Source organism: Xanthomonas sp. LF02-5, from assembly GCF_034105325.1.
In the GTDB taxonomy this organism is placed as follows: Bacteria; Pseudomonadota; Gammaproteobacteria; order Xanthomonadales; family Xanthomonadaceae; genus Xanthomonas_A; species Xanthomonas_A sontii.
The window spans coordinates 624,234-854,919 of the sequence record NZ_JAXGGF010000001.1 but is presented as its reverse complement, the minus strand read 5'-3'; the positions used below and the strand labels follow the sequence as shown (position 1 = coordinate 854,919).

Sequence of the window (230,686 nt, the reverse complement as noted above, 5' to 3'; positions counted from 1 at the left end):
CAAGGCCGACCAGCGCCGCGCCTTCAACGGCCTGTGCATGGCCTTGCTGCAGACCACGCGCGATGCCGGCACGCTGACACTGGAAGCGACCGCGCCCGGATTGGCGCCTGCGCGGCTGGCGCTGAAGAGTGTGCGCACCAGGCCGCGGCCGTCCGTCGCCTGAGGCGGGCGCGCTTTCAAGGCGCCGTGCGGCGCCATCGTCATGCGCTCCCGACTCGGTGCTCCTACGCGGCGCTGGCGCGCCAGGTACGTCCGCCCAAGCCGTGGTCGGCACACGCGCGACGCAGAATGAAGTGAAGCCGCTGACGGGTCATTCCGAAGCCGACCTACGACGCCTCGCCAGCATCGCCGCACCCACGAAGCTGCATCGCCCCAGCGATGCGCGCTCCCCCACCGCGCATCGCGGCGAGGGAGCGCCAGGCCTCACCGCAAGCGCGAGAAGGCACCGATCCCGGCGATCGCCAGCCGCTCGGCGGGCAGCGCCGTTTCGGCGAACGACAGCCGCAGGTAACGGATCTGCCGCACCTCGGGGAAATTCAGCCGCTGGGTCGAGAGCGCGTAGGCGATATTGGACAACTCGCCGCCCCCGGCCGGCTGCCAATGCTGGCCATCCTCGCTGCTTTCGGCGCGATAGCCCTTCGGCGGTGCCGCACCGTTCATCACCGTGCGCGAGGGGGTGAGGCTGAAGCCGGCGACCTGGCGCAGCGCACCGAGGTCGATGGTCACCTGCGCGGGATGGCCCGGCGTGGGAGCGGGCACGACCCAGATCGTGCTTGCATCGTCGTCGAGCAACTTCTCCGCTCCCGGCGCGCTGGCCGCGACGATGCGCCAACCCGCGGTGGACAGCACGTCCGGCGCGTTCGTCGTGGGCCGCGCGACCGCGACGGGCGCCACCGCGCGGAACAGCGCGAATTCGCTGATCGCCGGGCAGACCGGCGCCTCGAGCACACGCAGGCGCACACGGCGCGCGGCGATCGGACGATCGAGCCGCAGGATCCGCTGCGCGCCGATGCATTGCGCTTCGGCCAAGCGCTGCCACTGCCCGTCCACCTCGGCGTCGATCGCGAAGCGGGTGACGCGCACGCCCAGCGGCAGGTATTCGCGCAGCCGGATCAGGTCGAAGCTATGCGCCGCCGACAGTTCCAGCGTCAGCGTCGGCGTGGTGACGTCGTCCGGCGTGGACCAGTAGCTGTCCGGCTGGCGGTCGAGCACACGCTCCGGCTCGAACCCCGGACCGCGCGCCGCGCTGGCGCTGGCCTTGGCGCCCTTGGCCAGATCGATGGCGAAGCTGGCGCGGATCGCGTCGCCGAAGCTCTTCAACACCGCAACGTCGTGGTCGGCGATGCGGCCGCGCCGGTCCGGCGGAAGATTGAGGTTCATGTTGGTGCCGCGCGCGACCGAGGTATCGAAGTAGCGCACCAGATTCTCCGGGCTGCGCACCTTGCCGTCTTCGTCGGCATGGTAGAACCAGCCCGGGCGGATCGAGGTGTTGGTTTCCGCAGGCCACCACAGGGCCCCGCCACGCACGCCGGCGTTGCCGTTTTCCTGCGTGTAAGGCGCATTGGGCATGGTCGGCCAGCACGGATCGCCGGCCACGCCCTCCTCGTTGCCGACCCAACGGATATCTGCGCCCAGCGGATCGAAGGTGCAGGCCATCGGCTGGTGTTGGTGGACCAGCTCGATCATCCGCGGCCAGTTGTAGTAGGCGGGCGCATCGATCTTGCGGGTTTCGCGCGCTCCGCCGTAGTAACCGTCGCCACCATTGGCGCCGTCGAACCAGAACTCGAACAGGTCGCCATAACCCGTGCACAGCTCGACGATCTGCTTGCGGAAATAGTCGAGATAGCCGGGACGGCCATACTCGGCGTGGTTGCGATCCCAGGGAGAGAGATAGATGCCGAAGGCCAGGCCGGCACGCCGGCACGCCGCAGCCATTTCGCCGACGATGTCGCCCTTGCCGTTCTTGTAGGGCGAATTGCGGATGCAATGCTCGGTCAGGCGCGTCGGCCACAGGCAGAAGCCATCGTGGTGCTTGGCGGTGAAGATGATCCCTTTGAGGTTGCCGGCCTTGGCCGCGGCGACGATTTGATCGGCGGAGAAATCGCTGGGATCGAATCTGCGCGGATCTTCGTCGCCGTAACCCCATTCCTTGTCGGTGAAGGTGTTCATCGCAAAATGCACGAAGGCGTATTGCTCCCACCGGTGCCACCGCAGTTGCCGCGAGCTTGGTACGGCGCCCCACGGTGCCGGCCCTTTCGGACGCGGTGCGGCCACGATCTGGGCGGCGGATGCGCTGAAGCCCGCGGCGACGGCCACGACACCCGTGGCAAGAAAGGTACGACGATCGATCATGGACGCCTCCGGCTCTACACAAGCCCGGATCTTAGCTTTTCCAACGGCGAAACAGTCCTGCCCGAAACGACACACGGGCATTCAACGGACACAACGTCACCGTGTGGCCGATCCTCCGCCGCATGCTCGGAAATTGCACTGCGCGCTGTCGCCAATCCGCTTTTTTACGGACAATGGCAGCTGGCGCCGAGACGACTCGCACGCAGTTGCTGCGGACTCGGCATTGCACATGCTGCGTGCGCACCGGACATTCGCTGTCTCGCGATTGACCTTCCTGCCGTTGTCCGTGGAAACGGTGCGCCCCGGACGTTGCACCTTGGATCGGCAGGTGGCGCATCGAACCATGCACCGCGTTGGCGCCGCGCCACGCTGTCATTTGCTGCCGGCACCCGTCCATACTTGTCCACGGAAAGCCACCCCGAAATTCATTAAGTCACTGAATCAGATGCAGAATCGAGAAAAGACCCAAGTCCCCGGAAGCGCAGCGGAGCACACCCCGCTGATGAAGCAGTTCTTCGCCGCAAAGTCCGAATACCCGGACCTGCTGCTGTTCTTCCGCATGGGCGATTTCTACGAACTGTTCTACGACGACGCGCGCAAGGCCGCGCGGCTGCTGGACATCACCCTGACCCAGCGCGGCAGTTCCGGCGGTGCGCCGATCCCGATGGCCGGGGTGCCGGTGCATGCCTACGAGGGCTATCTGGCGCGGCTGGTGGCGCTGGGCGAATCGGTGGCGATCTGCGAGCAGATCGGCGATCCGGCGCTTGCCAAAGGCCTGGTCGAGCGCAAGGTGGTGCGCATCATCACCCCCGGCACGGTCACCGACGAGGCCTTGCTGGACGAGCGCCGCGACACCTTGCTGATGGCGATCGCACGCAACAAGCACGGCTACGGCCTGGCCTGGGCCGACCTGGCCGGCGGCCGCTTCCTGGTCAACGAGGTCGACAGCGAGGACGCGCTGGAGGCGGAACTGGCGCGGCTGGAGCCGGCCGAACTGCTGGTGCCCGACGAGGACCAGTGGCCGGAGTTCCTGCGCGAGCGCCGCGGCGTGCGCCGCCGGCCGCCGTGGCTGTTCGACGCCGACAGCGGCCGCCGCCAGTTGCTGGCGTTCTTCCAGTTGCACGATCTGAGCGGCTTCGGCATCGACGACAAGCCGCGCGCCACCGCGGCCGCCGGCGCCCTGCTCGGCTACGTCGAGGAAACCCAGAAACAGCGCCTGCCGCACCTGACCGCGATCGCGATGGAGACCGCCGGCGAGGCGATCGCGATGAACGCGGCCACCCGCCGCCACCTGGAGCTGGACACGCGCGTGGACGGCGACACCCGCAACACTCTGCTCGGCGTGCTCGACAGCACGGTCACGCCGATGGGCGGGCGCCTGCTGCGGCGCTGGCTGCACCGTCCGCTGCGCCTGCGCGAGGTGCTGGTGCAGCGCCACCACGCGGTCGGCACGCTGATCGACCGCGGCGCCGACGCCGACCTGCGCGAGGCGTTCCGCGCGCTCGGCGACGTCGAACGCATCCTCACCCGCGTCGCCCTGCGCTCAGCACGCCCACGCGACTTCTCCACCCTGCGCGACGGCCTGGGCCTGCTGCCGAAGGTGCGCGCGGTCCTGGCACCGCTGGATTCGCCGCGGCTGGCCGCGCTGGCGGCGGAGCTGGGCCAGCACGACGAGATCGCGCACCTGCTGGCGTCGGCGATCGCCGAGCAGCCGCCGCTCAAGCTCAGCGACGGCGGCGTCATCGCTGCCGACTACGATGCCGAGCTGGACGAACTGCGCCGGCTCAGCACCAATGCCGACCAGTTCCTGATCGACCTGGAAGCGCGCGAACGCGCCAACAGCGGCATCGCCACGCTGAAGGTCGGCTACAACCGCGTGCACGGTTACTACATCGAGATCAGCAAGGGCCAGGCCGACAAGGCGCCGGTGCACTACAGCCGGCGCCAGACCCTGACCAACGCCGAACGCTACATCACCGAGGAACTGAAGAACTTCGAGGACAAGGTGCTGTCGGCGCGCGAGCGCGCGTTGTCGCGCGAGAAGCTGCTCTACGAAGGCCTGCTGGACACGCTGGGCGAGCGCCTGGAGCCGCTCAAGCGCGCCGCCGCCGCGCTCAGCGAACTGGACGTGCTGGCCGGCTTCGCCGAACGCGCGCAGGCGCTGGACTGGACCCAGCCGGAACTGGAGACCGGTGCGTGCCTGCGCATCGAACGCGGCCGCCACCCGGTGGTGGAAGCGGTGCGCGAGCAGCCGTTCGAACCGAACGACCTGGACCTGCACCCCGACCGCCGCATGCTGGTGATCACCGGCCCGAACATGGGCGGTAAATCGACCTACATGCGCCAGAACGCGCTGATCGTGCTGCTCGCGCACATCGGCAGCTACGTGCCGGCGCGGCGTGCGGTGATCGGCCCGATCGACCGCATCCTCACCCGCATCGGCGCCGGCGACGACCTGGCCCGCGGCCAGTCCACCTTCATGGTCGAAATGGCCGAGACCAGCTACATCCTGCACCACGCCACCGCGCAGTCGCTGGTGCTGATGGACGAGATCGGCCGCGGCACCTCCACCTACGACGGCCTGGCGCTGGCCGACGCGGTGGCGCGCCATCTCGCCCACCACAACCGCTGCTACACGCTGTTCGCCACGCACTATTTCGAGCTGACCGCGCTGGCCGACGAATCGGTCGAAGGCGGCGCCAGCGGCATCGCCAACGTGCACCTGGACGCGGTCGAACACGGCGACCGCCTGGTGTTCATGCATGCGGTCAAGGACGGCCCGGCCAACCGCAGCTTCGGCCTGCAGGTGGCGGCGCTGGCCGGCCTGCCCAAGGCCACCGTGGCGCAGGCGCGGCGACGCCTGGCGGAACTGGAACAACGCGGCGGCGAGAGCCACGCCTCGCAGATGGCGCCGCAGGCCTTGGACGCCCCGCAGCAGTTCGGCCTGTTCGCGGCCACGCCGTCGGCTGCGCAGGAGGCGCTGGCCGCACTGGATCCGGACGAACTCACGCCCAAGCAGGCGCTGGAAGCGCTGTACCGGCTCAAGTCGCTGCTGTAGGCGGCCTGCGATTTAGCCCCTCTCCCATCGGGAGAGGGGTTGGGGTGAGGGTTCGGCGCGAAGCGTCTCACAGCGCCAGGACACACGAGGCTGCGCCCGCACCCTCATCCGCCCCTTCGGGGCACCTTCTCCCAAGGGGAGAAGGAAAGCGCTAGAGCCCCTCTCCCGTCGGGAGAGGGGTTGGGGTGAGGGTCCGCCCGCACGGCACACCCAACCGCCAGTCATCCCACATCCCGCTAGGCGCTCGCCGGCACGGCGCTCGGGCGCGGCATGAACGGGTTGGGATGCGCCGCCAGCAACGCATCGTCGATGGCCGCGGCACGCTGCGCCGCCGGGCGCGCCATGTGCCGCTGCACGAAGGCGACAAACGCCGGCCGTGCCTGCAGCACACCGATGCGCGTGTAGAAGCCGAGGAACGCCGCGGCGTAGAGGTCGGCCGCGCTGAAGCGATCGCCGGCCAGGTGCTCGCGACCGGCGACGCCCTGCTCCAGCATGTCCAGCAGATCCTCGCCATGGCCGTAGCCCGCGCTGTGCGCCGGGGCCAGCGTGCCGTGCTGCCTGGCGGTCAGGAACGCCTCGGCCGGACCGGCCAGCAGGAACAGCCAGCGGTAGTAATCGCCACGCGCTGGCGATCCAAGCGGCGGCGCCAGTTGCCGCTCCGGCACCAGGTCGGCCAGGTAGGCGCAGATCGCCGCGTTCTCGGTGACGGTGGTGGTGCCGTGGACCAGCGCCGGCACCTTGCCCATCGGGTTGATCGCCAGATACGCCGGCGTCTTCATGCCGGTGCCGTAGTCGAGGATCTGCGCGCGGTACGGCAGGCCGGTTTCTTCGAGCATCCAGCGCGCGATGCGGCCGCGCGACATGGGGTGGGTGTAGAGCACAAGATCGTGGGACATGGTCGGACTCCGTGGTGGACGCCACGCAGTCTGCGCGTGCCCTGCTGACACCTGCTGTCAGGAGCCGACGCCGTGTCCGGTGGCGGCGCGCCAGCGCCGGATCAGCAGATGCCGCCGCGTCGGGTAGCGTTCGCTGTCGTCGCGCAGCGCCAACACCCGGTCGGCGCGGAAATGGCGGAAATCGCCGCGCAGTTCGCACCACGCCGCGATCATGCCGAAACCGCCCAGGAAGGCCATCGCGAACGGCCAGATGCGCCGTTGCGAGGCGACGCCGCCGGCATCGGCATAGTCCATGTGCAGCACGTGTTCCAGACGGATGCCACGACGCAGCACCGGCAGCCACGGTGCCGCCGGCTGCGCGGGCGTCGCCGCGGGCACCAGCAATCCGCTGGTCTCCAGCGCCAGCCGCAACGGCGCCGGCAGCGACGCCCCGATCCGGGTGATGGCGCGCTGCGCGGCCTGCGCCAGTTCCGGATCGGCCTGGCTCGCCACCCAGCGCGCGCCCAGGGTCAGCGCTTCCAGTTCGTCCTCGCTGAAGTTCAACTCCGGCAGCAAGAAGCCCGGGCGCAGCACGTAGCCCACGCCCGGGTCGCCGAGGATGTCGGCGCCCTGCCCGCGCAGGCTGGCGATGTCGCGGTACAGCGTGCGCAGGCTCACTCCCAGATCGGCAGCGAGCTGCGCCCCGGCCACGGGCCGGCGGCGCCCGCGCAGGGCGTCGAGCAGGCGCAGCAGACGGGTGGCGCGTTGGGTCATCGCGACAGGATAGTGGGCAGGCGCCGCCAACGGGAGACGCTGGTGCGTCAGGCAGCCCGCCTGGCGCTGCAGTCCGATCGGTGCCGCGCTGCGCAGCGACGCTGTCGCCTGGAGGAAACACGGACTTCTATACTCGACGGCGAACGCGCCGCCCCGCTCCGTCGCAAACGGGGCCGCGCACACCAGCACAGGCCGCACGCGTCCGCGACGGCTACATCCAACGAGGGAACGCATGCAGCCACGCTCGCGAACGTCGTCACGCCCCCCGGTCCGCTGCACCATCGCAGATGCCATGCGGGCGCCACATCCGCGCAGCGGCCGTCGCGGCATCCGGGACTGAGGCGACAATGATGGAATTTGCCCTTTTCGCCATCGGCGTGGTCGTCGGTGCGGTGCTGTTGCATCTGGCGCGCCCTCTTGGGCGCAGCGCCTCCGCTCAGCGGCCTGCACCGGCGACCGACGCCGGCGACAACCACCACGCCGCGCCCGAGGCAACGCAGGAGACCCCGGCGCAGCATCTGCAGCGGCTGCGCCAGCAGGTGGAAGCACAGGACGAGCAGATCCACAGCCCTGCCGATCTGGCACAGATTCCGCAGTTCCAGCACGGCGTGGCGCTGCTGGCGGGCGCGGAGTTCTCCCATCAGGAACTGGTCGAGGCGCTGGGCAGCCCAGGCTATGTGCTGCCGTGCATGGCAGCGCAGGCCTTGGCGCAACGCCGCTCCCCGGATGCGGACGCGATCCTGGACGTGCTCCCGCACCTGGGCTCGTATCCGCTGAGCTTCCTGTTCGACTACCTGCAGCGCCTGCCGGATGCCGACCATCTGCACGCGCTGCTGCGCCACGCACGCGACTGGTGGTGGAACGTCGTCCCGTTCCGGCAACGCCTGCGCGCCTATCTGCAGTGGGCCGCAAGCAAGGCCCCGGCGGACCGCCCGGTGGATTTCGACGAACTCGACGATGCAGCGCTGACCGCACTCGGCGACACCCTGGCGCAGTTCAAGGAACCCGTGCTGGAGCCGTTCCTGCAGCGCCTGCACGACGCACGCAAGCAGCGTCGCGAGCAGCGCGTGCTCGGCGGCTTCGGCCGTGTCGTCGCCGCGGTGCCGGCGCGCCTGCGCCTGCACCACCCGGGGCTGGACGCGGCCTTGCAGCGCGCCTACGAGCACGTGGTGACCACGCCTCCGCAGCCGGTGCTGCTGGTCGGCGAGCACGGCGTGGGCAAGAGCGTGCTGATCGACCTGCTCAGCGAACGCCTGCTCGGCGAAGGCTGGCGTGTGTTCGAGGCCTCCGCCGCGGAGATCCTGGCGGGGCAGAGCTACATCGGCGAACTGGAGGGACGCATCCGCGAGATGCTGGCGGTCCTGCACCGCGAGCGCGCCCTGTGGCGCGCGCCAGACTTCTACGACCTGCTGCACAAGGGCGCGCATTCGCGCGATCCGCGCGGCATCCTCGATCTGGTGCTGCCGGCGCTGGAGCGCGGTGAGCTGCGCCTGATCGGCGAGATCACGCCGCGGCAACTGGCGCAGCTGCAGGTGGCGCGGCCGACCACGCGTTCGCGCTTCGAAGTGGTGACGCTGGCACCGGCCGCGTCCACCGCGCTGGCGCAGATCGGCGCACAGTGGGCGCAGGCCCATGCGCAGGCGCTGCAGACCGAGGTGATCGACGCGCGCGCCCTGGCCGAAGCCGAACGCCTGGCCGCACAGTACTTCCCCGATCAGCACGAACCCGGCCGCCTGCTGCAACTGCTCGACGAGACCCTGCAGGCCGCGAAGGACGGCGACGACGCACGCCTGCCGCTGGACGACGATGCCCTGCTGCAGGCGGTGGCCAGGCGCAGCGGGCTGCCGCTGGAGGTGATCGATGATCGCCAACGGCTGGAACTGGAGACGCTGCGCCGTTTCTTCCGCAAGCGCGTGCTGGGCCAGGACGAGGCGGTGGAGACCCTGCTCGATCGCATCGCCATGCTCAAGGCCGGGCTGATCGACAGCCGCCGCCCGATCGGCGTGTTCCTGTTCGCCGGCCCGACCGGCACCGGCAAGACCGAATTGGCCAAGGCACTGGGCGAACTGCTGTTCGGCACTCCCGAGCGCTTGCTGCGCCTGGACATGAGCGAGTTCCAGGGCGAGGACGCGCTGTACCGGCTCACCGGCGACGACAGCGCCGGGCAGCGCACGCTGATCGCACGCATCCGCGAACAACCGTTCTCGGTGGTGCTGCTGGACGAGTTCGAGAAGGCCCACCCCAAGGTCTGGGACCTGTTCCTGCAGGTGTTCGACGACGCCCGCCTGAGCGACCGCAACGGCAACACCGCCGACTTCCGCCACAGCATCATCATTCTCACCAGCAACGTCGGCGCCACGCTGGCCCGCGGCGCCGGCCCCGGCTTCGCCACCGTCGCCGGTGGCTACTCGCGCAACGCGGTGGAAAAGGCGGTGTACGAGACCTTCCGCCGCGAGTTCGTCAACCGGCTCGACAAAGTGGTGCTGTTCAACCCGCTGGATCGGGCGCTGATGCGCGAGATCCTGCACAAGGAACTGGATCGCACGCTGACCCGGCGCGGCCTGCGCAATCGCGCCTGGGCGGTGGAATGGGAGCCGTCGGCGATCGAGTTCCTGCTCGACCGCGGCTTCACTCCGGACCTGGGCGCGCGGCCGCTGCGCCGCGCGATCGAACAGCATCTGCTGGCGCCCCTGGCACGCAGCATCGTCGAGCAACGCGCCCCCGAAGGCGACCAGTTCCTGTTCGTGCGCGGCACCGGCGACCGCCTCGACGTGCGCTTCATCGCAGCGGACGCGCCGCCGACGCCGGAACCCCTGCCCGCGGCGGTCGACCCCGCCACGCCCACGGATCTGCGCGACCTGGTGTACGCGCCCAATGCAGACAGCGCGGTCCTGCCGCGCCTGGATGCGGCCTTGCATCGCCTGCAGGAATCGCACGCCGCGCCGGCCTGGCGGCAGGCGCGCGAGGCCGATTTCGCCGCCATGGGCGAGCGCGATTTCTGGTCGCAATCCGGCCGCTTCCAGGTGCTGGACCGGATCGAGCGCCGCGACCGCATCGAAAGCGCGCTGGCCACCGCCGTGCGCCTGCGCGCGCGGCTGGACGGCGGCGCCCAGCGCGACGGCGAGTTCGTGGCGCGCCTGACCCAGTTGCTGTGGCTGCTGCACCTGGCCAGCACCGCGCTGCAGGAGCAACGCCCGCAGGATGCGCTGCTGGACCTGCGCATCGGCGCCAGCGAGCTGCACCGGCATCCGGCCGAAGCACGGCAGTGGTGGCAACGTCTGCTGCAGATGTATCTGGCCTGGGCCGAGCAGCGCAACATGCGGGTGGACGTGCTGGCACAGGATCCGCAGCAAGGCCGCGCCTGGCTGGCCATCGCCGGTTTCGGGGCACTGGCGTTGCTGGACGCGGAAGCCGGCCTGCATGTGCAGGAACAAGAGGCCGACGAACCGACCCTGCGCCGGCTCGCGGTGCAGGTGCGGGTCGCTCCCGACCTGCCCGGGCAGGCACGGCGCGCGCCCATCGGCGAGGATGAACTGCGGGTGTGCCGACGCTACCGGATCGCGCCTTCGCCGCTGGTGCGCGACAGCGTCCGCGGCTGGCGCAGCGGACGCCTGGAACGCGTGCTGGGCGGCGATTTCGATGTGATGCCGGTCGACTGAGTCCTGTCACGGACGCACGCGGCATGCGGCCACTGCAGGGAGCGCTGGGCAGGCGAGCGATGCGCGGCCACACCGCACACCGCCATCGATGCGATAGCTGCACGCTATCGATTGATTAGAAGAATTCGAATTCTCTAAATCGCGGCTTCCGCCTATCGTGTCTCCAGTTTCACCGTGTCGCCGCCGTATGATCGCGGCGCCGAGCCACCCCATCTCGTCCACCAAGAGCCAAGGCAGCCTCCCATGACCAGCGAATCGAAATGCCCGTTCCACCAGGCTGCCAGCGGCAGCGGCACCAGCAATCGCGACTGGTGGCCCAAGCAGTTGCGCGTGGACCTGCTCAACCAGCATTCGGCCCGTTCCAACCCGCTGGACCCGCAGTTCGATTACGCCAAGGCGTTCAAGCAGCTCGATCTCGAAGCGCTCAAGCGCGACCTGCACGCACTGATGACCGATTCGCAGGACTGGTGGCCGGCCGACTTCGGCCACTACGGCCCGCTGTTCGTGCGCATGGCCTGGCATAGCGCCGGCACCTACCGCACCGGCGACGGCCGTGGCGGCGGTGGCCGCGGCCAGCAGCGTTTCGCTCCGCTCAACAGCTGGCCGGACAACGTCAGCCTGGACAAGGCGCGGCGCCTGCTGTGGCCGATCAAGCAGAAGTACGGCCAGGCCATCTCCTGGGCCGACCTGCTGATCCTCACCGGCAACGTCGCGCTGGAATCGATGGGCTTCAAGACCTTCGGCTTCGCCGGCGGCCGCGCCGACACCTGGGAGCCGGACCAGGACGTGTACTGGGGTCGCGAGACCAAGTGGCTGGGCGGCGACGAGCGCTACGCGCACGGCTCGCCGGGCGTGGACGAGGCGCACGGCGTGCTGGTGAAGGACGACGACAGCGAAGTGCGCCACACCCGCGACCTGGAGAACCCGCTGGCCGCGGTGCAGATGGGCCTGATCTACGTCAATCCGGAAGGCCCGGACGGCAATCCCGACCCGCTGCTGGCGGCCAAGGACATCCGCGACACCTTCGGCCGCATGGCCATGAACGACGAAGAGACCGTGGCGCTGATCGCCGGCGGCCACACCTTCGGCAAGACCCACGGCGCCGGCCCGGCCGACCACGTCGGCGCCGAGCCGGAAGCGTCCGACCTGGAAAGCCAGGGCCTGGGCTGGTCCAACAGCTTCGGCAGCGGCAAGGGCGGCGACACCATCACCAGCGGCCTGGAAGTCACCTGGACCACCAGGCCGGCGCAGTGGACCAACGAGTTCTTCGAGCACCTGTTCAAGTTCGACTGGGAACTGAGCAAGAGCCCGGCCGGCGCCCACCAGTGGGTGGCCAAGAACGCCGAGGCGGTGATTCCGGACGCGCACGACCCGTCGAAGAAGCACCTGCCGACCATGCTCACCACCGACCTGGCGCTGCGCTTCGACCCGGCCTACGAGAAGATCTCGCGCCGCTTCCTGGAGAACCCGCAACAGTTCGCCGACGCCTTCGCCCGCGCCTGGTTCAAGCTGACCCACCGCGACATGGGCCCGCGTGCGCGCTACCTCGGCCCGGACGTGCCGGCCGAAGAACTGCTGTGGCAGGACCCGATCCCGGCCGTGAACCACCCGCTGGTCGACGCGCAGGACATCGCCGCATTGAAGAAGACCCTGCTCGACTCCGGGCTGAGCGTGGCGCAACTGGTGTCCACCGCCTGGGCCGCGGCCTCCACCTTCCGTGGCTCGGACATGCGCGGCGGCGCCAACGGTGCGCGCATTCGCCTGGCCCCGCAGAAGGATTGGGAAGTCAACCAGCCGACGCAGCTGGCACAGGTGCTGGCCACGCTGGAGGACATCCAGGCGCAGTTCAACGGCGCGCAGAGCGGCGGCAAGCGGATCTCGCTGGCCGACCTGATCGTGCTCGGCGGCGCCGCCGCGGTGGAACAGGCGGCCAAGCTGGCCGGACAGATCGTCGAGGTGCCGTTCGTGCCGGGCCGCATGGACGCCTCGCAGGAACAGACCGACGTGGAATCGTTCGCGGTGCTGGAACCCATCGCCGATGGTTTCCGCAACTACGCCAGGCGCCGTTACGCACTGTCGGCCGAAGCACTGCTGATCGACAAGGCGCAGTTGCTGACCCTGACCGCCCCGGAGATGACCGTGCTGGTCGGCGGTCTGCGCGTGCTCGGCGCCAACAGCGGCCAGTCCGCGCACGGCGTGTTCACCGATCGCCCGGGCGTGCTCAGCAACGACTTCTTCGCCAACCTGCTGGACATGGGCACCGAGTGGAAGGCGACCTCGGAGATGAAGGACGTCTACGAAGGCCGCGACCGCAAGAACGGCGCCGTGAAGTGGACCGGTACCCGTGCCGACCTGGTGTTCGGCTCCAACTCGGTGCTGCGCGCGGTGGCCGAGGTCTACGCCAGCGCCGACGCGCAGGCGAAGTTCGTACGCGACTTCGTCGCCGCCTGGACCAAGGTGATGCAGCTGGATCGCTTCGACCTGGCCGCCTGACGACGGCAGACGGGGCGCCGCAGCGGCGCCTCGCCTGTCCTGGTTGCATGACGACAACGCCCCGCTCGCCGGGGCGTTGTCGCGAGTGCAGCGGCTCCACACGCTCTGTCGCAGAGGGCAACGCACGAATGGGGATGACGAGGAATGACCGCCCTGCGTCGCGGCTGAAGCCGCTCCCACGGTGTGTCAACCGCCATGAGCACGCCGACGCTCGCCAGGACGCAAGCCGGTTGTGGGAGGGCCTTCAGTCCCGACTGCATGCAGCCGAGGAAGCCTGATGTTGCTTGCTGCGACTGGACATCGAGCGAAACACGCGACCAGCGCACCACCCACCTTCGGCAACGTCACGGCACAATTCGGTCGTCGCTGCAACTCGGTCAACCGCACCGATCGTCGGCGAGGCGCAGCGGACTCGGCTACAACGCGTCCAGATCCCCCAGCGCGCGGATCAGCCGCCGCGCGCGCTTGTCCGGCTTGCCCTCCGGCGCCTGGTAGCCGTTGCGCTCGGCGCTGCGCTGCGCGCGCAACTGCGCACGCCGCTCGCGCGAGGCCTCGCTCTCCTGGTACAGGGTCTGCGCCACGCTGGCCGGGCCACGGGTATCGCTCAATCCCAGCACCTGGATCTCGAACACCTCGTCGCCGCGCTGCACGCGCACCTGCTCGCCCACGCGCACCGCGCGCGAGGATTTCGGCCGCTGCCCGGCCACGTCCACCTTGCCGGTCTCCACTGCCTGCTTGGCCAGGCTGCGGGTCTTGAAGAAGCGCGCGGCCCACAGCCAGACATCCAGGCGCACCGCGGCAGCTTGTACGACAGATTCATTCATTGCGTTGCTCGACATCCACTCGCGTTGGGGTGGGGATTGCAGGCAGTCAAAAGGCGGCGCCGGAGCGGAGACCATCGCGCCGCCCGAGAGCATGCGCGGCGCACACGTCTCTCCGCACAGATGGCGATGCGATCGCACCAATGCAAGTACCGCCCTTTGGGACCCACCCTCCGGGATGAATGGGTTGAGAGCGAGCGACCTCGAGGCAGGCGCACCCGGGGGCGGCTCGCCCAGGTTTCATGTCCCATGCCGGTGCTGGCGTCGGCCCCTACCCGGCACCAAGCAATGACCCGAGCCGTGCCGAACGCAGTTCCACCCTCGCCGCAGCGCACCACCGCGACTCGGACAGGACCGGCCGCCGAGCGCGACGGCCCACGCCACCCGCCGTGAGGCGGCGCAGGCCCGTCCCCTGCCTGCCTTCGGCACGAACGCTGCAGACCCAGATCCGCCCATCGCCCCGCCGACATCCGTCGGTGCTAGTGTGGCCGGCTCACGCTCGCTCCCGACCCGCGATGACCAAGCCCGCTGCGCTCACCGAAGGCCCGATCGGCCGCCAGTTGCTGCTGTTCTCGCTGCCGATCCTGGCCGGCAACATCGCGCAGTCGCTCAACGGCTCGGTCAATGCCGTGTGGATCGGCCGCTATCTCGGCGAAGCGGCGCTCACCGCCGCGGCCAACGCCAACAGCATCATGTTCTTCCTGATCGGCTCGGTGTTCGGCATCGGCATGGCCGCCACCATCCTGATCGGCCAGGCGATGGGCCGCAGTGACGTGGCCCAGGCGCGGCGGGTGATGGGCACCAGCGCCACCTTCTTCATCGGCATCTCGGTATTGATCGCCGCCGGCGGCTGGTGGCTGGCGCGGCACCTGCTGGCGGCGATGGGCACGCCGGCGGCGTCGCTGCCGCTGGCCGAGGCCTATCTGCGGGTGATCTTCCTGGCGATGCCGCTGCTGTACACCTTCGCGTTCCTGTCGGCGGCGCTGCGCGGCACCGGCGATTCGCGCACGCCGTTCCGCTTCCTGCTGCTGTCGGTGGCGTTGGACATCGGCTTCAACCCGCTGCTGCTGTTCGGGCTGGGACCGTTCCCCAAGCTGGGCATCGCCGGTGCGGCCTGGGCCACGCTGATCGCGCAGGCGGTGTCGCTGACCGGGTTGCTGCTGTACCTGCGCCACAAGCGCCACGTGCTGTGGCTGGGCCGCCGCGACGCGCGGCTGTTCCGGCTCGACCTGCCGATCCTGCGCGCGCTCATCGTCAAGGGCGTGCCGATGGGCCTGCAGATGGTGCTGATCTCGCTGGCGATGATCGTGATGATCTCGCTGGTCAACGGCTATGGCACCGCCACCTCCGCGGCCTACGGCGCGGCGCTGCAGCTGTGGGCCTACCTGCAGATGCCGGCGATGGCGATCGGCGCGGCCTGCTCGTCGATGGCCGCGCAGAACGTCGGCGCGCAGCGCTGGGACCGGGTCGCGGCGACCGCGCGCAAGGGCGTGCTGTTCAACTTCCTGCTGACCGGCGCGCTGATCGCGCCGCTGATCCTGTTCGACCGCTGGACCCTGGCGCTGTTCCTGCCGCCGCACAGCGCGGCGCTGGAGATCGCGCGCCACCTCAACCACATCGCGGTGTGGTCGTTCCTGTTCTTCGGCGTCACCTTCGTCATCTCCGGCGTGGTCCGCGCCACCGGTGCGGTGGTCCCGCCGCTGCTGATCCTGGCGCTGTCGCTCTGGGGCGTCCGCGTGCCGTTCGCGCAGTTGCTGCAGCCGCAGCTGGGCGTGGATGCGGTGTGGTGGAGCTTCCCGACCAGCGCCACCTGCGCGATGCTGCTGTCGCTGGCGTATTACCGCTGGGGCAACTGGCGCACCGCGCGGATGCTGGCGCCGTCGCGGCCGGAGACCGTGGCGCATCCGGCGGAAGTGCCGGTGCAGCCGCCGGCACCGGTCGCCGACGTGGCGGTGGCGCAGGATCCGGCGCGCTAAGCGCTGCGCTCGCTTCACTATCCGCAGGCGCCATTGTCTGTGCGGGAGTCGACTGTCATGCAGCCGCAGCGAACGAAGCCCAAGCCGTCCGACACCGTCACTCGTCGGGACAGAAGTCCCTCCCACAAGGGCGCCAGCCCTGCCCTTGTAGGGAAGCGACTGACGCTATCCCTACAACGGCCAGACCCCACAACGCGGGCCTGATGGCGCCGCCTCCACGAGGTGCAACACACGCTGCCACAAACGCAAACGGCCGCCCGAAGGCGGCCGTTGCGGCAGCGACCGAGGGTCGCCGGAAGATTACTCGGCCTTGGCGGCGGCAGCAGCGGCCTGGCGCGCGACCTTGGCCTGCGCAGCGGCGGCCAGATCTTCCTTGATGCGGGCGGCCTTGCCTTCCAGGCCACGCAGGTAGTACAGCTTGCCGGCGCGGACCTTGCCGCGGCGCTTCACTTCGACCGAGTCGATGGTGGCGCTGTGGGTCTGGAACACGCGCTCGACGCCGTAGCCGTGCGAGATCTTGCGCACGGTGAACGAGGAGTTCAGGCCGGCGTTCTTGGTGCCGATCACCACGCCTTCGTAGGCCTGCACGCGCTCGCGGTTGCCTTCCTTCACCTTGACGTTGACGACGACGGTGTCGCCCTGGTTGAACTCCGGCAGCTTGCGCTGGATCTGGGCGGCTTCGAAGTCGGCCAGGATGGTCTTGTTGAGCTTGCTCATGGTGGGCACCGCTTGTGTCTGGTGAGGTGGTCCGGCAGTCGCCGCACGGCGATTGCGCGATATCGGATGGGCCAAGCACGGAACGCACTGGCCGGAAAGCCGGGCATTTTAACCCAGCCCGGCGGCAATGGCTAGGGCTTGGATGGATTTTCCTGTTCGGCGGCCTGCGCCGCCTCCCGCTCCTGGCGGAATTCCTGCAGCAGGCGCCGGTCGGCCGCGCTCAGCGCCGTCTCGTCCAGCAGTTCCGGACGCCGCAGCCAGGTCCGCCCCAGCGCCTGCATGCGCCGCCAGCGCGCGATCGCGGCGTGGTTGCCGGAACGCAGCACCGCCGGCACCTCACCCAGCGCGTGTTCGCGCGGATGGGTGTAGTGCGGGCAGTCGAGCAGGCCGTCCGGGCCCTCGAAACTGTCCTGGGCCGCGGATTCGGCGTCGTTCAGCGCCCCCTCCTGCAGCCGGGTGACCGCGTCCACCAGCACCGCCGCGGCCAGTTCGCCGCCGGACAGCACGTAGTCGCCGATCGAGATTTCCTCGTCCACCGCGGCGGCGACAAAACGCTCGTCCACGCCCTCGTAGCGCCCGCACAGCAGCAGCAGCCGCGGCAGCGCGGCCAGTTCGCGGGCCTTGGCCTGGGTCAGCGGCCGGCCTTGCGGGCTCAGGTAGATCAGCGGCGCCGGCTGCGGATCGGCCGCGCGCACCGCCTGCAGGCAGGCCTGCAGCGGCTCGATCATCATCACCATGCCCGGGCCGCCACCGAACGGCCGGTCGTCGACCTTGCGGTAGCCGCCGCTGGCGTAGTCGCGCGGGTTCCAGCCGTGCAGATCCAGCAACGCCCGCTCCTGCGCACGCCCGACCACGCCGAACCCGGCGCACTGGGCGACGAACTCGGGGAACAGGCTGATGACGTCGATGCGCATGAGGCTGGGAATGGGGAGCCGGGAATGGGGAATGGGAAAGGCAAACGCCAAATCGGCCGCATGGCCGCTTCGCTCAGAACTCGGGGTCCCAGTCGACCACGACCAGGTTGGCTTCGAAATCCACCGACTTGATGTAGTCCGGCTGCACGAACGGCACCAGCCGTTCGCGGTCGCCGCGCACCACCAGCACATCGTTGGCGCCGGTGGAGAACAGGTGCGACACCTGCCCCAGCGCCACGCCGTCGACGGTACGCACGTCCAGGCCTTCCAGGTCCACCCAGTAGTACTCGTCCGGGCGCGGCGGCGGCAGGCTGCTGCGCGCCACGTAGATCTCGGTGCCGCGCAGGGCCTCGACCGCGTCGCGGTCGGTGACCTCGGGCAGCGTGGCGATCAGGTACTTGCCGGACTCGCGGCCGCGCACGCCGCTGAGGCTGCTCTCGCTGCCGTCGGGCTTGCGCACGATCCAGGGCTGATAACGGAAAATGGCGAGGCGCGGCTCGGTCCAGGACTCGAGCTTGGCCTCGCCACGGATGCCGAACGCGCCGAGGACCCGACCGAGCAGGATGCGGCGCTGGCTGTCTTTCATTGGGGCAAACGCGAGGGCCGCGCGCTGGGCGCGGCCCGCGGAATCAGGCCGCGGCGGCCTGGTTCTTGGTGGCTTCCTTGTACAGGTTGCGCACCTTGTCGGTCAGCTGCGCGCCATTGGACACCCAATGGTCGACGCGGGCCAGGTCCAGCACCACGCGCGGCTCGGCGCCCTGGGCGACCGGGTTGTAGTAACCGACGCGTTCGATGTTGCGGCCGTCGCGCGCGCTGCGCACGTCGGTGACGATGATGTGGTAGAAGGGGCGCTTCTTGGCGCCGCCACGGGTAAGGCGGATCTTGACCATGGTGAGTTTCCGGTGTTGCCCAGTCGCCAGGATGGCGCGGTGAACCGACGATTATAGCGGCCGGCCCCGGCTCTGCCAAGTCTGGGCCGTGGCCTGCGGCCGCGGGATTGGGGATTCGAGATTGGGGATTCGCCAGGAGCGGCAGCCATGCCGCGATGGCCGTCCACGGAGTGCTCAGATCGCCTGCCAGGGCTGGGTGTGCAACGCCGCCTCCAGCATGGCCAATAGATCCGCGACCGGGCGCAGCGCGCGCCCGTCCACCGCCGCCACCGCCTGCTGGCCGCGGGCGTTGCAGGTGAAGGCGGCCACGTCCGGCCCGAGTTCGTGGAGCGACAGCGGCCGCACCTCCTGCGCCACGCCCAGCGCGGCGAGCCCGGCCTGCAGCAACCGTTCCTGGGTGCCGCGCAGCGCTGGTGCCTGCGGCCAGTGCAGACAGGCGCCGTCCCACAGTCCCAGGTTCCAGGCCGGCCCTTCGGCCACCTGCCCCTGCGCGTCGACGAACAGCGCGTCGTCGCTGCCGGCCTGCAGCGCAAGGCGGCGCTGGTGGAAGGCGCCGAAGGTGCCGACGTGCTTGATGTGGGGCGTCTCCCGGGCAAATACGCCACTGCGCAGCCGCAGCGGCGCCGCCTCGGCCTGTGCCGGTGGCGCCAGTGACACCAGCAGCTCCACAGCGCAATCGGCATCGGCCCGGCGCAACGTGAATGCCGGCGAGAACACGGTGACGCGGAGCGAGGCGTCGCCAGTGCCGAAGGCGGCCAGCGCCGCGCGTAGCTCGGCGCGCACGCGCTCATGCGGCAAGACACTCCCGAACAGCGCCGCGTTGGCCTGCTGCAAGCGCTGCAGATGCAGGTCGAACCCGCGCACGGCACCGTCGCGGACCTGCATGGTGCTGAAATGCCCGTAGTTCACCAGCGCGGCGGCGGCCAGCAGCTCGGCGCCGGCAGGCTGCCCGTGGTGGAAGACCTGCGATGTCACAGCAGGGCCTGCGCCTGCGACCACCAGCGTTCAACCAACGTCGCGGCGGGCTCGGCCGGCGCCATCCAGGCCGACTGCCCGGCCCAGGCCTGCATCGCCGCCAGGCGGCCGGCGCGCTGTGCGGCCTGGCGCATCGACGCAGTCAGACCACGCTGCACCGGGTACGGCCGCGGCGGCGGCGCCTCCGCGGCAGCGGCGGCGCGCACGTAGTCGGTGGCCAGCGCGCGGCCCAGGCGGCCGGAAAAGGCACGGGTCAACGTGGTCTGCTCGGGTTCGGCCTGGGCCAGCGCATCCGCCCAGGCCGGTGCCAGCGCCGCCTCCGGGGTGCGCAGCAGGGCGGTGCCGATCTGCACCGCGCTCGCGCCCAGGGTCAAAGCGGCGGCGATGCCACGGCCGTCGCCGATGCCACCGGCGGCGATCACCGGGATCTGCAACTGGTCGGCCAGCCGCGGCAGCAGCGCGAACAGCCCGGTCAACTGCCGCTCGGCGCTGCCGGCCTCGAAGGCACCGCGATGGCCGCCGGCCTCCGCCCCCTGCGCGACCACCGCATCGGCACCGGCGGCCTGCGCGGCCAGCGCCTCGTCCAAGGTGGTGGCGCAGGCGAACCAGTCGATCCCGGCCTGCTGCAGGCGCTGCACCTGGTCCGGCCGGAACAGGCCCATGATCGACGAGGCCACTGCCGGCCGCGCCGCGAGCAGGGCCTCGAACTGGGCATCGAAATCGGCGGGCGCCGCATCGCCGGCGGCGGCGTCGACCGGCGGACCCCAGGCCGCGAGAAAGGCGCGCACCTCGGCCTCGGCGGCAGCATCGCGCGCGGGCAACGGATCCGGCACCCACAGATTGACCTGCGCCGGCCCGCCGCCGGCGGCGCGGAACGCGTCCATCCACGCCACGATGTCCTGCGGCGCCGACAGCACCGCGCCCATCGCCCCCATGCCGCCGGCCGCGGCGACCGCGGCCGACAGCGGCACCGGGCAGGCACCGGCCATCGGGCTGAGCAGGATCGGCAGGCGCAGGCCGAAGCGCTCGCAGAACGTGGTGGCGCGAGCCTGAAGCGAAGACTGCATTGCCCTCTCACCGTGCGCGGAAGGCGTCAGTATGCGGGACACAGCCTGCCTTTGCCGCCGGAGGGCACCAGCACAAAGGCGACCTCCCTATCGCGATGGGCGGCGCGTCCAGCGCAAATACCGTGGGCGACTGTATACGCCATGGCATGTCTTGCTGGGATTGCGAACGTCTTTCCCCAACCCGGATGACGTCACCAGCGAAATGGAAGCGGCGGGTCCGTGCATCACGGACCCGCCAAGCGCAGTCAGGCGCCGAAGTGGATGCTGCCTCGTAAAGGTGCGGAATTCGCGTCGCAGAACTGCTCGAAGTCCGCATAGAACCGGACCACGTTGCCCTGCGCATCCTGCTCGATCTTGCGCACGTTCAAGGTGCCACGGGTCGCGTTGCACCCTCGCCCGTTGCCGTAGAAATCGAACCCGGCGTTGAGGCTGTCGGCGAACCGGCTGATGGAATAGCGCCCCGGTACCAAGGTCTTGCCGGCGGGTGCCGCAATGGTCGCAGTCCAATCGTCGCGCAGCCCCGAGGCGGCATACCGAAGCCGTGACGGCGTCCCGTCCAACGCAAACACGCTCGTATCGTTGTAATACGTCTTGTCCACACCACCGCCGACATAGTCGCCATCACCGCTGTTCAATTTCAGATACAGCGGCGCTGCGTTGTAGCTGACCACGCCCGCGAGCGCCGGCGCCTTGTTGGTCTCGCATTGCTGGACGAAGGATGCTTCCAGCTGATCCACGTTCCCGGCGGCATCGAACGCGACCTGCCGGATCGATACCTTTCCCCAGATCCTGTTGCAGCCCCGCCCGGTGCTTGAGACGTCGAGCCCGGGCGAGCGGCCTGTCTTGAACGCCGAGCGCTCTGCATTGGCATAAACGCCGGGAGCCAGCCCAGTCCCGACGGGCGGCCTGATCGTGATCGACCAGTACTCGCCCGCCGTACTGGTGATGGACAGCTCGACCCGATCCTTGGTGCCGCGCACGCCGAATGTCGCGTTCGCGTCGGTCAGAACGGCCTTCTTGCCCTGGCCGATGTAGTCGCCTGCGTTGCTGGAATACGAAAAGATCGAGGCTGCGTCACACGCGAACGCCAATCCGGCACCCGCCAGCACCGCCGCCAACCTGCACACTTGTCCATTGAGTCCTTGCATACATCCTCCGATGATTAGGGTTGCCCGGTCCGGAGCAAGCCATGTCCGTCCGCGGACGCGTCATCCTAGACATCGCCAGTGTCATGCGCTGCGACTGGCATCGCATCCGCTGACGCAGCGAAACGACAGGTCGCCGCACTGCGTACCAAGCCCTCCCTGCCGCCGCCTGCCATCTTCGGCATCAATGCTCTGCGACGGCGACGCTCACGGCAGCGGCACCGGCAAACATTGCCGGTCCCGATCGCCGACCCACACCTGCTGCAGGGAAAAAGCGCGCAACCGTGACGGGCACTGGACGAAGGCACCCCACAGCCGCAAATCGACGAACGTCTCGACAGCACGATCGCGCCACGCCGCCGGACCGGACAGCCGCAGCTCCAGGCAATACAGCCCATCGACCGGACACACCACCTCCACGCACGCCGGCATCGCCGCGGACGGACGCAAGGCCATCAGCTGCGGCCCGTGCAACAGCGCGAACAGCCCCAGTTCGCCGTCGGTCGGACGGCTGCCGCCGGGCACCGGCAGTGGCTGACCGAACAGGCCGGATGTCCACACCGCCTCCAGCACCAGGACGTCGCCCTGGCTCAGCTGCAGAAAGTGACGATGCACGACCACGTTATCCGTGGGATCCGCCACCGCGGTGTCCGGCGCTCCATGCACGTCCCAGACCCGCTCGGCGCCGGCGAACAGCAACGCGGCCGCGGCCGGCACGCGCGCCACGCAACGCGGCGGCAACTGCGCCAGCGGCCATGCGTCACGCGCTGATGCCTCGGCAACGGCGAGGCTGCCATCGGGGCGCTGCGCATACGCCAGCGGCATGCCGCGCAGCGGCTGCACCGGCAGCGCCAGCCGCTCCGGTTCCGGCACGCGCCGCCACAGCGCCACCGTGCCGGGCACCTGCAGCTCGGCCTGGCCGATACCGATCGAGTACACGCCGGTGCGCACGATCGGCACGACGCACTCGGCATCGGCCGCCACGTCCAGCCACTGCACCTGGGTCGCGCCCGGTGCCAGCAGGTCGCAGCGCCACTGCGCGGGGCCGTCGGCGGCGGGATGGAAGGCGAGCACCAGCGCATCGCCGGCGGACAGCACCAGCTCGGAGGCGGTGCAGATGCCCTGGCGCGGGAAGCGCTCCTCCGGGAACGGGACGATGTCCTCGAGATGGCGGCGCCATTGGCGCGGACCGGACGGCCGCGCACGCATCGCCGCAGGTGGGATGACGGGCTGCGCTGGCGGCGGCAGCCGCGCCGGAGCGGGCGTGACGCCGGCCTCGCCAATGGCGGGGCCCAGGGAAGCCGCCGCGGTACTGCCGGCCGTGCGTCGCGCCATCGCGCGATCGATCGCTGCGGCGGCCAGCACCACCAGCACCCAGTACACCAGGGTCGCCGGCAGCACCGCCCAGCCGGAGGCCGAGTGCAGCGCCAGGGCCAGCGCCAGGGCCAGGCGCAGCACGCGCGTGCCGACGGACACGCTCACCGCACGCGCCGTGGCCGCGGGCTCAGCGGAACGGCAGGCCGCCGCGGCCGCCCATGCCGCCGAGCATGCCCTTCATGCCGCGCATCAGGCCCTTCATGCCGCCGCCGGCCATCTTGCTCATCATCTTTTCCATCTGCTGATACTGCTTCATCAGCTTGTTGACGTCGGCCGGCTGGGTGCCGGAGCCGCGGGCGATGCGCGCGCGGCGCGAGCCGTTGAGCAGGCCCGGGTTGCGCCGCTCCTTCTTGGTCATCGAGCCGATGATGGCGATCATCCGCGGCACGTCCTTGTTGCCGGCGACCTGCTGCTTCAGATGGTCGGGGATCTGGCCCATGCCCGGCAGCTTGTCCATCAGCCCGGACAGGCCGCCCATGTTCTGCATCTGCTCAAGCTGGTCGCGCATGTCGTTGAGGTCGAACTTCTTGCCCTTGGCGACCTTCTCGGCCAGCTTCTGCGCCTTGTCCTTGTCGACCTGGTGCTCGACCTGCTCGACCAGCGACAGCACGTCGCCCATGTCGAGGATGCGGCTGGCCAGGCGGTCGGGATGGAACACGTCCAGGCCGTCCGGCTTCTCGCCGACGCCGATGAACTTGATCGGCTTGCCGGTGATGTAGCGCACGCTCAGCGCCGCGCCGCCGCGGGCGTCGCCATCGGTCTTGGTCAGCACCACGCCGGTCAGCGGCAGCGCCTCGCTGAACGCCTTGGCGGTGTTGGCCGCGTCCTGGCCGGTCATCGCGTCGACCACGAACAGGGTCTCGACCGGGGTGATCGCCGCGTGCAGCGCCTTGATCTCCTCCATCATCGCCGCGTCGATGGCCAGGCGGCCGGCGGTATCCACCAGCAGCACGTCGACGAAGGACTTGCGCGCGTCGGCGATGGCGGCGCGGACGATGTCCACGGGCTTCTGCGAGGCCTCGGACGGGAAGAACAGCACCCCGACCTGCTCGGCCAGGGTCTTGAGCTGCTCGATCGCGGCCGGGCGGTACACATCGACCGACACCACCATCACCTTCTTCTTGCGCTTTTCCTTCAGGTGCTTGGCCAGCTTGCCGACCGTGGTGGTCTTGCCCGCGCCCTGCAGGCCGGCCATCAGCACGATCGCCGGCGCCGGCACGTTGAGGTTGAGGTCGCTGGCGGCCGAGCCCATCACCGCGGTCAGCTCGTCGCGCACGACCTTTATCAGCGCCTGGCCCGGGGTCAGGCTCTTGAGCACTTCCTGGCCGACCGCGCGCACCTTGATGCGCTCGATCAGCGCCTGCACCACCGGCAGGGCGACGTCGGCCTCGAGCAGCGCGATGCGCACTTCGCGGGTGGCTTCGCGGATGTTCTCCTCGGTCAGGCGACCGCGGCCGCGCAGGCGCTGCATGGTGCCGGAGAGGCGTTGGGTGAGGGATTCGAACATGCGGGCGGGTCGCGGACGGGAAACGGCCGTCGATTATAGCCGGGCGCGCCGGCGATCCCCGGCGGCGCCGTCACGGCGGCTGGTCCGATATGCGAAACTGGCGCGATGCTCATCACCGTCCTCGCCACCCTGCTGTACCTGGCCGCCACCGGCCTGCTGATCGCCGCGGTGGTGCGCGACCGGGTGGACCGCAGCCGGGCCTGGCTGTGGCCGGCACTGCCGGCGGTGGCGCTGCACGCGGGCTATCACGTGCAGGTGGCCCTGCACACCGCCGGCGGCCCGGACATGCATTTCTTCGCCGCGCTGTCGCTGGTCAGCCTGGGCATGGCGCTGATGACCGCCCTGGTCGGCGCCAGCGGGCGCATGGCCGCGCTGGGCGTGGTGGTGTTCCCGCTGTCGGCGGCGCTGCTGCTGGCCTACCACGGCTACGGCCACGAGCCCGCGCCGGTGCTGGACTGGCGGCTGCAACTGCACGCCTGGCTGGCGCTGCTGGCCTACGCCACGCTGGGCATCGCCGCCCTGCTGGCGGTGATGCTGTGGCTGCAGGAGCGCGCGCTGCGACGCCGCGACTTCCATCCCTGGCTGCGCGCGTTGCCGCCGCTGACCGCGCTGGAAACGCTGCTGTTCCGCACCATCGTGGTCGGCTTCATCCTGCTGACCCTGACCCTGCTGACCGGGGTGCTGTTCGTGCAGGATTTCCTGGCGCAGCGGCTGGTGCACAAGACCGTGCTCAGCGTGCTGTCGTGGATCGTGTTCGGCGCGCTGCTGTTCGGCCGCTGGCGCTACGGCTGGCGCGGGGTCAAGGCGGTGCACTGGACCCTGGCGGCAATGGTGCTCCTGCTGCTGTCGTTCTTCGGCAGCAAGTTCGTGATCGAACTGGTGCTGGGGCACGCGCAGTAGCGGCCGCGTCTTTCCGTAGAAGCGGCTTCAGCCGCGACGGGTGACACCGGGAAAGGCCCGGTCGCGGCTTCAGACACGCCTGCGACGTCCCACGCCTCAAGCGCCGCCCCGCTCCGCCAGCGCCGCCTCCACCGTCGCCCAGTCCGCGCCTTGGCCGACCTCGGCGACGTAATAGGCAATCTGGTGCCGGTAGACCTGGCCGGGACGCAGGATGCAGTCGGGAAAGCCGGGCTGGTTCGGCGCGTCCGGATAGCCCTGCGGCTCCAGGCAGATGCCGCGGCCCAGCGCCGGATGCTGCCGGTCCAGGCCCTGGCCTTCATAGAGTTGCACGGCCGGCATCGGGCTGACGATGCGCATGGCCACGCCGCTGTGCGGCGAATACAGCATGGCGGTGCAGTCGTGGCCGTCGGCCAGCACCAGGCAGTGGTCGTAGCCGGCGCTGAGCGACAGTTGCGGATCGGCGGCGATGTCCTTGTCGGCAATGGCGCGCGCCTGGCGGAAATCGAACGGCGTGCCGGCCACCGTGGCGACCTCGCCGCGCGGCAGCAGCGCCGCATCGCGCACCGGCAGGTAACGGTCGGCCGGCACCCGCAGCCACTGTGCCGCGGCGGGCACCGCGGCATCGCCGGCCAGGTTGAAATAGGGATGATGGGTGAGATTGAGCGGGGTCGGCGCATCGGTCTGCGCGACGAACTCGACGCTCAGGCAACGGTCTTCGACGCGGTAGGTCGCCTCCACCGACAGGTTGCCCGGATAGCCCTCCTCGCCGGCCGGCGAGTCGTAGCGCAACTGCAGCATGCGCTCGGTCTGCGCCGACACCGTCCACACCCGGCGGCCGAAGCCCAGCGCGCCGCCGTGCAGATGGTTGGCGCCCTCGTTGGCGGTGACCGCGTAGTGCCGGCCATCGACGGTGAAGGCCGACCCGGCGATGCGGTTGCCGAAGCGCCCGACCAGCACGCCCAGGTAGGCAGGGTCCTGCAGGTAGTCCTGCAGCGTCGGCAGCCCCAGCACCAGCTCGGTCTCGCCATGCGCGCCGTGCAGGCGCAGGCTGCGCAGCAGGCCGCCATAGGTCAGCAGTTCGGCGCGCAGGCCGTCGCCGCTGTCCAAGACCATGCGCTGGATGGCGGTACCGTCGGGAAGATGACCGAAGAGCGAGGACATGCAGGAGCCTTGGAAGTCGGTGCGCATGCGCGGGGTCCGCAGCATAACCAGCGAGGGCGCGACACGGCCATCGCCGCGCGAGCGCCGACAGCGCGCTGTGCGATACCGCGCACGTTCTGGCAACACACCGCGTGCGGCGCCGTGCCGCGCATTGCAATTCCGATATGGCGGCCTCGCATTTGGGCATTGGTTCGCCCTCCACGTGTCTTCTATGCTCGGGAGCGGGGCACACCGGGGACAGGCGCGGAAGCGATCGTGCCGGGGGGGTGCGCGCCCCGAATGCGGCAGCGCCTGGGCTTCATGGCCAAGGCCGCGCGCCGGCCGTCACTCCCACGCGACGCTGGCGACGGCGCCGCCCTACCCGACAAGGAGCTCCCTATGCGTTCGCCCCGTTTCCTGCAGCAGCGTGCGGCACACTGGCGACGGTTGCCGCTGATCGCCGCGACGCTCGGCCTGGCACTGGCGGCCCAGGCCGCCGATGTCGAGGTGCGCGGCACCCTGCATGCCGACCGCCCTGGCGCCGCGGTGTCGCGCCACCTGTTCGGGCAGTTCGCCGAACACCTGGGCAACGGCATCTACGGCGGCGTCTGGGTCGGCCCGGACTCGAAGATCCCCAACACCCGCGGCTACCGCAACGACGTGGTCGCCGCGCTGAAGGCGCTGGATGTCCCCGACATCCGCTGGCCCGGCGGCTGCTTCGCCGACGAATACCACTGGCGCGACGGCATCGGTCCGCGCAGCCAGCGCCCGACCAGCGTCAATACCCACTGGGGCGGCGTGGAGGAACCCAACAGCTTCGGTACCCACGAGTTCATGGACCTCACCGAACTGCTCGGCACGCAGGCGTACGTGGCCGGCAACGTCGGCGACGCGGCGCCGGACGAGATGGCGCAGTGGGTGGAGTACATGACCGCGCCCACGCGCTCGACCCTGGCCGAACAGCGCCGCCGCAACGGCCGCCAGGCGCCGTGGAAGGTGCCGTTCTTCGGCGTCGGCAACGAGTTGTGGGGCTGCGGCGGCAACATGCGCGCCGAGTACGCCGCCGACGTGTTCCGCCGCTACCAGACTTTCGTCAAGGCGCCGGCCGACCAGAAGATCCTCAAGATCGCGCCCGGCCCGAACGAAGACGACTACCACTGGACCGAGGTGATGATGCGCGAGGCCGGCAAGTTCATGGACGGCCTGAGCCTGCACTACTACACCGTGCCCGGCGGCTGGCCGCCGCGCGCCTCCTCCACCAGCTTCGACGAGGCGGCGTGGATCGAAACGCTGTCGCGCACGCTGCGGATGGACGAGCTGATCAGCAAGCACGGCGCGATCATGGACAAGTACGACCCGGACAGGAAGGTCGCGCTGGTGGTCGACGAATGGGGCACCTGGTACAAGGGCCTGCCCGACGTGAACCCGGGTTTCCTGCACCAGCAGAACACCTTGCGCGATGCGCTGGTGGCGTCGCTCAACCTGGACATCTTCGTCCAGCATGCCGACCGCGTGCGCATGGCCAACATCGCGCAGATGGTCAACGTGTTGCAGGCGATGGTCCTCACCGACGGCGACAGGATGCTGCTGACGCCGACCTACCACGTCTTCATGCTGTACAAGCCGTACCAGGACGCGACCGCGCTGCCGCTGCAGATCAGCACGCCCGACTACCGGCATGCCGGCTATACGGTGCCGGCGGTGCACGGCTCGGCGGTGCGGGCCAAGGACGGGCACGTGTACGTGGCGCTGACCAATCTGGACCCGAACCGCAGCGCCGACGTTACGGTGCAGGTCGACGGCGTGCAGGCGCGCGGCGTCGACGGGCAGATCCTGACCGCACCGACCATCGACGCGCTCAACACCTTCGCGCAGCCGCAGGCGGTACGCCCGGCCGCCTTCGCCGGCGCGCGCGTGCAAGGCGACACGTTGCAGGTGGCGCTGCCGGCCAAGGCGATCGTGATGCTGAAGCTGCAGTAGCCCCAGGCCCTTGCCGCGCTCCTAGCCCCTCTCCCCCCCGGGAGAGGGGTTGGGGTGAGGGTCGGCCCGCGCAGCGCAGCCACTCCTCGCCAATTCCACAAAGGGATCTGAATTCCTATGCGACGTGCCGCGCTGCGCGACTAATCCTGCGCGTCGGCCAGCAGCGCGAACAGCGATTGTCCATCCGGCGCGATCAGGTCGCTGACCGCCCAGCAGCCGTTGCCACGACGCTGCAGTTCGATCTTGACCGAGCCGGCGCCGCCGAGCGTGCGCCGATAATCCATCCGCACCTCCACCACCGTGGCCTGCGCACCACCGGAGACCAGAGTGAATCTCGGCGCGCCCTGCAGTTGCCCGTCCTGGGCATCGGTCCATGGGGCGAAGTCCAGCCGGCACCTGCCATCGCGCCTGGCGCAGCGCCGGTCGGCCTGGAGCGCCTGGGCGAAGGGCGGCGTCAGCAGCCTCTCCAGGTTCTGCGGCTGCCAATCGACATCGCGCGCCCGGAACAGACCCTCGGCCACCTGCAACGGCGTCTGGCATCCCGGCGGCTGCGCCGCGGCGAGTACCGGCGACAGGGCGAACAAGGTCAGCAGGGCAAGACGGCGATGCATGGGCGGCTCCGGCGATCGGGGCCGGCTATGAAGCCTGGATCGCGGCGTCGACGCAAGCGCGGACAAAAAAAAAGAGGAGCCGGCGAACCGGCTCCTCGTCCTCCTGCCGCATCGCCAGCAGGCGATCCGGCTCACGCGGCCTTGACCGGCGCATAGCCATCGAAGGTCATGCTCGCCGATGCGCGTCCCTGGGTCAGCGAACGCAACGCCGTGGCATAGGCCTGCAGTTGCGCCAGCGGCGCCTGCGCGACCACCTCGGCACGGGAGCCACGCTCTTCGATCGCCACGACGCGTCCCTCGCGCCGCTGCAGATCGCCGAGCACGTCGCCGACGCTGTGCGCAGGCGCATCGATCGCCACCGCCATCACCGGCTCCAGCAGCAGCGTGCCGGCCTGCGCCAGCGCCGCCTTCACCGCGTCCGAAGCCGCGCGCTGGAACGCCAGGTCCGACGAATCCACCGCATGCGCCTGGCCGTCGACCAGCACCACCTCCACGCCGACCACCGGATGACCGAGCGGGCCTTGCGCCAGCGCCGCACGCGCCCCCTTCTCGGTGGCGGCGACGAAGGCCTTCGGCACCACCCCGCCGCGGCTGCGGTCGACGAAGGTGACCGCACCGTCCGCGCGCGGCAGCACATCCAGCACCACCTGCGCGAACTGGCCCTGGCCGCCGTTCTGCTTGGACAGCCGTGCCGCCACGCCCAGCGCGGCCGCGCGCGGCGTTTCCTGGTAGGCCACGCGCGGCGCACCGGTGCGCACGTCCACGTGCCACTCGCTGCGCAAGCGCTCGACCATCACCTCCAGGTGCAGCTCGCCCATGCCCCAGATCACCGCTTCGCCGGTCTCCGGATCGCTGTCGACGCGGAAGGACGGATCCTCCTGCGCCAACCGCGCCAGGCCCTGCCCCAGCCGCACCAAGTCGGTCGCGTTGGCCGCGCCGAGCCGCCACGCCAGCACCGGCGGTTGCGTGCGGATGCGTTCCAGCACCCACCGCGCCTGCACGCCGCTGAGCGTCTCGCCGCTGACCGCGTCCTTCCAGCCGAGCACGGCGACGATCTCGCCGGCCTGCGCCTGCGCCACGTCGTGGGTGCGCTGCGCCTGCACCACCGCCAGCCGCCCGACCCGGCGCGGACGCCGCGCATGCGACGTCCACACCGTGTCGCCGACGCGCAAGGTGCCCGAATACACGCGCACGAAGGCCAGCGGCCCCTGCGCGGTATGCGCGAACTTGAACACCAGCGCCGCCAGCGGACCGGACGGATCCGGCGCCAGCAAGGTCTCGTGCCCGTCTTCGGCACCGGCATCGGTGTCCGCATCGGCGCGGGCGACGACCGACGGGCGGTCCAGCGGCGACGGCAGCCAGTCGACGATCGCGTCCAGCAACGGCTCGATACCCTTGCGCTTGAACGCCGAGCCGGCCAGCACCGGCACGCCGGCGCCGGCCAGGGTGGCCCGGCGCAAGGCGGCGCGCAGCAGCTCGGCGTCGATCGCGCGTTCCTCGAGATAGGCCTGCGCCAGCGCCTCGTCGTGCTCGGCCACCGCGGCGATCAACTGCTCGCGTGCGTCCGCGAACGCGGCCGCCTCCTCGGTGTTCCAGGCGCGCGTGTGCAGTTGCCCCGCGTCGTCCCAGCTCAGCAGGCGGCCGTCGACCAGGTCGCTCCAGCCGTCGAAGCCGGAGTCGCCCGGCACCGGCACGCCGACCGGCCAGACCGTCGCGTCGAGCTTGCCGCGCAACTGCGCCAGCACGCCGTCGAACGAGGCACCGGCACGGTCCATCTTGTTGACGAACGCGAGCATCGGCACGCCGTGGCGGCGTGCTTGCCGCCACACGGTTTCGGATTGCGGCTGCACGCCATCGACTGCGGAGAACACCGCGACCGCGCCGTCGAGCACGCGCAGCGAGCGTTCCACCTCGATCGCGAAATCGATATGTCCGGGGGTGTCGATCAGGGTCAGGCGATGCACCGGCTGCCCGGCCGGCGCCCACTGCACCTGCACCGCGGCCGCACCGATGCTGATGCCGCGCGCACGTTCGATGTCCGAGAAATCGGTGGTGGCGGCACCGTCGTGGACTTCGCCCAGACGATGGATCGCACCGGCGGCCCACAACAGGCGTTCGGTGAGGGTGGTCTTGCCGGCGTCGATGTGGGCGATGATGCCGAGATTGCGCCAGCGGGAAAGGGTGTTCGTGTTCATGAGAAAGACTCCGCATTGCCAACACGGGGGACGCCGCATGCCCCGGTTGGCGAGGCGGGCATGCGGCTAGGTTTCGGGTTCGGCGGCGTAGTGCATGGCACGTTCTCCTTGGCGTGTCGGAACGGTGGAACAGCGAAAAACAGGCAATAAAAAAGCACCCATCGGGTGCTTGTCTGCGGCGGATCGGCGATGGCCGGCGTTAGCGCACGGCGTCGACCACTCCTTCAGGCAGGCGCACCCGGCCTGCGCTGACGCGCAGGGCGTTGGGCAATATCAGCAGCGGTGCGTGGGCCATGGCGGCGTGGACGTTCGGGTGGAAATGTGGCCGCAAGTCTGAACCTGTGCGAGGGCCCGGTCAATGCGGGCGGCGCGGTGCCGCTGGAACGGTGAACGACGCCGCGTGCAACGCACCACCTACCGGGGCGTCACGCAGGTCCTTTGCGCACAGCACAGCGTCACACACTCCAGATCTCGCCGAACACCCGTTCGAAATTCGCTCCCAGCACCTTTTCGGCGACCCGGGCACTGTAGCCCTGGCGCAGCAGCGCGTCGGCGACGCCTTCGAGCTTGCGCGGGGTGTTGGCGTCGGGCAGATAGGGCAGACGGTTCTCGCCCGGGGCGCCTATGCCGTCGCGACGGCGCTGCACCAGGTCTTCCTCGAAGGCGCGCCGGTCCTGCTCGGTGATCGGGAAGAACAGCGAGTCGGTGCCGATGCCGACATGGTCCTCGCCGCACACGTCCAGTGCGTGCAGCAGGTGGCGCATGTAGTCGGCCAGCTGCGGCTGGCGGCTGTCCTCGGTCAGGAACGGCAGCATGTACACGCCCATCACCCCGCCCTTGTCGGCCAGCGCGCGCAGTTCGGCGTCCTGCTTGTTGCGCGGATGCACGAACACCGCGGCGCAGCCGGCATGGGTGATGACCGGCGGGCGCTGCGACAGGGCGATGCCGTCGCGGGTGGTCTGCAGGTTGCAATGGCTGAGATCCAGTGCCACCCCGAGTCGGTTCATGCGCGCGATGGCGTCGCGGCCGAGCGCGGTGACGCCGCCCGTGTCGCCGTCCAGGCAGCCCACGCCGAACGGCGTGGTGCGGTTGTAGGTCAGTTGCATGACCCGCACCCCGAGCTGGCGGAACAGGTCGATGCGCGCGGGCTTGTCCTCCAGCATCGCTGCCGATTCGAAGGAGAAGATCAGCGCGACGCGCCCCTCGCGCTTGGCGCGGCGCAGGTCGGCCGGCTGCAGCACCTTGAGGAAATGCTGCGGATAGCGCTCGACCAGCGCCTGCGCGGCGGCGATGTCCTGCACGGCGGTCTCGAAGTCGCCGGCCGCACCGCCCAGCGTGGTCTTCAGCGCCGACACGCCGGAGTCGCGCAATTGCTGCAACAGCTGCGGTGCATCCGGGCCATCGAATACCTGCCCGATCGAGGCCAGGGCGTTGGCGTCGAGCACCAACGCACGCCGGTACAGCGCGTCGGCATCGTCCGCACGGGCAGCGGCGGCGCCCGCGATGGCGGCCCCGGGCAGCACGCCGGCCACTGCGCCCGCGGCAGCGGCGCCCAGGCATTGCCGCCGCGTCCATCCCTTGCTCATCGCTTCGCTCCCCGGTGCGTCCTGCGGTGTCGGCCCGCATGCGTGTACGGCCTGCGCCATGCGCGCGCCAGGCACCATACCGCAACGCGCCCCGCCCCACCATGTGCGGCGCGGCCGCATGGATTTCATCGCCACGGCCTCCTATCATCCGCCGACACTTCCAGGACGGCCGCCCATGACCACCCCGCAGATGTCGGTGTATTTCTTCCTGCAGGCGGCGGTGATCCTGCTGGTGTGCCGGCTGGTCGGCCTGCTGGCCAGGCGCCTGGGCCAGCCGCAGGTGGTCGGCGAGATGATCGCCGGCGTGGCGCTGGGGCCGTCGCTGTTCGGCGCGCTGTTGCCGGACCTGCAGCAGGCGCTGTTCCCCAAGCCGACCCTGGACATGCTGTACGTGGCCGCGCAGTTCGGCGTGGGCCTGTACATGTTCCTGGTCGGCACCGATTTCCGTGGCGACCACTTCCGCACGCGCTACCGCAGCGCGATGGGCGTGTCGCTGGCCGGCATCGCCGTGCCGTTCGTGCTCGCGTTCGTGCTGGCGCCGTGGCTATTGCACGTGCCGGGGCTGTTCTCGGCCAAGGCCAAGCTGCTGGAGGCGTCGCTGTTCCTGGGCGCGGCCATCGCCATCACCGCGTTCCCGATGCTGGCGCGGATCATCCACGAGCGCGGTCTCACCGGCAGCCCGCTGGGCACGCTGGCGCTGACCGCCGGCGCGGTCGACGACGCCGCGGCCTGGTGCATCCTCGCGCTGGTGCTGGCCAGCTTCGGCGGCAGCTGGGGCAGCGCCTATCTGGCGATCGGCGGCGGCGTGGGCTACGCGCTGTTCATGCTGTTGGTCGGCCGCCACTGGCTGCGCCGCCTGGCCGACCACGTGCGCCCCGAGCAGCCGCTGAGCGCCGGGGTGCTGGCGGTGGTGCTGATGCTGTTCTGCCTCAGCGCCTGGGCGATGGACGCGATCGGCATCCACGCGGTGTTCGGCGGTTTCCTGCTCGGCGCCTGCCTACCCAAGGGCGCTCTGACCGAAAAACTGCGCGAGCAATTGCAGCCGTTCGTGGTGGTGTTCCTGCTGCCGATGTTCTTCACCTTCTCCGGGCTCAAGACCGAGCTGAGCGTGCTGCTGGACCCGCAGATCCTGCTGGCCGCCGGCGCGGTGCTGCTGGCCTCGTTCCTGGGCAAGGGCATCGCCTGCTGGGCGGCGGCACGGATCAGCGGCGAGACCAACCGCAATGCGATGGCGATCGGCGCACTGATGAACGCGCGCGGCCTGATGGAGCTGATCATCATCAACATCGGCCTGCAGGCCGGGGTGATCGAACAGGGCCTGTTCTCGATCCTGGTGCTGATGGCCATCACCTCCACGCTGATGGCCACCCCGCTGTTCAACTGGGTGATGCGCCGCGCGGGCGGCGACGCGCTGCCGGCGGTGGCGGGCGGGAGACCCTGAGGCGCGCACGCGTTCGGCGGCGCGTCGCCGACACCGCACACGGATGCAGGAAGCAACGCGGCGTCAGAGCGGCGTCAGCCGCCACAGCCCATAGGGATTGGCGAACAGGTCGCCAGGCCGGAACTGGGTACTCGGCTCGGCCTGGAGCCGATAGCGCGGCGCGTCCGCCGCGACCGAGAAAGTGTGGCCGGCGCGCACGTCGGGCGCTTCGTTGAACAGGTAGCAGGTGAAGGTGTGCAGCAGGGCGACCGGGTCGGATGCCGCCTGCGCCGCGACGATCGCGTCCTTCATGCCGAACTGGTGCATGCCGCAGGAATGCACCTGCTCGCCGGTGATGTTCAGCACATAGGCGCGATGGGCGCTGCCTAGCGACAGGTCCGCGCACAGTTGCCGCCAGTCGGCGGGGCTGTGGGCGACGCCGCTGCTTTCCACCTTCACCCCCAGGCCGCCGGCGTCCAGCAACGCCGCGGCCGCGCGCATCATCGCCTCCGCGCGCACCCGCGAGCCGCCGGCACCGATCAGGTAGACGACCGAGGCGTGCGTCCCGATACGGGCCATGTCCGCGGAGCCGCGCCAGTGCGGCCCGGCGGCGGCGAACGCGTCGGCCATGCGCGCGTCGTGCGGTTCGTACTGCAGTTCGCAGGCCTGGCCGCTGTCCATGTGCATCAGCACCAGCCCGGCGAACAGGTAGCCACCGCTGTCCTGGACGATGCGCGCGAGCAGTTCGGACCGATCCAGCCATGGGCCGGGAATGCACAGCACGATCTTGGGAGGTTCGATCACGGGTGGCGGCTCCTTGCCGTCAGGTGGGAGCGAGCGGTTGACGGGCATGGCAACCGCCGCGACGGCACCGTCCCCCGCCGGAAACGCCGCACTCAGGTCAGCGCCGTCATCACGCCCTTGCGATAGGCCGGGCGCTGCTGCAGACGTTGGTACCAGGCGTGCAGGTGCGGCAGTGCCGGGCGTTCGATCGGCATCTCGAACCAGGCATAGGCGAAGCTGCCCAGCGGGATGTCGCCCATGGCGAAGTGCTCGCCCGACAGCCAGGGCTGTTGCGACAGTGCGGCGTCGGCGGTGTGCAACAGCTCGGCCGATTGCGCCAGCGCGGCGGCGATCCTGGCTGCATCGCGCTGTTCCGGCGCGGTGCGCAGCACACCCCAGAACAGGTCGCGGAAGGCGCCGGCGAAGCGCGAGGTGGTCCAGTCCATCCACTTGTCGCCCTGCGCGCGCAGCACCGGGTCCTGCGGGTACAGCGTGCCCGGGGCGTAGCGCGCGGCCAGGTAGCGGACGATGGCATTGGATTCCCACAGCGCCAGGCCATCGTCCTCGATCGCCGGCACCAGGCCATTGGGATTGAGCGCGCGATAGGCCGGCTGATCGTTGCCGCCGAACGCGCCGCCGACCTCGATGGAGGTGTAGGCCAGGCCAATCTCCTCCGCGCACCACAGCACCTTGCGCACGTTGCTCGAATTGTGGCGGCCCCAGATGGTCAGCATGTCGGCGCTCCGCTTGCGGTTGCCGAATTCTACGCCGCCGTGCCGCTCACTCGCTCGCCGCACCCTGCGGCAGGCGCCGGGTCAGCAACCGCTGCAACAGGCAGAACAGCAGCAACAGGCCGCCGATCACGATGCGCGTCCACCACGAGCTGAGCGTGCCGTCGAACACGATCAGGGTCTGGATCGCGCCCAGGATCAGCACGCCGAACAGAGTACCGATCACATAGCCGCTGCCGCCGGCCAGCAGCGTGCCGCCGATCACCACCGCGGCGATGGCGTCCAGCTCCAGGCCCTGCGCATGCAGGCTGTAGCCGGACAGCATGTAGAACGTGCACACCACCCCGGCCAGCGCCGAGCAGAAGCCGCTGAAGGCGTAGACGCGCACCTGGGTCGCCTCCACCGGCAGGCCCATCAGCCGCGCCGAGGCCTCGCTGCCGCCGAGCGCGTACACACAGCGGCCGAAACGGGTGCATTGGGTCAGCCACATGCCCAGCGCCACCGTCGCCAGCGCGATCAACGCACCGACCGACAGCGATGCGTCGCCGCCCAGCGGCAGCCGCGCCTGCGCGATCGCGGTGTACAGCGGGTCGGTGATCGGGATCGAATCGACGCTGATCAGGTAACTGGCGCCGCGCGCCAGGAACATGCCGGCCAGGGTCACCACGAACGGCTGCAGGCGGTAGCGCTGGATCAGCAGGCCCATGAACGCACCGAAGACGCTGCCGAGCAGCAGCACCAGCGGGATCGCCGCCAGCGGCGACCAGCCATGGCGCTCGACCAGCGATGCCGACAGCACGGTGGTGAACGCCAGCACCGCGCCCACCGACAGGTCGATGCCGCCGCTGAGGATCACCAGGCTCATGCCCACCGCGGCGATGCACAGGAAGGCGTTGTCGATCAGCAGATTGGCCAGCACCTGCGGCGCCAGGAAGCCGTCGTAGAGCACCCCGCCGGCCGCGAGCATGGCCACGAACAGCGCCACGGTGATCGCCAGCGGCAGGCGCGCGCCCTGCAGCACGCCCGCCGCCTTGCGCAGGCCGGACCCAACCAGGCGCGGAGCCGCCGCGCTCATGGCCGCACCTGCGGCGGCGGCCGCCGGATCCAGCCGCGCAGGTTGGCGCGGAAGCGCGGCGATTGCAGCAGCATCACCGCGAACACCAGCAGCGCCTTGATCAGCATGGTGACCTGCGCCGGCACGCCGAAGGCGTAGATGGTCGCGGTCAGGGTCTGGATGATCAGCGCGCCGATCACGCTGCCGGCCAGGCTGAAGCGGCCGCCATCGAGCAGCGTGCCGCCGAGGGTGACCGCGAGGATCGCGTCCAGTTCCATCAATTGCCCGGCGTTGTTGGCGTCGGCGCTCTTGACGTTGGAACTGATCAGCAACCCGGCCAGGCCGGCGCTGAACGCGCAGAACACGTACAGCAGCACCGCGATCTGCCGCGCGCGCACGCCCGCCACCCGCGCCGCGCGCGGGTTGTGGCCGATGGCGCGCACGAACAGCCCCAGCGCAGTGCGCCCCAGCAGCAGTTGCAAGGCCGCGAACACCGCCGCGACCACGAACAAGGCGAACGGCAGGCCGAGCAGGAAGCCGTTGCCGAGATAGAAATAAGGTGGGTAGTAGATGGTGAGGATCTGCCCGTCGCCGATCAGCTGCGCGATGCCGCGCCCGGCCACCATCAGGATCAGCGTGGCGATGATCGGCTGCATGCCGACCTTGACCACCAGCAGCCCGTTCCACAGCCCGCACAGCGCCGCCACCAGCAGCGGCGCCAGCAGCACCGCCCACAGCGGGAAGCGGCTGTGCTCGCCGCCGCCGATCATCCATGCCGCCACCGTCGCGGCGATCGCTACCACCGCGCCGACCGAGATGTCCAGGCCGCGCACCGCGATCACCAGGGTCATGCCCATCGCCACCAGCGCCAGCGGCGCGGCACGGTTGCCGATGTCGACCAGGTTGCCGTAGAGGTGACCGTCGCGCCATTGCAGGCTCAGGAAGCCGGGGTCGAATAGGCCGTTGCCGAGCAGCAGCACCGCCAGCGTCGCCAGCGGCCAGAACAACGGATGCGCGCGCAGCCGCGCCGACCAGCGCGATGCGGTGGTGTCGGGCGTGGCGGTGGCGCTCATGCCGCGCTCCCGGCGATCAGCTCGAAGATCGCGCGCTCGCCGCAGCCGCCGGGCAGTTCGCCGACCAGGCGGCGTTCGCGCAGCACCGCGATGCGGTCGGCGATGCGCGCGATCTCGGCGACCTCGGCGGAGATGAACAGCACCGCCATGCCCTCGCGGGCCAGGGCCAGGATCCGGGTCATGATCTCCTGCTTGGCGGCGATGTCGATGCCGCGGGTGGGTTCGTCCAGGATCAGCAGCCGCGGCCGCGTCGCCAGCCAGCGCGCCAGCACCACCTTCTGCTGGTTGCCGCCGGACAGCAGCCCCACCGGCGTCTCCAGGCTCGCGGTCTTGATGCCCAGCACGTCCACGTAGCCCTGCGCGATGCGCAGTTGCTCGGCCGGCGCCAGGAACCGGCGCAGGCCCATGCGCGCCTGCAGCGCCAGCACGATGTTCTCGCGCACCGACAGTTCGGCGACGATGCCCTCGGTCTTGCGTTCTTCCGGACACAGCGCCAGGCCGTGGGCGATCGCGTCGGGTGGGCCGCGCAGCGCCACGTCGCGGCCGTCGATCGCCACGCGGCCGCGATCGGCACGGTCCAGCCCGAACAGCAACCGCGCCAGTTCGGTGCGGCCGGCGCCGAGCAGGCCGGCCAGGCCCAGCACCTGGCCTTGGCGCAGTTGCAGGTCGACCGGCTGCAACTGGCCGCGCCGGCCCAGACCCTGCGCCTGCAGCAGCGGCGCAGCGTCCTCGGGCGCGGCCGCGCGCACCGCGGCGGCCGCGGCGCTGGCTGGGTCGAGCGCGCGCCCGACCATCGCCGCGACCAGTTGCGGCGCCGGCAATTCCGCCGGTGTGTACTCACCGACCAGGCGGCCGTTGCGCAGCACGCTGATGCGGTCGGCCACCGCGTACACCTGGTCCAGGAAGTGGGTGACGAACAGGATCGCCATGCCGCCATCGCGCAGCGCGCGCATCACCCGGAACAGTTCGGCCACCTCGCCTTCGTCGAGGCTGGAGGTGGGTTCGTCGAGGATCAGCACCCGCGCCGACACGCCGACCGCGCGGGCGATGGCCACCATCTGCTGCACCGCCACCGGATAGCTGCCCAGCGCGCGCCGCACGTCGATGGCGATGCCCAAACGCTGCAGGCCGGCCTCGGCCTCGCGCTCGACCCGGCGCCAGTCGATGCGCCGCAGCCAGCCGCGTAGCGGGTAGCGGCCGGCGAACAGGTTCTCGGCCACCGACAGGTTCGGGCACAGGTTCACTTCCTGGTACACGGTGCTGATGCCGAGCCGTTGCGCCTGCTGCGGCGACGCCGGCGCCACCACCGCGCCGTCCAGCGCGATACGCCCGGCGTCGGCGGCGGTCACGCCGGTGAGCAGCTTGATCAGGGTCGACTTGCCGGCGCCGTTCTGGCCCATCAACGCGTGGATCTCGCCGCCGCGCAGGCGCAGCGCCACGTCCTCCAGCGCGGCCACGCCGGCGTAGGCCTTGCTCAGTCCCTGCGCCTCCAGCGCCAGCGGATGCATGCGCGCGGCCTCAGTACTTGCGCTTGGGCAGTTCGGCCGCGGCCTGGTCCTGGGTGTACACCGACTCCTCCACCACGATGCGCTTGGGCAGCGGCTTGCCGGCCTTGAGGTCGCGGATGGCCTGCACCAGTTGCGGGCCCAGCAGCGGATTGCATTCGACGGTGACGTTGAGCTTGCCGGCCTGCATCGCCTCGAACGCGCCCTTCACCCCGTCCACCGAGATCACCAGGATGTCCTTGCCCGGCTTCAGCCCGGCTTCCTCGATCGCCTGGATCGCGCCGATCGCCATGTCGTCGTTATGCGCGTAGAGCACGTCGATGTTGCGTCCCTCCGACTTCAGGAACGCCTCCATCACTTCCTTGCCCTTGGCGCGGGTGAAATCGCCGCTTTGCGAGCGCACGATCTGGAAGCGCGGATGCGCCGCCAGGATCTCCTTGAAGCCCTTCATGCGATCGATCGCCGGCGCCGAGCCGACGGTGCCCTGCAGTTCGACGATGCGCACCGGCTTGTCGCCGTCCTTCAGCGGCGAGCGCTCGACCAGCCAGCGCGCCGCCTTGCGCCCTTCCTCGACGAAATCCGAACCGATCAGGGTCACGTACAGGCTGTCGTCGGACACCTTCACCGCGCGGTCGGTCAGCACCACCGGGATCTTCGCGGCCTTGGCCTCGCGCAGCACCGTCTCCCAGCCCGACTCCACCACCGGCGAAAACGCGATCACGTCCACGCGCTGGGCGATGAACGAGCGCAGCGCCTTGATCTGGTTCTCCTGCTTCTGCTGCGCGTCGGAGAACTTCAGCGTCATGCCGGCATCGGCCACGGCCTGCTTGATCGAAGCGGTGTTGGCGGTGCGCCATTCGCTCTCGGCGCCGACCTGGCTGAAACCGACGGTGAGTTGCCCGGGCGCCTTGCCAGCGTCCTTGCCGCCGCCGGAACAGGCGGCCAGCGCCATCCCCAGCAGTGCCGCGATTCCCAGCGCCCGCATTCCCGACGTGTGCTTGTGCATAGCCCCTCCTCGTTGATGGCACGCTGGCGGCGGACGGGCCCGGAGGCCGCGACGCGCCGCCCACCCTCCCAGGCCGGCGTGCACTGATTCGATCAGTTCATGGTGCGGATGTGTAAGCCGTCTTGACCGTGGTGTAGAACTCCACCGCATAGCGGCCCTGCTCGCGCGGGCCGTAGCTGGAGGCCTTGCGTCCGCCGAACGGCACGTGCGGGTCGACGCCGGCAGTGGGCAGGTTGACCATCACCATGCCCGCCTGCGCGTGCCGCTTGAAATGCGTGGCGTGCTTCAGCGAGCGCGTGGCGATGCCGGCGCACAGGCCGAACTCGGTGTCGTTGGCCAGGGCCAGCGCGTGTTCGTAGTCGTCGGCCACCAGCACCGCGGCGACCGGGCCGAACACCTCCTCGCGGGCGATGCGGTGCTGCGGCTGCGCGGCCACCAGCGCCGGGCGCAGGTAGTAGCCGCGGTGCGCGCACTCCAGCGCCTCGCCGCCGTAGAGCAGTTCGGCGCCTTCCTCGCGGGCGATGCGCAGGTAGTCGCGGTCCTGTTCGAACTGGCTGGCGCTGGCGACCGGCCCGATGTCCACGCCCGGCTCCATCGCATGGCCGATCTTCAGTGCGGCCAGGCGCGTGCGCACCCGCGCGACGAAGTCGTCGTGCACCGCGCGTTCGACGATCAGCCGGCTCGACGCGGTGCAGCGCTGGCCGGTGGAGAAGTAGGCGCCGTTGACCGCGATCTCCGCCGCCAGGTCCAGGTCGGCATCGGCCAGCACCACCAGCGGATTCTTGCCGCCCATCTCCAACTGGATCTTCAGCCCGCGCTCGGCGGCCTGCTTGAGCAGCCGGTTGCCGGTGGGCACCGAGCCGGTGAAGCTCAGCGCATCGATGCCGCGCTCGCCGACCAGCGCCTGGCCGACCGTGCTGCCGCTGCCGAGCACCAGGTTGAACGCGCCGTCGGGCAGGCCGGCGCGGCTGAGGATCTCGGCCAGCGCCCAGGCGCAGCCGGGCACGATCTCCGCCGGCTTGAACACCACGGTGTTGCCGTAGGCCAGCGCCGGCGCGATCTTCCACGCCGGGATCGCCAGCGGAAAATTCCACGGCGCGATGATGCCGACCGTGCCGACCGGCTCGCGGGTGATCTCGACGTTGACCCCGGGCCGGGTGGAGGCCAGCGTCTCGCCGGGAATGCGCAGCGCCTCGCCGGCGAAGAACTTGAAGATCTGCCCGGCGCGCGCCGCCTCGCCGATGCTCTCCGGCAGGGTCTTGCCCTCTTCCGAGGCCAGCAGCGCGCCCAGTTCCTGCTTGCGCGCCAGGATCTCGCTGCCGACCGCGTCCAGCGCGTCGGCGCGCTGCTGCGGGGTGCTCGCGGCCCACGCCGACTGCGCCGCGTTGGCCGCGGCGATCGCCTCGCGTACCGTGGCCGCGTCGAGGCTGCCGGCCTCGCCGACCGGTGCCGACAGGTCGGATGGATTCTCGTCGGGGGCGAGGTCGTCGCCGGCCACCCAGCGGCCGTCGATGTAGCTCTGGAAACGTCGGGTCATGCCTACCTCCGTGCGGTTCTACAGCGCGCGCACGCCGCCCAGGGCGAATCCGCTGTCGACGCGCTGCAAGGGATTGACCAGCGCCGCGCCGAACTCGGCCAGTTCGATCTCGAAGCGGTCGCCGGGCTGCGCCTGCACGCCATCGGCAAAACTCAGCGTGGCGGTACCGAAGAAATGCAGGTGCACGTCGCCGGGCACGCGGTGCGCGGCGTACTTGAAATGGTGGTATTCGAGATTGGCCAGCGAATGGCACATGTTGGCCTCGCCGGTGACGAAGGGCTTCTCCCAGATCACCGCATCGCCGCGGCGGATGCGGCTGTGGCCGCGCAGGTCGCGCGGCAGCGCGCCGCAGCGCAGTTCCGGGCCGACCGCGCAGGCGCGCAGCTTGGAATGGGCCAGGTACAGGTAGTTCTGGCGCTCGGTGACGTGGTCGGAGAACTCGTTGCCCAGCGCGAAGCCGAGCCGGTACGGCACACCGTCGGCGCCGATGACGTAGAGCCCGACCAGTTCCGGCTCCTCGCCGCCATCCAGGGCGAAGTCCGGCGACGGCAGCGGCGCGCCCGGCGCGACCAGAGTGCTGCCGTCGCCCTTGTAGAACCATTCCGGCTGCGCGCCGGGCTGGCCGTCGCGGGGGATGCCGCCGTCCACGCCGAGCTGGAATATCTTCATCGAATCGGTGAGCGTGCCCTGTGCCGCCTGCTGCTGCAGGTTCTGGTGCATGGCATCGCGGGTGGCGGCGCTGCCCAGGTGGGTCAGGCCGGTGCCGGTGACGCGGCAATGCGCCGGGTCCGGATGGGTCAGCGGCGGCAGCACCCGGCCGGCGGCCAGCAGCGCGGCGTAGTCGAGCACGCGCTCGCCGCGCAGCTGCTGCGCCTGCGCCTCCAGGCTGTTGCCGGCGGCCAGCGCCGCGTTGGCCAGCGCATAGGTGGACGCCACCTCGCGCAGCAGCCGCACCTGGCGGCCGTCGTCTTCCACCACACCGACGCCGGGCGCACCGGCGTCATCGAGCAACTGGATCAATCGCATGCATCGGTCGCCTGTCGGAATGCGGACGCGCAGCGGGCGGCGCGGGACACGCGCGGCGCGATGCGCCCGACCTATTCTGGCCGGACGACCTATATGCAACAAATATCGGTTTTGGCTTAACGTATACGAACATTCATATCACTCTGAGCGCCATGCCCGCCGCCCCGCCCTGGTTTGTCCGCGCCCGCCTGAAGACCCGGCAATTGATGCTGCTGCTGGCGATCGAGGAGGAAGGCAACATCCACCGCGCCGCCGAGACCTTGAACATGTCGCAGCCGGCCGCCTCCAAGCTGCTCAAGGACCTGGAGGACATGCTGGCGGTGCCGCTGTTCGAGCGCCTGCCGCGCGGCATGCGCGCCACCTGGTACGGCGAGGCGATGATCCGCCACGCGCGCATCGCCCTGGCCAGCCTCGGCGAGGCCGGCGCCGAGATCGAGGCGCTGAAGGCCGGCTATGCCGGCAGCGTCGGCGTCGGCGCGATCGCCGGCCCGGCGATGAGCCTGCTGCCGTCGGCGCTGGCCCAGGTCGGCGCGCAGCATCCGCTGCTGCGGGTGAGCCTGCGCGTGGACGGCAGCGACGTGCTGCTGGAGCAACTGGCGCAGAACAAACTGGACATCGTGGTGGCGCGGCTGTTCGCGCGGCACGACAAGCGCCACCTGCACTACCAGGCACTGGCCGAGGAAAAGGTCTGCGCCATCGCCCGCCCCGGCCATCCGCTGCTGGCGGCGCCGGCGCCGACGCTGGCGGTGCTGGCCGAGGCACCTTGGATCGTGCCGCCGGACGGCAGCGTGTTGCGCCACCGCTTCGAACTGATGTTCCAGAACGCCGGGCTGGAGGCGCCCAAGCGGGTGATCGAGACCTCGGCGCTGGTGGTGCTGCCGCAGTTGCTGCGGCATGGCGACGCGCTGGCGGTGGTACCGGAGGACGTGGCCCGGCATTTCGCCGACCACGGCAGCGTGGCGATCGTGCCGGTGGCGCTGTCCTGCCGCATGGACGCCTTCGGCCTGATCACCCGCCGCGACTGGCTGCTGTCGCCCGGCGCGCGGATCGTGCTGCAGGCGCTGCAGGAGGCGGCGGCGACGGTCTACGGCGTCGCCGTGACGGCGACCCCGCCGTCGCTGCCTGCGGACGGCTGATCGCGTCGGGACTGAAGTCCCTCCCACAACGCGCCGCCCAGCAGCAGCGCCCGGCTGTTTGTGGGAGGGGCTTCAGCCCCGACGAGCGAAGCCGGATACCGCCTCCGCTGTTGCCCTGCCCGAACCGGTGCCCCCGCGACGCCCAGCCGCGCGACCGCGCTCAGGTCCAGCCGCCGTCCACCACGAACTCCTGCGCGGTGATCGCGCGCGCCTCGTCCGAGGCCAGGAACAGCGCCATGCGCGCGATGTCCTCGGGCATCACCTTGTCCGGCAGGCACTGGTTGCGCGCCAGTTCGCGCTCGCCGGCCTCGTCCAGCCACAGGGTGACCTGGCGTTCGGTCATCACCCAGCCCGGGGTCAGCACGTTGATGCGGATCCGCGCCGCGCCCAGGTCGCGGGCCAGGCCGCGGGTCAGGCCGTTCACCGAGGACTTGGCGGTGGCGTACACCGGGTAGCCGCCGGTCTTGCTCTGCCAGCCGGTGGAGCCGAGGTTGACGATGGAACCGCCGCCCAGCCGCTGCATGCCCGGCACCACTGCCTGGATGGCGAAGAACGCCGCGCGCTGGTTGATCGACACGCAGCGATCCCAGTACTCCGGGGTCACCGCGTCGAGCGCGTGGCGGTCGTCGCTGCCGACGTTGTTGAGCAGCACGTGGAAGTCGCCCAGCTCGGCCGCCGCCTCGCCGATCGCCGCCTGCAGCGCGGCCACGTCGGTGACGTCGCAGCGACGCCACCACGGCGCGGTCAGGCCGGCCGCGGCCAGCCGCTCGGCCAGCGCGGCGCTGGCCTCGGCCGCGACGTCGACGAAGGCCACCTGCGCGCCCTGCGCGGCGAAGGCCTCGACCAGCGCGGCACCGATGCCGGAACCGCCGCCGGTGATGAAGACGCGGCGCCCGTGCAGGCTGCCATAGGTTGCGTTGCCGAGGGAGGAAGGCGCTGCGCTTGCCGAGTTGTCCATGCCGTTTCGCTCTAGGTGGATAGGATTTCGATATATGAAAACAAATATCCATTCGGAGATATTTGCTATTTTTCACGTATCAATATGCCCGCTAGCATCCCCGGCGTAAAGCATCCGGGGGCGGCTTGCGCACAAGGCGGATCCCGGCGTCCTGGACTCGAGGAATCCGCCGACATGGGCTCACCCAGCAAACCGCCGCGCCGCAGCCAGGCGTGGTTCGGGCGCGAAGGCAAGCAGGGCTTCTACTACCGCAGCTGGCTCAAGAGCGCCGGCCATCCGCACGACATGTTCGATGGCCGTCCGGTGATCGGCATCTGCAACACCTGGTCGGAACTGACCCCGTGCAACGGCCACCTGCGCGAACTGGCCGAACACGTCAAACGCGGCGTCTACGAGGCCGGCGGGTTCCCGCTGGAGTTCCCGGTGATGTCGCTGGGCGAGACGCAGATGCGCCCCACCGCGATGCTGTTCCGCAACCTCGCCAGCATGGACGTGGAGGAATCGATCCGCGCCAATCCGCTGGACGGCGTGGTGCTGCTGATGGGCTGCGACAAGACCACCCCGTCCTTGCTGATGGGCGCGGCCAGCGTGGACCTGCCGACCATCGGCGTGTCCGGCGGGCCGTCGCTGTCGGGCAACTGGCGCGGGCAGCCGCTGGGCTCGGGCACCGGCGTGATCGAGATGTCGGAGATGGTCCGCGCCGGCACCCTGAGCCAGGACGACTTCGTCGAGGCCGAGGCCTGCATGCAGCGCTCCAAGGGCAGCTGCATGACCATGGGCACCGCCTCGACCATGGCCAGCATGGTCGAGGCGCTGGGCATGTCGCTGCCGGAGAACGCGGCGATCCCGGCAGTGGACGCGCGCCGCGCGCGGCTGGCGCGGCTCAGCGGGCGGCGCATCGTGCAGATGGTGGAAGAGGATCTGCGCATGTCGCAGATCCTCACCGCCGACGCCTTCGCCAATGCGATCAAGGTCAATGCGGCGATCGGCGGCTCCACCAACGCGGTGCTGCACCTGCTCGCCCTGGCCGGCCGCGTGGGCGTGCCGCTGCAGTTGGACGACTGGGACCGGCTCGGCTCGCGGCTGCCGTGCCTGGTGAACCTCAAACCGTCCGGCCAGTACCTGATGGAAGACTTCTACTATGCCGGCGGGCTGCCGGCGGTGATGCGCGAACTCGGCAGCGAACTGGCGCTGGACGCGCGCACCGTCAACGGTCGCAGCCTGGGCGAGAACGTAGCGCAGGCGCCGTGCTGGAACCGCGAGGTGATCCACCCGCTGGACGCGCCGGTGCGCGCGGAGGCCGGCATCGCCGTGTTGCGCGGCAACCTGGCGCCGGACGGTGCGGTAATCAAGCCGTCGGCCGCCTCGCCGCACCTGTTGCGGCACCGCGGGCGCGCGGTGGTGTTCGAGAGCATCGAGGACTTCAAGGCGCGCATCGACGACGAGGCGCTGGACATCGACGCCGACTGCATCATGGTGCTCAAGCACTGCGGCCCGCGCGGCTACCCGGGCATGGCCGAGGTCGGCAACATGCCGTTGCCGCCGAAGCTGCTGCGCGCCGGCATCACCGACATGGTGCGCATCTCCGATGCGCGCATGAGCGGCACCGCCTACGGCACCGTGGTGCTGCACGCCTCGCCGGAGGCCGCCGCCGGCGGCACCCTGGCACTGGTGCGCGACGGCGACATCATCGAACTCGACGTCCCCGGCCGCGCGTTGCACCTGGAAGTCAGCGACGAGGAACTGCTGCGCCGGCGCAGCGAATGGACCCCGCCGCCGGCGCCGACGCGCGGCTGGAGCAAGCTCTACGTGGAGCACGTGCAACAGGCGCACCTGGGCGCCGACCTGGATTTCCTGGTGGGCGGCAGCGGCGACGCGGTGGCGAGCGATTCGCATTAGCGGTCGCGGCGGGATGCATCCACCTTGCCTTCGCAGGAGCGGCGGCGAGCCCGCCGTGCGCACTGTGGGAGGGACTTCAGTCCCGACGCATTGCGCCATCGGAACGCACACCACGTCGCGCGTCGCGGCTGCATGACAGGCGACTCCCGCAGGAAGTGGCGAACACCGCCTTGCTCCGCACGCATCGCCCCCACGTCACCGAACCGTCATCTGCAGCTTCTAGCCTGCCCCGCACCCCAGGGACAAGGCAGGCTCGGTGGCGGCTCACCCCAAACGCGCATGGGCGCGCATGTTCGCGGAACACGGCCCGGTGCTGCGCGGCTTCTTCGTGCGCCGTGGCGCACGCGAAGACGCCGAGGACATGGTGCAGGAAACCTATCTGCGGCTGCTGCGCGCGCATCGGCAGCAGGGCGAGGCCATCGCCAATCCCGAAGCCTATCTGTACACCGTCGCGCAGAACCTGGCGCGCGAACAGGCCGCGCGTCGCCGCCAGGCGCCGCTGCGCATCGACGAGATGGAGCAGTTCTCGCAATTGCTGGCGGCGGGAGACGACGTGGAAGACAGCGCACACCGGCGGCAGCGCCAGCAGCACCTGCAGGCCCTGCTCGCCGAGCTGCCCGCGCGCACCCGCGCGGTGCTGGTGATGCAGTACCGCGACGGGCTGAGCTACAAGCAGATCGCCGAACGCATGGGCGTGTCGCCGCACATGGTCAAGAAACATGTGGTGCGCGGGCTGTCAGCCTGCCGCCGCGCGCTGGCCGACAGCGGAGACCGCTGGTGAACGACAGTACGTTCTCTTCGCGCAGTGCCATCGCCGATGCCGCGCACTGGCATGCGGTGCAACGCATGCAGCCGCTGGACGCGAAACAGGAACAGCAGTTGCTGGACTGGCTGACCGCCTCGCCGCAGCATCTGCGCGAGTATCTGGCCATGCAGCGCGTGGCCGGCGAACTCGGCGAGGCGCTGCGCGGCATGGACCTGGACGTGGACGCCTTGCTCGCCAGCGACGACACCGCCGATGGCGCGGCGAGCGGCAACGTCATCGCCCTGCCCGTGCCGCGGCGCGCGACAGCGGCAGCGCCAACGCGTGCGGCGCGCGCCCACGCCGCGCCGCGCTGGCGTCTGGCCGCGGCCGCCGCGGTGTGCGCGGTGTGCGCGGTGGCGGTGCTGGTCGGCTGGGCCTGGCCGCGCAGCCAGACCTACCGCACCGCGCTCGGCGAACAACGCAGCGTGCAACTGGCCGACGGCAGCACGGTGCGGCTCAATGCGCAGACCCGCTTACGCGCCACGCTGACGCCCTGGAGCCGAAAACTGCAGTTGCTGCAGGGCCAGGCCAGTTTCGTGGTCGCCGCCGACCGGCGCCCGCTGCAGGTGCAGGCCGGGGGCCTGCGCGTGGAAGATATCGGCACCACCTTCGACATCGCCCTGCACCCCGACCAGGCGCGCATCGAGGTCTCGGCCGGGCGCGTGCACGTGTGGCGCCAGGATCGGCCGCAACAGCCCATGCTGGCCGATCTCGGCGCCGGCCAGAGCGCGCGCATCGACACCGCCGATGGCCGGGTCGAACTGGGCAACGAGGACGTCGCGGCGATGCACGCGTGGTGGCAACACCGCATCGTGTTCCGCGACGAACCGCTGGCCAATGTCGCCGAGGATTTCAACCGGCTCAACCGCACCCGTCTGCTGATCGACGACGCCGACGCCGGGGCGATGCGACTGACCGGCAACCTGCGTGGCGACGACGTCGCCGCGTTGCGCGCCTTCCTGGATGCGCAACCGACATTGCAGGTGCGCACCAGCGCCGACGGCATCCACGTGCGCAGCCGCACGCCGACACAGGCGCGCCTGCAGTAGCGCGGCAACTGCGTCGCGCGCACTGCGCGACGCACGCATCCTTCAAACCAGACGGCCGGCACGCCATCAGCGCGTCACATGCATCGTGCACGCACGCATCCGTGCGCGCACGCGAAGCCAGCACCCCCACGCACGTGTCACAGAAAATTCATCGAAAAACGGTGCCCGATCTTCGTCGTCGCGCCTCGTAGTCCGGGGACAGCGCAAGCAAACGCCCATGGGCGATGCCGCGCGCACCACACCACCCCCGCTCTCACAGGACCCGACGATGCGCCGCACCCTGTTCCTTTCCATCGCCCTCGCCCTGCACGCCGGCACCGCCGGTGCGCAGACCGCGCCCATCGCGGTCGAGGCGATTCCCGCGCAGCCGCTGGCGCGCGCGCTCAATGCGCTGTCGCGGCAGACCGGCCTGCAGTTCGTCTATGCCGCCGGCAGCACCGGCAACCCGCAGACCCATGGCAGCCGCGCTGGCGCGGCGCCAGAACAGGCGCTGCAGCAACTGCTCGACGGCACCGGCCTGCGCTACCGTTTCCTCACCCCGACCACGGTAACGATCGAGGCAGCGAGCGCGCCGGCGGAAACAGCGGCCACTGCACCGGCGGCGATGGCGGCCACAGCGACGCCGGTACCGACAGCGACCGCGGATGCGCCGGTCAAGCAACTGGACAGCATCCAGGTGCTCGGCAGCTACGCCGGCAGCCTCAGCGCCGCGCTGCGCGAGAAGCGCTACGCCGACAGCGTGGTCGACGTGATCGCCGCCGAGGACATCGGCAAGCTGCCGGCGCAGAACGTGGCCGAAGCGCTGCAGCGCGTGCCCGGCGTGTCGATCGTGCGCGACCGCGGCGAAGGCGTGTACGTGCGCGTGCGCGGCCTGGGGCCCAACTTCCAGGTGACCACGCTCAACGGCCAGACCATGGCGGTCAACGAGAACGTGCGCACCTCCGGCCAGACCGGCCGCCAGTTCCGCTACGACACCCTGCCGGCGGAACTGGTCGCCGGCCTGGAAGTGATCAAGAGCCCCACCGCCGACCTGGACGAAGGCGCGATCGGCGGCATCGTCAACGTGCGCACGTTCCGCCCGCTGGAACTGGGTAAAACGCTTACCAACGTGTCGCTGGAGTCGAGCCAGGCGCAGCGCACCCACGCCAACGACCCGCGCGTGTCCGGCCTGTTCAACTGGGTCAACGCCGACGGCACCTTCGGCCTGCTGCTGTCCGGCGCCTACGCGCAGCGCAGCCTGCGCCAGGACCGGGTCAACGAAGTGAGCTGGGACTACTACCGCAACGGCGTGCCGGGCGTGCCTGGCGCCAACTACGTCCCCACCGGCCTGCGCCCGACGTTGGAACTGGAGCAGCGCGAACGCACCGGCATCGCCGCCTCGCTGCAGTGGAAACCGAGCGCGGCCTGGGAAACCAACCTGGACCTGCTCTACGCCAAGCAGACCGTGCACTACGACGAATACAGCCTGGGCGTGGGCTTCGACAGCCTGGCCAAGCTCAGCAACCTGCGCGTGGCGCATGGCGGCGTCGCCGGCTTCGACTACCGCAACGGCCAGGTGCAGATCTCGCGCGAGACCTCCGGCATCACCGACGACAACCGCAGCGCGCGCCTGTCCAGCACCTGGAGCGGCGATGCGTGGACGCTGGGCGCGGTGGCGTTCCACTCGCAGGCGCACAGCTACGACTCCGATCCGATCCGGCGCACGCGCCTGCGCAGCGGCACCACCCTGTCGATGCGCGTGGACATGCCGCAGGCCGATGGCGACGACGTGCCCGACTGGCGCTTCACCAACGGCTTCGACCCGACCAACCCGGCCAGCGTGGCCGGGCGCCGCCTGGAGTGGCGCGAGATCGATGCGCGCGACAAGGAGGACGCGCTGCAGCTCGACGCCAAACGCGCGCTCGGCGACGGCTTCTTTCGCGAGCTCAAGTTCGGCGCCAAGTACCGGCAGCGCTCGCGCACCTACGATCGCGCCGACCTGCTGCTGACCAGCATCGCCGGGGTGCGCTTCCCGGCCGGCAACTTCACCGCGCTGCCGGTGGACGACATGCTGACCGACGCCAACGGCAACCTGCCGCGGCAGTGGCTGGCGCCGATCGAATCGCGCTTCTTCGGCACCTGGCCGACCGCCGCGGACCTGGTCAACACGCCGAACAGCGCCGACCTGCAGAACTCCTACGAGGTGAAGGAGAAGATCGGCTCGGCCTATGCGATGGCCGACTTCGGCGGCGACCTGGCCGGCCGCGCGCTGCGCGGCAACCTCGGCGTGCGCCTGGTGCGCACCGAGCAGACCACCGACGGCCACGCCGACGTCAACGGCAGCGCGCAGCCGGTGCACTTCGAACGCAGCTACAGCAATGCGCTGCCCTCGTTCAACGCCGCCTGGGACGTGCGCGAGGACATGGTGCTGCGCAGTTCCGCGGCCAAGGTCATCACCCGTCCCGACCTCACCGACCTGTCGTCCAAGCTCACCTTCAATTCCAGCGGCGAGATCCTCACCGCCAGCGGCGGCAATCCGTCGCTGCGTCCGTTCGAGGCCTGGCAGTACGACCTGACCTTCGAGTGGTACATCGACGGCACCTCGGCGCTGACCGGCGGCGTGTTCTACAAGGACATCTCGCGCTTCATCCAGACCCAGATGTCGAACCTGCAGTACCAGGGCCAGACCTACCTGCTCTCGTCCAAGACCAACGGCAGCCAGGCCAGCGTCAAGGGCGTGGAAGTGGCCTACCAGCAGGTCTTCGCCGGCCTGCCGGCGCCGCTGGACGGACTGGGCATGCAGCTCAACTACACCTGGACCGACAGCGAGGCCACCTATCGCGACGGCAGCCGCACCTTCACCGACAGCCTTGAAGGCGTGGCCAAGAACACCTACAACGCGGTGCTGTTCTACGAGAAGGGACCGCTGATGGCGCGGGTGAGCTATGGCTGGAGCGACGACATCGTCAACGCGGTCGGCACCGCCAACGTCGCCACGCTCAACAGCGACAAGTTCGGCAGCCTCGACGCGAACGTGGCCTGGAAGGTCAACGACACCCTGTCGGTGTTCGTCAACGCGATCAATCTCACCGGCGCCGTGCAGCGCCAGTACGTCGGCGACCGCCTGTTTGGCGGCTACACCGACTACGGCCGCACCTGGTCGGTGGGCTTGCGCGCACGTTTCTGATCCGCCGCGCTGCCGCCCACGCGCGGCAGCCCGCCCGCCCCGCGGCCTGCATCGCCGCGGGCGCCGGCCATCGCACCGTGCGCCGCCCGCCGCCGCGCGCGGCGTACCGCCTCTGCCTGGAGCTTGCCGATGCCATCGCTGCCGCGCCTCGCCACCCTCGTCCTGTTCGCCTTCGCGCCACTGGCCTGCACCGCCGCACGTGCGCAAGCGGCCGCGACGGACACGCTGGAAAAAGTCGTCATCCTCAAGCGCCACGGCGTGCGTGCGGCGATGTCCAGCGCGGAGCAACTGGAGCGCTATTCGGCACGCCCCTGGCCGCGCTTCGCGGTGCCCGCCGGGTATCTCACCGCGAACGGCGCGGCGCTGGAACGCTTGTTCGGCACCTACTACCGCGCCCGCTATGCGCCGCTGGGGCTGTTCGCCGGCGACGGCTGCGCGGCCGCGTACTACTGGGCCAACCGCACCCAACGCACCCTCGCCTCGGCGCAGGCGCTGGCCAGCACGCTGACCCCGGGCTGCGCCAATCCGGTGCACAGCGTCGCCGACGATGCCTCCGATCCGCTGTTCGACGGCGCGCCCGCCCTGCGCACTCCCGCCGTGGTGGCGCAGATGCGTGCGGCCATCGCCGGCCGCATCGGCGGCGACGCGCAGGCCTGGAACGCGGCCCAGGCCGATGCCATCGACAGCCTGCAACAACTGCTGCTGCAGTGCGCGCAACGGCCCTGCCCGGCCGACGCCGGCAGCGGCAAGCTGCGCCTGGATGCGGTACCGGCGCGGCTGGGCGATGCCGACGACGCGATCCCCGGCATCGAAGGCCCGGCCTCGACTGCTTCCGGCCTCAGCGAAAGCCTGCTGATGGCCTGGGCCGACGGCCAGGACTTCGCCGCGCTGGGCTGGCGCGGCGTCGACGAGGCCAGCCTGCTGCGCGCCTTCGCCCCGCACCAGGCCGAGTTCGCGCTGCGCCTGCGCGCGCCGGCGGTGGCGCGCATGGCCGCCTCGCCGCTGGCCGCGCGGCTGCTGGCGACGCTGCTGGACGGCAGCGGCCAGGCCACGCGGGCCGAACCGATCGGCGGCGCGGCGCGGCTGTTGGTGCTGTCCGGCCACGACGGCACCTTGACCCTGCTGGCCGGCATGCTCGACCTGCACTGGCAACTGCCCGGCTACCAGCCCGACCAGACCGTGCCCGGCGGCGCGCTGGTGTTCGAGCGCTGGCGCCGCGCCGACGGCGAACGGGTGATCCGCCTGCGCTACACCGCGCAGAGCCTGGCGCAACTGCGCGAACGCCGCGCGCTGACGCTGCAGGCGCCGCCACTGGAGTCGCCCGTGTTCATCCCGCAGTGCAGCCGCGCCGACGCCGCCTACGACTGCCCGCTACCCGCCTTCGCCGCCGCGGTCGAGGCCGCGCTCGATCCGCAGTTCCTGACCCCATGACGCCACGTGCGCCGGCCCCGGCCGGTCGCGCGGCGGCATCGGTGCCTTCCGGCACCGCCCCTGGCGCTCGCGCCACCCGCTGTTCCTCCCAACCCGCAAGAGGCGATTCATGATCCAGCATCTACGCACCCTCGTGAGCTACGGCATCGGATTGAGCCTGGCCTGCGCCGGCGTGGTCCACGCGCAATCGGACGTCGGCGTGCTCGACGTGCTCACCTACAACGTCGCCGGCCTGCCGCAGGGCATTTCCAGCAGCAACCCGGCCGCCAACACCGCCCAGATCGCACCGAAGCTGGCGCCCTACGGCCTGATCAACGTGCAGGAAGACTTCAACTATCACGCCACCTTGTACGCGGGCGACCAGCACCCCTACCGCACGCCCACCAGCGGCGGCGCGGCGATCGGCGACGGCCTCAACACGCTGAGCAACTACCGTTTCGACGACTTCACCCGCATCAAGTGGGACAAGTGCAACGGCACCGACTGCCTCACCCCCAAGGGCTTCAGCTACATGCGCGTGCGCCTGGACGACGGCGTGCTGCTGGACGTGTACAACGCGCACCCCAACGCCGGCACCGAAAGCGCCGACCTGGCCGCGCGGCGCGCCAACATCAGCCAGCTCTCGCAGTTCATCCAGACCTGGTCGGCCGGCAACGCGGTGTTGGTGATGATGGACTCCAACACCCGCTACACCCGCGCCGACGACAACATCCGCACGCTGATCGCCGGCAACGGCCTGACCGATGCCTGGGTGGAACTGGTCAAGGGCAGCGCCCCGGCCGCCGGCGCCGCGCCGCTGCTGTGCGGCACCCCGCCGACCAACGACTGCGAAGTGGTGGACAAGATCCTGTACCGCGACGCGCCGCAGCTGACCCTGGTCGCCAACCGCTACAAGCTCGACGACGGCAACTTCTACGACAGCGACGGCAAGCCGCTGTCCGACCACTACCCGCTGGCCGCGCAGTTCGGCTGGGCAGTCGGGACCACCGTGCGCACCAGCGACCAGTTCGGCGGCCCGCACGGCACCCCGTTCAACGACATCGCCAAGGGCGCCGAGCAGCGCACCATCGCCAGCGTGACCCTGCGCGGCGCCTCGCGCCTGGACGGCATCGCGCTGGGCCTGGACAACGGCAGCACCCTGGCCCACGGCGGCAGCGGCGGCGACGCGGTCACGCTGCGCCTGGGCAGCAACGAGCGACTGACCTCGGCCACGCTGAGCGTGGGCCAGTACAACGGCCACACCCGGCTGTTCTCGCTGAGCCTGCGCACCAACCAGGGCCGCAGCCTCAGCGCCGGCACGCCGACCGCCGAGACCTACACGCTCACCGCGCCCAGCGGCTGGCACATCGCCGGCTTCACCGGCCGCGACGGCGACGAGATCGACAAGCTCGGCGTGGTCTACCGCAAGGATTGACGGACCCGCGGGCGCCATCGCGCCTGCGGCACCGCAACGGCAACGGCGCGCGTGGCGACGCGCGCCGTTCGCCTTACCGAAGAAGAGGCGCCGGCTGCGACCTGCGGCCGGTCGCGCGCATCGACATGCAGCGAGCGGATGCACGTGGCTGACGGTGCGGATCGGAAATCTCCACACCAGGCCGCGCGATGCGGCCACGCGTCTATGTGGGCCGCACTCGCGCGCGCACCACCGCATCGCGATTCGAAGCGACGCAGTACACGGGGACGACGCGCCGCTGCCCGCCGACGCCGCAGCCTATTCGCTCGCCGCTTCCAGCGCCTGCGCCAGGCGCTCCACCGCGATCACCTCCATGCCCTTGACCGTACCGGTCTTGGGCGCATTGGCCTTGGGCACGATGGCGCGCTTGAAGCCGTGCGTGGCGGCCTCGCGCAGCCGGTCCTCGCCATTGGGCACCGGGCGGATCTCGCCGGACAGGCCGACCTCGCCGAAGGCGATGGTCTTTTCCGCCAACGGCCGATCGCGCAGCGACGACAGCACCGCCAGCAGCACCGGCAGGTCGGCCGCGGTCTCCTGCACGCGGATGCCGCCGACCACGTTGACGAACACGTCCTGGTCGCCGACCACGATGCCGCCATGGCGGTGCAGCACCGCCAGCAGCATCGCCAGCCGGTTCTGTTCCAGGCCCACCGCCACGCGCCGCGGATTGGACAGCGGCGAGGCATCGACCAGGGCCTGCACTTCCAACATCAGCGGCCGAGTGCCCTCGCGGGTGACCATCACGCAACTGCCGGGCTGGTGCGCACTGCCGCCGGACAGGAAGATCGCCGACGGATTGGAGACTTCCTTCAGCCCCTTCTCGCCCATCGCGAACACGCCCAGTTCGTTGACCGCGCCGAAGCGGTTCTTGAACGCGCGCAGCAGGCGGAAGCGGCTGCCGCTCTCGCCCTCGAAGTACAGCACCGCATCGACCATGTGCTCAAGCACGCGCGGGCCGGCGATGCCGCCCTCCTTGGTGACGTGGCCGACCAGGAACACCGCCGTGCCGGTCTCCTTGGCGTAGCGCACCAGGCGCGCCGCGCTCTCGCGCACCTGGCTCACCGAACCCGGCGCGGCGGTCAGCGCCTCGGTCCACAGGGTCTGCACCGAGTCGGCGACGATCAGCTTGGGCCGCGCCGCGCTGGCGTGCTGCAGGATGTGCTCGATGCCGGTCTCGGCCAGCGCATTGAGGCCGTCCAGCGGCAGGTCCAGGCGCACCGCGCGCCCGGCGACCTGGCCCAGCGATTCCTCGCCGGTCACGTACAGCACCGGCAGCGTGCCGGCCATCTTCGCCAGCGCCTGCAGCAGCAGGGTCGACTTGCCGATGCCGGGGTCGCCGCCGATCAGCACCACCGCGCCCTCGACCAGGCCGCCGCCGAGCACCCGGTCGAACTCGCCGATGCCGGTGGACACGCGCGCCTGGTCGCGATGCTCCACGTCCTTGAGCGCGGTGATCTTCGGCGTCTCGGCCTTGCCGGCCCAGCCGCTGCGCCGCGCCGCGGCCGGCGCCTTGGCCGTGGCCGCGCTCTCCAGCACGATCTCGCTCAGCGAGTTCCAGGCACCGCATTCGGTGCACTGGCCCTGCCACTTGTTGTACTCGGCGCCGCACTCGCCGCAGACATAGGCCGTTTTCGCTTTCGCCATCTGCTTCTGGTCCGCTCAGACAATGCATCAGCATAGTGGCTGGCGGTCTCAAGGTCCGCGACGCGGCGCCAGGCGCCGCATCGCATTCGCTTCCCCAGCTGGTAACGCGGCGCCGGGAAGACGTCGCGCACTCGGCAGCGACGACGATGTACGGCGGGCGCTGCTGCGTTTCCCCGCGACTGATGACCCAAGTCGCCCGCGCACGGCCGCCAGGCGGCAGCAGGAGGCAGCCTGTGGCGCCGACGTCGGGTCAGACCGATTCTGACCGGGGCGGTGTCCTCTTCGCTTATCGCGGCAGGGAGGCCGTCAGCGCGCCCTCAAGGCAGCAAGCAGGTGTTCCGCCTGCTCCCGTCGCCTAATGCGCACGAAGCGAATATGCGCGTACTGCGGGTTGTGCAGATCGGCCTGGTAGCGCGCGCGGTTGCTGCGCCAGGTCTTGAGCATCCAGATGATGATGGACTCCCGGCTAAAGAAGGCGCGGCGAAAACTCTCGCGATTTCCCGTACCGGGCCACAGCTCATGTTTGTGCCAGGCCCGTTTGAACGCTCTGGCGACAGCCTGGAACAGCGTGCGCCAAAACCCATAGTCCACCCACACCACCAGGTCCACGTCGCGCCATTTCACGGGGCGCGTCCGGTTGTAGTTGCCATCCAGCACCCAGTCCGCAGAGGCGGCTAACGCACGCTCCAGTTCTTTCAGGAACACGTCGTCCGGGGTCCCCTGCCAGTCCGCACGCCAGTAGAGTCTGTCCATTTCGACATAGGGAATCGCAAGTTCCTTGGCGATCAGCCTGGCGAGCGTGCTTTTCCCGCTTGCGCTGGTGCCGACGACATTGATTTTCACCGCCTGACCTCGTCCTCGCAAAGAAGATCGGCCACCTCGACCGCTCCCGCACGGTGCTGCGCTCGCTGCAGGAACGGCTTCACATGGACTGCGCCATCGGTGGCGACCAAACAGTGAGCATCGCGCGCGCAACCGCCGCAAGCGACACGCGCCAGCACGACGACGCCGTCGCCGCACCGCGCACCGAGGCGCCGGCACAACGAAGCGCCGGGCGGCGATCGCGCTCGCCGCCCTCAACGCGCCTTGTACAACTCGCTCAGGCGATCCGGCGTGCCGGCGATGCGCTCCAGGTGCGGATACTGCAGGCCACCGTAGTAGGCGATGCGCACGGTGTCGTAGCGGTCGCCGCGCTTGACCAGCAGTTCGATCGGCGTGCTGCCGCCCTTGGCCGCGGTGACCGCATCCTTGAGCGCCTCGGCGCTGTACTCGCGGCCGCCGACTGCGACCACGCGGTTGCCGGCGATGATGCCGGCATTGAACGTCGGGCTGTCCCACAGCACGGATTGCACCCGGCCCTGCTCGTCCAGGCTCAGGCCCAGCGAGTAGCTCAGGTCCAGGTTCTTGTTGCGCGCCTCGGAGGTCTTGCTGGCCGCGTTCGGCTGATCGGTATAGACCAGCTTCCAGCCGCTGGCCTCGATCCCGCCGACCAGCGACCCGTGCGCATCGAGACGGCTGCGCAGCAGGCTCGCCCAGTCGTACTTGGCGATCCCATCGAGCGTGGCGACGATGTCGTCAAAGGTGTAGGTGTTCACGTCCCAGGCGCCGTCGTGCATGCCGAAGAACGCCTTGGCGAAATCGTCCAGCGAGCGCTTGCCGCCGCTGAGCTCGCGCAGCTTGGCGTTGACCTCCAGCCAGACCATCTGCCCGCCGGAATAGTAGTCCTCGCTCAACTGGTAGCTGCGGTAGGCGCGCGGCCGGCGCATCGACATGGTCGGGTCGTTGGTGGTGTCCTGCAGCGCGCGCCAGGCCAGGCCGGGACGGCCGCGCTGGTAGACCGCGGCGACGTTGGCCAGCATGTCGCGGGCCTGGTCCTGGGTCCACAGCCCTGCGCGCGCGGCGATCACCTCGCCCCAGAACTGGGTCTGGCCCTCGTACAGCCACAGCAGGCTGTCGCCCATCGGCACGTTGAAGTTGGGCGTGGCCAGGTCGGCGCCGCGCCGGTACTTGCCGTTCCAGGAGTGGTTGAACTCGTGCGCGAGCAGGTCGCGCATCTCCCAGCTCTTGTCCCACTCGGTGAAGTAGTCGAGCGGGCCGCTGTTCTCGCTGGAGCGATGATGCTCCAGGCCGATGCCGCCGAGCTTGTCGGTCAGCGCCAGCAGGAACTCGTAGTGGTCGAAGTGACGCGCGCCGTACAGCTTGTCCATCTGCTGCACCAGGGCCACGTGCGCCTTGATCTGGTCGGGCTTGGCCTCCAGCGACTTGGGCTTGTCGGCGAACACGTTCAGCGCCACCGGCGCCTTGCCCTTGTCGTCCAGCACGATGCGCTTGTAGTACTTGCCGGCGAACATCGGCGAATCGACCAGGTCGTCGAAATCGATCGGCTTGAACGTCACCGTATCGCCGCTGCGCGTGGCGGTCTCCAGCGCGGTGGCGTAGCTCCAGCCGGCCGGCAGGGTCACGCTGGCCTGCGCCTGGATGTTGCGCGCGTACACCCCGGCCGGATACAGCGCGGTGGTGTTCCACTGCAGGTTGAGCATCTCCGGGGTCATCATCACCCGGCCCTGGCCGTCGCCCTGCGAGGACAGGAACTGGTACTCGGCGACGATCTCGCTGACGCCGGCGGGCACGTCGATCTTGAACGCATAGACGTCGAACTGGTCGCGCGTCCACGGCAACACCTTGCCGTTGGCCTTGATCACCAGCCCGGCGAGCTTGTCGATCGGACCGGTCGGCGAATGGTTGCCGGGGATCCACTGCGGATACAGCAGGGTCATCGGCCCCGGCGTGGCCGGGATGGTGCTGCGCACGCGGAAGATACGGTGCGCCAGATCGGTGGCATCGACATCGATCTTCAACGTACCGGCGAAGGGCACGTCGCGCGGCGGTGCGGTCTGCGCCGTGGCCTGGAACGCGACAGTGGCGGCCAGCAGCAACGGCGCCATCCAGGCGGTGGACTTGTTCATGGGGTCTCCAGAGGGCGAACGACAGCGGACAGGCAAACTCCCATGCTATGCCTGCGCCGCCGCCGCGTGCCATGCCATAGGTCATGCCCGCGGCGATCGCCGCGCACGGCGCCTGCCGCATTGGCCGGAGCCCTCAGCGCCCGGCCAGTTGGCTGCGCCGCTCGACGATGCGCGACACCAGGCCGTAGTCCATCGCCTCCTGCGCCGACATCCAGCAGTCGCGCTCGATGTCGGCCTCCACGCGCTCCAGCGGCTGGCCGGTCTCGCGGGCAATGACCTTGGCGATGCGGGCGCGCGCCTTGAGGATCTCGCTGGCCTGGATGGCGATGTCGCTGGCCGGGCCGCCGGCGCCGCCGCTGGGCTGATGGATCAGGAACCGGGTCTGCGGCAGGCACACCCGGCGCTCGCGCGGCACGCCCAGGAACACGTGCGTGGCCGCGCTGCCGACCCAACCCGAGCCGATCATGTCGACCGGTGCAGAAATGAAGCGCAGCGCATCGTGGATGGCGTCGCCGGATTCCAGATGCCCGCCCGGCGAGGACACGATCATCGCGATCGGCGCATCGGACTCGGCATCCAGCGCCAGCAGATGGCGTACCGTCTGGTAGGCGCTGGCGTCGGTGATGGTGCCAAACAGCAGCAGGGTCCGCGCGCGGAACGCCTTTTCCTCGAGGAAGGCGGCGGACGGCGACTGCGCGGAGGGCGCGGCGGGGGACGTTTCGTCGGAACGCAGCATCGGCCTATCTCCATGTATGGTGGGTGTCACTCCCAACGAACGACGGGGCCACGACGTGACATCTCCGACCGACACGCCCACGCCGGCCGACGGCGAGGCGCTGCGCCGCCAGTTGCTGGCCCTGGCGCATCGCTGGCTTGGCCAGGGCCAGGACGCCGAGGACCTGGTGCAGGAAGCCTATCTGCGCGCCGCACAGGGACCGCTGCCGGCCAGCGGCCGCGACGCCTGGCTGACCACCGTGCTGCGCCATCTGTGCATCGACCGCCTGCGCCGCCGCAGCCGCTACCGGGTCCTGCTGGAGCGCATCGCACAGGAACACGCACTGTCCGTCACCGACGATCCGGACGGGCCGGAACGCCACGCCCTCCACAGCGCGGCAGTGGCGCACGCGCTGGCGGCGCTGGTGCGCACGCTGCCGGCCGGCGACGTGGCGATGCTGCTGCTCGCCGAGGCCTTCGACTTCAGCCATGCCGACCTGGCGGCATTGTCAGCGCGCAGCGAAAGCGCCTCGCGCCAGTACCTGCGGCGCCTGCTGCAGCGCGCGCGTACAGCGATCGAGGACGCCACTGCACCGACGCGCGCGCACCCGCACGACGACGACGCCTGCCTGCTGGCGCTGTGCCGCCACGCCCTGCGGCACGGCGATCCGGCCGGACTGGTCGCCACGTTGCGTGCGGCGCGGCCGCAGACCCTGCTGGCCAGCGCCTGGTCGGCCTCCGCGCACGCCGCGCCCAGCGCCGCGCCGGTCTATGCCCAGCCGCTGCAGCAACACGGGCAGCTGGGGCTGCTGATCCGCAACGGCGACGGCGTATTGACCTGGCTACCGTTGTGCGAACTCGCCGAGCCGCCCTGCCTGGCGTGATCCCGGCGCATTCCTGCGGACATCGCCAGCGCGATTGCACGCCCCAAACGCAACGGGCCGCCAGTCGCCTGGCGGCCCGTTGCGTTGCGCGGCAGGAGTGCCCGCTCAGTGCATCATGTTGACGTTGAGGTTGTGCATGACCCACAGCGAACCGACCACCACGATGCCGATGATCAGCAGCGAGAACAGGCCCACGTGCACGTTGGAGCGCTGTTCGGCCGACCGGTCCATGTGCAGGAAGTAGATCAGGTGCACCAGCATCTGCACCGCGGCCAGCACCGCGATGACGATGACGGTGACGCCGCGCGGGAACGCCCCGCTCATCACCATGCCGAACGGGATCACGGTCAGGATCACCGCCAGCACGAAGCCGACCAGGTAGGACTTCAGGCCGCCGCCATGGCCGTGCTCGGCGTGCGTGTCGGAGGAATGATGGTTGGCCATTACAGCGCTCCCAGCAGGTAGACGATGGTGAACACGCCGATCCAGATCACGTCCAGGAAGTGCCAGAACAGGCTCAGGCACGCCAGGCGGGTCATGTTGCGCGGGGTCAGGCCGTTCTTCGCGATCTGGATCACCAGCACGGTCATCCACAGCAGGCCCGAGGCCACGTGCAGACCATGGGTGCCGACCAGGGTGAAGAAGGCCGACAGGAACGCGCTGCGGCCGGGGCCGGCGCCTTCTTCGATCAGGTGGTGGAACTCGTAGAGCTCCATGCCCAGGAAGCCCAGGCCCAGCGCCGCGGTGACTGCCAGCCAGCCGTACAGGCCGCCCATGCTGCGCTTGTTCGCCGAGATCATCGCCAGGCCGAAGCCCAGGCTGCTGAACAGCAGCAGGAAGGTTTCCACCAGCACGAACTTCAGATCGAACAGTTCCTTGGCGGTCGGGCCGTCCACCGTCGCGCCGGCCAGCACCGCGTAGGTGGCGAACAGGCCGGCGAAGATGAGGCAGTCGCTCATCAGGTAGACCCAGAACCCGAAGACGGTGTTGCCGCCCGCGTCGTGGTGTTCGTGGTCGTGGTCGTGGCCGCCCGCGTGGGCGGCGTGGGGATCGAGCGTCGTGGAAGCCATGGTTCAGACCGCCTTTGCGGCGTTGGCCGCGTGTTGCTGTTCCAGCAGGGCGAAGCGCGCGTTCTCGATGCGCTCCACTTCCTCCGCCGGGACCCAGTAATCGATGTCGTCATCGAAGGTGCGCGCGATGAAGCTGCCGATCATGCCGACCAGGCCGATCACCGCCATCCACCAGATGTGCCAGGTCAGACCGAAGCCCATGACGATGCTGAAGGCGCCGATCCAGAAGCCCGCCGCCGTGTTGCGCGGCATGTGGATCGGTTCGTACTTGGCCGGACGCGGCCAGCCCTTGCCCTTGAGCTTGTCTTCCCAGAACTGGTCGCGGTCGTCGATGTGCGGCAGCACCGCGAAGTTGTAGAACGGCGGCGGCGAGGAGGTCGCCCACTCCAGGGTGCGGCCATCCCATGGGTCGCCGGTCAGGTCCATGTTCTCCTTGCGCTTCCAGATGCTGTAGCCGATCTGCACCAGGTTCAGGAAGATGCCGGTGCCGATGATCGCCGCACCCACCGCGGCCACCATCAGCCACGGCGCCCACTCGGGGTGGTTGTAGCTGTTCATGCGCCGGGTCATGCCCATGAAGCCGAGCACGTACAGCGGCATGAAGGCGATGAAGAAGCCGATGATCCAGCACCAGAACGAGGCCTTGCCCAGCTTCTCGTTGAGCTTGAAGCCGAACGCCTTCGGGAACCAGTAGGTCAGGCCCGCCAGGTAGCCGAACACCACGCCGCCGATGATCACGTTATGGAAGTGCGCGATCAGGAACAGGCTGTTGTGCAGTACGAAGTCCACCGCCGGGATCGCCAGCATCACGCCGGTCATGCCGCCGATGACGAAGGTGATGATGAAGCCGATGGTCCACAGCACCGGTGCGGTCATGTGCACGCGGCCGCGGAACATGGTGAACAGCCAGTTGAAGATCTTCACGCCGGTGGGGATCGAGATGATCATCGTCGTGATGCCGAAGAAGGCATTGACGTTGGCGCCCGAGCCCATGGTGAAGAAGTGGTGCAGCCACACGATGAACGACAGCACGCCGATGCACGAGGTCGCGTACACCATCGAGGTGTAGCCGAACAGGCGCTTGCGGCTGAAGGTGGCGATCAGCTCGGAGAAGATGCCGAACGCCGGCAGGATCAGGATGTAGACCTCCGGGTGGCCCCAGATCCAGATCAGGTTGACGTACATCATGGCGTTGCCGCCACCGTCGTTGGTGAAGAAGTGCGTGCCCAGGTAGCGGTCCGCACCCAGCAGCGCCAGCGCCACGGTCAGGATCGGGAACGCGGCGATGATCAGGATGTTGGTGATCAGCGCGGTCCAGGTGAAGATCGGCATGCGCATCAGGGTCATGCCCGGCGCGCGCATGCGCATGATCGTCACGAAGAAGTTGATGCCGGTGAGCAATGTGCCCAGGCCCGAGATCTGCAACGCCCAGATGTAGTAGTCAACACCGACGCCTGGACTGTATTCCAGCCCGGACAGCGGCGGGTAGGCCAGCCAGCCGGTCTGCGCGAACTCGCCCACGCCCAGGGAGATGTTGACCAGCGCCGCGCCGGCCACGAACAGCCAGAAGCTCAGCGAGTTCAGGAACGGGAACGCCACGTCGCGCGCGCCGATCTGCAGCGGCACGATCAGGTTCAGCAGGCCGGTCATGAACGGCATGGCCATGAAGAAGATCATGATCACGCCGTGCGCGGTGAAGATCTGATCGTAGTGGTGCGGCGGGAAGATGCCTTCGTTGCCGCCGTGCGCGATCGCCTGCTGGGTGCGCATCATCGCCGCGTCGGCGAAGCCGCGCAGCAGCATGATCAGCGCCACCACGATGTACATGACGCCGATGCGCTTGTGGTCGACCGAGGTGAACCACTCCTTCCAGAGGTAGCCCCACAGCTTGTACTTGGTGACCGCGGCCACCACCAGCAGGCCGAGCAGGCCGGCGCCGCCGAGGGCCGCCATGATGATCGGCTCGTGGTACGGAACCGCCTCGAGCGTGAGTTTGCCTAGCATCACTTGTCTCCAGAAGTGCACATGGCGACCGGCTCAGCAGCCGATGCCGGATGAGCGTCGTGGCCTTCCATCTTGTGGCCCTTGCCCATCATGTATTTGTCGATCAACGACTTGAACAGGCCGTCCTGCACCGAGGCGTAGTACGTCACCGGGTAGGCGGCCTTGTCGTTGCGGTTGGCCGCCAGCACCTGGAACTCGGCCTGGTCCAGGGTCTTCTGCGAGGCCTTGACCTTGGCCACCCATGCGTCGAAACCGGCGCGGTCGGTGGCATGCGCGGCGAAGCCCATCTTCGAGAAGCCGTGGCCGCTGTAGTTGGCCGACAGGCCGAACATCTCGCCCGGCTCGTTGGCGATCAGGTGCAGCTTGGTCTCCATGCCGGCCATCGCGTAGATCTGCGTGCCCAGGTGCGGGATGAAGAACGAGTTCATCACCGTGTCGGAGGTGATCTTGAAGTTCAGCGGCGTGTCGACCGGGAACGCGATCTCGTTGACCGTGGCGATGCCCTGCTCCGGGTAGATGAACATCCACTTCCAGTCCAGCGCCACCGCCTCGATGGTGATCGGCTTGACCTTGGAGTCCAGCGGCTTGTACGGATCCAGCGCATGCGAGGAGCGCCAGGTCAGCACCGCCAGGACCAGGATGATCATGCACGGGATCGACCACACCACCACCTCGATCGCAGTGGAGTGCGACCAGTTCGGCTCGTAGCGGGCCTTGGTGTTGGACGCGCGGTAGCGCCAGGCGAAGGCCAGGGTCATCACGATGACCGGGATCACCACCAGCAGCATCAGCACCACCGAGGTGATCAGCAGCGTCTTCTCGTCGTGGCCGATCTGACCCTTGGGGTTGAGGATGGCCGAGTTGCAGCCGGCCAACAGCAGTGCGGCCAGCAGCAACAGACCGGAGCGCAGCGAGCGCCGGAGTTGTTTCAACGGAATCATCGAACGATCCAATTGCGTAGGGGATGCGAACCGCGCGGGAGCGGGAGGCGGAGCGCCGTAGAGAGGGCTGTCCCGCGTCCGCCGCGGCATCCGGGCCGGCATGCGCGATCAACGACGCATTTTATGCTGCCGTGCGGCAACTCCGGAAGTCATTGACAAGCCCGGGCGGGCGCCAGGCCGCGTTTTTATGTGCGACACATTGCCGCACCCGCCTGCGACACGGCGTCGCAGGCCGCTGCGCGCACGGACCTGCGTCGCAGAAAAACGGGAGCGCAGACACCAGGAAGGCAGCCTCGCGGCTGCCTTCTGGGTACGTCTGGTGCCGGAAACAGGAGTCGAACCTGCGACCTACGCATTACGAATGCGCCGCTCTACCGACTGAGCTATTCCGGCGGAACTGGCAATTCTAGGCGTCGGCCCGGGCCGGGGTCAATCGCTGCCCGGGCCTTCGCGCGCGCGCCGCAATCGATGGGTTACCCTGCCGCCCCCGTCGTACCCATCCCCCTGCTCATCGTGAAGTTGTTCGCCTGGTTCTGGCTCGCGTTCCTGCTGTTTTTCGCCATCCCCTTCCCCTGCATCCTCTACTTCGCCAGCGACTGGCCACGCGTGCTGGCCCAGCCCAGCACGCCCGCATGGGCGCTGACCCTGCTGGCGCTGTCGCTGGGCCTGTGGCTGCACCTGCTCTACGCCTACATGGACACGCTGCTGCTCATGCCCGGGCGCGCCCTGCACCGCGTGCGCCAGCTGCTCGCCCACGGCGTGCGCCGCGAGGCGCTGATCGAACGCATCGCCCCCACCGGCGTCGAGGTCAAGGGCTGGCCGCAGCTGTCGCTGACCCTGGCCTTCGACAACCTGTCCGGCACGCCCATCCGCGACACCCTGCTGATCGTGGACCGCAAGCCGGCGCAACGCCGCTTCGAGAGCGGGCGCACCGTGCCGCTGCGGCTGAGCACCACCCCGGGCGCCGCGCCGAACCTGGTGCTGGAGGACGCCGAGCCGGCGCTGGACCGCGCCAGCCTGTGGCGACGCGCGGCCGGCGCCGTGCTGCTGGTGGTCCTGGTCGGCGCGGCCTACGTGCTGGCCTGGCGCCTGCAGAACCGCGGGCTGGGCTGGACCTTCCTGTCCTTCAACCACCCGTTGCTGATGAGTGCGCTGGTGCTCAACGGCTATGTACTGGCGCTGCGCGTGATCCTGCGCGTGATCCGCCACAATGCCACCGACGAGACCCTGAAGTACCGCGGCCTGCGCGCGCGTGCGCGGGTGCTGGACGTGCGCCAAACCGGCACCACCCTCAACGAGCAGCCGCAGGTGGAGTTCCGCGTGGCGTTCGCGGACGCGTCGGGCAACCCGCACGAGGCGACGATGCGGCGGTTCGTGTCGCTGCTCGACGTCGGGCAGTTGCCGCGCGACACCGTGTCGGTGCTGTACGACCCGCAACACCCCACCCGCGCCGACCTGGAGCTGCCATGAAGACGCCACCCACCCCCGTGGTCTTCGCCGGCGTGGTGCTGCTGCTCGGCGGCCTCGCCTTCGCCGGCGGCGCCTGGGACACCATCCGCGCCACCCTGCAGGCGGGACCACGTCTCTCGGCGGCCGACCTGCAGTCCCCCTCCAAGCCGCAATCGCTGGCGGCGCCGACCCCGACTGCCCATGCTGCCGACACCGAACCGGCGCCGACGCCGGCATCACGCGGCAACCTGCTGTTCGACCCGCAGCGGCTGCGCGCGGCCCGGCAGGCGCTGGCGGACCTGCCCGACCTGCAGGGCCACGACCTGCGCGTGTTCCATGCCGTGCATTTCTACGACAACCGGATCGGACTCGAACTGCTGGACCCCGCACAGCCGGACCACGTGGACGAATACAGCTTCCACGACGACGCCTGGCACAAGGATGCGCCAGTGAATCCGCGCATGTTCGGGCCGTTCCTCAAGCCAGCCACCGACACCGCCGCGCTGCAGGACATCGATTTCGAGGGCGCCTACCGGGTGGCCACGGCCCTGCAGGAACAGGGCCAGGCGCTACAGGCCGAGCCGAAGAAGGTGGATCACGTGTACGTGCTGGTGGGCCGGCGCGGCCGCCTGCGCTGGATGCCCGATGGCGTGGAAGGCGATCGCGTCAGCGTGGACATCGAGTTCGATGCACAGGGACGGCCGCGCGGCACGCAGCGCCAGTAAGCCGTGGCGCTTGCCACGCGACAGCACCCCATCACGTCATCGCGCAGGAGCGGTTCCTGCCCCCTTTTCGGGGATCAGCCGCGACAGGCTTTACCGGGATCGCCCGTCGCAGCTGACAGCCGCTCCTACGCGCGCCGCGACAGATACGCCCATCCAGCGTACGAACACGCGACCGAACGCGACCGTCAGTCGACCAGACGCAGCCGCAATTCCTTCGGCAGGGCGAACACCATCGACTCCGGCTCGCCCGCCAGTTCCGACACGCCATCGGCGCCGAGTTCGCGCAGCCGCGCGATCACGCCGTCCACCAGCACCTGCGGCGCCGAGGCGCCGGCGGTCAGACCGATGCGGCGCTTGCCGGCGATCCAGGCGGGATCGATCTCGTCGGCGCCGTCGATCAGGTAGGACTCCACCCCGTCGCGCCGCGCCAGCTCGCTGAGCCGGTTGGAATTGGAGCTGTTCGGCGAACCGACCACCAGCACCAGGTCGCACTCCTTGGCCAGGTCGCGCACCGCGTCCTGGCGGTTCTGGGTGGCGTAGCAGATATCGTCGTTCTTCGGGCCCTGCATCGCCGGGTAGCGCGCACGCAACGCCTCGATGATGCCGCGGGTGTCGTCCACCGACAGCGTGGTCTGGGTGGTGTAGGCCAGGTTCTCCGGCTGCTGCACGTCCAGCGTGGCGACCTGCTCGATGTCCTCGACCAGGTAGATGCGCCCGGTGCCGCACTCGCGGTCCCACTGCCCCATTGTGCCTTCCACCTCCGGGTGGCCGGCGTGGCCGATCAGCACCACGTCGCGGCCGGCGCGGCAGTGCCGGGCCACCTCGAAATGCACCTTGGTCACCAGCGGGCAGGTCGCGTCGAACACCTTCAGCCCGCGCCGCTCGGCCTCCTGGCGCACCGCCTGGGCCACGCCGTGGGCGCTGAAGATCACCGTGTTGCCGTCGGGCACCTCGTCCAGTTCCTCGACGAAGATCGCGCCGCGCTGCTTGAGGTCGTCGACCACGAAGCGGTTGTGCACCACCTCGTGGCGCACGTAGATCGGCGCGCCCAGGGTTTCGATGGCGCGCTTGACGATCTCGATGGCGCGATCGACGCCGGCGCAGAAGCCGCGGGGGTTGGCGAGCAGGACATCCATTAGCTAGATCCGCCGGCCGCAGGGGGCCAGGCGCTTCGACAGGGAGAGTGGCACCGATTATCCCGCTTTTCGCTTCGCCTTGCCGTCGAACACGCCGAACAGGGCGATGCCGATGGCGCCGGCGACGATCGCCGAGTCGGCGATGTTGAACGAGGGCCAGTAGTGCTCACCCACGTACCACTGGATGAAATCGACCACGTGGCCGTGCATCAGCCGGTCGATCACGTTGCCGATCGCCCCGCCGATCACCAGCGCGTACGGCAGCGCGCTGCGCCACTCGCCGCGCGGGGTGCGCGCCAGCCACCAGGCCAGCAGGGCGCTGATGCCCACCGCCAGCGCGGTGAAGAACCAGAGCTGCCAGCCGCCGGCCTGGCTCAGGAAACTGAATGCCGCGCCGGTGTTGTAGGTCCGGTACCAGTTCCAGAAGCCGGGGATCACCGGCACCGCGGTGAACTCGGGCAGGCTGGACAGCACCCAGGCCTTGCTCCACTGGTCCAGGCCGATCACCGCGGCCGACAGCAGCAGCCAGATCAGGGCGGAGGGGTTGGGTCGTGCGGTCATGCGGGAAGTCCGCCTTGGGCGAAGAAGGAAAGGAAGGATGGCCGGCGCCGCAGCCACGGCGCCGCCGTCGGCCCCGGCGACGCGCAAGCCGCGTGGCTGGGGCCGGCACTCAGAACCAGCGGCGCTCCTCGCCCGGTCCTTCGATGTTGCTGACGCAGCGGCCGCACAGTTCCGGGTGCGCCGGATCGGCGCCGACGTCGGCGCGGTAGTGCCAGCAGCGCACGCACTTGGGCTTCTCGGTGGCCTGGGCGCTGACGAAGATCTCGTCGGTGCTGGCCTCGCGCACCACCACGTCGCCGCTGATGAACAGGAAGCGCAGCTCTTCCTGCAGCGGCTGCAACTTCGCCGCGGTGGCGGCGTCGGCGGCGACGGTGATCTCCGCCTCCAGCGCCGCGCCGATCACGCCGTTGCCGCGCATCGGCTCCAGCACCTTGGCCACCTGCTCGCGCAGCGCCAGCAATTGCTCGAAGTCGGCCGCGCTCAGCGCCGCGTCGTCCGGCAACGGCGCCAGGCCTTCGTACCAGGTCGCGAACAGCACGTTGCCCAGGTGCGCGCCCGGCAGGTAGCCCCACAGTTCGTCGGCGGTGAAGCTCAGGATCGGCGCGATCCAGCGCACGAAGGCCTCGGCCACATGGAACATCGCGGTCTGCGCCGAGCGCCGGCCAAGCGAATCCTCGGCCATCGTGTACAGCCGGTCCTTGGTCACGTCCAGGTACAGCGAACCCAGGTCCACGCTGCAGAAGTTCAGCAGCGCCTGCACGATGGCGGCGAAGTCGTAGCGCGCGTAGGCGGCCTTGATCTGCTCCTGCACCTCGTAGGCACGGTGCACGATCCAGCGATCCAATGCCACCAGCTCCGGCAGCGGCCGCAGGTGCACGGCCGGGTTGAAGCCGTGCAGGTTGCCGAGCAGGAAGCGCGCGGTGTTGCGCAGGCGCCGGTAGGCGTCGGCGTTGCGCTTGAGGATCTCCTGCGACAGCGACATCTCGTTGCTGTAGTCGGCCGAGGCGATCCACAGGCGCAGGATGTCCGCGCCCAGCGTCTTCATGATGTCCTGCGGCTCGATGCCGTTGCCCAGCGACTTGGACATCTTGCGGCCGTGCTCGTCCACGGTGAAGCCGTGGGTCAGGCACTGCCGGTACGGCGCCGCGTGGTCCAGCGCCACGCCGGTCAGCAGCGAGGACTGGAACCAGCCGCGGTGCTGGTCGGAGCCTTCCAGGTACAGGTCGGCCGGCTTGGGCAGGCCACGCTCGGTCAGCACCGCCTCGTGGGTGACGCCGGAATCGAACCAGACGTCGAGGATGTCGGTGATCTTCTCGTAGTCGGCCGCCTCGTCGCCGAGCAGCTCGGCGGCGTCCAGCGCGTACCACACGTCCACCCCGCCCTCCTCGACGCGGTCGGCGACCTGGCGCATCAGTTCGGTGCTGCGCGGGTGCGGCTCGCCGGTCTCGCGGTGCACGAACAGCGCGATCGGCACGCCCCAGGTGCGCTGGCGCGAGATCGTCCAGTCCGGGCGCCCGGCGACCATGCCGGCGATGCGCGCCTGGCCCCAGGCCGGGTACCAGTGCACGCCCTCGATGGCCTGCAGCGCCTCGGCGCGCAGGTTGGCCTGCTCCATCGAGATGAACCACTGCGGCGTGGCGCGGAACGCGATCGGGGTCTTGTGGCGCCAGCAATGCGGATAGCTGTGGACCATGCTGGCACGCGCCAGCAGCAGCCCACGCGCGGCCAGCAGGTCGGCGATGACGTCGTTGGCCTTCCAGATGTGCAGCCCGGCCAGTTCCGTGCCATCGACCGCGGGGGTCGACGGCAGGTACACGCCGCGCGCATCGACCGGGTTGATCTGCGCCGCGCCGTAGCGCTCCAGCAGCCCGTACGGCTTGACCGCCACGTAATCCTCCTGGCCGTGGCCGGGGGCGGTGTGCACCGCGCCGGTACCGTCGGTGTCGGACACGTGGGTGCCGAGGATCACCGGCACGTCGCGCTCGTCGTAGAAGGGGTGCGCCAGCACCTGGTGTTCCAGCGCCGCGCCGGCGACGCGGCCGTGCACCACCACCTCATCCACCCCGTAGCGCTGCAGCGCGCGCTCGGCCAGCGCGTCGGCCAGCACCAGCCAGCGGCGGCGGCCGTCGCGGGCCGGGCCTTCGACCAGCGCATAGACCAGCTCCGGCCCCAGCGACACCGCCAGCGAGGCCGGCAGCGTCCACGGCGTGGTGGTCCAGATCGGCACGGCCACTTCGGCGCCGTCCGGCAGGGTCGCGCCGAACGCGGCGGCCAGCGCCGCGCCGTCGCGGGCCGTGTAGGCCACGTCCACCGTCGGCGACTGCTTGTCGGCGTACTCGATCTCCGCCTCGGCCAGCGCCGAGCCGCAGTCGAAGCACCAGTGCACCGGCTTCACGCCGCGGGTCAGGTGGCCGTTCTCGACGATCCGCGCCAGCGCGCGGATCTCGTTGGCCTCGAAATGGAAGTCCAGCGTGCGGTACGGGTTGTCCCAGTCGCCGATCACGCCCAGGCGCTTGAAGTCGCGGCGCTGGATGTCGATCTGCGCGTTGGCGTATTCGCGGCACTTCTGCCGGAACTCCACCGCATCCAGCTTCACTCCGACCTTGCCGAACTTCTTCTCGATCGCGATCTCGATCGGCAGGCCGTGGCAGTCCCAGCCCGGGATGTACGGCGCGTCGTAGCCGGACAGGTACTTGGACTTGACGATGATGTCCTTGAGGATCTTGTTGACCGCATGCCCGAGGTGGATCGCGCCATTGGCGTACGGCGGGCCGTCGTGCAGCACGAACAGCGGCCGGCCCTGGGCGTTGTCGCGCAGCCGCGTGTACAGGCCCTCGCTCTCCCAGCGCGCCAGGATGTCCGGCTCGCGCTTGGGCAGGTCGCCGCGCATCGGGAACTCGGTCGCCGGCAGATGGAGGGTGGCTTTGTAGTCCTGGGTCACGGGCAGTTACCGGTCGGTGGTCTTCAGGGGGAGGTCCGCGCGCGGGGCGGCGGACACGGGCGGCAGGCCCGCGCCGGCAGGCGCAGCGAGCAATTGCCGCGCCAGCGCGGCGTCGCGGTGCATCTGCGCGGTCAACGCCGGCAGATCGGCAAAGGTTTCCTCGTCGCGCAGCTTGGCGACGAACTCCACCTCGATGTGGCGACCGTACAGGTCGCCCTGGAAATCGAACAGGTGCGCTTCCAGCAGCGGCTCCACGCCCTGCACGGTCGGGCGGGTGCCGAAACTGGACACCGACGGCCACGGCTGCGCCGCCACCCCGTGCACCCAGGTGGCGTAGATGCCGGACAGCGCCGGGGTGCGGGCGAACCGCAGGTTGGCGGTGGGATAGCCGAGCGTGCGCCCGAGCTGCTTGCCGCGCACCACGCGGCCGCCGATCGCATACGGGCGACCGAGCAGTTCGGCGGCATGGGCGAACTCGCCGGCCACCAGCAGCTCGCGGATGCGGGTGCTGGAAATGCGCTCCTCGCGCAGGTGCACCGGCGCGATCTCGTCGGCGGCGAAGCCATGCTGGGCGCCCAGCGCACGCAGCAGCGCGATGTCGCCGCCGCGCTTGTGGCCGAAGCGGAACGCCGGGCCGATCCAGACCTCGCGCGCACGCAGGCGCTCGACCAGCACGCGCTGCACGAAGTCCTCCGCGCTCATCGAGGCCATGCGCCGGTCGAAGCGCAGCAGGCCGACGCTGTCGACGCCGAGTTGGAGCAGGCCCTGCACCTTGGACCGGGCCAGGGTCAGCCGCGGCGGCGGCGCGGCCGGGGCGAAGAACTCGCGCGGCAGCGGCTCGAAGCTCAGCGCCACCGCAGGCACGCCCGCTTCGCGCGCGCGCGTGATCGCCTGCCGCACCAGCGCGCGGTGGCCCAGGTGCAGGCCATCGAAGGCGCCGATGCAGACCACGCTTCCCTGCGGGAACAGGGTCCCGCCCTCGACGTCTCTAAACAGCCTGCTCATTCCTCGGTCCGAAGCGCCGGCGCAGGAAGCGCCGGTCGATGATGCGTAACCGTCGAGTATAGCGGGTGGGGGCTTGGCTCGGGGCTCGGGGCTCGGGGCTCGGGGCTCGGGGCTCGGGGCTCGGGACCCGGGACCCGGGACCCGGGACCCGGGACCCGGGACGGCAGCATCGGCGTGCGGAGCCAGACCGCCGCCAGGCGATCCGGCAAAAACAAAGTGATCACTTTCTGTGGGAGGGACTTCAGTCCCGACGGGCTTTCCCGGGAAGGCCCGTCGGGGCTGCAGCCCCTCCCACAGTTCAATCGCAAGCGCTTAGCACTCGCGGAAACTCCCGGGTCCCGGACCCCGGACCCCGGACCCCGGACCCCGGCTTCAATGCTCGCGCAGATCCCGCGGCCGGAACCCCAGCGCCAGCAACGCCAGCAGATACACCGCGCCGCCGCCGCCGACCAGCAGCAGCAGGCTGCCGATCCGGTGCCACTTGTCCATGGTGGTGAACGCCGGCAGCCAGTGCAGGCCCAGCGCCAGCACGGCGGCCATCGCCGCACAGGCCACGCCCAGCCGCAGCAGGTAGCCGCTCCAGCCCGGCTTGGGCTGGTAGACCTGGTCGCGGCGCAGCCAGCGCCACAGCAGCGACAGGTTGAGGTAGCTGGCCACCGCACTGGCCAGGCCCAGCGCCAGGTGCAGGCCCGGCACCGCCTCCAGCGCCGCGCGCACGCCCTGCGCACGAAGCTCCGCCGGCACCCACAACTGGTACAGGATCGCCAGGAACAACAGGTTCAGCGCCATGTTGGCGACCAGCGCGGCGACGCCGGCACGCACCGGCGTGCGCGTGTCCTGGCGCGAATAGAACGCCGGCAGCAGTACCTTGAGCAGGGCGAACGCCGGCAGGCCGAAGCTCAGCCCGAACACCGACATCGCCGCCATCCGCGTGTCGAAGGCGGTGAACTTGCCGTACTGGAACAAGGTCGCCACCAGCGGCTGGCTCAGCAGCATCAACCCCAGCATCGCCGGCACCGCGATCAGCAAGGTGGTGCGCAGCCCCCAGTCCAGCGCGCTGGAAAAGCCCGCGCGATCGGTCTTGACGTGGTGCCGCGACAGCGCCGGCAGGATCACCGTGCCCAGGGCCACCCCGAATACGCCCAGCGGCAGCTCCAGGAAGCGGTCGGCCTGCGATAGCCAGCTCTGCGAGCCGGCATACAGGAACGAGGCGATCACCGTGTCCAGCAGCAGGTTGATCTGCGCGATCGAGGAGCCGAACAGGGTCGGCACCATCAGGGTCAGCACCCGGCGCACGTCCGGATGCCGCCAGCCCCAGCGCGGCAGGGTCAGCAGGTCGATGCCGCGCAAGGCCGGCAACTGGAACAGCAACTGCAGCACGCCGGCCACCAGCACCGCCCAGCCCATCGCCAGGATCGGCACCTGCAGCCGCGGCGCCAGCCACAGCGCGCCGGCGATCATGCACAGGTTGAGGATCACCGGGGTCAGCGCCGGCAGGCCGAAGCGGTGGAAGCTATTGAGCGCACCGCCGGCCAGCGCGGTCAGCGACACGAACAGCAGGAACGGGAAGGTCAACCGCAGCAGATCGACGATCAACCCGAACTTGGCCGGGTCGTCGGTAGCGCCAGGATTGAACAGCATCGCCACCTGCGGGGTGAAGATCAGCCCCAGCGCGGTGACCAGCAGCAGCACCCCGCCCAGGGTGCCGGACACCCGCGACATCAGCGCGCGCAGGTCGGCGTGCGGGCGGGTTTCCTTCACCTCGGTGAATACCGGCACGAACGCGGTGGCGAACGAGCCCTCGGCGAACAGCCGGCGCAGGAAGTTGGGAATGCGGAACGCCACCCAGAACGCGTCGGTGGTGGCGTTGGCGCCGAAGGAAATGGTGATGGCCTGGTCGCGCACCAGTCCCAGCACGCGCGAGACCATGGTCATGCTGCTGAAGGAGAGCAGCCCGCGGAGCATGCGCGGCTGGCTCATGCGGCAGCCCTCTTGACAATTGACTTGACGCGAATATTCGGACGCTTCATACTCTCCCGCTTGTTTTTATCCACCACACAGCTTTCCAGGAAACCACCACCGTGGCCAATATCAAGTCCGCCAAGAAGCGCGCCAAGCAGACCGTCGTGCGCAACGCGCGCAACACGGCTCAGCGTTCGATGCTGCGCACCGCCGTCAAGAAGGTCATCAAGGCCCTGGACGCCAACGACGCAGCCGGCGCCGAAGCCGCTTTCGCCATCGCCCAGCCGATCCTCGACCGTTTCAGCTCGCGTGGCCTGATCCACAAGAACAAGGCTGCCCGTCACAAGAGCCGCCTGAGCGCCCGTATCAAGGCGATCAAGACCGCCGCCTGATCGGCTGCCGTCGACGCCGGAAGCGCCCACGCTTCCGGCAGCACCACGAAAAAGCCCGGCCTCGGCCGGGTTTTTCGTGTGCGCGTCACCCTGCCCCGCGCGCCGCGGGACGGCGCGACGCTCAGGAGGCATTGGCGGCCGCCTCCAGCGCCTCCTCGCGCTGGCGGTCGAAGAACGCCATCACGTCCTTCATGATCGGCCAGGTGCCTTCGCGGCCCAGTGCCGACACCAGGTACCAGGGCTGGGTCCAGCCCAGCTCGGCGACGACCTGCTCGGCCAGCGCACGCGCCTCGTCCTCGAACATCAGGTCGGCCTTGTTCAGCACCAGCCAGCGCGGCTTGGCCAGCAGCTCCGGGTCGTGCTTCTGCAGCTCGCGCTCGATCGCCCGCACCTGCTCGGTCGGCGACACGCCATCCACGCCACCCTCCATCGGCGCCAGATCCACCAGGTGCAGCAGCAGGCGGGTGCGCTGCAGGTGGCGCAGGAACTGCGCGCCAAGGCCGGCGCCGTCGGCGGCACCCTCGATCAGCCCGGGAATGTCGGCGATCACGAAGCTGCGGTAGGCCTCGACGCTGACCACGCCCAGGTTCGGATACAGCGTGGTGAACGGGTAGTCGGCGACCTTCGGCGTGGCCGCGGACACGGCGCGGATGAAGGTGCTCTTGCCGGCATTGGGGAAGCCCAGCAGGCCGACGTCGGCCAGCAGCTTCAGCTCCAGCTTGAGCGTGCGCTCCTCGCCCTCCTCGCCCGGCGTCGCCTTGCGCGGCGCGCGCGTCACCGAACTCTTGAAGTGCATGTTGCCCAGGCCGCCCTTGCCGCCCTGCGCGACCAGCAGGCGGTCGCCGTGCGCGATCAGGTCGCCAATGACCTCGTCGGTCTCGACGTTGATCACCACGGTGCCGACCGGCACGGTAATGGTCAGGTCCTCGCCGGCCTTGCCGTACATCTGCCGGCCCATGCCGTTCTCGCCGCGCTGCGCACGGAACGCGCGCTGGTGGCGGAAGTCGACCAGGGTATTGAGATTCTCGTCGGCGACCAGCCACACGCTGCCGCCGTTGCCGCCGTCGCCGCCGTCGGGCCCACCCAGCGGGATGAACTTCTCGCGGCGAAAGCCGATGCAGCCATTGCCGCCATTGCCGGCCGTGACCTGGATTTCCGCTTCGTCTACGAGTTTCATGGATAACAACCGGGAATGGGGAATGGTGAATCGGGAATGGGAAAAGCGAGCCATCGCCGTGGCGACGATTCTATGTCGCAGCCACAGATCGGCAAAATCCATCACTGCATTGCCTGACGCAACCAGGACAGGGCGAGTTCACGGGAGGCGCCTTTGCCCATTCCCGATCCCCCACTCCCCATTCCCAGCCGCAAAACAAAAACCCCGCCGAAGCGGGGCTTTCGTCAGCAAGCCTGCGCCACGGCGCAGGCCCTGGACACCGGCGACTTACGCCTCGGTGACCACGCTCACGGTGCGGCGCTTCTTGGCGCCCTTCACCGAGAACTCGACCTTGCCGTCAACCAGCGCGAACAGGGTGTGGTCGCGGCCCAGGCCGACGCCGGCGCCCGGGTGGAACTGGGTGCCGCGCTGACGCACGATGATGTTGCCGGCTTCGATGGCCTGGCCGCCGAACATCTTCACGCCCAGGTACTTCGGGTTGGAGTCGCGGCCGTTGCGCGAGGAACCTACGCCTTTTTTGTGTGCCATGACTGCTGCTCCTTACTTCTTGTCGCCACCGGCGATGCCGGTGATCTCGATTTCGGTGTAGTGCTGCCGATGACCCTGACGCTTCATGTGGTGCTTGCGGCGGCGGAACTTGATGATGCGCACCTTGTCGGCGCGGCCATGGGCCACGACCTTGGCGGTGACGGCGGCGCCCTTCAGCGCGTCGCCGATCTTGATGCCGTCGCTGTCGCCCAGCATCAGGATGTTGTCGAACGTGATCTCGTTGCCGGCTTCGACTTCGAGCTTTTCCACGCGGAGCGTTTCGCCCTGCGCGACGCGGTATTGCTTACCGCCGGTGACCAGTACTGCGTACATGACCAGACTTCCTCTGTAGTTATTGTGGTCGTTCCTGCCGTGCCGTTTCGGGCAGACAGGAGCGGGATTGTAAGCCGCCGCGCGCGGCAGGGTCAAGCCCACCCAGGCCCGGACTGTCAAGCCCCGCGGGCCGGCGCGGCTGCCTGAACCAGCCAGCCGCCGGCGCCCGGCGGCGCTGGGATCTGCGGCAATTGCCCCCACCTGACAAGCTGGGTACGCTGATCGATTGCCGTCCCCTTTCCGCCCCCACACTGGCCAGCGGCACCGCCACGGCCGGCACATTCCGGAATCTCTTCATGGCGATGGATTACATCCGCATCCGCGGCGCGCGGACGCACAACCTCAAGAACCTCGACCTCGACCTGCCGCGCGACAAGCTGATCGTGATCACCGGCCTGTCCGGGTCCGGCAAGTCCTCGCTGGCGTTCGACACCATCTACGCCGAGGGCCAGCGCCGCTACGTGGAGTCGCTGTCGGCATACGCGCGACAGTTCCTCAGCGTGATGGAGAAGCCCGACATCGATCACATCGAAGGCCTGTCGCCGGCGATCGCGATCGAGCAGAAGTCGACCTCGCACAACCCGCGCTCGACCGTCGGCACCATCACCGAGATCTACGACTACCTGCGCCTGCTGTATGCGCGCGTCGGCCAGCCGCGCTGCCCCGACCACGGCTATCCGCTGGAGGCGCAGACGGTCAGCCAGATGGTCGACCAGGTGCTGACCCTGGACCCGGAGCAGCGCTACATGCTGCTGGCGCCGGTGATCCGCGAGCGCAAGGGCGAGCATGCGCAGGTGTTCGAACAACTGCGCGCGCAGGGCTTCGTGCGCGTGCGCGTGGACGGCGAGCTGTACGAGATCGACGCGGTGCCGGCGCTGGCGCTGCGCCAGAAGCACACCATCGAGGCGGTGATCGACCGCTTCCGCCCGCGCGAGGACATCAAGCAGCGCCTGGCCGAAAGCTTCGAGACCGCGTTGAAGCTGGCCGACGGCATGGTGTCGGTGCAGTCGCTGGACGACACCGCGACCGCGCCGCACCTGTTCTCCTCCAAGTACAGCTGCCCGGTCTGCGACTACTCGCTGCCGGAGCTGGAACCGCGCCTGTTCTCGTTCAACGCGCCGATGGGCGCCTGTCCGAGCTGCGACGGTCTGGGCGTGGCCGAGTTCTTCGATCCCGAGCGGGTGGTGGTGCATCCGGAGCTGTCCCTGTCGGCCGGCGCGGTGCGCGGCTGGGACCGGCGCAACGCGTACTACTTCCAGCTGATCGCCTCGCTGGCCAAGCACTACAAGTTCGATGTCGACGCGCCCTGGCAATCGCTGCCGGCGAGCGTGCGCCAGGCGGTGCTGTACGGCAGCGGCGACGAGACCATCACCTTCACCTACTTCACCGATGCCGGCGGCCGCACCCAGCGCAAGCATCGCTTCGAAGGCATCATCCCCAACCTGGAGCGCCGCTACCGCGAGACCGAATCACCGGCGGTGCGCGAGGAACTGGCCAAGTACATCAGCGAACGGCCGTGCCCGGACTGCAAGGGCGCGCGCCTGAACAAGGCCGCGCGCAACGTGTTCGTCGCCGACCGCCCGCTGCCGGACCTGGTGGTGCTGCCGATCGACGATGCGCTGAGCTTCTTCCGCCAGCTCGACCTGCCCGGCTGGCGCGGCGAGATCGCCAGCAAGATCGTCAAGGAGATCGCCGAACGCCTGGGCTTCCTGGTCGACGTCGGCCTGGATTACCTCACCCTCGAGCGCAAGGCCGACACCCTGTCCGGCGGCGAGGCGCAGCGCATCCGCCTGGCCAGCCAGATCGGCGCCGGCCTGGTCGGCGTGATGTACGTGCTCGACGAACCCTCGATCGGCCTGCACCAGCGCGACAACGAACGCCTGCTCGGCACCCTTACCCGCCTGCGCGACCTCGGCAACACGGTGATCGTGGTCGAGCACGACGAGGACGCGATCCGCCTGGCCGACTACGTGCTGGACATCGGCCCCGGCGCCGGCGTGCACGGCGGCGAGGTGGTCGGCCACGGCAGCGTGCAGGACCTGCTGAAAGCGCCGCGCTCGCTGACCGGGCAATACCTGTCCGGCAAGCGCCGCATCGAGATCCCGGCCAAGCGCCACAAGGCCAATCCGAAGATGACCCTGCACCTGCGCGGGGCCACCGGCAACAACCTCAAGAACGTCGACCTGGACATCCCGGCCGGCCTGCTGACCTGCATCACCGGCGTGTCCGGCTCGGGCAAGTCGACGCTGATCAACGACACCCTGTTCACCCTGGCGGCGAACGAGATCAACGGCGCCTCGCACAGCGTGGCGCCGTACCGCGAGATCGAGCACCTGGACCTGTTCGACAAGGTCGTGGACATCGACCAGTCGCCGATCGGGCGCACCCCGCGTTCCAATCCGGCCACCTACACCGGCCTGTTCACGCCGCTGCGCGAACTGTTCGCGCAGGTGCCGGAAGCGCGCTCGCGCGGCTACTCGCCGGGCCGCTTCAGCTTCAACGTGCGCGGCGGCCGCTGCGAGGCCTGCCAGGGCGACGGCCTGATCAAGGTGGAGATGCACTTCCTGCCGGACGTGTACGTGCCCTGCGACGTCTGCCACGGCAAGCGCTACAACCGCGAGACGCTGGAGATCCTGTACAAGGGCTTCAACATCAACGACGTGCTGGAAATGACCGTCGAGGATGCGCTGAAGCTGTTCGAGCCGGTGCCGTCGATCGCGCGCAAGCTGGAGACCCTGGTCGACGTGGGCCTGAGCTACATCAAGCTGGGGCAGAGCGCGACCACTTTGTCCGGCGGCGAGGCGCAGCGGGTGAAGCTGTCCAAGGAACTGTCGCGGCGTGATACCGGCCGCACCCTGTACATCCTCGACGAGCCGACCACCGGCCTGCACTTCCACGATATCGAGGCGCTGCTGGGCGTGCTGCACAAGCTGCGCGACGAGGGCAACACCGTGGTGGTGATCGAACACAACCTGGACGTGATCAAGACCGCGGACTGGATCGTCGACCTCGGCCCGGAAGGCGGCCACCGCGGCGGCACCATCCTGGTCACCGGCACGCCGGAAGACGTGGCGGCCTGCCCGCAGTCGTACACCGGCCAGTTCCTGGCGCGGATGCTGCCCTCCACCAGCGCGCGCCCGGAGCAGCCGGCGGCAATGGCCAACAAGCCCGATGCGCGCCCGCCGCGCAAGGTCAAGCCGGAAAAGCCGGCGAAGAAGCAGGCGGTGGCCGCCAAGAGCGGCAAGGCCAGCAAGAGCACCACCAGCACCGGCACCAAGAAGAAGAAGGACGTTTGATGAGCAGCGAACACAAGATCCTGGCGCGCATCCCGATCAGCGTGCGCTGGCGCGACATGGACAGCATGGGCCACGTCAACAACGCCAAGTACATCTCCTACCTGGAAGAGGCGCGCGTGCGCTGGATGCTGGGCGTGGAAGGCGTCTCGATGAGCGATCGCATCGCCCCGGTGGTGGCGGCGACCAACGTCAACTATCGCGCACCGATCGTGTGGCCCAACGACATCCTGGTCGAACTGTTCGTCGAGCGCCTGGGCACCAGCAGCGTGACCATCGGCCACCGCATCGTCGACCAGCAGGACGAAAGCCGGCTGTACTCCGACGGCCACGTGGTGGTGGTGTGGATGGACACCCAGACCGGCAAGAGCGCGCCGCTGCCGGACGCCGTACGCAAGGCGACGAGCTGAGGCCTGCGCTTGCGCCGGACCCGAGCCGGCGCACCGCCCCTTTGCAGTGACCTGCTCACGCAGGAGCGGCGTGCGCTCCTTGTGGGAGGGACTTCAGTCCCGACGACGGGTGGTCTCAGCCGACGCTGGGCTTCGCCCGTCGCGGCTGATCCCACCAAAGGGGACGAGAACCGCTCCTACGACAAGGGGAGGCGCCTTTTCCCGAGGAGGCTCCCCTACATCGCCTGCTTGCGCACGGTCAGCGTCGCATCGACCTTGCCGCCGCCTTCCAGTTGCAACTGCAGCGGCACGGCCTGGCCTTCGGTCAGCGCGCCCTTGCCCTGCATCAGCATCAGGTGCATGCCGCCGGGCTTGAGTTCCACGCGGGCGCCAGGCGCCAGCGGCACGCGCTCGACCGCGCGCATCCGGCTGACGCCGGCCACGACCGTGGTCTCGTGCAACGACACATCGCCGAAGCTGGGGCTGCTGGCGCCGGTGACCGTGACCGGCTTGCCGCAGCCGTTGTGGAGCACGCCGTAGCCGGCGGTCATCGGCATCGCCGGATTCGGCGGCAAGCGCGCCCAGCCCTGCTCCAGAGTGACGCACGCCGGTTCCGCGGCCGACGCAGTGGCGGCAACCGCCGCACACAGCACGAACAATACGCCAGCGAATGGTTTGGTTATCATCGCCGAGGTTCCTTCTTCGAAAGCAGACCGCAGCATGACGACGCTCATCGACGTGATCAACCATGGCCCCCTCCGCGAACTGCGCCTGGCGCGGCCGCCGGTCAATGCGCTGGACACCGACCTGTGCCGGCACCTGATCCAGGCGATCGAGCAGGCCAACGCCGATGGCGCGCACGGCATCGTGCTGTCGGGCAACGAACGCCTGTTCTCCGCCGGCATGGACGTGCCGCACCTGCTCGGCCACGGCGACGATCGCGCCAAGCTGCTGGGCAGCTGGCAGCAGTTCTTCGGTGCGGCGCGCGCCTTGGCCGCCAGCCCGATCCCGGTGGTCGCGGCGCTGACCGGCCACGCCCCGGCCGGCGGTTGCGTGCTGGCGCTGTGCTGCGACTACCGGGTGATGGCGCGCAGCCCCGATGCGGCGCATCCGCTGCACATCGGCCTCAACGAGACCCAGGTCGGCCTGGTCGCCCCGGAAGGCATCCAGCGCCTGCTGCGGCGGGTGGTCGGCGCGCACCGCGCCGAGCGCCTGCTGGTCGGCGGCGACCTGGTCAGTGCCGAACGCGCGCTGGAGATCGGCCTGGTCGACGAACTGGTCGACGCCGACCTGGTGGTGGCGCGCGCGCTGGCCTGGCTGCTGGACCTGCTCAAGCGCCCGCGGCAGCCGATGCTGCAGACCCGTGCCATCGCCCGCGCCGACCTGCGCGCGGCGCTGGCCGACGAGCACATCGGGCTGGAGCGGCTGATCGACGACTGGCAGGCGCCGGACACCCAGGCCGCACTGCGCGCGCTGGTGGCGCGGCTGGGCAAGGGCTGAGCGGAGCGGGACGCGGGCGGGCGCGGACGGCCCGCTATAATCGGCACACGTCCGTCGCCAGGCCCCGCCTCTTGTCCGCCAAGCCCGCCCCCGTCGTCTCCGAACTGATCGAGCTGCTGTCGCTGGAGCGGCTGGAGGACAACCTGTTCCGCGGCCAGAGCCGCGACATCGGCACCAAGTACGTGTTCGGCGGCCAGGTGCTGGGCCAGGCGCTGTCGGCGGCGCAGGCCACGGTGGAGAACGCGCGCCGCGTGCATTCGCTGCACGCCTACTTCCTGCGCGCCGGCGACATCGAGCACCCCATCGTCTACGACGTGGACCGCACCCGGGACGGCGGCAGCTTCTCGGTGCGCCGGGTCACCGCGATCCAGCACGGCAAGGTGATCTTCTTCTGCGCGGCCTCGTTCCAGGAACAGGAGGACGGCGCCACCCACCAGCTGAAGATGCCGGAAGTGCCGCAACCGGAAGACATCGAGCCGACTCCGGCGGCGCGCCCGGACGTGCTGGCGACGCTGCCGACCAAGGTGCAGCGCTGGCTCTCGCGCGGCGGCCCGTTCGAGTTCCGCCACGTGTATCCGCGCGACGAACTGAATCCGCCCAAGCGTCCGCCGTTCCAGCAGATGTGGCTGCGCCTGAGCGAGCCGGTCGGCGATGCGCCGGAACTGCACCAGGCGCTGCTCGCCTACGCCTCGGACTTCCACCTGCTCGGCACCGCCACCTTCCCGCACGGCATCAGTTACTACACGCCGAACGTGCAGATGGCCTCGCTCGACCACGCGCTGTGGTTCCACCGCCCGTTCCGCGCCGACGACTGGCTGCTGTACTCGCTGGACAGCCCCAGCGCGCAGGGCGCGCGCGGTCTGGCGCGCGGGCAGTTCTTCACCCGCGACGGCACCCTGGTGGCCAGCACCGCACAGGAAGGCCTGATCCGGGTGGTCCCCGACGCCGACGCCGCGGCGCAGGTGCCGGCAAAACGCTGAGGACACGAACATGCGTCAGATCTTCAGCAGCCAACGTGTGGAAACCGCCGAAGGCGTCGCCGCCCTGCTGCGCGATGCCGGCATCGACGTGCGCCTGAGCAACGGCCGCTCCTACCGGACCCGGCGCAGCGGCCAGTTCAGCTATCTCGACCCGGTCGCGGCGCAGGCCCAGCCCACGGTGTGGGTGGTGCACGCCGACGACCAGCCGCGCGCACGCGAACTGCTGCGCGACGCCGGCCTGCTCGACAGCACCCGCCGCGATCCGGAACAGGGCCGTGCGCCCTACTTGAACGAGTTCCGCTCGCAGGTGGAAGCGGACGGCGGCAAGCGCTGGGCCTGGCGCATCCGCATCGCCCTGCTGCTGGCGATCGGTGCGGTGGCGCTGATCACCGTGCTGCGCCATCGCGACAACCGCGCGCCGACCACCGCACCAGCACAGGCACCCGCGACGCAACCGGCCACGCCCCCGGCGCAGGACACCGGCAGCGACGAAGTGCGCGTGCGCGTGCAGCCGGCACCCCGCGGTAACTGAGCCGCGCCGAACGCACGTCCACGCATGCGGTGGATGTCGCCTCTGGCGATGACGCCCTGCCGATGGCCGTCCTTGCGCGACGGCGGAGGCGCCAACGCTGCGACGGCAATCCGATCGGCACGGCGATCGCATCCTGCGCGCGGTGTCCGCCGTAGCGGAGACCGCCACCGCAACCGGCCGCGACGCTGTCGACGCGCCCCGCGCGACCAGGCGCGTCCCGCTGCACCTGCGCCGCACTGCACGCGACGGCAGGTTTCGGCAGATGGAAAAACAAGAACGCCCCTGCGCGCGGGGCGCAGGGGCGCTGTCGATCGGCGCCTTGGTGCAGTGACGCCGCGGCCACCGCCGCGGCGGATGGCTCAGTTGCTGTCCGGCGCCGGCATCGGTGCTGGCGCATCGCTGCCGCGTTGCCCGCCCGGGCGATGCGCCCAGCGCTTGGCCTGCGCCGCATCGAACTCGGCGCGGCTGAGCATGCCGTCCTTGTTGGTGTCGGCCGCGGTGAACCAGGCATCGCGATGCTGCTTGGCGCGCAGTTCGAAGTCGGCACGGTCGATGTAGCCGTCCTTGTTCACGTCCATCTTGTCGAAGCGCGCGGCGAGCTTGGGATCGGCCTGCGCTTCGGCGCGGCTGATGCGGCCGTCCTTGTTGGTGTCCAGCTTGGCCATCATCGCGCCGGGCACGCCGTGGTCGCCCGGGCCGCCGTGACGGCCGTGGCGCGGCCACTCGTCGCGGCTGAGCTTGCCGTCGTGGTTCTTGTCCATGGCGTCGAAATGCTGGGCCAGGCGCGGATCGGCGGCGGCCTCGCTGCGGTCGATGACACCGTCGCCGTTCTTGTCGAGCGCGGCGATGCCGCCGGCATCGGCGGGCGCGGCGGGATCGGCCGGCGGCGGGGGAACGGCGTAGGCGGTACCGGACAGCACGGCCAGCACGGCCAGGGCGAGCAGCGGGTTGCGAGACTTCATGGGTCACTCCCTGAGGATGATGGGAACCTGCCAGGACGGCAGGCGTCCGGCGCCGTGGCGCCTTCCCTGCAGACAACGTCCCGTCGCCGCCACGGTTGACCGGCTGCCGGGCGTATTCATGGTGCGGACAGTCGCGGCCCCTGCGATGGCGAAGCGCTATGCTCGACGCATGGCCATCCATTCCGACGCCAGCGACGACCTGCGGCTGTTCCAGACCGGCCAGCACGCGTGTGGCTACTGGCCCGAGCGGCAGGCCCGCGACCTGGTGCTGGACCCGCACGATCCACGCCTGGGCGCGCTATATCCGCTGGCGCTGAGCTGGGGCTTCCGCCGCTCCGGCGATCTGGTCTATCGCCCGCACTGCGACCATTGCCGCGCCTGCGTTGCGGTGCGCATCCCGATCGATGCGTTCGTGCCCGATCGCAGCCAGCGCCGCTGCCTGGCGCGCAATGCCGATATCGAGGTCCGCATCGTCGCCGCCGAGCGCAGCGAGGAACAGCTGGCGCTGTACCAGCGCTACCTGCGCCACCGCCATCCCGGCGGCGGCATGGACGATCACGGCGCGCACGAGTTCGACCAGTTCCTGATCGGCCGCTGGTCGCATGGGCGCTTCCTGGAGCTGCGGCAACGCATGCCGGACGGACGGCGTGGGCCGCTGCTGGCGGTAGCGGTCACCGATATCGCCGCGCAGGCGCTGTCGGCGGTCTACACCTTCTACGACCCGGACGCCGGCGCGCGCGGCCTGGGCACCCTGGCGATCCTGCAGCAGATCGCCTGGGCGCGACGCGAGGGCCTGCGCCACCTGTATCTGGGCTACTGGATCCGCGGCCACCAGAAGATGGACTACAAGCGCCGCTTCCGGCCGCTGCAGGCCTACGACGGCCGCCACTGGCGCGACTTCGACGACTATCTGCGCCAGCTCGGCGGCTAGCCGACGGCAACCGCTACCGGGCTGCCCAGCCGATGCCGCCGCACGTCGCGGCGCCATCGTGCCGACATGCCGCGCATGCGAAAATCGGCGCATGACATCACGCCTCCTCCTGCTCGCCCTGACCCTGCTGTGCGGCGCCTGCGCGCACACCGCTCCCACGTCCTCCCCGATGACCGACGCCGCCGCGCCCGCCGCCAGGACGCTGCGCCTGGCCACCTACAACACCTCGCTCAATGCCGACGAACCCGGCGCACTGATCGCCGCCCTGCAGGGCGACAGCGCGCAGGCACGCAAGATCGCCGCGGTGCTGCAGCAGGTGCGCCCGGACATCGTGCTGCTCAACGAGTTCGACTACGACGAGGCGCACCGCGCCGCCGACCTGTTCGAGCAGCGCTACCTCGCGGTGCCGCAACCGCACGGCGGCGCTGCGCTGCGCTATCCCTACCGCTACCTGGCCCCGGTCAACACGGGCGTGCCCAGCGGCCTGGACCTGGACAACGACGGCCATGTCGGCGGAGAAGGCCGCGCGCGCGGCAACGACGCCTGGGGCTACGGCCTGCATCCCGGCCAATACGGCATGCTGCTGCTGTCGAAGTACCCGATCGACGCCGCGGCGGTGCGCAGCTTCCGCCTGCTGAAATGGAGCGCGATGCCCGACGCGCTGCGCCCGGTCGATCCGGCCACCGGCCGCTTCTTCCACAGCGACGCGGTGTGGGCGCAGCTGCGGCTGTCGTCCAAGTCGCACTGGGACGTGCCGGTGCGCACCCCGCTGGGCGTGCTGCATGCGCTGGTGGCGCACCCGACCCCGCCGGTGTTCGACGGCGCGGAGAAGCGCAACGCCGCACGCAACCACGACGAACTGCGGCTGTGGCGCGAGTACCTGGACGATGCCGGCAGCGGCAAGGCGCACTGGCTGTGCGACGACGCCGGCCGCTGCGGCGGGCTGGCCGCCGATGCGCAGTTCGTGATGCTCGGCGACCTCAACAACGACGTGATCGACGGCGACGGCCGCCACGACGCGATCCGCGCGCTGGTGACGCATCCGCGCGTCCTGCAATACCCCACCCCGCACAGCGCTGGCGGCGAGGAGACCACGCGCGCCTACGCGGCCACCGGCATCGACCATCGCGGCCCACCGCAGCAGGTCACCGGCGATTTCGGCCCCAAGGCCGGCACCATGCGCCTGGACTACGTGTTGCCGTCGCGCAACTTCCGCTACCTGGACAGCGGCGTGTTCTGGCCGACCTCCAATGACGCCTCCGCCGCCATCGCCGACGGCAGCGACCACCACCTGGTCTGGGTCGACGTCGCCGCGGGGCCGTAAGCGCAGGAGGACCGGGGCGGCGCGCAGCATGGCGCCGCCTAGCAACACCCCACAGGCGGCCTGGCGGCCGCCTTTTGCTTGCCTGGCCGGCGCGCCAGACGCCTGGCGAGCGGCCTGCACCCGCGCGGCCGCGTTGACCGCCGGCCGCGAGGCGGCGCCGGTGTGAGCAGGGCCTGCCCCCTTCGCGGCAGCGGTGCCGCCCATCGGATCGCCCCTCCTGCGCAGCGCCTGCGCCGGGCACCGCCATCGGCCTTGATCCAGATCAAGGGCAAACCCGCGCCGACGCGGTCCAATGCCTCCCGCACCCGGTCGGGATGCGCAAGCGGATGGCGAGCATGCGAACGCAACAGTTGCAACAGGCGCTGGAAGGCCTCAATGGCGCCACTGCCGATATCGAGGCCTCGGCGCTGATCTCCCTGGACGGGCTGATGATCGCCTCGGCGATGCCGCAGGGCATGGACGAGGACCGCGTCGGCGCGATGTCCGCGGCGCTGCTCGCGCTGGGCGAGCGCAGCGCGCGCGAACTGGCGCGCGGCGCGCTGGAGCGGGTGCTGATCCAGGGCGAACTCGGCTACGTGATCATGAGTGCGGCCGGCCGCGAGGCAGTGCTCACCGTGCTGGCCAAACCCAGCGCCAAGCTCGGCCTGGTGTTCCTGGACATCAAGCGCGCCGCGCAGGCGCTGCAACAGATCCTGTAGGGGCGCCGCCATGCCGCTGCCGCCGATGCAAGCGCCGCACGAGCCGCACCGCAGCGCCGAGCTGCGCTATCACGACGGCAGCCGCCGCACGGTGTACTGGAGCGAACGCGAGGTGGCCTATCCGGACGGGCGCCTGATCGTCTCGCGCACCGACCTGGACGGCGTCATCACCCACGCCAACGACGCCTTCGTCGAACTCAGCGGCTGGCCGCGCGAACTGCTGATCGGCGCGCCGCACTGCATCCTGCGCCACCCGGAGATGCCGCGGCGCGCATTCCGCGAACTCTGGGACACCGTGCTGGCCGGCGAGAAGTGGCACGGCTACGTCAAGAACCTGCGCCGCGACGGCGCCTGCTACTGGGTCTACGCCACCGCGTTGCCGAACGTCCGCGACGGCCGCGTGGTCGGCTTCACCTCGGTGCGGCGCAAGCCGTCGCGGCGGCGCATCGACGCGCTGCAGCCGCTGTACGCGCAATGGCTGCAGGACGAACGCGCGGAGCCGCTGGCATGAGCTGCACGTTCCTGGTCGCGCCGGACTTCGCGCCCGAGTACTTCGGCGGCTGGTACCTGCTCAGCACGGTGCTGCAGCGCCGCGCCGGCCTCGGCCTGCGCCTGCTGATGCCGGCCGATGCCGCCGAACAGCGGCAATTGCTGGACGACAGCGTCGTCGACCTGGTGTACGCCAGCCCGTTCGACGCCAGCGCGTTGATCCGCGACCGCGGCTACCTGCCGCTGGTCAGGCCGCGCGGGCACGCCGACGAGGTGGTGATCGCGACCGCGGCCGAGGCGCCGGCGCGCTGCGTGGAAGACTTGCCCTACGGCTGCCGCATCGCCCTGACCGCCAACCACGACGTACGCCTGATCGGCCTGCGCCTGCTGGAACCGGCCGACCTGGAGCCGGAACGCATCGCCTGGCGCCCGGCCAGCAGCTACGCCGCGGTAGCGCGGCTGCTGCTGGAAGGCGAAGCCGATGCCGGCCTGTTCCTGGCCACCGCCTACCACGGCCTGTCGCGCCTGACCCGCGCGCGATTGCGTCCGCTGGTGGAAAGCGCGCTGTGCGACATCGGCCACGTGCTGCTGGCGCATCCGCGCCTGGGCCCGCAACTGCCTGCGCTGCGCGACGCCCTGCTGGCGCTGGGCGATGCCGCGCATCGCGACGACCAGGCGGTGCTCGACGCGCTGGGCCTGGAACGCGGCTTCGAGGCGATGGCCACGGAGGACGCCGAATTCATGATCGACCTGATCGACACCTTGCTGGACTGAGGCGCCCATGCCCACGCTTCCCGCTCGCGATCCCGCACGCCTGGTGATGCGCACCCATGCCCGCGCACTGCTGCGCGACCCGCGCGATGCCGCCGCGCACCTGGCGCGGCTGCACGCCGCACTGCAGTTGCACGACAACGAACCGACCCAGGGCGTGCTGGCCGACCTGTTCGTGGCCTTGCCGCGGCACGACGTCGCCTTGCGCCAGCTGGCGCTGCAGATGGCCGCGGCGCATCTGGCGCCGCACGTGGCCGAGACCTTCCAGCGCCACAGCCAGGGCCACGCGCTGCTGCCGATCAACGCCCTGGCCACGCGCTGGAGCGTGCTGGCGCGGCCGTCCGCCGACGTGCCGGCGCGGGTGCGCCGGGCCAGCCCGGACCATTCGCGGCGGATGGTGCGCGAGGTGGTGGACGCGCTGTGCGACGGCGCACCGATCGCCGCGGCGCGCTGCGAGCGCGAGTTCCTGGACTACTGCATCAGTTGCCAGGACAAGCTCGCCTTCATGCTCGCCACCCGCGAACTGCGCCGCCATGCGCTGGCCCTGGGCGACCGCTGGGACAGCACCGCGCGCTGGCTGCAGCAGCGCGAGCCGCTGGGTGGCCGCAACGTCGACGCCCTGTCCTTTTCCAGCGCGAGTGCGCCGCGATGACCGCCCCCGACCCGACCGGCTCCGAACCGACCTGGCTGATGCCGACCCCGCACGGCGTGCTGCACGGCTTCGCCAGCGCCACGCCCGACCGCCTGCAGCGCGCGCTGCAACTGCTGCTCGGCGCGCACGGCGCGCTGTCGCTGCAGGAGTGGCGCCAGCGCGTGGGCGGCGACGCACAGCGGCTGCTGCAGGAGGCGCGCGAACAGCAATGGGTGCAGTTGCTGCGGCGCGCAGTGCCGGGCCCGGAAATCCGCCTGGACGATTTCGCCCAGCATGTGATCGCCCCGCTGTCGGCCGAACGCCGCGCGGTGCTGGCCTCCGACAGCGGCTTCTGCCTGGGCCATGCCGGCCTGGACCAGGAACAGGCCGACACGCTGAGCGTGGCCGCGGCCGACTTCTCCGGCTTCGCTCAGCGTCAGAGCGCGCGCGGCTGGCACGGCGCGCACCGCTACGTGGCGTTCTACAGCGAGCCGCAACTGCTGCTGCCGGACTGGTCGTTCGTGCCGTTCTGGGTCGACGGCGCCGGCTACTGGCTGGTGCTGGGCGGCGAGGCGCTGCTCAACAACCTGGCGATGGTCGAACTGGTGTGGAGCATCCGCCTGGCGGCGGCACGGTTCGCGCCGCCGGCTTGAGGGCCGGGAATGGGGAATCGGGAGTGGGGAATGGGAAAGCGGGTCCCCTTTGGCCCCGCTTTCGAGCGCTCGCCGTTTTATGCGTCCAGGTCGATGGTGAGGGCGGCGGCGGCGGCGCGGGCGATCTGGCGTGCCTGCTCGATGTCGGCGCCGCGGGCCAGGGTCACGCCGACGCGGCGGTGGCCGTGCACGCTGGGCTTGCCGAACAGACGCAGGGCAGTGTCAGGGGCCTGCAGGGCGGCATCGACGTTGCCGAAGCGCGGCACGCCTTCGCCGTGGGCCAGCAGCGCGCACGAGGCCGACGGGCCGTTCTGGCGGATCGCCGGAATCGGCAGGCCGAGGATCGCACGCGCATGCAGGGCGAACTCGCTCAGTTCCTGCGACACCAGGGTGACCAGGCCGGTGTCGTGCGGCCGCGGCGACACTTCGCTGAACCAGACTTCGTCGCCCTTGACGAACAGCTCCACGCCGAACAGGCCCCAGCCACCGAGATCGTCGGTGACCGCACGGGCGATGTCCTGAGCGCGCTGCAGGGCCAGCGCCGACATCGACTGCGGCTGCCAGCTCTCACGGTAGTCGCCGTCCTTCTGCCAGTGCCCGATCGGATCGCAGAACGCGGTGCCGCCGGCGTGGCGCACGGTCAGCAGGGTGATCTCGTACTCGAAGTCGATGAAACCCTCGACGATGCAGCGGCCGGCGCCGGCGCGGCCGCCGGTCTGCGCGTACTCCCACGCCGCGTCGATATCGGCGGCGCTGCGCAGCGTGCTCTGGCCCTTGCCGGAGGACGACATCACCGGCTTGACCACGCACGGCAGGCCGACCGCGGCGATCGCCTCGCGGTACTGCTCGGGCGTGTCCACGAAGCGGTAAGGCGAGGTCGGCAGGCCCAGGGTCTCGGCGGCCAGGCGGCGGATGCCTTCGCGATCCATGGTCAGCCGCGCCGCACGCGCCGTCGGGATCACCCGCTGGCCGAGGTCGCGCTCCAGCGCCACCAGGGTCTCGGTGTGGATCGCCTCGATCTCCGGCACGATCAGGTGCGGCTGCTCGCGCGCGATCAGTTCGCGCAGCGCCATCGCATCGAGCATGTCGACCACGTGGCTGCGATGCGCGACCTGCATCGCCGGGGCGTCGGCATAGCGGTCCACCGCGATCACCTCCACGCCGAAGCGCTGCAGTTCGATCGCCACTTCCTTGCCCAGTTCGCCGGAGCCGAGCAGCAGCACGCGGGTGGCGGAAGCGGACAGCGGGGTTCCCAGAGTGACCATGACGGCGGCGCCTGCGCGAAGAGGGGAGCCGTATTCTACCGGGCCGGCGCCCCACGCCGGCACAGGATCGGCCACGCCATCGTCGGCGCGCAGCGAGGTGCTATCTTCCGCAACGTCACTGGGGATGTCGCCATGCACGCACACAGCGCCGAACACCGCCACGGCACGCCCTGCCGCACCGCCGAGGCGCGCCCATGCACTCGCTGATGCCGGCCGAGGCCTACATCGACGAGGCCTGGTTTGCGCGCGAGCGCGAGCTCCTGATGATGCCGCTGTGGCAGTTCGTGGCGCCGCGCATGCTGCTGGACAAGCCCAACGCCTTCGTGCGCCGCTCGATCTGCGGGGTGGACGTGGTGGTGCAGCACATCGACGGCGAACTGCGCGCCTTCGACAACCTGTGCCTGCACCGGCAGAACCCGCTGCAACAGCAACCGCAGGGCGTGCGCCCGCTGGTCTGCAGCTACCACGGCTGGCGCTACGGCGCCGACGGCGGCGTGGACAACATCCCGTTCCAGGACGATGCCTACCGCCTCGCTCCAGAGGCGCGCGCCTGCCTGCGGCTGCGCCGCTTCGCGGTGGCCTGCATCGGCAAGCTGGTGTTCGTGAACCTGTCGCCCGCGCCGATGCCGCTGGAGGCGCAGTTCTCGCTGGAGGCGCTGGAGATGCTGCGCGCCGCTTCCGAACAGTTCGACGACGAAGTGCTGGTGGCGACCTTCGAGGCCGACTTCAACTGGAAGCTGGCCTACGAGAACCTGCGCGACGCGCTGCACCCGCGCTTCGTGCATGCGCGCACGCTGGCGCAGCAGGTGAAGTTCCAGGTGCAGATGGACGATGCCGGCGTCGCCGAGGCGCGCCGCTACCATGCCGAGGGCAGCGCCTCGCGCGAGGCGCATCTGGCGCGCCTGCGCGATTTCAGCAGCGGCGGGCTCAACGAGCCGTTGGTGGCGATGGCGCACTATCCCTGGCACGCGCACGTCGAACGCTTCGGCAACGACGACTGGTATCTGAACTGGCTGCTGTACCCGAACCTGCACATCGCCTCGGGCTCGGGTGGCTATTCCTTCATCATCGAGCACCACCAGCCGGTATCGGCGCAGCGCACCGACCTGCTGGTCTACTACGTCACCGCGCGCAAGAAGCATCGCTATCCGGGTTCCGACGCAGTGTTGCTGGGGCACCTGCACGGCGCCGAGAAGGTGCTGCGCGAGGACATCGAGATCATGGAACAGGTGCAGTCGGGACTGCGCGCCGGCGCCCCGCGCGCGGTGCTGGGCGACTACGAGCACGCCAACATGCAGATCGAACGCTGGTACATGGATGTCATGGAGGGCCGCCATGTCCTCTGACAAGTACGTGGTCGGCAGCGGTGCGCTGCTGCGCTGGGCGCTGGCGGCCTGGGCCGAGGCGGCGCCGGACTGCGTGCTGCACCCGGTGGACGTGGCCCAGGGCAAGGACTACCGCTTCGACCTGGATGCCCTGCACGCGCTGGCCGATACCGGTGCCACCGCCTTCGTCGCCTGGGGCGCGCAGTTCCTCAACTTCCGCCGCCAGGAGCTGATGGGGGAATTGAAGGCGCGCGGTTTCAGGATGCCGCCGTTGATCTGCCGCGGCGCGCAGGTGGCGGCCAGCGCACGCGTCGGCGAGAACTGCGCGATCGGCGCCGGCGCCATCGTCGATACGCACTGCGACATCGGCTTCAACGCCTGGATCGGCGCGGCGGCGGTGCTGGAATCGGCGGTCAAGGTCGGCGCCTCGGCATGGATCGAGGCCGGCGTGACGCTCGCTGCCGAAGCGCAGATCGGCGCCCAGGCCACGCTCGGCCGACAGGTCGACATCGGCCCCGGCGTGCGCATCGGCAAACGCTGCCAGATCGAGATTCCCGGCCGCTACCGCAGCGACATCGCCACCGGCACCCACCACCTCAGCGGCTTTCGCAGCCCGGTGCTGATTCTCGGCGGGTGAGTGGCCGCCTCGGCGGCCGGGAATCGGGATTGGGGAATCGTAAAAGCGCTGGGTCTGCTGCCCTCGGCGTGACGGCACGCAGCCGATGGATGCACACCGCCGACGCCCGCCAAGTCGACACCCGGGCTGCCCGCCTCTGCATACCGGCGACTTCAGCACCTTCCCGGTCCTCAAAAGCGGATGCCGCACGCAGGTGGGTAGCCGGCTCCCCTAGACCCGCCCGCCCCCATGAACCCGCTCCCACGATTCCCCATTCCCGATTCCCCACTCCCCGTCTCTTGCAACCTGATATCAATTTGATATCTTTTCGTCCAACCACCCAAGGACGTCCACCATGAAAGAGCAGCCCCGTTCCTCCCTGCCCGGCATCCCGATGATCGCGGGCCTGGTCCTGGTGTTCGTGGCCGGCGCCGGCGCGATCATCGCCACCGGCGTGCTGCAGCCGTCGGCGATGCCGTGGACCCTGCTGGTCGCGATCCCGGTGCTGACCGTCGCGCTGTTCCTGGTGGTCGGCCTGTATGCGCTGGAACCGAACCAGGCCGCGGTGCTGAGCCTGTTCGGCCGCTACGTGGGCACGGTCAAGGACCCGGGCCTGCGCTGGAACAACCCCTTCTTCAGCAAGCGCAAGGTCAGCCAGCGCGTGCGCAACTTCGAGAGCGGGCGGCTCAAGGTCAACGAGCTGGACGGCAGCCCGATCGAGATCGCCGCGGTGATCGTGTGGCAGGTGATGGACGCGTCCGAGGCGGTCTACAACGTCGACGACTACGAGAGCTTCGTGCACATCCAGTCCGAGGCGGCACTGCGCGCGATGGCCACCAGCTATCCCTACGACCAGCACGAGGACGGGCAGATCTCGCTGCGCAGCCATCCCAACGAGATCAGCGAACAGCTCAAGCGCCACCTCGACGAACGCCTGACCCAGGCCGGCGTGGACGTGATCGAGGCGCGCATCAGCCACCTCGCCTACGCCCCGGAAATCGCCCAGGCGATGCTGCAGCGGCAGCAGGCCAACGCGGTGATCGCCGCGCGCACGCGCATCGTCGCTGGCGCGGTGGGCATGGTCGAGATGGCCCTGGCCGAACTGCAGAAGAACGGCGTGGTCGAACTGGACGAGGAGCGCAAGGCGCACATGGTCAGCAACCTGCTGACCGTGCTGTGCTCGGACCGCGGCACCCAGCCGATCGTCAACGCCGGCTCGCTGTACTGAGGTGCCGATGTCCATGCACGCCGCCATCGCGCCGCTGGCGCTCGCCCTCTCCGGCCTGCCGGCCCTGGTCATCGCCGCCTGGGTCGGCGGCAAGGGCGACGACCGCGCGCGCGGGCTGGGCCTGCGCTGGGCGCTGATCGGCCTGGCGATCCTGCTCGGCGCCGCGGCGCTGTACTGGAGCGGCGGCCAGCGCGCCGGCGTCTATGCGGTGGCGATCGCACTGCTGCTGGTGGTGAACGCGCTGATCGTGTCGATGCTGCTGCACCTGCGGCGCAGCGACGCCGCGCGGCAGGAGCGGTCATGAGCGAGAAGAAGGCCTATCCGCTGCGCATTAACGCCGACGTGCTGGCGGCGGCGCAGCGCTGGGCCGACGACGAACTGCGCAGCCTCAACGCGCAGATCGAATACGTGTTGCGCGACGCGCTGCGCAAGGCAGGGCGGCTACCCAAGCCGCGTGACGACAAGGAGCCGGAAGCATGAGCAAGCGCTGGGAATACCTCACCGTCGAGGCCAAGACCAATCTGATGCTGGGACTGAAACTGGACGAACTGCAGGCCGACCTGAACAAGCACGGCAAGCTCGGCTGGGAACTGGTCAATGTCGTCGCACTACCGGGCACCAAGCCGCTGCTGCTGTTCAAGCGGGAGCTCTGACATGCGCCCGCATCGGGTTCTTGCGCTTGCACTGACGGCGCTGCTCGCTCCGCTCACGGTGCTGGCGGCGACGCCGCAACAGACTGCCAGCGCGCTGCTGGATCGCCTGAAGGCCGGCGACCTGGCCGCGGTCGAGGCCGAGTTCACCCCGGCGATGGCCAAGGCGGTGCCACCCGACAAGCTGGCCGAGGCCTGGCGTACGCTGTCCACGCAACTGGGCGCGCTGCAGCAGCGCGGCCCGGCCAGCGAACGCGAGCAGCACGGGCTGCGCGTGATCGAACAGCGCCTGCAGTTCGAGCGCGGCGCACTGCTGGCGCATGTGTCGATCGACGCGGACGGCAAGATCGCCGGCCTGCTGTTCACTCCCGCACCACCGCCGGCGCCGGCGCCGCCCGCCGCCGACGCCGGCTTCAGCGAACAGGCGTTTGCGGTCGGTCCGCTGCCGGGCACGCTGGCCCTGCCGGCAGGCAAGGGTCCGTTCCCGGCGGTGGTCCTGGTGCACGGCTCGGGCCCACAGGACCGCGACGAGACCATCGGCCCGAACCGTCCGTTCCTCGACGTCGCCCGCGGGCTTGCCGCGCAGGGCATCGCGGTGCTGCGCTACGACAAGCGCACCTTCGCCTTGCCGGAGAGCTTTGCCGGGCGCATCAACCAGGGGTTCACCATGGACGACGAGACCACAGACGACGCCGTCGCCGCGGTGGCGGCGCTGGCGCGCACGCCCGGCATCGACCCTGCGCGCATCGTGGTCATGGGCCACAGCCAGGGCGGCATGCTCGCCGCCCGCATCGCGCACCGCTCCGGCAAGACCGCCGGCATCGTGCTGTGGGCGGCGCCGGCGCGACCGCTGCTGGACCTGTTGATCGAGCAGAACCGCTACCTGCTGAGCCAGGAACATCCACCGTCGCCGCAGCGGCAGGCGGCGCTGGCCGAGCTCGAGCGCCGCGTGGCCAAGGTCCGCGGCAGTGGCGAGGTCGCGCGCAGCGATTCGCCATTGGACGTACCTGCCACCTATTGGCGCGCGATCGAACAGGTCGATCCGGTCGCCGACGTCCGCGCGCTCGGGCCGATGCCGGTGCTGTGGCTGCAGGGCGAGCGCGATTTCCAGGTCACCGCGCCGGACTGGCAGCGGTGGCAACAGGCGCTGGCCGACGATCCGCATGCCACCCTGCACCGCTACGCCGCGCTGAACCACCTGGGCATCGCCGGCAGCGGCGCCCCCGGACCGGCCGAGTACGCCACGCCCGGCCACGTCGACCCGGCCCTGATCGCCGATGTCGCGACCTGGGTGCGCGCCCTGCCCGCCAGCCATGGCGCCGCACCATGAGCCGGCTGCGCTCCACGTCGCCCTCCCCGGCACGGCGGTATCCGGTGGCGCCGGCGCATCGGCTGGGCCTGGCCTTGTGGCTGTGGCTGCCACTGCTGCTTGTCGCCGCCGTGATCGGTGGCTTCGCGTTGCACGCCGCACGGCCTGGCGCGCTCTGGTGGCATTTCGGGCTGCTGGCGCTGATCGGCGTGGCCGGCACCGCCACCTTCGCGCGGCAGCGCGTACTGATGCACGAGGGCCTGGTGGACGTGCGTGCGACGTTCCTGACCAAGCGCGTACCGCTGGCCGCGCTGCGCCTGGGGGACGCGCGCGTGATCGCGCTGTCCGAGCACACCGGCTTCAAGCCGGCCTTGAAGCTGCTCGGCTTCGGCTACCCGGGCTTTCATGCGGGCCACTACCGGACCCGCGACGGGCACAAGGCGTTCTGTCTGATCACCAGCGATCGCGTCCTGGCCGTTCCGCTGCACGCCGGCGGCTGGCTGCTGCTCAGCGTCGAACACCCCAGGCAGGTGCTGCAGGAATGGCAGACACTCGCGGCGCAAGCACACTGCGGCGAAGACACGCGCGGCACGGCGCGCCGCATGGCCTGAGTCCGGCGGGCCTCGCCGCGTCGGTCGCTGCTGCGACCGGCCGCGCAGGGCACGACATGCTGCGCGGTGCGGCAAGGTCTCGCCGCGCGACGCGCCCGATCCGTGGAGCACACCGCGTCGAGCGTTCTGGCGTACGCGAAGCGATATATGCTGGAACACCAGCCACGCGCGTCTTCGTCGCCAGCGGCGCGTGTCGCCACGACGGCGACGCCGCCGCCGCCGCCACATGACGCCTCGAGGATCGGCCCGATGGACCACACCGCGCCCCGCGAGACTCCCGCCACCGCACCGGCGCTGCCGCCGACGCTGTCGGCGCGGCTGCACGGCCTGCACTGGCACCGCAATCTGGTCGGCGAAGCAGGCGCCATGGTCTATCGGCTCGGCGGCACCGGCACGCCGGACCTGTACCTCAAGCGCGGCACCGGCGCCTCGCACGACGACGTGGTAGACGAGTTCGCGCGGCTGCACTGGCTGCGCGGAACGGGCTGCGTGCCGCGCGTGCTGCATTTCGAGGCCGACGCCGCCGGCGCCTGGCTGCTGAGCGAAGCGCTGCCGGGCAGGACCGCCTACCAATGGCTGCAGGACGCGCCCGCGCAGGCGCAACGCATCGCGCAGGCGCTGGCCGAGTTCCTGCGCCGCTTCCACGCCACGCCGATCGATACCTGTCCGTTCGACGCCACTCACCCGCTGCGCCTGGCCGCTGCGCAACGCCGGCTGCAGGCGGGCCTGGTCGACACCGAGGACTTCAACGAGGCGCGTGCCGGCTGGTCGGCGGAGGCGGTGTGGCAGGCGATGACCGCGCTGCTGCCGCTGGCCAGCGAGCGCGTGCTGTGCCACGGCGACTACTCGCTGGACAACATCCTGCTCGATGCGCCAGACCACGTGGTCGGCGTGATCGACCTCGGCCGCGCCGGCGTCGCCGACCCGTACCAGGACCTGGCGATCCTGGCCAGTTGCCTGGACGAATTCGACCCGGCGCTCGCCGATCGCTTCTTCGCCGCGTACGGCATCGCCACGCCGGACCTCACGCGGCTGCAGTTCCACCAGTTGCTCGACGAGTTCTTCTGAGCCGCGTCTGCCGCGTCGTGTGCAACGCGGCAGGATCGCCCCACGACTGGCCGCCCGCGCTGCTTGGCCCTACCCTGTGCCGATGCGCACCGTCCCCAGCCTGCTGCTCAACACCGAGACCATCGAACTGCTACCGGCCGCGCGACTGCGCGCGCGCAGCAACGCCGACGCGCGCCAGCTCACGCAGGCGACCTGGCTGCTGCGGCGCAAGCACGACGGGCGCTACCTGGCGACCGCGAACGCACACGGACTGCACGCGCTGGTGCCGCGACTGATGCACGAACCCGGCATCGACGCGGCCCTGGATCGGCTCGACGCGCTGCCCGCACGCGGCACGATGGCGGCTGATGAGACCTGGTTGCCGCTGCACGCGCTGCAGGAGCAACTGGACCAGTTGGGCCTGGCCGCCGACGCCTACGCGCAACGCACCGGCCTGCCGCTGCAGCCGGAACCGGCCACCCTGCACGCGGCCGGCGACGACCGCTACCGACGCCCGCTGTGGCTGAGCGCCGGCGCCGCACGCGCCTGGCACGCACTGCGCCATGCCGCCGCGCGCGATGGCGTGGTGCTGGAGGCGATCTCCGGCTATCGCAGCCACGCGTATCAACTGGGCATCTTCGCGCGCAAGTTCGCCCGCAGGCAGACCCTGGAGCAGATCCTCGCGGTCAATGCCGCGCCGGGCTTCAGCGAGCACCACAGCGGGCACGCCCTGGACATCGGCACACCCGGCGAGCCGCCGGCCGAGGAAAGTTTCGAGCGCACGCCGGCCTTCGCCTGGCTGCGCGACCACGCCGGCGCCTTCGGCTACCGCATGAGCTATCCGCGCGACAACCCGCATGGCATCGTCTACGAACCCTGGCACTGGTGCTGGCAGGAGGCCGCTTGCGCATGACCCGTTCCGATACCCGCCGGCCGCGCGCCGGCACCACCGCCTGGCGGGCCTTGACCCTGCTGGCCCTGGCCCTGCCCACCTGCGCCGCCGCGCAATGGCACGACCGGCAGGGCCAGGCGCTGCCGGACAGCGCCGAGCGCGGCCACGACAAGGCCTTCGCCGCCGCACTGCAGATCGCCGACGACGCCGACTTCAGCGCGTTCGCGCAGGAGTGGGGGCAGACCGAGGCCGCGCATGCGCCGAACCTGCGCACGATCGCGCGCGTGCAGCGCGGCCAGTTGCTGCGCGTGGCGCTGCTGTACGCCGGCTGCGCGCCCAGCCCCAACAACGGCGGCGCCTGCGATGCGCAGATGAGCCTGCGCGTGCTCGGCCCCGACGGCAGCACCACGCTGCAGGACCCGATGCGGCCCCTGGGCATGGGCGGCCCACCGGCCGCCGCCGGCCTGCTGGAACTGGCGCCGCTGTCGGTGCAACTGCGTTTCGAGGACAGCGACCCGCTCGGCACCTACACCGTGCAGGTCACGGTCAACGATCCCAGCCAGGACGCGTGGGTGCGGTTGAAGGCGCAGGTGGAACTGGTCGGCGACCAGTAATAGCCGCGGCGTAGGAGCACTGCGGCCGACTCAGCCCTATCGAGATGCGCCGGCACGCTTTGCAACAATGAAGTTTTTTGCGGCGCTGGCCGATAACGATGTCTCGCCCAACGCAAGGATGTCGCCTCGTGCCGGAAAACCCCTATGCCACGCCGCAAGCGCAGAGCGCACAAAGCGCACCACCTCTGGCGAAAGCACCCGATACCATCACACGCAAGATCGCGGTCGGTTGTATCGTTGCCTGGCTGAGCGCTGCGATCAGCCTCATCTTCGCGATCATGCAATTCGCGAATGGCAGCGTTGGCGGCGGCATCCTCTTCAGCGTCGACGTCGTGCTGATCGGGGTGTGCGCCTACGGCCTGCATCGCCATAGTAGGATCGCCGCGCTTCTGCTGGTGGGGTACTGCATTCTGGCGCGACTGATCTTGCTGGCGTCCGGCAATCTCAATGGGATGGTGCTGGGCGTGATCATCCTGCTGGTCTACTTAAGTGCCGCGCGAGGCACCTTCCAGTACCACCGTTGGCTGCAGCAGGAGCGACGCTTCCCGTCGCCGCAACGGCCAAGGGTCAGTGACGACCCGTTGTTCCGCACACGTCCACCTGAGTCCACGACCGCTGAAGCAGCCATCACGGACGTACCCGTGCCGCCAGCACACTGAAGCGACACATAGCGCCGCCGCCAGACCCACGGGCGGCAGCGCAACGCCAGGATGCGTGCTGGCGCACACCCGACCGCCGCCATCAGCTGCCTGATCCGGACTGCGAGTTTAAGCACGCCCTGAGTTCAGCGCCGCAACGCGTCCACCGCCCACAGCAGCCAGCCCAGCATCAGCGTGGTGCCGCCGATCGGCGCCAGCCGGGTCGGCCACTGCGCCAGCGCGTTGCCGGCCAGGCTGCCGGAGAACAGCACGGTGCCGAGCAGCAACAGACACAGCGCCAAGCGCCCGAGCAAGCGCTCGCTGCGGCGTCCCAGCGCCGCCAGCGCCACGCCGTGGCCGAAGGCGTACAGCGCCGCGGTCTGCAGGTGCGATTGCGCCAGGGGCTCGGCCACGCCGTGCGAAGCATAGGCGGACAGGCCGATGGACACGGCCGCCAGCAGCGCGCCGGCACTGCACAGCCAGAACGGCCCGCGCGTACGGCGATCGAACGTCAGCATGAGGGTTTCCTCCGGGAGCGCGGGCAGCGTTTGCCGGCCCCATAAACAGAACGCGCCGCAAGATGCGGCGCGTTCCGGTTCACTCATCCACCAGGGCGGGACTTACTTGATCGCCCAGTAGATGTCGTAGGTGCCTTCCGGCGTGAACGCCTTGTCCACGCCGCCCTTCCAGGCTTCGTACGGACGGTCGGTCACGTCGTAGCCGCTGGTCGCGGCCCAGGCGCGCAGCGCATTGCGCGCCGCATCCAGACCCGCCATGTGGCCGGTGTAGCTGGCGAAGGCGGAGCGGTGTGCTTCGGTACGCAGGTAGGTGACCGGGGCGCCCTGCGGGATGGTCACCTTCAGCGGCTCGCCGGAGGCGGCAACCGGGGTGGCATCGACCGGCGCGGCGGCCACGTCGTCCTTCTTGTCGTCCTTCTTCTCATCCTTCTTGGCGTCGTCCTTCGGCGCGCCACCGGCACGCTTGCGGACCGGCTGGGCGACGTCGAACGCGTACTTGTCCGAGCCGAAGTCGGTGGTGACGATGCGCACCGGACCGGCCGCTTCCAGGCCGTTTGCGTCCATCACCCGCTTGATCCACTCCTGGTTGTCCTTGATGGACTTCTTGATGGAGTCGTTGTCGCGGTCGATGTTGCCGGCGTTGACCACCAGCAGGTCCTCGGCCGGGACGTCGACGACCTTCAGATCCTTCAGCGGGGTGTCGTCGGAGCGGTAGTCCACGTTCGGCACGGTGGCCAACACGTTGCTCAGGCGCGACAGACCCAGCTTGATGTCGTCGCCGACATGGCGGCTGACGTACAGGCCGGCGTAACGACCCAGCAGGTCCCAACCGTACTTGACGGTGTAGTCCTGGGTGATCTTCACGTTGCGGCCGTTCTTGCCGGTCGACTCGAGCTTGAAGGTGGTGGTCTTGTCCTTGCCCTTGGTCTCGTCCTCGATGGCGATGACCACGTCCTTGTTCTTCTCGGTCGAGGTGATGGTCCAGCTACCCTTGCCGATGTAGCCCTCCTTGGAGCTGTAGTCCAGGCGCGCGCCGACACCGGATTCCGGGCCGGAGAGCTTCAGCTCGATGCGCGGGTCGCGCAGCACCAGGGGGTTCCAGTCCTTGAACCGACGCAGGCTGTTGACCGTGTCATAGACGATGGTCATGCGCCGATTGGTCTCGACGCTTTCGGACATGTGACGCTCCGAGGGCAGCACCACGCCGACAATGACGAACAGGCCAGCCACGATCCCCAGGGCGATCAGGAACTCGATAATACGGGTCATTCAGGAGGTCTCCGGGGCCGATCCCACGGCCGGGTTGATGAAGCGAAGCGCCCATCCTAGCAGGCTTCGCTGTCCGTGGTCAGCACATCACGGAATGCCGCTTCGCCCCGCGCCGCAACGGCCTTGCGCGGTGCCGGCAGCGCCGGTGCGCGCGGCGCCAGGGACGACCAGACCATTGTCCCGGCGACGGCGGCGGACAGGCCGACGCACTCAGGACCTGCCCGCATCGAATCGAGCAACGGCGGCACTCTCGGACAGCCGGAGGTGTCCGGGCCACGCCAAGCCGAGGCCAGACCACTTGCCTGCGCGCGACAGGCGCGACAACGCCATGCCGGCACGGTTTGCATGGCCTCCGGTGACACGGGACCCGGCCGGCGCGCGCGCGACCCGCCTCCGCCGGCCGTCATCCTGTCTCGTTCAGACCACCTGCGGCGCCGGGCGGGGGCATCCTGCTCGGTCAGACCAGCTGCAGCTCGAACGCCTTCAGCACCGCACGGGTGCGGTCGCGCACGCCGAGCTTGGAGAGAATATTGGAGACGTGGTTCTTGATCGTGCCCTCGGCCACGCCCAGCGAGTTGGCGATCTCCTTGTTGGAGAAGCCGCTGGCCATCAGCCGCAGGATCTCGGTCTCGCGGTCGGTCAGCGGGTCGGGCCGGTCCAGGCTGACGAAGTCGTTGCGCATGTGCTCCAGACCGGACAGCAGGCGCTGGGTCACCGCCGGCTGCACCAGCGAGCCGCCGGCGGCCACGGTGCGGATCGCGCCGACCAGTTGCTCCAGCGACACGTCCTTGAGCAGATAGCCCTTGGCCCCGGCCTTGAGCCCGGCCAGCACCAACTGGTCGTCGTCGAAGGTGGTCAGGATGATGGTCGGCGGCAGCGCGGCGGCGCGCGACAGCGTCTGCAGCGCCTCCAGCCCGGACATCGACGGCATGCGCATGTCCATCAGCACCACGTCGGGCAGCACCTGCGGGATCAGCTCCACCGCCTGGCGGCCATCGCTGGCCTCGGCCACCACCTCGATGCCGCCGTCCAGCGCCAGCAGCGAGCGGATGCCCTGCCGCACCAGGGTTTGATCGTCGACCAGACACACACGGATCATCACAACACTCCTTGGGGAACGGCGGGCGGCAGCAGGGTGGCGGCGCCGGGGACCGCGGCGCGCAGGCGGAAGCCGGCGCCCGGCGCGGCCGCCACGTCCAGGCTGCCGCCGTACTGGCTCAGGCGCTCGCGCATGCCACGCAGGCCGTTGCCGGGGGCCAGGGTCTCGCAACCGCGGCCGTCGTCGCGCGCCTGGATCACCACCTGCGGGCCGTCGCGGCGCACCTCGATCCACAGATTGTCGGCCTGGGCGTGGCGCACCGCGTTGGTGATGATCTCCTGGGTGCAGCGCAGCAACACGTGCGCGCGCTCGGGATCCTCCACGGTCAGCGGCTCCTCCACCTGCAGATGGATCTGCAGCGACGGCACCCGCTCGGCCAGCGGCCGCAGCGCCGCCGCCAGGTCGATCGCGCCGCTGTCGCGCAACTGGCTGACCGCCTCGCGCACGTCGGTCAGCAGCAGCTTGGCCAGGGTATGCGCCTGCTGCACGTGCTCCTGCGCGCGGCCCTCGGTGATGTGGCCGGCCACTTCCAGGTTCAGGCTCAGCGCGGTCAGGTGGTGGCCGAGCAGGTCGTGCAGTTCGCGCGAGATGCGGGTGCGCTCGTTGACCCGGGCGCTCTCGGCCAACAGCGCGCGGGTGGCGCGCAGCTCGGCGTTGAGCTGGCGCTGCTCCTCCCGCGCCTGGGTCTGCTGGCGCGCGACCAGGCTGGTGACGAAGATGAACATGGAGAAGCCGCCGTACAGCAGCGACTGCATCAGCGCCTCGAACGGCGGGAAGCCGATGGTCAGGTACACCGGCAGCACTGCCAGCTGGCTCAGCAGCAGCCAGGCCACGCCGGCGCGCACCGGCAGCAGCCAGGGGATCACCCCGGCCGCGACCATCATCAGGATGCTGCCCAGCCCCGAGCGGTGCAGGTAGCCGACCGCCAGGGCGCAGATGGTCAGCAGCACCAGCATGCCGCGGTCGTACCAACGCACGCCGTCGCCGCTGTGCAGGCGCCGGGTCAGCAGGAAATAGACCACGCCGAAGCCCAGGTAGCTGGTCAGCAGCAGCCACACCTCGCCGCTGGGCATCCGTCCCGATTCCTCGACCGGCTCCCAGTACAGGTACAGCAACGGCATGCAGATGACGGCCCAGGTGAACAGGCCGGCATAGCGCAGGACGCGGGTATGGCTGAGATATCCCAACATGCAGCCATCTTAGGATGAACGGCGCGCATTGCACTCCCACGGAAGTCATGCCGGCGCGGCTCGCCGCCCCGGGTCGCGCGTGCGATAATCCGCCCCTGCGGTCCGCACGGGGCCGCGCGCGCATCAGCAATGGAGTCTCAATGTCGATCGTCATCCGCGACGTGCGCGAGCACGAGCTCGATTCGGTCCTGGCCCTGAACAACAACGCCGGACTGGCGATCCTGCCGCTGGATTCGGCCAAGCTGCACCGCTTCTACGAAACCGCAGAGTACTTCCGCGTCGCCGAGCGCGACGGCAACCTGGCCGGCTTCCTGGTCGGCTTCGGCAGCGACAGCGACCACGACAGCAGCAACTTCGCCTGGTTCCGCGAGCGCTATCCGCAGTTTTTCTATATCGACCGCATCGTGGTGGCCAGCCGCCGCCGCGGCGGCGGCGTCGGCCGGGCGTTCTACGCCGACGTGCAGAGCTACGCCGAGTTGCGCTACCCGCAACTGGCGTGCGAGGTTTTCCTGGATCACGGCGCCGATGCGGCGCTGCTGTTCCATGGCAGCTTCGGTTTCCGCGAAGTGGGCCAGAACACGATGAACGAAGTGGAGGTGCGTGCGAGCATGCTGTTGAAGGATCTGTGCAGTTACGCCTGGGTGCGCGAAACCTATGGCGACACCCTGCCCGACCTGCCCTGGGCCGGCCACGCCCATCGTCTGCAGCGGGCGCAGCGCCCGACCGGGACCTGAGCGTGTCGTCGGTGAATCTGGACTTCGAGCAGGCCGGCGAACTGAAGATCGGCCAGGTCGGCATCGCCAACCTGCGCGTGCGCACGCTGGACGTGGCGCGGCTGAGCCAGGAGATGCGCGAGCGCGTGCAGCGCGCGCCCAAGCTGTTCGGCCGTGCCGCGGTGATCATCGATTTCGGCGGGCTGGCGCAGACCCCGGACGTGGCCACCGCGCAGGCGCTGCTGGACGGGCTGCGCGACGCCGGCGTGCTGCCGGTGGCGCTGGCCTACGGTACCCGCGAGATCGAGGAACTGTCGGTGGCGCTGGGGCTGCCGCTGCTGGCCAAGTTCCGCGCGCAGTACGAGCGCTTCGATGGCGGCGCGCCCGCCGCCGCAGCGGCACCGGTCTCGCCGCCGCCCCCGCCTCCGCCGCCGCCCGCTCCGGCGGCGCGGCCGCAACCCGGGCGCATGCAGAAGAACGCGGTGCGCTCCGGGCAGCAGCTGTACGCGGAGAACTGCGACCTGACCGTGATGGCCACCGTCGGCGCCGGCGCCGAGGTGATCTCCGACGGCAGCATCCACATCTACGGCACGCTGCGCGGCCGCGCGCTGGCCGGCGCCCAGGGCAACACCGAGGCGCGGATCTTCTGCCGCGACTTCCATGCCGAACTGGTCGCCATTGCCGGCCACTACAAGGTGCTGGACGATATTCCCAAGGAACTGCGTGGCAAGGCCGTCCAGGTCTGGCTGGAGCAGGACCAGATCATGATCGCCGCGCAAGACTGACGCGGCCCAACCTCGAACGTATCAGGAGATAGTCCTTTGGCTGAAATTATCGTTGTCACCTCCGGCAAGGGCGGCGTCGGCAAGACCACCACCAGCGCGAGCCTGGCCTGCGGGCTGGCGCGACGCGGCAAGAAGGTCGCCGTGATCGACTTCGACGTGGGCCTGCGCAACCTCGACCTGATCATGGGCTGCGAGCGCCGCGTGGTGTACGACTTCGTCAACGTGGTGCACAACGAAGCCACGCTGAAGCAGGCGCTGATCAAGGACAAGCGCTTCGACAACCTGTTCGTGCTGGCCGCCTCGCAGACCCGCGACAAGGACGCGCTGACCCAGGAAGGCGTGGAGAAGGTGCTCAAGGACCTGGCCGCCGACGGCTTCGACTACATCGTCTGCGATTCGCCGGCCGGCATCGAGAAGGGCGCGTTCCTGGCGATGTACTTCGCCGACCGCGCGGTGGTGGTGGTCAACCCGGAAGTGTCCTCGGTGCGCGACTCCGACCGCATCCTCGGCCTGCTCGACTCCAAGACCCACAAGGCCGAGAGCGGCAAGAGCCTGCCCGCGTTCCTGCTGCTGACCCGCTACAGCCCGGCGCGCGTGGAAACCGGCGAGATGCTCAGCATCGGCGACGTGGAGGAAGTGCTCGGCCTGAAGGCGATCGGCGTGATTCCCGAATCCGGCGACGTGCTCAACGCCTCCAACAAGGGCGAGCCGGTGATCCTGGACGCCGAATCCCCGGCCGGCCAGGCCTACGAGGACGCCGTGGCGCGCATTCTCGGCGAGGAACGTCCGATGCGTTTCATCTCCGTGGAGAAGAAGGGCTTCTTCACCAAGTTGTTCGGAGGGTGAGCATGGGACTATTCGATTTCCTCAAGACCAAGAAGAACACCGCCGAAACCGCGAAGAACCGCCTGCAGATCATCATCGCGCAGGAACGCAGCCAGCGCGGCGGCCCGGACTACCTGCCGCTGCTGCAGCGCGAGCTGCTGGAAGTGATCAAGAAGTACGTCAACATCGACGCCGACGCGGTCAAGGTGGACTTGGTCAAGGACGGCGAGCACGACGTGCTCGACATCTCCGTCGCCCTGCCGGAAGGGCCGACGCCCTGAGGCCGCGCGTCGGCCGTGGCAGCCGCCGCGGCTGACGCGTCGATCCGGGCCGGCGCCGCGACGCGCTGTGCCTGCCGTGATCGGGCGCGCCCGCCGCGCCTTTTCCATCCCGACCAACTCCACACAATGCAGACCGACGCCGCCCTTCCCGCTGCCGCCGCCCAGGTGCTGACCGTGGGCACGATCGGCCTGGACGCGCCGCGTGCGCTGCTGGCTGGCTATGGGCTGACCCTGCACCGCGTCGCCGACGGCGCCGCCATTCCCGGCAGCTACTGGGGCGAGCCGGAAGCGGGGGTGATCGCCAGCGACGTCTACGTGCGCGACGACACGCCGGTGCATTCGCTGCTGCACGAAGCCTGCCACCTGATCGTGCTGCCGCCGCAGCGGCGGGCGCAGGTGCATACCGACGCTACCGACTCGGTGGAAGAAGAAGACGCCACCTGCTACCTGCAGATCGTGCTGGCCGACGCCCTGCCCGGGGTGGGCCGTGCGCGGCTGATGGCGGACATGGACGCGTGGGGCTACACCTACCGGCTGGGTTCCACCCGCGCCTGGTTCGAGCAGGACGCCGACGACGCGCGCGCCTGGCTGGCGCAACGCGGGCTGCTGCAGGCGCAAGCCTAGCCCGTCGTCCTTACGACGCGGGCGACGGCGGCGACGCGCCGGGGCGCTTCAGCGCGCTGCTCAGGTCCAGCGTCGCGCGGGTGCCGCTGCCGGCCAGCGAATCCAGGTGCAGCGCCCAGCCCAGGTGTTCGCACAGCCGCGCGATCAGGTCCAGGCCGATACCGCTGCCCTCGCGGCTGCCGCCGCCGCGCGCCATGCGCATGTAGATCGCGCTGATCTCTTCCGGGCTCATGCCGTGGCCGGGATCGTCGATGCAGACCACGCCCGGCGCCAACATCGTGATCTGGATCTGCCCCTTGTCGCTGTTCTCGATGGCGTTGCGCAACAGGTTGCCGATGGCCACCTGCAGGATCGCCAGCGGCGTCTCCACCTCGCACGGCGGCATCGGCGCCAGGGCCAGCTCCAGGCGCTTGTCCGCGCACAGGTGGCGGTGGTCCTCGACGATCTCCGGCAACAACTGGTCCAGCCGCACCAGGTCGCTGCCACGCGCCACCCGCGCCGGATCCTTGGCCAGCACCAGCAGCAGCGAGATGAGTTGGCCGACGCCGCTGGCGGTACGGCGGATGCGCAGCAACTGGTTGCGCACGCTGGGCGGTACGTCGTGCTGCTCCAGCGCCAGCTCGGCGGCGCCGCCGATCACCGCCACCGGCGTGCGCAGTTCGTGGCTGGTGCTGTCGATGAAGGCGCGCTCGCGCTCCACGAACAGGTCGTTGCGCGCCAGGTAATCGTTCAGCGCTTCGGCGATCACCACCTGCTCGGCGCTGGCGCGCGGATGCACCTCGATGCGCTGCCCGGGCCGGTCCGGGCGCAGGCTGCCGATGCGCTGGGCCATGTCGATCAGCGGCTGCACCACCCGGCCCATGCCCCAGGCCACCAGCGCGCCGAGCAGCAGCACCGCCACCGCGTTGGACACCAGCATCCACAGCGCCAGGTTGTCCTCGTGGTCGTGCAGTTCGGTGATGTCCAGCGCCAGCGCCAGGCGGCGGCCGCGCACGTCCTGCACCAGCACCACCTTCTCGCTGCCTTCCAGTTGCACTTCGTCGTGCAGGCCCGGACCCAGCGCCGTCACTGCCGGCGGCAGCGGTGCGCCACCCTCGTCGCCGTACAGGCTCACGGTGCGGGTGTCGATCCAGCGATAGTCCGGGTCGGCCGCGCTGCGCGCCAGGAAGTGGTCCAGCTCGGAGGTCAGCAACGAACGCCAGGTGAGCTGCTCGGCCTGGTCGTTGACGATGTAGCCATGCACGAACACCGCCAGCGACAGCAGCGCCGCGTAGCCCACCAGCCACAGGGTCAGCCGCTGCCGCAGCCCGGCCCTAGTCGGCATGCTCGCCCTCGTGGGGGCCGACCACCGCCAGGCGGTAGCCGATGCGCGGCAGGGTGTGGATCAGCTTGGCCGCGAACGGGCCATCGACGCTGCGGCGCAGGTCGTAGATGTGCGAACGCAGCATGTCCCCGTCCGGCGGCTCGTCGCCCCACAGCGCCTGCTCCAGGCGATCGCGGGTGACCGCGGCCGGGCTGGCCTGCATCAGCACCTCCAGCAGCTTGCGGCAGGCCGGGTACAGGTGCAGGGTGCGCCCGCCGCGGGTCACTTCCAGCGTGGACAGGTCCAGTTGCAGGTCGCCCACGCGCAGCAGCTTGCTGCGGCCGCGGCCGCTGGCGCGCACCAGCAGCGCCTCCAGCCGCACTTCCAGTTCCGGCAGCGCGAACGGCTTGGTCAGATAATCGTCGGCGCCGGCGCGGAAGCCGGCGATCTTGTCCGGCAGCTCGTCGCGCGCGGTCAGCATGATCACCGGCACGTCGGCATGGTGCTCCTCGCGCAGCGCACGCAGCACCTGCTGCCCGTCCAGGCGCGGCAGCATCCAGTCCAGGATCAGCGCGTCGTAGCGCTGGGTGGTGGCCAGGTGCAGGCCGGTCACGCCATCGGGCGCCGCGTCCAGGGTGTGGCCGCGCACCTCGAAGTAGTCGAACAGGTTGGCGACCAGGTTCCGGTTGTCTTCTATGACCAGCAGCCGCATGGGCGCGCTCGAATTCGGGGGACGGACCTGCCCATGCTAGCGGAAGCGTGTCGGAACGAAGTCAGAACGGCTGCGCGCCCTTGATCGAATCTCGACAAACCCTGGAAGGAATCCCAACACGACATCCTCAGGCTGGCATTCCTGCCGGTCACGGACTTGTATGGCCCGGCGCTTGCATCAGTGCGGCGGTGCGCAACCTTCGCTGAAGCCCGGGCCCTCTCACCGACAGTTCCGACAGCTATCCGACACCGGCAACCCGACCATGCCCCCACTTTCCCGCCGTCCCTGGCCGCTTTCGTCGACCATGATCAGTACGCCCCTGCGATTGTCCGCTGCGGCGGCGCCCTACCTCGGCGCACGCCGGCATTTCTATTTGTTCCACCTGTGGGTGCCGCTGGCGCTGGCGCTGCTGGCCAGTGGCGTGCTGATGGGCCTGGGCGGGGATTTCTGGATCGCCGACCTGCTGTATCGCTGGGAAGGCGGACAGTGGGCGCTGAAGGATGCGGCGCTGACCCGTAGCCTGATCCACCACGACGGCAAGATGCTGAGCGCGGCGGCATGGGCGGTGACCGCCGCGCTGGCGGTGTGGGCATGGCGCCGTCCGGATACCCGCCGCTACCGGCTGCCGCTGCTGTACCTGCTGCTGACGGTGGCGCTGAGCACCGGCGTGGTGTCGCTGCTGAAGTCGGTGACCCACATGGACTGCCCCTGGGACCTGGTCCGCTATGGCGGCGAGCGGATCTTCGTAGGCCTGTTCGAGACCCGCCCGGCGGGCATGCCGCGCGGGGTATGCTTCCCCGCCGGTCATTCCAGTGCCGGCTATGCCTGGGTGGGGCTGTACTTCGTCGCGCTGGCGCTCAAGCCGGCCTGGCGTTGGCCGGCGCTGGCGATCGGCCTCGGGGGAGGCCTGCTGTTCGGTCTCGGCCAACAGCTGCGCGGCGCGCATTTCATGTCGCACGACCTGTGGACGCTGGCCCTGTGCTGGGGCGTGGCACTGGGCCTGTACCGGGCGATGCTGTGGCCGCGCGCGACGCTATCGCACGCCGATCAACGCCCTTCCACTACCAACGATTCAGCCGCATGAGCCATTCCGTCGCCCCGCCCTCGCCGTCCACCGCCTCCCGCGCCCGCTGGTGGGCCTGGCGTCCGCAGTTGAGCAACGAGATGCTGGCGCTGGCGGCCAGCGCGTTCTTCGCCCTGGCCTGCAACGGCATGTTCTGGCGCAGCGCGATGAGCGGCCATGGCGGCGACGTGAAGCTGGCGCTGTCGCTGTTCCTGCTGCTGCTGGCGGTGCACGGCCTGCTGCTGGGCCTGCTGCTGTGGCGCGGCATCGCCAAGCCGGTGCTGACGGTGCTGCTGATCACCACCGCGTTCGCCGCGCACTACATGAACAGCTACAGCGTCTACCTGGACGCGGACATGCTGCGCAACGTGCTGGCCACCGACCACAAGGAATCGCGCGAGCTGATGACCCCGGCGCTGATCGCGCCGCTGCTGTTCTACGCGGCGCTGCCGATCCTGGTGCTGTGGCGGGTGCGGCTGATCCGGCGTTCGCCGCTGAAGGCGCTGGCGATCCGCGCCGGCTTCCTGGTGGGCATGCTGGCGCTGGGCGGCGTCGCTGCGATGCTGTCGTTCCAGGACCTGTCGGCGATGATGCGCAACCATCGCGAGATCCGCTACCTGGCCACGCCGATCAATTACCTGGTCGCGCTGCGGCAGAACTTCAAGTCCGACAGCCCCACGCGCAAGGCGCCGAAGCTGCCGCTGGAACACGACGCCAAGGCCACCGCGCGTGCGCCGGGCAGCAAGCCGCGGCTGCTGGTGGTGGTGCTGGGCGAAACCGCCCGCGCGCAGAACTGGGGCCTCAACGGCTATACGCGGCAGACCACGCCGGAGCTGGCCAAGCGCGACGTGATCAATTTCCCCGACATGCACTCCTGCGGCACCAGCACCGAAGTCTCGGTGCCGTGCATGTTCTCGCCGTTCGGCCGCCACGACTACAACGAGAGCAACATCCGCAAGCACCAGTCGCTGCTGCACGTGCTCGAGCACGCCGGCATCAGCACGCTGTGGCGCGACAACCAGTCCGGCTGCAAAGGCGTGTGCGACGGCCTGCAGATCCAGCACCTGGACGACGCCAAGGATCCGCAGCTGTGCAAGGACGGACGCTGCATGGACGAGATCCTGCTGCAGGACCTGGCCGCGCAGGTGCGCGCCAAGCCCGGCGACCGCGTGGTGGTGCTGCACCAGCTCGGCAGCCACGGCCCCAGCTACTTCGAGCGCTACCCGGCCGCGTTCCGCCGCTTCACCCCGACCTGCGACACCGCCGACCTGGGCAACTGCAGCCGCGAACTGATCACCAACGCCTACGACAATTCGCTGCTGTACACCGACCACCTGCTGGCGCGCACCATCGACGCGCTGCAGGCGATGCCCGACTACGACACGGCGATGATCTACCTCTCCGACCACGGCGAGTCGCTGGGCGAGAAGGGCCTGTACCTGCATGGCGTGCCCTACGCGATCGCGCCGCAGGAGCAGACCCACGTGCCAATGGTGATGTGGTTCTCGCCCGGCTTCGCCAGCGCGCGCGGCCTGGACCTGGCCTGCCTGCAGGCGCGGTCGCGCCGCTACGCCGACCAGGACAACCTGTTCCCGTCGGTGCTGGGCCTGATGCAGGTCAGGACCGGCGTCTACGACCACGCGCGCGACCTGTTCGCGCAGTGCGCCAAGCCGCAATGACCGCCGGCCCACGCGCGGTCGTGGCGTAAGCGGACGCGGTGGCGCGACCCAGAGCGCGCCGCCGAACTTGCGGCGGTGCGGGCGGGCCACTAGCCTTCCGGGCAATCGCCCTGCAAGGATTCGCCGTGACCCATCGCTCTCCGCTGCTCGCGCTGTGCCTCGGCGCGAGCCTGCTGACGCTGTCCGCCTGCCGCAAGGAACCCGCGGCCGAGACCGCCGCCCCCGCCGCGGCCCAGCCCCAGGGCGAGAGCGCCGACCAGTTCGTCGCCCGCATCAACGAGGAGTACCGCGCGCTGCTGCCGGAACTGACTGCGGCGCAGTGGCTGTCGGCGACCTACATCAACGGCGACAGCGAGCGACTGGCGGCCAGGGCCAACGCGCGCTGGCTGACCACGCTCAACGGCTGGATCGCGCAGGCCCGGCGCTACGACGGCAAGCCGATGTCGGCCGACAGCGCCCGCGCACTGCGCCTGCTGCAGCAGATGACCGCGATGCCGGCGCCACGCGATCCGGCGCGGCTGGGCGAACTGGCCGGGCTGGCGACGAAGATGGAAGGCGCCTACGGTGCCGCGTCCTACTGCACCGGCGAGGGCGACGCGCGCCGTTGCCGGCAGTTGGGCGAACTGGAGGACGTGCTGCGCCGCAGTCGCGACTACGACCAGCAACTGGATGCCTGGCAGGGCTGGCACGCCGCCGTGCAACCGATGCGCAAGGATTACCAGCGCTTCGTCGAACTGGTCAACGAAGGCGCGCGCGACATGGGCTACGCCGACACCGGCGCACTGTGGCGCAGCGGCTACGACATGCCGCCGGCACAGCTCGCCGCCGAGACCGACCGGCTGTGGGCCCAGGTCAAGCCGCTATACGAACAACTGCACTGCTACGCGCGCGGCAAGCTCGACGCCGAATACGGCAAGGACAAGGGCGAACTGGCCGGCGGCCTGCTGCCGGCGCATCTGCTCGGCAACATGTGGCAGCAGGACTGGAGCAACCTGTGGGACCTGCTGCAGCCCTACCCGGGCGCCGGCAGCCTGGACATCACCGACGCGCTGGAGCGGCAGTACCAGGGCAACCTGAGCGCGGCACTGGCACGGCGCAACGGCGACACCTCGGTGGACGCGCGGTTCATGGCCCAGCGCGAGGCGCAGTTGCTCAGCGCGCGGCAGATGACCGAGCGCGCGCAGGACTTCTATACCTCGCTGGCCATGCCCAAGCTGCCGGACACGTACTGGACGCGCAGCCAGTTCATCAAGCCGCTGGACCGCGACGTGGTCTGCCACGCCAGCGCCTGGGACATGGACATGGCCGGCGACGTGCGCACCAAGATGTGCGTCAAGCCGAACGAAGAAGACTTCACCACCATCTACCACGAACTCGGCCACGTCTATTACGACCTGGCCTACAACCCGTTGCCGCCGCTGTTCCAGGGCGGCGCCAACGACGGCTTCCACGAAGCCATCGGCGACACCGTGGTGCTGGCGATGACCCCGCAGTACCTGCATTCGATCGGCCTGGTCGACGCGCCGCAGGTCGGCCGCGAAGCGCTGATCAACGCGCAGATGCGCATGGCCCTGAGCAAGGTCGCGTTCCTGCCGTTCGGGCTGATGATCGACCGCTGGCGCTGGGGCGTGTTCGACGGCTCGATCGCCCCGGACCGCTACAACCAGGCCTGGTGGGAGCTGAAGGCCAGGTACCAGGGCGTGGCGCCGGCGACGCCGCGCGGCGAGGACTTCTTCGACCCCGGCGCCAAGTACCACGTGCCGGCCAACACCCCCTACACCCGCTACTTCCTCTCGCACATCCTGCAGTTCCAGTTCTACAAGAGCCTGTGCGACGCCGCCGGCTACAAGGGCCCGCTGTACGAGTGCACCTTCTACGGCAACAAGGAAGCCGGGCAGAAGTTCTGGTCGATGCTGCAGCGCGGCGCCAGCCAGCCATGGCAAGCCACGCTCAAGGAACTGACCGGCAGCGAGCGCATCGACGCCGGCCCGCTGCTGGAATACTTCGCGCCGATGCAGGAATGGCTCAAGCAACAGAACCAGGGGCGGATGTGCGGGTGGGAGGCGGCATCTGCCGCAGCGCAACCCACTGCAGTCCCGGCGCAGAAGCAAGGTTGACGCGGCGCGGCGGCCGCAACGCCGAAGCGCAGTCGTCAGGACAGACCGTGCAGGTCAGCGCGCAGAGGAGATACGCGGCGTGCGGATCAGTCAGGCTAGAAAAGAAACCGCGACATGCCTGAAGTGCTCATCGCGTCCGTGCAGACACGTGCTGCGCCTCGCTGTCGGCCTGCGGCAAAGCGAGCGCCACCCCGTCCTTGGCGGGTGATGCGATCGCCTCTTCGGGTCGCGATGGCACCGCAGAGAGATCGACCTTCACCCGGAACCCCGGCGTATACCCTTCGATCCAGGCGTTGCCGCCATCGACCATGACGTGTTTGATCTGCTCGGGCCGCGTCATGCCGTCGCGCTGTGCCTGTGCCGCGGCATGCCTCAGCGTCGCATCCGGCGTGGCGGCCGGGAATCGCTCCTTGATGGCACGAAACAGCGGGTCTCCGTCCCGCACTGCCACCCCCTGCTCCGGCACCTTCAGCGGCACGTGCCAACCCTGCGGCGCGTGGGCGTCCTGCTTCGGCAGATGCAGCCGCCGCATGTGCTCCGACCATTCCGGCGCACCGATACCCTGCCGGCCCTCTCCCGCCGGCAACGGCCCGCGCAGTTCGTCGACGGCGTCACCGGCCAGCCCGCGCACGCCGCGTGCCAGAAGCGTGGTGCCGATGCGCATGGATTCGACATCCTCCCGATACCTACCGATCATCGGCGCGTACTGCGCGGCGCGCTGGTGCGCCGCCGGGTCTTCCAACACGGAGCGGTCTGGCCGCCCGTTGCCGTCCACCGGCAGGAAGTTGTGCATGCGGTGCGACTCGACGATCAACCCGCCGACCGCGCTGAACGGATTGCGCGCATCCCAGCCGCCCCTGCTGTTGTCGTAGCCGGCGCGCTGCAGCGTGGCGACTTCCTCGGGCGTGGCGTAGATGCGGACCTGGCCGTAGTGCCGGCTAGCAGCGCTGACCGGGTCGCCGGCCATGACGTGGTTGACGACGTCGGTGCCGCCTTCGGGGATCCGGCGATCCAGGCTGACCGCGCCGTAGGCGTTGAAGGTCTCGCCCTTCAGGCCGAAGTGGTGGGCCGTGACCTCGGCCAAAGCCCCGCCCAGGGAGTGCCCCGTGACGGTGACGACCGGAGCCGCGCCATCCTTGGCGAGCTTGTCCGCATACTCCAATGCGTGCGACGTGAACGCGACCGCGTCGGCCACCTGCGCGTTGTGACGGGTCATCACCATGCCTCCATCCACCGCGAGCCCATCGCGCAGCGGCTGGCGATCGAACTCGGTCCCGCGGTGGGCAACGATCAGTTCGCCACTGTCCATGCGCTGATACAGGATGCCCTGGTAGCCGCTGGGTCGGTCCACATACTCCAGGCGCTTGTAGAAGACACCTCCGATATCCACCGCCTTGCTGTTACGCCCAGTCTCCTGCGGCGCGTCATATACATCACGCGCAAGCTCGGCATATTGCTGACTGCTCAGACTCACGGCACAGCCCTCTGGGTTGTCAGCACAACTTTGAAGGTATCTGCCCGCGCCTGTTCGTTGAATTCATCAAGGCTCGATCGGCCGCTATCGGGGAATCCGGGCATCTCTTCCTTCGGATACCTTCCCTTCCAGAAATATGTGGTCTTCCGCGACGGCTGCTCGATTTCGCTCTTGAGCAATGCGGGCTGGAAGCGCGTGTCCTCGGCACTTCCGGACGCACTCAGCGTGACCCCGACACTACCCAATTCAAATTTGCAGATACCCCTGCCGTAGTAGTCCGCATCCACCATTCCATCTGCATGGATGGTCGCCACATAGGTGCTGTCATCCACCTTCTGGAATTGGATCGGAATACTGTCCTCTTTCCGTTTAGTGGACATGCCCAGCACCGGATCCACCGGCGCGCATGCGTCACGGTTGACCATGTCGTAGAACGTGGCGCCCGAGACGTATCGGAACGGCCCCGGCGCATCCTCAATCGTCATCGTGATCCGATACGCCTGCGTCGGATGCGGATTCTTGCGGTACACCGGGTCGCCATGGGCGTCGGCACGTGGATTGGCGGCGTTCTCCGAGGCGGTGTTCATCTGGTTGCATCCTGTCAACAGCAGCAGTAGGGACAAAACACAGGGGATCTTGGCGTTCACGGAAAGGGCCTCAGGCCACGAGGGTGCGCCGCGCGGCATGCTCGGCGGCGGCAAGGGCGTCGGTGAGCCGGCGGCAGCCATGGCGCACGTGCAGGCGTTGCATGAGCAGCAAGGCGATCAAGATCGGCAGCGACAGGCCCAGTTCCGGCACCTGGATGAAGAGCGGCAGGGAACCGGGGAGCGCGACGGCCGCCAGGGCAGACAACCACATCAGCAAGGTCATCCCGGCTACCTGCAGGATGGCATGGCACAACTGCCTGGACTGCACCGTCCCCTTGCCACCGGAGCGCAGACGCCACCAGGCGCGCGACGCGCGCACGACCAGCAGCGCCAGCATGCCCACCATGCCCAGTTGCAGCAGAGCACCAAATACCGCCAGCGCCTGGGCCATCAGCAGCGCCGTGCCGCCCGCATGACGGTAGGCCAGCGCAGCCATCCCGGCGGTGAGCAGCAGTGCGAGCAGCGCCGTGGTCAGCAGCGCACACGTGCGCCGCACGCATAGCTGCCACTCCTTCGACCACAGCACGTGGGACATGTCACGGCTCCTGCATCGACCAAGTCAGGGAACGGCAGCGCTGTCCCGTACCACGGAAGAGCGCGGTGTCGCCGCCGCTGCCCCCACCTTCCCGCTCGTGAATGCATGGGGACAGACACGCGCATACATCGCGGACGAGTACGCGTTGTAGCAGTACGGATTGGTGACGGTGAACGCGCCCGTGGCCGGATTGATCGGCGCCCAGCAGTCGCTGGGCACGCCGATCGTGCAGAAAAGAAACGGATCGTTGTCGTAGTACGGAATGAACTCGTAGTAGCCGTCGGTCTGCGCCGACGAGGGCAACGCCATCACTGACAGCAACGCCAAGGGAAACAATCCACGCTTCTTCACGACCCTTTCTCCTTGATGGGTTGCCAATCGTCCAGACCCGCTTGAGGCCAGGCATCAATAGCTCTTGAAAACCGCCCTGGAACATGCGGTGTAGATGACCTTGCATTGCATGCCGGTGACCGCGCGATTGTCTTGCTCGCAACGCTGCACAGCGACATCGCCGGCTGCTTCCTCGCTGCCAGCCGCGACGAAGTTAGTCAGGCCGTCGAGATACGACTTCCCGCCAATTTGTGGCTCCGCGACGGCGGCGCATTGGTTCCGGTAAGAAAGGCCAATTCGGCAGTCCTTGACTCCATTGGAAACGCAGCGCTTCAGCGCGTCAGCCTCCGCTTCGGATTTCGATGCCTTGCCTGTCGTCACCCCAAAGCTGTTCCAGCCATCACCAGGCCCCATGGCAATGGCCCCCCAGGTCTTGACCCAATAGCCGGTCGGCCGGGGAGCCTCCTGCGGGGCCGCTTGGCTCTGTGGTATCGGAGCACAACCGGCAGCGCCCTGGCCTCCGATTGGATACTGCCCGGGGGGACATCCGCCTTCCGCATGGGCGCCATGCGCAGCGACCATCAAGACGCAAAGCGCTAGGAATTTGAACTGCATAGGCTTCTCTCTCACATCAGCTGAACCTGTTGCCCTGGTTGGCCACTCCTCTGCCACCACTGCCCTCGGAAGGAACACTGCTGGAGGGCGCGCCGCTCAAGCGGTTGCCGGATGATCCTACAGCCGTGTGCGGTGAGACCTGCGGATCCGTTCGGGTTTGCGGGGGGCTGTAAGACCCCGGCGGCTGCCCCTGTGGCCCCGGCGAAGACGCAGTCGCAGGGCCGAAGGCCGTGTAGGTCATGAACGTGCCCATGTTGCCTTGCCAGACCGCCGCCGCGATCGTGGGCACCGTGACGATCAGCACCGTCATCAGCAACCCGATCCCGCCCTGCTGCAACGCCTGGGACGACAGGCCTTCGGCGTTGGCCAACGGAATGAACTTCATCGCCCAGTACGCCGCCGCCACCTTGGCCGTGAACTTCAAGACCATCGCCGACACCACCGACAGCATGGACATCGAGAACAGGGTGCCGATCACGTAGAACAGCCACTTCCGGAACAGGTCCTTGGTCTGTTCGAACATCAGGAAGAAGATGAAGATCGGGCCGATGCCCACCAGGAATGCCATGGTGAACTTGAACAGCAGCAACATCGCGCCCGCCGCCATGGGCGGGCTGGCCGTGCCGAAACTGGCCAGCAGCATCGAGCGCCCCTTCTTCTCGATCGATTCGGGATCGTTGGCGTCCACACGCACCGCGTCGAGCGCGGACAGTGCCAGCTGGGTGTACTTCAGGTTGTCGTCGATCGAGTCGGCCGCGCTGCTGGTGTCGTCTCCGGTGAACAACCCGTGGATCTCCATGTCCAGGTTGTCGGTCATCGCCTTGTGCAACGCCGCGCCGTTCGCACCCAGGGTCGACGCGATCATCAGGATCACCGCCACCTTGGCCGCCTTGACCATCGTCGCCATCGCCGATTCGCGCGACTGCCCGGTGACGATGCGGTAGCCCTGGATCAGGATCCAGAACGTGGTCGCCGTCAACGCGATCACGCTCACCCAATGCATCGCGCGGCGCATCAGTTCAAGGCCGAACTCGGCGATCTCGTTGGTGAAGTAGTTGTTCACCAACCGGAAGAACAGGAAGTCGCCCAGATTGGCGTCCGCCAACGGCTGCATCCAGTGCGTGGCGGTGTCGAAGAATCCGTTCATGCTGCGTGCCTACCCGATGTCGCGTGCTGTGTTGGAGTTGCCGGTGCCATCATTTGGACAGCGCCCCAGCGAGCACGCCCGCCTGGATCACCTGCCCCAAGATATTGTTCTTGTTGCCATCCAGCGCCCGCCGCGCCAATCGCGACTGGTCGTCCTTGAGCGCCACGATGTAGGTGTCGTAGGCCTTCATCTGCGCCTGCCAGTAATCCAGGTCCATGGCGTTCTGCGCCACGAAGCGCCGCACCTCGTTGTCGTTGGCGGCCAGCGCGCCCTGGCTGGTCCCGATGCCGTCGCGCTGCGACTGCACCTGCTTGAACTGCTCGTTGCGCTGGATCAGGCGCTTGAGCATGCGCACCGTCTCGTTGTACTGGGCGTTCTTGGCCATCACGATGCGCGCGCAGACCTTCATCTGCTCGTCGACCGCGCTGCCGTTCATGTCCGGCGCCAGCGCCTTGAACTGGTTCATCAATCCGGCGATGCCGCTCTGGCTCGCGCCGGGGCAGCTATCCTCCAGCCCGTAGTCCTGGGGGCGCTCGGGAAAGTTGTCGGCCATGGTGGAGTCGCCGAACTGCAGCCGCTGGAGCTTGATGAGCTGCTGCTGGTAGTGCTCCAACTGCATCTGGTACTGCTTGATCGTCTCGCCCCAGCGTTTGGCCTGCTCGGCGTATTCCTGCAACGCCTTGGCCATCGACATCGGGTCGTTGACGATCCAGGTGGCATTGGCGGGTCCTGCAGCCAGGAAGGCTGCGAGCGCGACACCTGCGAACAGGCGCGACAAGCGGGGGCGACGGGTCGAGGAGTGGGTCATGGGCGATCTCGGCAGGTCTCGTGCGATACAGGGCGCAGCGACGGTTTCCAGCTGCTGTGCGCGGGCGGCAGAGGCCGACCGACGGCCGTCGGCGGCAGCAGCGGAGCCACTGAATGGTCGGATTGGGGAACCTGCTGCGGCCATAGTCCTTTATGAACGGATGAGGCAGGGTGCGGCGGACTCTTGCATGATGTGCATTCCATTTCCACCGGTCCATGCGGCCCCGTAGGGAAGCACATTCAGCGAAGCCAGGCACGCCAATGGTTTCGCCGATCGGGGTAGGAAAACTCCGACATTGCGTCGCGGCATGTCCCGAGCCAGCCAGCGGCGCCGTCACCGCCGGTTTTGCGCAGCCAGGTCCGCGCCAGCCCGCCTCAGCCGACCGCGATGCGACCGCTCAGTCGTCGGCGAGCCGCGCCCAGCGCTCGTGGTCGCGCCACACCCCGCCGATGCGCAGGTAGCGTGGCGAATAGCCTTCGCGGCGGAAGCCGGCGCGCTGCGCCAGCGCCAGCGAGCGGGTGTTGTCCGGCTGGATGTTGGCTTCCACCCGGTGCAGGCCCAGTTCGGCGAAGGCGTAGGCCACGCATAGGCGCAGCGCATGCGTCATCAGTCCGCGGCCTTCGCAGCCGGCCATGGCGTGGTAGCCGAGGTAGGCGCTCTGGAAGCAGCCGCCGACCACCTGGCTGAAGGTGAACAGGCCGGCGAGCGCGCCGCTGCTGCGTTCGCGCGCCAGCAGGGCGATGTTGCTGCCGTCCAGAGTCTGCGCGTACCAGGCCTCGAAGCCAGGCACATCGGTGAACGGGTAGGTCCACGGGTGATGCAGGGCGACGCTGGCGCGGTGCGCCTGGATCAGCGCGATGCCGTCGCGGCGCCGCACCCGCGCCAGCGACACGGCCTCCTGCGCAGCCTGGCCCGCGCTCTGGCCCATGCCTCAGGCCGGAGCCGCCGCGCCGTCGTCGCGACGCATGACCTGGGCGTGGCGCGTCTTGAACTCCTCGAAGCTCAGGCCCTGCGCCTGCGCATCGGCCTGCGCCGCGTCCTTCAGCGCGTCCGAGTACATCAACCGCACCGGCGTGCCGGCGCGCTCGTGCAGCTCCGCCGCCTGCATGATCAGCGAGAGCACCTGCGCGGCGCTCTCGCTCTGCCCGGCGATGCGCCCGTCCATGCCCAGCACCCACTCGCCGTCGCGGCGCACGATGCCGGCCAGCAAGGTGCGCTGCTGGTCGCGCAGTTCCGCATGCGGTTCGATGGGCGCGGCCGGCGCGGCGCCCTCGGCGCGGTGGCGCAGGCGCTCGGCCAGCTTCTTGCGCAGGTCGCGGCGCTGCTTGGACTGGATGGACATGCGGTTTCCTCAACGATGACCCGACGACGATAGCCCAACCGCGGCGATGCTCACAGCGGGTCGGCCGGTTCCAGCCGCGGCACCTGCGCATCCGGCCGCGGCAGGCGCTTGCCGCTGCGCCGCTCCCAACGCCACAAGCCCCAGCCGAGCAGGAAGAACGCGCCCGAACCCAGCGCCAGGTGCAGGGCATGGCCGCTGAGCAGCGGCGACAGCACCCCGGCCACCAGCACGGTCACCATCAACTGGGTGAAGGCCTGCAGCGAGGAGGCCAGCCCGCGCTGGCGCGGGTACATGTCCAGCACCGCCAGCGCCAGGATCGGGAAGATCAGCGCGGTGCCCAGGCCGGCGAAGAAGATCGGCAGCACCGCCCACGGCAGCGCGATGGCAGGCGCCAGCGCGGTGTAGGCGATGTTGCCGGCCATCGACAGGCCGCAGCAGACGAAGCCGAAGCGCACCTGGCGCATCGGCCCCAGCCGCCCGGCCATGCGCCCGGACAGGAACGCGCCCAGGGTCATGCCGCCGATGGTGGGCAGGAACAGCCAGGCGAAGTCGCGCTCGGTCTTGCCCAGCAGGTCGATCATGAACACCGGCGCCGAGGCGATGTACAGGAACACCCCGCCGAAATTGAACGCGCCGGCCGCGGCCAGCCGCTGGAACCGCGGATTCAGCGCGATGCCGATGTAGTCGCGCAGCAGCGTGCGCGGCGCCAGCGGCGTGCGCGCCTGCGGCGGATGCGTCTCCGGCATCCAGCGCAGGGTCGCGACCAGCAACAGCGAGGAGAAGCCGACCAGGAACCAGAAGATCGTCGGCCAGCCGCGGCCGCTGCCCAGGATCCAGCCGCCGATGACCGGCGCGATCGCCGGGGCGATGCCGAAGATCATCGACACCTGGCTCATCAGCCGCTGCGCATCGTCGCCGTGGAACAGATCGCGGATCACCGCGCGACCGACGATCATGCCGACGCCGGCCGAGACGCCCTGCAGCGCGCGGAACACCAGCAGGGTCGGCAGGTCGCGCGACAGCGCACAGCCGGCCGAGGCCAGGATGAACACGACCAGCCCGGCCACGATCACCCGGCGCCGTCCCAACGCGTCGGACAGCGGCCCGTGGGCCAGGCCCATCAGCGCGTAGGCCAGCAGGTACACGCTCACCGTCTGCTGGATCGCCACCGGATCGGCATGCAGGCGCTGCGCCAGCTGCGGGAACGCCGGGAAGATCGTGTCGATGGAGAACGGACCGAACATCGCCAGCCCGGCCAGCAACAGGGCCATGCGGCGTGTGGACACGGACGGGAGCGTCATGGGGACATCATCCTGAAAGCCGGCCGCGGCGGCCGCAGGACGGGCGCACGCGCGGCGACGCCGTCCGGCATGGACGGGCGCGAGAAAAGGGAGTGCGGCCATGATACGCGCTGCGGCCGCAGGCGCGCATCCGCCGCGGCTTGCCCATTCAGGCTGGCGTGGGTGCGTGCGGCCCGCCGTGGGCGCCGCCGGCCACGTTATAATCGCGGCGCAGCAAGGTGGGAGAAGCGGGGCGACCCGCTGCCGAAGGCGCAAACGCCCGTAATCGCTCAGGCCCGATACCACCCGCACCAAGACTCTGGAGAGACCGGTCAAACCCGGCGCCGAAGGGGCACGAAGCGCAGCGCCAGCCGCCGCTTCCAAACTCTCAGGCAAAAGGACAGAGGGGCATTGGGAAGACGCGTGCTTCCCGTCGATCGTGCCCGCCGCTGCGGCCCGACGACGGCCTTGCGCGCGTCCCCGCCTCCTCGTGCCTTCCTCAGCCGGACGACTGCCATGTCTCACACCTCTTCGCTGCGCGACCTCGAACACCACTGCGCCTTCATCGAGCGCCACATCGGCCCGAACGACGCCGAGATCGCGCACATGCTGCGCACCGTCGGCCACGACTCGCTGGAGGCGATGACCGACGCCATCGTGCCCGGCCTGATCAAAATAGGCACGGACAAGTCGCCCGCCGCGCTGGCGTTGCCCGACGCCATCACCGAGGAGGAGGCGCTGGCCAAGATCCGCGCCATCGCCGACAAGAACACCGTGTTCCGCAGCTTCATCGGCCAGGGCTACTACGGCACCCACACGCCGAAGGTGATCCTGCGCAACATCCTCGAGAACCCGGCCTGGTACACCGCCTACACGCCGTACCAGGCGGAGATCTCGCAGGGCCGCATGGAAGCGCTGATCAACTTCCAGACCATGTGCGCCGACCTCACCGGCATGGAGATCGCCAACGCCTCGCTGCTGGACGAAGCCACCGCCGCGGCCGAGGCGATGACCCTGGCCAAGCGCTCGGCCAAGTCCAGGTCCGACACCTTCTTCGTGCACGACGCGGTGCACCCGCAGACCCTGGAACTGCTGCGCACCCGCGCCGAGCCGCTGGGCATCGTGCTGCGCGTGGGCACGCCGGAGGAAGCGCTGCAGGCCGAGTGCTTCGGCGTGCTGCTGCAGTATCCGGACAGCTTCGGCCACATCGGTGACCACCAGGCGCTGGCGGACGCGGTGCATGCGCAAGGCGGCCTGGTCGCCGTCGCCACCGACCTGCTCGCGCTGACCCTGATCGCCGCGCCCGGCGAATGGGGCGCGGACATCGTCGTCGGCAATTCGCAGCGCTTCGGCGTGCCGTTCGGCTTCGGCGGCCCGCATGCCGCGTTCATGGCCTGCCGCGACGCCTACAAGCGTTCGATGCCGGGCCGCCTGATCGGCGTGTCGATCGACGCCGCCGGCAACCCCGCCTACCGCCTCACCCTGCAGACCCGCGAGCAGCACATCCGCCGCGAGAAGGCCACCTCCAACATCTGCACCGCGCAGGTGCTGCTGGCGGTGATGGCCTCGATGTACGCGGTGTACCACGGCCCCGAGGGCCTGGTGCGCATCGCCCGCCGCACCCACCGCCTGGCCGCGATCCTCGCCGCAGCGCTGCGCGGCGCCGGCGTCGCCGTCGGCGAGCGCTTCTTCGACACCCTGCACGTCACCGGCGTCGATGCCGAGGCCATCCACGCCAAGGCGCGTGCGGCCGGCATCAACCTGCGCGCGATCGACAGCGCGTCGCTGGGCATCAGCCTGGACGAGACCGCCACCCGCGCCGACGTGGTCGCGCTGGCGCAGCTGTTCGGCGCGCAGGCCGACGTGGACGCGCTCGACGCCGCCACCGCCGATGCGCTGCCGCCGCAGTTGCTGCGGCACAGCGCGTTCCTGCAGCACCCGGTGTTCAACACCCACCACAGCGAGCACGAACTGTTGCGCTACATGCGCGCGCTGGCCGACAAGGACCTGGCGATGGATCGCACCATGATCCCGCTGGGCAGCTGCACCATGAAGCTCAACGCCACCGCCGAGATGATCCCGGTGACCTGGCCGCAGTTCGGCGCGATCCATCCGCTGGCCCCGGCCGAGCAGAGCGTCGGCTACAAGCAGCTGATCGACGAACTGGAAGCGATGCTGGTCGAGTGCACCGGCTACGACGCGGTCAGCCTGCAGCCCAACTCCGGCGCGCAGGGCGAGTACGCCGGCCTGCTGGCGATCCGCGCCTATCACCGCGCGCGCGGCGAAGGCCATCGCGACATCTGCCTGATCCCCGAATCGGCGCACGGCACCAACCCGGCCTCGGCGCAGATGTGCGGCATGACCGTGGTGGTGACCAAGTGCGACGGCAACGGCAACGTCGACGTCGCCGACATCCGCGCCAAGGCCGAGAAGTATTCGGACCGCCTGGCCGCGTTGATGATCACCTACCCGTCCACCCACGGCGTGTTCGAGGAAGACGTGGTGGCGATCTGCGAAGCGGTGCACGCGCACGGCGGCCAGGTCTACACCGACGGCGCCAACATGAATGCGCTGGTCGGCCTGGCCAAGCCCGGCAAGTGGGGCTCGGACGTGTCGCACCTGAACCTGCACAAGACCTTCTGCATCCCGCACGGCGGCGGCGGCCCCGGCGTCGGCCCTTGCGCGGTGAAGGCGCATCTGGCGCCGTACCTGCCCAAGACCCTGGGCGGCGACGGCGAGGTCGGCATGGTCAGCGCCGCCAGCTTCGGCAGCGCCTCGATCCTGCCGATCAGCTGGATGTACATCACCATGATGGGCAACAGCGGGCTGCGCAAGGCCACCCAGGTCGCGCTGCTCAACGCCAACTACATCGCCAAGCGCCTGGCGCCGTACTACAAGACGCTGTACACCGGCCGCAATGGCCTGGTCGCGCACGAGTGCATCCTCGACGTGCGCCCGCTGGAGAAGACCAGCGGCATCGGCGCCGAGGACATCGCCAAGCGCCTGATCGACTTCGGCTTCCACGCGCCGACGCTGAGCTTCCCGGTCGCCGGCACGCTGATGGTGGAGCCGACCGAGAGCGAATCGCAGCACGAGCTGGACCGTTTCATCGACGCGATGATCCAGATCCGCGAGGAGATCGCCGCGATCGAGGACGGCCGCCTGGACCGCGAGGACAACCCGCTCAAGCACGCCCCGCACACCGCCGCGCAGGTCACCGCCAGCGAGTGGACCCACGCCTACCCGCGCGAGCTGGCCGCGTTCCCGCTGCCGACGCTGAAGCAGCAGAAGTACTGGCCGCCGGTGGCGCGCGTGGACAACGTGTACGGCGACAAGAACGTGATGTGCGCGTGCATCCCGGTGGATGCGTACAAGGAAGACGCGGTGGTCTGAGCCGCGTTCTCGTTCGACGCTGCACCCGAGACCCAGCCTCGTGCGCGAGGCTGGGTTTTTTTATGCGTGCGCAGTGCGCGTACCGAGGTAGACAAGTGCGCGCGATGCGGCGCGTTGCACGGCTCGTTCACGCCGCGCCGCCCAGGATCGGGACTTCCGCCGCGCCCGCATCCTCACGCACCGGGCACCCCACCGCGACGCCTTCTTCCGCCACGCACCGGAGCGATCTCCCATGGCCAGCCGCAAGCGCACGCCCAGCGATTCCGCATCGTCCACCGCCCCCACGTCCACCGCCGCGCCCGCCGATCAGCGCGGCCATGGCGACGAACTGCACCAGCAGGCCGGCGGCACGCATCCGCCGCTGACCACCAACCAGGGCATTCCGGTCGCCGACAACCAGAACTCGCTGCGCGCCACGCCGCGCGGGCCGACGTTGCTGGAAGACTTCATCCTGCGCGAAAAGATCACCCACTTCGACCACGAGCGCATTCCCGAACGCATCGTGCACGCACGCGGCAGCGCCGCACACGGCTACTTCGAACTGACCAAGTCGCTGGCCAAGTACACCACCGCCGCGCTGCTCACCGAGGTCGGAGTGAAGACCCCGGTGTTCACCCGCTTCTCCACCGTCGCCGGCGGCGCCGGCTCGGTGGACACGCCACGCGACGTGCGCGGCTTCGCGGTCAAGTTCTACACCAAGGAAGGCAACTGGGACCTGGTGGGCAACAACATCCCGGTGTTCTTCATCCAGGACGCGCTGAAGTTCCCCGACCTGATCCACGCGGTGAAGATGGAGCCGGACCGCGGCTTCCCGCAGGCGGCCAGCGCGCACGACACATTCTGGGACTTCGTCTCGCTGATGCCCGAATCGCTGCACATGATCATGTGGGCGATGAGCGACCGCACCATCCCGCGCTCGCTGCGCATGATGGAAGGCTTCGGCATCCACAGCTTCCGCCTGCTCGACGCCGAAGGCCGCAGCACCTTCGTCAAGTTCCACTGGCGGCCCAAGCTCGGCCTGCAGTCCACGATCTGGGACGAGGCGGTGAAGCTGGCCGGCGCCGACCCGGACTTCCACCGCCGCGACCTGTTCGAGGCGATCGAACGCGGCGACTTCCCGGAATGGGAACTGGGCGTGCAGTTGTTCACCCAGGAACAGGCCGACGCCTTCCCGTTCGACCACCTGGACGCCACCAAGCTGATCCCGGAGGAGCTGGTGCCGCTGCAGATCGTCGGGCGCATGGTGCTGGACCGCTGGCCGGACAACTTCTTCGCCGAGACCGAGCAGGTGGCGTACTGCCCGGCCAACATCGTGCCCGGCATCGACTTCTCCAACGACCCGCTGCTGCAGGGCCGCCTGTTCTCGTACCTGGACACCCAGCTCAGCCGCCTTGGCGGGCCGAACTTCCACCAGTTGCCGATCAACGCGCCGAAGTGCCCGTTCGCCAACATGCAGCGCGACGGCCACATGCAGATGGGCGTGCCCAAGGGCCGCGTCGCCTACGAACCCAGCTCGCTGCAGGCCGACAGCCCGCGCGAGACCGCGCGCGGCTTCGTCAGCCACCGCACCCAGCCCGACGATGGCGCCAAGGGCCGCGTGCGTGCCGAGAGCTTCGCCGACCACTACAGCCAGGCACGGATGTTCTACCGCAGCCAGACGCAGCCGGAACAGGCGCACGTGGCCTCGGCGCTGGTGTTCGAGCTGTCCAAGGTCGATACCGCGCACGTGCGCGAGGCAGTGGTCGGGCACCTGCGCCACGTCGATCCCAAGCTGGCACAACGCGTCGCCGACGGCCTCGGCCTGGACGCGCTGCCGCCGGCGCCGCCGGCCGCGGTCGCGCCGCAGGACCTGCCGCTGTCGCCGGCGCTGCAGCTCATCGGCCGCATGAAGCCGACCCTGCAGGGCCGCGCGATCGGCATCCTGATCGACGAGGGCTCGGACGCGAAACTGGTGCGCGACCTGCGCAAGGCCGCCACCGACGCCGGTGCCGCGGTCAAGATCGTCGCGCCCAAGCTCGGCGGCGCCGTCCTCAGCGACGGCAAGCGCCTGGCCGCCGACGGCCAGCTGGCCGGCACACCCTCGTTCGTGTTCGACGCGGTGGCGGTAGTGCTGTCGGCCGAGGCCGGCAAGCGGCTGAGCAAGGAGTCGGCCGCCATCGACTTCGTCAGCAACGCCTTCGCCCACCTCAAGGCGATCGCCGCCGACGCCGGCGCGCAGCCGCTGCTGAAGGCCGGCAATGTGCAGAAGGATGCCGGGGTGGTCGAAGCCAGCGACAGCAAGGGCTTCGTGACCGCGGCCAAAACCCGGCAGTGGAACCGCGAGCCGAAGCTGCGCCTGCTGGCCTGAGCAGGGCAGCGGTTCCCGCCATGGCGCCGCAGGGCTGGCGCCATGGCGATGCCGGGAAAGCTGACAGGGCGCCGGCTTCACGCGGAACCCGGGGCCACACGCTGGTCGCGATCCAGGATCTTCGGCACGCTGGCGCTGCCATCGCCCCGGGGCAGCCACACCCTCGCCTGATGGTCGCGCCCGCGCGTGCTCCGGACTGCCGTGCCGCACAGGCACAGATACGACCGCGAGGCGATCGGCGCCCGTCGCCACCGCCCCGACCGCGACCCGGATATGCCCCCTGCGAGGTCCCGGCACAGGCCCCAAGGTGCGGCCCACTGGCGGCCGCAAAATCGCCTGGTCAATTTTTCGCCACCCCTCTTGACACTGTTGTGTCACGGGCCGGCATCGGCCTTATCCACAACCTTATGCAGAAGTCATCCACACCCCCTGTGGACAAGCCGCCGATGCCACCCTCACCACACCGGAACATCCAAGTGATTGATTCGCGGTCAAAAAGCTTGTCACGCACTTGACAAGAAGCGGGCGGGCCACTCCCGCGTGGCCGCCTGACAGCGACGGCGGGAAAAACTTATCCCGAGCCTCGGGGCGGCGCGTCTACATCGGAGCAAGGTGAAGGAGGCGTGAAATCTTCACCTGCTCGCGACGGACGGTTGGCGCTATGTCCCCCATTCGCGCCAGGCAGGCCGAACGCCCATGCCCAGGCGCGCAGGACCGCCTCGCAGGTTGTGCAACGCACCATGCTTTACGCCCGTTCCGACACCTTCAGGCGCGGGCCCGGGGCCGGGTGACCCGCCATGGGGCACCCGGCCACACCCCGGTCACGGCGTCAGGATCACCTTGCGGCAATCCTGCTCCTTCTTGTCGAAGATCGAATACCCCTGCGCCGCCTCGGCCAGGCTCAGTCGGTGGGTGATGATCTCGTTGGGCCGCAGCCGGCCCTCGCCGATGTGCTCCAGCAGTTCGGGCATGAAACGCTGCACATGGGTCTGGCCCATCTTGAAGCTCAGCCCCTTGTCGAAGGCGTCGCCGAACAGGAAACCGTGGATGAAACCGGCATACACGCCCGGCACGCTGACCGTGCCACCGCGGCGGGTGGCGGCGATGCACTGGCGCAGCGCCGTGCCGCTGCTGCCTTCCAGCTTCAGCGTGGCCATCACCGTCTCCACCGTGCTGCCCTTGGCCTCGAAGCCTACCGCGTCGATGCTGGCATCCACGCCACGCCCGTCGGTCTGGCCGACGATGATGTCGGCCGGATCGTCGATCTCCTCGAAGTTCAGCGGAATCACCCCGTAGGTGCGCTGCGCGAAGTCGAGCCGGTACGGATAGCGATCCACCATGAAGATGCGCTCGGCGCCGAGCATGCGGCAGCAGGCCGCGGTCATCAGCCCGACCGGGCCGGCGCCGAAGATCGCCACGGTACTGCCCTGACGCACGCCCGCGTTGACCGCGGCCTGATAGCCGGTGGGCAGGATGTCGGACAGGAACAGCACCTGCTCGTCGTGCAGCACGTCCGGCACCACCAACGGGCCGACATTGGCCTTGGGCACGCGCACGTACTCCGCCTGGCCACCGGCCACGCCGCCGTACAGATGGCTGTAGCCGAACAGCGCCGCCGGCGGGCGGATGCCCTTCTGGTTCAGCGCCGCGCCCTTGCCGGTGTTGGTGGTCTCGCAGGCGGCATATTCGGTCAGGCGACAATGGAAGCATTCGCCGCAGGCGATCACGAACGGGATCACCACGCGGTCGCCCTTCTTCACCCGCTGCACGTCCGGGCCGACGTCTTCCACCACGCCCATGAACTCGTGCCCGAGCACGTCGCCGGTGTGCAGATCGGGAATCTTGCCGCGGTACAGATGCAGGTCCGAGCCGCAGATCGCGGTGGCGGTGACGCGCAGGATGATGTCGTCGGTCTCGACCAGCACCGGGTCGGGAACGGTTTCCACGCGCACGTCCCGGGTGCCGTGATAGGTCAGAGCTTGCATGGGTAGGTCCTTTCGTCTGCGAACACGTGCCCGCAGTGTCGCCGCCGATGCCGTGCATCGTCGGTGACCACGCCGTGAGTCCGATGTCGCGACCGCAGTGCCTGCGCGCGTGATTGCTGCTTTACCATGCGCCGTCCCCACTGCGAGCCGATGCCATGCCCGACAGCCTCCACGACCTGCAGGCCGCCCAGCGCGCCTTCGCCGACGCCCGCGACTGGGGTCAGTTCCACAGTCCGCGCAATCTCGCCGCGGCGCTGTCGGTGGAAGCGGCGGAATTGCTGGAGCACTTCCAGTGGCTGGACGATGCGCAGAGCAAGCAACTGTCTGCAGAAAAAAAGCAGCAGGTCGGCAGCGAGATCGCCGACGTGCTGCTGTATCTGGTCCAGTTGTGCGACAAGCTGGAGATCGATCCGATCGACGCCGCGCAGCGCAAGATGCTGACCAACGCCGCCAAGTATCCGGTGGAGCGCGCCAAGGGCCGCATCACCAAGTACACCGAACTGTAAGACCCCGGCGAGTCGCGCCGATCGCGGATGCGTCGACGCGCGGCGGTGGCATCCGCCGCCGCGCGCCATGGAGCGACTAGCCGCTCGAGCGCGAACTGCGTGTGCGCGCGGACGATGTCTTGCCTGCGCGCTTGCTGGTCTTACGCTTGCTGGATGCGCTCTTCTTCGCTGGCGTCTTCCTCGCGACCGAGGTTTCCGCCGTCGACTTTTTCGACGCTGTCTTCCTGGATGCCGTCTTCTTCGAGGCCGTCTTCTTGGTCGCAGTCTTCTTTGCCGAAGAAGTCTTGCTCGCCGCCTTCTTGCTCGCGGCCTTCTTGGCCGGCGCCCTCCTGGCCGAAGCGGTCTTCGCCGAGATCTTCTTCGCGGCGGCCGTCCGCGTGCCGGCCTGTTTGGCCCGGGTCTTCGCGGCCTTCTTGGCCGCGCTCTTGCGCACCGTCGCGCCCTTGGTCTGCGCGGCCTTCTTCGCCGCGGCCGAGCGGCTGCTGGCGCTACGCTTCTTCGCCGCGCGCTTGGTCTGCGTCGACAGCGCCTGGCTGCCCACGGTCTGCGTCGCGCTCTTGCCCTTGCTGGCGGTCTTCAGCGCCTTCTTGGCGCCGCGCGAGCGCGTTGGCGACGGCTTGGCCTGCTTGCCGCCCTTGGCCTCTTCCTGGGCAACCTTCTTCCTGGTGGCTTTCGACGCGGTCTTCGACGCGCCGGTCTTGACCCGGGCGCGGCGCGCCTTGGACAGGCCGATGGCGATCGCCTGCTTGGTCGATTTCACCTGGGTCTTGCCCTCGCGCACGCGGTCGATTTCCTCGCGCACGAACTCGCCGGCCTGGGTCGTGCCGGCCTTGCCTTCGCGCTTGGCGCGGCGCGCACGGGTGGTGGTGGATTGCTCCGGCATCGATACATCTCCTGAAAGCGGCCACGACGGCCATCGGCTCCGGGTGTAGCAACGCGCAGATCAAGAGCAGGCATACGACAGGCGAAGCGCACGTGCATATGCCTGCACGCGGAAGACGGCGCCATCAGCTGTCGCGACCGCACAACGCCGGCGAATAGGTCTGGATGGCATGCTGGATCGGCGCGTGTCGTCCGTACATCAACGCGCCGACCAGGACCACCGACACGATGGCGTACATGCGCAGGTGCGCGGGCAGCTGCGGCGCACCGCGCCACTGCAGATAGCACGCCGTCGCCGCCGCCCCGACCACCACACCGGCCGCGACCTCGGACAGGCTGTGCGCTCGCGCGTAGACGCGGGCAATGGCGATCACGCTGGCGATGGCGAAACCGCAGGCGATCGCCAGCCGCGGCCGCGGACGGGCGCGCAGACACAGCATGCAGACCATCGGCCATACGCAGGCGGCGAGCATGGTGTGTCCACTGATCACCCGGAACTGCAGCGCGCGCAGCTCCACCCCACAGCCGGCGTAGAGAATCTTGGTCGCCCCGACCAGGGCCGCGGCGCTCGCCAGCAGGCCAAGCCACGTCGCCGCGGCACGCCATCCCGCGCTACCCAGCGCCAGCCACAGTGCGCAGACGAGCGCGAGCGGCAGCGTCATCGCCGCGTCGCCGAAGTTGCTGATGGCAGACCACATGCTGGGGAAAACGTCCTTCGGCGTACGCGTCGTTCGGAGCCCCCGACGCCGTGCGCCGGGGGCGGCCATGATACGGGCGATCGCTCGAACGGGAGGAACCTGGCACGCGCTCAGACCGCGTCCCCTCCTCCGACCAGCGCTATCGCATGACAGCGGACTCCCGGAGAGGCGCAACCGTGATCTTGTGCGCGAGTGCCGACGGCAGCGCTGACCACAAGTCCCTGCTTGTGGGAGGGACTTCAGTCCCGACTGCAACGAGGTCGGTTGCGCAGATGGATTCGCGCATTGCGGGCGAATCGCCGTCGACGCCTGCACGACACCCGACAGCCGGTTCGATCGCGTCGTACCCAGACCACTAGCCGAGCTCTTACTTTGCGCGTGCGGCGCGCCGCTCCGCCACAGCCTCCGGCGCCGGCTCCCAGCCGAACACACTGCGCCCGCCATAGGCATGCGATTGCGCGCGCTCTTCGGCGATGTAGTCGTCCACCGACGGCCCGCGCGCGGCCGGTTCGAGCAGGCGCGCCTGCGCGTCCAGGCGGCGGATCGCGTCCAGTTTCTCTTCGCGGCCCAGCTTGGCCTGCGCCACCGCCGTCTTGAGCACGCCGATGGTGTGGTCGTAGACCCGCGTCGGCACCGGGAACGGATGCCGGTCCTTGCCGCCATGGGCCAGCGAGAACCGTGCCGGATCGCTGAAACGGCACGGCGCGCCGTGCAGCACCTCGGCCACCAGCGCCAGCGCGCGCACCGTGCGCGCACCAACGCCCGGCACCTGCAGCAGGTCGGCGAAATCGCGTGGCCCGCATTCGGCAGCGGCGGCCAGCGCCCCGTGCAGTCGCCGCACCACGATGTCGCTGCCGCGCACGTCGTGGTGGTCGGGCAGCGACAGATGCGGCAGGTCGGCCGGCCGGCGCTCGGGCACCGTGGCGGCCGCCGGCGCGAACAGGTCGCCGGTCTCCGCGAACAGCGCATCGGCGGCCGGCGCGGTGGCGCCCCGCCCCTGCGCGGCGTGGGTCGGCGCCGTGGCGGCCGATGCCGGCGTCTGCGCGGCCTCCAGCGCGGCGTATTCGCGGGCGATGCGCTCCGGTGCCAGCGTCTGCAACAGCTCCACCTGCGCCGCACGCGCGGCGGCGGCGCGATGATCGGCGAGATTGACGATGTGGCCCTGGCGCGGGCCGTCGATCGCCGCATGCGGTGCATCGACGAAGCTGCTCAGGCCTTCCGACAGCCAGTGGTAGCGGCGTGCTTGCTTGCGCGCACCGTGCATGCCCTGCTGCACCACCACCCAGCGCCCGTCGTCGCTGACGATGAAACCGTGCAGGTACAGGTCGAAGCCGTCCTGCACCGCGGCGCTGTCGACCTTGGCCACCAGGCGGCTGACCCGCGCCAGGTCCGCGCCGTCCAGGCCGGTGCGCTCGCCCACCGCCTGCAGCTCGTCCGGCGTGGCCCGCGAATGCCGTCCACGGCCGCCGCACACGTGGATGCCCAGTTCGCCGGACAGCGGCGCCAGGCCGCGCTTGAGCGCGCCCAGCACGCTGGTGGTGATGCCGGAGGAATGCCAGTCCATGCCCATCACCGCCCCCAGCGACTGGAACCAGAACGGATGCGCCAGGCGCCGCAGCAATTCGTCGCGGCCATAGCTGTGCACGATGGCCTGGCACATCACCGCGCCGAGCCGGGTCATGCGCGCGCCCAGCCAGTGCGGCACGCGACCGCCGTGCAGGGGCAGATCGGCGCTGCCGGAACGTCGGCTCATGGGGGCTCCGAGGAACGGGGTGCACCAGGGTAGCCAGTGCGGGTCTCAGCGCGCGAGTCTGGAGGCGAGCGCAGGCTGAGTGATTCAGTGCGGCCGCACGCGCGAAAGCACCCAGGGCGCTGCATGGATCGGCCCTGCTCGTTGCGTGTCCCGCTGGGCATGCCTTTCGACGACGCCGGCGGGCAACTGGATCCCACAGGAAGTCAGCGCCGCTCTCACGGCGGCAGGCACCTCCGCGCAAACGCGCCTGCCGTCGAGGCTTCAGCCCTGAGAGGCGTTACGGCTGGCGTCCCGATCCAGGCGAACGCATCGCGCGGCATCCGGCCGGCACGGGAGACGCGACAGCGGATCGACGACGTTGCTGCGACGACGCAGGCTGCGCGACGCTGCATCCCGTTCCTTGCGCTGCCTTGCAGCTCACCTGGCCGCGCCGGGGTCGTGACATCCTGTCGTGCTTCGACACCGATGCGATCGATGTCTACCAGGTGGATCGCCCTGCGATTGCGCAGTTCGCCATGGACCACCAGCGCTTCGGCGGCGAGTTCAGCTACCACCGGATGAGCTGGATCAAGCCGAATTTCCTGTGGATGATGTCCCGCGCCGGTTGGGCGCGGAAGCAATGACAGGAGCGGATCCTGGCGATCCTGCTGCCACGCGCCTGCTTCGACCCCCTACTGCGTGCCACGGCCCCGTCGACCTTCGATCCGGCGCGCTTCGCCAGTCAGGTCGCGTGGAAAGACGCGATCGAGCGGTCCGATGTGCGCCTGCAATGGGACCCCGACAGCATCGCGGCAGGTGCCGCACGAGCTGGTCCACGTGCCGCAAGCCAGCGCGGCGCAGAACATCGGGCTGGACAACCAGCCCTGTCGTCGGCCGCAGCGCCGCACGCGCCAGGTGCCCGTTGCAAGCGCTGCCGGCACGGCATCACGCACACGGCGCACGACACGCGCCGGGCATAATGCGCCTCAGGTCGACTGTCGCCACACGCCCGATGTCCTACGCCACCCTCCGCACGCTGCTCGCCTCCTGGGGCGAACTGCGTCCGCAACCTGCATCCGACTGGCAGGGCACGCTGCCGCTGCCACAGGCGCTCGCCGACTTCTATGCGCAGGTGGGGCCATGGGGCGACATCCACGACGCCACGGCCGGCCCGACCGGCCTGTCGCTACAACTCGGCGGCAACCCGCTCGACATTCCGCCGTTGTGCAAGCTGTGGGCGCTGCAGGCCGGCTACCGCTGGAACGCGATCGACGGCAAGCCCATTGCCGCCTGGCGCGACCACTGGCTGGTGATCGCGGACCAGGGCGCGGACCCTGTCATCCTCGACACCGCCAACGGCGGCGTGCTGTTCGCGTTCCACGGGGCCGGCGCATGGCGCCCCCGACCGCTGGCCGCCAGCCTGGAGATCGCATTCGGTGGTCTGGCGACCATGGCCAACACTATGGCCGAACTCGGCGATGCCGCATTCGACGACAGCGCCGCGCTGTGCGCCACTGCCCGCAACGCGGTCGCCGCGTCGCTGGCCGCCTATCTGGGCAGCGACGTCGAGGCCGCGCGCTTTCTGGAAACGCTGGATTGGTAGCGGGCTGAGCAAGCAAGACGCGGCTGCGCCAAGCGCGACGTCTACGCCCACGTGGGCGACGGCATCGCCCCTGCCGGTCGCCCCATCGCGATCACGCGGCTGCACGGTGATGTTCCAGGGAGCGCGCCTGCCGACCCACGATTATCGTGCACCGCATCACAACTTCTCGCTCCCGATGAGGTAGCGTGACCATCGGGGTCCAAACAGGGGATTTGCCGATGACGTTTCGTACCACGCGGCGCGGGCTGTTGCTCGGCGCCGGTTCGTTCGCGTTGCTGTCGCACGTGCCGATGGGCCTGGCCCTGCCGCGCACGCCAGCGAAGACGCCGGCCTTCATCGATGCGCTGATCGCGCGGATGACGCCGGAAGAGAAGGCCGGGCAGCTGACCCTGTTCGGTTCGGCGCAGCAGACCGATGCGGCGGCCGCCGCCAATCCGGTCAACGTGCGCCCCACCGCCGAGGGCCAGTTGGCCGCGGCGCGCGCCGGACGCCTGACCGGCATCTTCAACGGCTCCAACGTGCGCTGGCACCAGCAACTGCAGCAGGCCGCGCTGGAGAGCCGGCTGAAGATCCCGATGCTGTTCGCCGCCGATGTGATCCACGGCTTCACCACCGTGTTCCCGGTGCCGCTGGGCGAAGCCGCCAGCTTCGAGCCGGAGCTGGCGCAACGCACCGCGCGTGCCGCCGCACTGGAAGCCAGCGCGGTCGGCATCGACTGGACCTTCGCGCCGATGGTCGACATCGCCCGCGATGCGCGCTGGGGCCGCGGCGTGGAAGGCAGCGGCGAGGACGTGCTGCTGGGCCGGCGTTTCGCCGAGGCCCGCGTGCGCGGCTTCCAGGGCGAGGGCATCGACCATGCCGATGCGCTGGCCGCCTGCGCCAAGCACTTCGCCGCCTACGGCGCGGCCGAGGCCGGCCTGGACTACAACACCGTCGACATCTCCGAGCGCACCCTGCGCGAGGTGTATTTCCCGCCGTTCCAGGCCGCCTTCGGCGCCGGCGCGGTGACCACCATGGCCTCCTTCAACGAGCTGTCCGGCGTGCCCGCCACCGCCAACACCTGGCTGCTGAGCCAGGTGCTGCGCGGCGAGTGGAACTACAGCGGCCTGGTCGTCTCCGACTACACCGGCGACCTGGAACTGGTCGCGCACGGCTACGCCCGCGATGCGCGCGACGCGGCGCGGCTGGCGTTCCTGGCCGGCGTGGACATCAGCATGCAGAGCGGGCTGTACCTGCAGCACCTGCCTGGCCTGGTCGCCGACGGTGCGGTGCCGATGGCGCGGCTTGACGACGCGGTGCGCCGCGTGCTGCGCTTCAAGGCCGCGCTGGGCCTGTTCGACGACCCGTTCCTGCGCATCGTGCCCGAGCGCGCGCAGGCGCGGCAGCGGCGCCCGGAGACGCTGGCGCTGGCGCACGAGGCCGCGCGCAAATCGGTGGTGCTGCTCAAGAACGAGGGCGAACTGCTGCCGCTCAAGCGCCAGGGCCAGCGCATCGCCCTGATCGGGCCGATGGCCAGCAACTGGGTGGAGAGCGCCGGACCGTGGACGCTGTTCGGCGGCGACGACAGCGGCAACGACCTGGCCACGGCCCTGCGCGCGCAACTCGCCGATCCGGCCACGTTGCAGGTGGTGGAAGGCTGCGCGTTCGAACACGCACTGCCCGGCGGCGTGCAGGCAGCGGTGGCCGCGGCGACCGCCGCCGACGTGGCGATCCTGGCGATCGGCGAACCGCTGCGCTACTCCGGCGAAGCGCAGTCGCGCACCGACATCAGCATCCCCGGCGCGCAGCAGTCGCTGCTGGCCGCCGTGGCGGCCACCGGCACGCCGGTGGTGGTGGTGCTCAGCAACGGCCGTGCGCTGGTGCTCGACGGCGCGGTGCTGGACGCGCCGGCGATCCTGGTCAGCTGGTTCCTCGGCTCGGCCTCCGGCCCGGCGCTGGCCGACATCCTGCTCGGCGTGCACGGCCCCTCCGGGCGCCTGCCGGTGAGCTTCCCGCACGAATCCGGGCAGTCGCCGTACTACTACGCTCACAAGCCCACCGGTCGCCCGGATCCGCGCCCGAACGCGCTGACGCCCTTCACCACCCACTACCGCACGATCTCCAACACCGCGTTGTTCCCGTTCGGCCACGGCCTGACCTATGGCCGCATCGAGTACGGCGAACTGACCTTGAGCACGTCGCGGCTGGCCGCCGGCGGCACGCTGAAGATCGCCGCACGCATCCACAACCGCGGCCACCGCGACGCCGAGGAAGTGGTGCAACTGTACGTCCGCGACCGCAGCGCCAGCATCACCCGCCCGGTGCGCGAACTGAAGGATTTCCGCAAGGTCGCGGTGCCGGCCGGCGGCAGCGCCAGCGTGGACTTCGTGCTGCGCCGCGAGGATCTGCTGTTCGTGGGCCAGGCGCTCAAGCCGACGGTGGAACCGGGCCAGTTCGATCTGTGGGTCGCGCCTTCGGCGCAGGCACCGGGACTGACGGCCAGCTTCGAACTGCTGGGCTGATCGCCGCCGCGGCAACCGCTGGCGGTGGCGGCCACGCGGTCGCCACCGTGGCCGACGCGTGGCCAACGTGGGCGGCGTTTCACGTCGGCGGCACTGCGGGCTGTCGCGTCACAATGCGCGATGCGCGATGCGCGACGCGGCATGAGACCTCATTGCGGGAGCGGCTCCAGGCGGCTTTCAGACTACTCGGAGCCGTTCCCGCAGAGCCGTGCGGAGCCTTACCTGGGTGCACTGTGGGAGGGACTTCAGTCCCGACGCTTTGCAGGGTCTGGCACCCGGCAGGCTTCGCTCGCTGCGACTGCATCCTCGTGCATTCCGGCATGCCCTCGCCGTGTCGGAACTGACGAAGACCACGCGCCGCGACGCGCGCGCCTACCCCGCCAATTCCGCAGCCAGGAAAGGCGCCGTTCGGCTGCCTGCATGCGTCGCCACCACTCCCGGTACGCCCGCCGCCACGACCTTGCCGCCCGCCCCGCCCGCGCCTGGCCCCATGTCGATGATCCAGTCGCTGGCCGCGGCCACGCGCATGTCGTGCTCCACCGCCACCACGGTGTTGCCCGCCTCCACCAGCCCGTGCAATTGCCGCAGCAGCGTGTCCACGTCGGCCGGATGCAGGCCGGTGGTGGGTTCGTCCAGCACGTACACGGTGCCGCGGCGCTGTGCGCGCTGCAGCTCGCTGGCCAGCTTGATCCGCTGCGCCTCGCCGCCGGACAGTTCGGTGGCCGGCTGGCCCAGGCGCAGATAGCCCAGGCCCACCTCCATCAGCACCTGCAGCGGCCGCGCGATCGCCGCATCGTCGGCAAAGAAATCCAGCGCCTGCGCCACGGTCATGCGCAGCACCTGTGCGATGTTCTGGCCGCGCAGTTCGATCTCCAGCGTCTTGGCGTTGTAGCGCGCGCCATGGCAGGTGGGGCACGGCGCATACACGCTAGGCATGAACAGCAGCTCCACGCTCACCGCACCCTCGCCTTCGCAGGTCTCGCAGCGGCCCTTGGCGACGTTGAACGAAAAGCGCCCGGCGTCGTACTTGCGCTTGCGCGCTGCCGGCGTGGCCGCAAAACGCTTGCGCACATGGTCGAACAGGCCGGTGTAGGTCGCCAGGTTGGAGCGGGGCGTGCGCCCGATCGGCGCCTGGTCCACCTGCACCAGCCGCCGTACGTGTTCCAGGCCGCCGGCAATGTAGCCATCGGTGGCGACACGCGCACCGCGCTCCAGCGGATCCAGTTCCTCCTCCGCCTCGGCCGGCGCCTGCCCCAGTTGCGTGCCCAGCAACTCCACCAGCGCCTGGCTGACCAGCGAGGACTTGCCCGAGCCGGACACGCCGGTGACCGTGGTGAACACGCCCAGCGGGATGTCCACGTCCAGCGCGACCACGTTGTTGCGGCTGACCTCGCGCAACTGCAGCCAGCCCGCCGGCGAGCGCGGCGCCTGCGCAGCGGCGTGCGGTTCGGCGAACAGGTAGCGGCGCGTGGACGAGGCCTGCACCTGCGCCAATCCCGCGGGCGGACCGCTGTACAGCACCTGCCCGCCGTGCTCGCCGGCACCGGGGCCGACATCGACGATCCAGTCGGCATGACGGATCACGTCGATCTCGTGCTCGACCACGAACAGCGAATTGCCCGCGCCCTTGAGCTGGTCAAGCGCGCCCAGCAACGCCTGCGTGTCGGCCGGATGCAGGCCTGCCGACGGCTCGTCCATCACGTAGACCACGCCGAACAGCTGCGAGCGGATCTGCGTGGCCAGGCGCAGCCGCTGCAGTTCGCCCGGCGACAGCGTCGGCGTACTGCGTTCCAGGGTCAGATAGCCCAGGCCCAACGCCTCCACCACCTGGATCCGCGCCAGCAGGTCCTGGGCGATGCGCTGCGCGGCCAGCGCCTGCTCGGGATGCCGTGAGCGGCCCTGCAGGCGGCCTTCCGCCGCGGGCCGCAGCAGGTCGGCCACCTCGCCGAGCGGGCGCTGCGACAGTGCGCCGATGTCCAGCCCGGCGAAGGTCACCGACAGCGCCTCGCGGCGCAGCCGCTTGCCGTCGCAGCTGGGGCACGCGGTGCTGATCAGGTATTGCGCCACGCGTTTCTTGATGAGCGCGCTCTGCGTGCTGGCGAAGGTATGCAGCACGTAACGGCGCGCGCTGCTGAAGGTGCCCATGTACGCCGGCTCCTGCTTGCGCTTGAGCGCACGCTGGGTCTCGGCCAGGCTGAAACCCGGGTACACCGGCACGGTCGGTTGCTCGTCGGTGTACAGGATCCAGTCGCGGGTCTTCTTCGGCAGCTTCGCCCACGGCACGTCGACATCGTGGCCGAGCGTGGTGAGGATGTCGCGCAGGTTCTGCCCGTGCCAGGCCGGCGGCCACGCCGCCACCGCCCGCTCGCGGATGCTCAGCGAACGGTCCGGCACCATCGACGCCTCGGTGGCGTCGTAGATGCGTCCCAGCCCGTGGCAGGTGGGGCAGGCGCCGGCCGGCGTGTTCGGCGAGAAGCCGTCGGCATGGATGATGTCCTGCCCCGGCGGATAGGTGCCGGCGCGCGAATACAGCATGCGCAGCGAATTGGAGATGGTGGTGACGCTGCCGACCGACGAGCGCGTGCTCGGCGCGCCGCGATGCTGCTGCAGCGCCACCGCCGGCGGCAGGCCGTCGATGGCGTCCACATCGGCGACGCCGGCCTGGTCGATCAGGCGCCGCGCATACGGCGAGATCGAATCCAGATAGCGCCGCTGCGCCTCGGCGAACAGCGTGCCGAACGCCAGCGACGACTTGCCCGAACCGGACACGCCGGTGAACACCACCAGCGCATCGCGCGGCAGCTCCACGTCCACATCCTTGAGGTTGTGCTCGCGCGCACCGCGGACGCGCACGAAGCCGGAAGCGGCGGAAGCAGAAGGCGTGGACATGGGCGGGACCGGCAACGCGAAGGAGCGCGCAAGCTTAGCCGGTCGGCTGCCACGAGCGTGTCGCGGCGACTTTGCTGCGGCGTGTTCGGTAGCGTAGCGGCACGCAGCGCCGTTGAGGCGGAGATCAACCCACCACGGGCGCCACCAGCGTGTCGGCATCCTCGTCGCGCGCGGCCAGCGCCTGCATCCGCGTCACCGCACTGGCGAAGGCGCGCAGCACCGCCACACCGCGTTCGGCGTAGATCGCATGCAGCGCCTGGTAGTACCACAACGTGCCGTCGCGCCCAGCAGTGAAGCGCTCGAACACTGCCGCACCGACCTCGGGATCTTCCAGGTCGGCGACGATGCTGCGCGCGTTGTAGAGCTTGTCGCAGGCCGACACCAACAGCACCGCATCCGGGGCCAGCGCCAGATGCGCCAGGTACGCCTGCTTGCGGATGCGCCAGTCGCGGCGCTTGGCCGGCACGTCCGCGGGCACCGCCTTGCGCTCGGCCGTGGCGTCGGTACACGCCATCACCATGTCCGCCACCGCCTCGCCGAATTGCGCGCGGATCACGCCCTCATGGCCGGCGCCGCAATCCTCCACCACGTCGTGCAGCAGCGCCGCGATCGCCTGGTCCTCGTCGCCGCCGGCCTCCAGCACCAGCGTCGACACGCCCAGCACGTGGCTCAGATACGGCACCGTGCCGCCCTTGCGGAACTGGCCGGCGTGGGCGATGCGCGCGTAGTCCACGGCGCGCGCGTAACGTTCGGTGAGAGCGGTCATGCGGCGATCCTGACGGAACAGGCCGGCATTATCGCCAAACTTGCCGGCGTGAGCGCGTGGAGATACGAGTGGACGTGGCTACCGTTCAAGCCGCGTGTGGCAGCCATGGCGTATCTGATCGGCCGACAACGCGTACGGACGCGGGCTGCCGTGCAGCCCTGCCCTGGTTCAAGCGCGTTCCCCGCTTACACTTCCCTGTTCCCGCACCACCGCAACGCTCGCACGCATGAACGTCCGTCATCTCGACCAGCACGCCCCGGAACTGCCGCAGATCGCCGCCTGGTACCACGCGGCCTGGGGCCGCGAAGCGGGTTTCACGCTGGACGACGAACTGCGCCAACTCCAGCGCGCCGCGGATGCGCATGGCCTGCCGCGGCGGCTGGCCGCCTTCGATGGCGCCCAGCCGATCGCCGTGGTGCAGCTGAAAGACCGGGAAATGGACGCCTTTCCGCAATATCCGTACTGGTTGGGCGGCATGTACGTCGCCGATGCCTATCGAGGGCGCGGCATCGCCGGTCGCCTGCTCGCCCATGCCCTGGCAGACGCCGCGGACCTGGGCCTGGACGCCCTGTACCTGCAGACCGAGCACTTGGACGGCGGCCTGTACGCCCGCCACGGCTGGCAGCCCGTGCAGGAAGCCGATTCCTACGGCACCCGCGTGTTGCTGATGGTCCGCCAGGTCGGCTGAGCCAACGCCAGCGGGACCCGGGCGTCTGCACATTACTTTTCCCCCGCGCCGCGTTAACGTGGCGCTTGGAAAGATAGGGCGTCAGCCACCAACCGACCGCTCGATCGACAGACACGCATGAACGCAGCGCCAAGGATGCAACCCACCATGATCACCGACACCGCCCACGCCGTGGACGACACCGCTACCGACAGTGCCCCGACCCCGCCCGCGCGCCGTGCCGCCATCTCCGGCCGCGCCGCCACGCACAGCGTGTACCGCTCGCCGCTGTCCGCCGACGACGCCAGCAGCGACGCGCTGCGCCTGCGCGAACAACGCGCCAAGCGCGCGGCACAGGTCGCCGCCGTCGGCACCGTCGCCGCCCTGGCTGCCGTGGCCCTGATCGCCTGGCGTCGCGCACGGCGCTGACCGCGCAACAGCCCAAGACGCATCCGGCATCATGCGCCGAGCAGGAAGCTCGCCACCGCGCACGCAAGGAACGTCCTCATGACGCCATGGCACCGCATCGCCCAATTCGCCGGCCTGGCGCTGGTCGCCAGCGCCTGCAGCATGCCCGCCGCCGCCCGCAAGACGCCCATGGCCTCGGCGGTGCTGAGCGTCCCGGCCGACCTGCCCAACCAGCGCCTGTTCGACTGCGCCGAATCCAGCATCGCCACCCTGTCGGAGACCAGCAGCTCCTGGCCCAAGGTTACCCGCGAAGACCTGGCCAAGGGCATCCTGGAATCGGGCGACTTCCCCGAAACCAACCGCAGCGGCTTTCGCCTGCGCCTGGAGCGCCCACCGGGCGCCAACCAGGCCAAGCTCACCCTCAAGGGCGCCGGCGCCTACTTCGTCGACCTGGGCGCCGACCAGGCGATGCAGGATCTCAAGACCGCGTTGGATCGCTGCGTCGCCACGCGGCCGCTGTGAGCCCGAATAGCACACGATAGTTCTGACTCCCGCGCCGTACAGCGACCAAGGAAGGACACGACCATGCCCAATTACGCCATCGAAGCCCGCTCGCTCGGCGTCATCGGCATCGCCGGCCACGCCTTCTGGGTGCTGCGCGAAGAACACGGCAAGGCCGTGGCGGAACTGCATGGCCTGGTCACCGATCGCCAGACCGGCCAGGCCATCCCCATCGGCACCGACGAAACCCGGCACTCGCTGCGCGCCTGGCACTACCCGCACGATCCTGCGTACGCCCGCTCCATCGGCGAAAAGGTCGACAGCACCACCTACATCCGCGACGACCAACCGTCACGCACGGTGGCCACCGGCGACAAGCACGAGATCCTGGAGCGCTGGAACACCGCGGTGCGCGCCGTGCAGGAACTCAACGCCCAGGACCGCGACTATCCGAACTACGGCTTCAAGGTCTTCGGCGAGACCATCAACAGCAACTCCGCCTACCGCACCTTCGGCGAACTAATGGATGTGCCGGTGCAGCGCTTCCCTAGGCGCCTCGAACCGGGCATCGGCAACCGCATGCTGTCGCCGGAACGCACCGAGGAGCTGCGGTATCACGCAGCGGAGGGGCAGGAAAGGCAGCACTTACCGGATCCCACACGTGCCGACCACCCCGATGACACAATGGTCCAGCAGATCCGCAGCGTCGGCCCTAAACGCCCTGAACGGAAGGCGATCCGTGCCATCCCCATGGTCTACGACATCAGCCCGGCAGCGCAGTACCCTATCGAAAGCGGCAAGCCAACGAGCTATTAACGCTTATGCAAAGCAAATGGTGGATGCGTATGCACCATTGCTCCGATCAAAAATAAGACATCCATGGGACACCCAAACATAAACGTTTGAGGTCGACGTCGTTGTGCGGCGCAAGAAGAAGCAACGTCCAGGCCAGCAAAAATGGAGCAGGCAACGTGAAAGCAACTTCAACGATTCCATTGGCCATAGCAATCATCTTTCTATCAACATCCTGCGCAACCACCGGCTTGGCAGCCAACGAGCGACAAGCAGGAAACATGAAGGAGCACACGGAAATGACGCCAGCCGAACTGGGCCATCGCTTCCTAGCGATGATAGAGACTATCGACAAATTCGATGACCTGTCCGCGGAGTCGCTGCAACGGCTCATGGACGTCCCATTCACCAGGGATGAAGCGAAAAATTCCGGGTTCTACGTACTGAATTCCCAAGAAAACTGGAAGTACAACCTCACCTACAACTTCGACGAGAAATTTCCAAGATACTCGAATGTAAATCTGGAAATATCCGCAGCAGGAGGTACAAATGAAGCAAATTCACCGCCATGCGACCTGATATTGAAAAACTACGATGACTCCTTGAAGAAGCACGGCTTCAAGCCCGAGCCAACGTCCTACAACGAGTTCGGCTGGGCGCTTTCCTTCTATTATTCGCGCAACGATCTTTACATCCAAATCATCCCCCAGAACAAAGCACTGAAGTCTCCAGACGCACCTGGCGGAACCTGCATCGAAGCGATCAGCCTCCACAAACTAGAAGGGTGACGACAATGCCAGAAGCTAACGCACAGTTGCAGGCGGCCTTGGCGCGATTCGGCAGCCAGCCCGGAGTCACCGCCGATCAGGCAGCACAGTTGCGCGCAACCATTGCTGCAGATCAGGACCTTACACAGCGCCTGAATCAAGAAGCTGCCAACGGTCATTTGAGCGGCTTCGCATTGAGCCAAAGCGGCTCCCAATCGTTGATCGGGTCTTACGACAAGTCGTCCGGGGTTGTCACCCTTCCCACACTCCAACCCGGCTCCGCCGCTGCAGAAGATTTGCGCGGTACTCTGCGTCTGCAGGAGATGAGCATACGCTTCGCTCACACCACCTATGTAGACGCCAACCAGCAAAGCCATGCGGTGACCCAAGACATGGTCACCAATCTGCAAGCGACGATCAACAGCTCTCCCGCACTGGCCACCGAAATGAAGCGAGCGGTCACCACGATCGACAGCAACACCAGTAGCAACCGGCAACAGCACATGTTGCTTGAGAATTTTGCACCTCTTAGCGGAACTGTCGCAGGCGGAACCTTCAATCCTGCAAACAAGACGATGAGCATCCCGCCTACTACGCTGGGGCAATCGCCAAGCCGGTTCAATCAGAACGGCGCTACCGACCTGACATTCGTACTGGGCCACGAGACCCAACACGCCTTCAATCAAGTGCCGATGGTCGGCGCCTATCGTCAATTCGATTCCGCCGTGAAGGCGATCGCCAGCGACAACAATCCGATCAACGACTACACGGTTCCTATCGAAAACCTGGTTGCAAGAAACCGGGAGGATGAGGCCAAGGCACAAATTTCGGGCTGGAACGCATTGATCGATCGAGAGCGTCAGATCAACCCTCAGGTCGATCTGACCGCCATGAAAGGCATTCCGAATAGCCGCATCAAGGACTTTGTCGAAGCAGACCCGGCCAATCCTAGTCAAGCCAGAGCACGACCAGGACTCAGCTTCAATGCGGACGGTTCGCTCCCGATGACGCCGGAGAACATTGCCGCACAAGGGCACTACTACTTCGACAAGCTTCCCAAAGGCACGCCTGGCCTGTCAGTGGATCAGACAACCGGCATCGGCTATCACGGCGACTCGGACTACCCCAATTACTACGGCGCCTTGGCACTGAGCCGCGCGATCAAGATCGACAGAGAAAACGCGCACTCCATCCGCGGCGTCGCGCCGCAAATGCATCTGAACATGCAACGCCTGCACTTCAATGAGACCTTGCTGGAGCGCAACGGCATCGCTTTGCCGCAAGGCAGCACAGCCACCCCTCAGGCGTTCTGGGATACCAGTACGACCCCGCCAACACCCGGCCTGCTGCAACACACCCAGGATTCCCACCAGCACATCAGTCCAACGCCCGAGCTCGCCCCGTCGCAAGCAGGACGCACCCAGCCGGGCGACCCTGGACATCCCGACACCCCGTTGTTCGAGAAGATTCGCGATGGCGTGCGCGGGCTGGATCAACAAGCAGGCAAACCGTGGGACGAGAACAGCGAGCGGCTGAGCGCAAGCCTGTTGCTGCTGGCGGGCGAAAAGGGATTCACGGCGAGGGACGACCTGAAGATCGCCGCCAACAAGCCAACCGCCACCTTGGGCAGCGGCGAGGTGGTGCACCTGTGGCGCACCGGCCACCCATCGCCCGACCCCGCCGCACACCGAGCGCACATGCCCATACAGGACGCGCTCGCGGTACCGGCGGAACAGCGCTTCGCGCAACTGGAGGCGGTGCAGCAGCAAGTCAGGTCAGAGGAACTGCAACGTAGCCAACAGCAGGAGACCGTGCAGGCGCAGTCGGTGCCGGTGCGTTCGATGTAGTTGCCGCACGCCCTCTTCACATGTATCAGTGCGGACACGGCATCGGCCCGGCCGCGGTGGCGCCGGTAGCCGCAAGCGACGGGCTGCACAACAGCGGCGACTCCGTCGACCGGAGACTGCAAGCATGGGCGAATGGCGACTCGCCTACCGCAGAGGAGGACCCGTCATGGCGCCCCGCTATCGGCGCCGTAGCCCTGTGGCTGATACGGAGACTGACGCTGCGCCGTCCACGACACCTCGCGTAGCACCATGTCCATCTGCTCCGCGAGCAATTCCATGCACACCGCTAGCTCGCCCGCTCGCACCTTCGGCGCGGCCTCCCGCTCTTCGGCCACGCTGCGTGGCTCTGCCAGTCTTGCGAGGAACTTGATGAACTCGCCCAGCCGCACCAGCTGGAACTGGCTTTCTTCGGGCAGAAAATAGCCCGCCATTTCAAGATCGTCCGCTCTGTATTCCGACATCGTCGCCTCTCCTTCCATGAAGTGGCCGTCCGCCGCAAATGGCGGACGGGAAGTCGGGAGGCTAGAAACCGCACACAGCCGGCGGGCTTATTCCCCTTGCGGGTGTTGTATTCACCGCCCTCCCGACACAGACGTTGCGTCGGTTGCACCTGCCTAAAGCATGCAAGCACAAAAAAACCCACCGGTTTGTCGGAGGTGGGTACCGCTGTGTGCGGAGTTTCTAGGCTCCGTGAGGAGAGCGTGCTACCAATTAATCGTCTCGTCAAGCCCTTAGGCCTCGCCTCGAAGGCTGTGGCCACCCCACATAGCCACAGCCTTCAAGGCCAGCCAATTCGCCTGCTACAAGCATCAGTTCTCGCTTACGGCGATTTCGACGTAGCCGATCAGCTCCGCCGAATAGCTGCCGTCCCCGCTCGCCGCCCCTTTATGCTTCAGCTCCCGTTGCAAGGTCGGCTCGACCACCCCGGAAAACAAGTCGATCCGTTGCTCCGGCTGGAAAGTCCGCGTGGCGGATGGCGCTCGCAGGTACTTCTCGCATAGGCGCTCGACCGCTGGAACGCGCGTGCCGTCCTGCTTGACGGCGATGGGCTGCACCACCACGCGGCGCTCGCCCTTGCCAGCGGATGCTTCAACCAGCCACAGCGACAGCAGCACTGGCTCGTCGACGTCGCCGGACACGGCGATGCCGACTTCCTCCGGCGGCACGCTTCGCCAGCGACCCAACTCGTCTTGCACCAAGGGGTGATCCAAGCCCATCAGCTGCAGATCGTCCTGATTGGTCGCGGCTTCGCGGCTCAGTGTGAAGCGGGCGCGGCGGGTACCTTCGGCGGTGACGAGGTCGTAGGTCGCATCGTCCACTTTGACCAACTTCTGCTGGCGATCCGCGACCGCCGCTGAGAGGAAGCGCACCAACCGATCCAGACCAGACGACACGTCCGAGAAGGGCTTGTAGTCGTCGAGACTGAATCCGTCGAGATTTTGGAACAGGTCGAACACCACCTGTCGCGCCTCGCGGGAGTTCGACAGCGCCGCCTCCAGCTCTACCTGCGTGCGCTTCAGCTCCGGGTCGGACAGCGCCTCCTGGTACAGGCGGTCGTAGTTCAAGCGTTCCGACAACTGCCCCAGAATCTGCGCACGCAGGTCTTCGGCCACATTGCCCTGCTCATCCACCTTGCCGACCGTGCGCGCGATCTCGGTCAGCTTCTCGTCGAGCAGCAAAAAGATGCGGCCTTCGATGGTGTCCGACAGCACGAGGTTGTAGACCTGCGCGGTATGGCTCTGGCCGTAGCGATGGATGCGCCCGATGCGCTGCTCCATATCCATCGGGTTCCACGGTAGGTCGAAATTGAACAAGACGCGGGCGAACTGCAGGTTGATGCCTTCGCGCCCGGCCGCCGTGCAGACCAGCACGCGCGGGCCGTCCTTCAGGCGGAAGCGACGCTCCGCCGCCACCTTCGCACCGTGATCACCGCCGCGCAGCACGGCGACGCCCTGGCCGGGAAAGGTCTGCTCGATCTCGCGGGCGATCATGTCCACCGTGCCGAGGTAGGTGGCGAAGATCACGATCTTCTCGTTGGGGTTCTGCCGCCACAGCGTGCCCAAGCCGTCGAGCAGCTTTTGCATCTTGGTTTCGCGCTCTGCCGGGAACACCCGCAGCAGGTCGCCGATGCGCAGGCGCTCCTCCGGCAGATGCAGATCCACTACCGCCGACGCGGCTTCCTCGGCGTGCGAGGATGAATACTCGCTGGCGTAAGGGTCGGAGGCCATTTCCAGCGCCTCTTCGTCCAGCTTCTTGACCAGCCGGTACTTCAGATCGGCCAGCACGCGATCCACCTCACTGCGCCCGATGCTGTCGCGTGGTAGGCCAAACTCCTCGTGGATCAGCTCGCGCGCCTCCTCGGTCAGGCGCTCGCGGCCTTCGATGTCCAGTTCCTTGTCGCGCAGAAACGCCTCGTGCAGCGTCAGCATCAGCAGGCGGCGCTTGAGCGTGCGGCGCACGGCAGCAAAGCTCGATGCCGCGATCTTCTGGAAGATGGCCATCAGGAAGCCCAGCGCACGCCCCTGGTTGCCTTGGCGGCGCGCGAGGTCGAAGCCGTCCTCCAGGTACTCGCGCAGCTTCTCGTAGAACAGCCGTTCGGCCTGGTTCATCACGAAGGATTCGGTGTGAACCCAGCGCCGTGCGAACAGAGGCGAGCCATCGGGCTGACAGGCGTCGGCCTTGGTACGGCGGAACATCACCGTGTTGAGCCGATGCCGTTCCTCCAACATCTCCTCGGGGCTGCGGAACAGCGTCGGGTTCAGCAGTTGCGCCAGCATCCAGAACTGAAAGTGATTGCCCTGGTGTGGCGTGGCCGACAGCAGCACGAGGTCACGTGAGTGATCCTTCAGCGCCTCCGCCAGCTTGTAGTTCTCGGTCTTGCGCACCTTGCCGCCGGTTTTGTAGGCGGTGAGGTGATGCGCTTCATCGAACACCACCAGATCCCAACGCGGCGCGTCCAGCAGGCGTTTGATGCGCGCCGGGCGCTTCAGCGTGTCGATGCTGGCGATCAGCCGGTCGTGCTTGGCGAAGGCATTGGTCTTGCGGTCGGTGATGTCGCCTTCGGAGCCGAACACCTCGAAGTCGAGGTTGAACACCTCGTTCAGCTCGCGGTGCCAGTTGTTCACGAGGCCCGCAGGCACCACCATCAAGGCGCGGGTCAATTCGCCCCGGCTGGCCAGCTCGCGCAGGATCAGCGCGGTTTCGATGGTCTTGCCCAAGCCCACCTCGTCGGCGATCAGGTAGCGCCGGGGCGAGGCGGTGGCGATTCGGTGGGTTAGCACCACCTGATGCGGCAGCAGGTCGATCTTGGCCGAGGTCAGCGCCGAGGCGCTTTCCATCACCGGCAGCGCGTGCGCCTCGTAGGACAGCCACGCCTTGCGCGACCGCTCCGCGCCGCCATCCACGGCGCGCAGGATGCGCTCGGTGCGCGTGAGTTCGCGCCGCAGCGACGCCACCGGCACCCGGCGTTCGCCGACGCCGAAGAACGCGCGCAAATAGCCGTCACGCGCCGGGTCGAGGACGACCCCTTGGCCGTACTCGGGGTGGGTGATGCGCTCGCCGGGTTGGAACTGAATCTCTGCCGTCACTCAGCCACCCTCAAGTAATCCGCAGGTGGAACAGGCCAGCGGGCCTGCCGCTGTCGCGCAGCAGAATCTCCTGCGGGTACTCGTTGGCTTGGCCCCACAAGATGCGGCCGAGGTCGATCTGATGCCCGTGGGGCGCGTGGCATAGCCAACCCACCTCATCGGTGGCGGTATTCGCCCTGACGCGGCTGTGACCGCCGGGCAGCCAGAAGACCAGCGCGCCATCGCTTCCCCACTCATCTTGAAACGACAGGATGGCGGGCTTGATCGCATCGCCCAGCCACGCTTCGGCATCGCCCGGCGTCAGCAGATCGAGACTGCCATCCAGCCCGGCCACCACCAGCGTCCTGCCGCCATTGCTGGGCAGGTCGTCCGGCCAGTTTCCCTTCGCACGGAGGAACTGGCGCAGGCTCCAGACCTCACTGGCTGCGCAGATCTGGTTGCGGGCCTCTTCGTCCCACACCCAACTGGTGCCGCGCACCTGCCAGACCGGGTCGCGCAGTTGTCTCATTGTTCATACTCCCCATCGTCATCGAACAAGGAACCCTGCGCGGGCTGGGGTGCCTGGCTCGCGTGCCATGCGTTGTGGATGGACACCGCGCGCGAGGCTGCGTTGCGGGTGGTCTGATCCGGGCCGTTGCGGTGCAGCCATTCCAGCAGCGGCTTCAGCGCGACGTGCGGCTTGAAGTTCTCGTTCTTCAGCGTGTCCGAGGCATTGATGCCGCTGCCGTCGAAGCACGCGCCGATCAGCACCAGCGCCTGATCCAGATCCGACTTGAGATTGCGGCGATGCTTGCCCGACCACTCGCGGGCGAAGTCCAGCGGATTGATGCGGGTGAACACCTTGTTCTTCTCCGCGCACCAGCCGCGCTGCACGAATTCGTCCGGCGTGGTGATCGAGCCCTTCAGGAATTTCTGCAACTGATCGCGCTTCAGCTCAGGCGCGTTGCCGAAGGTGCGCAGGAATTGGCGCGTGATCGGCTCGGCGTTGACCGGCGGCGCTTCCTTGCCCTTGTCGGCATCCTCGTCGATGAGCTGGTTGATGCCCACCAACGCGTCGCGCACGGAAATCGTGCGGCCTTCGTCCACGTACACCTTGCCGTAGTGGCGCGAGAAGTACTCCAGCGCCTTACCACGTCGGATCACCTGGATGTCGGCTGCTGGCAGGCCTTCCTTGGCGTGGTTTTCCAGCATGGCCTGCAACTGGCGCACATCGGCCATCACCTCGCGGCGCATCCGGCCCCAGCTCACCGGCTTGGGTTCTTCGGTGCGCTTGCGGCAGACGTGGATGATGTCGTACTCGATGGTCTTGGAGCCGAACTCGCCTTCGCCCTTGGTTTCATCGGAGCGGATGGGGTAGGTCGCTTCGAGGTAGTAGCCCGCATCAAACAGCGATTCCAGCACCGCTACCCACGGCTCGTCCTCGCTGTGGTGGAAGGTGAAGGCCAAAATGCCGCTCGGTTTCAAAACGCGATGCGCTTCGCGCCAGCACTGCGTGAGCAGGCGCTGGTAGAAGCCATCCGGGTCTTCTGGTTCGCGCGCGCGGTTGGCCACGGCTTCCAGCGACTTGGGCGTGTAATCGGCGCGGTAGTAGTCGGGATATTTGTCCTTCAGCGCGAGGCGCAGCCAGACGTAGAAGAAGTCGGACAGCTCCGAGTAGTGCAACAGGCCGCCGAAGGGCGGATCGGTGATGACCAGATCAAGGCTGGCCGTAGGGACGTGTGTGAGATCGGTGGACGAGCCTTGGAACACGCCAACTTCGCCAACAGGATCACCGGGAAAGACCTTCACGCTTTTGCCAGAAATTTGCTCTGCCAACGCAGGAGCCTGTCGCTTCAGTGTTTCAAGGCTTGCGGCTTCCCAAGGATCTACTGCCCATTCGCGCCCCTCAACAATGCCCTCGACGCAGGCCGCCCAGTTACCGCGCCCAAGCGCAGGGAACACACAGTTCTCCACAACGGTTGACTTGGGATGAAAGTTGTTGTTTGCAAACTGTGGTTCCAGCTTGTCGCCTTGCACATTCCATAGAGTGAATTGGCTCTGGTTGCGCAGATACTGCTGGAACGCACCGAGCACATACTCGCGCGTTTTCCATTCGTAGAGTCCAACCTCGACAATCGCCTTCAGCAGCTGCGCGTGAACGAGTAGCTGGCGCGGATTGAACATCGTCCACCAGTGCGTGAAGCCGTGGTTCGGCACGCCGCCCTGCAGGTGGTGGGTCATGAAGCCGTAGGCCAGTTCGGAACGCGGCCAGTAGTCCTTCAGGTCGGCGTCCTTCCGCGCTTCCCATTCCGCGAACGCGGCGTCATATTGCTTGGCATGGGTCGTGTCGTAGGCGGCGAAGAAGCGACCGTTGTAGGGCTTGCCCGCTTCATCGCGCTTCGGTGCGTAGCCCTGCACCGCGTAAGCGGCCATCTGGCCGGTCTTGCCCGTAGCCTTGATGGTGGTCAGCACATCCTGCACCGTGCCGCAGGCCGAGCAGGCGTAGTTCGACTTCTTCGGCACCGTGCCTTTCTCGGGCGCGAAGGTGACACCCGTTTCCGGGTCGGTCACTTCATCCGGCAGCGCGCCGCGCACCTCGAGCAACCGAATCTTCGCGGCGCGTGCAGCATCCCAGCGCGTGGTCGCCGCCACATCGTCCTGCGCCGAACCGCCGTAGGGCTGGCCGTTTGCATCCTGCCTCGCTTCGCCCGCCAGCCATTGAGGATGCACCAACAGGCTAAGTTCCACCTTCTTGTTCTTGCCCTTGCCCAGATTCACCATCGCGGTGTGGCCGCAGTGCGGGCAGATCACGCCTTTCCTACGGTCGAGCACGGAATACGGCGCTTCGGTGGGCGCGACGTAGAACGGCGCATCGGGTGCCATGCGCGCGGCTTCTTCCTCCACGTCGAAGCTCTCGCCACACTTGCCGCAGCTATGTGCCCAGTGTTTGACGGTGAGCGTCTTCACCGCCATTACCGGGCTGGTCATGATCGGCGTGCGGTGGCCGCAGCCCGTCACTTGGCAGGGCCCATGCTTGGCCCAGAAGGTGTAGATGATCTCCGGGCCTTCGTAGCGGTATTCCTTGCGCTCTTCACGCGGAATGGCGAGCGGGTCGAAGTCTGCGGGCATCGCCTTGTTGCTGGGCAGATGCGTCCACTTGCCTTTTTCGCCCTGCGGGCCGTCGCAGAAGTAGTACGGCATGATCTGCGGCTTCACTTCGGCCTCGATGTCGGCGAGCAGCTTCTTCACTTGCTCCAGATCGACATTGGCCAGTTCCTGCTTCACCACGAACCACGCGACCGGGTTGAGATCGTTGCCGACCATCTGCATCCCGAGGCGCGAGCCTTCCACCAGCGTGGTGCCGCCGCCCATGAAGATGTCCGCCACCTTCAGGTGTTTGAACGCGCCTTTCTTCTGGTGGTTGGCGTAGTAGTTGTCCCACACCAGTTTGGCTGCGTGCGACGGGTCGTCCGGCGCTTTGGTGGCCGCCGCGATCAACATCGAGCGGAATACGCTGGAACGCCGCCGCGCCCACCACTTCGACATCTGGTAGATCGGCTTGCCCGCGTTGCCTTCGATGATCGCCACCTGATTGACCGGCAGGATGGGGAAATCCACCTCCAGGCAGGTCTTGGGGCGGTTCGGGTCGTTGAAGTCGACGGTTTCGAGTGCGACCGCCTTGCCTGCGCCGACGGCTTTGGCAACTTCTTGTTGGAGTAGTTCTTTCTTGGTGGCCATCAGCCGCAATCCTTACTTGGTCAGCTCGACGAAGGGCGACAACACTTCCAGCAGCGACAAGCCGCCATGCGTGAGCGTCGGGTAGCCGCCCTGGCTGCGCCACTTCCTGCGGCCAAGAGCCAGCAGGTGCGCGCCGTGAGGGCTGTTGATCTGCAATGCCACCGGCGGCACGAAGGGGCCGGTGTCGCCGGTCCCTGTCTTGCTGCGCGAGCTTCCAAACGTCTGCTTGAGGAACTGGCCGACCTCGCCATCGGCATCGGGGAAGTAGCCAGTGGCCGCGTAGCCGTGATCGGAAGTGATGACCAGCCGCCGCCCGGTGGCGAGGCGCTCGACGAAGGCCCAGAAGTCATCACTGGACAACTGCTCGGCCACGTCCTTGGTCAGCGGCTCCAGCCCCTGGCCTGCGCCGGAGCCGTCGTGCAGCTTGGCGTCGGGCCAGTGGTGCCAGAAGATTTGGTTCGGCGCCCTGCCGATCAGGGCTTGGCAGTCCTTCCACGGCAAGTCCACGGTTTCGGTGTTCGCGGCTTGCAGCTTGTGCGCGAGACCGCCACCGTTGTTCTGGAGTTTGCTGCGGCTGGCGAAGCCGAGCGCGCGGGCAAATTCATCGGTTTCGCCGGGCAGCTCGGAGGCACAGGCAGCGACCTCACGCGTGGTGAAGCCGCGCTCCTTCGCGCCCTGCAACAGCCACGGCAGTTCGCGCAGGGAAAGGCCGTCGAGAATCAGCACCGCCTTGGCGCTGAAGGGCTCGGCCCACCAACGCGTCAGGCGATCTGAGGTGCGCTCCACGCTGTCGCCGAAGGCTTGCCACAAGTCCCAGCCGCTGGAGGAGAGGAAAAGATCCAGTGCGCCGATCTCGCGGTCGCGCCGGACGATCTCGCTTGGCGCATTGCCTGCGGCCAGCGCCTTTCTGGCGATCTCGACAGCCTGATCGACGATGACGCGCCAAGCATCGGCGTCGGAGCTTTGGGTCAGAGCCTGCAAGGCGCTGGCAGTCAGGGCCATCAGTCGTCCTCCTTTTCAAGATTCAGCTCGAAGGTCATCCCTTCGGGGAGCTTCTTGAGCAGTTCCTTGAGCTGCGCGCCGGTGGCGGCGGACACCTTGATGGACACCTCCGCGACCTTGGTGGCCGGGCCAATTCCCCAGCCTTCGATCTTGCCGATCAGGTTGAGCGGCGACGTGGCGGGGTTCGACAGAGCCGTGCGCGGCTTGGTGGTGCCGCCGTCGCCGCCGAAGATGCCGCCCGGCGTGGGCCCTGGCGTGGGAGCGGGCGAGCCACCGGGTGTGGGGTCGGGCACGCCCGGCGTGGGGGTCGCGCCACCACCGGATGGCGTACCACCCGGGGACGGCGCAGGCGGCGTTGAGCCACCCGTTGCGGGCACAGCCGATGGCAGCATCACGAACACGTCGTCGAGGTGGCGGCCCGTGAGCGAGAGCTTGGGGCGCAGACGCCGCCACGCGGTGTCCTCGTCCTCACCCGGGTTCGTTTGCAGGTACTCCATGCCACGCACGTTGATGGCGACCTTGCCCTTGGCGCACAAACGCAGCAGGCGTTCCTTCATCGCCGTTTCGCCCAGCCAAGGGATGCAGTCCTGCCCGGCCGGACGCGGCTCCTGCAGCTCGCGCAGCAGCTTGCCGACCGATTCGTTGTTGCTGGCATATTCGAGCACCAGATCCTCGAAGTCCTCCGGCACGAACAGGTCGCCGGTCAGCGCCTCCTCGATGGCTTCGGGAATCTGCGAGCCCTGCTTGTCGAGACGCTCGACACTGAATTTGCACTGCGCGGGGTCGGCGAAATTCCAGCGTTGCAGCACGGCGAAACGGTCGAAGCGCTTCTTGAGGTTGTCGCGCAGGGTGTTCTCGAATTCCTTGTGCAGCTTCTTGTATTCGGGGTTCTGGCCGCCCCATTCCTGCGCCTTCATTTCGGCGCGGGCAAGGATGAGCAGGTCGCGATCCATGAAGGAGTTGGTACTGCCCGCGCGCGGCAGCAGGAATCGCACGGTGTTGCGGCGCTTCTGCAACTGGTCTTTGAGCCAACGCCCCAGCGTGGCGTCAAGCTTGTCGGCTTCCTCCGGCAGTACGAGGATGGGCAGACGGTCATCCCATTTGTCGGGCTGCTCGGCTTCATCAAGCGCCGTCCACGGATCGTTGACCCACGACTTGGGCAGTGCGATCACGCGGAAGGTCTTGGCGACCTCGTCGCTGCCGCCGATGACGTAGCGCACCTGCTTGGCGAGCTGCGCCTGATCCGCGCCGTCGCCGAACAGCTTGTCGTTGCGCGCGTAGGCCATGAGCTTGGCGCGAGGATTCTCTTCCTCGCGGAACAGCAGTTTGGTGCCGTCCTGATGGATGTTGAAGCTGTTCTCGACGATGGTTGCCAGCTCGACCTGGAAGGCATTGTCGTCCACCGGCTTGTCACGGGTGATGTCCAGTTGCAGCGTGGCGGGATCGGCTCCGGCGAGGTTTCCCACGGCAATCGAGCGCAGCCACAGTGCGCCGATGATTTCCTGCAGGTGTGGTGCGACGCTGGCGTGGTCGTGCCGCGCCTCCTGCACCGAGATGATGTTCTGCTGGGCCTTCTCGCGCAGCGTGCGGTGGTGCTGGTTGGCGACGGCTTCAAGCAACGCGCCGATGCCCGAGGTGTCGTCGTCCAGCCGGAAGTCGGCGGCGGTGAGCACGGGCACGGCCTCGCCACGGCTCTTGTAGAGGTTGGCGAGGATGCGGATCAGGTCGCGCGTTTCCTGCGCGTCGGTGGCGATGAGTACCTGTTCTTCGAGCAGGCGCAGCAGGTGCGGCGCGTAGGGCCACGATTCGGTGAACTCCCGGCGCTTGCGTTCCTGCTCGGCGGACGGCACGTCGAGCAGGCGGAAGGATTCGGCGACGTGCTGCGCGACCAGCGATTCGATGGTGCCGCTGGCGATCTGCAGGCGGTTGTCGAACAGGCGGTGCAACAGCATCCGGCGGCGATCCAGCTGGATGCGCTCGGCGCTGCCGCCTGCCTTGAAGTCGATGGCGACCGGGTTGACGCGATGCACCTGCTGGTAGGCGTCGCTGCCGCCGTTGCGCACCGAGATCACCAGCACCAGCAGGTCGGGGCGTTCTTTGGCAATCTCCGAAAGAATCTGGATGAAGTTGAACGCCCAGTGCTTCCACGGATACTGTTTGGTGTTGGTCAAACCGTCATACCACGTCTGGAACTCGTCCAACAGCAGCATCGTCGGCTTGTTCTCTAGCAGTTCGATGATGAGCTTGTCGGATGGGATTTCGGTCTTGGACGCGCCCTGGCCTTCCCACTTACCCTTGATGAAGGTGCCGTGAGGATGGTTCTCAAACAGTACATCCCACAGAAACTTGTACCGGTGGCGGTGCAGACTTTCGCCGATGACGTGCATCCCATTGCGCAACGCAATTTTGCCGACGCCGGGGTCGGCAAGGATAGTTGCCCACGCAGTGAGCCACGCGCCCGTCGATGAGGGATCGGTGACGGCGTGAAAGAGCGCGGCCATCAAATGCGATTTGCCGAGACCTCGTTCGCCGATCACGACAACTGGGCGCCCCTGATTAGGGCCGACGGCTTCTATACCTTTCAGCAGATCGTGCGTGGGATAGGTGATATTCAAGAACTGCTTGGCAGCGATCTGGGTCGCACCTGTGTTCTGGTCGTTGGACAGCTCGATGGCTGTGCCCTTGAGGCGTTTGCCCCGGAACTCTTCTCGTAGCACCAAGCCCAGCATACATTCCCTTTTAAGCGATTTGCCAATACAAACTTAGTGATCTATTAGCAACTCACCTACGCAAAGGTAGCCATTTCGAGTGGCCGATCCTCAAGCGCAGGTTCTCTGCAGGATCATAGTATGATCCCTATCTTGGCAATCGTTGGCGTTCACCGCTCGCGATTGGACTTCGCCTTGGCATGACGTAGGCACGTGGCGTCCAACCGGGACTCCAGTTCGGCCAGCACGTCCTTTGCGGCGACATAGCCGCCTGATTGGCGGGCACGCTCGCGCGACGCCAAGCCGCGGGCGAGGAACGCCTGAAGATGCGGGGTTGTGCTGATGGCGACACCCCCACGAAGCGGTCCTCAGCCACATCCGGCGGCTGCAGACGCGCGGCCTCGTCCGACGGCATCGGCTCGCACGGCCACTGCGCGCGGGTAACGCGCTCGACGCGCTCGACGCGTTCGCCGGTCCAGCGCACGAAGCCGAAGTGGGCGTAGCTGTCCGCGCCTAGGGTCGCTCCTGGCCAACGGCCGGTCTGGGTCGCACTCCATCAGCCAGCGCAGTGTCGCGACGTAGAGCAGCTTGTTCGACAACAGGAACAGATCGCTGCCTCCGTGTTTCTCTTGCCGCGCGAGATCCGCGGCGGTCAACACAGGATCGCGCGGCAGCACCTGCGCACTGACGCCGTGTGCGATGCCGTCGGCGCCGACGTGGAAGGCTTTGTACCCGGTGCCAGCGCTGCAGGCCATGCCGGCGTCGCCTGCACCGCACCGCACCGACCAAACCAGGTAAACGGTCTTTTGCGGGTCGGGGCTCTCGAAGGAGCGCACGGTGATGTCACCGACCACCACGGTGAAATCCGGGCGGCGCCCCTGCCCTGGCGCCGCCAGATAGATCGCGTCGCGCAGGCCTGCGGCGCGCGCGTCCTGGCTCATGGTGAGCGCGTCGGGCTGGATGCCGAGCAGCGCGCGCGCCATGTGCGCGGGTGCGGGGCCCGCGGCAGTACGCGTCGCGCAACAGCAACGCAGGCGCACGGCTGCGCGCCTGGTCGCCATCGACACAGACGGCGCCCAATTGCCGCTCCACCTCGAACGGCCGCCACAGCTGCGGCGTACTGGCCGGCACCACGGGGAAGCCGGCCATGGCGTCCGCCGCGCCTCCCGGCGCCGCGACATGCGCGCGCGCGTGCACGCTGCCGAGTACAGCCAGGGACAGCATCCATCCCACCATCGTGCAACGTGCGAAGCGCGCCATACCGCCTCCTCCATGAACTGCGTTGTGTTTGGATGATCCGGCCAAAGCGATTTTCCGCACCTGCTCCGCCCCCTACCCCTCGCGCCCCAGCGCCACCCGCACCGCATCGCACGCCCCAATCAAATCCAACACCAACCGCTCACTCACATCCAGCTCGCCCTCGTACTCGGCAACGTTGCGCTGGTGATGGCATTTTGTCCAGCACCCGCCACACCTCCGGCCCCAGGCCCAGGGTGTGCGGCAGCACCTGGAACACGATGTAGCGGTTGTTGGCGCGGTAGCTCTTGGCGCGCAGCGCTGCCAGGCACAGCGCGTGCGCTGCGTTGTAGGCCAGGTCGAATCGGCTTTCCAGGGCGAGCGAGGCGTTCTTGGCGTCGCCCAGGCGGGCCAGGGCAGAGCGGATCAGGCCGTCGAATTCGCGGGGGTCAGTCGGTTCGGCGCTGAGTTGCTTGCCGGAGCCAGACAGATTTTCAAGTGGCGAGGTCATCCATGCCTCCGATCACCCAGATCTTGGGTTGCTGCAGCACCCGCTGCAGGAATGCGTTTTCGTCGCGCAGCCGCTTGGCGTAATCGGCACGCGTGTACAGCGTGGGATTGACCGGGCGGCCCAGCCGCGCCTGCATGCCATCCAGCGCGCGCATCAGATCGGCATAGCCCAGCGTATCGGAGATCACCATCAGATCGATGTCGCTGCGCGCGGTGTCGCTGCGCTTGGCGACCGAGCCGTAGACGAAGGCAGCCACGATGTCTGCGGCGATGGGCTGCAAGGCCTCGCCGAGCGGGCCGGCCAGGCCGATGGTCTTCTGCACGATGCCGAGCAGTTCGTCGTGGATGGGCGAGTGCGGATTGGCCTGGTAGCGCTTCTGGTTGCCGATGCGCTGTACCGTGAGCAAGCCGACGTCGGCCAGCTTGGCCAGTTCGCGCTGCACGGCGCCGGAGCCGCCGCTGGCAGCGGCGATCAGTTCGCCGACACCAAAGCTGCGCTGCGGCTGACCGTACAGCAGGGCCAACACGCGTTGCTGGGTGCGAGTGAACAGAGCATTTGCCAGACCCGACGTCAGCGCGTGGGAAGAGCGCAGCGCCTCGCCTACGCCCGCGGGATTGAGCAGGTTGTTGACCATGCGGTGCAGCTTACTACCCACATGGACAATTTTCTTCCCATTATGGGTATTTATTTACCCTTTTTGGGTAAATTTCGTCACTTGATCCGCTTTGATCTTGCATCCCTCCCAGCGCTAACTCACACCACCCCCTGCCCCACCAGAAACACCACTCCATCGCCCCCACCCTCGGTCTGCCGCAGCAGCCCCTCCGCCTCCAGTGTCTCCAACGGCACATCGGCGCCGAGATCTGTGGCCACCCCGTCCAACGTCAGCCCCACCCAACGATCGCGGCCGGCATGCTTGGCGCGGTACAGGGCGGCGTCGGCAATGCGCAGGCTCAGCGGCCAGTCGCCGCCGGGGTGGGTAGGGAACAGGCTGACGCCCATCGACACGGTGAGGGCAATGCGGCCGGTCGGGCGTACCAGCAGGTCGGCCTGCAGGCGCTCGCTCAGGCGGCGGAACAGACGCGTGGCGTCGGCCAGGGTGCCACCGGGGCAGATCCACAGGAACTCTTCGCCGCCCCAGCGGGCGATGATGTCCGAGCTGCGCGCACACTCGCGCAGCAGATCGCCCAGTCGTATCAGGGCGTGGTCGCCGCCTTCGTGGCCGTGCAGGTCGTTGACGCGTTTGAAGTGGTCGATGTCCAGCAGGGCGATCAGCAGCGGTTCCTGCGTGCGCTCGGGCGTCGCTGCAGCCTCGCGCGCCTGTAGCCAGGCGGTAACGTAGCGGCGATTGCGCAGGCCGGTGAGGGCGTCTTCCTCGCTCTGGCGACGGATGGTGGCGGCGAGCTGTTCCAGTTCGCGGTGCTGCGCCTGGATCTCCTCGTTCTTGCGCGCCAGTTCCGCGTTGATGCGCCGACGCGCGCGGCCTTCGCGCACCTTGAGCAGGAAAAAGCCGGCCAGCGCCAGCAGCGCGGCCAGCAGGCCGTAGAGCACGCTGCGCTGGCGCTGCGCGCGCGCCTGCAGTTGCGCATACGCCGCCTGTTCGGCGGCACGGGTGCGGGCAAGTGCGGCCAGTTCGCTGTTCTTGCGCGCCAGGTCCACCGCCGATTCGAGCTCGGCGATCCGGGTCTTGGATTCGACGTTCACCGCCTTGTCGTTGACCTCCTTGTACTCGCGCATAAGAGCAAGTGCCTCGCGGTCGCGGCCGAGTGCGTCGAGGTTGTCGATCATGCGCGGGTACAGTTCCAGCCGCCGGGGGACGTTGTCCCACTGCGTGAACATCTGCCGCGCGCGCTCGAACGCGGCGGCCGCGGCGTCGCGTTGGCCGAGATCGGCCAGAACGTTGCCGAGCGTGGAATAGACGATGCCTCCCTCGCCATGATCGCCGCCTGGCGCCGCCCCCTCCAGCATCGCGGCCGCTTCGCGCAACAAGGGCAACGCCTCGCGCGGGCGATGCTGCAGCGCGAGCACGTTGCCCAGGTTGTTCAGCAATCCGATCAGCGACGTCTTGCCATCGGCACGTCCCGCCGCCAACGCCTGCCGGTAGATCGCTTCGGCGCGCTGCAGTTCGTTTGCGCCCTGATAGGCCGTGCCCAGGTTGTTGAGTATGTCCGCGCGCGTCAGGTCCTTGTACGGCATCGCATCGTAGGCAGCGAGCGCACGCTGGCCGTAGGCGATCGCCTTTTTCCATTCGTGGGCATAAATGAACACGCCGGTGGCGTTGTGCAGCATGGAGACGTCGTCGGGCTTGCCCAGCGCCTTGACCACACGCTCCGCCTCGAGCAGGGCGGCGATGGCATCGGGCATGCGCCCCTGCTGAGCCGACACCAGGAACACGGTCTGGTTGGCCTTGTACTCCACCGGATCCGGATGCCGACGTACTCTGGACAATGCGATGCGGGCGACCCGCAAGGCGTCGTCCTGCGCACCCATCTTGTAGTAGGAGCGGGCCAGCAGTCGCCACAGCTCGGCGATGTGGGGATCGTGCGGCAGTTCCGTTTCCAGCCGCCGCATCTCGCCTTCGAGCTGCGCGATGCGGAGCGCGTCGCGCGGCCGCCAAATCTCGGCATTGAGTTGCGTGAACAGGCGCACCCGCTGTTGCGGCGACAACGGCTGGGCGAGCAGCGCCGAGCCGATGGAGACCACCCTGTTCGGCTGGCCCGCGGCGGCGGCCGCATCGACCAGTTCCAGGCCGAGCGCGATCGAGCCTTGCTTGTCGGCCGCGGCGTCCCAGGCCGGCATGCCCATCTGCAGCGCGGCCGCCGGGTCTGCGGCACGCACCGCCGCCACGCAGGCCGGCAACGCCTGCGCCGGTGCGCACCGCTGCATCGCGGCCGCGTGCGCTACCGCCGACGATACCAGCACACTCCCACACAGCAGCATCCTGAGCGACTGCAAGATCAAGCGACTGCGCACTGCCGTTCTCCCCAAGATGCCGCAGCACACGCCGGGTCCGTGAATGCGGCGGATATCGTCGCACTCTGGTCCCACGCACGCCGTTGCCGGCGTGCAACAACGCCGACCCGTGCAAGGCCATCGGCCACACGGGCAATTTCTTGAGCTCTATCCCATGCAAGAAGCCACGTTACTCACGCTACGCCTGCATGCGCTTTTACCCGTGGGACCGCAACTAGCCCCTCTCCCACCGGGAGAGGGGTTGGGGTGAGGGTCCGAGCACGCAGCACATCCATGCATCCCCCAACTCCAACCCCCAAGTCCCATCACAGCGGCGTCAGCTGCCTGAGTTGCGCGTCATCGGGAAACGTCTGGACGCGGTAACGCGGCGGATACAGCGGCGGCTGGGGCTCCATCATGTCGCCAAACGCGGCAACAGCCTCGTCCCAGGACACCAGGACGACCGCGTCCTCCTCCGCGTCGTCGCGCGGGACGACCAGGGCGATCCGGTCGGCTCTGGGCAACAACGTATCGACGCCCTTGGTCCAGGTGCAGAGCGAAAACTGCCGCGCGCCGTCGTCGCGCTCCTGGTAGACGCTGAACGATGCGACGAAGATGTCCTGGTCGGTCGCGTCGTGGAGCTTGTCCAGCGCCGCCTTCTGATCGGCATAGGCAGGCGCGTCCAGCAGCCGGCGCAGGTCCGCCTGGCGCTGGCGGTGCTCGGGCAACGCCAGCGCGAACGGCACCATGCGGCGTGCCTCGTCGTAAGTGAACACCAGCGCGGAGACGTTGCGGCCCTGCGCGGCTGCTTCCACGCTCAGTTCCAGCATCGCGCCGATGGCGGCGGCGTCGCGATCGCCCACCACCAGCAGGCAGTCGCGCGCCGGCAGCATGAACAGCGGATTGCCCGCCACCGGAACGCGATACAGCACGTCGGGCAGCAACGCGCGGCTGGTGTCGTAGGCATCCTGCCATGCGCCGCGGAACACCCCGGGTGCGACTTCGACGAAATGGTCGGCGGTCGCGTCGCGCAGATTGTCGCGGGCGATGGCCAGGCCTTCGTCCAGGGTGATCCCCCATGCCGCGCGCGGCCCCTGGAACAGCGTGGAGATCGTATCCGGCAGATCCAGCGCCAGCAGCTCGACGCAATCCTCGGCGATGTCGCGCCATGCATACGGGAATGGCGCATCGAGGCCTTTCTCCAGCAGGTGCTCCAGCCGCAGCTCCTCGAACATGCCGCGATTGCGGATCACCGGCATCAGCGTCGCGCGCACCTCGTCGAATGTCTTTTCCCGGCCACTCTCTTCCTGCGCGTTGAGCGAGGACGTCACATAGGCGCGCAATGCCTCGGCGCGGCCTTTGCGCGTCGCGGCCCTGTAGGCCTGATAGGCGTTGTGCAGATAGATGGTGTAGCCATTGCCGCCGACCAGTCGGAACGCGTCGGGCTGATAGACCAGCTCCTCGCGATAGCCCCGCGCGCGCAGGGCATCGGTGTACAGCCTGGCGAAGGCGTCGGGGCTGGGCGTGCGGCGGAACAGCGTGTCGAACAGTACAGCGAACATCGGCGGTCGTCCTTGTCGAGTGGCGGCATGCGGGCGCCGCGCGGAATGCTAGCGCAGCTTTGCGGCAGCCGCAGATGGACGCGGACTGCAGTGTCCGCAACGGCACTCCGGCAACTCCGATTGCATCGAGCACCCAGAAAGCGCGCGCACGCTGCTCGGTCAGCTGTCCCTCCCACGTGCATGCACGGCGCACTGCATTGCGCGTGTCCGTGTGCGGCATGAAACAAAAAGCCCCGCTGTCGCGGGGCTCTCTGGAGACTCGGCACGTCCTTCTCCCGCATGCGGGAGAAGGAGTCGCGTGCTGCCCGCCTCAGGCGAACGGATCCTGCAGCACCATGGTGTGCTCGCGGTCCGGACCGGTGGAGACGATCGAGATCGGGCAGCCGGCCAGTTCTTCCAGCGCACGCAGGTAGGCGCGGGCGGCGGGCGGCAGTTCGTCCCACACGGTGATGCCGTGGGTGTTCTCGCTCCAGCCCGGGAACTCCAGGTACACCGGGGTGCACTCTTCCCAGCCCTGCGCGTCCAGCGGCGCGTATTCGGTGCGCTTGCCGCGGTATTCGTAGGCGATGCACACCTTCAGCTTCTCCATGCCGTCGAGCACGTCGAGCTTGGTGATGCACAGGCCGGAGATGCCGTTGATGGCCACCGCGCGCTTCAGCGCGACGATGTCCATCCAGCCGCAGCGGCGCGGACGGCCGGTGGAGGCGCCGTACTCGGCGCCGCGGTCGCGGATGCCCTGGCCGATCTCGTCGTCCAGTTCGGTCGGGAACGGGCCGCCGCCGACGCGGGTGGCGTAGGCCTTGGCGATGCCCAGCACGTAGTCGATGTCCTGCGCGCCCACGCCGGTGCCGGCCAGTGCGCCGCCGACGGTGGTATTGGAGCTGGTGACGTAGGGATAGGTGCCGTGGTCGATGTCCAGCAGCGCGCCCTGCGCGCCTTCGAACAGCACGCGCTTGCCCTGCTTGCGCAGGTCGTGAAGGATGCCGGCGACGTCGGACTTCATCGGCTGCACGTACTCGCCGAAGGCCAGCGCTTCGTCGAAGGTCTTCTGGAAGTCGACCGCTTCCACGCCCAGGTACTTGGTCAGCACGAAGTTGTGGTAGTCCAGCGCGGTGCGCAGCAGCTCTTCCAGCTGCGGCGGGTAATGCAGGTCGGCGACGCGGATGCCGCGGCGCGCCACCTTGTCTTCGTAGGCCGGGCCGATGCCGCGGCCGGTGGTGCCGATGGCCTTGCCGCCGGCGGCCTTCTCGCGGGCCTGATCCAGGGCGATGTGGTACGGCATGATCAGCGGCGCGGCCGGCGAGATCTTCAGGCGCGACCGCACTTCCACGCCGGAGGTCTCCAGCTCTTCGATTTCCTTGCGCAGCGCGGCCGGGGAGATCACCACGCCGTTGCCGATCAGGCACAGCGCATCGTCGCGCAGGATGCCGGACGGGATCAGGTGCAGGACGGTCTTCTTGCCGTTGATGACGAGGGTGTGGCCGGCATTGTGGCCGCCCTGGAAACGCACGACGGCACCGATTTCCTCGGTGAGCAGATCGACGATCTTGCCTTTGCCTTCATCGCCCCACTGGGCGCCGAGCACGACAACTGACTGACCCATGGCTGGGTAACTCCTGGTTTGCTGCGCGACCGTCGGGGCCACGCGGATGTGGTGGCCGTGCGGGGACCGACCGGCGCCGATGCGGTTGCTCCATCGGGGAGCGTCCAGGCGGCGGCGGACCCATGCACGGAAAAAGCCGGTCGAGACGCTCGCGTGGAGCGGGCCCGGCCGGCTTTTGTGCATTATCCGGGTTTTGGGTGGCGGTCACCACCCCTTCCCCTGCCGCGTTCAGCCGCGCCGCGCTGACCAGCTGGATACGGCTCGGCCGCGGCCGTCGGCACGCGCGTTCGGCACGGGCATGGACCACCTCGCCGACGATGACAGCACGGCAACACCATCCCCCCGGCGGCAGACCAGCATCGATTGAGCCGGGCTCCGCGCGCGTCTATGGTGTCGGATGCTCAAACGCCATCCATGACATGCACACGACCGATCGCCTGGCCTTTCTCGATGCACTGCGTGGCCTTGCCGCTCTGTATGTCGTGCTGTTCCACGTCATGGCCATGCCCTCCCCGGCGGTGTCCGCCGGACCGGTCCTGACGCCGATACTTGCCGCCGGCGGCACCGGGGTGGCCCTGTTCTTCGTGATCAGCGCGTTTTCCCTGTGCTACACCATGCCGCGGCACACGGCCACGGGGAAGCCAATACGCAGCTTCTACCTCCATCGCTTCTTCCGCATTGCGCCGTTGTTCTACTGCTGGCTCGCGTTTTCCCTATATCGCGACGGCCGCGGTGCGCACGTCGGCCATGCAGCCGCCGAAGTGGCGGCCAATGTGTCTTTCACCTTCAACCTCGTCCAGGGATGGCAGCAGGGCATCGTCTGGGCAAGCTGGGCCATCGGCGTGGAAATGTTGTTCTATGCGCTGTTCCCACTACTGCTGGGCGCCATACGTGGCTTGCCTGGCGCGTTGCTGCTGGCGGCGGCACTCACGGGCGTGGCAATGCTTGCGTCGTTCGGACTGCTGGGCGAACAGGCCAAGGTCTGGACCGGCGATTACGGTCTGCTGCGACATGCGCCGGTCTTCGCCTTCGGTCTATGCGCCTTCTTCGCCTATGAACGACTGACGGCACTCGAAGGGGAGCGCGCGTGGCGCTGGGGCATCGCCTTGGGCGTGGCCGGACTGCTTGGCCTGGCCGCCACGGTGGCCTTGCTGTCCTGGGCCATCGCGCCCGCGATCGGCTGGATCGCCTGCGGCCTGATGTACGCGCTCCTGTTGCTGGGCATGTCGCAGTGCGCCCCCCGCTTCGTCGTCAACCCGATCAGCACGTCTCTCGGCAAGATCAGCTATTCGCTCTATCTGGGCCACCCCGCGGTCATCGCGATCCTGGGGCCGCTGTTCGGCCACGTTCGCCAGGCGACTTCCGTCCCGGCACTGGCCTATGCGACATGCGCACTCGCCACGCTCGCGGTGGCACTGCCGCTGGCCTGGCTGACGTACCGGCTCATCGAGGTTCCGTGCATCGCGCTGGGCAAACGCCTGGGGCCGCAACGACGACCGGTGGATCCGGCGTCATTGCGGGCCGCGGAGCGCTGATGGGGAGATGGGCTGCGGCTGCGAACAACTCAAGCCCTGCCCCCTCGTCGCGAGACACGCAGCGGCGATGACATCATGAATGGCGCCAGCCAGATTAGGCAGCCTCTGGACAGTGATGGCAACAGTTGGAATCGCGACAACCGCATTACCGGAACAGAGTCGCAAATGAAGCCGCTCCTGCAGGGTCATGAAGGACCGGGGATCCGCTCTAGCGACTCCCCAATCCCGCCCCTCAGCGATCGCTCTTGAGGTACTGCAGGAACGGATCGTTCTTGTCGAGCACGATCACGCCGTTGCCGTCGGCCATGGCGCCGCGGTAGGCCTCCAGGCTACGGTAGAAGGCGTAGAACGACGGGTCGGCGGAGCCGGCCTTGCCGTACACGCTGGCGGCCTCGGCATCGCCTTCGCCGCGCAGCTTCTGCGCGTCGCGCTCGGCCTCGGCGACCAGCACCGTGCTTTCGCGGTCGGCCTGGGCGCGGATGGTCAGTGCCTGCTCCTCGCCTTCGGCGCGCAGCTTGGCTGCTTCCTGCTTGCGCTGCGCGCGCATGCGTTCGTACACGTCGGTGATCACCTGGCTGTCGGTCGGCAGGTCGATCTGCTTGATGCGCAGGTCGACGATCTGCATGCCCAGGGTCTTGCTGGCCGCGTTGATCGCCACCAGCTGCTTGGCGATCAGTTCGCTGCGGTCGCCGGACACCAGCTGCTGCAGGGTGCGCGAGTTGATCTGGTTGCGCAGCGAGTCGGTGATGATCGGCGCCAGCAGGCTGTTGGCCACCTTCTCGTCGCCGCCGGTGGTGGCACGGTAGAAGGCGCGCACGTCGGAGATGTAGCCGATGGCGAAGAAGCTGACGCTGACGTCCTTCTGCTCGGCGGTGAAGTAGCGCGCCGGGTTGGTGTCGATCACCTGGAAGCGGCGGTCGAACATGCGCACCGATTCCACCAGCGGCACCTTGAAGTGCAGGCCCGGCTTGAGATCGGCACGCACCACGCGGCCCAGGTTCAGCACCATCGCCGCCTTGTCCTCGGGCACCACGAACACCGAGCTGAGCAGCGCGAACAGCGCGACGACGGCAATGCCCGCCCACAATGACAGTTTCATCGCTGGATCTCCTCACGGCCGGTCGGGCGCGGCGTGCGCTCCGGGTTGCGGACACTCTCGGCCGAACTGCTGTTCAACGCCGGCATCAACACGTCCTGCGGCACCGTCGGCAGCGAGGTGGTCGGCGCCGGCGGCGGCGCCGCGGCCGGCGCCTTGCTGTCGGCCGGCATCGGCACGTAGATCAGTTGGCGGCCGTCGCCGCCGATGACCTTGCGGTTCTCCGCCAGCACCTGCTGGATCGTCTCCAGCCACAGCCGCTTGCGGGTGACCTCCGGCGCGTTCTGGTACTGCTGCTGCAGCAGGGTGAAGCGCTCGGCGTCGCCCTGCGCGCGGGCAATCGCCGCTTCCTTGTAGCCTTCGGCGACGGTGCGGGTGCGTGCGGCCTGGCCACGCGCCTCCGGCACCACCTTGGCGGCGTAGGCCTGGGCCTCGTTGATCAGCCGCTCCTTGACCTGCTGGGCGCCGTTGACCTCGTCGAAGGCCGATTTCACTTCCTCCGGCGGACGCGCGTCGGGCAGGGTCAGGCCGGTCACGATCAGGCCGGTGTGATAGGCCTTCAGCGCGGCCTGCAGGCGCTCGCGCGCGGCCACGGCCATCGGCCCACGGTTGTTGAGCACCGTGTTGAGATCCGAGCGGCCGATCTGTTCGCGCACCGCGCTCTGCGCGGCCTGCTCCAGCACCAGGTCGGCGTTGCGCGCGCCGAACACGTAGGTGCGCGGGTCCTCGACCCGGTACTGCACATTGAGCGAGACGTTGACGATGTTCTCGTCGCCGGTCAGCACCGGCAGCTGGCTGTCGAAGGTCTTGATGCGGGTGGCATCGACCTTGCGCACGGTCTCGATCGGCCACGGCAGCTTGAAGTTCGGGCCAGGCTGCAGGATCCGCGAGAACTGGCCGAAACGCAGCACCACGCCGCGCTGCTGCTCGCCGATCAACTGGAAGCTGCTGAACAGCAGCACCAGCACCACAGCACCCAGGATCCAGCGGCCGATGCCGCCGCCATCGCCGAACAGGTCCTTCAACGGACCCGGCAACCCGCCCCACCTGCCTCCCCCATTGCCGCCACGCGGCGGCCAGGGACCGCGCCCGTGATTGTCGGGGCCGTCTCCGCCCTTGCCGCCAGGTGTGTTCCAGGCCATGCATGCTCCAAGAAGGAAGGTGGCGACGCGTCGGTCACGCGCCGGTCACCGGATAATGAGTCGCCGATTCTACAAGATGGGGCAGACCCGCCGTTTCGAAAGGGTATCTTGGTGCATTCCTGCGTGCCGACCAAGGTGTTCCATGTCCGTTCCCGCCCAGTTCTCCGCCTTCCGCATCCACCAGGACGCCACCGGCTACCACGCCGGCCTCGCCCCGCTGTCGCTGGACCAGCTCAGCGACGGCGAGGTGGTGATCCGCGCCGCCTGGTCGTCGGTGAACTTCAAGGACGCGCTGGCCGGCACCGGCCAGGGCAAGATCCTGCGCCGCTTCCCGCTGGTCGGCGGCATCGACGTGGCCGGGCACGTGGTCGCCTCCCGCGACCCGGCGTTCAAGGAAGGCGACGCGGTGCTGGTCACCGGCTGCGGCCTCAGCGAGACCCGCGACGGCGGCTACAGCGAGTACGTGCGCCTGGAGTCGAAGTGGGTGGTGCCGCTGCCGGCCGGGCTGAGCCTGCGCGAGAGCATGGTGCTGGGCACCGCCGGCTTCACCGCGGCGCTGGCGCTGCTGCGCCTGCTCGACAACCGCCAGACCCCGGCGCATGGCCCGCTGTGCGTGACCGGCGCCACCGGCGGGGTCGGCTCGCTGGCGGTCGACATCTTCAGCCGCGCCGGCTTCGAGGTGCATGCGGTCAGCGGCAAGGCAGACCGCGCCGAGCAGCTCAAGGCCTGGGGCGCCACCCAGGTGCTCGGCCGCGAGGCCCTGCAGACCAGCCGGCCGCTGGAATCGGTGCGCTTCGGCGGCGGCCTGGACAACGTGGGCGGGGCGATGCTGACCAGCCTGCTGGCGCAGACGGCACCGTACGGCAACGTCGCCAGCGCCGGCCTGGCCGCGACCGCGGAGCTGGACATGACGGTGATGCCCTTCATCCTGCGCGGGGTGTCGCTGCTGGGCATCGGCTCGGCCGGCACCGCCCGCGACCTGCGCGACCGCATCTGGCAGCACCTGGGCAGCGACTGGAAGCCGCGCCACCTGGAGACGATCTGCACCCGCGAAGTGGACCTGGCCGGCCTGCCGGAGGTGTTCGCGACGATGCTGGCCGGGCAGTCGTTCGGGCGCACGGTGGTGCGGCTGGATGCGAGCGCGTAGCCACGCCGACGCTTTGTGACACGCAACGCTTTCCGCCTTCGCGCCGCTGCCTCTACACTCGGAGCCTCCTAGGGGGAACCACATGGCACGCATTCTGATCGTCGACGATTCGCCGTCGCAGTTGCTGGGCATCCAGCGCATCGTCGAAAAACTGGGGCACGAAACGATCACCGCCACCGACGGCGCCGCCGGCGTGGAAGCGGCCAAGGCGGCCTTGCCGGATCTGGTGCTGATGGACGTGGTGATGCCCAACCTCAACGGTTTCCAGGCCACCCGCACCCTGCGCCGCGAGCCGACCACGCAGAACATCCCGGTGATCCTGGTCACCACCAAGGACCAGGACACCGACCGCATGTGGGGCATGCGCCAGGGCGCCCGCGCCTACATCACCAAGCCGTTCTCCGAGGACGAGCTGTACGAGGTGATCGAGCGTGTGTTCAGTGGCGAGGATGCGCCTTAAAAGCCGGGAATCGGGATTGGGGAATGGGGAGTCGTAAAGACGGGTTTCCGGGCGGCGTTTGCGCGCGCGGCGTAAGGCCGCATTGCACTCGGCGCCCCTTGTAGGAGGGGCTTCAGCCGCGACGGGCGTTACCGGTAACGCCTGTCGCGGCTGAAGCCGCTCCTTGTATCTGGACATGTCGCCCCTAAACAGGCGTCATGTCTTCCGACTGATCATCGGAGGAGGTGTGGGAGGTCCAGTCGCTCCTAAAGCTTCGAGCTTGCATCGTAGATCGGCTCCGCCCTCCACATGCTGGCCCTTGTGTGTCCGAACGGTATCCAGAGTCCGCCAGCGGGCGTGAACTCGCATCGACAAGGCAGGACCGGGCCCAGCGCCGATCATGACCCTGACACGATGGAGGAATCGCCTATGTCTCCCGTCATCGGCATCGACGTCGCCAAACGCAGTTTCGATGTGGCCATCGAGCTGACCAATGGCAAGCACCGTACCAAGGCCAAGTTGTCCAACGATGCCAAGGGCTTCCAGGCCCTGCAGGCATGGCTGCAGACGCATGCGCAGCCCGATAGCTGGATCGCCATGGAGGCCACCGGCACCTACCACCAGGCGCTGGCCGAGTTCCTCCACGCACGCGGCTATCGGGTGTGCGTGCTCAACCCGGCGCAGACGGCCGCGTACGCGCGCAGCCAACTCAGCCGGGTCAAGACCGATCGCAGCGATGCCAAGCTAATCGCCAGTTATGCCCTGCGTCACCGCGAGCAGTTACGCCGTTGGTCCCCTGATCCACCGGCGCTCAAGCAGCTCAAAGCGCTGGTGCGCCGGCGCCAGGATCTGCAACAGATGCTGCAGATGGAGCGCAACCGGCTAGACGTCGCTCCGGCCCAGGTGAAGGACTCGATCCAGGTCCATCTGGCCGATCTGCAACACCACATCGCTCAGATCGAGCAGACCATCGATGACCATATCGACCAGGATCCGACCTTGCGTGGGCAGCGCGAGCTGCTGGTGAGCATCCAGGGCATTGCCGACACCAGCGCGGCCTTGATGCTGGCCGAGCTTGGCGATGTGAGGCGCTTCGCCGATGCCTCGGCGGTGACCGCCTTCGCGGGCCTGAATCCGTGCCTGCAGAAGTCGGGCGAGCGCAAAGGCCACGTCTGCATCTCGCGCACCGGCTCACCCCGCTTGCGCGCAGGCCTGTTCATGCCGGCTCTGGTGGCCATGACCCACAACCCGATCATCCGGGCGCTGAAACAACGGCTGAGCGAACGTGGCAAAGCCGGCAAGCAGATCGTGTGCGCCGCCATGCGCAAGCTCCTGCACCTGGCTTATGGGGTTCTCAAATCGGGCACGGCGTTCGATCCGAAAAGGGGCCTTGCCTGCTAGGGGGTAAGACGGTATCTACGACGCCACAGCGCGAGGGGAGCCCGCTTTTGCGAATCCCCAATCCCGACTCCCCAATCCCGCCTCACTTCACACGGCCTCGCCAAACGCCTTGGCCAACCCGCGATACGCCTTGCGCTGCGCTTCGGTTTCCGGCGCCGGCGCCAGCACTTCCAGTTCGACGATCTGGTCGCCCGGCGGAGTGCCGGGCAGGCCGCGGCCGCGCAGGCGCAGCTTGCGGCCGGCGTCGGACTCGGGCGGAATCTTCAGTTCCACCGCCCCGCCCAGGGTCGGCACGCTGATGCTGGTGCCCAGCGCCGCCTGCCAGGGCGTCACCTGCAGGGTGTAGAGGATGTTGCGGCCGTCCACCTCGAACTGCGGATGCGCGGCGTACTCGATCTCCAGCAGCAGGTTGCTGCCGCCGTTGCCCTGCCCGCCCAGCCGGATCACCTGGCCGGGGCGCACGCCCTTGGGCACGCGCACGTCCAACTGCTTGCCGTTGATGGTGATGCGCACGCTGTCGCCGGCGTACACCGCCTCAAGCGGCACCGCCAGCTTGGCGCGGGTGTCGCCGCGCGGCGCGCCGGGTCCCGGGCCGGGGCCGGCGCCGCCCTGGCGGGCACGCTGCTGGCGGGCGAACAGACTCTCGAAGAAATCGCTGAAGCCGCCACCGGCGCCGCCGTTGCCGAACACTTCCTCGAAGTCGAAGCCCTGCGCGCCGCCGTAGTTCGGCGGCGCGTGGAACTCCTCGCCCGGCCGGTAGCCCTGCGCGCGCAACTGATCGTAGGCGGCGCGCTTGGGCGGGTCGCGCAAGGCCTCGTAGGCCTCGTTGATCGCCTTGAACTTCTCTTCGGCCCCAGGCTCCTTGCTGACATCGGGATGGTACTTGCGCGCCAGCCGCCGGTACGCGGTCTTGATCTCGGCATCGCCGGCGCTGGGTTCCACGCCCAGGGTCGCGTAGTAATCCTTGAATTCCATCCATCACCTCAAAAAGAGTCGGCCCGCCGCCTTGCGGCAACGGGCCGGTTGCATGCACTGCGCCATCGCCCGGCCATTCTACGGCCGGCGGCGAGGGCGCGGCGTCGCGGTGGCGACGCCGCTGCGAGCAGGCGCTTACTGCACGATCGTGGCCCCGGTATCGACCTGGATACGGCGCGGCGTGCTCGCCGGACGCTTGGGAATGCGCACTTCCAGCACCCCATGGTAGCCGGTGGCGGAAATGCCGTCCGGATCGGCGCTGTCGGGCAGCGCGAAGCGGCGGTGGAAGCTGCCGTAGCGGCGCTCGATGCGCGAGAAACGCTCGGCGTCGGCGGCCGATTCGCTCTTGCGCTCGCCCTTGATCGAGAGGATGCCCTTGTCCATCGACACCTCGATCTCCGACGGGTCGATACCCGGCAGGTCGGCGTACAGCACGAAGCGCTCCGGCTCCTCCTTGATGTCCACGCGCGGCACCCACTGCGCGGTGACGACGGCCGATTCGTCGGTGCCGCCGTTGGGGTCGAAGAAGCGGTCGAACACCTGCTTGATCTCGTTCTGGAATGCGGCCTGGGCCGGCCACTGGCGATAACGGACGATGCTCATCGTGGTCTCCTGAAACGTGAATGAGGTACACCCCGGAGGGGACGGTTCGCGGCGGCGGGACCGGCCCGCCGTCCATGCCGGTCAGATAGGCCTGCCGCGGCGCTTTTCAAGGCGTTGACGCCACCTTCCCATTTCCGTTTCTAGACTCGGTTCATCAAAGGAGCCCGACATGCCCATCCAGACCGGCGAACGCATTCCCGAAGTGGTGCTGCAGCGCATCCGCGACGGCGTGGAAGCCGTGGACACGCGCACGTTGTTCGACGGCCGCCGCGCGCTGTTGTTCGCGGTGCCCGGCGCCTTCACCCCGACCTGTTCGGAGAAGCACCTGCCCGGCTATGTGGAGCACTTCGAAGAGTTCCGCAAGCGCGGCATCGAGGTGTACTGCATGGCGGTCAACGACCCGTTCGTGATGCAGGCCTGGGGCAAGAGCCAACTGGTGCCGGACGGCCTGCAGATGCTGTCCGACGGCAATGGCGACTTCGCCAAGGCGCTGGGCCTGGAACTGGACGCCAGCAGCTACGGCATGGGCGTGCGGGCGCGCCGCTTCGCGCTGTACGCCGACGACGGCGTGGTGCAGGCGCTGTTCGTCGAGGCGCCGGGCGAGTTCAAGGTCTCCGCCGCCGACTACGTGCTGCAGCACCTTCCCGACTGATCCCCTTACCCACCACAGGAAACGGCCAGCCATGTCCAACAAGCCAGCCACCCCGAAGACCGATGCCAAGCCGCTGCAGCACACCGCCGGCCTCACCGACACCGCCACGCTGCGCGCCAACGCCCGCCAGAGCATCGAAGACGGCGCGATCACCAAGAGCTACAGCGCCGACCGCGAGGCGGTGATCAAGATGCTCAACGACGCGCTCGCCACCGAGTACGTGTGCGTGCTGCGCTACTACCGCCACTACTTCATGGCCGCCGGCATGCTCGCCGACGCTGTCAAGGCCGAGTTCCTGGAACACGCGCAGCAGGAGCAGGCGCACGCGCACAAGCTGGCCGAGCGCATCGTGCAGTTGGGCGGCGAGCCGGACCTCAACCCGGACACGCTGACTGCGCGTTCGCACGCCGAGTACAAGGAAGGCGAGGATCTGCGCGACATGGTCAAGGAGAATCTGATCGCCGAGCGCATCGCTATCGACAGCTACCGCGAGATGATCAATTTCGTCGGCGACAAGGACACCACCACCAAGCGCATCCTGGAAGACATCCTGGCCCAGGAAGAAGAGCATGCCGACGAGTTCTCGGACATGCTGGAGGGCTGGATCGGGAAGTAAGCCGGTTCAGCGTTACGCCCTCTCGTAGGAGCGGCTTCAGCCGCGACAGGCCGTTTCGATGGAGCCTGTCGCGGCTGAAGGCGCTCCTATGGCGCTTCTTTTCGCACTACAAGCAATTCTCAAGCCACGGCAAAGACTTTCGCCCTTACGGGCGAGTTACTTTTCTTTGCTTGTGCAAAGAAAAGTAACCAAAAGAAAGCACACCCTGCCTCGCGCCCTCCGCGCTAACGCGCTCCGGGTGCGCGGCCATCCCGGGGATCCGCGGAAGGGGCATCCTGCCCCTGCCGCGGACGGCGCACATCCATGTGCGCCGCCCTTCGGGTGTTTCCCCGCGATGGCCGCCGCTTCGGAAGGGAACCCGGCAAGTCAAAAGCAACAGCAAGAGCGACAGCAACAGCCAAAGCCGAAGCCGAAGCCAAGCGACAGCCCCCCCCCCCAGGGACTCGCGGTTATCGGTGTCCGGGAGCGATTGTGGGAGGAACTTCAGTCCCGACTGCTTCCGAGGTCGGATCGCCCGCCTACTCTGATCGTCGTCGTTGCGTGACAGTTGGCTTCTACGAGCGCGCGCCACCGCTGCTCAACGCAACACCCGGAACCGCACCTGGGTCCAGGCGCCGTTGCTGGCCAGGGCGGTCAGGGTGTGGTCGCCGGCGTCGGCGAAGTCGCGCTGGAAGGTGCGTGCGCCCTCGGTGCGGGCGATCCAGCGGCCGTCCAGCAGCCAGTCCACCGGGGTGCTCGTGCCCAGTGCGCGCACCTGCAGACGCACTGTGGTGCTGCCCGGCGCGCGTGCCAGGGTGGCGCGGTCGTTGAGGCCTTCGATACGCAATACGTCGCTGCGGCCACGGCCGTCGTCGCGGCAGTCCGGTGACAGCGCCGGCAATTGCCCGGCCTGGCGCTCGCTGGCGTGCAGCCACGGCGTCAGCAGCGCCGGCCAGCGCGCCAAATCGCGGGTGACCGCCTCATGCGGTTGCGCGCAGTCCGGCGACAGGCGCAGGCCGCTGTGCGCGTCCACCTGCACGGTCTCGCGGCCGGCGCTCCACAGCCGCGCGTCGCGCTCGGCGAAGGTCGGCGGCACGGCGCCGTCCAGCGCATAGGCGGAGAAACGGCGCTGGCACAACGCCGGCGGCGTCTGCTCGGCGGCGATGCCCAGCGGCCAGCACACGTCCACCTGCTGCACCGTCGCCGGCATCGGCCGTGGGGCGTTGTCGCCGCGCAGGCGCGGCAGGCTGTCGATGGTCTCGAACATCAGCGGCAAGGCGGTCACCGCGCCGTATTGGCCGGGCAGCGGCGTGCCGTCGGGGCGGCCGACCCAGACGCCGACGGTGTAGCGGCGGGTGCTGCCGATCGCCCAGGCATCGCGGTAGCCGTAGCTGGTGCCGGTCTTCCACGCTACCCGCGGGCGCGTCCCGACGTCGAAGGTGCCGACGCCGTAGCCCGGACGCGGATTGGCCTCGAGCATCTCGCGCACGATCCAGGCCGCGCCGGGCGACATCAGCCGCCGTTCGATGCGCTTGTCGGTTGCGCTGTAGCGCACGTGGCCGGCGATGCCGTCGCGGTTGAGCGCGGCGAAGGCGCCGACCAGTTCCTCCAGCTTGGCGCCGGTGCCGCCGAGGATCAGCGCCAGGTTAGGGGTACTGCCGCGCGGGAACTTCAGGCCGATGCCGGCGTTGCTCAGGCGCGCGGCGAAGCGCGCCGGCCCGACCCGGTCGAGCAGATCCACCGCCGGCACGTTGAGCGACAGGCGCAGCGCGCTGGCCGCACCGATCGGGCCGTTGAAGGCTTCGTCGAAATTGCCCGGGCGGTAGTCGCCGAAACTCTGCGGCGCGTCGACCAGCAGGCTTTCGGAATGGATCAGGCCATCGTCCAGGGCCATGCCGTACAGGAACGGCTTGAGCGTGGAGCCGGGCGAGCGCCAGGCCTGCACCATGTCCACGTCGCCGAGCCGGCGGCGGTCGCCGAACTGCACCGAGCCGATGTAGGCGCGCGCCTGCAGGTCGCGATTGTCCACCACCAGCAAGGCCGCCGAGGTGCGCTCGGGCAATTGCGAGAAGTAGGCGCTGACCCGGTCCTCCAGCGTGCGCTGCAGGTCGGCGTCGAGGGTGGAGACGATGTGCGCGGCATGCGGGCGCTGCTGGCGCAGGCGCTCGGCCAGCAGCGCGGCGTACAGCGGCGTCTGCAGCGAGCGCGCCACCACCGGCTCGATACGCGCATCGTCGACCTGTGCGCGCGGCCACACGCGCAGCGCGACCATGCGTTCGAGCACCTTGTCGCGCGCCGCGCGCGCCGCCTCCGGATGCCGGTCCGGGCGCAACCGGCTCGGTGCCTGCGGCAGCACCGCCAGCAACGCCGCCTCGGCCTGCGACAGGCGCGCGGCCGGCTTGCCAAGGTAGGCCCAGCTCGCCGCCTCCACGCCTTCGATGGTGCCGCCGTAGGGCGCGCGTTCCAGGTACAGCTGCAGGATCTGCCGCTTGCTCAGGTGCGCTTCCAGTTGCAGCGCACGCAGCGCCTGCTGGGCCTTGCCCCACGGCGTGCGCGTACTGACCTCGGGCGGCATCAGGATGCGCGCCACCTGCATGGTCAGGGTGGAACCACCGGAGACGATGTGGCGCGAGAACAGCCACTGCTTGGCCGCACGCAGCAGCGCCCAGGGATTGACCCCGGGGTGCTGCCAGAACCAGCGGTCCTCGTAGTTCAGCAGCGCCTGCAGGTACAGCGGCGAGACGCTGTCCGGCGTGGCCGGATAACGCCAGACGCCGTTGCTGTCGGCGAAGGCACGCAGCGGGGTGCCGTCGGCGGCCACCACCAGGGTCGAGGTGTCGCGCGACTTCGGCAGCGGCAGCGGAAACGCCAGGTCCAGCAACAACAGACTCGACAGCAGCGCCACCGTGCCCCAGCGCAGCCACGGCAGCAGGCGCGTCCAGCGCCGGGGGCGCCGCGCGGCGTGCGGGGCGGCGGTGTCGTCCAGTGGCATGCGGGCTCCCGATGGAAGCGGCCATTTTGCCTGTTGCGGTGGCGACGCGGCGAGCGGGATATCCCCTGCCCGTTCGGCATCGCCGACGATGGGTGCCCAACTGCTCCGGGGCACCAGCAACAATGCGCTCCTTCTGCCACTACGCCAGCGGCAATCGCAGCGTCGCCACGCTGCCTTGCGCGTCCGTACGGGCCTCCAGGCTCAGGCTGCCGCCCTGCGCTTCCAGGATCTGCCGCGACAGCACCAGGCCGATGCCCGAGCCGCCGGGCTTGGTGGTGAAGAACGGCACGAACAGATTGTCGCTGGGCGGCAGGCCGGCACCGCCGTCGCACACCTCGATCGACACGCTGGCGCCGTCGGCACTCGCGCGCAGCGTCACCGGCGCGCTGCCGCCGGCTTCCAGCGCGTTGCGCAGCAGGTTGATCAGCACCTGTTCGAGCTGGTCGGCGTCGGCGCACGCATGCAGCGACGGCGCGACCTCGACCTGCACTCGTGCATCGTCCAGCAGCCGCTGCACACGCGCGCACAGCGGCGCCAGCGCCACTGGCGCCGGGACAGGCGCGGGCAGCCTGGCCAACCGCGCGTAGCCGCCCAGGAAGCGCTGCAGCGCCGCGCTGCGCTGTTCGATCACGCCCAGCCCGTTGTGCAGATCGGCCTGCAGTTCGGCGTCGAGCGCCTGCGGCGCAGCCGCCAGCAGCCGCGCGAGCGTGTCGGCGATCGAGGCAATCGGCGTCAGCGAGTTGTTGATCTCGTGACTAAGCACGCGCAGCAGGCGGCGGAAGGCCTGCGCCTCCTCCTCGCGCAGTGCGCGCTCCATCGGCTGCACCAGCAGCAGCCGCCCGGCCTGGCTGCGGCTGCGCAAGGCGGCGTGGCCGATCTGCCAGCGCCCCTGCTGTCCGGCGAACGCATGCGCCTGGATGCTGCCCGACGGCACATCGAACAGGGCGGCCAGTCCCAATGCCTGCGCGGATTGCCCGATCGCCTGCTGGGCGGCGACGCCGAGCAGGCGCTCGCCGGCCGGATTGACCAGGCGCAGGCGCTGGTCCTGTTCGAAGGCGAACACCGCCCCGTCCAGCGCCGCCAGGGTCTTGCTCAGCAGTTGCAGGCTTTCGTGCGAATCGCGCTGTTCGTCCTGCAGGCGCTGCGCCAGGGCGTTGAACCGCGCCAGCAGGCCGTCGGCATCGCGCGCGTCCTGCGCCGCCCGCACGCTGTAGTCGCCCTCGCGCAGCGCGTCCAGCAGGCCACCGAGGGTGCGCAGACGCTGCCCGGCGTCGCGCTGCTGCCAGCGCCACAGCGCCATGGTCAGCAGCAGCACGCACAGCAGCAGCACGATCGCCTCGGGCAGCCGCGGCGCGCCGGCGGCGAGCACCAGCACCAAGGCCAGCAAGGCCGGCGCCACCAGCCACAGCGGCCGGAAGCGCTGTCGCTCAGCCGGCGTCATCGCTGCGCAGCCCGTGCTTGCCCAGGCGCCGGTACAGGCTCTGCCGGGTGATGCCGAGCTGGTCGGCGGTGCGCTGCAGATTGCCCTGGTGCTGCGCCAGCGCCTGCTTCAGCAGCAGCGCCTCGGCTTCTTCCAGGGTGAGTTGCGTCGACAGTGCCGGCACGGCATTCGTCGCCGGCTGCAGGCGCAGGTCGTCGCTGCCCAGGGTGCTGCCGTCGGCCAGCAGCGCCGCGCGCTCCATCGCGTGCGCCAGTTCTCGCACGTTGCCGGGCCAGGCGTAACCGAGCAGGGCGCGCTCGGCGTCGCGCGCCAGCGTCGGCAGCGGCCGCCGGTAGCGGGTGCAGGCGGCGACGAGGTAATGCCGCGCCAGCGGCAGGATGTCGGCGCCGCGCTCGCGCAGCGGTGGCACCCGCACCTGGAAGGTGTTGAGTCGGTACAGCAGATCCTGGCGGAAGCGGCCGGCCGCCACCTCCGCCTCCAGGTCTGCGTTGGTTGCCGAAACGATGCGCACGTCCACCCGTTGCGTGCGCGAGGAGCCGAGCCGCTCGAACTCGCCGTCCTCGATCGCGCGCAGCAGCTTGGGCTGCTGCTGCAGCGGCAGGTTGCCGATTTCGTCCAGGAACAGGGTGCCGCCGTCGGCCAGTTCAAAACGGCCGGTGCGGTCCTGGCGCGCGTCGGTGTAGGCGCCGCGCACGTGACCGAACAGTTCGGCCTCGAACAGGGTCGGCGCCAGGCCGCCGATGTTGACCTTGACGAAGGCCTGCGTGCGGCGCGGCGACCACTGGTGCAGCAACTGCGCCAGCAGGCTCTTGCCGGTACCGTTCTCGCCCAGCAGCAGCACGTTGGCGCCGCTGCCGGCGATGCGCAGCAGATCCTCGACCAAGCGCTGCATCTGTGCCGATTCGGCGACGAAGCCGGCCGCGCCGTCCTGCAGCAACAGCGCCTGCGCCTCGCCGAGCCGTTGCGCGGCGCGGCGGCTGCGATCCAATGCGATGCGGCTCTCCAGCACCGCCAGGACCCGCGCGTTCTGCCAGGGCTTTTCGATGAAATCCACCGCGCCCTCGCGCATCGCCGCCACCGCCAGTTCGATGCTGGCCCAGGCGGTCATCGCGATCACCGGCAGTCCCGGCCATTGCGCGGCGATCTGCGCGATCAACGCCAGGCCTTCGGCGCCGGAGGTGGTGTCGCGCGCATAGTTCATGTCCACCAGCACCGCGGCGAACGCGTCGCCGCGCAGGCAGGCCAGCGCCAGCTCCGGCGACTCGGCGCCGACCATGCCGTAGCCGGCGCTCTTGAGCAGCATGCGCAAGGCCTCGCGCACGTCGGCCTGGTCGTCGACGACGAGAATGCGCGGCAAGGGCGGTGTGCGGGCGTCGGTCATGGCGCAGAGTCTAGCGGCCGGGCGTGGCGGACAGGCGCCACGGCGCCGGGCGTGGCGTACCCGCATCGGAACGCAAAGCGCATCATTCGGCGCGCAAGGCCTGCATCGGCGGCACCCGCGCCGCGCGCCGTGCCGGCGCCAGCGCGGCGAGCAGGCCGGCCGCGGCCAGCACCAACAGCACCGCGCCGATCGCCAGCGGGTCGGCCACGCGCACCTCGAACAAATACCGCTGCAGCAGCCGCGACAGCGCCATCGCCACGCCCAGGCCCAGCAGCAGGCCCACCACGATCTGCACGCCGGCCTCGCCCAACACCTGCCGCCGCAGCCGCGCCGGCGGTGCGCCGAGCGCGGCGCGCACGCCGAACTCGTGCTGGCGCGCGGCCACCGCCACCGCCATCACCGCGTATAGGCCGACCGCCGCCAGCAACAAGGCCAGCCCCGCGAACAGGCCGACCAGCAGCAGGTTGAGCTTCTGTTCGCCGGTGGTGCTGGCGACCAGCGCCTGCATCGGCTGCAGATCGGCGATCGGTTGCTGCGGCGCCACTTCGTCGATCGCCGCGCGCAGCGCGCGCTCGTCGGCACCCAGTGCGCCGGCCCGCAGATGCACCGCATAGGTCAGCGCACCGAAGCCGCGGAGGATCTGCCACATCGGCTCGCTCATCTGTGCCAGCGGCTGGTACACGGTCGGCTCCGGTGGCTCGGCCGGGCTGGTGTGGCGCACGTCGCCGACCACGCCGACCACCCGCATCGACACGCGCTGGTCGCCGCCGTCGTCGGGCAAGCTGACGATCTTGCCGAGCGCCTGCCCGTGCAGGTAACGCGCAGCGAAGCTGGCGCTGACCACGCAGACCCGCTCGCCTCCGGCCACATCGCTGTCGGCGATCCCGCGCCCGGCCAGCAAGGGAATGCGGAAGACCTCCAGGAACTGCGGCGTGGCCAACCGGTACTGGCTGTCGACGGACGGCGCGCCATCGATCTCCACGCTCCAGCTCAACCGCGTCGCCGTCGGCGGATTGGTCGACACCCCCACGCGGTCGATGCCAGGCACCTGCTGCAAGCGCGCGACGATGCGCCGGGTCTGCTCCACCGCATCGGCCGCGGTGATGTAGCGCTCCTTCACCGGCGCCAGGGTGAACACCACCGCCGAGCGGCTCTCGAAGCCCATCGGCACCTCCGCCAGCTTCTGCAAGGTGCGGGTGAACAGGGCCGCGCCGATCAGCAGCACCACGGCGATGGCAACCTGCGCGATCACCAGGACACGGCCGAGGCGGCCGGCCTGCAGGCTCCAGCCGCCGCGCCCACCGCCAGCCAGTTCAGTCACCAGATTGCGGCGGCGGCCGCGGACGATGCCCAGCGCTGCGGCCAACAGCGCCGTCGCACCGCCGGCGAGCAGCGCGAACAGCACGCTGGCGCCGCTCAGATGCGGCGCCTCGCCGCGCATCCACATCAGCGGCACCCAGCCGCCGAGCAGGCGCAGCCCCAGCCAGGCCAGCACCAGGCCGGCCAGGCTGCCGAGCGCGCCGATCAGCAGGCCTTCGGCCAATGCCGGCAGGCTCAAGCGCAGCCACGAGGCGCCCAGCGCGGCACGCACCGCGCTGTCGTGGCTGCGCCCGAGCGCGCGCAACAACATCAGGCTGGTCAGGTTGATCGCGGCGATCAACAGCACGCAGGCGGCCGCGGCGAAGAACAGCCACAGGGTGTTGCCGCTGTTGGCGGCGTACAGGCTGTCCTGCAGCGGCAGCGCGTTGGGCGGCCGTCGCTGCAGCGACGCCCACCACGACGCGTCCATGTGCGGGCTGTTGCGCAACAAGGCCTGGAGCGTCGTCGCGGTCTGCGCGGACGCCGCGGCCACGCTGATGCCGGGCCGCAACCGCGCCACCACGATCTCGTTGGTGGACAGGTTGGTCGCGGCCAGGTCCGGCTGCATGTTGCGGATCAGGTCGAACGGCTCGGCCCAGGGGAACTCCGCCGGCAGCACGCCGACGATCTGCACCGGCTTGCCTTCCACCTGCAGGGTGCGTCCCACCGCGGACGGGTCGCCATCGAAATAGCGTTGCCAGAAACGATGGCTGAGGATCACCGCCTGCGGCCCGCCGGGCCGGCTTTCCTCGTCGTTGAAGTTGCGCCCGGCCGCCATGGGCAGGCCGAGCGTGCGCAGGAAGCCGGCATCGGCACTGATCGACGCGACCACTTCGCTGGCAGCGCCGCGGGCGACGTTGGCCGGCACCGGGAACCCGCGCGCGATGCCGATGGACTGCAGGCTCGACATGCGCCGCAACACCGGGTAGTAGCCGGGTGCAGCGACATTGCGGCCAGGGTCGCTGGACAGGCCGAGGGTGACCAGCCGCTCCGGCTGCGGGAACGGCAGCGGCTTCAGCAAGGCCTGGTCGAGCAGCGCGAACACCGCGGTGGTGGTGGCCACGCCCAGCGCCAGGGTGAGCACCGCCAGCAGCAGATAGCCCGGCTTGCGCGCGAGCGTGCGCCAGGATTGCCGCATCTCGGTCCACTGCAGGGCGGCGCTCATCGTGCCTGCCCCGCGGCGCGTGCCGGCAGCGCCACGTCCTGTTCGTGGCGCAACCGCTCGAAGGTGTCTTCGTCGACGATGCGGCCGTCGAGCATGTGCACGATGCGCTGCGCGCGCCGCGCGAACGCCGGATCGTGGGTGACCATGCACAAGGTGGTGCCGTGGTCGTGCAGTTGTTCCAGCAACTGCATCACCGCCTCGCCGTTGCGGCTGTCCAGGTTGCCGGTGGGTTCGTCGGCGAGCAGGATCGTCGGATTGCCGGCCAGTGCGCGCGCCACCGCCACGCGCTGCTGCTGGCCGCCGGACAACTGCCCCGGATAGTGCTTGTGGCGATGCTGCATGCCGACCAGTTCCAGCACCTCGCGCACGCGCTGGCGGATCTGGCTGCGCTGGGCGCCGTCGCGGTAGGTCAACGGCAGCGCCACGTTCTCTTCCACGGTGAGGTCGGCGATCAGGTTGAAGGCCTGGAAGATGAAGCCGATCTCGGCGTTGCGGATGCGCGCGCGACCGACCGTGTCCAGCTCGGCGACGCTGCGGCCGTTGAGCCGGTAGGTGCCGCCGCTGGGCGCATCGAGCAGGCCCAGGATCGACAGCAGGGTCGACTTGCCGCAGCCGGACGGGCCTGTGATGGCGACGAAATCGCCAGGCGCCACGTCCAGTGCGATCTCGGCCAGGGCGTGGGTTTCCACTTCCTCGGTGTGGAAGACCTTGCTGAGCCCGTGCAGGTGGATCAGCGGCGTGGCGGATGGTGCGGGAACTGCGGTCATGCGGGATCTCTCCTGGTGAGGCTAGCGTAAGCGCAAGGTGGCGTCGGCATTCCACTGGCTGGTGTCGGACAGCACGACGCGGTCGCCGGCGCGCAGGCCGGCGCGGACTTCGATACGGTCGCTGGAGGCGGCGCCGAAGCGCACGCGGATGCGCTGCGCGGTGTCGCCGCCGTCGCGCAGCACGAACAGGCTGCCGGCGGCGTTGGGCACGGCCAGCGCCGGGCGCGGGATGCTGACCACGTCGCGCAGCGTGCCGAGCACGATGCGGCCGTCCACCGACAGGTCCGGGCGCACGCCGGGCGGCAACGGCGGCGTCAGCCGCACGTCGACCGCCACACTGCCGCTGCGCACCGCCGGATCGATCCGTGCCACCTGCCCGCCGACCACGCCGTTGTGCGTGTCCACCGCCACCGGCTGGCCTTCGATCACGTCCTTGGCCAGGATTTCGGGCACCTGCAGACGCGCCAGCAGATCGTCCGGGCGCGCCACCCGCGCCAGCTTGGCGCCGGCCTCGACGCGTTGGCCGGGCTCCACGTCCACTTGTTGCAGGATGCCGTCGCTGCCGGCACGCACCTGCAGCGAGTCGGCCTGTTGCGTGGCGATGGCCAGCGCACTGGCGGCCTGCTCGCGCCGTGCCTGTGCCGCACGCAGTTGCGCGGCCATGTTCTGCCGGAACGCGGCGACGCGCTTGCGTTCGATATCGGCACGGCCGCGTTGCTGCGCCTCGACGATCTGGCTCTGGGTGAGATCGATCGCCGAGATCGCGCCGCCGTCGTGGCCGCGCCGGTAGGCCTTGGCCTTGATCTGCGCGATCTGCAACTCGGACTCGGCCTGCGCCTGCAGCGCCTGCTGGTCGAGCAGTTGCGAGGCCAACGCGGCGTGCAGTGCGGCCAGGTCGGCATCGGCGCCGGCCAGCGCGGCGCGTGCGCGATCCAGGCCGGCCTCCAGTTCCGGATTGACCAGTTGCAGGATCGGCGTATCGGCCAGCACGCGCGCGCCGGCCTCGACCCGTTGCTGTTGCACGGTGGCCGGGGCCCCGGCGGTGATCCAGCGGATCTGCCGCGGCACCAGCACGCCGTTGGCGCGGACCTCGCGACGCATCTCGCCGCGCGTGGCCGCATCGATCCACACTTCGCTGCGCGCCACCCTTGGTGCGGCGCGGCCGCTGCCGAGCAGCGCCACGCCCAGCACGATCGCCACGGCAGCGGCTGCCACCAGCCAGCGGCGGCGGTGGCGCCAGAACGAACGGTTCGGGGATTTCGCGATATCCATGCCTGCTGTACAGCAGGCTGCATGCCAATCGGCGAACCGCGCTAACCCATTGAATCCGTTGCGCCGCGACCGCTGCGCGCGCGGTCGCGGCGTCCGCAAGCGGTCGCGCAGCGACCGATTACGGACAGTTGAACGGCCATGCGCCGGTCAGGGCTTTTCCAGCGACGCGCGATAGCGCAGCAGCGCTTCGGGTTCGTCGGTCTGGAAGGCGCCGATGCCGGCGCGGTACAGCCGCCCCCACACCGCCTCCGGATCGCGCACCGCATCGGCATCGCCGCCGACATCGGCGACGAAGCCTTCCCACAGCGTATTGACCAGTAGCCGCACGTGCCGCTGCTTGGCCAACGCCGCCACCGCCGGCAACTGGGCCAGGCGCATCCGCGGCAGCTCGATCGCCACCGGCCGCACCTTGCCGTCGGTCTGGGTGCGCACGGTCTGCACCAGGTCGTCGGTGCCCGGCGGGTTGAGCAGCACCGGGGTGAAGTTGATCCGGTCGAACGGCGGCATCGACGCCAGGTCCTGGCTGGCGACGCCGACTTCGGTCTTCACCACCACCTGCCGCTCCATGCCGGCGCGGCGCACCGCGTCGACCACCTCGGCGTAGATCGGCGCCTTGACGTCGAGGTTGAGCATGATCCGGCCCTTGGCCGCGGCCAGCATCTGCTGCAGGGTCAGCGGATGCTGGTCGGTGAGCGGCGCGTCGGCGCCGCCCTCGTCGTCGCGCAGGCGCAACCGCGACAGTTGCGGCCAGGTCAGTTCGGCGACCTTGCCGGTGCCGTCGGTGGTGCGGTCGACGGTGGCGTCATGGAACATCACCAGGGTGCCGTCGCCGGCGCGGCGGATGTCGGTTTCGAGCATGTCCACGCCCAGCGTCACGCAGCGCTCCAGGCCCAGCAGCGAATTCTCCGGCGCATGCCCGGCGAAGCCATGCGCCGGCGCGGGATTGTGGCAGCCGCGGTGGGCGACGACGAAGATGCCGCCGTCGGGTGCGGCCAGGCGCGCCTGGATCGGGGCGATGGCGGCGATGGCCGGGGCCGTCGCGGTCAGCAGTGCGGCAATGATCGCGCCGCGCGAGAAAAGCAGGTTCATGGAAGGTCTCCGGCAACGGTCACAGCGACGGGGTGAAGCGCAGGCCGAGCCAGTAGGTGGTCGGCATCGAATAACTGTCCTTCAGCAGGTTCTCGCCGGGGCCGGTGAAGCTGGTGAGGCGGCTGTGGGTGACATTGCTGATCTGGCCGACCACGCTGAGCTGCTTGCTCACCGCCCAGGTCGCCGACAGGTCCAGCTGCGAACGCGGCGCCCAGTACAGATCCTGCCAGGCGATGTTGCTGACGATGGCGCGCAGCGCCTTGCCCTGGCGGTTGTAGGCCGCACGCAGTTCGACGCCGCCGACGGTGTAGAACAGCGAGGCGTTGGCGGTGTAGTCCGGCTGCCCGACCAGGCGATCGACGGTGCGCTGGCTCTGCACCAGGTTGGGCGCGCTGCCGCTGGTGAACGGCACGTCCATGCCGCCATCGAGCAGGGCCAGGTTGGCGCTGGCGCCCAGGCCGGACAGCGCCGGCACGCCCGGGAACAGGGTGTTGAACACTGCGCTCAGTTCCAGGCCGCGCACGTGCGCCTTGGCGGCGTTGGCCGGGGTGCTGATCAGCACGTTGGAATAGGTGGTGCCGTTGAAGCTGAACTGGTCGGTGCGCGAGAGGGTGAAGATCTCGTCCTGGATGCGCTTGTCGAACAGCGCCGCGGCGAGCATGCCGTCGAAGTCGTCGGGCAGGCGCCATTCCAGCGACAGGTCCAGATTGGTGGACACGCGCGGCTTGATGTCGGGATTGCCGATGGTGACGGTCACGCCCTGGGCGTTGGGATTGCCCATGTCGCTGCTGTTGACGAAGCCGATCGAAGTGCGCGCGGCGTAGGCGTCGTAGGGCGGACGGCCGAGCGTGCGGCTGGCGCCGGCGCGCAGGTCGAGGCGGTCGTTGACGTGGTAGGTCATCACCGCCGACGGCAGCACCTTGGCGTAGCGCGACTCGGTGGGCGCATCGACGTAGACGTAGCTGCCGGTGGCCGCGTCCAGTTGCCGCTGGCGGCCGACGGTGGACTGGTCGGTATGGTCGTAGTGCAGGCCGGCCTCCACATCGAAATCGTCGGCGCGATAGCCGACCAGGCCGTAGGCACCGAAGATCTCCTCGCGATGGCTGAAGTTGTCCTGGTTGCTGAAGGCGCTCTGGTCGGTGCGGTTGAACGCGCTCAGCGGCGTGGCGCTCAGCACCTGGTTGGCCTTGTCCGGATCGATCGCGATCAGGTTCAGGCCCAGGTAGCGCATCGGCGCATTGGACGGCGCCAGCACGTCGGCGATCTTCAGCGGCGGCGCGCTGCGGTTGGGCTGGTATTCCACGCGGTAGATGTCGAAGCCGGGTTCGTCGCGGGTGTAGCTCAGGCCGCTGCCGAAGCCGAAGCCGCGGTCCATCTCGCCACGGTTGAAGGCGTAGTCCAGGCGCCCGGTGAGCACCTTGTCGCGCGCATTGCGCTGGTAGTCCGGACGCCAGTACAGCAGGCTGTAGTTGTCGTAGTTGTAGTACGCCTGCGCCGCCATCGGGAAACGCTGGTTGAGCGCGGAGGTGTCGTAGTTGAAGCCATAGGCCGCCGTCGGCACCACGGTGACGCCGGGGCCGGTCTGCCCGGTCGGCACCGCCGCCGGGCGCTGCGCGCCGGTGACGTACTTGATCATCTTGATCGGTTCGGCATAGGTGGCATCGGACCAGGACGCGCGCGCCGACAGCACCTGACGGTCGTCCGGACGCCATTCGAAGCCGGTCTGGCCGAGCTTGGTGCGGGTGGTGGTGATCTGGTTGGAGTAGCCCACTTCCACGTCGCCGACGGGGTAGGTGCCGCTGGTGGCGGTCTGGTTGTAGACGCGGTTGCGGTTGCGCGGATCGAGGATGACCTCGTTGCGCTCCATGTTGTCGCGGAAATAGTAGTAGCCGGCCATGGCGTAGGCCTGGAGGGATTCGCTCAACCGCGCCTCGAACTTGCCGGTGAGGCCGTAGCGGTCGCGCTTGTCCATCACGTACCAGTACTTGTCCTGCTGCGGCACGGCCCAGCCGTTGCCCAGGTTGGTGCCGCTCTGCAGTACGCCGCTGTTGTCGTAGAACCCGTAGTGCACCGTGTCGGTGGTCATGTGGGTTTCGGTATAGCTGCTCAGCGTCTGGTAGTTGCCGGACAGGGTCAGGCCGTACTGCCCTTCGCTGCCGAAGGTGCGGCTGCCGGTGGCGAGCAGGCGATAGCCCGGGTCGTCCTGGTCGCGCGGCTTGCCGACGTCGTTGGCATGGCCCAGCGAGGCCTCGGCGGTGAAGAACGGCTTGCCGCCGTTCTCGAACGCGCTGCGGGTCTTGAGGTTGATCGCGCCGCCGGTGGCGTTCGGGTCCAGGTCCGGGGTGAAGGTTTTGATGACCTGCAGTTCGCTGACCATCGAGGCCGGCAGGATGTCCAGGCGCACGCCGCGGGTGATCGAGCCCAGCGTGCCGTTGGGCGTGCCCGGCGAGGCCACGGTCAGGCCGTCGATGGTGACGTTGTTGTAGGACGGGCCGAGGCCGCGCAGCACCGGGGTGGCGGCTTCGTCGCGCGGATGCTCGTTGTCGGTGGCCGGCAGCACCGACAGGCCGGGGATGCGGCGCAGCGCCTCGACGATGGTGGTGTCCGGCAGCGCACGCACGTCGGTGGAGCTGACCACGTCGGTGATGTTGGTGGCCGCGCGCTTGCTCTCGATCGCGGCGGCATTGGCCTTGCGCACGCCGGTGACCATCACGCTGGACAGCGTGGTGGTGCCGTCGGCGCTGGCGGCGGCGTTGGGCGTGGTGTCGGGCGTGGCGTCGCCGACGGCCGGTGCGGTGGCGGCCGCGACGGCACTGGCGTCGGCAGCGAGCGTCGCCGTGGTGGATGCGGCGTCCTGTGCGAGCGCGGCCTGGCAGCTGGCGGCGAGCGCGCAGACGATCAGCGCGCGGCGCCGATGGGTGAGTGGTTGCATGGCGATGTCCCCTGGTTGACCGAATTAAGTAACTTAAAGTTCGTTATTTAATCCCAGGGATATGACGCTGCGATGGCGGCTAGCGGAAAGCCTGGCGACAGCGCACGCACGGCGATGGCAACGGCGTTCTGTACGGCATCGGCCAACGGCCGGCCGCTCGCAGGGCTTGGATTGGAGCGGCCAATGGCATCGCTGCCGGCGCAACGGCGCCGGCACCGTGATCGCCAGGGCGCGGCGACGGCGCGGCGCGGATCAGGGCGCTGGCGCGCGCGGCGGCAGCAGGCCCAGCGCGACCAGGTCCTCACGCAAGGTGACGGCGTCGCGGAACTGCAGCGCGTGCATGCCGGTGGCCGCAGCGGCGTGCACGTTGCGCGGCGCGTCGTCGATGAACACCGCCCGCGCCGGGTCGATCGCATAGCGTTCGCACAGCAGCGCGAAGATCGCCGGGTCCGGTTTGACCAGGCGCTCCTCGCCCGACACCAGCACGCCTTCGAACCACTGCAGGAACGGATAGCGCTCGCGTGCGATCGGGAAGGTCTCGTGCGACCAGTTGGTCAACGCGTACAGCCGCACGCCCTGCCCGCGCAGTTCGTCCAGCACTGCCACCGTGGCGTCCAGCGACCCGCCGAGCATCTCCGGCCAACGCGCGTGGTAGGCGGCGATCATCGGCGCGTGCGTCGGATGCAGCGCGCTCAGTTCGGCCACCGCCTCCTGCCATGGACGTCCGGCATCCTGGCGCTCGTTCCACTGCGGGCTGCACACCTCGCGCAGGAAGGCTTCCATCGCTGCCTCGTCGTCGAACAGTCGGCGGTACAGATGGCGCGGGTTCCAGTCGATCAGGACACCGCCGAGATCGAACACCACGGTGTCCAGATGGGGTGCGGCAGGCGGGGAGGATGCGGGGGGCATGACAGGCTCCAGGAACAAGAGGGGGACGCAGCGGCGGACCAGGCGTGCGCCGGCGGCGGCGCGCTGGGTGCGGCGGTCATGGTAGCCGTCCCTTCGGGCTGACAGTGCTGGCCGGCGTCCCTTCATCCCCGGCCCCTGGGGGCTGGTGCGGGGTTGCTGGTGGGGTTCTCTGGCGGTCGGACCCTCACCCCCGGCCCCTCTCCCGGAGGGAGAGGGGAGTTTGGTGCGGCGTTGCTGGTGGGGTTCTCTGGCGGTCGGACCCTCACCCCCGGCCCCTCTCCCGGGGGAGAGGGGAGTTGGTGCGACGTCGCTGTTGGGCGGCCCTGGCGGTCGGACCCTCACCCCCAGCCCCTCTCCCGGGGGGAGAGGGGGGCTTTCATCAGGGCTGCACGACGTTGATCGTGCCGGGGTTGCTGCGCCCCACCCCGCGCAGGTCGGGGCGGTACATGTCCTCGACCAGCGACGGCGGCACCGTGTAGGTGCCCGGGGTCACCGCGCGCACCAGGTAGAACACCTGCGCCTTGCTGCCCGCCGACAGGCTCAGCGCGGCCACGTAGCGGTCGTCGCGGAACTCCTCGTGCTTGACGTCGGCGGCGTTGGAGCGGTCGCTGATCTCGATGCCGTCCACCACCACGTCGGCCCACTGCTTGGCGTCGCCCAGGTTGAAGTTCTCGATCTCCAGGCCGGCCGGCAGCAGGTCGGTCAGCAGCGCGTCGGGCATGCTGGTGTCGGAGGTGATGGTGACGCGCACGATCAGCGCCTCGCCCTCCTTCAGCGGCTGCGGCGTCCACGGCTTGCCGTCGGTGCCGTAGAAGCTGCGCTCCACCTTCAGCGTGCTGGCGTCGGCCGCCGGCGGGGTGCGCGGCACGCCGGCGATTTCCAGGCTGGCGTACAGCGGCGGCTGGCCCTGCGGCACGAAGTGCACGCCGCGCGCCAACTCGGCCTCGCCGAACTGGCGGCCGAAGGCCTTGGCCGGGGCGATCGCCTCGCTGCTGTCGCCGATGCTCAACTGCCCGGACACCTGCGCAGTCTGGCTGTTGAGCAAGGCCTTGCCCATGCGCGCCAGCGCCACCTGCTCCTGCGTGCTCAGCCACAGCCAGCCACCGCGGCGGCGCGCGTCCAGCTCGCGACCCAGCGCCATCACCCGCGCGTCGTACTCGGGCTTGGCCAGGCCGCGCTCGTGCAGCAGCGCGATCATCAGCGCATCGTCGCGGACCACGCTGCCGTAGTCGCCGAAGTAGCGCGGCCGGTCGGCGCTGTCCTTGGCGAAACCGGCGGCGATCGCCGCCTCGCCGCGCTTCTTGTCGCCCTGCAGCGACAGCGCCACGCCCAGGTGCACCAGCGACAGGCCGGTCAGCGCCTTGCCGCGGTCGTTGTCGTACAGCGCGCGCAGCGTGCCCAGCGGCGCGCGGTTGACCCGCGCCAGCACGTAGCCGGACCAGGCCTGATTGGCGAACTTCAGGTTCTCGCGGCGGTCCTGGCCGTAGAAGTTGTTGCCGCCGGACAGCAGGTCCTCGCTGAGCCGGTTCAACGCCTTCTGCAGCACGTTGTCGGGCACCGCGAAGCCGGCGTCCTTGGCGTCGAGCAGGAACTCGGCGATGTACGGGGTCAGCCCCGGATTGACGTAGCCGTCGTCGCCCCACATCGAGAAGTGACCGCTGGACACCTGCATCGAGGCCAGCCGTCCGAACGCGCCTTCCATGCGCGCGCGGCGCGTGGCCGCATCCAGGCCCTTGACCCCGAGCAGGCGCGCGGTGGCGTCGTCGAGCAGCAGTGCGGCGTAGCCCTTGCTGGTGGTCTGCTCGGCGCAGCCGTAGGGATATTCCAGCGCGCCCTGCAGGGCGCTGGCGAACGGAATCGGCGGCAAGGCGCTGACCAGCATGCGTGCGTTGACCGAGCCGGCCATCAGGCCTTCGGCATCGCTGGCGCCCAGGGTCACCGGCGCCAGCGTGTCCAGCACGCGGGTCTGCGTGCGCAGCACCGACGGCCACGCCGCGCGCACCGGCAGGTCGTAGCGGCGGTCGGCGGCATAGCCATTGCCTTCCACCCGCACCCGCACCTTGGCCACGGTGTAGCCTTCCTGCGCCACCAGCGGGAAGCTCAGGGTGGCCTTGCCGTCCTTGCCCAGCTTGGCGCTGCGCGCGTTGTCGGCGATCGCCAGCGGGCCTTCGCCGTCCACCCGCACCTTGAACTCGCCCGGCTGGCCGGTGAAGTTCTGCACGTCCAGGGTCACCGTGCTGCGGTCGCCCGGCGCCATCACCCGCGGCATGCTGGCCTCGGCCACGATCGGCGCGCGCACCAGGGTCTCCACGTCGCGGTTGCCGTAGCGCTCGTCCGAATAGACCAGCGCCGACACGCGCAGGGTGCCGTTGAAGTCCGGCACCGGCAGTTGCACGCGGGCGTTGCCCTTGGCATCCAGTTGCACCGGGCCGGAGAACAGGTCCACGGTCTGCACCCGCGCGGTCGGCCGCTTGGCCTGCGGCAACGCCGCCAGCGCCATGTCGCCGCCGAAGCGCAGCTTGCCGGTGCCGCCCTCGAAGCTCTCGATGACCCGGCCGTAGATGTCGTACGCATCCACGCCCAGGCGCCGCTGCGCGAAGAACTGCGCATTGGCGTCGGGCACCGGGAAGCGGGTGATGTTGAGGATGCCCACGTCCACCGCGGAGATGGTCACGTGCGCCTGCTTGCCGGCCAGTTCCGGCACGCTCACCGTCACCGGCAGCGGCTGCTCCGGACGCATCTGCTTGGGCGCAACCAGGCCCACCGCCACGCGCAGTGCCTTGCGGTCCATCGGCACGTAGGCCACGCCGACCGCGCGCGCCGGGGTGATCTTGCTCGGTGCCGAGCCGCCGCGGAACACCAGCGCGGTGACGTAGACGTCGTGGCGCTCCCAGTCCTTGGTCACCGGGATCTCAAACGTGCTGCCCGGCTTCACGTCGATGTCCTGCACGTACAGCATGCGGTCGCTCTCGACAATCAGCAGGCCGGGGCCGGCGTGCGGCGGGGTCAGGGTGACCTTGAGCGTGTCGCCGGCCTTGTAGCCGGTCTTGTCCAGCGCCAGCTTGACCTTGTCCGGACGCGCATCGAGGCCGCGGTTCTCGTCGTTCCAGCTCCAGCCCGCATGGAACGGATAGCGCGTGGTCAGGCCGGTGGCCGGGTCGAACACGTCCACCCGGTACTCGCCCCACTCCACCGGGAAGTCGAACTTGGCGGCGCTGGCGCCGGCATCGACGGTGAGCGTCTGCTTGTTCTCGAAGCGACGGGTGAAGTCGTAGTCCCAGCGGTTGTCGGCGAACGCCCAGTGGTAGTCGCGCAGCTCGCGCACCAGGGTCACCTTCAGGCCCTTGGCCGGCTGCGGCTTGCCCTGCGCATCCACCCGCATCAGTTCGAAGCGCGCGTTAGCGTTGGCGTCGGCACCGTCCTTGTCGTCGAACAGCGGGCGCACGCCGACCAGCGCCGGCGCCGGCCACAGCACGCGCTTGAGCGTGCGGGTGACGGTGCGGCCGCCGGTCTCGTACACGCTGGCCGAGACCAGCGCGGCGATGGTGCTGGTCGGCTTGGCCTCGTCGGGCAGCGCCAGGTCCTCGCTGAGCTTGCCGTCGGCGCCGAACTCGGTATCGACCACGTCCTTGGCCTCGCGCGGCAACTGCAGGGTCGGGTCGCCGAAGAAGTAGCCCGGCAGCGCCTCCACCGGATGCTGCTCGACCGCCACCGCCAGCTTGGCGGTAAAGCGGTTGCCCGCCGCCGGCGCGCCGTACAGGTAGGCAGCGGTGGCCTGCAGCTTGAACGGCTCGCCCGGCTTGAGCGTCTTCTGCGCGCTGTCCAGGTCCAGCTTCATGCGCTCGGGCAGGAACTCCTCGATGCGCAGGGTCATGCCCTGCACCGCTTCCTTGCTGGTCGGGTCGGTGCGGAACTCCACCTGCCAGCGCCCGGTCGGCGCATCGGCGGGGATCAACTGCTCGAAGCTGAAATAGCCCTGCTCGCCCGGCTGCAGCCGGGTCTCGCGGAAGATCTTGCCGTCGGGCTGCTTGAGCCGCAGGAACACCGGCTGCGCGCCCTTGCCGGTGGTCGGCACCGGCTTGCCGTCGTTGTCGCGCAGCAGCGCCGATACCCGCACCGTCTCGCCGGGGCGGTACAGGTCGCGGCCGGACCAGGCGAACACGTCGAACCAGGCGTTTTCGCGCCCGGCCACGGCGAACTCGCTCAGGTCCAGCGCCGGCTGGTTGAACGGCAGCATCGACAGGTCGGTGCCGCTGCGCGCCACCAGCACCTGGCCGGCGTCGAGCGTGTAGTTCAGCAGCGCGTTGCCGTTGTCGTCGGTCTGTCCCTTGAGGAACAGCTCGCCGTCGGCGCCGAGCACGCGCAGCTCCACCTTCTTCAGCGGCTCGCCGCTCTGCAGCGAGGCGGTGTGCACGAACAGCTTGTCCTTGTAGGCGCGCGCGTGCAGGCCGATGTCGCTGACGGTGAAGAAGGCGGTGTCGTATTCGTTGTCGAACTTGCCGGGGCGGCGCAGCACCGCGAAGTACAGGCCCGGCGCCTGCAGTTCCTTGATCTCCTGGATCGGCAGGTAGGTCAGCGCGCGCTCGTTCTTGTCGCCACCGAGCACGAAGCGGTTGACGTAGACCGAGTCGGCCATCTGCGAGATCGGGGTGTGCTCGCCGTAGTCGCTGTCCAGCTCCCAGGTGCCGCGGCGGCCGCCGCGCTGGTACTGGGCGAAGAACGTCGGCAGCGCGCCCTCCTTGACCCGCATGAACTCCACGTCCACTTCCGGCACGTTGAGCGAGACCACGGGCAGGCCGCGGCTCTCGCGCGCCGGCAGCACGCTGCCCTGCGAGGCGAAGCCGACCGCCGGGGTCAGTTCGCCGGTGTAGACCTTCTGCTTGAGCGGCTTGCCCAGGCGGCTGCCGTCGGCGGCCAGCAGGTCGGCCGAGATCACCACGGTGTAGTCCTTGGCCGCCTCCACGTAGGGATAGCGCAGGGTCTTGCCGTCGTCGGACAGCGACCAGGCGCTCTCGTCGGTGCCGACCTTCTCCTCGAAGCGCAGCAGCTTGTCGAAATCCTGGGTGCCGACCAGCGGCCGCGAGAACTCCAGCGCCAGCGACAGCCCGTCGCTCTTCTGGTCGGGATAGGCGCGGACCAGGCCGAAGCCCTTCATCGCTTCCTTCTGCCCCTTCACCGGCTCGCCGCTGGCCTCGGGCAGCTGCCCGGATTCGTTGCGCTTGCAGCCGCCCAGCGCCAACGCCAGGCCCAGCAGCAAGAACGTTCCCATCAACCCTGCGCGCAGGCCCGCCCAGCGCCGCTTCGAATCCGTGTGCATGCGTTCGCTCCGTGAATGTGGCGCGAGTATAAAGCGCCGGCGCGACGGCTGGAGAGGCGAAGGTGCGCCATCTGTCGGCGTGTGCGCGGCAGGCTGCCGTCGGCGCGGAAGCACGTCCCGCAACCGCGCCACCGGCCGCCGTGGAGCCCCCCCCCCCCCAGCTCTACATGGCTTCGGGCCATCGGCCGCGACAGGTAGCCCCGGGAACACCCGTCGCGGCCGAAGCCGCTCTTACCCTGAGTACCCGCGCACCTTCGCTCGAGGTCATGTGGGAGGGACGTCGGTCCCGGCGCGGCGGCAGTGAATGCGCCGATGGCTCCACTCGTCGGGACTGAAGTCCCTCCCACAGGGGAGCCAATCCGATCGCCCATGCCGACAGCACCCACGGCGCGAGCCTCTTGTGGGAGGGACTTCAGTCCCGACTGCAGCGCAACGGATCGGCCAGTGGCTGCGCTTGTCGCGATGAAGCTGCTTCCACAGCGGGCAATCCCATGCGCCATGCCGACATCCACAGCACCGGCGGCGCGAGCCTCTTGTGGGATGGACTTCAGTCCCGACTGCAGTGCAACGGATCAGCCCACTGCCCCGCTTGTCGCGACCACACGTCAGCGCAGCAGCCGCTGCATGTACAGCGCGATCAGCCGCGGCCGGTCCAGCGCCAGGCAGACCTGCGCGTTGGCCGCGGCGCCCGGCGCGTCCGCGGTCGTCGTCTCGCGGGTGTAGCCCTTGTCGTCGACCACGATGCGCAGCGGCACGGTTGGGCACAGGCCGGGATCCAGCAACTGCGCCACCGGCACCACGTCGAACAGGGTCGGGGTGGCGCTGGCCCAGGGCTGGTCGGTGTCGCGCCACTGGTAGTAGAGCTGCGCCAGCGCATCGGTCAGCGGCTCGCCATGGGCGAACAGCGCCACCCGCTCCGGCTCCTCCAGGGTCACCTGGGTGGCGTCCAGCGGCAGCATCACGATCGGCACGCCGGCGCCGAACACGCGTTGCGCAGCGGGGATGTCGGCGGCAATGTTGTACTCGGCCGCCGGCGGATTCGACGGACGGTAGCGCGACTTGCCGTAGCCCGCGCGCACCGAGCCGCCCATCAACACCACCTGCTTGAGTTGCGCGAAACCGGCCGGGTCGCGCTGCTGCGCGCGCGCCGCGTCGGTCAGCGGGCCGAGCACCAGCAGAGTGACCTCGCCGGGATGCCGCCGCGCCTGGTCCAGGATGAACTGCGCCGCATCCGGCGCCTTGCGCGGCAGCGTACCCTTGGCTGCCCAGCGCGCTTGGCTGAAGGGAATCGTGCTGTCGGTGCGCTGGCCGATCGCCAGTGGAATCTCGCTGCGGCCGGCCTGCTGCAGCAGCCGCTGCAGCAGTTGTGCGCGCAGGCAGGTGTCGCCCCAGGCCGAAGCGATGCCCAGCACCTGCAGCTCCGGGCTGCGCAACAGTAGTGCCAGCGCGAATGCATCGTCGATGTCGTCGCCGACGTCGGTGGACACCACCACCTTCTGCACCGGTGCGCTCGTCGTTGGCGCTGGCGCCGCCACCGCATCGGCCGCCCAGGTGGCCGCGATCAGCAGCGCCGACGCCGCCCATTGCTTCAGCACGCGCATGCGCGTCTCCCAAAAAAAGAACCGCCGGCATGATAGCCGGCGGTCGGTGTTGCGACGGCGAGGCCGCGAATCAGAAGTTGGCGCGGAACTGTGCGCCGACGATGCGCGGATCGTTGATGAAGCCGGTGAGGTTGTTGAAGTCGATCGCACCGGTGGCGCGGATCTGGTTGGTGCAGTTGCGGCAGAACACCGAGACTTCGTACGCGCCGGCGCCCCAGTTGTAGCCGATCTTGGCACCGCCCTCGAGCAGCGGCTGGCCGACGAACTCGCGCGAGTCGTACAGGAAGAAGTTGATCTCGCTGCGGTAGGACCAATCGGTGAAGAAGAAGAACTCGGCGTCGTCGCCGACCGGGATGCCGTAGCGCAGGGTCGCGTTGCCCATCCACTTGGCCGCCTGCGGCAGCACGTTGCCGTCGATCAGCGCGCGGCCGGAGGCATTGATCGGATCGGTCACGGTGCAGGTGCGGCACACGCCCACCGACAGAGTCGGGTCCTCGATGCGGGTCCAGTTGTAGGCGCCGCCCAGGGTCATGCGCAGGTTCTGGGTCAGCAGCGCTTCGAAGTCGAACTCGGCGCCGCGCGCCTTGGAGGCCTTGGCGTTGAGCAGGCGCACGTCGTTGGAGGCGCCGCCGACCGCGGTCAGCTGCTGGTTCTTCACCTTGAAGTCGTAGACGTCGAAGCTCAGGCGCGCACGCTTGTCGAACAGGTCGGACTTGATGCCGATCTCGTAGGAGTCCACGGTCTCCGGCGCGGCCACGGTCAGCGGCGCGGTGGCCGACGGCACGCCGAAGCTGGCGCCGCGGAAACCGCGGGCGGCGCGCCCGTAGACGTTGACGTTGTCGTTGATGGTGTAAGTGGCGCTGAGGTCGCCGGTGACCTTGGAATTGTCGGTGCTGCCGCTGGAGGGCTGCTGCAGGGTCACGCGGTCCAGCGCGAGCACGTCGAAGGTCTTCTTGTCGTAGGTGTAGCGGATGCCGGCGCGCAGGTTCAGGCGCTCGGTGGCCGCGTAGTTCAGCGAGCCGAACGCCGCCCACGAGGTGTTGCGCTGGCGGGTCAACTGGTAGCTGGACAGGGTGCCGCCGGCCAGGGTGTTGTAGGTGTAGTTCTCGCCTTCCACCGAATCGTTGAAGTAGTACAGGCCGGCCTGCCAGTTCAGCGGCCCGGCGTACTGCGACTCGGCGCGCAGCTCCTGCGAATACTGGTCCAGGTTCTTGATGCCGCCGGCGGTCTCCACCGGGAACGCGATCACCCCGGGGCCGGACGGCGGCGCGAACACCGCGCCGTAGCCGCCGTCGATGTCGCCGCGGCTGTAGTACTTGCCGATGCCCTCGTAGCCGGTGATCGAGTGCAGCACGATGTCGCCCAGGTCCCAAGTCAGGTTGGCGCTGCCGCCGTAGGTCTGCAGTTCCTGGGTGTTCTTGCCGTCGATGGACACCTTGTCCGGGTCGAAGCCGGCGACCAGCTGGTTGGTGCCCGGCTGGAAGATGTTGGCGCGGAACAGCCGCGCGGTGCCGTCGAGGTGGCGCGCATGCGCGTTGAACAGCGCGCTGAAGTCCTCGCCCGGCTGGAACAGCACCTGCAGGCGCACCGCCGAGTCCATGTAGCCTTCGAAGGAGCGATTGTCGATGGTGTTGTCGACCCAGTCGCCGCGGCGCTGGCCCAGCGCCGACAGGCGCGCGGCCCACTTGTCACCCATCGCCACGCTCAGGCCGGTTTCCATGGTCATGGTGCCGTAGGTGCCGTAGGACAGGCTGGCGTAGCCGTCGTTGGCGCCGATGGTCGGCTTGACCGAGTTGAACTTGACCACGCCGGCGGGGGTGTTGCGGCCGAACAGCGTGCCCTGCGGACCGCGCAGCACTTCCAGGCTCTGCAGGTCGAAGATCGGGAAGCCCTTCAGGAACGCGTTCTCGGCGACCACGTCGTCATAGATCAGCGACACCGGCTGTGAGGCGTAGGTGTTGAAGTCGGTGTTGCCGTAGCCGCGGATGTAGAAACGCGGGAACACGCGGCCGTTGGACGACTCGACGTTGAGGCTGGGCGCCTTGCCGGCCAGCACGCGCACGTCCGAGCCGCTGGTGGCGATGGCGTCCAGGTATTCCGGGCGCAGCACGCTGGCCGACACCGGCACGTCCTTGGAGTCCTCGGCGCGGCGCTCGGCGGTGACCTTGATCGTGTCCAGACGGGCGACCCCGTCGGTGCTGTCCGCCTGCTGGGCGGCGGCGGGGAACGAAAGCGCGGAAACGACGGCAACGGCAAGCGCACTGGCGCGCAGCGACCAACTGGCAGACATGGGAACTCCGGGATGGGTGGGCGTAATCGGGAGCGCGCCGAGTCCTTGCCGCGCCGCAGCATAATTAACACAAAATATACAACCTGCGGCGGCCGGCGTCACCTGGGTGAGGCGGGGATTTGGGATTGGGGAGTCGGGATTGGCAAAAGCGGGGCCGTTGCGGGGGCTGCTCGCCTGCCGGCCCGGGCCGGCTTCCCTTCTCGGATGGCCGCAGCCGCTTTTGGTCGCGTCGGGACTGAAGTCCCTCCCACAAGGGCATGCACAGCGCGCAGTCGCAGTCGCCGGTGACGACGGCGGCGGCGGCGGCGGCGGCGGCGGAGCATGGAACCGCGAGATGCCTTGTGGGGGGGACTTCAGTCCCGACGCGCGAAGTCCTCAGGCTCCAGACCGCTTTGGCGCACGGGTGGCACCAACCCGCCGCGACGATGCTCCATCCATGCCACGCCGCTCTTCCAAACGCCCACACCAAACCGCATGTCCTGCGCCCGCGACCGAAAGGCCAGCGGCAAAAGGCCATCACGCTGCCGCAAGTCCACCCGGGCCGCACGAAATCGCATCGCATACCGCGCGCCGCTTCACACAGCGACCGCTACTGACGTCTGAAGAGCGCGCATCCGCGCTGCCCTGGAGAGACCCCGATGTTCACACCCCGATCCCTGTCCCTCGTCGCCGCGTTCTGCGCGACGCTGGTCGCCTGCTCCGCCCAAGCCCTCACCCCCTGCGCCGACAAGGACAACATCATTGCCAGCGCCGCGTCCGATACCGCCAACCGCGCTGCCGGCGGCCAGGGCGGCCATGTCGGCCTGCACATGCGCGATGCACAGAGCCCGCTTCCGAAAAGCGGCGACCAGAGCCAGCTTGGGAAATCGGCCTTCGCCAACTGGGCGACCTTCAAGGGCGCGTTCGACACCTGGCGTGGCGCAGCCGGCACACATGCCGAATGCGGCACCAGCGGCGGCAAAAGGGACATCGCCGATGCGGCCACCGTCGGCGTCACGTCGGGCTGGACCTGCACCGCAGTCGGCAAGAACAACATCTGCACCGAGTGGACCGAGTTCACCCCGGTCAAGGTCTGCTTCTGGTACGCCAACTCTCCGGGCGCGAAAGGCACGGCTGGCAAATGGCTGCTCAATACGGCCTACCCGTCGCTCAACGCGGACTGCAGTTGAGCGGTCCCGCCACCGTTGACTGCGCCGTGCGGCGCTGGTGCCTGCGCACGGCCTGCCGGCTCAACCGGCCGGCGTCTCCGGCACCCGCACCCAGCCTTCCATCAGCACGCGCGCGCTGCGGCTCATCAAGGCCTTGGTGACGGTCCACTGGCCGTCCACCTGGCGCGCCTCGGCGCCGACCCGCAAGGTGCCCGAAGGGTGGCCGAAGCGCACCGCGGTGCGTTCGCCGCCGCCGGCGGCGCGGTTGACCAGGGTGCCGGGGATCGCCGCGGCGGTGCCGATCGCCACCGCCGCGGTGCCCATCATCGCGTGGTGCAGCTTGCCCATCGACATCGCCCGCACCAGCAGGTCGATGTCGGCAGCCGCCACCGGCTTGCCGCTGGAGGCGGTGTAGTCGGCCGGCGGCGCGACGAAGGCGACCTTGGGCGTGTGCTGGCGGGTCGCCGCATCGCCCAGGGTGGCGATCAGGCCCATGCGCATCGCGCCGTACGCGCGGATGGTCTCGAAGCGCTGCAGCGCCTGCGCATCGCCGTTGATCGCGTCCTGCAGTTCGGTGCCCAGGTAACCCAGCGCCTGCGCCTCGAGGAAGATCGTGGGAATGCCGGCGTTGATCAAGGTCGCCTGGAAGCTGCCGACGCCGGGCACCTCCAGCGTGTCGACCAGGTTGCCGGTGGGGAACATGGCGCCGCCGGCGCCGTCCTCGTCGGCGGCCGGGTCGAGGAATTCCAGCGCGATCTCCGCCGCCGGGAAGGTCACCCCGTCCAGCTCGAAATCGCCGGTCTCCTGCACCGCGCCGTCGGTCATCGGCACCTGCGCGACGATGGTCTTGCCGATGTTGGCCTGCCAGATCCGCACCGTGGCCACGCCATCGCGCGGAATCCGCGCCGGATCCACCAGCCCGGCGGCGATCGCGAACGGCCCCACCGCGGCGGACAGATTGCCGCAGTTGCCGCTCCAGTCCACGAAGGCGCGCTCGATCGCCACCTGGCCGAACAGATAGTCGACGTCGTGGTCCGGGCGCGTGCTCGGCGCCACGATCACGGTCTTGCTGGTGCTGGAAGTCGCCCCGCCCATGCCGTCGATCTGCTTGGCATAGGGATCGGGGCTGCCGATCACCCGCTGCAGCAGCGCATCGCGCGCCGGGCCCGGCGTCTGCGCCGCCGCGGGCAGGTCCTGCAGGCGGAAGAACACGCCCTTGGAGGTGCCGCCGCGCATGTAGGTGGCGGGGATGCGGAGTTGCGGAGCGTGGGCCATGGCGGTTCCGGGGTGCGTACGAAAAGAAGAGACGGCGGATCAGGGCGAATCGGGAATTTCGGGTTCGACCAGTTGCGTCAGCAGGGTCAGCGACTCCTGCCAGCCGAGATGGCAGAACTCCACCGGGATCTGCGGCGGGATGCCCTCCTGCACGATCTCCAGCGCGGTGCCGCAGGCCACCGGCCGCAGCCGCACGGTCACGATCATCTCGCCGGGCAGGTCCGGGTTGTCGAAGCGGTCGGTGTGACGGATCAGCTGGCCGGGCACCAGTTCCAGATAGGTGCCGCCGAAGGCACTGCTGGTGCCGGTGCCGAGGTTGGTGAAGCTCATCCGGAAGCTGCCGCCCACCCGCGCGTCCAGCGCATGCACGGTGGCGACGAAGCCATGCGGCGGCAGCCATTTGACCAGCGCCGCCGGCTCCAGGAAGGCGCGGTAGACGCGTTCGGTCGGCGCGCGCAGCACGCGATGCAGGTGGACGGTTCCGGTGGTGGCGGCTGACGTGGTCATGGCGGTCTCCTCGGCGGTGGCGGGCGCGGCCAGCATGGCACGCGCCCGATGACAGCGGCAGCCGGCTCAGGCGCTGCGGGCGTCCTCGAGGAAATCCTGGGCGAAGCGCTGCAGCACGCCGCCGGCCTCGTAGATGGACACTTCCTCGTTGCTGTCCAGGCGGCACAGCACCGGCACCTCCACCACGCCGCCGTCCTTGCGCACGATGCGCAGGGTCAGCGTGGCGCCCGGGGTGCGCGCGCCGACCACGTCGAAGGTCTCGCTGCCGTCGATGCCCAGGGTCGTGCGCGTGGTGCCCGGCAGGAACTGCAGCGGCAGCACGCCCATGCCGATCAGGTTGGTGCGGTGGATGCGCTCGAAGCCCTCGGCCACGATCGCCTCGACCCCGGCCAGGCGCACGCCCTTGGCCGCCCAGTCGCGCGAGGAACCCTGGCCGTAGTCGGCGCCGGCGATCACGATCAGCGGCTGCTTGCGCGCCATGTAGGTCTCGATCGCCTCCCACATGCGCAGCACCTGCCCGTCCGGCTCCAGCCGGGTCAGCGAGCCCTGCTGCACCTTGCCATCTACTACCGCCATCTCGTTGATCAGCTTCGGGTTGGCGAAGGTGGCGCGCTGCGCGGTGAGGTGGTCGCCGCGATGGGTGGCGTAGGAATTGAAGTCCTCCTCCGGCACGCCCATGTGCGCCAGGTATTCGCCGGCGGCGCTGTCGGCCAGGATCGCGTTGGACGGCGACAGGTGGTCGGTGGTGATGTTGTCGCCGAGTACCGCCAGCGCGCGCATGCCGCGCAGCGTGCGCTCGCCGGCCAGCGCGCCTTCCCAGTACGGCGGGCGGCGGATGTAGGTGCTGCGCGGGCGCCAGGCGTACAGCGGCGCCACCGGCGCGCCCTGCTCCACGCGCACGTTGAACATCGGCGCATAGACGCGGCGGAACTGCTCCGGCTTCACCGCGGCGCGCACCGCCGCATCGATCTCGGCGTCGCTGGGCCAGATGTCCTTCAGCCGCACCGCGCGGCCGTCGGCGTCGGTGCCCAGCACGTCCTTCTCGATGTCGAAGCGCACCGTGCCGGCGATGGCGTAGGCGATCACCAGCGGTGGCGATGCCAGGAACGCCTGCTTGGCGTAGGGATGGATGCGCCCGTCGAAGTTGCGGTTGCCCGACAGCACCGCGGTGGCGTACAGGTCGCGCTCCACGATCTCCTGCTGGATGCGCGGATCCAGCGCGCCGCTCATGCCGTTGCAGGTGGTGCAGGCGAAGGCGACGATACCGAAGCCCAGCGCCTCCAGGTCCGGCAGCAGGCCGGCCTCTTCCAGGTACAGCTGCACCGCCTTGGAACCGGGCGCCAGCGAGGTCTTCACCCATGGCTTGCGGGCCAGGCCGCGCGCGCGCGCATTGCGCGCCAGCAGGCCGGCGGCGATGACGTTGCGCGGGTTGGAGGTGTTGGTGCAACTGGTGATGGCGGCGATGATCACCGCGCCGTCGGGCATGCGGCCCTGCGCCTGCTCGGCCTGGCCGGCGGCCAGCTTTGTGGCGTCGGCGATGCCGCGCGCGGCCAGTTCGGTGGTCGCCACGCGCTTGTGCGGGTTGCTGGGGCCGGCCATGTTGCGCACGACCTGCGACAGGTCGAAGCGCAGCACGCGCTCGTACTGCGCGGTGGCCAGCGCATCGGCCCACAGCCCGGTGGTACGTGCGTACTGCTCCACCAGCGCCACCTGCGCTTCCTCGCGCCCGGTCAGGCGCAGGTAGTCGAGCGTCTGCTGGTCGATGTAGAACATCGCCGCGGTGGCACCGTATTCCGGGCACATGTTGGAGATGGTGGCGCGGTCGCCGATGGTCAGCGCGGCGGCGCCTTCGCCGAAGAATTCCAGATAGGCGCCAACCACACGCTCCTGGCGCAGGAACTCGGTCAACGCCAGCACCACGTCGGTGGCGGTGATGCCGGGCTGCGGCCGGCCGCTCAGCTCCACGCCGACGATGTCCGGCAGGCGCATCCACGAGGCGCGGCCTAGCATCACGCTCTCCGCTTCCAGCCCGCCGACGCCGATCGCGATCACGCCCAGCGCGTCCACGTGCGGGGTGTGGCTGTCGGTGCCCACGCAGGTATCGGGGAAGGCGACGCCGTCGTGCACGTAGATCACCGGCGACATCTTCTCCAGGTTGATCTGGTGCATGATGCCGTTGCCTGGCGGAATCACGTCCACGTTGCGGAACGCGCGCTTGCTCCAGTCGATGAAGTGGAAGCGGTCCTCGTTGCGGCGATCCTCGATCGCGCGGTTCTTGGCGAAGGCCTGCGGATCGTCGCCGCCGCACTCCACCGCCAGCGAGTGATCGACGATCAACTGCACCGGCACCACCGGATTGACCTTGGCCGGATCGCCGCCCTGCTCGGCGATGGCATCGCGCAGCCCGGCCAGGTCGACCAGCGCGGTCTGGCCGAGGATGTCGTGGCACACCACCCGCGCCGGAAACCACGGGAAATCCAGGTCGCGGCGGCGCTCGATCAACTGCAGCAAGGCGTCGTGCAGCAGGTCCGGATCGCAGCGGCGCACCAGGTTCTCGGCGAACACGCGCGACACGTAGGGCAGGCCGGCATAGGCGCCCGGGCTGATCGCATCGACTGCGGCCTGCGCGTCGAAGTAGTCCAGCGCGGTGCCGGGAAGGGATTTACGGTAGTGGCTGTTCATGGCTGGCTACAGTAGAAAAAAAGCGAAGACAGGACCCCTTCTCCCTTCGGGACCTTGGCCCCCTTCTTGGGGGAAGGTGCCCCGAAGGGGCGGATGAGGGTACGGGGCGAAGCCTGGTGCAATCCGATTCCTCATGAGGGGCGGATGAGGGTACGGGCGAAGCCTAGTGCACTCAGTCTCCTCATGAGGGCGGATGAGGGCACGGGCGAAGCCCTGTGCAACCCAACACCACGAGGCTGCGCCCGTACCCTCACCCCCGACCCCTCTCCCGGTGGGAGAGGGGAGTGTCATTCGGGGTCGAGGCGTACAGGCGCATCACTTGCGCTGATCGATCGGTACGAACGCCTGATCCTCCGGCCCCACGTAGTGCGCGCTGGGACGGATGATCTTGCCGTCGACGCGCTGCTCGATGATGTGCGCGCTCCAGCCGGCGGTGCGGGCGATCACGAACAGCGGGGTGAACATCGCCGTCGGCACGCCCATCATGTGGTAGCTGACCGCGCTGAACCAGTCCAGGTTGGGGAACATCTTCTTGATGTCCCACATCACCGTCTCCAGGCGCTCGGCGATGTCGTACATCTTGCGGCTGCCCTGCGCCTCGGACAGTTCGCGCGCCACGTCCTTGATGACCTGGTTGCGCGGATCGGACACCGTGTACACCGGGTGGCCGAAGCCGATGATGACTTCCTTGCGCTCGACCCGCGCGCGGATGTCGGCCTCGGCCTCGTCCGGCGTGTCGTAGCGCTTCTGCACCTCGAAGGCGACCTCGTTGGCGCCGCCGTGCTTGGGCCCGCGCAGCGCGCCGATGCCGCCGGCGATGGCGCTGTACATGTCGCTGCCGGTGCCGGCGATGACCCGGCAGGCGAAGGTGGACGCGTTGAACTCGTGTTCGGCGTACAGGATCAGGCTGGTGTGCATCGCCTGCACCCATTCCTCGTGTGGCTTGAAGCCGTGCAGCAGGCGCAGGAAATGCCCGCCGATCGAATCGTCGTCGGTCTCCACCTCGATGCGCCGGCCGTTGTGGCTGTAGTGGTACCAGTACAGCAGCATCGAGCCGAGGCTGGCCATCAGCTTGTCGGCGATGTCGCGCGCGCCGGGATGGTTGTGGTCGTCCTTCTCCGGCTGCACGCAGCCCAGCACCGACACGCCGGTGCGCATCACGTCCATCGGATGCGCCGACGGCGGCAACTGCTCCAGCGCGGCCTTGACCGCGGCCGGGATGCCGCGCAGCGAGCGCAGCTTGGCCTTGTAGCCGCGCAGCTCGCTGTTGCTGGGCAGCTTGCCGTGCACCAGCAGGTAGGCGATCTCCTCGAACTGGCTGGTGCGCGCCAGGTCCAGGATGTCGTAGCCGCGGTAGTGCAGGTCGTTGCCGCTGCGGCCCACCGTGCACAGCGCGGTGTTGCCGGCGGCGGTGCCGGACAGGGCCACCGATTTCTTCGGCTTGAAGGTAGGGGCGGTCTGCGGAGCGGTGTCGTTCATGGCGAATCTCCCGGTGTTGCGGTCGGATGGACGCAGTGGATCAGGGGGCGTGCGGCGCCGGTGGCCAGGCCCCGGCGCGCTCGAGCAGTTGCTGCAGCATGGCGATCTGGCGGTTCTGCTGATCCACCAGCGTCGCCCAGTCCTGCTCGCGCAGCTGGTTGAGCTTCTCGTGCACCTGCAGGATCTCCAGCTCGGCCTTGATGTTCACTTCGTAGTCGTTCTGCGCATGCAGGCGGTCCACCGCCGCCTGGCGGTTCTGGCTCATCATGATCACCGGCGCCTGGATCGCGGCCAGGCACGACAGGCACAGGTTGAGCAGGATGTAGGGATACGGATCGAAGGCGTGCGCCAGCACCAGGCTGTTGAGCACGATCCAGCCCAGCAGCACCACGCAGAAGCCGATGATGAACGTCCAGCTGCCGCCGATCGCGGCGACGCGGTCGGCGACGCGCTCGCCCAGCGAGCGGTCGCGGTCGGCCTGCGTGACGATGTCGCGGGCCACGTGGCGCTTGGCGATGAAGCGCTCCACCACCTCGCGCTCGGCCTCGGACAGCTTGTCCAGTTCGGTCTGCAGCAGCTGCCGCGCGGTCTGGCGGCGGTCGATGCGGCTGCGCAGGAACGAGGCAGCGCTGGCGTGGGTATTCATGGGCAGGCCCGGGCAGGAAAATCGCCGCCGATCATGCGCCCTTGCCGGCGAACAGCGCATCCAGGCGCTGCTCGAAGGCGTGGTAGCCGATGCGCTCGTACAGCTCCTCGCGGGTCTGCATGCGCTCCAGCACTCCCTGCTGATGGCCGTCGCGGCGGATCGCGGTGTACACGTCCTCGGCGGCCTTGTTGGCGGCGCGGAACGCCGACAGCGGGAACAACTGGATCGCCACGCCGGCCGACGCCAGTTCGTCGCGGGTGAACAGCGGGGTCTTGCCGAACTCGGTGATGTTGGCCAGCACCGGCACCTTCACCGCGTCGACGAAACGGCGGTAGGTGTCCAGGTCGTACGCGGCCTCGGCGAAGATGCCGTCGGCGCCGGCCTCCACGCAGGCGATGGCGCGTTCGATCGCCGCGTCCACGCCCTCGGTCTGGATCGCGTCGGTGCGCGCGATCAGGAAGAAGTCCGGATCGGTCTTGGCATCGGCCGCGGCCTTGACCCGGTCCACCATCTCGCCCTGGCTGACGATCTCCTTGCCGGGACGGTGGCCGCAGCGCTTGGCGCCGACCTGGTCCTCGATGTGGCAGGCCGCCGCGCCGGCCTTGATCAACGCCTTGATGGTGCGCTCGATGTTGAACGCGCTCGGCCCGAAGCCGGTGTCGATGTCCACCAGCAGCGGCAGCGGGCACACGTCGGTGATGCGACGCACGTCGATCAGCACGTCTTCAAGTGTGTTGATGCCCAGGTCCGGCAGGCCCAGCGAGCCGGCGGCAACACCGCCGCCGGACAGGTAGATGGCCTTGTAGCCGGCGCGCTGCGCCAGCAGCGCATGATTGGCGTTGATCGCGCCGATCACCTGCAGCGGCGCTTCGGCGGCCAGGGCGGCGCGGAAACCGGCGCCGGGGGAAACGAGGGACATGGACGGCTCCTGACGAAGAGGCGGTGGCGCCCCGCCGGGCGTTCCGCGATGGGCGCCAATCTGGCACTCTCGCCGGCATGGATCAATCTTGATTCAATGAATCAACCTATCGTCCCTTCATGTCCGACAGCCCCGACCGCAACCTGATCTCCGCCGCGCAGGCCTGCGCCCTGCTCGGCATCAGCAGCGCCACCCTGTACGCCTACGTCAGCCGCGGCCTGCTCAGCTCGCGCGCTGGTCCCGACCACCGCAGCCGCGCCTACCTGCGCGCCGAAGTGGAGCGGCTGGCGCAGCGCAAGCGCGCCGGCCGCGGCGCCGCGCGCGGTGCCGCGCAGAGCCTGGACCGCGGCCTGCCGGTGCTGGAGACGCGGATCTCGCTGATCCGCCCCGACGGCCCCTACTATCGCGGGCGTTCGGCGGTGGCCATGGTGCGCGCCGGCGCCAGCCTGGAGGACGTCGCGCGGCTGCTGTGGGACTGCCCGGAGGGCGAAGACCCGTTCGCCAGCGCCCCGGTCGCGCCCTGGCCGGAGGTAGTGGCGCCGCTGGCCGGCCATGCCGCGCTGCCGCCGCTGGAACGCGCCATGGCCTGCATCTCGCTGCTGGCCCTGGACCTGCGCCAGTCGCTCAACGCCGCCCCCGGCGTGCGCCGCGAGATCGCCGCCACCCTGCTGCGGCAGAACGCCGCGCTGCTGGTCGGCACCGCGCCGGACGCGCGCCCGCTGCATCGCCTGATCGCCGACCACTGGCGTCCCGGCGACGCCGACTTCGCCGAACTGGTGCGCGCCGCGCTGCTGCTGTGCGCCGACCACGAACTCAACGTCTCCGCCTTCGCCGCCCGCGTGGTCGCCTCCACCGGCGCACCGCTGCACGCCACCGTCAGCGCCGGCCTGGCCGCGCTGTCCGGCCCGCGCCACGGCGGCGCCACCGCCCGCGCCCACGCCCTGCTGCGCGACGCCCAGGACGCGCCCAGCGCCGCCGCCCTGATCGCCGAACGCTGGCAGCGCGGCGACGACCTGCCCGGCTTCCACCACGCCCTGTACCCCGACGGCGACCCGCGCGCGGCCGAAGTGCTGCGCCTGCTGCGCGAACGCTGTGCCGGCAGCGCGCGCATGCAGCACGTGGATTCGGTGATCGCCGCCGCCCAGGACTGCAGCGGCCAGCGCCCGAACATCGACTGCCTGCTCGCCGCACTCTGCTTCGTCCACGACCTGCCCGCCGCGCACGCCCTGGTGCTGTTCGCCGCCGCCCGCCAGGCCGGCTGGCTGGCCCACGCCCTGGAGCAGCAGGCCCTGGGCAAGCTGATCCGACCACGGGCGCGCTACACCGGGGCGATGCCGGAGGATGCGGCCGGACGTAGCTGACACGTCGGGAGACGCCAAACCCGTTCAGCGCCCCCATCTCGCCAAAGGCACCGCCAAAGGTGTACAAATGTACACCATGACCACCCTGTCCCCGCAGCGCGCCGCCATCCTCGCCTACGTCCACGCCTGCGCCGAGCAGGACGGGCGGCCGCCGAGCCTGGCCGAGATCGCCGAACGCTTCGGCTTCGCCTCGCGCAATGCCGCGCGCAAGCATGTGCAGGCGCTGGTCGAGGCCGGACTGCTGGAGCAGGTGCCGCAGCAGGCGCGCAGCCTGCGCCCGGCGCAGGCCGGCGCGCGCAGCGAACTGCTGCAACTGCCGGTGCTGGGTCGGGTCGCCGCCGGCGCGCCGATCGGTGCCGACATCGGCCTGGACCAGCAGTTGCGCCTGGACCGCGCGGTGTTCGCGCTGCGCCCGGACTACCTGCTGCGGGTGCAGGGCGATTCGATGATCGACGACGGCATCCTCGACGGCGACCTGGTCGGGGTGCGCCGCGCCGCCGATGCGCACAACGGCCAGATCGTGGTGGCAAGGCTGGACGGCGAGCTCACCATCAAGCGCTACCGCGCCGATGGCAACGGCATCGCGCTGCTGCCGCGCAATCCCGCCTATGCGCCGATCGTGGTCGCTCCCGGGCAGGACTTCGCCATCGAAGGGCATTACTGCGGCCTGATCCGGCCCGGCTGATGGCCGCCGTCGTCCCCCTCGACCGCCTGCTGGCCGAACGCCGGGTCTGGCGCGGCCAGCCGACGGCGCTGCCGCCCAGCGCGCAGCCCACCGGGCACGCCGCGCTGGACGCGGTGCTGCCCGCGCGCGGCTGGCCGGAGATGGCGCTGACCGAACTGCTGCACGCCGCCGACGGCATCGGCGAACTGCAGCTGCTGTGGCCGACGCTGGCGCGGCTGTCGCAGGGCGGCGGCCGCATCGTGCTGGTCGATCCGCCGTACCTGCCCTACCCCGCTGCCTGGGCCCAGGCCGGCGTGGCGCTGGCGCAGGTGCAGATCGTCCGTGCCGGCGCCGACGCGGCCTGGGCCGCCGAACAGTGCCTGCGCGCCGGCAGTTGCGCGGCGGTGCTGTGCTGGCCGGGGCTGGCCGGCGACAAGACCCTGCGCCGGCTGCAGGTGGCCGCCGAGACCGGGCGCACCCTGGGCTTCGCCTACCGGCCGCTGAAGGCCGCCGCCAATCCGTCGCCGGCCGCGCTGCGCATCGCCATCGACGCCGCGCCGGCGCAACTGCGCGTGCTCAAGTGCCGCGGCGGGCTGCCGCCGGCGCAGCCGATCGCGCTGTCCGCCCTGGCGACCGGGTGAGGCCGCTGCCGTGCGCTGGGCCTGCATCCTGTTGCCGCAACTGGCGCTGGACACCGTCCTGCGCCGCTGGCCATCACCGGACGAACCGCTGGCGCTGCTCGACGGTCCGCCGCAGCGGCGCACGCTGAAGGCGGTCAACGCCGCCGCGCGCGCCCGCGGCCTGCGCCCCGGACAATCGCTGGTCACCGCGCAGGCCCTGTGCGATCGCTTCGCCACCGCCCTGCACGATGCCGAAGAAAGCCGCCGCAGCCAGCAGTTCCTTGCGGCGTGGGCGTACCGCTTCAGTTCGCTGGTCAGCACCGACTACCCCGGCGCGCTGCTACTGGAGATCGAGGCCAGCCTCGGCCTGTTCGGGCCCTGGCCGCGCTTCGAGGCACGGCTGCGCGAGGAACTGACTGCGCTGGGCTTCCGCCACCGCATCGTGGTCGCGCCGCACCCGCTGGCCGCGCGCGCGCTGGTCAATGCGCACGACGGCATCGCCCTGCTCGACAACGCCGCGCTGCAGCGCGCGCTGGGGCAGTTGCCGATCGCCCGCGCCGGGTTGTCGCCGGCCCTGGCCGAGGGCTTCGCGCGGATGGGCCTGCGCCGCCTGCAGCAGCTGTTCGCACTGCCGCGCACCGCGCTGGCGCGGCGCTATCCGCCGGCCCTGCTGCAGCACCTGGACGCGTTGCGCGGGCAGGCGCCGCTGCCGCTGCAGTACTACCTGCCGCCGGACCGCTTCGATGCGCGCGTGGAACTGGGCTATGCCACCGAATCCAACCAGGCGCTGCTGTTCCCGCTGCGTCGCCTGACCCAGGACCTGGCCGCGTTCCTGGCCGGACGCGACGGCGGCGTGCAGCGCTTCCGCCTGCTGCTGGAACACGAAGATCTGGAACCGAGCGTGGTGCCGGTGGGCCTGCTCGCCGCCGAGCGCGATGCGGCGATGCTGTTCGAACTGGCGCGCGGGCGCCTGCAGCAGGCCAGCGTGCCGGCATCGGTGCAGGCACTACGCCTGTGTGCCGACGAACTGCCGCCGTTCGTGCCAGCCGCGCGCGAACTGTTCGACGAACGCGCGCAGCAGGCGCTGCCGTGGGAACAACTGCGCGAACGCCTGCGCGCGCGCCTGGGCGACGACGCCGTGCACGGCCTGCGCGCGCACGCCGACCATCGCCCGGAACTGGCCTGGCGCGCCGAATCCAGCACGGCGCGCAGCACGGCCACACCCGCCGCCAACGCGCCGCCACGGCCCGGCTGGCTGCTGGCGCGGCCAGTGCCGCTGCGCGAACGCGCGCCCGAGCGCCTGGCCGGGCCGGAACGCATCGAGAGCGGCTGGTGGGATGACGGCGACGTGCGCCGCGATTACTACGTGGTGCGCACCCGCCAGGGCCAGCGCGCCTGGGCCTTCGCCCCGGCCGACGCGCCGGACGCACTGATGCTGCACGGCTGGTTCGCATGAGCCACACCCCGCCGCATCCACGCATGCCGCCGCGCCTGCGGCTGCTGCCGACGCCGGCCCCTGCGCCAACCAGCGCACCCGCCGCCAACGTGCCGCGCACGCCAGCGGACTCCACCCTGCCCGACTACGCCGAACTGCATTGCCTGTCCAACTTCAGCTTCCAGCGCGGCGCCTCGCACCCCTGGGAACTGTGCGAACGCGCGCTGCACCACGGCTACCGCGCCCTGGCGATCACCGACGAATGCAGCCTGGCCGGCATCGTGCGTGCCTGGCAGGCGGCCCGGGACATGGGCCTGCACCTCATCGTCGGCAGCGAGATCCAGTTCGAGCACGGCCCCAAGCTGGCGCTGCTGGCCGAGACCCTGCACGGCTACCAGCGTCTGTGCCGGCTGATCACCCTGGCCCGGCGCCGCGCCGACAAAGGTACCTATCGCGCGCTGCGCGAGGATCTGGCCAGCGCGGACGACGGCGCCGGCCTGCTGTGCCTGTGGCTGCCGCGCGGCGACGGCGACGACGCGGCGGACGGCGCCTGGCTGCAGGCGCGCTTCCCGCAGCGGCTCTGGCTGGCAGTGGAACTGCTGCGCGGCCCCGACGATGCCGCGCTGCTGCAGGCGCGGCTGCAGTTGGCACATGCGCTGCAGCTACCGGCCGTGGCCAGCGGCGACGTGCACATGCACGCACGCGGCCGCCGCGCGCTGCAGGACACCTTGACCGCAATCCGCCAGCGCCTGCCGCTGCACGAAGCCGGCGCCCACCTGTATCCCAACGGCGAACGCCACCTGCGCCCGCGCGCCACGCTGGCGACGCTGTATCCGCCGGAACTGCTGGCCGAAACCGCGCGCATCGCGCAGCGCTGCACATTCGACCTCGGCCAACTGCAGTACGAATACCCGCACGAACTTGTGCCGCCCGGGCACACGCCCACGCAATGGCTGCGCATCCTCACCGAACGCGGCGCGGCGCAGCGCTGGCCGCACGGCGTGCCGGACAAGGCACGGCGCCTGATCGAACACGAACTCGGCGTGATCGAGCGGCTGAAGTACGAGTCCTACTTCCTCACCGTCTACGACCTGGTGCGCTTCGCGCGCTCCAAGGACATCCTGTGCCAGGGTCGCGGCTCGGCGGCGAACTCGGCGGTGTGCTACGCACTGGGCATCACCGCGATCGATCCGGACCGCATCGGCATGCTGTTCGAGCGTTTCATCTCCGAGGAACGCAAGGAGCGGCCGGACATCGACATCGATTTCGAGCACGAGCGCCGCGAGGAAGTGATCCAGTACATCTTCCGCCACTACGGCCGCGAGCGCGCCGCACTGGCCGCGGTGGCGATCAGCTACCACACGCGCAGCGCGGTGCGCGACGTGGCGCGCGCACTGGGCCTGCCCAGCGACACCGTCGATGCACTGTCTTCCGCACTGGGCCAGCGCGATCCGGTGGAGTCGGCACAGGAACTGCTGCGCGAACGCGGCTTCGACCCGGACACGCCGGTGATGCGCCGGCTGCTGGTGCTCGCCGGCCAACTGATCGGCTTCCCGCGGCACCTGTCGCAGCATCCCGGCGGCTTCGTCATCTCCGAGCATGCGCTGCACACCCTGGTGCCGGTGGAGAACGCGACCATGGCCGAGCGCACGGTGATCCAGTGGGACAAGGACGACCTGGAACTGGTCGGGCTGATGAAGGTCGACGTGCTCGCGCTGGGCATGCTCAGCGCGCTACGCCGCACCCTGGACCTGCTGCGCGCGCACCGCGGCCGCGACTACACGCTCGCCACTATTCCCGCCGAAGACCCTGAGACCTACGCGATGATCCAGCGCGCCGACACCATCGGCGTGTTCCAGATCGAATCGCGCGCGCAGATGGCGATGCTGCCGCGGCTGCAGCCGAAAGAGTTCTACGACCTGGTCATCCAGGTGGCGATCGTGCGCCCCGGCCCGATCCAGGGCGGCATGGTGCATCCGTATCTGCGCCGGCGCAGCGGCGAGGAGGCCACCGACGATCTGCCAGACGAGTTGCGCGAGGTGTTCAAGCGCACGCTCGGCGTACCGCTGTTCCAGGAACAGGTGATGCAACTGGCGGTGGTCGCCGCCGGCTACACGCCGGGCCAGGCCGATCAGTTGCGCCGTTCGATGGCGGCCTGGAAACGCCACGGCGGGCTGGAACCGCATCGCGACAAGTTGTTGCAGGGCATGCTGGAGAGGAACTACACCGCCGAATTCGCCGGACGCATCTTCGAACAGATCAAGGGCTTCGGCAGCTACGGGTTTCCCGAAAGCCACGCCGCCAGCTTCGCCCTGCTCACCTACGCCAGTTGCTGGCTCAAGTGCCACGAACCGGCCGCGTTCACCTGCGCGCTGATCAACAGTTGGCCGATGGGCTTCTACAGCCCAGATCAGTTGCTGCAGGACGCGCGTCGCCACGGCCTGCAGGTGCGACCGGTGGACGTGCGCTACAGCGACTGGGATTGCAGCCTGGAAGCGCATAGTCCCGACGCGCAGGTGCAGCCGGCGATCCGCCTGGGCCTGCGCCTGGTCCGCGGCCTGGCCGAGGACGCCGCCCTGCGCCTGCAGCAGGCGCGCGCGCACGCCCCATTCCACGACCTCGCCGACCTGTGCCACCGCGCTGCACTCGACGACAAGGCCCGCGCCGCGCTCGCCGACGCCGGGGCGTTGAAAGCGCTGGCCGGCCATCGCCATCGCGCACGCTGGGCCGTGGCCGGCGTCGAGGCGCAGCGCCCGCTGTTCGAAGCGCTCGCAGCGACGCCCGAACAGCAGGTCGCGCTTCCGCTGCCCAGCCAGGGCGAAGACATCCGCGCCGACTACGCGACGCTCGGCACCACCCTTGGCAAGCACCCGCTGACCCTGCTGCGTGCGCAGCTGCGCGCGCGCCGCTACCGCCATTCCGGCGAACTGCGCGCGTTGCCGCATGCCAGCGCCGTCGCCATCGCCGGTCTGGTGACCATGCGCCAACGCCCGCAGACCGCCAGCGGCGTCACCTTCGTCACCCTCGAAGACGAGCACGGCCTGGTCAACGTGGTGGTGTGGCGACGCCTGGCCGACCGCCAGCGCCAAGCCCTGCTCGAGTCCCGGCTGCTGCTGGTACGCGGTCGCGTCGAGACCGAAGGCAATGTCCGCCACCTGATCGCCGCCCACCTTGAAGACCTGACGCCCATGCTGCTCGGCCTGGATATCCGCAGCCGGGATTTTCATTGAGGCCAGCAGCTTGTTTTCCAGATGATTTCTGCATGAGGATCTCGCGATTGCGAAAATCTCAAGCACCATAGAAATCGTAGAAAATCTTCCTGAGGTGCCGACAAGTAGTCGGCACCAGATACAGCATCAGGGGCACTCAGGCAGACTCAACAAATTGTCGGGCGTGTCGCTGTCCGCCTCGGTTCGAAGGTACTTCCTGCCGTTTCTGGAGGCCACGATCACCCGCCTTTCATGGCCTCCGACGTGCGTATAGAAAGACCACTTCCCCGATTCAATACCATTGATGGCTTCGTCAAGGGTCAGCTTCCATCTTGCGCCATCGGGGTTTACTCCGCCAACGTGCGTAATGCGGTTGTACTTATCCTGCCTGTCATCTTTGTTGATGCAACCAATCTTATGGCGACTTGCCATGTGTCCTCTCCTTGGTACGCCGGGGACCGCCCCCGGTCGAAGCCAAGCATACACAAAGTGCGACGCAATTCACATTTTAGGCGTAAGACTGAGGGAAACCAAGATTGAGGTGTAAACAAGCTCTCAAAGCTGGGCCATATCCAGCTTTTTAGCTCTATGCATCAACCTGATAAGGGCTAATCGACATGTAGTCAGAACGTCCCCTAGACAAGCCCAAGCCCGTGTCGCTTTTGGCAGTGCTCGCAGAAGAACGCGCGCCGCTGCGCCTTGCCGAGTTGCTTGCGATAAGTGAGCAAATGACCGTCGCGCGGACAGACCGTCTTGGTGTGCACCTGGTAGTGCTTCTTCAGCTCGTAGGCTTTCTTCCAGCGATAGAAATCGAAACTGTACTCGCGCGCCTGCGTCACCAGCTCGCCCAACTTGCGCGGCGGCAACGCCCCGATCTCGCTCTCGGGATGCACACGGATGCGGTGCAGCACCTCGTTCTTGATGATGTTGCCGACGCCGGCGAACACATCCTGATCCAGCAAGGCATCGGCGGCGAGCGCATGCGGCCGCAGCCGCAACTTGCGCCGCGCCTGCGCCGCATCCCAATCGGGATTCATCACGTCCGCGGTCCAGTCGTAGGCCGCCTCCAGCGGACCGTCGATGAACTTGATCGAACACGCGTAGAAATTCAGTTCCTCGCCCTTGGCGAAACTCAGGCTCAAACGCGCCGACGCGTCCTTGCGTGCATTGATCCGGTAGCTGCCGAACAGCAGGAAATGGATGCGCACACTGAACGCATCGAACTCGATCAGGAAATGCTTGCCCCAACTGCGCAGCGACAGGATCTTGCGCCCTCGCATCCGCTCCAGATCCAGCTTGCTGTTGCCGGACACCCGCAGCACCTTGCGCCCGGCGAACGCAGCGGCTTCTTCCTTCAGGATGACGATCGGGGGACCTTCGGGCATGCGTGCAGTATCGAGCGATGCCGTGAGCGGGCTGTGAGCCTAACGCACCCAACTACAGCACTAGCCGCTCGACCGAAGATCGCCAGTCACCAACAGTGTAGTTTGATAACTTCCATTGATAAGCCTCCTAATGAGCGTACAAATTCTTGTACAACTCCGAGCACAGCATGGACACAATCACCTACAGTGCTACACGTTCTTCTCTAGAGGACATTATGGACCGTGTGGTCAATAACCACGAGGCAGTGGCCATTACGCGTGGCCACAAGAAAGCCGTAGTCATGCTATCACTGGAGGACTACAAAGCGATGGAGGAAACCGCCTCTACTTCGCAACCCAAATAATGCGCTTCGCCTGCTAAATTCAATTAATCAACTTGAGGAAGTCGATCAAAAATATTAAATTATTAAAAACACCCAAGAAGCCAAACCCAAGACACATCACCACACGACAATCAAATAATTAGTGCGAGATTTAAGGATCGCCCTCTACCAATCAAAGAAATGCATCAGCATTAAGTCTTCCCATTTTCTCTACATTCTCAACTGTCATGCCAGCGGCAGCCAATCGTTCACCTATAGCCCAAGCCACATATGCACGTGCATCAAGCAGAACAGCCTCTGCATCTTTACTGGCATCGATACGCCGCATGCGAGAGTCTGCTAACGCCAAAAAGATTGCTCGGCATTTCTCGAGATTATCAGGAGTTTCAAAATGATTAGGAGCATCTCCGCGCGCGCGAATTCGCTGCAAGCCGACTAGCGGATCCAAGTCCAACAACAGCAGCAGATTCGGGCGAGGTGCAAAGCTATTCGCCTGAAGGAGCTCATCTACGGGCAAACCGGCAGCCCCTTGATATGCGATCATCGACGGAAAATATCTGTCTAAGATGACAATCTCGCCACGCTCCAGCGCTGGCGCAATGAGTTCATGCACATGTTGCTGGCGATCCAAAAGCAGGTACTCCACCTCCTGCGCCGGGCTCAGCCTACCCACAACAGCTGAATCTCGCAGCTTCATTCCCCAAGGGCCGGTGGTTGGCTCCTTGCTCAGATTAACCACCGCACCGTTTGCCTCAAGAGCTGCGGCAAGGCTTCGAGCGAGCGTGGACTTGCCTGCCCCATCGATACCCTCGATGGCGATCAGCAGCCCCCCGGGGATGGTGTCTTTCGTCATGGTGGGTACTTTAGCGGAATCAGGGCCAGCCACACAGAGTGGCAAGCGGCAGGAAGGGAGGCACGTCGGCACTGGCCTGAAAGGCTTCTAACATCAGCCTCTTCAGCTTCACCAAACACCCTAAACAGGCCATTGAGCAGCCGGCGCCAAAGTTGCAAAAACAAAAAAGCCAGCACGAGGCCGGCTTTTTCATGACAATCAAATCCGTGGTGGGCGGTGCAGGGTTCGAACCTGCGACCCTTGCCGTGTGAAGGCAATGCTCTACCGCTGAGCTAACCGCCCGTGTCGCGAGCCGCACATTATAGGGCTGTGGCGCGCGGCGTCAATGGGTCCTGTCGAAGTCCATAGCGCCACGTCGCCGCAGCGGCGCTACATGGTCTGGGTGGGCTTGTCGGCGTTGAGGATGCCGGCCAATTGGGTCTCGATCTTGGTGCGGATGGTCTCGCCTTCGCTGTTGTCCGGCAGCTGCACGCCGATGCCGGCGGCGCGGTTGCCCTGGGCGCCGACGGGGGTCACCCAGATCACCTTGCCGGCCACCGGCAGGCGCTCGCTGGAATCGGGCAGCGTCAGCAGCAGGAACACTTCGTCGCCGAGGAAGTAGCGCTTGGGGGTGGGCACGAAGATGCCGCCGTTCTTCACGAACGGCATGTAGGCGTTGTACAGCGCCGCCTTGTCCTTCACCGCCAGCGACAGGATGCCCTGGCGTCCGCTCATCGCGCTCATCGTTGTGCCCCTCTCCGGGCCGGGCGATCGCCATCGCGCCAGGCCAGCAACAGTTCCGCGATCGCCAGGTCGGCGCGCACGGTGGTCCGCAGCAGATCGCGTGTGCGATTGGCGGCGTCGAACCACGCGGCCAGCTTGTGCAATCGCGCCGGGTCGGTCAAGCCGGCCTGCGACGCCTGGGCAAGCGCCAGGTCGGCGGCATGGCCCAGGCGCTGCTCGGCCAGCGCGTCGCCGCTCCAGCGCTGCGCGGCGTCCAGCGCGCCGAGCTTGCCGGCGGCGACCTGTTCCAGGTCCGCGGCCACCTGCCGGCGCAGCTTCAATCCGTCCTCGCGCAGCCACTGCGCGGCCAGGCCGGGATGGCCACGCGCGGCATCCAGCGCTTCGCGTGCGGTCTTCTCGGGAAAGTCCTGCGCCAGCAGCCAGGCGATCGCTTCGTCGGCCGGCGGCAGCTTGAATTCCAGGCGCTGGCAGCGGCTGCGGATGGTCGCCGGCAGGCGCGCCGGCTGCGCGCTGATCAGCCACAGATAGCGGCCGGGCTGCGGCTCTTCCAGCGTCTTCAGCAGGGCGTTGCAGGCGGCGCGATTGATCGCGTCGGCCGGGTCCACCACCACCACCTGGGCCACGCCGTACTGCGGGGTCAACGCCAGCTTCTGCGAGATCTCGCGCACCTGCTCGATGACGATCTCCGTGCGCAGCTTGTCGCCGGTGCGGTTGGGGATGAACGAGATCAGGTGCAGGTCCGGATGGGTGCCGGCGGCGATCAGTTGCGCGCTGCGCACGTTCGCGGCCGGTTCGCCCTGGCCCAGCACGTGCGCGGCCAGCTTCAGCGCCACCGCACGCTTGCCCAGGCCTTCCGGCCCGCAGATCAGCAGGCCGTGGCCGAGGCGGCCGGCGTCGAGCGCGGCCACGGTCTGGTCGTAGGCGCGCTGCTGCCAGGGCGCGAACGGCACGTCGCTCATGGCGTCGGCTCCTGTTGCTGCTGCACCCACGCCGCCAGCGCGGCAGCGACTGCCTGGGCGACCGCCTGCGGCGGCTGGCTGGCGTCGATGACGCGGAAGCGCTGCGGATCCTGCGCGGCGCGCTGACGGAAGCCGGCACGCACGCGCTGGAAGAAATCGTCCTGCTCGCTCTCGATCCGGTCCGGCCACAGATCGCGGCCGCTGGTGCGGGCGCGGCCGATCTGCACGTCCAGGTCCAGCAGCAGGGTCAGGCCCGGCTGCAGGCCGACCGCGCGCCGCTCCAGGTCGACGATCCAGGCGCGATCCAGGCCGCGGCCTTCGCCCTGGTAGGCGTAGCTGGAATCGGTGAAGCGGTCGCTGACCACGTAAGCGCCGCGCTGCAGCGCCGGGCGGATCACCTCGCGCACGTGCTGCGCGCGCGCGGCGAACACCAGCAGCAGTTCGGTCTCGGCGGCCAGCGGCTCGGCGACCTCGCCGGGGGTCTTGTCCAGCAGCAGCGCGCGGATGCGCTCGGCCAGCGGCGTACCGCCCGGTTCGCGGGTCAGCACCACTTCGTGGCCCTGCGCCTGCAACGCATCGCGGATCGCGTTGATCGCGGTGGTCTTGCCGGCGCCCTCGCCGCCTTCCAGGCTGACGAAGCGATGGTGACGCAGCACGGCCTCGCTCATGGCGTCACCGCCGCGCCGTTGCGCGCCTGGCGCAGGCGCTGCAGGTAGCGCGCCACCGCCGCGTTGTGCTCGGCATAGCTGGAGGAGAACGCGTGCGCACCGCTGCCGTCGCCGATGGCCACGAAGTACAGGCTGTCGCCCGGCGCCGGGTTGGTGGCGGCACGCAGCGCCTCGCGTCCGGGCATGGCGATCGGGGTCGGGGTCAGGCCAGTGCGGGTGTAGGTGTTGTACGGCGTATCGGTCTCCAGGTCGCGCTTGCGGATGTTGCCGTCGTAGGCGCTGCCGATGCCGTAGATCACGGTCGGGTCGGTCTGCAGTTTCATGCCCAGTTGCAGGCGGCGCACGAACACGCCGGCGATCTGCGGGCGCTCGGCGGCCAGGCCGGTTTCCTTCTCCACGATCGAGGCCAGGATCAGCGCCTGCTCCGGCGACTGCAGCGGCAGATCCTTGGCGCGCGCGTCCCAGGCCTCGGCCAGGGCCTTGTCCATCGCCGCATGCGCGCGACGCAGCAGTTGCAGATCGGTGTCGCTGCGCTGGTAGAGGTAGGTCTCGGGCAGGAAGCGGCCTTCCGGGTGTTGGCCGGGCTGGCCGAGCTTGGCCATCAGTTCGCTGTCGCTGAGGTCGGTGGTGGTGTGCACCAGCGGCGTGGCCGCGTTCAAGGCGCTGCGCAGTTGGCGCACGTTCCAGCCTTCGACGATGGTGAAGCGGTACTGGATCACCTGGCCCTTGCGCATGCGCAGCAGCAGCTCGCGCGGGCTCAGTGCCGGCTGCAGTGCGTATTCGCCGAACTTGAGTTTGCCGGCCACGCCCAGCTCGCGCGCCAGCAGCTGCCACTGCAGGTCGCTGCCCTGGGTCACGCCGGCGGCGCGCAGCTTGCGCAGCACGCCGTTGAGCGAGGCGCCGCGCGCCACTTCCACGCTGGGCTGGGACGCCTGCAGCGGTTGCTCGGCGAAGGCGCGATAGCTGTGCCACCACCAGGCGCCGGCCGCGGCCACCAGCAGCGCCAGCACCAGCAATGTTCCCAGCAGGGTCAGACACCCGCGTTTAGCCCAAGCCACGACCACCTCGGAGCGAATTCAATGGCGTGCAGGATACCGCGCGGCCGGCATGGCCCGGTATCGCGCGGCCCCGCTCATGGCTCCAGCGCACGCAGCAGGCCGCGCGCCTTGGCCCGGGTCTCGTCGAGTTCGCGCTCCGGGTCGGAGTCGAACACGATGCCGGCGCCGGTACGGAACTGCACCTGCGCGCCGTCCACCTCGGCGGTGCGGATGAGGATGTTCAGGTCCATGTCGCCGTCGCGGTTGAGCCAGCCGAACGCGCCGGTGTAGGCGCCGCGCGGGGTCTGCTCGAGCTCGGCGATGATCTGCATGCAGCGCACCTTGGGGCAGCCGGTGATGGTGCCGCCCGGGAAGGTGGCGCGGATCGTCTCGCCGGGGGTGGTGCCCGCACGCAGCCGGCCGCGCACGTTGCTGACGATGTGGTGCACGTGGGCGTAGCTCTCCACGGTCATCAGCTCGTCGACCTCGACGCTGCCCGGCGCGCAGATCCGCCCCAGGTCGTTGCGCTCCAGGTCGATCAGCATCACGTGCTCGGCGCGCTCCTTGGGGTGCCCGACCAGTTCGCGGATGCGCGCGGCCTCGTCGTCGCCCGGCGCGCGTGCGCGGGTGCCGGCGATCGGCCGGGTCTCGACCACGTCGCCGCGCACCGACACCAGCCGTTCCGGCGAGGAACTGACCACGGCGCGGCCGTGGCCGACGAACAGGCCGGCGAACGGTGCGGGATTGGAGCGGCGCAGTTGCGCGTACAGCGCCGCCGGCGCCAGCGGCGCGGCGAAGCGCGCCGACCAGCGCCGCGACAGATTGACCTGGAACACGTCGCCGGCACGCAGGTAGTCGAGGATGCGGCGCACGCCGTCGACGAAGCGCTGTGGCGGGTCTTCCTCGATCGCCAGCGGCGCCTGCCACGCCGGCGCCGGTGCGGCCGCGGGCAGCGCCTGCAGATCGGCGAGCACGGCGTCCAGCAGCGCTGCATGCGCGGGCTCGGCCAGCGCCACGCAGTCGCCGGTGACGTGATCGCGCAGCAGCGCGGCGGGACAGCGCAAGGCCAGCGCCGCAGGCGTGGCCGCAGCGGAGGGCGGCAGTTGCAGCACCGGCTCCACCTGCGCGGCCAGTTCGTAGTCCAGCAGCAGCGCCCAGCCGCCACGGAACGGCCAGCGCGGCTCGTCGCGTTCGCAGCGTTCGGCCTGCCAGTGCGCGTCCAGCGCATCGAGGAAATCGCCGGCGACCGCCGCACCATCCAGCGCGCGGGTCACGCCATCGCGATCCAGCCGCAGGCCCTGCCCGTCGGCGACCAGCAACAGATCCCAGCGCCCCTGCGCCGTGCCCGACGCCGCCGATTCCAGCAACACCGGATACCGCTGCGGTGCCAGGCGATGCAGCGCCAGCAGATCGACCTCGGCCGGCAAGGGAACGGTACGCAGCATCGAAGATCCGCTGGAAGAATGAAAGAAACGTCAGGGAACGGGAGGCGTCGCCAGACAAGCTCCAAGCGAGACCGCAGCAACGCGCGCGGACCTCACGCGCGCCACTCGATAGATGGACGCGCGCGACGGGAGTGAGGCGCCGGCTGTGACGATTCCCGATTCCCTATTCCCTATTCCCGAATCCCGGCCCTCAGACCCGCTTGAACACCAACGTCCCGTTGGTCCCACCGAAGCCGAACCCATTGGACATCGCCACGTCGATCTGCTTCTCGCGCGCCACGTTCGGCACGTAGTCCAGATCGCAGCCTTCGCCCGGCTCGTGCAGGTTGATGGTCGGCGGGATGATGCCGGCATGGATCGCCATCACCGAGAAGATCGCTTCGGCACCGCCGGCGGCGCCGAGCAGGTGGCCGGTCATCGACTTGGTGGAGCTGACCATGGTCTTGTAGGCGTGATCGCCCAGCGCACGCTTCATCGCCAGGGTCTCGGCCAGGTCGCCCAGCGGCGTGGAGGTGCCGTGCGCGTTGAGGTAGTGGATCTGGTCCGGATTGAGCTTGGCGTCCTTCATCGCCGCCACCATGCTGCGCGCGGCGCCTTCGCCGTCCTCGCTCGGGGCGGTCATGTGGAAGGCGTCGGAGCTGGCGCCGAAACCGACCAGCTCGGCGTAGATGCGCGCGCCGCGCGCCTTGGCGTGTTCGTACTCTTCCAGCACCAGCACGCCGGCGCCGTCGCCGAGCACGAAGCCGTCGCGCTCCTTGTCCCACGGGCGCGAGGCGGCGGCGGGATCGTCGTTGCGGGTGGACATCGCCTTCATCGAGCAGAAGCCGCCCACCGAGGTCGGCGAGGAGCCGCGCTCGGCGCCGCCGGCCAGCATCACGTCGGCGTCGCCGTGCTGGATCATGCGCATCGCGGTGCCGATGGAATGGTTGGAGGTGGCGCAGGCCGAGACCGCGGAGAAGGTCGGCCCCTTCAACCCTTTGATCAGGCTCACCTGGCCCGGCAGCATGTTGATGATGGTGCTGGGCACGTAGAACGGCGAGATCTTGCGCGCGCCGCCCTCGTGGAATTTGATGGTCTGCTCCTCGATGCCGAGCAGGCCGCCGATGCCGGAGCCGAGGATCGCGCCGATGCGCTCGGCATTGGCCTCGGTGATCTCCAGGCCGGAATCGTCCAGCGCCATGAACGAGGCACCGACGCCGTAATGGATGAACGAGTCCATCTTGCGCGCGTCCTTGGACGAGATGAACTTGGTCGGATCGAAATCCTTGATCTCGCCGGCGATCTTGGTGGTGAACTGAGACGCATCGATCTGGGTGATCGGGCCGATGCCGGAGCGTCCGTTGACGATCCCTTCCCAACTGCTGGCCAGGTCATTGCCCAACGGCGACACCAGGCCCATGCCGGTTACGACGACACGACGGCTCATTGCGAAATCTCCTCACCGCGATACGCGCGGCCTTGACGCTGTAAAAACACAGGGCCGCATGCGCGGCCCCATGGGATTGTCACGCGCATCGGGCCCACGCAGGCGCCGATGGCGATCGCGAACGCAGCATCAGCTCTTGACGTGCGCCTTGACGTAGTCGATGGCCTGCTGCACCGAGGTGATCTTCTCGGCTTCTTCGTCCGGGATCTCGCACTCGAACTCTTCTTCCAGGGCCATCACCAACTCGACGGTGTCCAGCGAGTCGGCACCCAGGTCATCGACGAACGATGCGTTGTTGGTGACTTCTTCTTCCTTGACGCCGAGCTGTTCGACGACGATTTTCTTGACGCGTTCTTCGATGGTGCTCATTGGGATATCGCTCCAGATGGAGTAGTGGTGGTTCGAGTTTTAGGATCCCCGCACACGGATGTGCGGTGCTCCTGTGAGGGACTCACAAAACGCCATCGGGCTGCGATGGCCGCGTTGGGTAGTGTAGTGGAAACCGACTGGCCCTTGCAGCACTGCACAAATGCCGGCCGATCAGCCACTTAGGCGCGTCCGTTGCGCCGCAGGCTCACGGCATGTACATCCCGCCGTTCACGTGCAGGGTTTCGCCGGTGATGTAGCCGGCGCCGGGCCCGGCCAGGAACGCCACCGCGTTGGCGATGTCGGACGGCTGGCCGAGCTGGCCGAGCGCGATCTGCTCCAGCAGCGCGGTGCGCTGCGCTTCCGGCAGCGCCTTGGTCATGTCGGTGTCGATGAAGCCCGGCGCGACCACGTTGACGGTGATGCCGCGCGAGCCGATTTCCTTGGCCATCGACTTGGAAAAGGCGATGATGCCGGCCTTGGCCGCGGCGTAGTTGGCCTGGCCCGGATTGCCGGTCACGCCGACCACCGAGGCGATGTTGACGATGCGGCCCTTGCGCGCCTTCATCATGCCGCGCAGCACCGCCTTGGAGGTGCGGAACACGCTGGTCAGGTTGGTGTCGATGATCGCCTGCCAGTCGTCGTCCTTCATCCGCATCAGCAGGTTGTCGCGGGTGATGCCGGCGTTGTTGACCAGGATCGAGACCGGGCCGAATTCCTTGGCGATCGCCTCGATCAGCGCGTCGACCGCGGCGCCGTCGGTGACGTCCAGCGCACGGCCGTGGCCGCCGTGGGCGGCCAGGCGCGCGCCGATCGCTTGCGCGCCGGCGTCGGAGGTGGCGGTGCCGATGACGGTGGCGCCCTGCGCGGCCAGTTCGTCGGCGATGGCGGCACCGATGCCGCGGCTGGCACCGGTGACCAGCGCGATCTCGCCCTGCAATGGCTTGCTCATCTGCGTTTCCTTGGAGACGGACGGCGCATGGCGCCGGGGGAAAGGAAGGAAACCAGCGCGGGCGAACGGCGCACCGCGCGGCGACCGGCGATCAGGAGGCCCAGGCCTCGCGCGCGCCGGCGAACTCGGCGGGCGTGCCCAGGGCGCGGCCGTCGAGCGACTTGTCGATGCGCTTGACCAGCCCGGTCAGCACCTTGCCCGGGCCGCACTCGGCCAGGCGGGTGGCGCCGCCGGCGGCCAGCGCCTGCACGCAGCCGGTCCAGCGCACCGGCAGATACAACTGCTCGACCAACGCCTGGCGGATCGCCTCGACGCCCTCGTGCACCTGCGCATCGGCGTTCTGCACCACCGGCAGCTGCGGCGCCTGCCAGGCCAGCCCGCGCATCGCTTCGGCCAGGCGGTTGGCCGCCTCGCGCATCAGCGGGGTGTGCGACGGCACGCTGACCGCCAGCTTCACCGCCTTGCGCACGCCGCGCTCGGCCAGCAGCGCCAGGGCGCGGTCGACCGCCGCGGCATCGCCGCCGATCACCACCTGCCCCGGCGAGTTGTAGTTGGCCGGCACCACCACCTGGCTGCCCGCGGCCTGCGCGCAGACCTCTTCGACCAGCGCGTCCTCGGCGCCGAGCACGGCGGCCATGGCGCCCACGCCGGCCGGCGCAGCGTCCTGCATCAGTTGCCCGCGCAGCCGCACCAGGTGCGCGCCGTCGTGCAGCGACAGGGCGCCGGCGGCGACCAGCGCGCTGTATTCGCCCAGGCTGTGCCCGGCCAGCTGCGCCGGACGCGCCCCACCCTCGGCCAGCCACAGCCGCCACAGCGCCACGCTGGCGGCCAGCAGCGCCGGCTGGGTGTACTCGGTGCGGTTGAGCATCTCTTCCGGGCCGCCCTGGCTCAGCGCCCACAGGTCCACGCCGGCGCCGTCGGAGGCTTCGGCGAAGCTGTCGCGCAGCTGCGGATGCAATTCGGCCAGTTCGGCCAGCATGCCCAGCGATTGCGAACCCTGGCCGGGGAAGACGAAGGCGAGTGTGGAATCGGTCACGCGGTTGGCCCTGCGAAAATCGAGCGGCGATGATACGGGCGAAACCGGCCGGGCGTCTGTACCCGGGCGTATGTGAAATGACGGCCGGCCCATCGCGTGCCGCCGATCGTGCCTCGCTCGGCGGCGCCCGGTGCCAGGCCGACAGCACACGTGAAGCGCGGGACGCACGCCAGCGCAAGGCGTTGCGATCGTGCGCGCGGGCAAGGGTGCTGGCAGCGCGTCACTGCGGAGAGGCGGAACGAGGGGCATGTCCGATGGGCGCGGCTGGACGCCCAGGCGACAACGCCAAAAGCGCACAGCTACAGGCGAACACGCTGGGCGAATCGCGCTTTTCGCGTACGACGTGATGTCGCGAAAGGAAGGCAGGCGCGGACGCATCGCGGCACAAGCCGCGCGCGACCACGCACCGCGATGCACGCGCCGGACGCGCTGGCGTGATGAGAATTGGGTTCGGCGAGCGCATTGCCGCGCGTCGTGGCGACGACGCACGGCACCCGGCATCGGATCGCGATCGCGCGCCACGACGCCGCCAACGGCGCCGTGCGCGGAAACAGGCTCAGTAGCGCAGCAGCGCCGAGCCCCAGGTGAAGCCGCCGCCGAAGGCTTCCAGCAGCAGCAACTGGCCGCGCTGCACGCGGCCCGAACGCACCGCCACGTCCAGCGCCATCGGCACCGAGGCGGAGGAGGTGTTGCCGTGGATATCCACCGTCACCACCACCTGCTCCATCGGCAGCTCCAGGCGCTTGGCGGTGGCCTCGATGATGCGCAGGTTGGCCTGGTGCGGGATCAGCCAGTCCAGGTCGTGCTTGTCCAGGCCGTTGGCCTCGAGGGTCTCGTCGACCACGGCGTCCAGCGCCTTGACCGCGTACTTGAACACCTCGCTGCCCTTCATCTGGATGCCGCCGGCGGCCGGATCGCCGGTGCCGTCGCCCAGCCCGGTGGCGATGCCGACCGGATTCCACAGCAGCTCCTTCTTGCTGCCGTCGGCATGCAGATGGGTGCTGAGGATGCCCGTGTCTTCGTCGGCGCGCAGGACCACCGCGCCGGCACCGTCGCCGAACAGCACGCAGGTGGTGCGCTCGGTCCAATCGACGATGCGGCTGAGGGTTTCGGTGCCGATGACCAGCACGGTCTTGGCGTCGCCGCTGCGGATGAACTTGTCGGCCACGCTGAGCGCGTAGACGAAGCCGGAACAGGCGGCGTTGACGTCCAGCGCCGGGCAACCGACCACGCCGAGGCGGGCCTGGATCAGGCAGGCGGTGGACGGGAAGATCAGATCCGGCGTGGTGGTGCCGACCACGATCATGTCGAGTTCGGCGGCATCGATGCCTGCGGCTTCGATGGCCTTCAGCGCGGCCTCGTAGCCCAGGTCGCCGGCGGTCTGGCCGGGGGCGGCGATGTGCCGCTCGCGGATGCCGGTACGGCTGCGGATCCATTCGTCGCTGGTGTCGACCATGTGCGACAGATCGTCGTTGGTCAACACTTTTTCAGGCAAATAGCTGCCGGTGCCCGCGATCCTGGAATAGATCCGCTTGCTCATGCTGGTTCCTGTTGCCTGTTACGCAGGCCGCCCCGATGCGGCGCGGCCTGTGAAGATGGGTGACTCCATCCACCGCAGCGCGGTGGACGGGCACGGATCAATCTTCTTCGACCTGCGCGGTCTTGGTGGCGATCACCTTCTTGCCACGGTAGTAACCGTCGGCGGTGACGTGGTGGCGCAGGTGGATCTCGCCGCTGGTCGGATCGGTCGACAGCTGCTTGGCGCTGAGGGCGTCGTGCGAACGGCGCTGGCCGCGGCGGGACGGGGTGACACGGGATTTCTGCACAGCCATGGGATTGCTCCAAACTCGGTTCGTTTACATCTGTCGTCATTACGTCGCGCAGGACGCGCGCGTCCGGCAACAACCTCAGGCAGCGGCAGGCGGACCGACCGCTACTGTTTCTTCAGCGCCGCCAACGCCGCGAACGGGTTGACCTTGCTCGTTTCTTCCTCGGTCGCCGGCCAGTCGCGATCGACCGCCTCGCTTCCGGGCGCCACCGGCACCAACGGCACCGCCAGCACCAGCTCGTCCTCGACCAGATCGGCCGGCCGCAGCATGCCGTCTTCCGGCACCAGCAAGGCCTCGTGATCCGGCGGCAGCGCGGCTTCTTCTTCCTCGCTGCGGATCAGCCCCAGCCGCTGCACGCTCGACACCGGCAGCAGGAAGCGCTGCAGGCTGCGCTGACAGATCAGCGGCAGCTCGGTTTCGATCTTCAGTTCGACATAGGACACTTGCAGTACAGCGTCGCGGCCGAATTCCAGCGTGTAGCGGCATTCGCCTTCGGTGTCGGCCAGGCTGCCTTGCAGACGGGTCATCGCCGAGAGCGGCAGGCGGTCTTCGAAGACCCTGCGCGCTGCGACCATCCGCCAGGCATCCAACAGTTCGGGCACGTTCGCGGACATAAGCCGCAGAATGTTAAGGACTGCCGGGGCCGCTGTCAAACCGCCCCCTGGGCCGCTGGCAGCCCGGCACCGAACCGCCTTGCCGGTCCGCGCCAGCCGCCGCAGACTGCCGGCCCCGGCCTGCCGCCGCCCGCCCTTCCGCCGATGCCCGCGCTGATCCTGGCTTCCACTTCCGCCTACCGCCGCGAACTGCTGCAGCGGCTGCGCCTGCCCTTCGAGTGCGCCCGCCCGCAGGTCGACGAGACCCCGCTGCCCGGCGAAGCGCCGCTGGCGCTGGCGCAGCGGCTGGCGGCGGCCAAGGCGGCGGCGGTCGCGGCCACTGCCGGGGAGGCCTGGGTGATCGGCTCGGACCAGGTCGCCGAACTGGACGGCCAGCCGCTGGGCAAGCCCGGCAATGTCGCCGCGGCACACGCGCAGTTGGCGGCCATGTCCGGGCGCAGCGTGCGCTTCCACACCGCGGTCTGCCTGCAGCGCGGCACACGCACCCTGCACGCCTGCGACCTCACCGAAGTGCAGTTCCGCGACCTGCAGGCCGAGGCCATCACCCGCTACGTCGCCGCCGAACAGCCGCTGGACTGCGCCGGCAGCTTCAAGTGCGAAGGCCTGGGCATCAGCCTGTTCCGCGCGATCCAGACCCAGGATCCGACCGCGCTGATCGGCCTGCCGTTGATCGCGCTGTCCGA

The 230,686-nt window shown here is 69.1% G+C and carries 190 protein-coding genes, 2 tRNA genes, 3 pseudogenes and 1 riboswitch (2 of these 196 only partly in view); of the genes and pseudogenes, 77 read left to right on the top strand and 118 right to left on the bottom strand.

The genetic code is table 11. The annotated features are described in order from the left end of the window. Window positions 1-163: the end of a beta-galactosidase GalA gene (galA, locus tag SLW52_RS03855; protein ID WP_320739378.1), read on the top strand. The gene continues 2,399 nt to the left of window position 1, outside the view; 163 of the gene's 2,562 nt are visible here — the last part of the coding sequence; its start codon lies beyond the left edge, outside the window; its stop codon occupies window positions 161-163. A gap of 260 nt (window positions 164-423) precedes the next feature. Here the strand turns inward: galA and SLW52_RS03850 are convergent, their stop codons facing one another. Next, complete coding sequence (locus SLW52_RS03850; protein ID WP_320739379.1) at window positions 424-2,352, bottom strand: alpha-L-fucosidase; 1,929 nt, start codon at window positions 2,350-2,352, stop codon at window positions 424-426. Window positions 2,353-2,797: 445 nt separating this feature from the next. Here SLW52_RS03850 and mutS point away from each other — a divergent pair, with 445 nt between their 5' ends. Beyond that, complete coding sequence (gene mutS, locus SLW52_RS03845) at window positions 2,798-5,410, top strand: DNA mismatch repair protein MutS (protein ID WP_320739380.1); 2,613 nt, start codon at window positions 2,798-2,800, stop codon at window positions 5,408-5,410. Window positions 5,411-5,646: 236 nt separating this feature from the next. On the opposite strand, the gene SLW52_RS03840 is transcribed toward mutS, so the two are convergent. Further along, window positions 5,647-6,306 (bottom strand): glutathione S-transferase family protein, encoded by a 660-nt coding sequence (locus SLW52_RS03840; protein ID WP_295942037.1) that lies wholly within the window; start codon window positions 6,304-6,306, stop codon window positions 5,647-5,649. A gap of 57 nt (window positions 6,307-6,363) precedes the next feature. Next, a complete protein-coding gene (locus SLW52_RS03835) occupies window positions 6,364-7,059 on the bottom strand; it encodes a YafY family protein (RefSeq protein ID WP_017907930.1) in 696 nt (231 codons plus the stop codon). A gap of 350 nt (window positions 7,060-7,409) precedes the next feature. Between SLW52_RS03835 and SLW52_RS03830 the strand changes: the two genes are divergently transcribed. Next, window positions 7,410-10,718 carry an AAA family ATPase gene (locus SLW52_RS03830; protein WP_320739381.1) on the top strand — a complete coding sequence of 1,103 codons (3,309 nt, stop codon included), beginning with the start codon at window positions 7,410-7,412 and terminating at the stop codon, window positions 10,716-10,718. Between the two features lie 243 nt (window positions 10,719-10,961). After that, window positions 10,962-13,211 carry a catalase/peroxidase HPI gene (katG, locus tag SLW52_RS03825; protein WP_320739382.1) on the top strand — a complete coding sequence of 750 codons (2,250 nt, stop codon included), beginning with the start codon at window positions 10,962-10,964 and terminating at the stop codon, window positions 13,209-13,211. A 416-nt stretch (window positions 13,212-13,627) separates the two neighbouring features. On the opposite strand, the gene SLW52_RS03820 is transcribed toward katG, so the two are convergent. After that, window positions 13,628-14,035: an RNA-binding S4 domain-containing protein gene (locus SLW52_RS03820; RefSeq protein WP_043091529.1), complete on the bottom strand. Its 408-nt coding sequence runs from the start codon at window positions 14,033-14,035 to the stop codon at window positions 13,628-13,630. Window positions 14,036-14,547: 512 nt separating this feature from the next. Here SLW52_RS03820 and SLW52_RS03815 point away from each other — a divergent pair. After that, window positions 14,548-16,008 carry an MATE family efflux transporter gene (locus SLW52_RS03815; RefSeq protein ID WP_148829238.1) on the top strand — a complete coding sequence of 487 codons (1,461 nt, stop codon included), beginning with the start codon at window positions 14,548-14,550 and terminating at the stop codon, window positions 16,006-16,008. 300 nt (window positions 16,009-16,308) lie between these two features. Here the strand turns inward: SLW52_RS03815 and rplS are convergent, their stop codons facing one another. The 9 genes from rplS to ffh form a co-directional block, all read right to left on the bottom strand. Beyond that, window positions 16,309-16,725, bottom strand: coding sequence for a 50S ribosomal protein L19 (gene rplS / locus SLW52_RS03810; protein WP_010342237.1), 417 nt, complete (start codon window positions 16,723-16,725; stop codon window positions 16,309-16,311). 131 nt (window positions 16,726-16,856) lie between these two features. Then, on the bottom strand, window positions 16,857-17,639 hold the full coding sequence (trmD, locus tag SLW52_RS03805; RefSeq protein WP_152180425.1) for a tRNA (guanosine(37)-N1)-methyltransferase TrmD: 783 nt from the start codon (window positions 17,637-17,639) through the stop codon (window positions 16,857-16,859). A 73-nt stretch (window positions 17,640-17,712) separates the two neighbouring features. Then, on the bottom strand, window positions 17,713-18,225 hold the full coding sequence (gene rimM, locus SLW52_RS03800) for a ribosome maturation factor RimM (protein WP_017907937.1): 513 nt from the start codon (window positions 18,223-18,225) through the stop codon (window positions 17,713-17,715). Between the two features lie 43 nt (window positions 18,226-18,268). Further along, window positions 18,269-18,529 carry a 30S ribosomal protein S16 gene (rpsP, locus tag SLW52_RS03795; RefSeq protein ID WP_010342240.1) on the bottom strand — a complete coding sequence of 87 codons (261 nt, stop codon included), beginning with the start codon at window positions 18,527-18,529 and terminating at the stop codon, window positions 18,269-18,271. Window positions 18,530-18,703: 174 nt separating this feature from the next. Further along, complete coding sequence (locus SLW52_RS03790; RefSeq protein WP_320739383.1) at window positions 18,704-19,504, bottom strand: aminotransferase class IV; 801 nt, start codon at window positions 19,502-19,504, stop codon at window positions 18,704-18,706. Then, on the bottom strand, window positions 19,501-20,571 hold the full coding sequence (locus SLW52_RS03785) for a nitronate monooxygenase (protein ID WP_295937497.1): 1,071 nt from the start codon (window positions 20,569-20,571) through the stop codon (window positions 19,501-19,503). Before SLW52_RS03785 ends, SLW52_RS03790 begins: the two co-directional genes overlap by 4 nt. A gap of 245 nt (window positions 20,572-20,816) precedes the next feature. Next, window positions 20,817-21,719, bottom strand: a complete 903-nt coding sequence (locus tag SLW52_RS03780) for a hypothetical protein (protein ID WP_267124837.1) — start codon at window positions 21,717-21,719, stop codon at window positions 20,817-20,819. 204 nt (window positions 21,720-21,923) lie between these two features. Then, entirely contained in the window at window positions 21,924-23,198 is a 1,275-nt protein-coding gene (locus SLW52_RS03775; protein WP_320739385.1) for a hypothetical protein, read from the bottom strand. 22 nt (window positions 23,199-23,220) lie between these two features. Continuing rightward, the gene (gene ffh / locus SLW52_RS03770) at window positions 23,221-24,600 is read right to left on the bottom strand and encodes a signal recognition particle protein (protein WP_320739386.1); all 1,380 of its coding nucleotides are present in this window, start codon (window positions 24,598-24,600) and stop codon (window positions 23,221-23,223) included. Window positions 24,601-24,705: 105 nt separating this feature from the next. On the opposite strand from ffh, the gene ccsA reads away from it, so the two are divergent. After that, window positions 24,706-25,500: a cytochrome c biogenesis protein CcsA gene (gene ccsA / locus SLW52_RS03765; RefSeq protein WP_017913516.1), complete on the top strand. Its 795-nt coding sequence runs from the start codon at window positions 24,706-24,708 to the stop codon at window positions 25,498-25,500. Between the two features lie 96 nt (window positions 25,501-25,596). Here ccsA and SLW52_RS03760 read toward each other — a convergent pair whose 3' ends face one another. Then, window positions 25,597-26,661: an aldose epimerase family protein gene (locus tag SLW52_RS03760; RefSeq protein WP_320739387.1), complete on the bottom strand. Its 1,065-nt coding sequence runs from the start codon at window positions 26,659-26,661 to the stop codon at window positions 25,597-25,599. Between the two features lie 378 nt (window positions 26,662-27,039). Between SLW52_RS03760 and SLW52_RS03755 the strand changes: the two genes are divergently transcribed. Next, on the top strand, window positions 27,040-28,620 hold the full coding sequence (locus SLW52_RS03755; protein WP_320739388.1) for an alpha-L-arabinofuranosidase C-terminal domain-containing protein: 1,581 nt from the start codon (window positions 27,040-27,042) through the stop codon (window positions 28,618-28,620). A gap of 140 nt (window positions 28,621-28,760) precedes the next feature. Here the strand turns inward: SLW52_RS03755 and SLW52_RS03750 are convergent, their stop codons facing one another. The 3 genes from SLW52_RS03750 to SLW52_RS03740 all read right to left on the bottom strand — a co-directional run bounded on the left by SLW52_RS03750 (window position 28,761) and on the right by SLW52_RS03740 (window position 33,012). Continuing rightward, on the bottom strand, window positions 28,761-29,231 hold the full coding sequence (locus tag SLW52_RS03750) for a hypothetical protein (protein WP_320739389.1): 471 nt from the start codon (window positions 29,229-29,231) through the stop codon (window positions 28,761-28,763). A gap of 131 nt (window positions 29,232-29,362) precedes the next feature. Beyond that, the gene (fusA, locus tag SLW52_RS03745) at window positions 29,363-31,426 is read right to left on the bottom strand and encodes an elongation factor G (RefSeq protein ID WP_320739390.1); all 2,064 of its coding nucleotides are present in this window, start codon (window positions 31,424-31,426) and stop codon (window positions 29,363-29,365) included. Window positions 31,427-31,881: 455 nt separating this feature from the next. Beyond that, on the bottom strand, window positions 31,882-33,012 hold the full coding sequence (locus SLW52_RS03740) for a membrane dipeptidase (protein ID WP_320739391.1): 1,131 nt from the start codon (window positions 33,010-33,012) through the stop codon (window positions 31,882-31,884). 175 nt (window positions 33,013-33,187) lie between these two features. Here SLW52_RS03740 and SLW52_RS03735 point away from each other — a divergent pair, with 175 nt between their 5' ends. Continuing rightward, window positions 33,188-34,453 (top strand): cation:proton antiporter, encoded by a 1,266-nt coding sequence (locus tag SLW52_RS03735; protein ID WP_267099068.1) that lies wholly within the window; start codon window positions 33,188-33,190, stop codon window positions 34,451-34,453. A 63-nt stretch (window positions 34,454-34,516) separates the two neighbouring features. On the opposite strand, the gene SLW52_RS03730 is transcribed toward SLW52_RS03735, so the two are convergent. The 8 genes from SLW52_RS03730 to araD1 form a co-directional block, all read right to left on the bottom strand. Further along, window positions 34,517-35,236, bottom strand: coding sequence for a hypothetical protein (locus SLW52_RS03730; protein ID WP_320739392.1), 720 nt, complete (start codon window positions 35,234-35,236; stop codon window positions 34,517-34,519). Window positions 35,237-35,328: 92 nt separating this feature from the next. Beyond that, window positions 35,329-35,949 (bottom strand): glutathione S-transferase, encoded by a 621-nt coding sequence (locus tag SLW52_RS03725; RefSeq protein WP_267099066.1) that lies wholly within the window; start codon window positions 35,947-35,949, stop codon window positions 35,329-35,331. Window positions 35,950-35,995: 46 nt separating this feature from the next. Next, a complete protein-coding gene (yjfF, locus tag SLW52_RS03720) occupies window positions 35,996-37,021 on the bottom strand; it encodes a galactofuranose ABC transporter, permease protein YjfF (protein WP_320739393.1) in 1,026 nt (341 codons plus the stop codon). Further along, entirely contained in the window at window positions 37,018-38,073 is a 1,056-nt protein-coding gene (locus SLW52_RS03715) for an ABC transporter permease (RefSeq protein ID WP_320739395.1), read from the bottom strand. Before SLW52_RS03715 ends, yjfF begins: the two co-directional genes overlap by 4 nt. Then, entirely contained in the window at window positions 38,070-39,581 is a 1,512-nt protein-coding gene (locus tag SLW52_RS03710; protein WP_153751271.1) for a sugar ABC transporter ATP-binding protein, read from the bottom strand. The genes SLW52_RS03715 and SLW52_RS03710 overlap by 4 nt, the downstream gene beginning before the upstream one ends. Window positions 39,582-39,591: 10 nt before the next feature. Next, window positions 39,592-40,584: an ABC transporter substrate-binding protein gene (locus SLW52_RS03705; protein WP_148829228.1), complete on the bottom strand. Its 993-nt coding sequence runs from the start codon at window positions 40,582-40,584 to the stop codon at window positions 39,592-39,594. Between the two features lie 97 nt (window positions 40,585-40,681). Continuing rightward, complete coding sequence (locus SLW52_RS03700; protein ID WP_295908364.1) at window positions 40,682-42,121, bottom strand: aldehyde dehydrogenase family protein; 1,440 nt, start codon at window positions 42,119-42,121, stop codon at window positions 40,682-40,684. A gap of 18 nt (window positions 42,122-42,139) precedes the next feature. Then, the gene (araD1, locus tag SLW52_RS03695) at window positions 42,140-43,147 is read right to left on the bottom strand and encodes an AraD1 family protein (RefSeq protein WP_320739396.1); all 1,008 of its coding nucleotides are present in this window, start codon (window positions 43,145-43,147) and stop codon (window positions 42,140-42,142) included. Window positions 43,148-43,299: 152 nt separating this feature from the next. Between araD1 and SLW52_RS03690 the strand changes: the two genes are divergently transcribed. After that, window positions 43,300-44,283 carry a LysR family transcriptional regulator gene (locus tag SLW52_RS03690; RefSeq protein ID WP_152180441.1) on the top strand — a complete coding sequence of 328 codons (984 nt, stop codon included), beginning with the start codon at window positions 43,300-43,302 and terminating at the stop codon, window positions 44,281-44,283. Between the two features lie 160 nt (window positions 44,284-44,443). On the opposite strand, the gene SLW52_RS03685 is transcribed toward SLW52_RS03690, so the two are convergent. Then, the gene (locus SLW52_RS03685) at window positions 44,444-45,241 is read right to left on the bottom strand and encodes an SDR family oxidoreductase (protein ID WP_320739397.1); all 798 of its coding nucleotides are present in this window, start codon (window positions 45,239-45,241) and stop codon (window positions 44,444-44,446) included. Between the two features lie 174 nt (window positions 45,242-45,415). Between SLW52_RS03685 and SLW52_RS03680 the strand changes: the two genes are divergently transcribed. The 6 genes from SLW52_RS03680 (at window position 45,416) to SLW52_RS03655 (ending at window position 55,005) form a co-directional block, all read left to right on the top strand. Continuing rightward, window positions 45,416-47,140 (top strand): IlvD/Edd family dehydratase, encoded by a 1,725-nt coding sequence (locus tag SLW52_RS03680; RefSeq protein WP_320739398.1) that lies wholly within the window; start codon window positions 45,416-45,418, stop codon window positions 47,138-47,140. A gap of 256 nt (window positions 47,141-47,396) precedes the next feature. After that, on the top strand, window positions 47,397-47,921 hold the full coding sequence (locus SLW52_RS03675; RefSeq protein ID WP_026143437.1) for a sigma-70 family RNA polymerase sigma factor: 525 nt from the start codon (window positions 47,397-47,399) through the stop codon (window positions 47,919-47,921). Between the two features lie 65 nt (window positions 47,922-47,986). Then, window positions 47,987-48,994, top strand: coding sequence for a FecR domain-containing protein (locus SLW52_RS03670; RefSeq protein ID WP_320739723.1), 1,008 nt, complete (start codon window positions 47,987-47,989; stop codon window positions 48,992-48,994). Between the two features lie 268 nt (window positions 48,995-49,262). Then, on the top strand, window positions 49,263-52,160 hold the full coding sequence (locus SLW52_RS03665; protein ID WP_320739399.1) for a TonB-dependent receptor: 2,898 nt from the start codon (window positions 49,263-49,265) through the stop codon (window positions 52,158-52,160). Window positions 52,161-52,289: 129 nt separating this feature from the next. Beyond that, on the top strand, window positions 52,290-53,591 hold the full coding sequence (locus SLW52_RS03660; RefSeq protein WP_320739400.1) for a histidine-type phosphatase: 1,302 nt from the start codon (window positions 52,290-52,292) through the stop codon (window positions 53,589-53,591). 109 nt (window positions 53,592-53,700) lie between these two features. Then, a complete protein-coding gene (locus SLW52_RS03655; RefSeq protein ID WP_295927093.1) occupies window positions 53,701-55,005 on the top strand; it encodes a jacalin-like lectin in 1,305 nt (434 codons plus the stop codon). A 297-nt stretch (window positions 55,006-55,302) separates the two neighbouring features. Here SLW52_RS03655 and radA read toward each other — a convergent pair whose 3' ends face one another. The 4 genes from radA to SLW52_RS03635 form a co-directional block, all read right to left on the bottom strand. After that, window positions 55,303-56,688, bottom strand: coding sequence for a DNA repair protein RadA (gene radA / locus SLW52_RS03650; protein ID WP_320739402.1), 1,386 nt, complete (start codon window positions 56,686-56,688; stop codon window positions 55,303-55,305). A 306-nt stretch (window positions 56,689-56,994) separates the two neighbouring features. Beyond that, window positions 56,995-57,531, bottom strand: a complete 537-nt coding sequence (locus SLW52_RS03645; protein WP_284467627.1) for an adenylate kinase — start codon at window positions 57,529-57,531, stop codon at window positions 56,995-56,997. 233 nt (window positions 57,532-57,764) lie between these two features. Next, on the bottom strand, window positions 57,765-59,633 hold the full coding sequence (locus SLW52_RS03640) for a tetratricopeptide repeat protein (protein WP_320739725.1): 1,869 nt from the start codon (window positions 59,631-59,633) through the stop codon (window positions 57,765-57,767). Window positions 59,634-59,787: 154 nt separating this feature from the next. Beyond that, entirely contained in the window at window positions 59,788-60,390 is a 603-nt protein-coding gene (locus SLW52_RS03635; RefSeq protein WP_017912431.1) for an ATP-dependent Clp protease proteolytic subunit, read from the bottom strand. 55 nt (window positions 60,391-60,445) lie between these two features. Between SLW52_RS03635 and SLW52_RS03630 the strand changes: the two genes are divergently transcribed. Then, window positions 60,446-61,252 (top strand): sigma-70 family RNA polymerase sigma factor, encoded by an 807-nt coding sequence (locus tag SLW52_RS03630; protein ID WP_320739403.1) that lies wholly within the window; start codon window positions 60,446-60,448, stop codon window positions 61,250-61,252. Between the two features lie 105 nt (window positions 61,253-61,357). Here SLW52_RS03630 and cyoD read toward each other — a convergent pair whose 3' ends face one another. The 5 genes from cyoD to SLW52_RS03605 all read right to left on the bottom strand — a co-directional run bounded on the left by cyoD (window position 61,358) and on the right by SLW52_RS03605 (window position 65,660). Continuing rightward, window positions 61,358-61,696 carry a cytochrome o ubiquinol oxidase subunit IV gene (gene cyoD, locus SLW52_RS03625; RefSeq protein ID WP_010341155.1) on the bottom strand — a complete coding sequence of 113 codons (339 nt, stop codon included), beginning with the start codon at window positions 61,694-61,696 and terminating at the stop codon, window positions 61,358-61,360. Beyond that, a complete protein-coding gene (cyoC, locus tag SLW52_RS03620) occupies window positions 61,696-62,322 on the bottom strand; it encodes a cytochrome o ubiquinol oxidase subunit III (RefSeq protein ID WP_010341156.1) in 627 nt (208 codons plus the stop codon). Before cyoC ends, cyoD begins: the two co-directional genes overlap by 1 nt. 3 nt (window positions 62,323-62,325) lie before the next feature. After that, window positions 62,326-64,326 carry a cytochrome o ubiquinol oxidase subunit I gene (cyoB, locus tag SLW52_RS03615; RefSeq protein WP_148829215.1) on the bottom strand — a complete coding sequence of 667 codons (2,001 nt, stop codon included), beginning with the start codon at window positions 64,324-64,326 and terminating at the stop codon, window positions 62,326-62,328. Beyond that, window positions 64,326-65,267 carry a ubiquinol oxidase subunit II gene (gene cyoA, locus SLW52_RS03610; protein WP_010341159.1) on the bottom strand — a complete coding sequence of 314 codons (942 nt, stop codon included), beginning with the start codon at window positions 65,265-65,267 and terminating at the stop codon, window positions 64,326-64,328. Before cyoA ends, cyoB begins: the two co-directional genes overlap by 1 nt. Before the next feature lie 317 nt (window positions 65,268-65,584). After that, a tRNA-Thr gene (locus SLW52_RS03605) sits at window positions 65,585-65,660 on the bottom strand. Window positions 65,661-65,780: 120 nt separating this feature from the next. Between SLW52_RS03605 and SLW52_RS03600 the strand changes: the two genes are divergently transcribed. Both SLW52_RS03600 and SLW52_RS03595 read left to right on the top strand, forming a co-directional pair. Beyond that, entirely contained in the window at window positions 65,781-66,737 is a 957-nt protein-coding gene (locus SLW52_RS03600) for a hypothetical protein (RefSeq protein WP_295917895.1), read from the top strand. Beyond that, window positions 66,734-67,441 (top strand): hypothetical protein, encoded by a 708-nt coding sequence (locus SLW52_RS03595; protein WP_320739405.1) that lies wholly within the window; start codon window positions 66,734-66,736, stop codon window positions 67,439-67,441. The genes SLW52_RS03600 and SLW52_RS03595 overlap by 4 nt, the downstream gene beginning before the upstream one ends. Window positions 67,442-67,626: 185 nt before the next feature. On the opposite strand, the gene ispH is transcribed toward SLW52_RS03595, so the two are convergent. From ispH to murJ, 5 genes are all read right to left on the bottom strand, one after another. Further along, window positions 67,627-68,577: a 4-hydroxy-3-methylbut-2-enyl diphosphate reductase gene (gene ispH / locus SLW52_RS03590; RefSeq protein ID WP_017907393.1), complete on the bottom strand. Its 951-nt coding sequence runs from the start codon at window positions 68,575-68,577 to the stop codon at window positions 67,627-67,629. A gap of 57 nt (window positions 68,578-68,634) precedes the next feature. Further along, window positions 68,635-69,138 carry a signal peptidase II gene (gene lspA, locus SLW52_RS03585; RefSeq protein ID WP_017907394.1) on the bottom strand — a complete coding sequence of 168 codons (504 nt, stop codon included), beginning with the start codon at window positions 69,136-69,138 and terminating at the stop codon, window positions 68,635-68,637. Window positions 69,139-69,247: 109 nt separating this feature from the next. Beyond that, a complete protein-coding gene (gene ileS, locus SLW52_RS03580) occupies window positions 69,248-72,079 on the bottom strand; it encodes an isoleucine--tRNA ligase (protein ID WP_295842926.1) in 2,832 nt (943 codons plus the stop codon). 6 nt (window positions 72,080-72,085) lie between these two features. Then, the gene (locus SLW52_RS03575; protein ID WP_320739406.1) at window positions 72,086-73,084 is read right to left on the bottom strand and encodes a bifunctional riboflavin kinase/FAD synthetase; all 999 of its coding nucleotides are present in this window, start codon (window positions 73,082-73,084) and stop codon (window positions 72,086-72,088) included. 372 nt (window positions 73,085-73,456) lie between these two features. After that, window positions 73,457-75,049 carry a murein biosynthesis integral membrane protein MurJ gene (gene murJ, locus SLW52_RS03570; protein ID WP_026144088.1) on the bottom strand — a complete coding sequence of 531 codons (1,593 nt, stop codon included), beginning with the start codon at window positions 75,047-75,049 and terminating at the stop codon, window positions 73,457-73,459. Between the two features lie 116 nt (window positions 75,050-75,165). Between murJ and rpsT the strand changes: the two genes are divergently transcribed. Beyond that, complete coding sequence (gene rpsT / locus SLW52_RS03565; protein ID WP_010341167.1) at window positions 75,166-75,438, top strand: 30S ribosomal protein S20; 273 nt, start codon at window positions 75,166-75,168, stop codon at window positions 75,436-75,438. A gap of 121 nt (window positions 75,439-75,559) precedes the next feature. Here rpsT and cgtA read toward each other — a convergent pair whose 3' ends face one another. The 3 genes from cgtA to rplU form a co-directional block, all read right to left on the bottom strand. Further along, complete coding sequence (cgtA, locus tag SLW52_RS03560; protein WP_017916359.1) at window positions 75,560-76,615, bottom strand: Obg family GTPase CgtA; 1,056 nt, start codon at window positions 76,613-76,615, stop codon at window positions 75,560-75,562. Window positions 76,616-76,882: 267 nt separating this feature from the next. Further along, window positions 76,883-77,143: a 50S ribosomal protein L27 gene (gene rpmA, locus SLW52_RS03555; RefSeq protein ID WP_010341169.1), complete on the bottom strand. Its 261-nt coding sequence runs from the start codon at window positions 77,141-77,143 to the stop codon at window positions 76,883-76,885. Between the two features lie 12 nt (window positions 77,144-77,155). Continuing rightward, window positions 77,156-77,476: a 50S ribosomal protein L21 gene (gene rplU / locus SLW52_RS03550; RefSeq protein ID WP_010341170.1), complete on the bottom strand. Its 321-nt coding sequence runs from the start codon at window positions 77,474-77,476 to the stop codon at window positions 77,156-77,158. A gap of 296 nt (window positions 77,477-77,772) precedes the next feature. Here rplU and uvrA point away from each other — a divergent pair, with 296 nt between their 5' ends. Together uvrA and SLW52_RS03540 are read left to right on the top strand one after the other, a co-directional pair. Continuing rightward, a complete protein-coding gene (uvrA, locus tag SLW52_RS03545; protein WP_320739407.1) occupies window positions 77,773-80,772 on the top strand; it encodes an excinuclease ABC subunit UvrA in 3,000 nt (999 codons plus the stop codon). Further along, window positions 80,772-81,179, top strand: coding sequence for a thioesterase family protein (locus SLW52_RS03540; RefSeq protein WP_017912417.1), 408 nt, complete (start codon window positions 80,772-80,774; stop codon window positions 81,177-81,179). The genes uvrA and SLW52_RS03540 overlap by 1 nt, the downstream gene beginning before the upstream one ends. 215 nt (window positions 81,180-81,394) lie before the next feature. Here SLW52_RS03540 and SLW52_RS03535 read toward each other — a convergent pair whose 3' ends face one another. Beyond that, window positions 81,395-81,844: a copper chaperone PCu(A)C gene (locus tag SLW52_RS03535; protein ID WP_043092800.1), complete on the bottom strand. Its 450-nt coding sequence runs from the start codon at window positions 81,842-81,844 to the stop codon at window positions 81,395-81,397. Between the two features lie 34 nt (window positions 81,845-81,878). On the opposite strand from SLW52_RS03535, the gene SLW52_RS03530 reads away from it, so the two are divergent. The 3 genes from SLW52_RS03530 to SLW52_RS03520 all read left to right on the top strand — a co-directional run bounded on the left by SLW52_RS03530 (window position 81,879) and on the right by SLW52_RS03520 (window position 84,170). Next, window positions 81,879-82,658 carry an enoyl-CoA hydratase/isomerase family protein gene (locus tag SLW52_RS03530; protein WP_043092802.1) on the top strand — a complete coding sequence of 260 codons (780 nt, stop codon included), beginning with the start codon at window positions 81,879-81,881 and terminating at the stop codon, window positions 82,656-82,658. Window positions 82,659-82,729: 71 nt separating this feature from the next. Beyond that, on the top strand, window positions 82,730-83,638 hold the full coding sequence (gene tesB / locus SLW52_RS03525) for an acyl-CoA thioesterase II (RefSeq protein WP_017908864.1): 909 nt from the start codon (window positions 82,730-82,732) through the stop codon (window positions 83,636-83,638). Between the two features lie 10 nt (window positions 83,639-83,648). After that, complete coding sequence (locus SLW52_RS03520) at window positions 83,649-84,170, top strand: DUF2007 domain-containing protein (protein ID WP_017912414.1); 522 nt, start codon at window positions 83,649-83,651, stop codon at window positions 84,168-84,170. A gap of 359 nt (window positions 84,171-84,529) precedes the next feature. Here the strand turns inward: SLW52_RS03520 and SLW52_RS03515 are convergent, their stop codons facing one another. Then, window positions 84,530-85,132, bottom strand: coding sequence for an EF-hand domain-containing protein (locus SLW52_RS03515; RefSeq protein ID WP_152182090.1), 603 nt, complete (start codon window positions 85,130-85,132; stop codon window positions 84,530-84,532). Window positions 85,133-85,148: 16 nt separating this feature from the next. Between SLW52_RS03515 and SLW52_RS03510 the strand changes: the two genes are divergently transcribed. The 7 genes from SLW52_RS03510 to SLW52_RS03480 all read left to right on the top strand — a co-directional run bounded on the left by SLW52_RS03510 (window position 85,149) and on the right by SLW52_RS03480 (window position 90,629). After that, window positions 85,149-86,063 carry an arginyltransferase gene (locus SLW52_RS03510; protein ID WP_226978502.1) on the top strand — a complete coding sequence of 305 codons (915 nt, stop codon included), beginning with the start codon at window positions 85,149-85,151 and terminating at the stop codon, window positions 86,061-86,063. A gap of 91 nt (window positions 86,064-86,154) precedes the next feature. Next, a complete protein-coding gene (locus SLW52_RS03505; protein WP_295949662.1) occupies window positions 86,155-87,387 on the top strand; it encodes an endonuclease/exonuclease/phosphatase family protein in 1,233 nt (410 codons plus the stop codon). A 314-nt stretch (window positions 87,388-87,701) separates the two neighbouring features. Further along, entirely contained in the window at window positions 87,702-88,085 is a 384-nt protein-coding gene (locus tag SLW52_RS03500) for a roadblock/LC7 domain-containing protein (RefSeq protein ID WP_017909884.1), read from the top strand. Window positions 88,086-88,110: 25 nt separating this feature from the next. Further along, a complete protein-coding gene (locus SLW52_RS03495) occupies window positions 88,111-88,596 on the top strand; it encodes a PAS domain-containing protein (RefSeq protein WP_320744232.1) in 486 nt (161 codons plus the stop codon). Then, window positions 88,593-89,348 (top strand): PhnD/SsuA/transferrin family substrate-binding protein, encoded by a 756-nt coding sequence (locus SLW52_RS03490; protein ID WP_017912409.1) that lies wholly within the window; start codon window positions 88,593-88,595, stop codon window positions 89,346-89,348. The genes SLW52_RS03495 and SLW52_RS03490 overlap by 4 nt, the downstream gene beginning before the upstream one ends. Window positions 89,349-89,355: 7 nt before the next feature. Further along, window positions 89,356-89,997: a hypothetical protein gene (locus SLW52_RS03485; protein ID WP_223875685.1), complete on the top strand. Its 642-nt coding sequence runs from the start codon at window positions 89,356-89,358 to the stop codon at window positions 89,995-89,997. Then, window positions 89,994-90,629 carry a hypothetical protein gene (locus SLW52_RS03480; protein ID WP_043092813.1) on the top strand — a complete coding sequence of 212 codons (636 nt, stop codon included), beginning with the start codon at window positions 89,994-89,996 and terminating at the stop codon, window positions 90,627-90,629. The genes SLW52_RS03485 and SLW52_RS03480 overlap by 4 nt, the downstream gene beginning before the upstream one ends. Before the next feature lie 77 nt (window positions 90,630-90,706). Here SLW52_RS03480 and purT read toward each other — a convergent pair whose 3' ends face one another. Next, entirely contained in the window at window positions 90,707-91,894 is a 1,188-nt protein-coding gene (gene purT, locus SLW52_RS03475; RefSeq protein ID WP_320739411.1) for a formate-dependent phosphoribosylglycinamide formyltransferase, read from the bottom strand. A gap of 194 nt (window positions 91,895-92,088) precedes the next feature. On the opposite strand from purT, the gene SLW52_RS03470 reads away from it, so the two are divergent. From SLW52_RS03470 to SLW52_RS03415, 12 genes are all read left to right on the top strand, one after another. Next, a complete protein-coding gene (locus tag SLW52_RS03470) occupies window positions 92,089-93,240 on the top strand; it encodes a Rieske 2Fe-2S domain-containing protein (RefSeq protein ID WP_152236211.1) in 1,152 nt (383 codons plus the stop codon). Beyond that, a complete protein-coding gene (locus tag SLW52_RS03465; RefSeq protein WP_267084595.1) occupies window positions 93,230-93,856 on the top strand; it encodes a DapH/DapD/GlmU-related protein in 627 nt (208 codons plus the stop codon). Before SLW52_RS03470 ends, SLW52_RS03465 begins: the two co-directional genes overlap by 11 nt. A gap of 334 nt (window positions 93,857-94,190) precedes the next feature. After that, on the top strand, window positions 94,191-95,063 hold the full coding sequence (locus SLW52_RS03460) for an SPFH domain-containing protein (RefSeq protein WP_267125914.1): 873 nt from the start codon (window positions 94,191-94,193) through the stop codon (window positions 95,061-95,063). A gap of 13 nt (window positions 95,064-95,076) precedes the next feature. Further along, a complete protein-coding gene (locus tag SLW52_RS03455; protein WP_320739726.1) occupies window positions 95,077-95,367 on the top strand; it encodes a hypothetical protein in 291 nt (96 codons plus the stop codon). Then, the gene (locus SLW52_RS03450) at window positions 95,364-95,543 is read left to right on the top strand and encodes a hypothetical protein (protein ID WP_010341193.1); all 180 of its coding nucleotides are present in this window, start codon (window positions 95,364-95,366) and stop codon (window positions 95,541-95,543) included. The genes SLW52_RS03455 and SLW52_RS03450 overlap by 4 nt, the downstream gene beginning before the upstream one ends. Further along, window positions 95,540-95,716: a DUF4177 domain-containing protein gene (locus SLW52_RS03445; RefSeq protein ID WP_017912401.1), complete on the top strand. Its 177-nt coding sequence runs from the start codon at window positions 95,540-95,542 to the stop codon at window positions 95,714-95,716. The genes SLW52_RS03450 and SLW52_RS03445 overlap by 4 nt, the downstream gene beginning before the upstream one ends. A 1-nt stretch (window position 95,717) precedes the next feature. Next, window positions 95,718-97,043, top strand: coding sequence for an alpha/beta fold hydrolase (locus SLW52_RS03440; protein WP_320739416.1), 1,326 nt, complete (start codon window positions 95,718-95,720; stop codon window positions 97,041-97,043). Further along, complete coding sequence (locus SLW52_RS03435; protein WP_320739417.1) at window positions 97,040-97,633, top strand: hypothetical protein; 594 nt, start codon at window positions 97,040-97,042, stop codon at window positions 97,631-97,633. The genes SLW52_RS03440 and SLW52_RS03435 overlap by 4 nt, the downstream gene beginning before the upstream one ends. 249 nt (window positions 97,634-97,882) lie before the next feature. After that, on the top strand, window positions 97,883-98,701 hold the full coding sequence (locus SLW52_RS03430; protein ID WP_152240195.1) for an APH(3') family aminoglycoside O-phosphotransferase: 819 nt from the start codon (window positions 97,883-97,885) through the stop codon (window positions 98,699-98,701). 82 nt (window positions 98,702-98,783) lie between these two features. Continuing rightward, complete coding sequence (locus tag SLW52_RS03425) at window positions 98,784-99,593, top strand: D-alanyl-D-alanine carboxypeptidase family protein (RefSeq protein ID WP_295949670.1); 810 nt, start codon at window positions 98,784-98,786, stop codon at window positions 99,591-99,593. Beyond that, entirely contained in the window at window positions 99,590-100,186 is a 597-nt protein-coding gene (locus SLW52_RS03420) for a hypothetical protein (RefSeq protein ID WP_043092828.1), read from the top strand. The genes SLW52_RS03425 and SLW52_RS03420 overlap by 4 nt, the downstream gene beginning before the upstream one ends. 128 nt (window positions 100,187-100,314) lie before the next feature. Further along, window positions 100,315-100,845, top strand: a complete 531-nt coding sequence (locus SLW52_RS03415) for a hypothetical protein (protein WP_156117219.1) — start codon at window positions 100,315-100,317, stop codon at window positions 100,843-100,845. A gap of 125 nt (window positions 100,846-100,970) precedes the next feature. Here the strand turns inward: SLW52_RS03415 and SLW52_RS03410 are convergent, their stop codons facing one another. The 4 genes from SLW52_RS03410 to SLW52_RS03395 form a co-directional block, all read right to left on the bottom strand. After that, window positions 100,971-101,342, bottom strand: a complete 372-nt coding sequence (locus SLW52_RS03410; RefSeq protein WP_017907695.1) for a DUF423 domain-containing protein — start codon at window positions 101,340-101,342, stop codon at window positions 100,971-100,973. 102 nt (window positions 101,343-101,444) lie between these two features. Next, the gene (locus SLW52_RS03405) at window positions 101,445-102,611 is read right to left on the bottom strand and encodes a polyketide cyclase (RefSeq protein WP_043092831.1); all 1,167 of its coding nucleotides are present in this window, start codon (window positions 102,609-102,611) and stop codon (window positions 101,445-101,447) included. Between the two features lie 457 nt (window positions 102,612-103,068). Then, a complete protein-coding gene (locus tag SLW52_RS03400; protein WP_017907693.1) occupies window positions 103,069-103,710 on the bottom strand; it encodes a response regulator transcription factor in 642 nt (213 codons plus the stop codon). Further along, window positions 103,710-104,900 carry a sensor histidine kinase gene (locus SLW52_RS03395; protein ID WP_267084601.1) on the bottom strand — a complete coding sequence of 397 codons (1,191 nt, stop codon included), beginning with the start codon at window positions 104,898-104,900 and terminating at the stop codon, window positions 103,710-103,712. The genes SLW52_RS03400 and SLW52_RS03395 overlap by 1 nt, the downstream gene beginning before the upstream one ends. Before the next feature lie 140 nt (window positions 104,901-105,040). Between SLW52_RS03395 and SLW52_RS03390 the strand changes: the two genes are divergently transcribed. The 5 genes from SLW52_RS03390 (at window position 105,041) to SLW52_RS03370 (ending at window position 108,128) form a co-directional block, all read left to right on the top strand. After that, entirely contained in the window at window positions 105,041-105,634 is a 594-nt protein-coding gene (locus tag SLW52_RS03390; protein WP_010341204.1) for a GNAT family N-acetyltransferase, read from the top strand. Window positions 105,635-105,636: 2 nt separating this feature from the next. Then, on the top strand, window positions 105,637-106,398 hold the full coding sequence (minC, locus tag SLW52_RS03385) for a septum site-determining protein MinC (RefSeq protein WP_267095937.1): 762 nt from the start codon (window positions 105,637-105,639) through the stop codon (window positions 106,396-106,398). A 36-nt stretch (window positions 106,399-106,434) separates the two neighbouring features. Continuing rightward, a complete protein-coding gene (minD, locus tag SLW52_RS03380) occupies window positions 106,435-107,244 on the top strand; it encodes a septum site-determining protein MinD (protein ID WP_010340244.1) in 810 nt (269 codons plus the stop codon). A 2-nt stretch (window positions 107,245-107,246) separates the two neighbouring features. Further along, on the top strand, window positions 107,247-107,504 hold the full coding sequence (minE, locus tag SLW52_RS03375; RefSeq protein ID WP_017910131.1) for a cell division topological specificity factor MinE: 258 nt from the start codon (window positions 107,247-107,249) through the stop codon (window positions 107,502-107,504). Between the two features lie 126 nt (window positions 107,505-107,630). After that, window positions 107,631-108,128: a hypothetical protein gene (locus tag SLW52_RS03370; RefSeq protein ID WP_320739418.1), complete on the top strand. Its 498-nt coding sequence runs from the start codon at window positions 107,631-107,633 to the stop codon at window positions 108,126-108,128. A gap of 10 nt (window positions 108,129-108,138) precedes the next feature. Here the strand turns inward: SLW52_RS03370 and SLW52_RS03365 are convergent, their stop codons facing one another. Next, entirely contained in the window at window positions 108,139-109,452 is a 1,314-nt protein-coding gene (locus SLW52_RS03365; protein ID WP_320739419.1) for a HAMP domain-containing sensor histidine kinase, read from the bottom strand. Further along, the gene (locus SLW52_RS03360; protein WP_010340248.1) at window positions 109,442-110,143 is read right to left on the bottom strand and encodes a response regulator transcription factor; all 702 of its coding nucleotides are present in this window, start codon (window positions 110,141-110,143) and stop codon (window positions 109,442-109,444) included. Before SLW52_RS03360 ends, SLW52_RS03365 begins: the two co-directional genes overlap by 11 nt. 304 nt (window positions 110,144-110,447) lie before the next feature. Here SLW52_RS03360 and SLW52_RS03355 point away from each other — a divergent pair, with 304 nt between their 5' ends. The 3 genes from SLW52_RS03355 (at window position 110,448) to SLW52_RS03345 (ending at window position 115,002) form a co-directional block, all read left to right on the top strand. Then, window positions 110,448-111,227, top strand: coding sequence for a phosphatase PAP2 family protein (locus tag SLW52_RS03355; RefSeq protein ID WP_320739420.1), 780 nt, complete (start codon window positions 110,448-110,450; stop codon window positions 111,225-111,227). Next, window positions 111,224-112,885: a phosphoethanolamine transferase gene (locus SLW52_RS03350; RefSeq protein ID WP_267123583.1), complete on the top strand. Its 1,662-nt coding sequence runs from the start codon at window positions 111,224-111,226 to the stop codon at window positions 112,883-112,885. The genes SLW52_RS03355 and SLW52_RS03350 overlap by 4 nt, the downstream gene beginning before the upstream one ends. Before the next feature lie 125 nt (window positions 112,886-113,010). Beyond that, window positions 113,011-115,002, top strand: a complete 1,992-nt coding sequence (locus tag SLW52_RS03345) for a M2 family metallopeptidase (RefSeq protein WP_320739421.1) — start codon at window positions 113,011-113,013, stop codon at window positions 115,000-115,002. Between the two features lie 127 nt (window positions 115,003-115,129). Here the strand turns inward: SLW52_RS03345 and SLW52_RS03340 are convergent, their stop codons facing one another. From SLW52_RS03340 to SLW52_RS03295, 10 genes are all read right to left on the bottom strand, one after another. Continuing rightward, on the bottom strand, window positions 115,130-116,476 hold the full coding sequence (locus SLW52_RS03340; RefSeq protein WP_320739422.1) for a hypothetical protein: 1,347 nt from the start codon (window positions 116,474-116,476) through the stop codon (window positions 115,130-115,132). Beyond that, window positions 116,473-117,063, bottom strand: a complete 591-nt coding sequence (locus tag SLW52_RS03335; RefSeq protein WP_267122569.1) for a hypothetical protein — start codon at window positions 117,061-117,063, stop codon at window positions 116,473-116,475. The genes SLW52_RS03340 and SLW52_RS03335 overlap by 4 nt, the downstream gene beginning before the upstream one ends. Before the next feature lie 70 nt (window positions 117,064-117,133). Then, the gene (locus SLW52_RS03330) at window positions 117,134-117,658 is read right to left on the bottom strand and encodes a hypothetical protein (RefSeq protein ID WP_320739423.1); all 525 of its coding nucleotides are present in this window, start codon (window positions 117,656-117,658) and stop codon (window positions 117,134-117,136) included. Between the two features lie 24 nt (window positions 117,659-117,682). Then, window positions 117,683-118,009 carry a hypothetical protein gene (locus SLW52_RS03325; protein WP_320739424.1) on the bottom strand — a complete coding sequence of 109 codons (327 nt, stop codon included), beginning with the start codon at window positions 118,007-118,009 and terminating at the stop codon, window positions 117,683-117,685. Between the two features lie 54 nt (window positions 118,010-118,063). After that, a complete protein-coding gene (locus SLW52_RS03320; protein ID WP_320739425.1) occupies window positions 118,064-118,603 on the bottom strand; it encodes a DUF4189 domain-containing protein in 540 nt (179 codons plus the stop codon). 16 nt (window positions 118,604-118,619) lie between these two features. Then, entirely contained in the window at window positions 118,620-119,750 is a 1,131-nt protein-coding gene (locus SLW52_RS03315; protein ID WP_320739426.1) for a type IV secretion system protein, read from the bottom strand. A gap of 49 nt (window positions 119,751-119,799) precedes the next feature. Then, window positions 119,800-120,438, bottom strand: coding sequence for a hypothetical protein (locus SLW52_RS03310; protein ID WP_150411133.1), 639 nt, complete (start codon window positions 120,436-120,438; stop codon window positions 119,800-119,802). A 517-nt stretch (window positions 120,439-120,955) separates the two neighbouring features. After that, window positions 120,956-121,486, bottom strand: a complete 531-nt coding sequence (locus SLW52_RS03305) for a GNAT family N-acetyltransferase (protein WP_017911298.1) — start codon at window positions 121,484-121,486, stop codon at window positions 120,956-120,958. 3 nt (window positions 121,487-121,489) lie between these two features. Then, window positions 121,490-121,900 (bottom strand): hypothetical protein, encoded by a 411-nt coding sequence (locus SLW52_RS03300; RefSeq protein WP_017910138.1) that lies wholly within the window; start codon window positions 121,898-121,900, stop codon window positions 121,490-121,492. 50 nt (window positions 121,901-121,950) lie between these two features. After that, window positions 121,951-123,201: a multidrug effflux MFS transporter gene (locus SLW52_RS03295; protein ID WP_320739427.1), complete on the bottom strand. Its 1,251-nt coding sequence runs from the start codon at window positions 123,199-123,201 to the stop codon at window positions 121,951-121,953. A gap of 288 nt (window positions 123,202-123,489) precedes the next feature. Continuing rightward, window positions 123,490-123,594: riboswitch (glycine riboswitch) on the top strand. 102 nt (window positions 123,595-123,696) lie between these two features. Between SLW52_RS03295 and gcvP the strand changes: the two genes are divergently transcribed. Continuing rightward, entirely contained in the window at window positions 123,697-126,573 is a 2,877-nt protein-coding gene (gcvP, locus tag SLW52_RS03290) for an aminomethyl-transferring glycine dehydrogenase (RefSeq protein WP_320739428.1), read from the top strand. A 232-nt stretch (window positions 126,574-126,805) separates the two neighbouring features. Beyond that, entirely contained in the window at window positions 126,806-128,920 is a 2,115-nt protein-coding gene (locus SLW52_RS03285; RefSeq protein ID WP_267099029.1) for a catalase, read from the top strand. A gap of 821 nt (window positions 128,921-129,741) precedes the next feature. Here the strand turns inward: SLW52_RS03285 and SLW52_RS03280 are convergent. Further along, window positions 129,742-130,905, bottom strand: coding sequence for a zinc-dependent alcohol dehydrogenase (locus tag SLW52_RS03280; protein ID WP_017911294.1), 1,164 nt, complete (start codon window positions 130,903-130,905; stop codon window positions 129,742-129,744). Window positions 130,906-131,060: 155 nt separating this feature from the next. Here SLW52_RS03280 and SLW52_RS03275 point away from each other — a divergent pair, with 155 nt between their 5' ends. Next, complete coding sequence (locus SLW52_RS03275; protein ID WP_284467647.1) at window positions 131,061-131,411, top strand: nucleotide pyrophosphohydrolase; 351 nt, start codon at window positions 131,061-131,063, stop codon at window positions 131,409-131,411. Window positions 131,412-131,778: 367 nt separating this feature from the next. Here the strand turns inward: SLW52_RS03275 and SLW52_RS03270 are convergent. The 3 genes and pseudogenes from SLW52_RS03270 to SLW52_RS03260 all read right to left on the bottom strand — a co-directional run. Next, window positions 131,779-132,294 (bottom strand): annotated as a pseudogene (locus SLW52_RS03270) (DNA-binding protein); the annotation flags it as partial. A 124-nt stretch (window positions 132,295-132,418) separates the two neighbouring features. After that, window positions 132,419-133,060: a phosphatase PAP2 family protein gene (locus SLW52_RS03265; RefSeq protein WP_320739429.1), complete on the bottom strand. Its 642-nt coding sequence runs from the start codon at window positions 133,058-133,060 to the stop codon at window positions 132,419-132,421. Between the two features lie 298 nt (window positions 133,061-133,358). Further along, the gene (locus SLW52_RS03260) at window positions 133,359-134,744 is read right to left on the bottom strand and encodes a DUF763 domain-containing protein (protein WP_267093659.1); all 1,386 of its coding nucleotides are present in this window, start codon (window positions 134,742-134,744) and stop codon (window positions 133,359-133,361) included. Between the two features lie 485 nt (window positions 134,745-135,229). Here SLW52_RS03260 and SLW52_RS03255 point away from each other — a divergent pair. The 3 genes and pseudogenes from SLW52_RS03255 to SLW52_RS03245 all read left to right on the top strand — a co-directional run bounded on the left by SLW52_RS03255 (window position 135,230) and on the right by SLW52_RS03245 (window position 138,827). Next, window positions 135,230-135,703, top strand: a pseudogene (locus SLW52_RS03255) (DUF4291 family protein). Between the two features lie 32 nt (window positions 135,704-135,735). Next, complete coding sequence (locus SLW52_RS03250; protein WP_320739430.1) at window positions 135,736-136,326, top strand: hypothetical protein; 591 nt, start codon at window positions 135,736-135,738, stop codon at window positions 136,324-136,326. A 218-nt stretch (window positions 136,327-136,544) separates the two neighbouring features. Next, window positions 136,545-138,827: a glycoside hydrolase family 3 N-terminal domain-containing protein gene (locus SLW52_RS03245; protein WP_017916167.1), complete on the top strand. Its 2,283-nt coding sequence runs from the start codon at window positions 136,545-136,547 to the stop codon at window positions 138,825-138,827. Between the two features lie 372 nt (window positions 138,828-139,199). Here the strand turns inward: SLW52_RS03245 and SLW52_RS03240 are convergent, their stop codons facing one another. Both SLW52_RS03240 and SLW52_RS03235 read right to left on the bottom strand, forming a co-directional pair. Continuing rightward, complete coding sequence (locus SLW52_RS03240; RefSeq protein WP_320739431.1) at window positions 139,200-141,716, bottom strand: excinuclease ABC subunit UvrA; 2,517 nt, start codon at window positions 141,714-141,716, stop codon at window positions 139,200-139,202. A 124-nt stretch (window positions 141,717-141,840) separates the two neighbouring features. After that, window positions 141,841-142,482, bottom strand: a complete 642-nt coding sequence (locus tag SLW52_RS03235; RefSeq protein ID WP_320739432.1) for an HD domain-containing protein — start codon at window positions 142,480-142,482, stop codon at window positions 141,841-141,843. A 226-nt stretch (window positions 142,483-142,708) separates the two neighbouring features. On the opposite strand from SLW52_RS03235, the gene SLW52_RS03230 reads away from it, so the two are divergent. The 6 genes from SLW52_RS03230 to SLW52_RS03205 all read left to right on the top strand — a co-directional run bounded on the left by SLW52_RS03230 (window position 142,709) and on the right by SLW52_RS03205 (window position 147,464). Continuing rightward, window positions 142,709-143,170 carry a GNAT family N-acetyltransferase gene (locus SLW52_RS03230; protein ID WP_320739433.1) on the top strand — a complete coding sequence of 154 codons (462 nt, stop codon included), beginning with the start codon at window positions 142,709-142,711 and terminating at the stop codon, window positions 143,168-143,170. A 147-nt stretch (window positions 143,171-143,317) separates the two neighbouring features. Next, a complete protein-coding gene (locus SLW52_RS03225) occupies window positions 143,318-143,578 on the top strand; it encodes a hypothetical protein (protein WP_320739434.1) in 261 nt (86 codons plus the stop codon). Window positions 143,579-143,656: 78 nt separating this feature from the next. Continuing rightward, window positions 143,657-144,079 carry a hypothetical protein gene (locus SLW52_RS03220; protein ID WP_320739436.1) on the top strand — a complete coding sequence of 141 codons (423 nt, stop codon included), beginning with the start codon at window positions 143,657-143,659 and terminating at the stop codon, window positions 144,077-144,079. 63 nt (window positions 144,080-144,142) lie between these two features. Beyond that, complete coding sequence (locus SLW52_RS03215; RefSeq protein WP_320739437.1) at window positions 144,143-144,874, top strand: hypothetical protein; 732 nt, start codon at window positions 144,143-144,145, stop codon at window positions 144,872-144,874. A 155-nt stretch (window positions 144,875-145,029) separates the two neighbouring features. Then, complete coding sequence (locus tag SLW52_RS03210) at window positions 145,030-145,638, top strand: hypothetical protein (protein ID WP_284467654.1); 609 nt, start codon at window positions 145,030-145,032, stop codon at window positions 145,636-145,638. A 5-nt stretch (window positions 145,639-145,643) separates the two neighbouring features. Then, window positions 145,644-147,464: an XVIPCD domain-containing protein gene (locus SLW52_RS03205; RefSeq protein WP_152182001.1), complete on the top strand. Its 1,821-nt coding sequence runs from the start codon at window positions 145,644-145,646 to the stop codon at window positions 147,462-147,464. 164 nt (window positions 147,465-147,628) lie between these two features. Here the strand turns inward: SLW52_RS03205 and SLW52_RS03200 are convergent, their stop codons facing one another. From SLW52_RS03200 to SLW52_RS03145, 12 genes and pseudogenes are all read right to left on the bottom strand, one after another. Continuing rightward, window positions 147,629-147,925: a hypothetical protein gene (locus SLW52_RS03200; RefSeq protein WP_226980572.1), complete on the bottom strand. Its 297-nt coding sequence runs from the start codon at window positions 147,923-147,925 to the stop codon at window positions 147,629-147,631. A gap of 348 nt (window positions 147,926-148,273) precedes the next feature. After that, window positions 148,274-151,051 (bottom strand): SNF2-related protein, encoded by a 2,778-nt coding sequence (locus tag SLW52_RS03195; RefSeq protein ID WP_284467655.1) that lies wholly within the window; start codon window positions 151,049-151,051, stop codon window positions 148,274-148,276. A gap of 10 nt (window positions 151,052-151,061) precedes the next feature. After that, window positions 151,062-151,559 carry a hypothetical protein gene (locus SLW52_RS03190; protein ID WP_284467656.1) on the bottom strand — a complete coding sequence of 166 codons (498 nt, stop codon included), beginning with the start codon at window positions 151,557-151,559 and terminating at the stop codon, window positions 151,062-151,064. Beyond that, window positions 151,556-154,768, bottom strand: a complete 3,213-nt coding sequence (locus tag SLW52_RS03185) for a DUF1156 domain-containing protein (RefSeq protein ID WP_284467657.1) — start codon at window positions 154,766-154,768, stop codon at window positions 151,556-151,558. The genes SLW52_RS03190 and SLW52_RS03185 overlap by 4 nt, the downstream gene beginning before the upstream one ends. A 12-nt stretch (window positions 154,769-154,780) precedes the next feature. Next, a complete protein-coding gene (locus SLW52_RS03180; RefSeq protein WP_320739443.1) occupies window positions 154,781-155,770 on the bottom strand; it encodes a hypothetical protein in 990 nt (329 codons plus the stop codon). Continuing rightward, entirely contained in the window at window positions 155,770-158,499 is a 2,730-nt protein-coding gene (locus SLW52_RS03175) for an ATP-binding protein (RefSeq protein ID WP_284467660.1), read from the bottom strand. Before SLW52_RS03175 ends, SLW52_RS03180 begins: the two co-directional genes overlap by 1 nt. Window positions 158,500-158,899: 400 nt before the next feature. Then, window positions 158,900-159,461, bottom strand: a pseudogene (locus tag SLW52_RS03170) (hypothetical protein); the annotation flags it as partial. A 416-nt stretch (window positions 159,462-159,877) separates the two neighbouring features. Next, window positions 159,878-160,225: a hypothetical protein gene (locus SLW52_RS03165; protein ID WP_226980573.1), complete on the bottom strand. Its 348-nt coding sequence runs from the start codon at window positions 160,223-160,225 to the stop codon at window positions 159,878-159,880. Continuing rightward, on the bottom strand, window positions 160,209-160,880 hold the full coding sequence (locus SLW52_RS03160; protein WP_284467661.1) for a transcriptional regulator: 672 nt from the start codon (window positions 160,878-160,880) through the stop codon (window positions 160,209-160,211). The genes SLW52_RS03165 and SLW52_RS03160 overlap by 17 nt, the downstream gene beginning before the upstream one ends. Window positions 160,881-160,978: 98 nt before the next feature. Next, on the bottom strand, window positions 160,979-163,111 hold the full coding sequence (locus tag SLW52_RS03155; RefSeq protein WP_284467662.1) for a diguanylate cyclase: 2,133 nt from the start codon (window positions 163,109-163,111) through the stop codon (window positions 160,979-160,981). Between the two features lie 392 nt (window positions 163,112-163,503). Next, on the bottom strand, window positions 163,504-164,739 hold the full coding sequence (locus SLW52_RS03150; protein ID WP_320739444.1) for a hypothetical protein: 1,236 nt from the start codon (window positions 164,737-164,739) through the stop codon (window positions 163,504-163,506). A gap of 310 nt (window positions 164,740-165,049) precedes the next feature. After that, complete coding sequence (locus SLW52_RS03145; protein WP_026144396.1) at window positions 165,050-166,342, bottom strand: adenylosuccinate synthase; 1,293 nt, start codon at window positions 166,340-166,342, stop codon at window positions 165,050-165,052. A gap of 419 nt (window positions 166,343-166,761) precedes the next feature. Between SLW52_RS03145 and SLW52_RS03140 the strand changes: the two genes are divergently transcribed. Continuing rightward, window positions 166,762-167,877 carry an acyltransferase gene (locus tag SLW52_RS03140; RefSeq protein WP_295937321.1) on the top strand — a complete coding sequence of 372 codons (1,116 nt, stop codon included), beginning with the start codon at window positions 166,762-166,764 and terminating at the stop codon, window positions 167,875-167,877. A gap of 232 nt (window positions 167,878-168,109) precedes the next feature. Here the strand turns inward: SLW52_RS03140 and SLW52_RS03135 are convergent, their stop codons facing one another. Together SLW52_RS03135 and hflK are read right to left on the bottom strand one after the other, a co-directional pair. Continuing rightward, window positions 168,110-168,976: a protease modulator HflC gene (locus SLW52_RS03135; RefSeq protein ID WP_026144397.1), complete on the bottom strand. Its 867-nt coding sequence runs from the start codon at window positions 168,974-168,976 to the stop codon at window positions 168,110-168,112. Beyond that, window positions 168,973-170,115: an FtsH protease activity modulator HflK gene (gene hflK / locus SLW52_RS03130; protein ID WP_267099014.1), complete on the bottom strand. Its 1,143-nt coding sequence runs from the start codon at window positions 170,113-170,115 to the stop codon at window positions 168,973-168,975. Before hflK ends, SLW52_RS03135 begins: the two co-directional genes overlap by 4 nt. 142 nt (window positions 170,116-170,257) lie before the next feature. On the opposite strand from hflK, the gene SLW52_RS03125 reads away from it, so the two are divergent. The 3 genes from SLW52_RS03125 (at window position 170,258) to SLW52_RS03115 (ending at window position 173,102) form a co-directional block, all read left to right on the top strand. Further along, entirely contained in the window at window positions 170,258-171,262 is a 1,005-nt protein-coding gene (locus SLW52_RS03125; RefSeq protein WP_320739448.1) for an acryloyl-CoA reductase, read from the top strand. Window positions 171,263-171,344: 82 nt separating this feature from the next. Continuing rightward, a complete protein-coding gene (gene pilH, locus SLW52_RS03120) occupies window positions 171,345-171,722 on the top strand; it encodes a twitching motility response regulator PilH (RefSeq protein ID WP_010340114.1) in 378 nt (125 codons plus the stop codon). A gap of 408 nt (window positions 171,723-172,130) precedes the next feature. Further along, window positions 172,131-173,102 carry an IS110 family transposase gene (locus tag SLW52_RS03115; RefSeq protein ID WP_320739450.1) on the top strand — a complete coding sequence of 324 codons (972 nt, stop codon included), beginning with the start codon at window positions 172,131-172,133 and terminating at the stop codon, window positions 173,100-173,102. Window positions 173,103-173,189: 87 nt separating this feature from the next. Here SLW52_RS03115 and SLW52_RS03110 read toward each other — a convergent pair whose 3' ends face one another. Next, window positions 173,190-174,077, bottom strand: a complete 888-nt coding sequence (locus SLW52_RS03110) for a DnaJ C-terminal domain-containing protein (RefSeq protein ID WP_148829409.1) — start codon at window positions 174,075-174,077, stop codon at window positions 173,190-173,192. Between the two features lie 135 nt (window positions 174,078-174,212). Next, the gene (locus SLW52_RS03105; protein ID WP_320739452.1) at window positions 174,213-174,680 is read right to left on the bottom strand and encodes an Hsp20/alpha crystallin family protein; all 468 of its coding nucleotides are present in this window, start codon (window positions 174,678-174,680) and stop codon (window positions 174,213-174,215) included. Window positions 174,681-174,849: 169 nt separating this feature from the next. On the opposite strand from SLW52_RS03105, the gene SLW52_RS03100 reads away from it, so the two are divergent. Further along, the gene (locus SLW52_RS03100) at window positions 174,850-175,332 is read left to right on the top strand and encodes a peroxiredoxin (RefSeq protein ID WP_017909165.1); all 483 of its coding nucleotides are present in this window, start codon (window positions 174,850-174,852) and stop codon (window positions 175,330-175,332) included. Between the two features lie 31 nt (window positions 175,333-175,363). Further along, window positions 175,364-175,948: a ferritin-like domain-containing protein gene (locus tag SLW52_RS03095; RefSeq protein ID WP_017909166.1), complete on the top strand. Its 585-nt coding sequence runs from the start codon at window positions 175,364-175,366 to the stop codon at window positions 175,946-175,948. Window positions 175,949-176,525: 577 nt separating this feature from the next. On the opposite strand, the gene pbpC is transcribed toward SLW52_RS03095, so the two are convergent. From pbpC to SLW52_RS03035, 12 genes are all read right to left on the bottom strand, one after another. Further along, entirely contained in the window at window positions 176,526-178,919 is a 2,394-nt protein-coding gene (pbpC, locus tag SLW52_RS03090) for a penicillin-binding protein 1C (RefSeq protein WP_320739454.1), read from the bottom strand. Between the two features lie 139 nt (window positions 178,920-179,058). Continuing rightward, window positions 179,059-179,547 (bottom strand): ATP-binding protein, encoded by a 489-nt coding sequence (locus tag SLW52_RS03085; protein WP_198526542.1) that lies wholly within the window; start codon window positions 179,545-179,547, stop codon window positions 179,059-179,061. A 799-nt stretch (window positions 179,548-180,346) separates the two neighbouring features. Next, window positions 180,347-181,741: a sigma-54 dependent transcriptional regulator gene (locus tag SLW52_RS03080; RefSeq protein WP_320739455.1), complete on the bottom strand. Its 1,395-nt coding sequence runs from the start codon at window positions 181,739-181,741 to the stop codon at window positions 180,347-180,349. Window positions 181,742-181,823: 82 nt separating this feature from the next. Continuing rightward, a complete protein-coding gene (locus SLW52_RS03075; RefSeq protein ID WP_320739456.1) occupies window positions 181,824-184,265 on the bottom strand; it encodes an ADOP family duplicated permease in 2,442 nt (813 codons plus the stop codon). Then, the gene (locus SLW52_RS03070) at window positions 184,262-185,032 is read right to left on the bottom strand and encodes an ABC transporter ATP-binding protein (protein ID WP_320739457.1); all 771 of its coding nucleotides are present in this window, start codon (window positions 185,030-185,032) and stop codon (window positions 184,262-184,264) included. The genes SLW52_RS03075 and SLW52_RS03070 overlap by 4 nt, the downstream gene beginning before the upstream one ends. A 21-nt stretch (window positions 185,033-185,053) precedes the next feature. Next, window positions 185,054-186,304, bottom strand: a complete 1,251-nt coding sequence (locus SLW52_RS03065; protein WP_320739459.1) for an efflux RND transporter periplasmic adaptor subunit — start codon at window positions 186,302-186,304, stop codon at window positions 185,054-185,056. A gap of 147 nt (window positions 186,305-186,451) precedes the next feature. Then, window positions 186,452-187,393 carry a glycerophosphodiester phosphodiesterase family protein gene (locus SLW52_RS03060; protein WP_295908192.1) on the bottom strand — a complete coding sequence of 314 codons (942 nt, stop codon included), beginning with the start codon at window positions 187,391-187,393 and terminating at the stop codon, window positions 186,452-186,454. A 19-nt stretch (window positions 187,394-187,412) separates the two neighbouring features. Then, complete coding sequence (locus SLW52_RS03055; RefSeq protein WP_242004286.1) at window positions 187,413-190,103, bottom strand: TonB-dependent receptor; 2,691 nt, start codon at window positions 190,101-190,103, stop codon at window positions 187,413-187,415. Window positions 190,104-190,577: 474 nt separating this feature from the next. Next, a complete protein-coding gene (locus SLW52_RS03050) occupies window positions 190,578-191,234 on the bottom strand; it encodes an HAD family phosphatase (RefSeq protein WP_320739460.1) in 657 nt (218 codons plus the stop codon). A 379-nt stretch (window positions 191,235-191,613) separates the two neighbouring features. After that, window positions 191,614-196,503: an alpha-2-macroglobulin gene (locus tag SLW52_RS03045; protein ID WP_320739727.1), complete on the bottom strand. Its 4,890-nt coding sequence runs from the start codon at window positions 196,501-196,503 to the stop codon at window positions 191,614-191,616. Window positions 196,504-197,156: 653 nt separating this feature from the next. Continuing rightward, window positions 197,157-198,146: a nucleoside hydrolase gene (locus tag SLW52_RS03040; RefSeq protein ID WP_320739728.1), complete on the bottom strand. Its 990-nt coding sequence runs from the start codon at window positions 198,144-198,146 to the stop codon at window positions 197,157-197,159. 76 nt (window positions 198,147-198,222) lie between these two features. After that, a complete protein-coding gene (locus SLW52_RS03035) occupies window positions 198,223-200,442 on the bottom strand; it encodes a TonB-dependent receptor (RefSeq protein WP_152181532.1) in 2,220 nt (739 codons plus the stop codon). 638 nt (window positions 200,443-201,080) lie between these two features. Here SLW52_RS03035 and SLW52_RS03030 point away from each other — a divergent pair. Then, window positions 201,081-201,611 carry a hypothetical protein gene (locus SLW52_RS03030; RefSeq protein WP_295965231.1) on the top strand — a complete coding sequence of 177 codons (531 nt, stop codon included), beginning with the start codon at window positions 201,081-201,083 and terminating at the stop codon, window positions 201,609-201,611. A gap of 60 nt (window positions 201,612-201,671) precedes the next feature. Here the strand turns inward: SLW52_RS03030 and prpF are convergent, their stop codons facing one another. From prpF to prpB, 6 genes are all read right to left on the bottom strand, one after another. Then, complete coding sequence (gene prpF / locus SLW52_RS03025; protein ID WP_320739461.1) at window positions 201,672-202,865, bottom strand: 2-methylaconitate cis-trans isomerase PrpF; 1,194 nt, start codon at window positions 202,863-202,865, stop codon at window positions 201,672-201,674. A gap of 39 nt (window positions 202,866-202,904) precedes the next feature. After that, entirely contained in the window at window positions 202,905-203,408 is a 504-nt protein-coding gene (locus SLW52_RS03020; RefSeq protein ID WP_320739462.1) for an SRPBCC family protein, read from the bottom strand. A 30-nt stretch (window positions 203,409-203,438) separates the two neighbouring features. Continuing rightward, window positions 203,439-206,054 carry a Fe/S-dependent 2-methylisocitrate dehydratase AcnD gene (gene acnD, locus SLW52_RS03015; RefSeq protein WP_267084639.1) on the bottom strand — a complete coding sequence of 872 codons (2,616 nt, stop codon included), beginning with the start codon at window positions 206,052-206,054 and terminating at the stop codon, window positions 203,439-203,441. A 315-nt stretch (window positions 206,055-206,369) separates the two neighbouring features. After that, window positions 206,370-207,533: a 2-methylcitrate synthase gene (prpC, locus tag SLW52_RS03010; RefSeq protein ID WP_295965236.1), complete on the bottom strand. Its 1,164-nt coding sequence runs from the start codon at window positions 207,531-207,533 to the stop codon at window positions 206,370-206,372. 40 nt (window positions 207,534-207,573) lie between these two features. Next, window positions 207,574-208,179, bottom strand: a complete 606-nt coding sequence (locus tag SLW52_RS03005) for a DUF1003 domain-containing protein (protein ID WP_152239387.1) — start codon at window positions 208,177-208,179, stop codon at window positions 207,574-207,576. Between the two features lie 31 nt (window positions 208,180-208,210). After that, a complete protein-coding gene (prpB, locus tag SLW52_RS03000) occupies window positions 208,211-209,098 on the bottom strand; it encodes a methylisocitrate lyase (RefSeq protein WP_010342451.1) in 888 nt (295 codons plus the stop codon). Window positions 209,099-209,217: 119 nt separating this feature from the next. Between prpB and SLW52_RS02995 the strand changes: the two genes are divergently transcribed. The 5 genes from SLW52_RS02995 to SLW52_RS02975 all read left to right on the top strand — a co-directional run bounded on the left by SLW52_RS02995 (window position 209,218) and on the right by SLW52_RS02975 (window position 216,408). Continuing rightward, entirely contained in the window at window positions 209,218-210,459 is a 1,242-nt protein-coding gene (locus SLW52_RS02995; RefSeq protein WP_267093633.1) for a citrate synthase family protein, read from the top strand. A gap of 76 nt (window positions 210,460-210,535) precedes the next feature. After that, window positions 210,536-211,144 carry a transcriptional repressor LexA gene (gene lexA, locus SLW52_RS02990; RefSeq protein ID WP_152239385.1) on the top strand — a complete coding sequence of 203 codons (609 nt, stop codon included), beginning with the start codon at window positions 210,536-210,538 and terminating at the stop codon, window positions 211,142-211,144. Continuing rightward, the gene (gene imuA, locus SLW52_RS02985) at window positions 211,144-211,764 is read left to right on the top strand and encodes a translesion DNA synthesis-associated protein ImuA (protein WP_152239384.1); all 621 of its coding nucleotides are present in this window, start codon (window positions 211,144-211,146) and stop codon (window positions 211,762-211,764) included. Before lexA ends, imuA begins: the two co-directional genes overlap by 1 nt. Window positions 211,765-211,774: 10 nt before the next feature. Beyond that, window positions 211,775-213,199, top strand: a complete 1,425-nt coding sequence (locus SLW52_RS02980) for a DNA polymerase Y family protein (protein ID WP_295925306.1) — start codon at window positions 211,775-211,777, stop codon at window positions 213,197-213,199. Then, complete coding sequence (locus SLW52_RS02975; RefSeq protein ID WP_320739464.1) at window positions 213,196-216,408, top strand: error-prone DNA polymerase; 3,213 nt, start codon at window positions 213,196-213,198, stop codon at window positions 216,406-216,408. Before SLW52_RS02980 ends, SLW52_RS02975 begins: the two co-directional genes overlap by 4 nt. 126 nt (window positions 216,409-216,534) lie before the next feature. On the opposite strand, the gene SLW52_RS02970 is transcribed toward SLW52_RS02975, so the two are convergent. Together SLW52_RS02970 and SLW52_RS02965 are read right to left on the bottom strand one after the other, a co-directional pair. After that, on the bottom strand, window positions 216,535-216,819 hold the full coding sequence (locus tag SLW52_RS02970) for a DUF3892 domain-containing protein (protein ID WP_081616499.1): 285 nt from the start codon (window positions 216,817-216,819) through the stop codon (window positions 216,535-216,537). Between the two features lie 203 nt (window positions 216,820-217,022). After that, window positions 217,023-217,772, bottom strand: a complete 750-nt coding sequence (locus SLW52_RS02965) for a DNA-formamidopyrimidine glycosylase family protein (RefSeq protein WP_320739465.1) — start codon at window positions 217,770-217,772, stop codon at window positions 217,023-217,025. Window positions 217,773-217,939: 167 nt separating this feature from the next. Between SLW52_RS02965 and SLW52_RS02960 the strand changes: the two genes are divergently transcribed. Then, complete coding sequence (locus SLW52_RS02960) at window positions 217,940-218,116, top strand: type II toxin-antitoxin system Phd/YefM family antitoxin (RefSeq protein WP_320744231.1); 177 nt, start codon at window positions 217,940-217,942, stop codon at window positions 218,114-218,116. A 151-nt stretch (window positions 218,117-218,267) separates the two neighbouring features. Here SLW52_RS02960 and tmk (SLW52_RS02955) read toward each other — a convergent pair whose 3' ends face one another. From tmk (SLW52_RS02955) to SLW52_RS02890, 14 genes are all read right to left on the bottom strand, one after another. Beyond that, window positions 218,268-218,948: a dTMP kinase gene (gene tmk / locus SLW52_RS02955; protein WP_295908154.1), complete on the bottom strand. Its 681-nt coding sequence runs from the start codon at window positions 218,946-218,948 to the stop codon at window positions 218,268-218,270. 207 nt (window positions 218,949-219,155) lie between these two features. Next, window positions 219,156-219,230 (bottom strand) — tRNA-Val (locus SLW52_RS02950). A gap of 87 nt (window positions 219,231-219,317) precedes the next feature. Then, window positions 219,318-219,671, bottom strand: a complete 354-nt coding sequence (locus tag SLW52_RS02945; protein ID WP_010342469.1) for a PilZ domain-containing protein — start codon at window positions 219,669-219,671, stop codon at window positions 219,318-219,320. Beyond that, a complete protein-coding gene (locus tag SLW52_RS02940) occupies window positions 219,668-220,630 on the bottom strand; it encodes a DNA polymerase III subunit delta' (RefSeq protein ID WP_320739467.1) in 963 nt (320 codons plus the stop codon). Before SLW52_RS02940 ends, SLW52_RS02945 begins: the two co-directional genes overlap by 4 nt. Next, on the bottom strand, window positions 220,627-221,298 hold the full coding sequence (tmk, locus tag SLW52_RS02935; protein ID WP_043092923.1) for a dTMP kinase: 672 nt from the start codon (window positions 221,296-221,298) through the stop codon (window positions 220,627-220,629). Before tmk (SLW52_RS02935) ends, SLW52_RS02940 begins: the two co-directional genes overlap by 4 nt. Then, window positions 221,295-222,356, bottom strand: a complete 1,062-nt coding sequence (mltG, locus tag SLW52_RS02930) for an endolytic transglycosylase MltG (RefSeq protein WP_320739469.1) — start codon at window positions 222,354-222,356, stop codon at window positions 221,295-221,297. The genes tmk (SLW52_RS02935) and mltG overlap by 4 nt, the downstream gene beginning before the upstream one ends. A gap of 74 nt (window positions 222,357-222,430) precedes the next feature. Beyond that, a complete protein-coding gene (locus SLW52_RS02925; RefSeq protein ID WP_320739471.1) occupies window positions 222,431-223,780 on the bottom strand; it encodes an aminodeoxychorismate synthase component I in 1,350 nt (449 codons plus the stop codon). 190 nt (window positions 223,781-223,970) lie between these two features. After that, the gene (gene fabF, locus SLW52_RS02920) at window positions 223,971-225,206 is read right to left on the bottom strand and encodes a beta-ketoacyl-ACP synthase II (protein WP_026144355.1); all 1,236 of its coding nucleotides are present in this window, start codon (window positions 225,204-225,206) and stop codon (window positions 223,971-223,973) included. A 129-nt stretch (window positions 225,207-225,335) separates the two neighbouring features. Then, on the bottom strand, window positions 225,336-225,575 hold the full coding sequence (acpP, locus tag SLW52_RS02915) for an acyl carrier protein (RefSeq protein ID WP_010342475.1): 240 nt from the start codon (window positions 225,573-225,575) through the stop codon (window positions 225,336-225,338). Between the two features lie 205 nt (window positions 225,576-225,780). Beyond that, the gene (gene fabG / locus SLW52_RS02910; protein ID WP_010342476.1) at window positions 225,781-226,524 is read right to left on the bottom strand and encodes a 3-oxoacyl-ACP reductase FabG; all 744 of its coding nucleotides are present in this window, start codon (window positions 226,522-226,524) and stop codon (window positions 225,781-225,783) included. A 91-nt stretch (window positions 226,525-226,615) separates the two neighbouring features. After that, on the bottom strand, window positions 226,616-227,560 hold the full coding sequence (fabD, locus tag SLW52_RS02905) for an ACP S-malonyltransferase (protein WP_152238462.1): 945 nt from the start codon (window positions 227,558-227,560) through the stop codon (window positions 226,616-226,618). 556 nt (window positions 227,561-228,116) lie between these two features. Continuing rightward, window positions 228,117-229,100, bottom strand: coding sequence for a beta-ketoacyl-ACP synthase III (locus tag SLW52_RS02900; RefSeq protein WP_010342478.1), 984 nt, complete (start codon window positions 229,098-229,100; stop codon window positions 228,117-228,119). A 97-nt stretch (window positions 229,101-229,197) separates the two neighbouring features. Next, window positions 229,198-229,392, bottom strand: coding sequence for a 50S ribosomal protein L32 (gene rpmF, locus SLW52_RS02895; RefSeq protein ID WP_010342479.1), 195 nt, complete (start codon window positions 229,390-229,392; stop codon window positions 229,198-229,200). A gap of 101 nt (window positions 229,393-229,493) precedes the next feature. Beyond that, window positions 229,494-230,003 (bottom strand): YceD family protein, encoded by a 510-nt coding sequence (locus SLW52_RS02890; RefSeq protein WP_010342480.1) that lies wholly within the window; start codon window positions 230,001-230,003, stop codon window positions 229,494-229,496. 144 nt (window positions 230,004-230,147) lie between these two features. Here SLW52_RS02890 and SLW52_RS02885 point away from each other — a divergent pair, with 144 nt between their 5' ends. Further along, window positions 230,148-230,686 carry the 5' portion of a Maf family nucleotide pyrophosphatase gene (locus SLW52_RS02885; protein WP_295925384.1) on the top strand. The gene runs 34 nt beyond the window's last position, so 539 of the gene's 573 nt are visible here — the first part of the coding sequence; the start codon lies at window positions 230,148-230,150; its stop codon lies off the right edge, out of view.

Bases quoted from the DNA above. Each gene is read 5' to 3' on its own strand.
- SLW52_RS03850 (WP_320739379.1), bottom strand. From the start codon at position 2,352: ATGATCGATCGTCGTACCTTTCTTGCCACGGGTGTCGTGGCCGTCGCC.
- mutS (WP_320739380.1), top strand. From the start codon at position 2,798: ATGCAGAATCGAGAAAAGACCCAAGTCCCCGGAAGCGCAGCGGAGCAC.
- SLW52_RS03840 (WP_295942037.1), bottom strand. From the start codon at position 6,306: ATGTCCCACGATCTTGTGCTCTACACCCACCCCATGTCGCGCGGCCGC.
- SLW52_RS03835 (WP_017907930.1), bottom strand. From the start codon at position 7,059: ATGACCCAACGCGCCACCCGTCTGCTGCGCCTGCTCGACGCCCTGCGC.
- SLW52_RS03830 (WP_320739381.1), top strand. From the start codon at position 7,410: ATGGAATTTGCCCTTTTCGCCATCGGCGTGGTCGTCGGTGCGGTGCTG.
- katG (WP_320739382.1), top strand. From the start codon at position 10,962: ATGACCAGCGAATCGAAATGCCCGTTCCACCAGGCTGCCAGCGGCAGC.
- SLW52_RS03820 (WP_043091529.1), bottom strand. From the start codon at position 14,035: ATGAATGAATCTGTCGTACAAGCTGCCGCGGTGCGCCTGGATGTCTGG.
- SLW52_RS03815 (WP_148829238.1), top strand. From the start codon at position 14,548: ATGACCAAGCCCGCTGCGCTCACCGAAGGCCCGATCGGCCGCCAGTTG.
- rplS (WP_010342237.1), bottom strand. From the start codon at position 16,725: ATGAGCAAGCTCAACAAGACCATCCTGGCCGACTTCGAAGCCGCCCAG.
- trmD (WP_152180425.1), bottom strand. From the start codon at position 17,639: ATGCGCATCGACGTCATCAGCCTGTTCCCCGAGTTCGTCGCCCAGTGC.
- rimM (WP_017907937.1), bottom strand. From the start codon at position 18,225: ATGAAAGACAGCCAGCGCCGCATCCTGCTCGGTCGGGTCCTCGGCGCG.
- rpsP (WP_010342240.1), bottom strand. From the start codon at position 18,529: ATGGTCAAGATCCGCCTTACCCGTGGCGGCGCCAAGAAGCGCCCCTTC.
- SLW52_RS03785 (WP_295937497.1), bottom strand. From the start codon at position 20,571: ATGCAGTCTTCGCTTCAGGCTCGCGCCACCACGTTCTGCGAGCGCTTC.
- SLW52_RS03780 (WP_267124837.1), bottom strand. From the start codon at position 21,719: ATGCAAGGACTCAATGGACAAGTGTGCAGGTTGGCGGCGGTGCTGGCG.
- ffh (WP_320739386.1), bottom strand. From the start codon at position 24,600: ATGTTCGAATCCCTCACCCAACGCCTCTCCGGCACCATGCAGCGCCTG.
- ccsA (WP_017913516.1), top strand. From the start codon at position 24,706: ATGCTCATCACCGTCCTCGCCACCCTGCTGTACCTGGCCGCCACCGGC.
- SLW52_RS03760 (WP_320739387.1), bottom strand. From the start codon at position 26,661: ATGTCCTCGCTCTTCGGTCATCTTCCCGACGGTACCGCCATCCAGCGC.
- SLW52_RS03755 (WP_320739388.1), top strand. From the start codon at position 27,040: ATGCGTTCGCCCCGTTTCCTGCAGCAGCGTGCGGCACACTGGCGACGG.
- SLW52_RS03750 (WP_320739389.1), bottom strand. From the start codon at position 29,231: ATGCATCGCCGTCTTGCCCTGCTGACCTTGTTCGCCCTGTCGCCGGTA.
- fusA (WP_320739390.1), bottom strand. From the start codon at position 31,426: ATGAACACGAACACCCTTTCCCGCTGGCGCAATCTCGGCATCATCGCC.
- SLW52_RS03740 (WP_320739391.1), bottom strand. From the start codon at position 33,012: ATGAGCAAGGGATGGACGCGGCGGCAATGCCTGGGCGCCGCTGCCGCG.
- SLW52_RS03735 (WP_267099068.1), top strand. From the start codon at position 33,188: ATGACCACCCCGCAGATGTCGGTGTATTTCTTCCTGCAGGCGGCGGTG.
- SLW52_RS03725 (WP_267099066.1), bottom strand. From the start codon at position 35,949: ATGCTGACCATCTGGGGCCGCCACAATTCGAGCAACGTGCGCAAGGTG.
- yjfF (WP_320739393.1), bottom strand. From the start codon at position 37,021: ATGAGCGCGGCGGCTCCGCGCCTGGTTGGGTCCGGCCTGCGCAAGGCG.
- SLW52_RS03715 (WP_320739395.1), bottom strand. From the start codon at position 38,073: ATGAGCGCCACCGCCACGCCCGACACCACCGCATCGCGCTGGTCGGCG.
- SLW52_RS03710 (WP_153751271.1), bottom strand. From the start codon at position 39,581: ATGCATCCGCTGGCGCTGGAGGCGCAGGGACTGAGCAAGGCCTACGCC.
- SLW52_RS03705 (WP_148829228.1), bottom strand. From the start codon at position 40,584: ATGCACAAGCACACGTCGGGAATGCGGGCGCTGGGAATCGCGGCACTG.
- SLW52_RS03700 (WP_295908364.1), bottom strand. From the start codon at position 42,121: ATGACCCGACGTTTCCAGAGCTACATCGACGGCCGCTGGGTGGCCGGC.
- araD1 (WP_320739396.1), bottom strand. From the start codon at position 43,147: ATGCGATTGATCCAGTTGCTCGATGACGCCGGTGCGCCCGGCGTCGGT.
- SLW52_RS03690 (WP_152180441.1), top strand. From the start codon at position 43,300: ATGCCCGCCGCCCCGCCCTGGTTTGTCCGCGCCCGCCTGAAGACCCGG.
- SLW52_RS03685 (WP_320739397.1), bottom strand. From the start codon at position 45,241: ATGGACAACTCGGCAAGCGCAGCGCCTTCCTCCCTCGGCAACGCAACC.
- SLW52_RS03680 (WP_320739398.1), top strand. From the start codon at position 45,416: ATGGGCTCACCCAGCAAACCGCCGCGCCGCAGCCAGGCGTGGTTCGGG.
- SLW52_RS03670 (WP_320739723.1), top strand. From the start codon at position 47,987: ATGCAGCCGCTGGACGCGAAACAGGAACAGCAGTTGCTGGACTGGCTG.
- SLW52_RS03665 (WP_320739399.1), top strand. From the start codon at position 49,263: ATGCGCCGCACCCTGTTCCTTTCCATCGCCCTCGCCCTGCACGCCGGC.
- SLW52_RS03660 (WP_320739400.1), top strand. From the start codon at position 52,290: ATGCCATCGCTGCCGCGCCTCGCCACCCTCGTCCTGTTCGCCTTCGCG.
- SLW52_RS03655 (WP_295927093.1), top strand. From the start codon at position 53,701: ATGATCCAGCATCTACGCACCCTCGTGAGCTACGGCATCGGATTGAGC.
- radA (WP_320739402.1), bottom strand. From the start codon at position 56,688: ATGGCGAAAGCGAAAACGGCCTATGTCTGCGGCGAGTGCGGCGCCGAG.
- SLW52_RS03640 (WP_320739725.1), bottom strand. From the start codon at position 59,633: ATGGCGCCGTTGCTGCTGGCCGCCACTGTCGCGTTCCAGGCCACGGCG.
- SLW52_RS03635 (WP_017912431.1), bottom strand. From the start codon at position 60,390: ATGCTGCGTTCCGACGAAACGTCCCCCGCCGCGCCCTCCGCGCAGTCG.
- cyoD (WP_010341155.1), bottom strand. From the start codon at position 61,696: ATGGCCAACCATCATTCCTCCGACACGCACGCCGAGCACGGCCATGGC.
- cyoC (WP_010341156.1), bottom strand. From the start codon at position 62,322: ATGGCTTCCACGACGCTCGATCCCCACGCCGCCCACGCGGGCGGCCAC.
- cyoB (WP_148829215.1), bottom strand. From the start codon at position 64,326: ATGCTAGGCAAACTCACGCTCGAGGCGGTTCCGTACCACGAGCCGATC.
- cyoA (WP_010341159.1), bottom strand. From the start codon at position 65,267: ATGATTCCGTTGAAACAACTCCGGCGCTCGCTGCGCTCCGGTCTGTTG.
- SLW52_RS03595 (WP_320739405.1), top strand. From the start codon at position 66,734: ATGAAGACGCCACCCACCCCCGTGGTCTTCGCCGGCGTGGTGCTGCTG.
- ispH (WP_017907393.1), bottom strand. From the start codon at position 68,577: ATGGATGTCCTGCTCGCCAACCCCCGCGGCTTCTGCGCCGGCGTCGAT.
- lspA (WP_017907394.1), bottom strand. From the start codon at position 69,138: ATGACCGCACGACCCAACCCCTCCGCCCTGATCTGGCTGCTGCTGTCG.
- SLW52_RS03575 (WP_320739406.1), bottom strand. From the start codon at position 73,084: ATGAGCAGGCTGTTTAGAGACGTCGAGGGCGGGACCCTGTTCCCGCAG.
- murJ (WP_026144088.1), bottom strand. From the start codon at position 75,049: ATGCTCCGCGGGCTGCTCTCCTTCAGCAGCATGACCATGGTCTCGCGC.
- cgtA (WP_017916359.1), bottom strand. From the start codon at position 76,615: ATGAAACTCGTAGACGAAGCGGAAATCCAGGTCACGGCCGGCAATGGC.
- rpmA (WP_010341169.1), bottom strand. From the start codon at position 77,143: ATGGCACACAAAAAAGGCGTAGGTTCCTCGCGCAACGGCCGCGACTCC.
- rplU (WP_010341170.1), bottom strand. From the start codon at position 77,476: ATGTACGCAGTACTGGTCACCGGCGGTAAGCAATACCGCGTCGCGCAG.
- uvrA (WP_320739407.1), top strand. From the start codon at position 77,773: ATGGCGATGGATTACATCCGCATCCGCGGCGCGCGGACGCACAACCTC.
- SLW52_RS03540 (WP_017912417.1), top strand. From the start codon at position 80,772: ATGAGCAGCGAACACAAGATCCTGGCGCGCATCCCGATCAGCGTGCGC.
- SLW52_RS03535 (WP_043092800.1), bottom strand. From the start codon at position 81,844: ATGATAACCAAACCATTCGCTGGCGTATTGTTCGTGCTGTGTGCGGCG.
- SLW52_RS03530 (WP_043092802.1), top strand. From the start codon at position 81,879: ATGACGACGCTCATCGACGTGATCAACCATGGCCCCCTCCGCGAACTG.
- SLW52_RS03520 (WP_017912414.1), top strand. From the start codon at position 83,649: ATGCGTCAGATCTTCAGCAGCCAACGTGTGGAAACCGCCGAAGGCGTC.
- SLW52_RS03515 (WP_152182090.1), bottom strand. From the start codon at position 85,132: ATGAAGTCTCGCAACCCGCTGCTCGCCCTGGCCGTGCTGGCCGTGCTG.
- SLW52_RS03510 (WP_226978502.1), top strand. From the start codon at position 85,149: ATGATGGGAACCTGCCAGGACGGCAGGCGTCCGGCGCCGTGGCGCCTT.
- SLW52_RS03505 (WP_295949662.1), top strand. From the start codon at position 86,155: ATGACATCACGCCTCCTCCTGCTCGCCCTGACCCTGCTGTGCGGCGCC.
- SLW52_RS03500 (WP_017909884.1), top strand. From the start codon at position 87,702: ATGCGCAAGCGGATGGCGAGCATGCGAACGCAACAGTTGCAACAGGCG.
- SLW52_RS03495 (WP_320744232.1), top strand. From the start codon at position 88,111: ATGCAAGCGCCGCACGAGCCGCACCGCAGCGCCGAGCTGCGCTATCAC.
- SLW52_RS03490 (WP_017912409.1), top strand. From the start codon at position 88,593: ATGAGCTGCACGTTCCTGGTCGCGCCGGACTTCGCGCCCGAGTACTTC.
- SLW52_RS03485 (WP_223875685.1), top strand. From the start codon at position 89,356: ATGCCCACGCTTCCCGCTCGCGATCCCGCACGCCTGGTGATGCGCACC.
- SLW52_RS03480 (WP_043092813.1), top strand. From the start codon at position 89,994: ATGACCGCCCCCGACCCGACCGGCTCCGAACCGACCTGGCTGATGCCG.
- purT (WP_320739411.1), bottom strand. From the start codon at position 91,894: ATGGTCACTCTGGGAACCCCGCTGTCCGCTTCCGCCACCCGCGTGCTG.
- SLW52_RS03470 (WP_152236211.1), top strand. From the start codon at position 92,089: ATGCACTCGCTGATGCCGGCCGAGGCCTACATCGACGAGGCCTGGTTT.
- SLW52_RS03465 (WP_267084595.1), top strand. From the start codon at position 93,230: ATGTCCTCTGACAAGTACGTGGTCGGCAGCGGTGCGCTGCTGCGCTGG.
- SLW52_RS03460 (WP_267125914.1), top strand. From the start codon at position 94,191: ATGAAAGAGCAGCCCCGTTCCTCCCTGCCCGGCATCCCGATGATCGCG.
- SLW52_RS03455 (WP_320739726.1), top strand. From the start codon at position 95,077: ATGCACGCCGCCATCGCGCCGCTGGCGCTCGCCCTCTCCGGCCTGCCG.
- SLW52_RS03450 (WP_010341193.1), top strand. From the start codon at position 95,364: ATGAGCGAGAAGAAGGCCTATCCGCTGCGCATTAACGCCGACGTGCTG.
- SLW52_RS03445 (WP_017912401.1), top strand. From the start codon at position 95,540: ATGAGCAAGCGCTGGGAATACCTCACCGTCGAGGCCAAGACCAATCTG.
- SLW52_RS03440 (WP_320739416.1), top strand. From the start codon at position 95,718: ATGCGCCCGCATCGGGTTCTTGCGCTTGCACTGACGGCGCTGCTCGCT.
- SLW52_RS03435 (WP_320739417.1), top strand. From the start codon at position 97,040: ATGAGCCGGCTGCGCTCCACGTCGCCCTCCCCGGCACGGCGGTATCCG.
- SLW52_RS03430 (WP_152240195.1), top strand. From the start codon at position 97,883: ATGGACCACACCGCGCCCCGCGAGACTCCCGCCACCGCACCGGCGCTG.
- SLW52_RS03425 (WP_295949670.1), top strand. From the start codon at position 98,784: ATGCGCACCGTCCCCAGCCTGCTGCTCAACACCGAGACCATCGAACTG.
- SLW52_RS03420 (WP_043092828.1), top strand. From the start codon at position 99,590: ATGACCCGTTCCGATACCCGCCGGCCGCGCGCCGGCACCACCGCCTGG.
- SLW52_RS03410 (WP_017907695.1), bottom strand. From the start codon at position 101,342: ATGCTGACGTTCGATCGCCGTACGCGCGGGCCGTTCTGGCTGTGCAGT.
- SLW52_RS03405 (WP_043092831.1), bottom strand. From the start codon at position 102,611: ATGACCCGTATTATCGAGTTCCTGATCGCCCTGGGGATCGTGGCTGGC.
- SLW52_RS03400 (WP_017907693.1), bottom strand. From the start codon at position 103,710: ATGATCCGTGTGTGTCTGGTCGACGATCAAACCCTGGTGCGGCAGGGC.
- SLW52_RS03395 (WP_267084601.1), bottom strand. From the start codon at position 104,900: ATGTTGGGATATCTCAGCCATACCCGCGTCCTGCGCTATGCCGGCCTG.
- SLW52_RS03390 (WP_010341204.1), top strand. From the start codon at position 105,041: ATGTCGATCGTCATCCGCGACGTGCGCGAGCACGAGCTCGATTCGGTC.
- minE (WP_017910131.1), top strand. From the start codon at position 107,247: ATGGGACTATTCGATTTCCTCAAGACCAAGAAGAACACCGCCGAAACC.
- SLW52_RS03370 (WP_320739418.1), top strand. From the start codon at position 107,631: ATGCAGACCGACGCCGCCCTTCCCGCTGCCGCCGCCCAGGTGCTGACC.
- SLW52_RS03365 (WP_320739419.1), bottom strand. From the start codon at position 109,452: ATGCCGACTAGGGCCGGGCTGCGGCAGCGGCTGACCCTGTGGCTGGTG.
- SLW52_RS03360 (WP_010340248.1), bottom strand. From the start codon at position 110,143: ATGCGGCTGCTGGTCATAGAAGACAACCGGAACCTGGTCGCCAACCTG.
- SLW52_RS03355 (WP_320739420.1), top strand. From the start codon at position 110,448: ATGATCAGTACGCCCCTGCGATTGTCCGCTGCGGCGGCGCCCTACCTC.
- SLW52_RS03350 (WP_267123583.1), top strand. From the start codon at position 111,224: ATGAGCCATTCCGTCGCCCCGCCCTCGCCGTCCACCGCCTCCCGCGCC.
- SLW52_RS03335 (WP_267122569.1), bottom strand. From the start codon at position 117,063: ATGAACACCGCCTCGGAGAACGCCGCCAATCCACGTGCCGACGCCCAT.
- SLW52_RS03330 (WP_320739423.1), bottom strand. From the start codon at position 117,658: ATGTCCCACGTGCTGTGGTCGAAGGAGTGGCAGCTATGCGTGCGGCGC.
- SLW52_RS03320 (WP_320739425.1), bottom strand. From the start codon at position 118,603: ATGCAGTTCAAATTCCTAGCGCTTTGCGTCTTGATGGTCGCTGCGCAT.
- SLW52_RS03315 (WP_320739426.1), bottom strand. From the start codon at position 119,750: ATGAACGGATTCTTCGACACCGCCACGCACTGGATGCAGCCGTTGGCG.
- SLW52_RS03310 (WP_150411133.1), bottom strand. From the start codon at position 120,438: ATGGCCAAGGCGTTGCAGGAATACGCCGAGCAGGCCAAACGCTGGGGC.
- SLW52_RS03305 (WP_017911298.1), bottom strand. From the start codon at position 121,486: ATGGGCCAGAGCGCGGGCCAGGCTGCGCAGGAGGCCGTGTCGCTGGCG.
- SLW52_RS03300 (WP_017910138.1), bottom strand. From the start codon at position 121,900: ATGTCCATCCAGTCCAAGCAGCGCCGCGACCTGCGCAAGAAGCTGGCC.
- SLW52_RS03295 (WP_320739427.1), bottom strand. From the start codon at position 123,201: ATGACGCTCCCGTCCGTGTCCACACGCCGCATGGCCCTGTTGCTGGCC.
- gcvP (WP_320739428.1), top strand. From the start codon at position 123,697: ATGTCTCACACCTCTTCGCTGCGCGACCTCGAACACCACTGCGCCTTC.
- SLW52_RS03285 (WP_267099029.1), top strand. From the start codon at position 126,806: ATGGCCAGCCGCAAGCGCACGCCCAGCGATTCCGCATCGTCCACCGCC.
- SLW52_RS03280 (WP_017911294.1), bottom strand. From the start codon at position 130,905: ATGCAAGCTCTGACCTATCACGGCACCCGGGACGTGCGCGTGGAAACC.
- SLW52_RS03275 (WP_284467647.1), top strand. From the start codon at position 131,061: ATGCCCGACAGCCTCCACGACCTGCAGGCCGCCCAGCGCGCCTTCGCC.
- SLW52_RS03265 (WP_320739429.1), bottom strand. From the start codon at position 133,060: ATGGCCGCCCCCGGCGCACGGCGTCGGGGGCTCCGAACGACGCGTACG.
- SLW52_RS03260 (WP_267093659.1), bottom strand. From the start codon at position 134,744: ATGAGCCGACGTTCCGGCAGCGCCGATCTGCCCCTGCACGGCGGTCGC.
- SLW52_RS03250 (WP_320739430.1), top strand. From the start codon at position 135,736: ATGTCCTACGCCACCCTCCGCACGCTGCTCGCCTCCTGGGGCGAACTG.
- SLW52_RS03245 (WP_017916167.1), top strand. From the start codon at position 136,545: ATGACGTTTCGTACCACGCGGCGCGGGCTGTTGCTCGGCGCCGGTTCG.
- SLW52_RS03240 (WP_320739431.1), bottom strand. From the start codon at position 141,716: ATGTCCACGCCTTCTGCTTCCGCCGCTTCCGGCTTCGTGCGCGTCCGC.
- SLW52_RS03235 (WP_320739432.1), bottom strand. From the start codon at position 142,482: ATGACCGCTCTCACCGAACGTTACGCGCGCGCCGTGGACTACGCGCGC.
- SLW52_RS03230 (WP_320739433.1), top strand. From the start codon at position 142,709: ATGAACGTCCGTCATCTCGACCAGCACGCCCCGGAACTGCCGCAGATC.
- SLW52_RS03225 (WP_320739434.1), top strand. From the start codon at position 143,318: ATGATCACCGACACCGCCCACGCCGTGGACGACACCGCTACCGACAGT.
- SLW52_RS03220 (WP_320739436.1), top strand. From the start codon at position 143,657: ATGACGCCATGGCACCGCATCGCCCAATTCGCCGGCCTGGCGCTGGTC.
- SLW52_RS03215 (WP_320739437.1), top strand. From the start codon at position 144,143: ATGCCCAATTACGCCATCGAAGCCCGCTCGCTCGGCGTCATCGGCATC.
- SLW52_RS03205 (WP_152182001.1), top strand. From the start codon at position 145,644: ATGCCAGAAGCTAACGCACAGTTGCAGGCGGCCTTGGCGCGATTCGGC.
- SLW52_RS03200 (WP_226980572.1), bottom strand. From the start codon at position 147,925: ATGTCGGAATACAGAGCGGACGATCTTGAAATGGCGGGCTATTTTCTG.
- SLW52_RS03190 (WP_284467656.1), bottom strand. From the start codon at position 151,559: ATGAGACAACTGCGCGACCCGGTCTGGCAGGTGCGCGGCACCAGTTGG.
- SLW52_RS03185 (WP_284467657.1), bottom strand. From the start codon at position 154,768: ATGGCCACCAAGAAAGAACTACTCCAACAAGAAGTTGCCAAAGCCGTC.
- SLW52_RS03180 (WP_320739443.1), bottom strand. From the start codon at position 155,770: ATGGCCCTGACTGCCAGCGCCTTGCAGGCTCTGACCCAAAGCTCCGAC.
- SLW52_RS03175 (WP_284467660.1), bottom strand. From the start codon at position 158,499: ATGCTGGGCTTGGTGCTACGAGAAGAGTTCCGGGGCAAACGCCTCAAG.
- SLW52_RS03165 (WP_226980573.1), bottom strand. From the start codon at position 160,225: ATGACCTCGCCACTTGAAAATCTGTCTGGCTCCGGCAAGCAACTCAGC.
- SLW52_RS03155 (WP_284467662.1), bottom strand. From the start codon at position 163,111: ATGCAGCGGTGCGCACCGGCGCAGGCGTTGCCGGCCTGCGTGGCGGCG.
- SLW52_RS03150 (WP_320739444.1), bottom strand. From the start codon at position 164,739: ATGTTCGCTGTACTGTTCGACACGCTGTTCCGCCGCACGCCCAGCCCC.
- SLW52_RS03145 (WP_026144396.1), bottom strand. From the start codon at position 166,342: ATGGGTCAGTCAGTTGTCGTGCTCGGCGCCCAGTGGGGCGATGAAGGC.
- SLW52_RS03140 (WP_295937321.1), top strand. From the start codon at position 166,762: ATGCACACGACCGATCGCCTGGCCTTTCTCGATGCACTGCGTGGCCTT.
- SLW52_RS03135 (WP_026144397.1), bottom strand. From the start codon at position 168,976: ATGAAACTGTCATTGTGGGCGGGCATTGCCGTCGTCGCGCTGTTCGCG.
- hflK (WP_267099014.1), bottom strand. From the start codon at position 170,115: ATGGCCTGGAACACACCTGGCGGCAAGGGCGGAGACGGCCCCGACAAT.
- SLW52_RS03125 (WP_320739448.1), top strand. From the start codon at position 170,258: ATGTCCGTTCCCGCCCAGTTCTCCGCCTTCCGCATCCACCAGGACGCC.
- pilH (WP_010340114.1), top strand. From the start codon at position 171,345: ATGGCACGCATTCTGATCGTCGACGATTCGCCGTCGCAGTTGCTGGGC.
- SLW52_RS03115 (WP_320739450.1), top strand. From the start codon at position 172,131: ATGTCTCCCGTCATCGGCATCGACGTCGCCAAACGCAGTTTCGATGTG.
- SLW52_RS03110 (WP_148829409.1), bottom strand. From the start codon at position 174,077: ATGGAATTCAAGGATTACTACGCGACCCTGGGCGTGGAACCCAGCGCC.
- SLW52_RS03105 (WP_320739452.1), bottom strand. From the start codon at position 174,680: ATGAGCATCGTCCGTTATCGCCAGTGGCCGGCCCAGGCCGCATTCCAG.
- SLW52_RS03100 (WP_017909165.1), top strand. From the start codon at position 174,850: ATGCCCATCCAGACCGGCGAACGCATTCCCGAAGTGGTGCTGCAGCGC.
- SLW52_RS03095 (WP_017909166.1), top strand. From the start codon at position 175,364: ATGTCCAACAAGCCAGCCACCCCGAAGACCGATGCCAAGCCGCTGCAG.
- pbpC (WP_320739454.1), bottom strand. From the start codon at position 178,919: ATGCCACTGGACGACACCGCCGCCCCGCACGCCGCGCGGCGCCCCCGG.
- SLW52_RS03080 (WP_320739455.1), bottom strand. From the start codon at position 181,741: ATGACCGACGCCCGCACACCGCCCTTGCCGCGCATTCTCGTCGTCGAC.
- SLW52_RS03075 (WP_320739456.1), bottom strand. From the start codon at position 184,265: ATGAGCGCCGCCCTGCAGTGGACCGAGATGCGGCAATCCTGGCGCACG.
- SLW52_RS03070 (WP_320739457.1), bottom strand. From the start codon at position 185,032: ATGACCGCAGTTCCCGCACCATCCGCCACGCCGCTGATCCACCTGCAC.
- SLW52_RS03065 (WP_320739459.1), bottom strand. From the start codon at position 186,304: ATGGATATCGCGAAATCCCCGAACCGTTCGTTCTGGCGCCACCGCCGC.
- SLW52_RS03060 (WP_295908192.1), bottom strand. From the start codon at position 187,393: ATGAACCTGCTTTTCTCGCGCGGCGCGATCATTGCCGCACTGCTGACC.
- SLW52_RS03055 (WP_242004286.1), bottom strand. From the start codon at position 190,103: ATGGTCACCGGCGTGCGCAAGGCCAATGCCGCCGCGATCGAGAGCAAG.
- SLW52_RS03050 (WP_320739460.1), bottom strand. From the start codon at position 191,234: ATGCCCCCCGCATCCTCCCCGCCTGCCGCACCCCATCTGGACACCGTG.
- SLW52_RS03045 (WP_320739727.1), bottom strand. From the start codon at position 196,503: ATGGGAACGTTCTTGCTGCTGGGCCTGGCGTTGGCGCTGGGCGGCTGC.
- SLW52_RS03035 (WP_152181532.1), bottom strand. From the start codon at position 200,442: ATGTCTGCCAGTTGGTCGCTGCGCGCCAGTGCGCTTGCCGTTGCCGTC.
- SLW52_RS03030 (WP_295965231.1), top strand. From the start codon at position 201,081: ATGTTCACACCCCGATCCCTGTCCCTCGTCGCCGCGTTCTGCGCGACG.
- prpF (WP_320739461.1), bottom strand. From the start codon at position 202,865: ATGGCCCACGCTCCGCAACTCCGCATCCCCGCCACCTACATGCGCGGC.
- SLW52_RS03020 (WP_320739462.1), bottom strand. From the start codon at position 203,408: ATGCTGGCCGCGCCCGCCACCGCCGAGGAGACCGCCATGACCACGTCA.
- acnD (WP_267084639.1), bottom strand. From the start codon at position 206,054: ATGAACAGCCACTACCGTAAATCCCTTCCCGGCACCGCGCTGGACTAC.
- prpC (WP_295965236.1), bottom strand. From the start codon at position 207,533: ATGAACGACACCGCTCCGCAGACCGCCCCTACCTTCAAGCCGAAGAAA.
- SLW52_RS03005 (WP_152239387.1), bottom strand. From the start codon at position 208,179: ATGAATACCCACGCCAGCGCTGCCTCGTTCCTGCGCAGCCGCATCGAC.
- prpB (WP_010342451.1), bottom strand. From the start codon at position 209,098: ATGTCCCTCGTTTCCCCCGGCGCCGGTTTCCGCGCCGCCCTGGCCGCC.
- SLW52_RS02995 (WP_267093633.1), top strand. From the start codon at position 209,218: ATGTCCGACAGCCCCGACCGCAACCTGATCTCCGCCGCGCAGGCCTGC.
- lexA (WP_152239385.1), top strand. From the start codon at position 210,536: ATGACCACCCTGTCCCCGCAGCGCGCCGCCATCCTCGCCTACGTCCAC.
- imuA (WP_152239384.1), top strand. From the start codon at position 211,144: ATGGCCGCCGTCGTCCCCCTCGACCGCCTGCTGGCCGAACGCCGGGTC.
- SLW52_RS02975 (WP_320739464.1), top strand. From the start codon at position 213,196: ATGAGCCACACCCCGCCGCATCCACGCATGCCGCCGCGCCTGCGGCTG.
- SLW52_RS02970 (WP_081616499.1), bottom strand. From the start codon at position 216,819: ATGGCAAGTCGCCATAAGATTGGTTGCATCAACAAAGATGACAGGCAG.
- SLW52_RS02965 (WP_320739465.1), bottom strand. From the start codon at position 217,772: ATGCCCGAAGGTCCCCCGATCGTCATCCTGAAGGAAGAAGCCGCTGCG.
- SLW52_RS02960 (WP_320744231.1), top strand. From the start codon at position 217,940: ATGGACACAATCACCTACAGTGCTACACGTTCTTCTCTAGAGGACATT.
- tmk (WP_295908154.1), bottom strand. From the start codon at position 218,948: ATGACGAAAGACACCATCCCCGGGGGGCTGCTGATCGCCATCGAGGGT.
- SLW52_RS02945 (WP_010342469.1), bottom strand. From the start codon at position 219,671: ATGAGCGCGATGAGCGGACGCCAGGGCATCCTGTCGCTGGCGGTGAAG.
- SLW52_RS02940 (WP_320739467.1), bottom strand. From the start codon at position 220,630: ATGAGCGACGTGCCGTTCGCGCCCTGGCAGCAGCGCGCCTACGACCAG.
- tmk (WP_043092923.1), bottom strand. From the start codon at position 221,298: ATGAGCGAGGCCGTGCTGCGTCACCATCGCTTCGTCAGCCTGGAAGGC.
- SLW52_RS02925 (WP_320739471.1), bottom strand. From the start codon at position 223,780: ATGCTGCGTACCGTTCCCTTGCCGGCCGAGGTCGATCTGCTGGCGCTG.
- fabF (WP_026144355.1), bottom strand. From the start codon at position 225,206: ATGAGCCGTCGTGTCGTCGTAACCGGCATGGGCCTGGTGTCGCCGTTG.
- acpP (WP_010342475.1), bottom strand. From the start codon at position 225,575: ATGAGCACCATCGAAGAACGCGTCAAGAAAATCGTCGTCGAACAGCTC.
- fabG (WP_010342476.1), bottom strand. From the start codon at position 226,524: ATGAGCAAGCCATTGCAGGGCGAGATCGCGCTGGTCACCGGTGCCAGC.
- SLW52_RS02900 (WP_010342478.1), bottom strand. From the start codon at position 229,100: ATGAGCAAGCGGATCTATTCCAGGATCGCGGGCACCGGCAGCTATTTG.
- rpmF (WP_010342479.1), bottom strand. From the start codon at position 229,392: ATGGCTGTGCAGAAATCCCGTGTCACCCCGTCCCGCCGCGGCCAGCGC.
- SLW52_RS02890 (WP_010342480.1), bottom strand. From the start codon at position 230,003: ATGTCCGCGAACGTGCCCGAACTGTTGGATGCCTGGCGGATGGTCGCA.